Genomic DNA, 230,686 nt, shown 5'->3' with positions numbered 1-230,686 from the left:
ACGCTCGACATGAGGGAGATAAGGAGGCTCAGGGGGTGACGCCCGTGAAAGCTGCAAGAATAGCAGTGGTCTCGGCACTGTCTTTCATAACATACATAGTGTTCTCGGGAAGCATACAGCCCTACGACCTGGTGACAGGTGTAGTGGTGGCATTAGTGACCGGGGTACTCTTCGCCAACATAACGGTCTCTGAGCCGTGGAAGGTCCTGAACCCGGCTAGGTGGTTCTGGCTATTGAGGTATGCTGTAAGGTATTTCACCATTGATGAGACGAAGGCTCACATAGATGTAATAAAGAGGATACTGCACCCGAAGACCCCTGTAAACCCGGCGATAGTCAAGGTACCGTATGAGGCTGTATCAGACTACACAGTGGCATCGATAGCTAACTCCATAACTAACACGCCGGGTACAGTCGTGGTTGAAGTCAGGGAGGATGAGAAGGCTTTCTACGTGCACTGGATCGATGCTAAAACCATTGAGCCCGCTGAGGCGAAGAAGGAGATATCCCTTGTGTTCGAGGAGTACTCTCGTAAAATATTCGAGTAAGAGGTGGTAGTCGATGATACATGAGCTTGCCTACAACCTGACCGGTTTAACCATACCCCTGTTAGCACTCATAGTATTCGTGATACCGTTGATCGAGAAGCTCACTGGTAGTAGGAGAGCCACCTACCTGCTGGCTTTAACTGGATCCATGCTGGCCGCATTCTCATCGGTGATAATACTTATAGCTGTCTATTGGGAGGGCGAACCACTCCTCTACCCCTTTGGCGGTTGGCCTCCCCATTACGGTATAGTGTACGAGGTGGACGGGTTAAACGCGTTGATCGGGGCGTACACAGCGTTGACTATGCTGGCTGTTACATTGTACTCTGTATGGTATGGTCGCCACTTGGATGAGCCAGTATGGTATTATGTACTCCTCCTCGGCCTTGAGATAGGAATGCTGGGATGCCTTTACACAGGCGACGCTTTCAACCTCTTCGTCATGCTCGAGGTTCTAAGTATCTCCGCATACGGGTTGGTGTCGTATCACAAGGGGAGGGCGGAGGCCGTTGAAGCAGCGGCCAAGTACGCTCTGATAGGTGCGGTCGCCACGAACATGTACTTCGGCGCCCTTGTAATACTCTACGTGACACATGGCTCACTAAACATGGGGCTGCTTTCAGCTATCTCGCAGTACTACAGGTTTGCAGGAGAGGGTGTGAAATACGCTGGCTTAATAGTGGTGGCGTTCTCGCTATGGGTATTCACATATAAGTCAGCACTATTCCCCAACCACTTCTGGTTGCCCGACGCACACCCAGAGGCCCCAACCCCTGTCTCCGCAGCCCTCTCTGGGATGGTTGTAAACGTAGGGGTTTACGCCGTGATGAGGTTCATGTACACGTTGTTCGGCCCCAGTAGTTACCTAGCCGGCTACAGGGAGGCAGTGTTGGTGGCTTTATTCATCCTGGGCTCCGTTAGCGGGGTAGTAGGAGCATTATTGATGATGAGTCAGAGAGACGTGAAGAGGTTGCTGGCGTACAGCACCATTAGCCATATCGGGATAATATACATAGGTCTCTCAGCCGGCTTCCTCACGGGCACGGGAGAGGCGGTGAAGATAGCTGTGGCTGGTGCAGTTACGCACATAGTCTCTCATGGTTTAGCTAAGTCAATGCTCTTCATGGCGAGCGGAGTCTTCATAGATGCAGCTGGCTCCAGGGACATGGATGAGATGAGAGGAGTGGGGAGGCTGTATCCCCTAGCTAGCTTTGCATGGGTTGCAGGATTCCTAAGTCTCGCGGGTCTGCTACCCTTCCTAGGCTTCTACTCGAAGCTACTCATATACTATGGATACGCGTACTCAGGCTTCATACTTGGAGGCATAATGATAATAGTGATATCAGCTCTCTCCCTGCCAGGCTACTTCAAGGCTATTTACTCAGTGGTCTTCAGTGTTGGAAGAGAACATAGGAGGGTGAATGCGAGAAGCGTTGAATGGATGCTATTCACCATAGCCATGGTGCTTCTCGTTCTTGGAGCATTATTCCCGTTGATCGAGGGGGTCTTCATGAACGCCTCGGCATCCATTACCACCGTGGACGGCGTTAACAGGTACTACTTGGTTGTTTCACGGGAGATAGCAAGGATCCTCGGGGGTGGATATCCATGATGGTGGATGCAGTAGTGGATCCAACTCTCGCTGCCTCCATGGTTCTAGCTGGTGCTGGACTCTCATTGCTCGCGTCGGCAGCACTATACTACCTGTTGAAGTCGAAGTCCATCAGGGTGACTGGGCCATATCTCTCAGGCGAGGGTGAGGATGTGGTGGGCGAGATATCGCCTGGGGTGGGCAGCCTCTACTATGGGTTCATGAGGAGGTTTGCGAGAAGCCTCTACAGGTTGCTGACCGAGAGGATTCACACAGGCAGTCTTCACGGGTGGTTCATGTTTATTTCATCGTGGCTAGGCTTCCTCGTGTTGCTCACGATACTTGTCCTAGTGTTGATGCTCATGGGGTGGTAGCATGGATACATACATGTTCCTCATATTCGTGTTCTCCGTGCTCGTGTTTCCCGGGCTACTCTTCACAGTGATTCTTTCACTGTTCACACAGTACCTGGTTAGAAAGATAAGTGCCAGGTTCCAGAGGAGGATGGGGCCGAGTTATGTGGGTCCCTATGGAGTGCTGCAACCGTTCATGGATTTCTGGAAGCTTCTAAGGGTTAAGGAGCTGGTTAAATCCAAGTATAGTATGCAGAGGGTTGCAGAGATATCGCTTCTAATAGGCATAGCATGCATCACGGGTGCGATTATACTGTTGCCAATAGGCTTGTTCAATGTTCGGAGCCCACTGGACTATCTCGTCTTCTTCTACATGGCCAGCGTAATGCCGGTGCTAGCACTTGTCCTGGCATCGCTCTCCACACCCGGCCCGTATACTAGTCTAGGTGTGTCAAGGTTGCTCAGCATCCTAACTATTAGTGAACCAGTGTACTTCACGGGACTATTTGTTCCCTGCTTCATTGCAACAGCGGGCTCCCCGATGCTCCTATCCATAGGTAGTGCCTCAACCAGGGTCATGGAGCTCTGGAGCCACCCGGTGACAGCCGTGATACTGCTGCTTTCACTGCTAGCACTCATCGTAGCGCTTCAGTCTAAGGCCATGTATCCACCCTTCAATATCCCTGAGGCCGAGCAGGAACTGATAGCTGGCTTTGAGACCGAGTTCTCTGGACCCTTGCTTGCACTTGTATCATTGCTACACGATATGGATCTAACGGTGTCTCTTCTAGCCGTCGTGTATATAGTCCTTGGGGGGCCAGCCCCATTCCCTCATTTCTCCCTGGGCGGTGTGGTAATGGTTGCATTCAAGTACGTGGCCCTGCTAATTGTCTCCGTGGCGATCAAGAACATCTTTGGCAGGTATCGGCTGGAGCAGGCATTAATCCAGCTGCTGAAGTATGGTGCAGCACCAGCTCTAGCAGCAACACTACTGGCAATGGCGTGGCTACTGCTTCCCCCTGCATAATCCAAGCACCCTGGGAATGCCCCTGGTTCTTACCTCAAAGGATTATTCCTCAACATCCATTCGTTTCTACATTTGAAAGCCTCATTCTCGGGACGGAGAGGAGGTCGGATTCGTCACGCTATTTCATAGGTGTTTGCGACAGTCGGGGGATTCCTGCATACATATCCAGGGCTGAAAGTGCTGATGAATCGTTGGTGTAGCCTTGAAGACTAGGCCTTCGGCGGTATGCTTCAAGCACTGCGTGGGGGAGATTATACAGGTATATATTGGGTTCACTTGTTTAGCCTGGTTGGGTTTCCGCCTTGGATAGGTTTGTTTGTATTTTGGACAAGTAATGGAACTATCGGTTAGAAACCAATGGTTAATACTTTCTAAGGGTTCTTCATACGGTGATATATGGAGTTTATGATAGTAGTATGGATAGTATCACATGATGTAGGGATAGGCATCCCTAATAGCGTTGGCTCAGCGGAACGTATGGTCTGATAAATATGTTTCCCACAATTCCATGGAAAGCTTTTAAAAGCCACAGGATGAATTCAACGATATCTCTATGGGTGGGAGAATGAGCGACGTATTAGGATACCTGGGCATGGTGTTCGTGTTCGCATCATTCATAATGCGTAACTGGCTCTGGCTCCATGTATTCAATGGAATTGGAACAGCACTTTTATTGATCTACGCATTACTATCGGGGAACATAGTTTTCGCCGTAGTGGAAGGCGGCGTCTTAGCCTTACTCCTGTATAAAGTGTACCAGGATCTAAGCCACCCAGGTGAGAGGGCCCTTAGGAGCGAACCCGGGTAGCAATACATGGTTTTCCAAGACTAGGGGGCTGTAATGCAATGAGGCTTGTGGTGGACTAATACTATTACCTACGAAGTACTGGAGTGAGGCGGTGGAGATGAATGCTGTTAACCATGAATCCGTGAACCGTGTTCTTCAAGATGGGGAGGTCACTTTTTCCAGTGTCCTCAGGTATATGTAGGTAGCCATGAGGACTGTGCCAACTATGAATGTTACGAGGGATAGTATTGAAAGCGCCATGAAGGGTTTCACCGCTCTGAGGCCTGTGAGCGTTATAGATGTAAGTGTCGTATTCTCCATGGACATTATGCTGTAGAAGGGATGGTTCAGCGTGAGATTCACGGCTTCGCCCGGCTTAACTGTCACCGAGTACTCGACGATCCTGTCGAATACCATGAGCGTGGATGAATGGTTATCCATGTTCCTCAGTGAGAGGGTTAGATTCACCAGATCCTCGGCTCCAGTAACCCCTAGGATCGATGTAAGCTCAACTGGTTCAGCAGGCACATCGAAGACGCGTTCAGCCGAGTACTCGATGTAGTGTGTTGTCATTGACACTAGGGAAAGCGGGATTGATGCCACCAGTGTGGCTAGTCCAAGAATCATCAATAGCCTTGGCGACAACTAGTCGACCCCTCTCCAGCCCACTTACTTATAGCGGGCTAAGATTTATATACCTACCAGGGTAATCCTTAATATATCGTGTGGGTGAGGGTATTGAATAGGTATATCCCCTTACTGGTATTAACCATAGTATTAGTCTCACTACTAGTTGTACCGATCCAGACAACAGTGGCACAAACCACCCAGCCTGGGCCAGCGGTCGACAAGATAACAGTTGTCAGGAAAACCATAGAGGAGGTTCCAGACGCGTTAACCAGTGGTGCCATAGACGCATACATGTTCAGCTTGAAGCCTGCTCAGGCAGCACAGTTGCAGGGTAAGCAGGGCATAACCCTGTACTCGGCGCCGGCCGGCCTGATAGAGCTAACCCTTAACCCTGCCCCAGTATATGTAGCTGTACTCAACGGCTCTGTCTCAATAACTGAGGCAGCATCCAAGCTCGGAGTCCCCGCTGTAGCCATAACCAACATATACACTACTTCGGAGGGGAAGACGGTAGTAGAGCTTGGAGCCTACCCAGGTAAAGGAGTAAACCCGTTAGCATTCAGGGAGATAAGGTTCGCCTTGAACTACCTAATAGACAGAGTGGCTGCCGCTAGCACGATAATGAGGGGCTTCGCTGTCCCAATGTACACATTCCTAAGCCAGTATGACCCTGACTACGCTGTGATAGCAGACATCATTGCGAAGTACGAGTTTACATACAACCCTGGATACGTTGACCAAGTGATCACCGATGTGTTATCCAAGGTGGGGGCAGTAAAGATCGGTGGTAAATGGACTTACGAGGGTCAGCCCATAACGCTGAAGTTCATAATAAGGCAGGAAGATGAGAGAAGAGACATAGGCTATATGTTCTCATCGGAGCTCAAGAAGCTTGGCTTCGAGGTCAATGAGATGGAGATGACGTTCTCTCAGGCCATAAACATAATATACGGCACAGATCCAGCTGCCTTCGAGTGGCATATCTACACTGCGGGATGGGGTAAGGGCGGTATCGACCGTTACGACTCAGGCACGATCGCACAGTTCTGTGCCCCATGGTACGGGTACATGCCTGGTTGGGGTGAACCCACCTGGTGGAACTACAAGAACGACATGATCGACACCTTAACACAGAAGATCTACCAGGGCAACTACGCAAGCAAGGCTGAGAGGGATGAGCTATACAGGAGGGCGACTGAGCTCTGTATAAAGGACGCTGTCAGAATATGGGTTGTCACAAGGCTGGACACATGGCCCGTTAGAAGCGAGGTGAAAGGCGTCACACTAGACCTCGGTGCTGGTTTGAGAGGCATATGGAACCTGCGTGAAATGTATGTGGAAGGCCGCAACGAGTTGAAGCTCGCCCACCTCTGGGTGTGGACGTCCTCGAGTGCATGGAACACTTGGGGAGGCTTCAGCGATGTATATAGCGTTGACTTCCAGAGGGCCACTTATGATCCATCAATGTGGAACCATCCATTCAACGGTGAACCAATGGCTTTCAGAGCACCCTACGTGGTGGTTACAGCGGGTCCCACTGGGAAGCTCAATGTCTCATCTAGTGCGGTAATATGGGATGTCAGCAAGAAGCAGTGGGTACCTGTACCGAACGGTACCCAGGCTACAAGCAAGGTTGTCTTCGACTTCAGCAAGATTGTAGGTGCGAAGTTCCATAACGGCATAACTATAACATGGGCTGATGTCGTCGGCTACCTGGCTTACCTATTTGACCTGATATACGACCCCAACTACAGTAGCCTAGAGCCAAGACTCTCGTCCTCAAGCAAGCCCTGGGCTGACACGGTGAAAGGCTTCGAGTTCGACTTCAACAACAAGAAGGTCACAGTGTACATCGACTACTGGCACTTCGACGAGAACTACATAGCATCCTGGGCGTCATTCAGCCCCGTCAACCCGATTGAGATACATGCAGCGACATTTGAGCTGGCTCTCGACAGGAGGAGTGAAACCAAGTATGTGCTCTACCAGAAGAAGGGCTATGAATGGTTCAGCCTCGTATGGCCAAGCCATGTTGCAAAGGTCAAGGAGACCCTGCAGTCATACAAGAACAACAATAACGTCCTCTCCAAGGTCAACAAGTACGCCATGGGCCTATTGAAGATGGATGAGTGGAATGCCAGGATCGATGCTGACATCAACTGGATCAACACGTATAACCTTGCATGGATAAGCTATGGTCCATTCATGCTGACGAAGCTCGACACCCAGAACCAGGTGTTGGAGCTGAAGGCCTTCAGGGATCCAACATATCCATTCAAGAAGGGTGACTGGTACTTCGGGCAGCCGGTTGCAACATCAATCCTGTCGGTATCGCTAGAGTCTCCAATAGCGAATAAGATACTGCCTGGACAGCCAGCCAATATCACGGTTAAGCTATCCGGTATCCCACCGTTCTCATTGAAGTACATGGTGAAGGATCCACGGGGCATAATAATAGCTACAGGAACCGGCGAGAAGGTAAGTGAGGACACATTCAAGGTAGTGTTAACTCCAGAGTTCACTAAGGGCCTAGCATACGGGAGCAAGTACACTATAGTACTCATAGGGTTATCTGAGGAGGTGGCTATACCCGGCATCTCCAAGCAGATAGTTGACACAGCATCGCTCGCCGAGGCTCTCTCAATCCAGAATGTGAGCGATGTACTGGCAAACGTGAGGTCATCCGCCATAGCCCAGATAAACACCATTGTGTCGGAGCTGAAGGAGCAGAAGGCAGTAGACCTCGACACCCTGAGAGACCAGCTTGCCTCAGCGTTGTCTGGAGTAGCCGGTGTACTCGTTGACCAGTACGTCTCATTGATAGGCACAGCCATGGACAACATGAACAGGCTCTCGCAGACAACCGCGTCCACGATAAACTCTCAGGTTTCAAGCCAGATACAGCAGATCAGAACCGATATGGCTGCACTGAGTGAAAAAGTCGACGCTACACAGAACACCTTGAACTCACTGCAGACCTACATATTTGCGAACATAGCGCTGACAATAATCGCTATAATACTCTCAATAGTTGCATTACTCAGGAAGCCTAAGGCTTAGACAACCATCCACGAGACACGACTTTTTTTAAACCCCCTTATACCTGACCCAACCCGTCCTAGCGGGCACCCCCGTGCATGAAAACACGGGGAGACCTAGGATATACCTGCACATCCCTGGAGGACTCTATCCTTTCGAGAGCCCTCATTGAATCAATACCTTGTATGCTTTGCACCCGTCATCTATGGGGCGGTCGTGGTGGTCAAGGGGCTAGCCCTGGAGGCAACGCTCGGGGTTGGGGATACCTCACGGTTCACGGAAACCTCCTTTCCCTTCGTATCGCGTCCCCACAGTATTTAAACCCTTCAACCCCGCCCCGAAAGACAAGGCTTTCAACTGTAGCTGTATATTTATAAGCTTACCCCTTGATTACGAATATCGGCTAGGGTGGTTGAATGCCTGGTGCCGGCTACTACATAGCTAGGCGCGGAGTGATTTTGCTTGTTTCATATGTTGCAATAATAATTATAATAGCAGCGATCCTTGAGCTCTCAGGATACGCGTCCCAGATATACGAGGCCATGGTTAACGAGCTCGTGAGAGCGGATGTAGATGCATTGATGAAGTCTCATCAGGGCCAGGTGGATCCAGCATACCTACAGGAGTATAGGCTCAACAGAACCATAGAGTACAAGAAGCAGTTCGGGCTGATAGATGAAAACGGTAACCCCATACCACCCTATGTAAGGATGTGGCGGCTTGTCTACAACGCGCTGACATTGAACTTTGGCAAAACCAAGGAAGACATGGTTGCCATGGTTGTGCCAACCATGCCGCCTGCGAGCATTACATATATAATAGCAACCGTTCTCCCGAGAACAATAATAGTTGTTACAACAGGCGAGCTCATAGTCATAGCCATAGCTCTTGCACTAGCTCCAAGGATAGCCTACAGGCATGGAACACTAGTTGACAGGCTTGTAGTGGCTTATGCAGCTGTCACCAGTGCAGTGCCCTTATGGTGGCTTGCAATGCTATTCATAAGGGTATTCGGCTACCAGCTTGGATGGTTCCCAACAAGCCTCAGGGGGGTTACAACACCGCTGAACCAGTTCTGGGCTAACCCAGGGCAGAACTTCGTGAGTATACTCTGGTATATCACGCCGCCGCTCGTGGTGTTCACAATAATAGCGCTTGGAGGCTGGTTATACGGTGTAAGGGCAATGGTCCTCAGGATAGTCAGAGAAGACTATGTAATGGTTGCGAAGGCGAAGGGTCTACCGGAAAAGGATATTACTAGGAAGTACATTATGAGGCCTTCCCTTGCACCCATATTGACTAACGTTATACTTGCACTGGCTGGGACGCTGGGCGGTATGATAATCACTGAGTCAGTATTCGACTGGCCTGGTATGGGAACCCTTTACTACGCGGCAATCGTGACAGGTGACACCGAGACGATTGTAGCATTATTCGTGGTGTATGTCGGCGTGTACTTAATAGCTAGGTTCATACTTGAAATACTCTACGTACTAGTAGACCCCCGCGTGAGGGCAAGATAGGGGGTGGGATTAATGGTGGCCATGAGGGAGCTAACATTTAAGGATAAGCTCTTCATCAAGGTAGTTAACCCGTTGAAGAGCACTTTGAAGGAAATATGGGGTATGACGACAGGTAAGGCAGCACTGATACTCCTCTTGTTCTTAGTGGTGGTGTCTGTCTCAGCGGCATTGACGATGCCACCGGGCTTCCTGGAATCGTGGCAGAGCGCAACATACTGGGAGGACAATCCTGTAATTGTTCCACCAGAATGGGTCAAATACTTTGGTGGGAAGATAGCTCCAAGCATAGTCGATGCCAGGACTAAGCCTGATGCAACGCCACAATGGGACCCGGCTAAAGGAACCCTGACACTGACATATAGCTTCGAGTACAGGCTCGACGACCCAATATTCCCGCAGGACTACTACCTAGTGGTGGGCGACGCCAAGGTGTACGGGGGCAGTGCCCCAACAATAGAGATAAGCGTTGAGAGACCGGATGGGATAAAGGTGACCTTGTGGGCTGAGCATCCAAGCGTCAGTGAGAACACTACCTCAATAGTGTACAAGACGGACCCCAATAAGATAACAGGTCAACCAATAAACAGTCTTGTCACAGCCATACTTGAGAAATACAATGTAACCCTGCCACGCGACATCGTTGGTGACAACCCGCTTATAATATCGATATCTAATTCACTATTATTGAACAGAGCAGTAGACAAGATATCGCAGCCCTCACTCGTGTTATCGGTCTTCCAGAGGCCGGTTAACATAGGGAACTGGATAGAGGTGCGGAGAGATGAGCAGAAGCCGAAGCTCGAGGAGATACGTTCCAAGCTGGTGAATATCAGTGCTTATATCACTGAGGATCCAGCGGGTCTGCGAGCCATCATCGGTCAAGCCGAGTCCAATATAACCTATGCGATAAGTAACATCGATAAGATATCCTTCAGCGACTTATACTCCACTCTTGACGCGGTTTCTAAAACTCTTAGCACGGCATACAAGCTATCCATGCTGGAGAACTATCCCTCAGCCGTCTCCACAGGCATACAGGATGCAATGAGCACCGTGAACAAGTACATGGATACACTCAGGGTCACAGCCTCCTTCATCAATGTGAACCCGCAGTACGAGGTGATGACTGGAGTATACAGGTTTGAAGTAAATGTGACATACACAGGTGTGAATACGCCTCCAGCAAACCCTGCATCGCTTGTTGGATATGTCAAGTTCACAGTGAAGGGCACGGCTAAGGGCCTTCTCGGAACAATAAACAACGGGGCTGATCTAGCCATCCTACTCTACTATGGATTCCCGATAGCTTTGCTGATAGGGTTGATCGCGTCGGTATCGTCGACATTCATAGGTGTTATCGCTGGTATAGTGAGCGGCTACTATGGTGGATGGATAGACGAGGTGATACAGAGGGTCATAGACATATTGAACAACATTCCATTCCTCCCATTGATGATCATTGTGGGTACCGCTGCCCAGAAAACGCTTCCACCGGGCTCACAGAAATCCCTCTACATAATACTGTTGTACCTGGCGATACTAATAATCTTCAGTTGGGCGGGCCTTGCCATAGTGGTGCGCTCAATGACCCTCAGCATAAAGGAGGAACCCTACATTGAAGCAGCTAGGGCCATGGGCGCCTCAAACTCGCGAATAATATTCTACCATATCTTCCCACAGGTCATGATGTATGCTGTTGCAACCCTGGTGTACAATGTCCCAAGCGCGATACTAACCGAGGCAGGGTTAAGCGTCCTAGGTCTGAGGCATGGTTGGCCAACATGGGGCGCAGTCCTATCGGAGGCCAGGGCCGCCGGGATAGCTGGCTACGCGGCATGGTGGTGGATTCTACCGCCTGGAATACTGCTATCCATAACATCGTTGACATTCGTTCTACTCGGATTGGCAGTGGAGAAGATAGTTGAGCCACGTCTGAGAACACTGTAACACGCCCTGTGCACATAATCTTTTTCGCGACGGCTAAGACATTCATTCACCATTCTGACCCTCCTCTCCGCCATGGAAGGGTGGAGGTTCCCTGCTTGGGGCGTTCACTGGTCCCCCGCATTTGTTCGGGTTTACATCCGTCATCTATGGGGCGGTCGTGGTGGTCAAGGGGCTAGCCCTGGAGGCAACGCTCGGGGTTGGGGATACCTCACGGTTCACGGAAACCTCCTTTCCCTTCGTATCGCGTCCCCACAGTATTTAAACCCTTCAACCCCGCCCCGAAAGACAAGGCTTTCAACTGTAGACCCGGGTACATGGCGGTTCTTGCCATGTGTCCTACAGGGCGTTAGCACTAATCCCATGATGTCGGCATACTGCGGAGTAATCTAGCCCAGGTTCTCTAGGACGCGTCCTATGAGTAATCCGTCTTGATCGCTTATTATCTCTGCCATAACTCTTTCAGCAGGTTTAATCCTCCTCCCCCTGGGTAGTAGAGTTACAAGGTAGCCTCTCTCATCCCTTAACATGCCGAGATACTCGCCTTTAAACAGCCCCCTGCCCAAAACCTCTGCAACTACTCTTCTACCCTTCTTCACTGGTGGTGTAACTCGCCTTGTGTACTTCATTCCCCACTCATCCATCGTCCAGTGGAGCCTCAGCCCTGTTTGCTCTTCAACTCTACTAATCCACTCCCAGAACTCGCTCCATGAAACCTCCCTGAGACCCTCTGGCTTCCTCCCTCTCTTGTGTCTGATGTATTTCTGAACCGTCACTGGTGGCCACCGTTTTCCAGCCCCTATCCTTATAGCCCATTCAACTATGGTTACAACGTCTTCATCGTTCAGCCCGGGTAGCCATAGGGGTGTGACATGTAAATCTATATCCGTTTCCCTAACAATGTATTCAGCGAGCCTCATTACTCGGCTAACATCATAGTATCTCGTGCCATAGATGTAATAGGCTTTTTCATTGCTGGTCACATCTATGCTTAGATTCACACGGTCGAGGCCGGCATCGTTAAGCCTATCTATGAGGTTGGTGGAGAGGAGTAATCCATGTGTTTCGAGGGCTACGCTGTAAACCCCTGGAATAGACTTCAGCTCCCTGACTAGCTCAACAAGCCACGGGTATGTCAGGACATCGCCCATGGAGTCAAGTAGAACCTCCACTCCCCCGCTCTTCACATTCACCGTTTCTTCAACTCCTTTGACAATGAGGCCGGGCTCCACCAGGTATTCGGCCCACCTGTTAGAGGAGCTTATCCCAGCGTCAACGCTGCAGAAGATGCATCTCTGGGGGCAAAGCGTTGTCGGCCTGGCTTGAACGACATTGGTTCCCCTGTCGATTACGCCGAACGCTATGTATCCGAATGCAGGTAGTTTCTCTGGGACCCTATATATCACCCTTCCATCAGGGTAGCTTCCAATGGGCTCTAGCATTGCAGGCACCTGTGCCAGGGCTCTAAAATATTTAAACCTAATCCATGCATCACTTATCCTAGATTAATGGAGGCGGGTGTTTAATTATTGAGTGAGCCAATATTGGATGTGAGGGATTTAAAGACCTACTTCTACACTGCGAAAGGTGTTGTCAAAGCAGTTGACGGCGTCTCCTTCACCCTCAACAAGGGGGAGAGCCTCGGCATAGCCGGCGAATCTGGATGCGGCAAGAGCACTCTAGCGTATTCTTTAATCCGCTTAGTGCCTCCGCCAGGCAAGATAGCGGGGGGACAGATAATTTTCAAGGGCAAGAATGTCCTGGAGATGAGTGAAGAGGAGTTCAGACGGGAGGTTAGGTGGAAGGGTATCTCCATGGTGTTCCAGGGAGCAATGAATGCGCTTAACCCTGTCTACACGATAGGCGACCAAATAGCGGAGGTTCTAATGCTTCATCAAGGTTACTCAAAGAAGGAGGCGCTTGAAACAGCCGGCAAGATGCTGCAAATGGTCGGCATAGATGTGAGAAGGTTGAAGAGCTACCCGCACGAGCTCAGCGGCGGCATGAAGCAACGTGTCGTCATAGCAATGGCCTTGGCACTGAACCCCCCGGTGGTCATAGCCGATGAGCCGACAACGGCCCTCGACGTAGTGGTTCAGGCCCAGATAATGAACTTGTTGAAGAGGCTTAAGAAGGAGCTCGGCATATCAATAATATTGATCTCACACGACTTAAGCCTCATTGCTGAGATAGCGGATAAGATAGCTATAATGTATGGCGGCGAGATAATAGAGTATGGGCCAAGTGAAGCCGTCTACAATAACCCGATGCACCCCTACACGGTGGGTCTACTCGGCAGCATACCAAGGTTGCATGGTGAGCTAAGGGATCTCACATGGATCCCCGGCTTCCCCCCTGACCTAGCTAACCCGCCACCAGGCTGCAGATTCGCACCTAGATGCCCTAGGGCGTTCAACAAGTGCAATGAGAAACCACCCATGGTTGAGGTTGAGCCAGGTCACTTCGTTAAATGCTGGCTCTATGCTAAGAGGTGATGGATGTGAGTGGTGAAGGAATATACGAACCGAAGATATCTGGTGACACAATACTATTCGCTAAGAACCTGAAGGTATACTTCCCCGTGAGAAGAAGCCTCATAGATGCATTACGTGGAAAACCGCAACTCTACGTGAAGGCTGTTGACGGTGTATCCTTCGACGTGATGAAAGGAGAGGTCTTCGCATTAGCGGGAGAGTCGGGATGCGGTAAGACCACGACGGGTAAAACCATTCTGAGACTGAACAAGCCGACCGAGGGCCAGATAGGGTATTTGCCGTCTAAGGAGGTAGTTGAGGAGCTCGGCGATGTTGAGAGGATCAGTGAGTACGGGCACATAAATGTCACCTCAATAGATGAGCGTCACCTGCGTCCGCTCAGGAAGGACGTCCAGATGATATGGCAGGATCCCTTCGGGAGCCTTAATCCACGTAGAACAATATATGAGATCCTTGAGGAGCCTCTAGCAATACATGGGGTTGGAGTCAGCCGTGAAGACAGATATGACATAGTGGCTAAGGCGCTGGAGTCAGTCAAGCTAACTCCACCCGATGAATACATGGATAGATATCCGCACATGCTGTCTGGCGGTCAGAGGCAACGCGTAGTGATAGCGAGGGCGTTGATCCTCAACCCGAAGTTCGTGGTAGCCGATGAGCCGGTTTCAATGCTAGATGTCTCGATAAGAGCCGAGATACTTCAGTTGATGATGGAGTTGAAGAACAAGCTAGGGTTAACATACCTCTTCATAACACACGACCTAGCCGTAGCCAGGTATATTTCAAACAGGCTTGCAGTAATGTACCTGGGCCAAATAGTTGAGCTCGGTGACGCAAGGAGAGTGATAGAGAACCCTCTGCACCCATACACCAGGGCGCTCGTCGAAGCAATACCGGAGCCTGAACCATCCAGAAGGCTAACCATCAGAGAGGTGCCCATCAAGGGTGAAGTTCCCTCACCCATCAATGTACCATCAGGTTGCAGGTTCCACCCAAGATGCGTAGCACTCGATGAAAAGCCCGAGCTCAAGGAGTACTGCATGAGGAAGGAGCCGCCCATGGTTGAGGTTGAGCCAGGTCACTTCGTTAAATGCTGGCTCTACGCTAAGAGGTAGATTTTTCCCACGCACACGTATTGAATAGTAGCAGGGGATGCCTCGATGAATCCAGAGGAGAAGGTTGGAATAATAGGGTGGGGCTCCTACATACCCAGATGGAGGATGCCTCTAAGCGAGATAGTTCGTGTATGGGGCTTCAACCCGAAGGAGCCTGAAGAGCTGAGTGTCACCGAGAAAAGCGTTGCCGGAGCAGACGAGGATGCCGTGACCATGGGCTGGGAGGCAGCTAGGAATGCTCTGAGACGGGCCGGTATAGACCCGAAGAAGATAGGGGCGGTCTGGTTTGGAACGGAGAGTAAACCATACGCTGTGAAGCCTTCGGCAACAATAATAGCCGAGGCACTTGGGATAACCCCTGACACCATGGCAACAGACCTAGAGTTCGCATGCAGGGCGGCAAGCGAGGCGTTAAGGATAAGTATCGGTGCCATAGCATCCGGCCTTATAAACTATGCACTCATAATAGGGAGCGACACGGCTCAAGCCAATCCAGGCGACGTCTTAGAGTTCACTGCATCCTCAGCTGCAACCGCACTTATCACGGGTCCCAGGGAGGAGGCAGTAGCGTTCTTTGAGGCGAGTGCAACCTTCGTGACTGATACACCTGATTTCTGGCGTAGGGATCACTCACGTTTCCCGCTTCACGGTGAAGCCTTCACAGGGGAGCCAGCCTACTTCAGGCACATAGTGGGAGCTGTAAAAATGCTTCTTGAGAAAACAGGTCTTAAACCCGAGGATTTCAATTACGCCGTGTTCCACCAGCCCAACGGTACATTTCCCCTCAGGGTTGCGAGAATGCTAGGGATACCCAAGGAGAAGGTTCTACCGGGCCTTGTAACACCATACATCGGCAACAGCTATAATTCTTCGGCTCTAATAGGGCTTTCACGCATACTTGATAAGGCGAAGCCCGGTGAAAGAATCTTGCTGGCACCCTTCGGTAGCGGCGCTGGCAGCGACGCCTACAGCATTATTGTAACAGATAGGATTGTCGAGAAGCAGGGGCTCGCACCCACGGTGGACGACTACATCTCTAGGAAAACATTAATTGACTACTCACTCTACGCAAGATACAGGAGGCTCATCCACAGGATAAGGTGATGGAGATGAAGATCGCGATCCCCCCGTCCTGGAGGACAAGGATTGACAGGTACAGGTTGAAGGCCAGTAGATGCAAGGACTGTGGGAGAACCGGGTATCCCGCCTCAAGCATATGCAGGTTCTGCGGCTCCAGGAACATTGAGTACGTGGAGCTGGTGAACGAGAAGGCCAGGCTGCTAACGTGGACCGTAATATATAGTGCGATGGAAGGGTTCGAGGAGAAGAGACCAGTAATAATAGGTGTGCTGGAAACCGTTGAGAGCAAGGCACGTATAACAGCTCCTCTCACAGACGTGCTCCCCGAGGAGCTTAAACCAGGCATAGAGATGGAGCCAGTGTTAAGAAGAATATCGGAGGATAATGAAGCCGGGCTAATACACTACGGTATATCCTACAGGCCGGTGTTAAAGTGAATTGACCCACAATATAGGCTTTTTACTTGAAGAAGTAAGGAGGTCGGGCAACCCGTTTAAACGCCTAGACGAGCTAGAGTATAATGAGAATGTTAAAGCACTTATCAGACGTCTCTACATACAGGAGAAGACAGGTCTCAGCTTGTCCGCCATAGGCTCGACGATACTCGACTTCACTGAAGGAGACCACTATAGAGGTTACAATGTGGTTGGAGCCCTACAAGTACCACTAGGAATAGTTGGGGTTATACAGTTGTCGATAAACAACAAGAGTAGGGAGTCATATCTCCTGGCGCCCTTAACCGGGAGGGAATGGTTTAACATGGTTATGGATGCAGCGAGCACTCTGAGTGAATCAGCCATCAGCGTGAGCGTTGACAGAAGAGGCGGACTCTGCAAGGCAACGATACATGCAACATTTAAATCACATGTTGCCTCCAAGCTAACCGGGGGCTTCCACAGCCTCTACAGGAATACATTGTTCCTGGCTTCAAAGACATCTTACATGGTTCTAATCTACTACATGTTGGGCTTGAACCCTGATCTCTCAAGCATACCCTTGGCACCAGTGGAACACAGTGTGAAAGATGCAAGAATAGAGTATGGTTCATTGTTCACAGCGCCACGTCAGCTCTTAGCAAACATAGTCGTCTCGGAGGTTAAAGGGCTTGTAGGAATGGTTGACGACGTATCCGAGTGTGCTATTCCATTGATATACTCGTTTCTCCCCGACCTAGGTAGCCTTCTTAGAGCCGGTGAGCCTTAGGAATACTTCATACTGGCTTTCTGCAACCCTCCGTGACACATTGTCTAAGATTATGAATCCCCATGGTAGTTCATCCCCGAAACCATATCCATTGAACACATGCCCGGCACCCATGTACTCCTCTCCTAGGCTCTTCCTCCAGGCTGCGAGACCGCCTCCACGCATAGCTACCTTGGTGAAGACATCGTCGAGCGCTCTACCCGACAAGGCTATGTACGCTTGTATGAAGCCCCACTCGATGTCGTATGGTCTTGCATCAACAAGCCCCTTCAAACCCCTCTTGTACAAGCCCAGTATCTCCCTGAGCTTCACAGGGTTCTCCATACCTATCCACTGGAACATCGTGTGGGGTTTAGGTATCAAAGGATTCAGGGACACTGAGAAGCCTCTGCCAAGCTTTCTCGCCAAGCTGGCAAGCTGCTTCAGGGCCTCTAGGTTGGCTTTCACGTCATCTACTCCTTCCCCTTTCACACCATATATCATGTAAAGCTTGACATTGAACCCCTCTTCCAGAGCATGCTTCACCGATTCAATCATTTCATCGACAATGTCAACATATTTGAAGAATACTCTTTGAAGCACTGGTGTAAAGGTTTCCGGCGCCAACGTCAACGTCCTTTGACCCACACTCTTGACTAGCTCCAGCACTTCACTGCTTAAAGCTGAGAGCCTTATGGAGGGCAGGGACGCCCTTATGTTCTCGCTGCCAAGGTACTCGAGTAGCTTCAAGTGGGTTGAAGTCACGGGGAATGAGAGGCTGTAGAGAACCACCCGCCTCCCCCATATGCTTGCTGAAACTCCGTCTTCAACAAGCCTCTTGAGTAGCGGCAGGCTACGCTCCCTGTAAGGCTGGAAAACCCTTGATTCAATGCAGAAGCTACACCAGAATCTGCAACCCCTACTAACTTCAAGCTTGAATCCTCCCCCGTAGACTGGTTCAACCTCTGTGTTCTCCACTTGGTTTACAGGGTAAGTGGCGTTGTCAAGGCTTCTGACATACTCCTTCACCACTTTAACACCATCGTTGAACCCCGGTACGTACACATATGGTAGGTCAGCCACCTCTTCTAGGAAACGCTTCTTCTCCATGGTTTCAAGCCATTTGACCAGTATTCCTTCAAGGGTTGCCTCCGCCTCCCCGATAACGAAGACATCTATTATCCCGCTGAAGGGGATAGGGTTCTCCATTACCACTGGTCCCCCAGCGACAATAGGTGTTGCACGCTGTTCCCGTTTAACCGGGATGCCACCGGAATTCAGCAGCCTGATAAGGTTAACTATGTCGGGCTCGTAGTGAAGCGTTGTCACAAGGAGACCGAAGTCCTTCAGAGGGGTATTGGTTTCAAGACTTCTCGGCGGAGGCTCCTCACCTTGTAGCCTTTTATTCGTGAAGCGTTCAGCGTAGACTTCCTCAATACTGTTGGAGATAGTATAGATAATGTCTGGAGCCAGACTTGAAAGCATGACTCTATACGTGCTCGGGTAGATATATGCAACCCTTGCTTTAACCCTCAGCGGATTCTTATATATGGTGTTCAACTCCACCAGGCTATCCCCGTTCCAGTAGTAATAAGCTTTATATACCGTATATATTCATCCATATCTACGGGGGTCAGGGTGATTGATTACTCGAGATTCATCAGCCATGTGGCTAAAAGCATTAAGGCATCCGAGATACGTGAGCTCCTAGCATTGATAAGAGGGAGGAAGGACATAATAAGCTTTGCAGGCGGCATACCCGACCCAGTCCTCTTCCCCCGTAAGGAGCTCGCAAAAATCGCCGGGGTTGTAATAGAGAAGTATGGTGACAATGCATTACAGTATAGTGAAACCAAGGGCATAATAGAGGTTAGGGAGACACTAAGCGATTTCCTAGCTAGGAAGAGAGAGATACATGTTGACGCCGAGGACATAATCGTGACCAGCGGGAGCCAGTCAGGGCTTGACATTGTTTCAAGGACGCTCATAGACCCAGGGGACATAGTGGTGACCGAGAGTCCTTCATACCTCGCGGCGCTTGGAGCCTTCAAGATGAATGGGGCAAGGCTTATCGGGGTCAAAGTAGATGAGCACGGGATGAGAACGGATCTCCTCGAGGACAGGCTCAAGCAGCTAGGCGATGATGTCAGAAGGGTTAAATTCATCTATGTAATACCGGTTGGTCAAAACCCGGCTGGGACAACAATGGATAAGGATAGAAAGAAGCACTTGTTGGAAATAGCGTCACGCTACGATCTCCTCGTGGTAGAGGACGACCCTTACAGCTACATAATATACGAGGAGGGCGCTGAAGTAGCGTCATTGAAGAGCATGGATAAGGAGGGCAGGGTGATCTACATGAGCACCGTTAGCAAGATACTTGCACCAGGCCTGAGGATCGGGTGGATAGCAGCGGAGAAGGAATTGATAAGGAGGTTTGAAATAGTCAAGCAGTACGTGGATTTACATTCACCCACTTTGAACCAGTTCATAGTTGCAGAGGCCATTAAAACGGGAGTGATAGATGATGTCGTATCCAGGGCAGTGCCCTACTACAAGGCTAAGAGGGACACCATGCTTAAAGCCATACAGGAGAACTTCCCGGAATACGTATGGTACACGAAGCCTATAGGCGGACTCTTCGTGTTCGCATACGTACACAAGCCGGGGTTCGATGCTGGAGCCCTCTTGGAGAAGGCTGTGAAGCAGTATAAGGTTGCATATGTCCCTGGCGGGAGCTTCCATCCCGAGGGAGACGGAGTTAACAGTATGAGGATAAACTTCAGCTATCCAAGCCATGAGCAGATAAGAGAGGGTATTGCTAGATTAGGCAGGATGATCCGTGAGGCCTAACCCAGCATCCTAGGCTTGTTTTTCAATGCCTCAATACCAAGATGAATCCAAGCCCCTGAGGCGGTAGCAGTCCCACAGCTTTTTCCACATCATCTATCTCAATCCTCTTCACGAACCCGGAGAGCTCACGTAGTATTCTATCGGTGAGCCTGGGCTCACTATTCCTCACAGAGTCCAAGTACACGATGACGGTTTTTCCCACTCTTGGATTCACAGGTATCCATGTCGAGAGCGAGAAAGGTGAAACGATCACTTTCCTTGGATCGACGTGTTTCAGCAGCTTGTAATGGATGCTGACACCGGGCTCGGTTAGGATCACGCTGTCAACCCTGCTGGGCAAGTTACCCATGTGTCTAGCGATGCTGAGTCCCAGCTGTGCGACTGGACGAGGAGAGCTCTCACAGTACATGACAGGCTCAGTTGAACTCTCCCTCAGGGTTAAAGCTGCTGAAAGGGCGACGAGGTTGCATCCGGCAATCAAGGCTGTCCCCTCGGATTCCAACCCTAGCTCCACGCCGTGGGCTACTAGAGGCTTGAGAGCAATATGCGGGTCGGCCTCCACTAATTCCTCGAGCACGTGTTCGGGTTTCACAGCACTGTAGTTGGCCAGCAGCCCATCGATGTTGTAGGCTAACACACCGTATCGGCTCAACGGTGATACGACAAGGTATTTTCCCACGGTACTCGTATCATTGCTCGTGGTCTCTATTGCCTTGACGACGCCTGAGGAGCCTAGGATTACTCTTCTGGGCGGGATGGCGGCATGGTTTATAATGCTTCTCTCCAGCTGACCCACGTAGACGTAGATGGTCTTCGCAAGTACCTCGCCCTGTTCAACCTTCACAAACGGTAGGTCGGCAACTCTTACACCGCCATCGAAGACTACGCTACGCTGCCTCATCTGATTGAGTCACCTGCAAGCTTTATTATAAGCCCGGGACATATATATGAGAGCTTCGAGCAATGCTTTCCCACAGCTTAAAAGAGCGTGAGCCTCATGTACATGGATGCATCCGAGGCTGGCAGAGAGGTCTCAATGAACTTGCACTGGGTTAGCAAGGAGACTCGTGCGAAACTAATAGAGCTAATGCTCTCGACTAGAAGCATCATAGAGCTTTCAAGGGATCTCGGTATATCGCCAACGGCTATAAGGAAGTATGTTAAGAAGGAGGCCTATCCAAGCGATGAGGTTCTCCAGAGAGCTCTAGAGAAGCTCGCCCCCTACGAGGTTGATGAGGCAATGAGGATGATAATACTAGACCTAGTAGAGTCTCTTAGAGCGCTCTACGGTTCCCTGGATGAGAAACATAGGGAATTCTTAAGGGAGACCCTTAGAAGCATTATTTCGCAAGGATGATCGGGTTGTGTAGGAAGCCTTTTCTTGCAAGCGGTAAGATCATTGAAAACTATTCCCTGCTAGTCAAATACTTTGAGATATGTAGTGCAAGTAGTAATGTATGCATGGATCTCCTTCCCTCAAGCGAGATCTTGGAGACCATTAGCTCATTGGTCAAGAATAGAGGGTACTCTTTCACGGAAATCCTCAACGTCCTTGGCGAGAGGCTCTCGGGCAGGATAATTTGCAATATCGCTGTTGAAGCATACAGGGCGGTACACGGCATCAACGTTGACTGCGAGGAGGCTAAAAACATGCTGCTACAGGAACTAGTGGCCTGGTACCTGGAGATGGCAGAGGCGCTCGGCCTTGTAAGGCTCAAGGAATCCTGGAAGCCGGGGTAGTGTGTTTTGCTATCCGTTGACGACTTGATGATTGTCCTAGACAGGCTGGTGAAGATGCTTAGGCTGTATGCAGGGGAAGCCGGTATCAGGGAGGTAAGGGAAGGTAAAGGAGAATTCCAGGTGTACATTGAGCTAGCCAGTAATCCATCAGGGGTTTCAACTGTAAAGATTTTAATTAAGAAGGATTGTAGTAAGATATGGGTGTACACCGGTAGAGTAAGCCTGGACCTGAAGGTTAAACGGTTTCTGCTCAGGGAGCTAGCATGTTTGAATGGTGGGAGAGGTAGATGAAGCAGCCCCACAAGAAGAGGATACAGGTAGCCGTCTCAATACTGAGTGAGGCAACAAAGAAACTGGATGAACTCGACAGGAGTAAACTAGTGGACTACCTGAGGCGCACATATGAGAAAACTGGATTAAGCCCTATACGTGGTAAGGCATTGCCACCGGATATATATGATAAGGAGCTAACCACACTATACGTGATAGGCAAATATGGGCTCGGCCTTCTCGACGACTATCCTGCGATGTTCTCAAAAATCTTCTACATCGAAGAGAGGCTCGAGGAAGCCCTCAACTTATTGCTGCAGGGCAAGGTTGACGAGGCAAGGGAGAGGATAAAATCCGTGTCTCCATCCGGCGTCATAGATGGCAACATGATCGCTAGATTACTGAGGATACCTTTAACCAAGCTGGTACTTGGCTTTATGAGCGAAGACGACTTCACCAGGATTCTACATGTAGTGTTCAAGGCTTTCCCTGAGGAAGAGAAGACTGTGAGAAGCTATGTCAGATTCTTCATAGGCTTCAAGCTGGCTGAAGCCATATACAGGGGCGAGATACGGTCCCGTGAGTACAAGGAGGCCCTTAAAAGAGCACTTGCAATAAGGGTTGGCTTCCCCAAGACCACTCCGGGCGACGACTATGTGAAGGCAATAGCTGAAGCAGTCTTCAATATACCTGAGGAGGAACTCAGCAAGGTGCTGAGGATTCCAGCGAAGCAGGAGGGCCCCGGAGGGGTAGGAGAACAGGAGCCAGGGGAGGACATAGCCCCTGACTAGTTCCCCTACCCTGGATTCACCAGATACGGTATCATTCTAACCGTTAGCGAACCCGGGTTTACAGACCACGCCCAGCTTCCTGCACTCCTCTCTTATCTTCCTCTCAACACTCCTCCACTCCTCCCGGATCCTCCCAGCGTAAGTGTAAAGAGCGTGGCCCGGTGTCTCCATGAATTTTTTCACGTGTAAGGGATCGTAATATAGTGTTGCATTGAGTCTTCTCGACAGCTCTATAATACCCTCTATGGTTGCTTCATCGCTGTTTAAGCCAGGTATTATTGGCCCGTAGAAAACCCACACCGGTATACCCTCCTCTGAGAGTTTTTCAAGGGCTCTGACGCGTGCGCCAGGAGGTGGTGCACGCGGCTCTATAAACCTAGAGACCTCGCTGTCAAGCGTTGTCACCGTGAAGCCTACGTCGACGAGGCCTCGATACCTGGTCAGGATATCTATATCCCTTAGGATCAATGGGTTCTTGGTCTGAATGCTTGCATGGAAACCATGCTTCAACAGTAACTCTAGTGAGCGACGCGTCAACCTGTAGACTGCTTCAACGGGTTGGTAAGCATCGGTTACTGTGCCAACCCCCACTGTTCCTCTAGGGTGGGTTGAAACCTCTCTTTTGAGGACGTCCACTATGTTTTCCTTCACAAGTACTATGCTCCCCCAGTTCTCGCTTACTTCCCTGTTCCTAGTGTACATCCTTGCATAGCAGTAGATGCATGCATGGGCGCAGCCAGTATACGGGTTCAAAGCGTAGTCTAACCCGGGTAGTCCGCTCCTAGATAAGGCTGTCTCGCATCTCACTCTGATCACTTTAAACGCCCAGTTCAAGCCTGACTACCTCTCATGAAGTCTCTAATGCTTTTCGACCTGGAGATCCGTTTGAGGAGCCTCGAGGAGTCAAACCACTTGCCTGCTCCAAGCCTGGTCACCTTGTCGAGGAGCATGGCGACTTCCCCAAGATTACTCGTCTTCAGGACGGGTCCACGCCTATACATCTCCCTGATGGACTCCCTGACGAACCAGACACCTATCGGCAGGTTGAAGCCTGGATATATCTCTCTGAGTAAAACAGCTGTAGCCTGCCTCCTCACTCTTGAGAGATGCTCTAGTGTTGCAAGCATACTGGCGTAATAGCACCCGCCTATGCTTGGATAGGTTGTCCTACCATGGTAGTCCTCGTAGTCTCCCTCCACGATCACGTTGCTGATCCCAGGATTCCACGTGGATCCAGGCCACCATGCCTCCATCCACTCGAAGCTCCACTTGGCTGGATAGAGTATTGACACGAACAAGTTGTCGTAGTGGCGGAGGACGTATACCTCTATCTCGTTGAGAGACTCATAACTCTTCACATCCTTGAGTAGTTCCCTGGACAATATGCTGTCGACAGCCGTTATACTCCACCTAGTTGGTACCAGCCTCCTCTGCTCCTTTACTCCCAGCGCACCCACGCTAAAGATCTTCTGGATATGCGATACAGGTATACCGGACTCATAGAGGTATACGACTGCCCTGCCGGCTGGTAGATCAGTATCATTAAAGGCTTTCTCAACGGGCCTAGGGATAGAGGGATTCCCGAGGACCTGCATCCTCTCCATGGGGGAACGCGGACCCTGTGGGGGTTCCTCCTCGCTGAAGGATAACATGGGGCGGGGAGGTTTCGAGAGCTCAACCCTTACATCCACCGGCTTGCTGCTGAGGACTACGAGCCTCGTCTCCTCTATTATCCTGTTGAAAGGCCTCCTAACATCGACACTAGTGTATCCTGTGACAAGGCTCCACCTGTAGTCAAGTATCTCCTCTATTCGCCTCCCTATCCATGACTCAGGGTGATCGTATACTAATGTATCACCACTCAGAGGTGGAACTCCGGGTCCAGCCCTCACATATGGGTAGCCATACCTACCGATGAACACGGAGGGAGGCGATGAGCCCTCTATTACACGTGAACCTGAAACCATGCCTAGTTTAAGGGAGGCCATGGCTCTAGCAATGATTGGACAGTATGAAAGCCCGCACAGCCCTCTACCACGGCAGATGGAGCACAGCTTTGGGTCAATACTTCTCATAGCAGTGCTTCGCCTTACCTCTATCAAATTATTGATCCATAGCAACCGCTTAAAACACTTGAATTCTCTTCAACTACACGGTTACCACACCGACTGCCCAGCAGATGAAGGATGTAAACCCGAGGAGATGCGGGGACCAGTGAACCCCCTGAACGGGGAATCATCGCCTTTTAGAGCGGAGGAGGTTGGCTGGGTTCATCACTCGCTACTTAGTGATCGAGGCGGCTTTAACAGGGGTTTCACCGGGCTCTGGCAAGACCTTGTAGGCTAGTAGTGCGGAGAGCCCCCTCATAGTGCCGGAGAGTATTAGCACGGGTGTAATGTTGCCCGTTGAGACAGCTATAATGGATCCAAGTGTTGAGGCTAGTCCCGCCACAGTGTTCGTTGTAAAGCCAAGCATGGAGAGGTAGAGTGGGCGTAGAGTGCTTGGGGAGAGGTAGATGTTATAGATGTTGGATGATATATCTATTGACGCCCATACGAAGCCGCTGTAGGCCTCGACACCTATTATTTCAAACGGCATCGCTATGTACGAGTATGCCACTGGTATAAGTGAGGAGGACGCGATTCCAGCGATCATGGCTCTCCTAACACCCCTCCTCCTCATCAGTGTACTCCACATTCTTGTGCCGAAAATCTTCGAGGACAAGCCCGCGAAATTCTTCAGTACAACGAAGAGTTCGTTTCCTCCAGTCGTATTCATCACTATGTAGTCCCAGAACGGTGCTGGAATATTCACTGCGAAATTGAAGAATGTGATTAGGAATAGGTAGCCTCTAAGTCCTTGGTCATGGATTATGTTTTTCAATGCTTTATCGATTTCACTCATGCCTGAGGGCGAAGTAGTGTTTATCGATTGCAGGCTTCTCCCAGGGTCCGGTATGAAGTATAGTAGTATGGAGGAGGCTATCGCCACTACTAGTGCAATAAGGTAAGCCGTGGTGTACTTTAACGCAATCTCAATGGGTAGAGCGAACAATACAATGCTTAATCCATGAGCCACCAATATAGAGGAGTATGCCAGCTGATTAGCCCTTGAGAACACTGTCGTGGATTCCTTGAAGGGCACCAGGTCACCTAGCACATCCATGGCTGCCACACCCGCTACTCCACCAGCGAACTGGGCTATGAAGCTCAGCACTGCTACATATGGTAGCACATATTCACGTGGCATAAACAATGCGAGGATAACTAGTGCCCATCCAACCCTGTTCACTATACCCATGTAAAGCCAGATCTTCTTCCTTAAGTGTCTATGTTCCTCTACAAGCCATGCAGCTGGTAACTGGCTTGAGGCGTATGCGAGGAGTCTTGCAATGGTGAGCACGCCCAGCTCATGTATCCCATAGGAGTACATCTTTATCAGCAGAGCGTATACTAAACCCATCGAAATGTTCACTGTGAAGTTATAGGTTGCAGACTCTGCAAACCATATCTTAACACTCCTCGTAAACCTGTCGCCGGAAACCATGATAGCATTCACCACCGGCCTCTGGATTTCAATCGGATTTAGTTTTACTTATAAATCCTCGGCCATGTATATATAGATGCCTTTAAATATGTTTCCTCGCCTAGATCTATATTTAGGTCTATATATGGAGAGATTGTTCGGTTCACCCATGCAGGCTGGTGTCACAGCGCCATCGTCTACCTGTGGCTTAAAGGATGTGTAGATGAGAGGAGAATAGAGGGTTAAAAACAGGTTTTCAATGCTTCCCGAAAACTAAATGTCGAGTTCCTCCAGTAATTGCTTCCTATTCACTACTTCCCTTTTCTTCTTGAATAGCCTTGTGCTGAAGTATCTGGCAGCGTAGTCTGGGAGTATGGTTACAACCTTGTCGCCGCTCTCTAATTTACGGGTTCTGGCAAGCTTTATCGCGGCTACTACGTTTGCCCCGCTACTTATACCGACTGGGAGCCCTTCTAGTCTCGCAATTTTCCTAGCCATCTGTATTGCTTCCTCACTGCTCACGGTTACGAAGTCGTCTAGGAGGTGCTTGTTTCTAGCAATTATGTCGGGTATGAAGCCGTCCCCCACTCCCTCGATCTCATGCCTACCCCATGGTCCTGGTTTCCCGGTCTTGAACCATTCGGCTGCGACAGGGCACTCAGCCGGCTCAGCACCGGCTACTATAACATCCTTGCACTCCTCCTTTAGCCTCCTAGCTATACCTATCAGGGTGCCGCCTGTTCCAACCTCTGCTACGAACGCCTTAGGACATCCGACCTGCTCTATTATCTCTCTACCGGTTGTCTCATAGTGTGCCTGTATATTGGCTTCGTCACCCCACTGGTCGAAGAGGTAGTATTTATCAGGGTTCTCGGCGACAAGTCTCCTAGCTGTTTCAAGAGCTGTACCGGCGTCGGCTTCACCGCCCGGTGTGAAGTAGAACTCTGCACCAAAGAGCCTCATCAGCATGAAGCGCTCAGCACTCATCTCTTCAGGTATCACTATCAACACCTTGAAGCCTAGGACGCTTGCAAGCGCTGAGAACGCTATCCCCGTGTTCCCGGTCGTCGGCACCACTATGGTCATGCCCGGCTTCAACTCGCCTTTCTCAACGGCTCTCTTTATCATGTAGAGGGCCATTCTGTCCTTCACGCTTCCCGTTGGATTAGTGAACTCCATCTTACCCCATATCTCGGCCGTGAATCCTTCAGGTAGTATTCTTGACAGTCTCACTATCGGGGTGCCGCCAATACATTCTGTTACATCTCTACATACCTTCAAGGCTCTCACACCTCAATCTTCTTCTAAGTGGGAGCCAATATTTAAATTGGTATCAATCAGTAGAACTCGTAAATATTTATTACCCACGGGTGTGCTTTACTAAATGGTGAACAAGGGGGGTGTTGCGGTATCTTCGACGTCTACCGCCCCAGAGACATCCATGACGCACTACAGTTCCTCGACAAGTATTCGCCGGAGGCAAAGCCGCTTGCTGGAGGCACAGAACTACTAGTATTGATAAGGGATAGAAGGATACCGGTGCCACGGTTCCTGGTAGACCTCTCCCCGTTGAAAAAGGATCTCTCCTATGTGAAGATCGAGAACGGAGTAGTGAGGATCGGAGCCTTGACAACACTGTGGGAGATAAGCCGGAGCACGCTCCACCGAGACATCAGGTACGCTGGCTTCACCGATGTCTTCAAGAAGTTCGGTACAATGGCGATAAGGTTTAATGCAACCATAGGCGGTAACATAGCCTCGGCAACGCAATACAGCGACTACATAACACTACTACTGGTCTACGATGCAAGACTAAGGCTTGAAAGCGCCAGCGGTGTAAGGGAGGTAAGCCTCGAGGAGTTCCTGGTCGATAAGAGGACTACAATTATCAAACCCAATGAGCTCATTACCGAGATATCCTTCAGGGAGCCCCCTAGTGGCACGAGCAGTGCCTTCATAAAGTTCGACAGGAGGGAGTTGATAATAGCTGGCATCGTCACGGGAGCATTCTACCTCACCAAGGAGGGAGAACGCGTGAAAGACGTGAGAATAGCGTTCGACATGGTGAAGGAGCGCAGGATACCTGGCAGAGCGAGGATGACGGAGGAGTGTGTAATCGGTAAAACATTGAGTGAGAGCGTTCTCAGGGAAGCCGAGTCATGCCTAGAGAGAGAAATGAAGAGGATCAGTGACTGGTGGACAAGCGATGAGTATAGGCTCGACATGTCGAAAACCTCCCTTAGGAGGGGCCTCCTCCTGGCGGAGAAACGTATCTCGAGTGGGGTGATATAGGTTGACGAGAACCGTTAAGGTGAAGCTCGAGGTAAACGGTGTTGAACACATCTTAGAGGTGCCGCCACATGAGAGACTCATAGACACACTGAGGTACAGGCTTGGACTAACCAGCGTCAAGGAAGGATGTGGAAGAGGAGAATGCGGTACATGTATAGTGTTGGTGAACGGCTTGCCGAGGCATTCATGCCTAACATTGACGTCGACGCTGGACGGAGCCAAGGTAACAACCCTTGAGGGCTTAGCGCCTGAAGGGAAACTACACGCCATCCAGGTGGCATTCATTGAGACCAGGGGCGTGCAATGCGGGTTCTGTACACCGGGCTTCATGATGATGACCAAGGCGTTACTGGATCATAATCCCAACCCAAGCTTCGAAGAGGTGAAAGAGTGGTTGAGCAGCACTCTCTGCAGATGTGGAAGCTACCACTACTACTTTGCTGCCGCAAAGCTTGCCGCGAAGTACATTAGTGAAGGGAAAGTCTACTTCGATGAGAAGCAGGTGAGGGAGAAGTATCATATGAAGGTGGTGTCCTAGGGGTGGGAGTATGAGTAAGCCTGAGTATGTTGAGATAGTTGAAAAAGTATTCAATGAAACCAAGGAGAAGCCGACGAAGGAGTTCAAGTATGTTGGCAAGCATGTAGTGAGATGGGACGCCATAAGTAAGTTAACGGGTAAGCCGATATACACAGCCGACTTCATAAGGCTCCTCAAGAACCCTGTATTCGTGTACAGCGTGAGGTCAAGGTACGCCCATGCATGGATCAAGAGCATCGATGTCTCGGAGGCAGCTAGATACCCAGGCGTTGTAAGGGTGATTACATCTAGGGACATACCCGGTATAAATGACGTCGGCTACGTACTACCCGACCAACCTCTTATAGCAGATAGGAAAGTAAGGTACATAGGTGATACAGTTGCACTAGTAGTGGCTGAAAGCCTTGAAAACGCCAGGGACGCTGGGGAAAGAGTGCACGTTGACTACGAGCCACTAGAAGTATTCATAGACCCATTGAAGATAGTTGAATGGAACGGGCTGAGGGAGAAGCCACATACCCTGATACATGATGAACGCGGAAGCGACATCTTATCGAGATACAAGATCAGGGTTGGAAACATTGATGAAGCATTCAGAAATGCCAGTGTAATAGTGGAGAACGAATACAGAACTCCTATGCAGGAGCACGCATACCTAGAGCCCGAGGCAGCCATCGCCATACCTGAGCCGGATGGAGGAGTCACAATATATGCTAAGACACAGTGTCCCTTCGACACAAGACGGGCTGTCTCCAACGTCCTGGGACTCCCATTCAACATGGTGAGAGTCATAGCCCCGGCACTCGGAGGAGGCTTCGGCGGTGCAGAGGATGTTGGAAACGAGATCGCCGCTAAGGCGGCGCTGGCAGCCATGTATACCAAGAGACCGGCGGTAGTGTTGCATACAAGGGAGGAGTCAATAATAGGTCACACGAAGAGGCATCCCATGATAGCCAGGTATAGGCACGCAGCCAAGAGAGACGGGACATTACTAGGTGTTGAAGCAGAGATAGTGCTTGACACCGGTGCGTACGCCAGCCTGGGGCCCTTCGTGGGATGGAGGGCTATAGTCCACAGCACAGGCCCCTACAAGGTGTATAATGCGAAAGTCGACCTAGCGGTCGTCTACACTAACAGGGTACCGGCTGGAGCGTTCAGGGGCTTCGGAAACCCGCAGGTCACCTTCGCTGTAGAGAGGCAGATGGACATACTGGCAGAGGAGCTTGGAATAGACCCAGTGGAGATAAGGCTCAGGAACGCCCTGAGACCCGGGGATAGAACAGTCCATGGGCAACTATTGGATCACGGCGTTGGACTGGTTGAGGCAATAGAGAGGGCCGTGGAGCTGAGCAAGTGGCACGAGAAGAGGAAGCTGTACTCGCAGATAAGTGGCAGCATGAGGCGTGGAATAGGTATAGCGGTATTCTACCACGGTAACAGTATTGGAGCGGAGGGAGCGGACTACTCATCGGCAACGATCATAATCCAGAGGGATGGAAGTATATTGTTCAGGACAGGGCTGACAGACATGGGGCAGGGATCCATCCAGGGATTAGTGAACATAGCTGCCGAGATACTGGGTGTGCCGCCAAACTACTTCAAGGTGGAGCTCCCCGATACAGCGTCCACACCTGACTCGGGTCCCACGGTTGCATCGAGAAGCACTGCCATGGGTGGAAACGCAACACTAGTCGCAGCCTACAAGCTGAGGAGAAGGCTCAACGAGCTTGCATCTTCAATGCTTGGATGCAAGAGCCCCGAGGATGTTGTAATAGATGCTCCGAAAGTATATTGTAGAGACGACCCAGGTCACCATATAACCTGGAAGGAGCTTGTTGAGCAGGCATTCTGGAAGGGTGTTCCACTACAGGAGTTCGGCTACTATAGGGCGCCTCCAGCCGAGTGGCATGAGGAAACCGGTACAGGACAACCATACTTCACCTACACCTATGGAGCCATAGTGAGCGACGTTGAAGTTGACATGGAGACAGGTGTCGTCAGAGTCAAGGAAGCAGTAACAGTCTACGATATTGGAAGAGTAATCAATAGAACTGGCGCGGAACACCACGGCGTGGGAGGATACCTGCAGGGAATGGGTTATGCATTAATGGAGGACACATATCACAGTCCCGATGGGCATGTCTATAACACTAATCTATCAACATACCACATACCTACCGGCATGGATATTCCCGAAAGGATAATTGTAGACTTCGTTGAAGCAGGCTACATTAGGGCACCATTCGGTGCAAAGGGACTTGGAGAACCATCGATCGTGGGTATAGCTCCAAGCATAGCCAATGCAGTTGCGCACGCGTTGAGAAGCAAGGAGGCAGCCAGGGAAGTTGCCAGGATACCGTTGACGCCTGACTACGTATACGGCATTATAAAGAGACATGGATTATTGAGGTAGCCCAGTATTTTATGGAAGAGTTGACACGAATATTTTTCTTCTATCTCTCCTCCTTTAAATCCATGATGATTGAGGAGTCTACAGAGTAGGCTTTAAAACTCCGTGATCAGGAACCAGGTATAAGCCACCACGTCTCTCCTCAATCCTACCCTCGATCACAATGTAATTGCCTAGGGCGAGCTCGGAGTAGACTTCCCTCATGGATTCAAGAACAACCTCTTCACCTCCCTCAAGCACGGCTATATACCTCGAGGGTATCAAACGGCTTGAAACTTGTTCAATGACACGTAGCCTTCCAGTATACTTGCTCACCCGGTGAACGGGGTCAATGCATCCCTGTACTCCCTTAGTGTATACAACTGGCCTGAGATTTACATGGTATCCCATTACATCCAAGTGGAGTACAGTGTCCCTCTTGAACCATAGGTAGTCTGCCAGGCTCATCCTGCCACTATGCTTCTCAAGATACTCCCTTACAAGCACCCATTCATTAACACGCTTAAACACGCCTCTTCCCACCAGGTTCTCTAGGTCGTGAACCAAGTCCTCTCCTGCACCATACACTACAACGTCAACATCACCGTGCTCAGCGAGCACTCTGGAGGAGCCGGAGACGTAGATGTCTCCCTCATCCAAACCCAGCACGTCACGGAGAAGCACCGGGATTAGCTGGACGCGGAGGCTCGTCCTCTGCTGGAAACACGTGCTTCCCGATAGGGGTATGACCGGCACCTTCGATTTAATACACTCCCAATAAACGGTGTTGAGCCCGCTTCCCTGGAGCCATCCCTGTATTTTTTCAGCCGTGTAGAGGCTGTACCTCGGGTAAGCTATCAGCATATCCTCGGGGTGCTGAAACCCCTTCACAATGTATACTTTACCCATGTACTCCCATAACTCGCCTTCAAGCATTCTCAAGGTTATAATGCACCGTTTCAGTGCCAATCAGCTATGTGTGCGTGGTCGCTGAGTATTATGGCACACCCCTTATATATCTTCACGAGGGCTTCCCGTGTGAGTATCTCGTCTGGATCACCATACCTATACTCTCCATACCCGAGTAACAGTATCTTGCTTGTGTAGGGTAGGAGAAGCATGGGGTCGTGGCTCGATACAAGTAGGAGTTTCTCCCTTGAGAGCTCACCTATTATGTCAGCCAGAATGCCTCTTCCTTCAGGATCTATGTTGGAGAGGGGTTCATCCATCAGGAGTATCTCCGCATCCACTGAGAGAGCCCTGGCGATTAAAGCCCTCTGGAGTTGCCCCCCGCTCAGCTCACTAACCCTTCTCTGCCAAACCTCCCTAGGTAGCCTCACGGTTTCCAGGGCCGAGGATACTTTGCTCCTCACATAGTCTAGGGATCCACGGGCCCCGCCTCTCCTACTATATGTCTTAGCATACATTTCAACGAACTCCCAGAGGGATAAAGGGGCATCTCGAGGCATATAGAATCTCTGCGGCACATAGGACACCATCTCCCCCAGTTTCCCAGGGTCGCCATTCACCTCGACACCGTTCACTCTAACGACTCCTCTAACAGGCCGTATCACACCTAGAATCGTGAGGAAAAGCGTTGTCTTACCTGCACCATTCGGCCCTATCACCTGTACTAGTCCAGGCCCCTTAATAATGGAGTTTACATCTCTCAATACCACTGTACCACCGCGTCCAACGGTTACATTCACTAGTTCTATCAGCATGGCTGCACCCTTGTGCACAAAGCATTTATAAGGTCCCTAATAAATTTGTGCACAAGGGTGACATAGATGATTGCACGCTCACTCCCTCATGTCACCATAGTTCTGCTGGTATTGATTAGCATACTGCCTGCGCAGACCGCTGTTGCAGAAGGCGGGATACGCGTCATCACAGTGTTTCCAAGCATGGTTAACGATGTGAAGTCCCTTCTATGCGATAACGATAGTGTCGACTATTTAGTTCCCCCTGGCGTCGACCCCCATGAATACCAGTTGTCGACCAGTGATTACGATAAATTAAGGAAGGCCACATTGATAGTTTCAACCGGCCATACCGGCGTGGAGATGCAGATAAGTGAGCTCGTAATGCAGGGCGGGTTGAACGCCACCCTGATCAATATATTGGAGATCCCCGGGCTCCGGATAGCCATCAACCCGTCTACGGGGCAGGAAAACCTGCACATGCCGATATATGACCCCTTGAACTATCTTCTATTCGTTGAAAACCTTACGTCTACATTAGTGGCTCTAAACCCCTCTAAGGCAGACTGCTATAGGGCGAAGGCCATGGATGTGATAGCTTCTCTCGCACGCTTGATTTCGAAAAGCCATGGGAGATACATGGGGGTGCCCACGGTGGTAGACACACCGGTGTTACAGTACGCCGTCGAGTGGATGGGATTCAAAGTGGTGAAGTCGCTTATACCTGAACACGATGTCCAGCCTAGCCCCCTGGATCTGAGTACAGTAGAGGGATTGCTGAGGAATGGAACCATACCAATCGTATTCTACACGTCGCCTCCTGTTTCAAGCGAGAGCAATACCCTGGTAGAATTGTCGAGACGATACGGGGTGGTAGCAGTCGGGATCCCGTCACCCATGGCTGAAGGCTCCATACCTGGGAAACTAGGATACGTGGTTTCAGTGCTTGGCAATGTAAGCATCAATAATGCAGGGGTTACCGGGGCATCCCCGGCTCAAAGCGGGCTTTCAGAGTACCTCATGATAGTAGTCTACATTATTGTAGGCTTCATAGCCGGTCTAATTGCATCAAGGTGGCTGCTTAAATGAGTGGCGGAAGAGTTGTATTGCTGGCACTTGTTTCACTGTTTTTCTCCCTGTTGCTTGCAGAGGCTTCCCGAACAGTAGGGGTTGAGAAAACACTGGTATACTGGCTCACCGGGCTGGCGTTAAGCTCCGTTGGACTACTAACATATTACAGGGGGCTAGAATTCCTTGTAGCCGGCTCCACCCATGGCAGCTTCCTGGCCGTTACATTGGGTTACCTGCTGGCATCACTATTCAACACGAGTATCTATTACTCAGCTATACCCATAGGACTGGCACTGGTCTACATAGCAGGCTACTTCATCTACAGGGGACTGGACCCCAACAAAGTATCCTCCTTCATGGTCTCGTTTACTTCATCAGCAGGCGTTATTGCAGCATACTATGTGTTAACAGCTTTCCCAGCACGCTACAGCTTGTCAAGCATAATGCTCGGGGACCCTGTTCTCATGACTGTGAACGACATGATTGCGGCATCGACAATATCATTCATCGTCTTAGCCCTAGTACTTCTAATCTACGAGGAAACAGTCTTCATAAGCATCGACCCTGTGTCAGCCAAGATCGCCGGGTTAAGGGTCTGGCTTTACGACTTTGCATCGTTCACAGCGATAGGTCTCGCAACAATAGGGTTGCTAAGGGTCAGCGGATACATAATGGAGCACGTCATGATCCTCCTGCCGCCTCTAATAGGGGCAAGAATCTCCGGCAACAGCAGAGAGCACTTGTTTTCAACGCTACTAGTATCAACAGCATCCTCCGCACTGGGATACCTCGTGGCAATAGAACAAGGGTTGAGTCCCGTCGGCGCAAGCGGCTTAATCCTTGTACTCCTCTTCCTTTACACAGTGTTCATTAGGAGGCAGGGTCGCCATGAGTAGGCATGTAAAGAGGAGATTCGGTATAAGTATACCGTCAAACATAGCTGAGAGACTCGATAACCTCGCAGAGCTGTTGCACTGCGATAGATCCACCATAGTCTCCAATGCGTTGAACGAGTACATACATGAAAACCTCCACGGGGAAAAAGAGCATGAATGTAGAGGTGTGATAGTGGCCTACACGAGTGCTTCCCCGCCGCCAAACCTCTTCTCCAAGTATACTGATGTGGTTTCAGCCTATAGTTTATACAAGGTGCGCGACGGCTTCATCATGGTCCTCGTGGTCGAGGGATCCTCGAGACTGATAAACGAGTTGAGGACACGTATCTCGTCACACGCCTCCGTCCAGAGATACATGCCACTCGACACATCATACAGCCAGGGTGAAGGGTAGGATACATGGATGCCGCCAACCGCTTCAAGCCTGTTGAAGGATACTGGTTCACATATTTCACGGTGGAAGAATTAAGGAGGCAACAGGGCTGCGTCGACATTACACTTGACATAGGCTTGTCGAGGACAAGGGTCTGCGTGGAGAACAACAGGATCACTATAGGAGAGCTGGAAGCCAGTATAGGAGACCTCGAGCCAAGCGAGCCGGATAGAATAGTGCTTCTCGAGAAGTCCGGGAGGATATACGAGGTTCTACTGCATTCCGAGAAAGGCTTCTACAAGTTGAAGGCAACCGGGGAGAACACGGCTCCCACGCTTGAAATAAACGGAATCCACATGCATAGAATACAGGGAACCGATCCGTGGCACGATGCATTAGTTAAGGTTCGCGCTGCTAAAGTGAGGAGAGGTATGAGCGTCCTAGACACATGCATGGGCTTAGGCTACACGGCCATAGCCTCCCTGGAGAAAGATGCCGGCTTCGTGCATACTTTTGAAGTAGATGAGAATGTGGTGTGGATAGCTGAGAGGAACCCGTGGAGCAGGAGTCTAAGTAGCGGGAGAATCAGGATTGAGATAAGGGATGTCGTGGAAGGCGTTTCAACGCTTCCCTCAGAGTCCTTTGGGAGGATAATACATGATCCTCCCAGGTTCACTAGAAGTACCGGTGAACTTTACAGCCTTGACTTTTACATTGAGCTCTACAGGGTTCTACAACCCGGTGGAGTGCTCTTCCATTACACGGGTGAGCCAAGGCGCCATGGAGCACCGGATATACTTAAGGGGATAAGGAACAGGCTGTCTAGAGCTGGCTTCGAAAACATCTTCTACGACCCGGATGCACAGGGATTCGTCTGCGTGAAGAAGCAGTAAAGCCTTCGCAGCCTACTCAACAAGCTTCTCTAATGGCTTGGGAACCCCCGGGTTTAATCCCCCAAACCTCTTCTTCACTAGTTCAATGAGCCAGGGGGATAAACTGTACACACCATTCCTATAGTAGAGAACCCCTTTTCTAACGAGCTCCATGAGTACCCGCATCACCTCCCTCTCTATGAAAACACTCTCATTCTCTTGGACTAGATCCTTCTCTCCTTCTCTAACTCTCCTTCTCACCTCTTCACGTAGATCCATTACAGCTACTATCTCACCCACACTTATATGCTTCAGAAAGTAGCTCACCACTAGCCTGCTAAGCTTGTCAAGCCTCATTAACTCCTCTACTCTCCCGGGTGCATCCGCCAAGCAATTCACCATGTGCTAGTAGTACCATGTATCATAGTAATGATGCTCGGGAACCATAAAGCTACTGTTCCTTCTGGCCTTGCAGAAACCCTTGAACAGGCACTTGTCGCACCTGGGTTCTCCTTCTCTTAGGCATGTATTCCTGCCCATGAGCCAGAAGTAATCGTCAACCACGCCTGGATCCAGACCAGCCTTATCTGCGACAGCCTCGTATCCTCTCCTAACGATCAATCTAAGCAGGGTATCCTCGCTGCGTGTTACCTCTACATGTCCCCTTATTTTAGCCCACAGGCTCCCTGACACCATTACTATTCCCAGCCTGTACGCTATCCTGGAGAGGTGGTTGTCCACAGGGATCCCCAGCTTCTCGCGGAGAGTTATAACACCCCTCCTAGAGAGGAACTTTGCCAGGAGAAGAGGCTTCTTCTCAACCGGGTCTTCGAAGGCTCTGAAGACCCTTAGTAGGTCGATGAGCCCTGGATCCCCTAGTGAGCCATAGAGTCTTCCACCGGAAGCCTCGATAATATCCTTGACATTGCCGTTGAATAACCTGGTGATTTTTAACCCCATGTCCCTCAGGAGGAGGGTTCTCACCTCGATGTCCGGTGGCTTAGCGTTGCCAACGCTAAGCCATGCCTCAACCTCATCTACTCTTATACTGGCCAGGTGCTCTGGGTTGAAGAACCCTGGATCCTCCATGTATTTTCTCATTCCAAGCCTATATAGTAATTCTGCGCCACGGTAAACGCCGTCCTCCAGCTCGGCCTCATAGGGCTTGCCAGGCCTACTCAACCTGTGATCCATGGCTACCATTACAATAAAGTATCTTGCGACGCTCTCTACATCCTCGCTGCATGAGGGGTAGAACCTTGTATCGCAGAGGTCGATAGTGCTAATCCTCTCCGGATTGTTTCTCAGCGTTCTCGCAACCCTCTCCACTATGCCTTCATCCAGACCGATGACCTCCACTGGGATCAGCCCCCTGGGTTCTAATCCGCCTCCACCCTGCATCTAGATACTCCGTGTTGAATACTTAACCCTATAGTTGACCAGCCTCCTGTCCTATGAGGACTATGCTTGCTTCCCCTTTAACTGTCGGAGCAGGCTATATGTGCCCGGGTTCTTCTAGGTCAGATTCATAGAGCCTAAGCCTGGGGCTGACCCGGTTTAACCTTTATTCACGGCCTTCATCAATTAATTATCCAGCATGGTGTACAGGTAAATGCGAAGCATGCCTGAGGACGGTGGGGGCATTCATGGGGAGAAAGTGCTAGTCGGAGTGGTACGGGAGCAGGTGGTACATGCTGAGAACATTTTGGTGAGCGGTTGGTTCTCGGTGAGGCTTGCTACCGGGGAGAATCTCTTGCTACATGGTAGGGGAAAAGTGTGGTTGCTTGCAGGGGACACATGCGTGGTCGCAAGTAGTGGGGGTCCCATAGTGATTAACAACATGTACTGTGGAACAGCAATCCTAATTGGTGGCAGGCACCCGGTAATAGTTGGCTACCTTAAAGCTCGGAAGGCCTACACCCGTAGAGTCATGGTGAACGAGCTCAGAACCCATGAATGGGTTTCCTCAGCCATGAGCGGTGTCAGGAAGGTGAGTGCATCCCACATATTGTTCATGGATCCGCATTCTTACATGGTTGAAGTGGAGTATTTGGGCTCTGTAACATATGGTTATTGACATGGGAGGCCTTATACCGTGAAAACTATTCTTCTACACAGGATGAGGCCTTCAGCCTGGCCTCCACTATCTTCTCCCTTAACAACACTAGATTACTGTATAACTGATACACTGTTCCAGGGGTTACCTGGCTCCCTGGCTCTAGGGCGTAGACTGTTTTCTCTAGTTTATCGATGAGGTCTATCGCTTCCTCAAGTAGCCCGAGGAGGCTGTCATGTTGCATTCTTCAACCCATCCTCATATGATTTCCTGAGGAGCCTTTTATTGATCTCTGCCACTGCTCCCCTGAAGGCTCTGCCAATAGCCCACTCTACATCCTCTAGACTTATGTATTTAGAGAGTTCTTTATCTACGGCTAGCGTGAACCCTAGTAGTGCGACATTCGATGAGATCGGTGACCCGGTTACTTCCATGCTTGCCTTGTTAGCATCATACACGTAGTGCCTTAAGCCTTTCCCAGATATAGCGGTAAGTATGGCCTCCCGTGACGGGTACTTTGAGAGTGGTGGAGGCCACAGGAAGTCGTTGATCACTAGTGTGGTATCATTGTTGGCGTACACTAGGCTTCTCACGCTCTCAAGCATCTCCATCGCTATAATACTGTGAGCCCCGGCCACAGGTATTATGGGGCTTTCGCCCTCACCTATCCTTACATGCACCACTACGCTTCCCCCTCTCTGGCTCATTCCATGTACCTCTGCGACACTTACATCAACGCCTCTATGCATGCACCCGAGGCCGATGAGCCTTCCCAGCGTTATTATACCTTGGCCGCCAACACCAATTAACACTAGGTTGAAACGGGTCTTCATAGGTGTCACCACAGCTTCTCCCATTCGGTGCTCGGCTGGTTCTTCACCGATATGGCTTTGAATGGACATATTGATGCACAGAGACCGCACCCGGCGCACAGCTCTTCCAGTATGACAGGCTTCCTGGATCCAGTGGGTATAACTATGGCTGGGCATGCCGTCAGGTTGATGCACGCATTGCACCCTGTACACTTGTCCTCAATAACCGTGTACACGGGGAGCACGACTCTTCTCCTCCTGGCATCCCGCAGTACTTCCAGGGCGCACCTCATCCTGGAGACTATAGCTATCCTCTCACCCTTCAAGTAGTCCTTTAACGCCTGGGTAAGAAGGTCTATCGACTCCTTGACTCTCAACGGATTGATAACCACGGTCTTGAAGCCTGCTTCCCTCAGTATATCCTCTGGGAGAATTCTCCTGGTCTCTAGACCCATTGCAGTTACACCAGTGCCGGGGTGTGGTTGATGACCCGTCATCGCTGTTGTCGAGTTATCGAGCACTAGCGGGATAACCCTTGAGTTATTGTAAACTATGTTTATCGCCGGGGGGATGCCTGCGTGGAAGAATGTGGAATCACCTATCACGGCTATCACGGTTTGACGCAACACTTTTCCAAATCCATGAGCGATGCCCAGGCTGCCGCCCATCTCGAAGCATGTCATCTGGGTTTCGAAGGGCTTCTGATACCCCAGCGTGTAGCATCCGATGTCGCCTGTGAACACGGCATCTCTCACACCAGCCTTGTTGAGGGCTACTTTAACAATGTAATAGGTGCTTCTATGCGGGCAACCTGCGCAGAGAACAGGGGGTCGTGGAGGTATAGGGGGGTTAAGCGAGACTTCCCCTACTCCCCGCCATGGGGTCGCAGTATCCTTCCCAAGGAACTTTGCTATGGGTGTGAGAACCCTGTCCACTGAGAGCTCACCGTTCCCTGGCACAAGGTTCCTGCCGTGGACCCTTACATCTAGGCCTTCATCAGCCACAATGTTCTTCACCTGCATTTCCACTACGGGGTCTAGTTCCTCGACGACGAGTGCTTCCTCAGCGTCTTTCAGCACGCTTGAGATCGGCTTGGGTGGCAGTGGAACCGGGAGCGATACTTTGACAAGTGTCACATTGTTCAACGAGTCGAGAAGCCTGAGTGCTTCCTCTGCATGCGTATAGCTTATGCCGCTTGCAACGACAACACGCTTCATGCCCGGGTTAATTACACGTATGAACGGCTCCCTCCCCTCGTTATTCATCACGGCTTCCCAGATCCCTACCACACGTGTCTTCAGCTTCCTCGCATTGGCTGGAACAAGCACCCATCTATCTAGATCCTTGTCGAATACTCCTGTACACTTCTTTTCCCGCAGTATGTCTCCGTTTAATTCCACTGGCTGCCTCGTGTGGCTGACTCTTGTAGTGGTTCTAAGGATAACCGGGTGCTCGTACCTCGTGCTTAGCTCGAACGCCTCTTTGGTTAGATAGTAAGCGTCCCTTGCACTACTGGGTTCGACCACCGGTATGTGTGCAAGCATCCCGTACCACCTGTTGTCCTGCTCATTCTGGCTACTGTGTGCACCTGGATCGTCGGCTGAGACCACTACGAAGCCGGCTTTCACCCCAGAGTAAGCACTGCTCATCAATATGTCTGAGGCGACGTTTACGCCGACATGTTTCATCGCGGTAAGGCTTCTCACACCGGTTATCGCGGCTCCATATGCTGTTTCAAAGGCTACCTTCTCATTAATACTCCACTCGACATATATCCCGCACTCGCCTGCAACCTCACTCAGGGCCTCAATTATCTCTGTTGAAGGAGTACCAGGGTACGCGGTGGCGACGCATATCCCTGCCTCCAGGGAGGCTCTTGCTATAGCCTCGTTCCCCATGAGCAGTACCTTCTCGCCTCTTCCAGCGAGCAGAGGGTTCATGACCTTACACCGTTCTCTATGTATGGTATGTATGGATATATATACTATGAACTATCCCGTGACGCCTGATGCACCATGTCGACACGCATGGGTACCATAGGTTTCTGTATGGGTGTTCCCTGAGCCCTAGCTCCCTTGAAGCCTGTCTTAGTGGGATTGAATACTGAAAAAAGTTTATATATTGCTATCCCACATAGAATTAAAATGGTGAAGAGTATGGTTCGGAAGAGTAAAGTAGTGTATGAGGATACCGATATATTGATCGAGATAGCTCCAAGGGACTTCGAACTCCCCGACGCCGTGTACGATGCAATACGGAACAAGGGTAGGCCAGTGTTCTTCCAGGAACTGGTGAGGGAGTTCAGCGGGATAGCCGGCGAGGACAGGGTTCGGAGAGCAGTGAATCACCTACTAGCGTTGAAGAAGATAATAGAGTTCCCTGATGGAAGCCTTGGAACACCTGACATGAAGTGGGAGCCAACGGGCGTGAAGCGTAGACGCCGCAAGAGGACGCCGAGGTTAATGGATATCGATGTGAAGGAGGCCCTTTACAGGCCTGCAGCCTAAGATTAAACCGCAATACTATTTTTTCCTCGGGGCCCTATTCCTCTCTCTCCACGGGTTACTCCGGTAGTTGACGCATTTATCCATGGATGAAACAATTATTCCGTATCGGGAGTTAAGCTCACATATGAAGTCGTCTGGAACCAGTGCAAGCGAGCCCCTAGCGGTTCTAACAACGTAGGCCTTCTTCAACACCGGGTTTGCCTCAGCCTCCTCTACAATGAAGTCGAGAAATATTGGTAGCCGGGTCGTGTTGATGAAGCCTCGTTGACGTTTAAGCCCGTATTCATCTGTGAATACTTCCCCAATTCTCCTGCCATCGTTGCACACCCCCTGCTGATCGCACTCAACGATTCTCACATGGCTGGATGCAGCTATGGCCTCTATTGTGCTCATGATCTTCCCGTTCACATTATCCTGTACAGGTGTTTCAACAGTTTCCCTGTTCACTGCATCCCTACTGCTCTTCTGAGCAGCCCTCGTCTTCCTTAAGATAATCTCTTTGATTTCATCGATACCGGTTTCCTGGCGCTCTTGCTGCCCGCTCTCCTTGGGCTGGGGTTGAGGTTCCCTTGGCTCCTCGCTTGCCCTGCTCTTCGGTGCCATGAACTCGGTGAGCTTCCTGGAGCGGGTTTTCCTCTGGTTGGTAGACAAGGTTAAACCTTCCCCTGAACCAACTATCCTGGCTTCCACTATTTAAACAGGGATGGCGTGACCCTATCACTGCCTCCAGATTGCTGGCTGCGTCGAGTAAGCCGTGAAATATTTAAAAACCACGCTTGCTTATGGTTATTGAATAGGCGTGGGCCCGTAGCTCAGCCTGGTGGAGCGGCGGGCTCTTAACCCGTAGGTCCCGGGTTCAAATCCCGGCGGGCCCGCTTCACTATTCCTTAATCCCCAGGGATGCTTTGAAGAGGTATCACGGGTCATGGTGCTGAGGCCGCTGGTGAAGGGGGTTGATACAGGCTTATATGTTGTTGCTGGAACCCCCTTCCTCTACATTCCACAGCACAAGATGCTTGTAATGGCGGATCTACACTTGGGATTCGAGGAAGCTGCTTCAAGGGGCCTGACCTATAGTCTTAGAGGAAGCAGCAGCTACGCCGGCGTATTCCTGCCGAGGATCCAGTTGAGGCGAGCCATAGAGTACCTTGTCAAAGCCAGTAGCGTGCTCGACATAGATAGGGTTGTAGTAAACGGTGACCTGAAGCACGCGTTTGACAGGCTGCTCAGGCAGGAGAGGGACGAAGTAGTGGAATTCGTCACCTGGCTCAGGGAGAAAGGTATTCGTGAGGTCGAGGTGGTAAGGGGCAATCATGACAACTACCTGAAACCGGTTTTGAGAAGGCTGAACGTTGAACTCGTGAACTCGATTGAAGTCACCGCTGACTCCCGAAGGATACTGATAGTTCACGGGCATGAAGACGTGGATGTAGCCGGCAGGGACATCGTGGTTATAGGTCATGAACACCCAAGTCTTAAATGCCTCGGCTCTTACAGGTTCCCCGTGTTTATGAAGATACCCTTAGAGACAGGGGGGCTCTTAGTCGTCATGCCTGCGACAGGCCCGTATCATCCAGGCATAAATGTCTCCTTGAACAGGGATGACTATCTTTCACCGATAGTGAGGAAGCACACTCTGCTCGAGAAAACAGGGTTGATTACATGGGTGAACCTGGGATCCGTGGATCAAGCTACCTCGCGACTCATGGACTCCACATCGGCCACAGAGCTCCTGGATATAGACAGGTACGTTGAAGATAATGTAGAGGTAGCCGTGGTGGAGTTCAGGGATATTGAAACCGCTCACATACTATGCTCCTTCGAGTAGGATTAATCAGTCAATCGACCCATCATCACGTCATCAGGCTATGTCGGCATCATCACCACGGATACCAATGGACAACCAATGTTAAATAGCTTCATGCTGCCTACCAGATGAATCATCCATGAAGGCTTAATCCGCCAACCTCCTCATCCTGAAGGGTGAGGGTTTCCTTTTGGGGTTCACTGGTTCCCCGCATCTCCCCGGGTTTACCGTGAAAGAAAGCCTCGCCTTTCAGGGCGGGGAGGAGGACAGTACTTAACACCCGCACTACATTTAAACTCCTCATCACCCGCCTTGAAAGACGAGGCTTCCAGTTGTAATCTGCGAAAGCATTAATACCGACTCCAAGCCTGTCTCGGATATGATGGGTGACCCTGATGCCCTGGCGCACCGTGGTGATCCCTGTACTCGTGCTCGTCACACTGTTCCTTTGTACACCCATGGCAGTAGGGGAGTCCAGGCTGCTTGGCTACAGTTACGTGAAGTCCATCGATGTCTATGCACCAGCCGTGTCTGGTAGTGGTCAGGGCGTGTTATCCAAGACGACTCTGATAGTGGCGTATCCCGGTAACGGCCGGGTGTTCTTCTCAGCTCTACCCTACACCGAGCTCGATACCCAGGGAGCAGCTAGAATAGCAGCCTATGTTGCATCACTTATCGCCGGGGTTCCATTCGACGAGTTTGATTACTATGTTGTTACAGAGTCAAGTACGCCGATAATAGGGGGCCCTAGTTCCGGAGGGCTCATGACCATAGGGTTTCTCTCATTGTTGACTAATAGGTCTCTTCAACCATGGGTAACCATGACTGGAATGATAAACCCAGACGGCACGATAGGACCCGTGGGCGGGTTGAAGGAGAAGCTTGATGCAGCGGCTTCCAACGGCTTTAAGATGTTTCTCATACCTTTCGGTCAGCGCCAATACCAGTACCCTGTTATCCAGGAGACGCGTCTCCCATGGGGTGTTGTGAGAAGAGTGGTTTACAAGAGCATAGATCTCGTTGAATACGGTAGGAGCATTAATGTATCCGTCATAGAGGTAAAGTCGGTCTTCGATGCTTTCACATATTTCACCGGGGTCAACATCTCGGGATCCACATATGCTCAACTCCAATACAATGTGCCTAGTGGAGTCGTTGACAGCCTTCTGGGCGAGCTGACTACATTGATAAGCGACGCGTTTTCTAAGGCTGAAGACGTTAGAAACCCCTTCTACAAGGGCTCCTTGCTCACAGCACTCAGCAGCTTGAACACGACTCTCTCAACCCTCTACTCTGCCAAGGATACGCGTCCAGCCTACGTCTTCATGAAGGGACTCGACCTCTACAGTGGTGCCATGTATTATGGACTCCTAGCCGACGTACTCTCCAACAAGCTCAGTGTTGACATGGTTGTGAACACAGTTAATTTAACGCTTCTCAGGGTTGGCGAGGAGTTTGGCAAAGTAGGAGTGTTCAGGGGATTGGATTCAGTGCTCTGGCTCTCCCTAGCTAGGGCCATATACTACAGAGCCGGCTACTACTATGCTAATGCGCTTTCATCTAGCTCAGACTCTGAGAAACTAATGTACCTGGCTCACACTCTCTCCTATGCGAGGCAGGCTGAGGCATTCCTTAACATGTCTTCAATCAGCGTCAATGAATCGGCAACGCTGACTCGGGTTTCAATGAATACTAGAAGCCTCTATGCGCTTTCATCCACCGTATACTCGTATGTGAGTGCACTCATTAACGAGGTAGGCGGAAACACGCAGGCTTTAAACGATGCCTCCGACTACTATACCCTCCTAAATTCCCAGGTTGCAAGCGACAACCTTACCATGCTAGGGTTCACCGTGTACTCTATTGGGGAGTCACTCTACGCCCTCCACCAGGCATTCGAGCAAAACAGCCTGGAGTCCGTGGCAAGTGTTCAGTCAAGCATATCGGTAAATCTCTGCCATGGTGTCGACAGGTACTCAACGATAGGATTCTTCAGAGAGTATGGCTTAGAGGCCATGGGCATCGGCGACTACTCTTCAGCCGTGGAGGCATTCTCAATGGGAATCTCAATGTGCATGGTGGTAAGGCTCGCGCTTTCAGCCGGTAACATTAGTGTGCTCACTACACCTCCCCAGGAGGTAAGCGTCTCAACGCCCTCCATGGAGTGGGGTGGTGGAAGCACTAATAACACCAGTGGATCCAGCGGGTCGGCGAATACAATGCTCGTGAAATACCTGGCTATAGTTGGAGCCATGCTTGCTATCGTTTCAATAGTGCTGGCTCTAAGGATACTCAGGACTCCCGGTCCTCGTGGAGACGCAGCTGGTGGACTGTTTTTGGATAAAGGTTTTAAACCGGTTTAGCTGCTGGAAACACCGGGGTTTCTCCTGCTTCGATAACGGTGGGTTGCTATCAGGGACGGGGGAGCGTGTTGGCCTCTCGTAAAGTATGCCTAGTGGTGCCTGTCGATGTAGCCCCGGTGAACCACCGGGCCACGTGAAGTGGCTGAGGGGAGTCCACGCCCGGAACTAGGATTATGGGCATGGGCAACCACGCTTATAAGCATCATTACGTAATGAGTCATCTGTGAGGGTGGTTAAGGTGCTGTGGCTCTATGATCCATTCACAATGATCGCGCTCATGTTAGCATACGCCGTCGGCTTCGTGGTAATGATGAGTATGGCAGCCCTGATAGCCCCCAGGGTGGCTAGGGGCTTCTCCAATAGGTTCGCGCTTAAATCCTCGATGATAATAGTGGGACTCCTCGCTGCTGCCTCAAGTATCGCTGGAATATGCCTCGTTGCATACTTGTTAACCAGCTACTTTGGTGCAGCACTCACACTGGACTTCGTGGCTGCGATAGCGGTCTTCGTGCTCTTAGCCAACTTGTTCACGTATCTGATCTCGCCTTTCATGATAAACCTCTTCTATGGTGCTAAACACAGTGAGGACCTCCAGAGAATCGTGAATGAGGTTGCTGCAAAACTCGGTGTGAACAGGCCTCCTAAGGCAATGCTGGTTAACTCGCCGCCGAATGCTTTCGCGTATGGTAACATCTTATCCGGAAGGTACATCGCAGTATCGAGGGAGCTCGCGGGGATGCTCAGCGAGGAGGAGTTGAAGGCTGTGATCGGACATGAGCTAGGACATCACATCCATAGGGACAACACGATAATGCTATTCATGGGGATCCTGCCGAGCATCATATATTACCTAGGTGTCTTCCTGATAAGAGCTGGACTAGTGTCCTCAAGCGTTTCAAGGCTCACATCACGTAGGAGGGATAATGCTTCAGGAGGCTTCATACTGGTTATTGCGGGCATAGCAGCTGTCGCGCTAAGCTTCATTGTCCAAGTACTGGTGTTAGCCTTCAGCAGGCTCAGAGAATACTATGCCGATACAAGCGGTGCCCGCGCCTCGTCACCGCTAAACATGCAGCGTGCACTAGCCAAGCTACACTTATACTATGAGGGGAGCAGCTATGCCAGGGAAGCAGTGTCAGCCAGTAAACTGAAAACCCTCTTCATATATGCGTTCACAGAGACCGTTGCAAGCCCCTTCTACCACTACAAGACGCCTCCAAGGATCGCATGGGAGAGGGTAGACATAGATGAGGTGATAGAGGAGCTTAAGCGGAGGGAGGTGAACAGCGTGCAGGAATTCTTCTCAACGCATCCACCAACACCTAAGAGGCTCCGCTTCCTCGACACATTGACCATGGATGCCACTGCTCCCAGATAGCTCTTATCCACTAGTCTTATGAGCACGCCATCCAATGCCTCATACTTGAAAACCGCACGCCCTAGAACAGTGGGAAGCCAGCTTTTTTAGACAACTAGAATCCCTTCATTCAATGCTTGAAACACATGTGCTGCATGGTGATGGATACTTCTCTACATCGCTGGGCTCATCAGCCACCTGCGACCCTAGAGCAGTTGCTCGTGAACCCTAGGCCGGGTGAAAGCCCCGCGTACAATAAACACGATGAATATCCGGGTCTGACCTCCTCCCCGCCCTAAAGGGGCGAGGGTTCCCCTTAGGGCGGGTCACGGGTTCCCCGCATCTGTTCGGGTTTACATCTGTCATCTGCGGGGCAGTCGGGGCAGTCGGAGATCCCCCATCTGGGCTAGGGGTCGTGGTGCCTCCACGGGCTCGGGGCTAACCCTGAAGACAGCGCACAGGGTTAGGAAACCCTCACCGCCCATAGAGGAAACCCCCACCTCTATTACAACGGCTACAACACATTTAAACTCAGCATCCCCGCCCTGAAAGGCGAGGCTTTCTTTCATGGTAAACGGAGTCAAGATGGCTGGCTTCTCCTGGAACCTTAATTAGGGGTCCCAGGGATAGTGGTCTCTTGGAACATGGTTTCGGTGTTTCATCGAATAATCTTAGACCACGGGGGGTAAGGGTTGGATTCACTGGTCTTAATGGTAGTCTCAATGGCCTTAATGGACTCGGTGGATCCATGCTTCTTCATATTATACGCCGGCATCCTTGCATCGTACTCCATGGGGGGCTTAAGGAAAATTACTGAAGTAGCATTGGTCTTCATATCATCGGTTTTCACTGGGTACTGGGTTTTCGGCTTCCTCCTTAGAGGGGTGTTGAGGACCCTCCCGTTTACCCCCGTCCACTTATCCATCATAATGCTGATCTACGGGGTCTTAATGGTAGCTTATGGACTGGTCAGTTTAAGAAGGCGGAGCGATGGGTCAGGCACGGTTTGCAGGGATGACATGGTTGAGTGCGGCTTGACGAACAGGCTGGGTCTAAGGAGGCTTGCTGAAGCTGGAGGAGCAGTATATGTGGCTGTAACAGGGTTCATAGCATCTTTTACCCTACTGCCCTGTAGTGCTGGAATGTACATAGTGTACAATGTTTTAATGAGTGGAGCCCCCTTATGGCTGTGGATTCCCTACACATTGCTCTATGTGGCACTATTTGTTTCGCCACTAGTGCTTCTAACGCTGGTATTCGTAGGCATGGCTAGAACACGGATCATTGAGAGGCTTGCAAGGCATCAGGGGATTATAAGAGTTCTCGGGGGCCTCACGGCTATACTTGTAGCTACATACATCTACTACCAATATCACTGAAACCTCCAGGGTTTTTCATAGAGGCCCTGTCTTCAGGCTTATAAAATCTTTCCGCCATATAGTAGCAGAGCTATCGAGACTATGGAGCCTGTGCGAGACGCATTGGATGCGGGGTCTGAACATGCCTCGGAGCAAGGGGAGGAATAGTGGGCGTGGGTCGTTGATACTGCTAGTACCTATAGTGGCATTCATCATCATAATAGCAGTAATGTTGTTGATGTGGCATCAGCCAACCGGTAGTGGCGGCACGCCTTTCTATTTGAGCACTGAGCGTGTGGCTGGAGTTAGCTTCACCGGGGACGAATGGAGAAGTATTTACAGCGAGATATCGTTGAAAACACCCCTCAACGATTCGATCAGAATCATATTCTTCGGTTCAACTACATGCCCCCACTGCCACAGGCAGTCGGAGTTTTTTAATGCAACAATGCCCGGTAAGGTATTGTACCTTTGGGTGGATGTAGATCAAGATGCAGGCTCCGTCTTCAGTAAGGTGGTTAATCTCGAAGTATCGAAGGGGATACCCTTCAACTATGCTGGCGGCGTACCCCATATGCTTGTCCTTGGCTCAGGGGGAGAGCTGAAGGCTATAGTGGTAGGGGAAGCCCTGGATCAAGGCTTCTGGAGCATGCTCCTATCTGGTTGACTCATGTAATATAGTGGCTTCGAATCCTGGATTCTTCAACACTCTTCACTATTTCGCCGAGTAGTGTTTCGAGGTTTATCTTTCCAGGTATTCCAGCTATCCTCCTGTGGCCTCCTCCGCCGTACTTTAACGCCAACTTTGATACATCAATGTACTCGCTGCGCAGGCTTAATCCTCTTGGATACCTGACGATGTAGACATGGGAGAAAATACCGTTTTTCTCGGCTACATGTATCAATTCCCCTGGGTGAACCCTGGGGTCAACATCCTGGAAAACCAGTATCTTTACTCCTCTTCTCTCAACGAGTTCGGCTCTAGCAATGGCTTCACGGATCAGGTTTTCATATACATTCTTGACTTCAAGCCTGTAGAGCTCAAGCAACCACTGGGGGGCCACGTCTCCCTTCATCAACGACTCTAATGCCCTGTACCGTATATCCCACTTATAGAAGCGTAGGACACGCCTGTATACAGTTGTGAGCTCATACCTTCCTTGGAACCAGTCATCGTCGAATGCGAGGTCGATTAGCATATTAGTGTACCTGTCTCTGACTACGCCAAGATAGTTTGCCACTAGGTCTGCTGCCACTGTGGACGGGTCATTCATGTAGGAGACAATGTCTCTAAACTTCGAGAATGCCTCCTCTACTTCAACAGGCCAAAGATGGTGATCCAGCCATCTAACCAGGCAGCCTCTGGCATGCATAGCCTTAAACAATTCCTCATAGTTCCTCAGCTCACCGGGCTGAGGATTGAGGTCGGCCACCCATATCTCGTCGTATCCTTCCTCGTAAACGTTTTTCAAATACTTGAATGTAGATGTAACGGATGAAAGCACCTGCTTACCTGGGTTGATATACCGTGAGATCAGCACATTAGAGGCTAAACCATCGAGATCCCAGTGTGTGACAACAGCCCTCTTCTTTGGCAAATACCTCACCCATCCGGATACATTAAAAACACGCTGGCCACAAGTGGATCATGGATTCCACGGTATTTAAATCATGTGTTGAAACCTTATAGTTTGCTTCCCAGGGTTAAACAGGGTTAGCCGGTATCAGTGGGTAGGCTTTAACCTCCTTCACAATGCTTGAGAGAACATACGACTCGGCCTCAACGGCTACTGAAACCGGTATTAAGCCGGAGTCCCTTACCACTATCTCAAGTGGTATGTTCACAGTTGTCCTACCGGGGATCCCTACTTCCTTCTCACTACTGCACCCGTTGCTGGGGCATGAAGCCTTGATTCTTACTTTTACAGGAGTGTCTAGCCCGTTAACTATGTCGACCACTATGGTTGTAGTGACTCCTGAGATAACGCGCTCAGGGATCTTGACGTCCTTTACCCTGATTTCTCGGAGTCTTTCATCAATACACCTCAGGGACTCATTCAACCATACATCTATTATCTTCGGTGACCAGAATTCAGCCCACCAGTAATCGCTGTCGAGTGCGTGCCACAGTGCCCATCTGGCTTTCTCACTGTAGGGGTCTCTTCCCCCCACCATGTACTCGTAGGTTTTAATCCTCCTGTATGTGTCAACGGCTTTAAGCCAATATTCTTCATGCCCCTCTTTCTCCCCCCTCCACTTTTTAAACGTGCAGAGCCATGTATTAGTGGGTATCTTGGTCAGGATACGTGTAGCTGGGAGTTCGCTGTACACTTCTCTCAGACTCATCAACCTAAGGAAGCCGGCGTCGCTGAGGGACTCGAGGAATAATAGTAGTTTATCCAGGTAGAAGGCTGTAAGCGGTGGATTACCCGAGAAGACCATCCAGTTTTCTCCATCGAGGGCAAGCGTGAGTATTCTTCCAGATGACTCCAAGATCCTCTTGGCTATGGTTAGGCTCATCTCGTAGGCGTTTCTCAACGCGTGTACCTCGCTGGTGAAGTTGTTTTTAAAGCTTAATACATCGCTCAACTCGTGGTTTCTGAAGTATACGACTATGTGTTTCCCGCTCTCCTTGTTTAAGGCGATGTATGGTTCATAGCTGCTTGTTTTCTCTCCCTCAGCTCCCTCGAAGTGGCATTTGTCATCGAGCACCGTGTACTCTATCCCGTTATCATAGTATATGTCTATAAGCTTCATGGAGAAAGCCATCTCAGGGGTCCATGCCCCAAGTGGTGTGACGCCGAGAACCTCTTTTGTAATGGATATACCGTATCTCACTTCGTCGCGGATCACGTCTTCCATCCCTAGTACATCTATGAGGAAGCCACCTATGGTGTGGGCGTAGATGCTTGTCAATACATCTATCTGGCCTCGTTCATAAGCCCTTACATACTTTGCAACCGTGTCCTCTATGATCCTTGCTCTCTCATCGCCGGGGGTCAACTGTTCACCAGTCTTGAATACTACTCCCTGCTTTACCGCTGTATGCCATTGCTTGATCAGGCTTGGGCTTAGATTATATGTCGCATGGTAATCACGGTGTTTTTCAAGCATTGCAGCATGGTAACTGTAGGGTGCATTACCATAGGGCCTAAGTGAGTTTCCGTATACATAGATGAATGCCCACGGGCCATGTATTGAGCCATCTGGCAGGTAATTGGGTGCTTGGTGATGATGCCACACTAGTGCAAGCCCCCTTGGCCTGCGTTGTCCGCGTGCATGAACTATGAAGGATACTTCATCGAGCAAGACGTCCCCTGTCTTTACACGGACACTGTAGAACCCGGGTTTTCCAGGGGCCTCGTAGGGTATGACACCAACTATAGGAGTTTCCCCTATGGTTAAGTCGCCTTCATATATGGTTTTCTCGTCATCGAAGACCGAGACATGTATGACCTTGCCCTTCTCGCCTGAGGCAAGTAGATGTATCTTCGCCTCCTCTCCAGGCATGAGGACAGGTTTGTTGAAGATAGCGTAAAGCTCCATGTTCTGGTATCTCTTTGAAGGCACAAGGGACATTCTAAGTCGCCTCAGCCACCCGGGTTCTCATCCCGCGATCCACGCGGCTTGAGGAGAGCATTGTATATCCCGAGCAGGCGGGCAGCTGAATTGCTCCAGGTGAAGCTACTAGAGTACTCAACACACCTCCTTCTCAGCCTAGCAGAGGATTCGTCCTCGTTCTCAACTATATCAAGCATTAACGTTAATGCTTCAATCATCCCCTCCCTGTCGAGAGGGGTGAAGAGCATGCCTGTCCCGTTTAATCCATACCTTCTCACGTCGAGGATTAGATCCCTGAACCCACCTGTGTTCGATGCAACCACAGGGGTCCCGGAGGCCATAGCCTCTAGCACCACTAGTCCAAACGGCTCGTACCTGCTTGGGGCGAGGAACACGGATGCTGAGTAGTATAGTGTCAAGTAGTGCTCGTAGTCAACGTACCCTGGTAAAACCCTTAGGTTGTCTGGGAAAAGGGCAACGTATTCTATGATCTCTCTTAGGAGCTCCTCGGTGCCGCTCACCGGGATTACTGCAAGCACGACTCTGGCACGCGGTATCTCTGAGACAAGCTTATCCATGGATTTGAGCAGTATGTCTATGCCTTTCTGCTTGGTGGATCTACCGGTCAGCAATATCAGTGGTCCATCCTGCTTGAACGGCTCGTTGACTGATACATCATACTTCTCCAGGAACCCCCTGATAACGTCATTCATATGGGGATCGGGGTTTTCAACCTCTATGAGTCTCCATGTGTCCCTAAGCAGTTTCCCCCTGACTAGTTTTCGGGTTCCATGGGAGAACAGGTCTCTCCCTCCAGCTATTTTAGAGACAACCTTTACCACGTCGTCCCACGTCCACGTGGTGGCATTGAAAACGTAGTCTACTTTAGTAGCGTTGTCGAGCCCCACTATTCTTACAACGTCACGGGTGTATCCCTTGCTCACAGTTAAAACCTTATCGCTAGTAAGTGCGGCTAAGCGCTCGACCCAGCCACCGGAGCGCTCATAGTACTCCTTCAATGGTTTAACGCCTAGTCCTCCACGTAAATAATCGTCTCCGCTTACACCAATACCTTTTGCGAGGGCCTCGAGATCTATGAGTGTACGCGAGAGCAGGTGTATCTGGTAGACTATGCCAACAGGTATTCCCATCCGAGTGGACTCGGCGTTCACTGCGAGGAGGGCTGGATAACTATGCCAGTCATGGCCGTGGACTATATCGGGTGTCTCTCCCCTCCCGGCGACGTGGTTGAAGTACTCCCTGACAATCCTTGCGAAGACGAGGCTTTTGAACAGTAGATTCCTGGAGTATACAATGGGTTCCTCGAGTACTCCGCCTGAGACTATGTAGTGTTTCACGGGTGCATTGTACTCCCATATAGAGTATTCTGAACCATTGATCCAGGTTTTGAAGACCTCCTTACCGGTAGTGTTCTCCTTCTTGAATCCATGGCTCGGTGTATATATCTCCACGTCCTCGCCCATAGACTTCATTGCCTCGGCGAGTCTCGGAGGCACCTCCGCTAAACCGCCGACCTTCCTGGTGTATATGGATTCAAATGTAAGCATCCAGGTTTTCAAGCCGCTACACCATTAGGCTTTAAGCATCCATGACACAGATGCCTCGTATTCCTCGCCTGGCTTCAATACTAGTTGCCTTGTGAACATTACGCCGAGTCCCTGTGGCATTTCCTTGAAGCCTTTTTCGGTTCTCGAGAGTGAGGCGAGTTGCGCGATCCACGCTTCATGGGGTTTGCTGGCCTCGAGCACTATGCTGGGGTAGCCAGCTGAGCCCACAGTGATCCTCTCAGTGTGGAAGACGCCTGATTCCGATACATCCCTGCTAACACCTTCTACAACATAGTAGGGTTTTTCATCGTTTTCCCTGTCTATTTTCCACGCTACATGGTACTCTATGCCCAGTCTTGTTGAGAACGTCTTGTCACCCATGTTCCTGATCCTATAAGTTACGGCATGCCCTTTATCGGTTAGATTTATCTTTTTCTCAACCATTACTGTTACCGGTGTGCTACCATACTGATAGAACCCGCCCAGAGCCCTCAGAGTGATCTCGTTGCCTTCTCCCACGGCTACATGGTGTTTCTTTAAAGCTAGATCACTCATGTCCTTGAAAGGCGTATTGTTGATCCAGTCGTAGAGACCGGTGTCATCGCTCCACAAGTGGATTCTCCAACTAACCCTCCTATACCAATCAGGGTGGAAGCCTGGTTTATTAATGTAGGGCTCGCCATACCTGCTCATGGTGTCCTGGAGATTGTGCTCGAGGCCCCTGGACTTGACGTCGTATTCGAAGAGTGTTCCCCCGTCATCAGGCTTCACGTAAAGGTTCTGGCTAGGTGTCTCTACAAGTACCTCGGGTTCGCCATCGTAGTCGAAGTCCACCATGCCCACCCTTACACCAGTGTCCCTGAAATACCCGGTCTCCCTCTCCGCCCATGCCTCAGTCCTGATTAGTTCCTCGTATATGGCCTGCCTCAAGTGTGCTAGATATATGCCTCCGAATAATCCATGCCAGTATGCGTCATTACATTGCGATAGAAGATACCCGGTCCTAACCTCCTCGGGCACACTGTCCAGGGAGCCGAGTTTTCTTCTCACCCACAGCATCTTCTTATGCATATTATTACTCTCCCTGTACTTTACGAGGAAGTTCCTAAAGAAGCCGCGGCTCCACTCAAGCATTTTATCGTAGCTTCCTGTGTCGAAGTAGAGTAATCCTCTAACCCCGTGCTCCATCAGGTACTCGCTTGGATGCGTCATTGAAACCCTATCCCTGCTCCTCCTCATTAACTCTAGGAATGAATACAGCCAGCTCCTGCTTCGCTCTGGATCCATCCATTCACCGAACTTCTCGGCGTCACTGCCCCATAGCACTAGCCTTGCTTGATCGCCTTCCCTCCCCTTGCTTACAAGATACTCTAGTACTCTTTCAGGTGGCTCCCATGGTAGTATATACCTTATTCCAGCGTCAATGAAGAATACTCTCACTAGTTGCCCGCTGTCCTCGGTGTTCCATGCATAGTAAGCGAGGTCCTGCGGGTGCCCGGTCTTGGTTAGTGTTGAGTCATCTATGAAGACGTATTCTACACCCAGCTTCCCCAGCACCTCTGGTAAGCCAGGTTCCCATACTCTTTCAGGTAGCCAGAGCCCCTTTGGCTTGAAGCCTGAGAGTCTTTCGAAGAGTGCTATGTATTCGCGTATCTGTGCCTCCCTATCCTCCCTGGGTATTATGGGTAGTATGGCTTCTCCGAGGCTTCCAGCCATGAATTCGAGTACGCCGAGGTCGCCTAGCTTGAATAATTCCTCAAGCCACTCCGGGTGATTCTTAGCTAGGTATAATAGTAGGGGTCCGCTCACATGCACGGTGAACTTTAAGTCAGCGAATGATTTGAACACGTCTAAGAGGAGTCTATAGCTGTTTACGAATATTTTCTCGTTGACGCCTTTCAGCTGACCGAGGGGTTGATGGAAGTGGAGTGCGAATATAAAGTTAACCCTGGGCACTTCAACCACCTACTCGACGAGCCCTTTAAGCACCCTCCTGAGGGCGGCGACTACTTCGCTATAAGCCATGGGCGTCTTCCTCAGCTCATCGATCTCGCGGGCAACGTCCTCGAGCCCCAGTACTCCTCGCAACCATGCGCTTATATCGCCCCTGTTCAAATGGTAGAGAAGGGACTCCGGGGGTGCTTTCTCCAATAGCTCTGTGAACTCGACTAGTGAGTGAGCACTTAAGCCCGTGTACTCACCGTTCGGCATCGTGAACCGGAATGCCTTTGCCTCGGGTAGAATCAGCTTTCTCAGGGTGCTTCTTCTATCTGCTTCAACCTCGCGTCTAACCATTTCGGCTACTGCGCCAAGAGCCTCCATGAATAATCCATGCGCTATGCTAGCGTTTTTATAGGGGGAGAAATACGAGTGAACCTCTCCTATGGAACCGAACTTCGTTGCCATATAGTACAGGTGGTCGCTTATGGTGAGAAGCTTCCATAGTCTAGTTAGCCAGGGCTTATCAACAGCCTTTATAAACGGCCTGATGGATGCGAGAGCATTGAAGGCTTCGCGCTGCATCTCGTTGCCCAACCATGCACTCAAGTCTCTCTCATCGGCCCAGCTTATAGGGGACCATGAAGGTACATCCAGCACATCTCTAACAGGGTGTCTCTCCACTACCTCGCTCGGCGTTGAGAAGTTGAGGTGGCCGTACTTCAAGACCTCGCCCGGCATCCACTTAAGGAACTCGTGTATACCTGACTCAGGCCAGTGGTGTTCGCCGAATGTCTCGTAGTCCACGGCGATAAATATCAGGTCTCCGGGGGTTGAGGCAATCCATGATGCATACTTGTCTGCTGTCAACGGGTATTGATCCCATGTCTTATCACTGAACCTGAAGCCTATGTCATCGCTTAACCTGTAGTTCCTCGTTAAGACCCGTATATCACATCCATAAGCCTTGTAAACATAGTTAGGGCTCCTCCAGCCAAGCACTCTTTCAACGCCCTCTGTCAACACAACCCTGTAGCCCATTGAGTCAAAGAAGCAGGCGACATCGTTACTATACGTGAACTCCGTGTTCTCGATCGAGGTGGGCCTATAACCTATGAGTTCTTCAACGAGCTTCCTGTGTTCAACCACCTGTTCACGTAGCTCGTCGAACCCGAAGTACGGTAGGAACGCAGCCATGCTATGATAATACGTTTGCTCCACGAATTCGATCATTCCAGTGCCCGCCAGCTCTCTGAAGAGATCGACGACCTCGGGTTTCCAGCGTTGCGCCTGCTCCAGGAACACGCCGCTCACACTGAAACTAGCCTTGAATCCCCTGGAACCCCCGGCATACCGTTTCACATTCTCAAGTATTATACGGGTGGCAGGAATGTAGCATCTCTCCGACGCTCTCTCGACAACCAGCCGGTTCAACTCGTTGTCAAACAACGCCTCCTCCACGTCCCCTGGCTCAACTCTACCGGCTAAGGCCTTTTCCAGTAGCCTGTAGTGAATATCTCTCCTCAGCCTGTAGGGCTGGTGCACCTCAAACATTAAAACTACATCGGTCAAAGGGCTCCACCACCCCTGTAGACACGGTAGGCCTCGAAGAGGCCTGCTATAGGTATTGAGACCCAGCTAGGCCTATAAAGAGACTCATAATACGTCTCATAGATAGCTCTCTCAACTATCCATGGGTAAAGAAGTCTTCGGAAACCAGTTAGAAGGGTATTCCTCTCCACCCCAAGTAGACGGGGATCCACATCCATTAGATAGGAGTAAACCATTGCTTTAACATGGGTAAGCCTCCAGGCAGCGGAGGGATCGTTGCTGATCATAACCTTGGACACCTCGCCTTGAGACCTCCCCGCACGGCTCATTATTGCTGCATGGGAGAGATAGTGGAAGCTCCTTATCATAGAGGCCAGGTCCCTTATAGGCGGCTCCTTCCAGAGCCTTTCATCAATGCTTCTCCCGGGTTCTCCCTCGAAGTCCGTTATTATGAAGTCCTCTGCCGGGCTCTCCACATATATCATTTGCGCCAGGTGGAGATCTTGATGGGTTCTAGCCTTCATTAGTCCCACATACTCATCCAGCATGCTGGCTGCGTCTTCAACTATCCCCCGTGTCTTCTCAAGCATGTCTCGCCAATACGCTGCCTCATTGCCCACGTTATCCCTCTCGCTGCTTACCAGCTCGTCAAGCCTCTTGAGGCTCGAAGAGTACATTCTCTCAAGCCGGGCTCTCCATTTCTCCACGTCGCCATCCGATATGGGTTCCGCTCCGAAGAAGTCTCCTCTCTCACTGTTGAGAGCCCTGTGTAGGCCTGAAATAATGATGCCGAGTTTCGATGCTAATCCGATCCTTAAACAGCTACCCTCCCCGCTAAGGCTCTTTAAGAGGGACTTGTAGAAGGGGTAGCCGCCGTCGCCAACTCCCCTGACGAACCTGGAGACCACGCCTGTAACGGTGTCCCTGTACCTTATGAATGCCAGGATCTCGGGTATATGCCTATATTTCTCCTCGGCTAGTCTTCGCAACATTAAGGCCTCCATGTTCACCATGGGTATCAACCTATAGCTCTTCAAGACCAGGCGGCTCCCGCTCTTCGTCTCGTAGAGTGCGACAGTGTTAGTCGACTCCAATGTAAGCGGCTCAGCGTGGAGTACCTCGGTCAACTCACTGGTTTCCTGCAGGTACTCTACAGTGATTCCCTCGATCTTACTCAGTGATTCAATGTACTTTGGGAGGTACTCGGCTTCAACATAGCATTCGTTGCCGATGCAGAAGCCCCTTGTCTTAAGGTTTGCCGGTACCTCCGTTACCCTGGCTAATGGGAGGTGGAATACCAGGTTGTTCGACCTGAAAAGCAGTATGGTTATTTCCCCGTCTCCACTATGCCCCAGAAGCTCTAGGCTTCTCTTAGTGCCTTTCCACGGCCACCATCTGGCCTGTGGCAGGTAGTTTTCCTCGAGATACCCTATTATTCTTTCCATTTCCACGCACGCTTTACGCTTGGTCCCCTAGGGCTTTAAGTATTGTCTCGAGGTAGTTTTTCAAATCATCCAGGTTCTTGATGGCGCCGGTTTCGAGGAGGTATGCCAGGTATTCATCACCGAGGGAGTCCTTTACCCATGTTGCCAGGTATTTCCTCATGTGTTCCTCGAGAACCGATTTATCGGCAAGCCCCGCATCGATTATCGCTAGGAGTTGCTTATAGTTCCTGAAGCTTAAAGGTATCTGTGCACCGCTCGATGGATCGGTTACAATGTAGGGTGGGGCTTCACGCCTCGCCCTGAGTGCTTGGAGAGACTTCTTTAGTTTTAAACCTGCCGCTGTAAGCGCGTAGAGCTCGCCCCGTTGCTCCACAAGCCCTTTTTCCTCGAGCTCTCTGAGATACCTCTTGACGGTGCGTGTAGATAAACCGGTCTCGGAGGAGAGTTTATCAATTGCCACCCCGTTTTCGTCCATGAGGCTGAGTAGCTTTAGGCTTGTAGTCATATATTTCGCCTGGAAGTAATTATTTTGACCGACATATATAAACTTGTATCAATCCCGTGCTAGTAGTAGCTTTTCCTTATCTATGAACCGTATTGCAATAATCATTGAAACAAGGGAGACCGCTGGAAGCACTATGAGACTCCTAGCGACGACAGCCAGCTCGCCGTACACGTATCCCTGTATTGCTAGGATGCTATGCGTGTACGGTACGAGCATTAAGGGGTACATGATGCTCGGGGGAAGCTTCGGGAAGTCGATCATCCACCCGATTATGAAGAATACGAGCCCTATGGATGACACTATTCCAGCCACATTGCTAGCGCTCCTTAAGCCGCTGCTCCTCGCTATGAAGGGTGTAGCTATGGAGACTGTTACAAGTATCGTCAGGAACGCTGTCACCACATGTATGCATACGAGTACTGGATCCATTACTACAAGTATACCGCCGCCGAAAGCCATTATGATGAGGGTAACGTAGGCTAGTATCCCACCTAGATCCGCTAGTGATGCAAGCACTCCGAGCATGGATGCCGCTACAAGCTTCGAGAGGAACACCTCTGAGACCGAGGCCGGGCTCGTCAACAACATCTCCATGGTTTTCCTCTCCCTCTCCCCTATCACCCCGTCGATGACGTATGAGGCAGCCGGGGTTACGACGAAGGAGAAGCTGAGTACAAGTAAGCGGGCTACAAGGCTCTTCAAGGCTTCCTCAGCTCCAACCTCTGCACCTGAGGGGGATACAAGCACCACGCTGCCAACCACGATGGGGTTCCTGAGGGCATTCACGTCAACCGGGCCTACGCTGGCTAGTTTTGCAAGCGCTTCCAGTTTCCTTCCAGAGAGCTGTGCGGAATAGTAGTCGATGAACCCCCTCACAGTGCCCTCGGCTTGCTGAGCGGCTTGAACATTCGCCCTCCTGATAATATCTACTGAGGCAACCCTGTCAATGCTCGAGGCGTTCTCGGCGAAGCCCCTCGGTATGACCACGACTAGGTCTATACTCGAGTTAGATAACGCGGTCCATTTATCACCATACATATAGACGTTGAAGCCGGATCTAGATAAGTGCTCCCTTATGCCTGCTGCTAGATCCCTGGAGGAAACAGTTATGTTAAATACTGGAGACACATGGGTTGACGCGTCTTCATCAACTACGGCTATGTTCACTGGTTGCTGCACCATGAGGAACACTGTGAGCAACCCGATCGCGGGCATCGCAATCAATGGTAGAAGAATAGTCGTTATCAATGCTTTCCTATCCCTTGAGATCTCCAATGCCTCCTTCCACAGGAGAACCCTGATCCTACTGGTTCCACGCATCACTCCTCATCCTCGCTGACCAGCATGGTGAAGACCTCCTCCAGGTTTGAAGCATTGAACTCCTCGACAAGCCTCCTGGGCTCGCCCTCAGCCACGATCCTCCCCTTGGATATCAATCCAACTCTATCGCATAGGTACTCTATTTCCAGCATGTTGTGACTGCTAAGGATAACAGTGGAGCCTGTCTCAGCAACATACTGCCTTATCGTCCTCCTCACGCTGACGCTTGCATGTACATCGAGCCCGCTGGTCGGCTCATCGAGTATGGCTAGCATGGGCTTCCTCATTAAAACAGCGCCTAGGAGGAGACGCCGCTTCATCCCGTGGCTGTAGGTTCCAGCCTCATCATGTAATCTGTCTCCTAGCCCCGTTATCCTTGCACCGTACTCAACCATAGACTCAACGTCCCCGCCGTAGAGCCTAGCGTAGAACAACAGGTGTTCCAAGCCGGTTAACCTCTGATACGTGTTGGCCTCCTCGGGCAGGTAGCCTATTAGCCTCCTCGTCTCCTCGAACTCCCTATAAGGGTCGCGGCCGTAGACCTTGACCGTGCCACGGGTTGGCTTAACTATCCCTGCTATGATCCTCAGGAGGGTTGTCTTACCGGCGCCATTGGGCCCTATCAACCCATATATCTCTCCAGGCCTCACAGTGAAGCTCACGCCTCTAACAGCATATGTTTCATCATCATAGACCTTGTGGACGTCGACTACCTCGACAGCACTCATTCAACCACCGTTCGAGTGATAGAAGACGTATTGAAACGTTTTTAAATCCGGGAGAACATTATGTCTCCACGGTGTTTAACGCTTGTTTCCCGGCGACGCGAGGACAGCCATAGAGGACTTCCTTTCAAGATACGGTGAGAAAGCATTAGTCGTTTTAAGGATCGCCTACAATATTGCCAGGGACCCAAACATAGACCACAGGCTCGGCGACTTCAGCTACAAGCACATAGTCTTCAAACTCTACGAGGCCGGGGTAACATACAACCCGGTTAACCTACTGAAGGTCATGGAGAAGAACTACGGGATAATAGAGAAATCCTATACCTCAAAGAACCAGACCTGGTGGAGGTTCAGAGACATAGACTCTGTGAGAGACGCCATAGAGGCCTACACTGGCTCCAGGGGAGAGGAGGATCCAAGGCTTAAACTCCTCGCCATAAAGTACAGGAGCATGGAGCCGTTGAAGATGCTCAACACCTTGCACAAGCTGGCAGTTAAGGATAAGCTCAGCGAGGTTGACAAGGAGGTTTTCCGCGGGCTCGTCTTCAATGAGCTCGAGAAGGTGACAAGCATACTCCAGGAGATGATGCGGTACGAGGAGGCTTTTTCAAACGAGATCAGGGTTCTCAACGAGATACTGGGGCTTGCAGAGGCGGTTGCCAGAAAACTAGAAAAAAGCCGCCAGGGATCTACCAGTAGCTTGAGGTCTCTCCAGGCTGAAGGGGTCCCGTGGGGCAATGATAATTCATGACGCCATATGTGAGAAAATACTGGTTTCGCTTAGAGGCGTGCTTGCACATAGGCTGAGCAGGCAGGGGCTCAGCCAGCACAGGATCTCCTCCCTGCTACATGTATCACAGCCCATGGTAAACAAGCTGTTGAAGAAACCTATGGAGGAGTATCTACGCCAGCTCCATGAGGTAGGCCTTGAGAGAGAGGTGGTTGAGTACTATGTGGAGATACTGTGTAGCCTCGCATTCAGGGCTCCGCGTGACAGGTTTGAGCTAGCCAGCTACCAAGTGGTTAACACCCTGGCGCTTAAAGCGGTTTGCTCGAAGTATAAGGAGATATTTACATCGTGCTCAGAGGGGCTGCCAGTAGACCCCGATGTAGAGTACTATAGGGTTGCGTTGCTCAGGATCACGTCCATAGAAGGGCTCCACAGGGTTATACCTGAGGTGGGCTCAAACCTAGTCTACGCACCTAGGCCGCCTGCATCAGTGTACGAGATAATAGGGTTAACTGGGAGGATAACCCGTACCCTTAACGGTGTAGCTGTCACAGGGGAGCCCATGTATGGTGGGAGCAGGCATTTGTCAAGGCTCCTCCTCACGGTGTCAACTCTTAACCCGGCTAAAAGAGTCGGGTTCAACACGAGATACGAGGAGGTCTATGTCGAGGCGCTCAGGGATCTGGGTCTCAAGCTCGCCGTGAGCGGTCCTCACGAGGATGTAGAGGGCTTCTGGAAGAGAGTGGAGATGGCTGCGAGGGAGAAGCCGGATGCCATAGCTGATCTCGGAGGTAAGGGTCTTGAGCCAGTGGTTTATATTTTCACCACAGACTTCAACGAGCTTGAGAGAATACTCGTGAGCCTGGTGAAGAGGAATCCATGACTAGCGATGTATGCATTATTGGCGGCGGAGCCGTTGGGGCAACAATAGCGTACTTCCTCTACAGAGCCGGGTTCTCAGGGATACCGGTGTACTACGGCCGTGAAGAAACCGTTAAAACAGTGCTACAGCAGGGCGGGATAAGAGTCCACGATAGGGTTGAAGGCGTTGACATCCTAGTGCCAGTGGTGCCGAGGCACTATGAGAGCCCTGTCGACGAGTGTAGGTTCGTCTTCAACAGTGTGAAGGCGTATAGTGTACCAGCCACAATGGTGCTTGCAGAGGAGATCCTGGCAAGCGATGGAGTGCTCTTAATGCTACAGAATGGTTTCGGCAGCCTGGAGCTCGCTGAGGAGAAATTCGGCTCTAAGGCTGCAGGCGGGGTTGTTTACTTCGGTGCTGAAAGGGTTTCACCGGCTCACATAGTGTATCACGGTGGACGCACAATCATAGCCGGCAGCAGGCTTGGCTTACGTCTCGAATTAATGGAGTTGAGCAGAATGTTCAGGCTTGGTGGTTTCGAGTTCAGGGTTGTATCCAACATAGATTACTACAGGTGGTTGAAGCTGGCTTTAAACGCCGTGGTCAACCCGTTGACGGCTATAGCGAGATCCAGGAACAGGGTTGTTTTAACCGGGCCCGGGCTGGAGCTCGCGAAGCTTATACTCTCAGAGTTCACGGAGGTGGCGCGTCGACATGGATACCTCTTTGAGCCTAGAAGACTACTAGACTATATTGTTAGCAATGTGAGGAGTACAGCTGACAATCATTCAAGCATGGCTCAGGATGTAGCAGCAGGTAGTCCTACCGAGGTGGACTACATCAATGGCTTCATAGCTAGGGAGCTCGGGAGGGAACCCTCGGTGAACGGGCTTATCACGCTCATGATACACCTTATAGAGGAGGGTGGCCGCAGGGACTCTGCAACGTAGGCGACATAAAAAATATCAGTCCCGCTAATAGTAGGCAAGCTATGTGGAGGCGGTGGTTTTGAGTACGAGGATAACGGTCAGAGACATAGTTAAGATGAAGGGTAGGGAGAAGATAGCGATGGTGACAGCCTACGATTATGCAATGGCTAAGCTAGTGGACCAGGCTGGTGTTGACGTAATCCTCGTCGGTGACAGCGTTGGAATGGTTGTCCACGGCTTCGACACAACGATACCTGTCTCAATGGATATGATGCTGATACATGTGGCCAGCGTTAGTAGGGCTAGGCCCCGTGCACTCGTCGTCGCCGATATGCCGTTCCTCAGCTATGAGACAAGCGTGGAGGAAGCGGTGAGGAATGCCGGGCTACTGATGAAGGCCGGGGCAGACGCGGTGAAGCTTGAGGGGGGAGGAGAAATGAGTGATGTAGTAAGGGCTCTTGTGAGAGCCGGCATCCCGGTGATGGGTCACATAGGGTTAACGCCTCAGAGGTCATTCCTCATAGGCGGCTACAGGAGGCGCGGGTTAAGCGAGAAGGAGCGGGATAGGATACTGGAGGATGCAAGGGAACTCGAGAGAGCCGGCGTCTTCTCCATTGTGATAGAGTATACTGCGGCCGATGTAGCCGGCGAGGTCACAAGGGAGTTGAATGTACCCACCATATGTATTGGTAGCGGGCCGTTCTGCGATGGGCAAGTGCTCGTCCTACACGACCTGCTCGGGTTAACGGAGCATCCTCCCCCATTCGCTAAAGCCTACGCTGACCTGAGGAGCATGATAATAAAGGCTGTCGGCGAATACGCGAAGGAGGTCAAGGCCGGGGTTTTCCCAGAGGAGAAACACTACTTCTACTCTAAGAAGACTTGAAAACGGCTTTGATAAATACCTCTAGGACGCCTACTCTCTCCGCCTTAATGAGACCCTGAGTCCGAGCACCACTATGTCACGGTTGAACACTACTATGGCGATCAACATTACTGCAAGGGTTGCCAGCACCGCTATGGAGACTGAGAGAGCTGCGTAAACATACTGGCCTGAGAGAGACGCGTTGATAACCACGAACGCTATTGGCACGATGCTTAATCCAGATAGCACGGCTGTTATGGTGTTGAGGGGCATGCCGAGGTACATTACGGCGAACCCGACTCCCATGAACAACAGTATTATAGGGGTTGAGAGGACGCCGGCCATTCTCTCATCGCTGACCACTGCTCCAACCAGCACGCCCATGGCGCCCGAGTATATGAGGCCCAGCACCATTGAGAATATTATCAGTGCTATAACGAAGGGGCCTGCCACGCTCATGGTTGATTGAATGAGCTGCGACGACTCATTACCGACCATGCCGCTGGGCACCACTGAAGCCAGCATAAGGAGCATTGCAACCATGTATGCGGTTCCCATGATCATTGATGCAACGACCGCTCCAATTATCTTGGCTACTACAACGCTTCTACGTGGGATCGGTTGAGCCAGCAGCATCTCGAATGCTTTCTCAACCTTCTCTATGGCTGTTGCCTGTGCAGCGTAGGCGGCGTTTATACCGACCACGAGGCCTATGAGCGTGGGTATCATGGAGAGTACTCCGACCACGGCGTTGAACTCGGCTACTGTCATTGTTCTCCCATATATTCTCACATAGTTGTCAACGACCACCTGCTTGCCTGGTTCAACTGAAACATTATAGAGCTGGCTGATCGCGACGGGCAGGAGGTTTGAAAGCGTTGAGGCTATTGAGGACACAACGGAGAGCCTGGCTTGGCTTATGATGGGTGAAAGGCTTTCTATTTTAACGCCTCCCTTAAGCATCAGGCTCCTCCCAGGTGTAGTGGCGTTTACAGTGAACCCTCTTGGTATGAGTATTGCAACACCAGCTTTCTCAACGGCTTCGTCAAGGCTACTGTAGAATCCCAGTGAGCCATTAGTGTAGTGGTTTAAAACGGCGATCAACTGGTTTACGAGTGGTGTATCTTCCTCTTTGACCACGCCTATGGATATTGAGGAGGCCTCCCGTACAGCTGACTCAACACTCGTCCTCATGATGCCTCCAAGCGATGCATAGAACACTACGAGTATGATTATCGACATTATGAACGCTGGGTTCTTCAGGAAGCTCTTGACCTCCCTTACGACGAGGGGTTTAAGTGTCACCGGGTTACACCTCGGCCACGGTTTTAAGCTTCATGAATACATCCTCTAAGTCTCTTCCAGCCACCTGCCTCTTCAACTCATCGACGGGGCCCTCGGCGATCAACCTCCCCTTATACAGCATGCCGACGCGGTCGCAGAGCCTCTCGACCTCCAGCATGTTATGGCTGCTGAGAAGCACGGTTAAGCCTAGCTCCCTGTTGTACTTCTTAACCAGATCCCTTACATATATGCTTCTCTCGACATCCAGGCCCGTGGTGGGCTCGTCAAGGATCATCAGTTTTGGCTTGGAGGCTAATACAACGCTTAAGGCCAGTATCCTCTTCATGCCCTTACTGTAGGTTCTAACAGGTTTCCTGAGGCTGTTGCCGAGGTCCGCTATTCCAACAGCCTCTTCAACAGTCTCCTCGAGTGCCTTCCCCTTGAACCTTAGTGAAAGCATGAATCTAATGAAGTCTAAGCCTGTTAAATCCCTGTACGCACCTGCCTCCTCGGGGAGGTAGTTGATAAGCTGCCTCGCCTTCAACGGCTCCTTCACAGCGTTAACCCCGTACACCAGTACTTCACCGGAGGATGGTTTTATGAGTGTTGCAACTATCCGGAGAGTCGTTGTCTTACCGCTGCCATTAGGGCCTATTAACCCGTATATCTCACCGCTCCGCACATTGAAGCTTAGATCCCTTACGCCGATGCTTCCCCGCCCATACAGCTTAGTGAGGTTCCGTACTTGGAGAGCATATGTCTCCATGGTAGAGTTCCCCGTGTTTACACCGGTCATTTTATATTCGCGTCACTATATTTATATGGGAACCAGAGGTGTTGCCGATTGAGGCATAGGCTGCTCTACCTAGTGCTGGACGGTATGGGTGATAGACTGAGCGACCCGGTGACAACCCTGGAGCTCAGTGTGAAACCCGGTTTAGACTGGGTTGCAAGGAACAGTAAATGCGGGTTAATGTATACTGTGGGTAAGGGGATAGCCCCTGAGAGCGATGAAGCAGTGATCTCGATCCTAGGGTACGATCCCCACGAGGTTTACACCGGGAGGGGGCCTCTCGAAGCGTTGGGTGCCGGGCTTGAGATAAGGGAGGGCTACGAGGTGGCTTTCAGAGCCAACTTCGCCACCATAGACCCATCTACACGTGTAATAATCGATAGAAGGGTGGGTAGGAGCCTCTCGACAGCGGAGGCTAAGGAGCTGGCTAAAGCAGTTGATGGATTGGAGCTAGGGATCCACGAGGGATACGCCAAGGTGGTTGCGACGATAGGGCATCGCGCAGTGGTGGTGATCGGCAGTAGAAGGCATAGGCTTTCACCAATGGTGGACAATAATGATCCAGCCTATAAGAGACATGGCATGGTCAGCGTGGCAGTGCCATCTCCATCTAGAAAAGTACCGAAGATAATGCCACTGGACGATACGGCTGAGGCGAAGGTAGCGGCCGAGATAGCGAACGAGTTCTTCGAGAGATCCCTTGAAATACTTTCAAAGCACCCTGTGAACGCGGAGAGAGCTAGAAAAGGCCTGCTCCCTGCAAACGCCATACTCATGAGGGATGCCGGTGGCTCACTACCCAGGGCGGTGAAGCTACCCGAGAAATACGGGTGCAGGTTTGCAGTGCTCGCCGAGATGCCTGTTGAAGTAGGCATAGGTAGAGCATTCGGTGCAGAAACAATAATAATGGAGCCGCCTACAGGGAACCCGGCCAGGGACTATGAGGCCAGGTTGGAGACGGCGCTCAAGGCACTCGGGGACAACCACATAGTCTACGTCCACTTGAAGGGCCCGGATGAGCCCGGCCACGACGGCGACGTGGAGTCCAAGAAGAAGAGGATCGAAGAGATAGACAGGTACTTTGTGCAACCATTAATAGATGAGGTAAGGGACAAGTATGCTTTAATAGTTACAGCCGACCACGCAACCCCTCCGAGCGTGAAGGCGCATACAGACGACCCGGTACCCGTGGCGTTCTACATGCCTGGCATAGAGCCGGATGGAGTCAGCAGGTTCACCGAGAGAGACTGTGGGAAAGGCAGCCTCGGGCTCATCGAGCACGGATGGCTCCTCCTACCAGGGTTGATCGAAAGATATCTCTCCAAGTAGAAACAGCTCCAAAGGGTGGTTTTTTGAGGGTCAAGGTGCCTCTCCACGTCTCCGGGCTATGGATACCCTTCAAGTCGGAAAACCCCCTTGAGACAGGTAGCTATGGGGCTGGGTTGAACCTCGACCTATACATGGAGGCTGAGGCTACTGCAGGGGACTGCGGTATTAGGGTAAACAACGAGACTGTTCTAAGGGATCAATCCCTCGAGATATGCAGCGGGGGCCCAGGGGTAAGTGTAGGCGCGTATTCACCTGTATCACTGGGAAGCGGCTTCGGCTTGTCGGCCGGCCTCCTGATAGCGCACGCTCTTGCAGCATACCGTGCCAAGGGGCTTCCATCACTTAGAGCGTTTCAAGTAGCGCATGTCCTCGAGGTGAAATACTCAACGGGGCTTGGCGACGTCCTCTCCGAGTACACTGGGGGTTTCGCCATACGCTTAAAGCCTGGTGCTCCAGGTGTTGGAGTGGCTCACCGAGTAATGCTCCCCGAGAATCCTGTGCTAGTGGTGGGGGAGCTACCCTACAGGGAGCCCACACATATGATGCTATCTAGAATAAGCAGTAGCCTATACAGTGAGGCATTCTCCTACTATAGGAGAATCGTTGAAACCGAGGATCTACACGAGTTCTTCACGTATTCCCAGGCATTCACTAGGAGGATATTTGACTACTCCACGGTCGACAAGGTTCTGCAAGGCGTGAAGGGTGTGGTATCGTTCTACCTTAAGAAAGCGGCTCTCGTGATATGGGTTGAGGATGAGTACGCATTAGAGGTATCTGAGTTATTAGGCAGCAAGGGGGTAAAGGTGTTCACGACAAGGGTTTCAAGCAGAGGTGTCACAGTTGAATATTCCACCAAATCACCCGCGAAGAGAGAGCCTGCTAATCAGGGAGAGACTGGTTGAAGGCTTTAAGAAAGGCGTCGTGGCCCCAGAAGGGTTGATAGCGCATGGACGGGGAGAGTGTTTTGACTACCTCCTCGGTGAGAGAACGCATGATTTCGCCTTGAAGGCGGCTAGGGTTGCAGTAGCACACATGCTGCTGGCCAAGCACCCGGTGATCTCGGTTAACGGTAATACGGCTGCCCTTGTCCCACGGGAGATCGTTGAACTCGCTGAGACCGTGGGGGCGAAGATAGAGGTCAACCTGTTCTACAGAACCAGGGAGAGAGAGGAAGCCGTGGCCAGGCAGCTATTAGAGCACGGTGCAGTAGAGGTGCTCGGGGTCGGAGAAGACGCATCCGCCACGATACCGGAGCTATTCAGTGAGAGGAGGCGTGTGAGCCCCCGAGGAATACTTATAGCGGACGTGGTCCTGGTCCCCCTGGAGGATGGTGACAGGACGGAGGCTTTAAGGAGGATGGGTAAGACGGTTATAGCGGTAGATTTAAACCCGTTATCGAGGACTGCACGTGCAGCATCAGTCACCATAGTGGACAACATAGTGAGAGCAATACCCCTGATGATCAAGGAGGCTAAGCAACTTAAATCCATGGAGAAGGCGAGGCTTGAGGAGATGATTAGGAGCTACGATAACAACGCTGTGCTCCAGGAGGCCCTCAGGGCGATCCTTGAAAGACTAAGAGAGCTGTCGTCTTCTCAACTCCTCATTAACCCGTAGGCTGCCTCAATCCCGTTGGTCGACCAGCGCATGGGAAGCACAATCAATATATTTCCCCTCCATCATCAGCCACTGTAGGGAGATACTTGAGGAGATATATCTCCGTAGATGAGGTCTGCGTTGAGCTACTCGGGGACGGCGTCACGGAGATCGCAGAGTCGTTTACATCATCGTTTTCACGACGATACCTCCCAGATCCCAGGCTTGCCGACTACTGTAGCACTGTAGATATCGAGGTATCCTGGATACGGGGCACGGGCTTCAGGGTGCTTGCCACAGGATACTATGATGTGCTTCCAGATAAATACGTGGTGGAGGGAGCCCCGGTTGAACCATACGTCAATGAAGCCCCCGTGTTCTTCCTGATACAGGCACTTGCCAGGAGGTTGGCTCTACGCGACCGCTTCATATTAACGGACTCGGTGAGCATACATATTCCTCGAACAGGTAGGGCTGTACTGCTACTGGGCTATCCCCATACCGGTAAAAGCACTATTTCCAGCATAGCGTACTCAAAGGGGTTCACGGTGCTGTCCACGGAGAACACCGTGGTTGAGGCCTCGGGCAGCGGGCTCCGGGTAAGGGCTGGTTCATCGATACTTGTATTCGACCCCAGGGTCAAGGAGCTGTATGGGGTCAACGTTTCCCCGCACTATACAACGAGACACGGCTACGGGGTCCTCGACATCGGCGACGAGAAGCGGGCCAGCCTCCTCAGGGATGGTGTGGAGGCCTCCTCGATATACATCTTGCATACAAGCTTCTCGAGTAGCGGGGTATCCGTTGAGCAGGTTAAGGGGCGCAAGATAGGTAAGTTGCTATGGTACTTCGCCGTCAGTGTGTTGAAAGGACTGGACTTCTATGAGCCGGTGCCGCTCAACATGCCTCTTGAAAGCCTGGAGAACCGTTTACTCGGCTTCCTCAGCACTATCAGGGAGAAATATGAGGGCAGGGTCTTCGAGGTCTTCGGCTCCCCCCTAGAGGTTTTCACAGAGATAGCTAGGCGTGAAGGCGGCTCGCTATGAAGTCCCCTATCACCCTGGCGACCTCGGCCTTGAGCTTGTACCCCTTATCCAGTACCTTTCCCTCGGAGACCATTACTACGTCAAGCATATCCTTTCCGAAGCCCGCGTTGCTTGATGAGACATTGTTGCCTACGACTAAGTCGGCACCGTAGTCAGCTGCCTTGTGGAGGGCTCGCTCAACCAGTTCTTCACCGCCGCATGTCTCGGCAGCGAACGCTACGAGCACCCTGGGTCTCTTAACAATGGCTCTTATAGTCTTGGGAGTAGGCTCCAGCCTCAGCTCGAGGACGGGTTTCTCCCGTGTAGAGATCTTTGTTTGCATTGTGGTCGCGGGCTTATAGTCTGCTGGTGCTGCAGCGAAGACGGCTGCATCATAGTTCACTATGCTCGTCAGCTCCCTGATCTTGTCAGCCATCTCACTGGCTGATTCAACCCCGAAGGCTCTGACGGTGTAAGGCGGCTTAACGGCCATGGGACCGTGCACCAGGTCAACGGATGCTCCTCTGCAGGCTAGCTCCCTAGCTACTAGAACCCCCATTAAGCCACTACTAGGATTAGTTATTACTCTGACCGGGTCTATGTGCTCCCGTGTAGGGCCTGCTGTCACGAGAACCCTGCGCCCCCTTAGATCAAGCCCTCTGTTGACTACGGCATCAATGCAGTGTGAAAGGTCATCTAGCGGGGGATACTTTGCCTTATCCTCCTCCACCATGGGTGGCACTATGATGGCACCGTATTCTTCAAGGATCCCTGTGATCCTCTTATACTGGGGGGAATTCATTAAGCGGAGGTTCATAGCTGGCACCAGCATCACTTTCTTCCCAGACCCCATCATTGTAACTGCTGTAAGCGTCAGCAACTCGTCTAAGACCCCGCCCGCGATCTTAGCCATGGTGTTGAGTGTAGCCGGGGCTATGATCATCGCGTCCCCCCAGCGTGCTAGATCTATGTGCTCCGTCTCACCGCTCATCTCGTGGAATGGCTTACTGCCTGTCGCCCAGTGGACTAGGTCTGGGCCTATTAACGTCAGGGATCTCTTGGTCAGCACTACCCTCACGCTTCCCCCCATGCGTATGAGCCTCCTCGCTAGATCTATGGACTTATATATGGAGGAGCTCGCGGTTAAACCGAGGACAAGGTTTCTTCCCTGGAGGGGTTGGTGGAGATACCTGGTTATTTCCTCAGTCATTAGTGAACCCCATTAAGGCTTTATACCTTTAACTCCACTTATAATGTTGCATACTGGAACACGGCTTTCGAGGGCATGCCTATGGATGCGTCACCGGGGAGACCCCATGTCGACGCGTTGTTTAACACGGCCTTGGAGAGGTTGCGCAACGAGGCCCCTGGATACAGTATCAGGAATGCTACCAGTAGCGACATCGACAGAGTCATAGAGATAAACATGGTTGCGTTACCAGAACACTATCCCAGAGGCTTCTTCGAGGAGCTGTACGAGGACTACGGTAAAGCCTTCTACGTGGCTGAAGCACCGTCAGGCGAGGTAGTCGGCTACATTATGACGCGTGTCGAGTGGAAACCAGGGTTTTTCCACAGGTTCCTCGCGAGAAGCGGTCACGTGGTTAGCATAGCGGTTTTAAGTGAGCATAGAGGGAAGAGCCTCGGGTATGCCTTAATGGCCCATGCAATGAGATCCATGTACTACGAGTACAAGTGTAATGAGACATACCTGGAGGTAAGGGTATCCAACACCCCGGCGATCTCCCTCTACGAGAAGCTCGGATACAGTAAAGTGAAGGTTGAAAAGGGATACTACCTTGACGGTGAGGACGCATACGTAATGGCCAGAGAGCTTCCATAGGTGGCTCGGCAAGTATTTATCCCCTGTCCACATATATCCGTGGAGATGATGGTGACTGGGATGGAATACAGGAGTATAGCTGATGTAATGAACAAGGATATGATAGGGGCACACGTATGCATAAGGGGCTGGATATACAGGAGGAGTGTCGTAGGTGGTAAAGCCTTCATCAGGGTCAGGGATTCCTCAGGCGTAATACAGGTCGTTGTAGACTCGGGTAGACTTGGCGAGGAGCTCGTCAACGAATTGAAGAACATAGGTCTAGAAGCCAGTGTCATGGCATGTGGCACGGTAAGGGAGGAGCCCCGTGCCCCAGGGGGATACGAGCTGGAGGCAGAGTCATTCAAGATAACCGGGTACAGCAGAGACTTTCCGATAAAAGGTGGTGAAGGCCTAGAATACCTGCTCGACAACCGTCACTTATGGATCAGGAGTCCCCGCTTCGCTAAAATCCTTAAGGTCAAGCACACCGTTCTAGAAGCCGGCAGGGAGTATTTCACATCTAACGGATGGTGGGAGGTGAACCCCCCGATACTCACCGCCTCAGCCTGTGAAGGAGGAGCAACACTCTTCCCCGTTGATTACTTTGGGCAGAAAGCATATCTCAGTCAGAGTGCGCAATTATACCTAGAGGCCTTGATCTACGTCCTAGAGAAGGTTTGGAGCCTTACACCAAGCTTCAGAGCTGAGAGATCGAGGACGAGGCGTCACCTCGCCGAGTACTGGCACCTGGAGCCTGAGGCAGCATGGTACACCATGGAGGACATGATGAGGGTTGCAGAGGAGCTCGTATCCCATATAGTTAGAAGGGTTCTAGAGGAGAGGAGGGGTGATCTCATAGATCTCGGGAGGAACATAGAGAGGCTTAAACCAGCTGCAGAACCCCCGTATCCACGGATAAGGTATGATGAAGCAGTGGAGATCCTGCAGAAGAAGGGCGTTAACATCAAGTGGGGGGATGACCTTGGAGCCGATGAGGAAAGGATTCTAACCATGGAGTTCGAGAAACCCTTCTTCGTCACACACTTCCCGAGGCAGATAAAGAGCTTCTACATGAAGGTCGACCCATCAAACCCAAACGTAGTGTTAGGCTTCGACCTCCTTGCACCAGAAGGCTATGGTGAGATAATCGGCGGCGGGGAACGCGAGGACAACTATGATGTACTCTACCAGAAGATCGTGGAGCAGGGCTTGAACCCGGATGACTACAAGTGGTACCTGGATCTAAGGAGGTACGGTAGCGTCCCCCATAGCGGCTTCGGGCTCGGCGTTGAGAGAGCTACCATGTGGATCGCTGGGTTAGACCATATAAGGGACACGCTTCCCTTCCCAAGGTTCAGGGGGAGGATCTATCCATAGGGCTCCGAGCACCAGGATTGGCGACACTATACTGGAGAGGTTGCGGAAGACACATAGACTCGAGCAAGGAGACTTCGCAGTATCCGAGAAACACATAGAGACAACCTCATTATTCGAGGTGCTCGTAGCAGTAGTGCTAAGCCAGAACACTAGTGATAGAAACGCCGTCAAGGCCATAGCGAGGCTAAGGGAGATCGGGCAGGGGAGGATCACCCCGCAGGTAATCCTCTCAATGGAGCAACACATGCTGGAAGGCATCTTGAGGCCTGCAGGCATGTACAGGAACAGGGCTAGGGTTTTGAGGAAGCTGGCTGAACTATTCCAAGAGCCGGGTTTCACCGAGAGGCTTACCGCTGAGGTGACTCGTGCAGGCGACGTGAATGAAGCACGGAGACGACTCATGGAGTTACCGGGGGTAGGTGAAAAAACCGCCGACGTAGTGCTCTTAAGGTACTTCGGTATACCGGTGTTTCCAGTCGACACCCATATATCAAGGATAACTAGGCGCATGGGGTTTACTGAGACGGGCCGGTACAGCGATGTCTCATCGTTCTGGATGGAGAACACGAGTCCATGGAACTACCTGGAGCTACATCTATACCTGATAACACATGGTAGAAGGATTTGCAAGGCACGGAAACCGCTTTGCGACGAATGCGTCCTCAGGGATCTATGTAAACACTACCAGCAGGGTAGGCTATCACTATACTAGATGGCTGGTGAAAACATTTTATAGGCCTTTGTATTGCCTGTTTCCCTGGGTTGATGATTATGGGTTTGGGGAGGTGGTGCCCCGGCTGTGAGGGGTGATGGGAGCAGTGCACCAAGCCCCTTGGGGCCTCGGAAGCCTCGCGGAGGGCCCCGTGCCGTTGGGCTCCATGCCCTGTGAACCCGCACCGGAGGCGGCTTGGCTACCCATGAAGGCGTGGATGGGGAGAAAAACCCTAGATATAAACGATATAAAGAGATGAGGATGAATATTCAGGGGCAAACGGTACATGGCTAGAGGTAGCCTAATAAAGGAGCTGGCCAGGGAGATCCTCGGCGAGGAGAAGGCTGGAAAAGTATGGAAGAGAGTCGAGTTCATCGGGGATCTAGCCCTGATAAGGGTTCCACTCGGCATGGAGCCCTGGGAGTTGAAACCATTAGCTGAAGAGCTCCTTAAGCGCTTCAACTTTGTTAAAAGCGTGTGGGCAGCGATCCCAGGTGTTGAGGGACCCTACAGGTTAAGAAGCCATGTACTGCTCGCCGGGGAGGAGAGGAGTGAGACCATATATAGGGAGCATGGATGCGTCTTCAAGGTGGATATAAACAAAGTATACATATCGCCCAGCCTAAACTACGAGCACCTTAGGATCGCACGCTTAACGAGACCCGGCGAAACAGTGTTAAACATGTTTGCAGGAGCCGGGTTGTTCAGCATAATAATAGCTAGGCATGCAGCCCCTAGGAAAGTATACAGCATAGACATCAACCCGTACGCCTACCAATACATGGTTGAAAACATAAGGCTGAACCACGTGGAGGATATTGTTGAACCAATCCTAGGGGACGCAGGAGAAGTTGTAGACTCAAGGCTCTCCAACTCAAGCGACAGAGTTCTCATGCCATACCCCGAGCTAGCCCTCGACTACCTTGACAAGGCGTTAAAGGCGCTGAGGGGTGGAAGGGGCTGGATACATGTATACCTCCACGTGAAGACGCTCAAAGGAGAGCACTACCTGGTTAAAGCTGAAGAAGCATTAAGGAAGAGGCTTGAATCACTAGGCCTAGGAAGCTACGAGATAGCCGGGAAGAGGAAGATAAGGAACGTTGGCCCCCGCATGCACCAGGTTGTGCTAGACGTTAAAATCCCCTGAAGACTGTTCACTAGGTAAAGGTTTTAAGCTAGTTTAGCCACTGGAAGCACTGGAGGCGTGGCGGTGAATGGGGGCTCTACTGGATGCGTGTTCCCCCGCCTCGATGACAGCGGAGCAGCCACCAGAGGCGGGAGAATATACCTGGTTCCCCGTAAGGCGGGCCCAGTGGTGCCCGCTGATGCAGCCCCCGGTGAAATACTGAGAATAGATGAGGTATCGGAGGGGAAGCCCGTGCCCAGAATAACTATACGAGCTATCACATGGCTTAAGAAGGTGTAATGCTTGAAGGCACCTCATACAGCAACCCTTATCATGGTCATGCTTTCACTGCTCTCAAACCTCTACGCAACACCCACGGTGGCCGTGCCGGAGACCTGTGAAACCCTCTACTTTATTAACGCGATTAAAGTATACAACTCAACAATCAACGAGACACTTATGCTTGAAACCCCGCAGAACATAACGCTTGTCGAAGGCTTCTATCAGAATTCATCAGCGATCTACGTGTACAACCTGGAGTTTAATGAGACCGCGGGCTACTTCACTTTTAAAGTGGCGATGAATCAAAGTTTCTTCGGATTCTTCGTATCCGAGGTCACCGTATGCCACCCGGAGGGCTCGGCACTCCTAGACTACTATTCGAAAGCCCTAGGGGACCCCTCGTATACCCCGGTTCCAAATAGTACCATGCCGCATGAGCTCGTTGAGAAATACGTGAGGAAGCCGTATGCCAAGGTAACCAATGTAGTAGTACCAGCCTTCGAGGAATGGTTTAATGAAACACACGGGGTTCCAGCTTCCTCTGCCAGCGTGTTCGGCCTGGCTGTGAACGCGGCCTTCTTCACGTACAGATACTACTTCACGTATAATGCGTCAGATCTCCCCAGGACGATCGACGAAGTAGTGGACTCCAGGCAGGGCGACTGCGATGACATGTCGCGTGTACTAGTGGAACTGTTAAGCTACTACGGCATACCCGCAGTAATAGCCTCAGGCTACGTGTACATACGTGACATAGGTGTTAACGGGGTACTCTCCACCAAGATAGGTAATGTGACATACGTCTTCAAGCATAATGGCCCCCATGCATTCGTCCTCGCATACATACCTGGGCTAGGGTGGATTTCACTGGACTTTCTAGCAGGTAGCCTACTCGACTATTCATTCGTCTTCGAGGGCTATACGCGTGAAACATACGTGAATGAAACAGAGGTCGGAGAAGTGGTGGATCTCCACAGGGAGATCACGGCTGTCCAGGTATTCTCAATCATGGAGAGAAACGAGTATCTCTCAATGTTCAGTGGCCCCGACTTCACGTTACCCGCAAGGATGGAGGCGTTCATTGAGAGCCTGGCCGGCGGCCCCGGGGGGAAGCCAACGTCACCGACCACCACGCCCACCACTACCACGATGACCACGCCTTACACGACTACTGGCATCCAGTCGCAGCCTGCACAAACCACTAGTGGTGCCGCCACTAGTGGAGGGATGCATGTGGATGGCCGACTACCCGTGATACTAGTGGTGCTCGCGGTGGCAGTGTTTACTCTACTTGTAGCTATCTGGTTAAGCCGTCGCCGCCTCACTTCTTCCGTTTCTTCTCCTCCTTAGCTTCCACCTCATATGCTCTGACTCCAACGCCCAGCAGCTTCTTCATAACGTCCTCTAGGAACCGTATATGGGAGCCCTTCTGCCCCACGAAGGCCCCGTAGCCTTCACTAGTCACCTTGACAGCGAGGTTGGGGCCTGCGAAGTCTGCATCCACTATATGCTTGTGTATCCAGCTCACTGGATGTATGGCTCTGATCAACGGCTTGAAGTCTAGGGATAACTCAACTGCCCTGAGCCTGTATCCAGTGTCCTTCTCGATCCCGGTTATTCTTTCGCCGCCTTTACCGACAAGTCTCCCAATGTATCCCTCCTTAACTATTATCACGGCGTCCGGTGATCCTTCCCCGGTGATTCCATGGTGCTTCTTCAACTCCACGAACTCTACCACGGTGACTATGTCGGCGTCCGGTGCCCGTACCCTCGCTGCGTCGATTACCTGTTTCTCAGCCTCGTTGAGTACTCTGGCCCTCATCCTGGATTCAAGTAGGAGTTTTATCCCTCTCCGGGCCCCGGGTCTCACTATGTCTTTGAGCCCTAGGTCTATGACCTTGGCGGAGTCCTCTCCGAGGAGGATCTCCCTTAGCATGCTTGCGGAATCCCTGCTTCCCACAGTCCTCTGGAAGACTGGGTCGCCTGCTATGATGAGCCTGCTGTTCCTCCCTATCCTCATAACTATCTCAATAGCGCTCTCCACCGGTATGCTCTGGGCGTCGTCGAGGAATATGATGGAGTCGTCGAATGTTCTTCCGCGCAGGTAGTGTGAGTCAGCTATAACTATCAAGCCCTTCTCCATTAACTCCCTTATAAGGCTCCACTCAACGACCCCGGATGTTATATCCTGTATGTAGGAGGACGCTAACTGGTAGTAGGAGTCACCGAGGTCTGCTGCCGTGAGCTCCTTGCCTGACACAACATCTATGAGGGGGCGTGAGATTATGAAGCGCTTATACCTGTTGTTGAGCACGGAGTCCACGCCGTACAGTATGCTTATAAGGCTTTTCCCCGAGCCCGTTGGACCAAACAAGCCTATGATCTCGTATCGCTTATCGCTCAGAGCGTTCACAATCTCCTCTTGACCAGGGGTTTGAGGGCTTATCTTGCCGAACACATTGGTCGCCATGCTCTCACCCCGGTGCTGATAACGTTTACAAGCCTCATAAACTCCAGGGATCTGCCTAGTCCCTAAATCATGTCTAATAATGCTTTTAACTTATCCCTGAGGCCATCTATCCCGGCTGGCTGGAAGTTCCCTATATGGGTGGAAACGCTTCGAAGCATATCTTTCAAGGCCTCCCTGGGTAACCCGCTTCCCTCCACGGCTTCAGCCCATACATTTGGATTCAAATGGTCGAGCCACGAGAAGAGAAGTGATGCACCATAAGCAGAGTAGGGGTAGAGCCCCATTGCCAGCAGCTTCACTATCAGGTGTTCGAGTACCGGTATGTTGAACTCGTAGGGGGCGTCCAGGTATTTCACCGGGGAGCCAAGTATCTGGTTGTCCAAGCTAGTCTTAGCTGTCTCCGCTACGAGCAGGGGCCTCGTCCTCGTTGATACGGCAACTAATCCCTTCTCACTGAGCCGTTCACCCGCCTTTAAGTAGTCTTCATGGATGCCGAAGGACTCAAGCAGGGTTCCAAGGGCTTCATCAGCACAGTGCTCTGGCAGGAGGACCCGTACCTCGGCGATCGGAATCACCAGGCCATAGAGGTTGACTGCTAAATCATTTAGAAAAACAATAGTGCAACCGCGGGATTCAAGCATCCTGGATGCTGTGGTCGCATTGCTGAACACTGATGCAGGTATGTAGGGTTCCACTAGTTAGCCTACCTCTATGGGTGCAGTGAGGTATGTTATCCTCCCGGAGCCTATGTGGAACTCCATTTTAAGAGGCATCTTGCTCGAGAACCCTAAGGTGACCATGTCCGACATCTCTGCAACGCCGAGTACGGTTGCAAGCTTTACTACGTCGTACGTCGACTTAGATGGCTCCCTTACCTCGAGTGATATTAAAGCAGGGGAGCCCTGTGTGAACCTGACTTCGGCTCTGGAGGAGCCGACGGCCCTGAAGACTAATGTATCGCTTGAGGCATCCACCTCGATCACGCTGCCAACGCTTTCCACGTCTTCAATGGCTTTTTTCACACCTGAGGATGTTAACTGGGCTGTTACCTTGAAATCTAGGTTGAATTCAGGTATCTCGGGTACGGCTACATCTATGTTCCTGAACCTGTACCTTCTCTTAGTCACGGTTCCCACGGTGAAGCCCACGTACTCACCGCTGGTTTCAATGGTGAGGTTTTCTCCCTTCCTAAGGTGTTTTAACACCTTCTTAATGTTGCTTGTGGATATTCCAACGACTTCCTCGTTCTCTACCGTGTACTCTAGGAACATGTCGCTTGGAAGAACAATCTCTATGTACGATGACTGGTCGATGTCAAGCGCCTTGATGGATATTCCTTCACGGGTTATATTCAAAGCGACTTCATCAGCTAGTTTCCCAACGGCTCCTATTATCTCCTTGAAGATCTTTGCCTCAGGTAAAACAATCCTAGCCATACTGCTTCAACCCGGGTTGATTATAATATGGTATCCGAGTATTAAATCGCTTTCCTCTACGACCCTGGGCATCTAGGAGGGTTTAACTGGTTTCACACCGAATACGTCTATGATGTACCTTATGTTGCCTAGGAATTCATTGAACTCTCTCACACTGATGAACACCACGTTTCCATATGCTCTGAAAGACGGTTGCCTCAGGGTCAGGATTACTGGGACAGCTTCCTTCAAGTGTTTGAAGACAAGGTATTTCTCCTTGAGGTAGTCGTAGTGTGATAGAGCCTTCTCCAAGCGTTCAACATGCCTGGTTCCAGCTTCAATAAGCTTCCCCCTAGTGTTATGCGACCAGTGTTTACAGTCCACCGCTATGCCGAGCCCGCTTGCCGTGTCAACGCCTACTACATCTATCTCCAGCCTAACCGGTGTTGTGAGAGTTATGTTGGACTCCACGAGGTAACCGTGCTCGCTCATCACGTAGGAGGCGAGTTGCTCGAAGTCCCTCCAGTCAACAGCCCTGCTAATCCTCTCTATGCTGACGCCTTGTTCCAGGAGCCTTAATGCTAGCTCCAATGGTTTCACAGCTGCCACGGTTCTCCCATTTAACGCTATGATATCCCTGTTCCTCTCCAGGATTCCTAGGAGGTTCTCCTCGGGGACCCTGTACAGGGCTTCCAGCTCATCCAGCAGTATTCTCCTGGATCCAAGTATCCTCAGCAGGATCTCTTTTTCCAGGCTTGACACCACTTGGATCGCCGTTTCAAAATCTACGGTAGACCGGTTTTAATATTGATGAGAAGAGGTAGGCCCAGGGCCCTGGGACTGCGAGGAGGTTGGAAGGCTATAACTATAATAGTGCACCACTATCTCTATTTAACCCCGTGGCTGAGGGTGGCTGCATTGGAGCAATCATTCAGCCTGGATGAGATGAGGAATAGCGTTTTAAAGGAGGAAGTGAAAGACGTGAGGATCGCAGCCGACATGTCTATCTGCGACCTAGTCGAGCAGCTTGGAAACGCCCACGGCTTCATGGCTGGACACGTGTACAGGGCGAGCCAGATACTTTACGAGATGATAGCGGACTCCGACGCTACAAGACTCCTTGCTTTCACAGGCAACATTGTTTCCACAGGTATCCGCGGACTCCTCGCGGAGATGATAAGGGAGGGATTCTTCCACGGCGTCATAACTACTTGCGGGGCGGTTGACCACGACATAGCAAGGGGAACTGGACACGCATACTACAAGGGTGACTGGCTCTACGATGACACAATGTTGAGGGCGCTCGAGATACATAGGCTTGGAAACATTTTAATCCCACTTGAAAACTACGGGCTGGCTGTTGAGAAGTTTACACGGCCCCTCCTCGAGGACCTGGCCAAGGTGAAGAAGAAGTGGAGTGTGAGCGAGCTCCTCTACGAGGCGGGTAAAAGGATAAGGGATGAGAACAGCATACTGCGTGCAGCCTACGAGAAAAACATACCTGTCTTCGTGCCAGGGGTGTTCGACGGCAGCTTCGGCTCACAGATAGTCTTCAACCAGGTTTCAACGGGGATAGAGGTCGACATCATCAGTGATGAAAAAAAGATAATAGACATGGTGTTCGCGGCGAAGAAGCTTGGTGCATTAATCATTGGTGGAGGAATAAGCAAACACCATACGATATGGTGGGCCCAGCTGAGGGATGGATTAGACTACGCCGTATATGTTACAACAGCCGTGGAGTACGATGGCAGCCTCAGCGGTGCGCAGCCAAGGGAGGCTATCAGCTGGGGAAAGCTGAAGCCGTCGGGAAGGCATGTAGTCGTGTATGCTGATGCAACTATAGCACTCCCCCTGATAGTTGGAGGCATGCTTTGCCGGGCGAGGAAAGGGGGCTAAGTATTGAGCTGGATTAGGCTCCACATAGGGTTGGATGATGTAGATTCACCTCTAGGTGGCTGTACAACACACTTAGCGGTTAGAATAGCATACAAGCTATCCCAGAGAAGCGATGTAGAGTTCACCGACTACCCCAACCTTATCAGGCTAAACCCGGCTGTCCCATGGAAGACCAGGGGAAACGGTGCGGTAGCATTGAGGATACTGCTCCGAGGCGAGGCGGCTTTAGATGACGTGGTTGGACTTGTTGAATCAGAGGTTGAGGAGTATATAGCTGAATACGCTAACCCAAAGCATCAGCCGTCAATAGTCTTTCTAGAGGGCGATGTCCCGGAATACCTTGGTGCATACGGTGGGAAAGCACTCTACGACTTCATCCCGCTCGACTACGCGTTGAGAATCGTTGGCAAACTAGGGGGAGCGGTTAAGGTATATGCTCCAAGAGGGAAGAGGGGTGTAATAGGCTCCCTGGCAGCCATAGGGAACCAGATGCTCAGCGGAGACTACACCTACGAGCTAATAGCCTACAGGACCCGGGAGTACATTGGTAAGCCCAGGATGGTCGACGAGGATAGCATAGTGGAGATGGATGAAGCAACCAGGGGTAGGACGATCCTCAACTATGACTATGAATCCGGGAGACCCCTCGTAATCCCCAGGGGTCCCGACCCAGTTCTATATGGTGTTAGAGGGGAGACACCGCTGGATGTCATTGAGGCATCGAAATTAATCAGGGTGTTGGAGCCCATAGAGTACATGGCTGTCTTCCGTACAAATCAGCACACCGACAGCCATCTCAAACCAGTTGGCTCCATATGCGATGTACACCCATACATGTGTGTAAGGCTGACTGGAGTAGTGGCCTCGAAGCCGAGGAGGATTCAGGGAGGCCACTTGGTCTTCAAATTATGCGATGACTGCTGCATAGATGTAGCTGTCTACGAGCCTACGAAGCACTTCAGGGACGTGGTCGGGGAACTGGAGCCAGGAGACAGGGTCGAGGCGATGGGATGCGTGAGACCGGGAAGCAGGACCCATGGTGCAACATTGAACCTTGAGAAGATATGTGTGAAGGAGCTCTCCAAGAAGACCATTACACGTAACCCTCTATGCCCTGTATGCGGTAGGAGGATGGAGAGTGCGGGAAGGGGCAAGGGGTTCAAGTGCAGGCACTGCGGCTTCAGGACAACTGAACTGGGCAAGGAGACTATTGAGGTTCCCAGGCGGCTGGGTAAGGAGTGTTATCAGCCGCCATTCCATGTATTCAAGCATGTTATGCGCCCCCTTGACAGGATGCCCCGTGGAAAGGTTTTCACTCCTAGTGAACTCATACAGCCTTTCGTATGGAAGCCCTGATGGATTCGTTCACGGCGACATGGTTTTTATCCTCATATAGGCATATACGTATGGTTGATACTCGTATAGAGGCGGTGGACATGAGCGTATCAAGGCGAGTATCATCTCTCCCAGTTAACCCTCAAAGAGTGCTCATCGCGAAGGCGGAGGAGCTTTCGAGGCGAGGCGTCAAGGTGTACAACTATACAGCAGGTCAACCAGGGTTACCGCCGGATACGGAGGCACTTAACTACTTCATCGAGATGCTTAGAAGAGACCCGTTCAAGCACTTCAGGTACGTCTCCACGCAGGGTCTCCCAGAGTTGAGGACGGCGATCTCCGAGGATCTGAGGAAGTACGGCGGGGTAGATGTGGAGCCTTCAAACATCCTTGTTACAACCGGCGGTGCCGATGGGCTCGTCTTATCGATATACACCCTGCTTGACGAGGGCGACACCCTGCTGCTCCTAGACCCCTCGTACAGCGTGTACTGGGATCTAGCAAGGCTAGCCGGCTTAAGGGTTGAGACATGTAGACAGCTATATGAAAACGGCTTCAACCCGGATCCTGAATGCATAAAGGATAAGCTGGGCTCCAGCGCCAAAGCTATACTGTTAGCGAGCCCTGATAACCCTACGAGCAGGGTGATCAATAGCGAGGTAGCTAAGACAATCGTGGATGTTGCTTATGAAAGGAAGGCATGGATAATCTATGACGTGGCTTACAAGCACTTAGTGTACGAAGGGGAACATGTGTGGTTCGAGAAGCTTGCCCCCTCAATGGACCGGCTCGTGGTAGTGGGCTCCTTCAGCAAGGACATAGCCATCCCTGGAGGCAGGCTAGGCTACGTCTACGGACCCAGCAATGCGATTGCTGAGATGACGAAGCTCAAGGGAGTGCTCGGCATAGTGGCACCTGTACCAATGCAGTGGATGGCCTACTACTATCTCTCCGGCGGCTTCAAGGAGAAGTATCTGCGTGAAGTGATACCGGTGTACAGGAGGAGGCGTGACGCAGCATATGAGGCTTTAAAGAAGAATCTGCCGAGGGCAAGGGTGCTTAAACCGGCTGCAAGCATGTACCTGTTCCCCGACATGGCCCACTATATCAGGGAGAAAGGGCTTGACGACGTCGGCTTCACAATGAAGCTGATCGAGGAGAAGGGTGTTGCAATGCTGCCCGGCTCCATATTCGGTGAATCCGGGAGTAACCACCTCAGGATAACCTTCGTCACGATGGATGAGAAGAACCTTGTGGAAGGCATAGAACTCCTCGCGGAATTCGTCGGTGAGAAGTAGCCTTATCAACATCTCAAGCAAGTTTCCACCATTGTTTTTCACAACAGGCTACTGGTGTCGCCCTCGGTTGCAACGCTTATAACATTGTTGTATCATTCACTATCAGTAACCGGGAAAGCTCTTCAAACCCGTGTGTTTCAACAGGGGGTACTGTATGGTTGAGATAGTTGATACAACTCTAAGGGACGCGCACCAGTCCCTGCTTGCAACCCGTTTAAAGACGGAGGACATGATCCCGCTGCTCGACAAGATAGACAGGACTGGCTTCTACAGCATAGAGATGTGGGGAGGGGCAACATTCGACGTGATGATCAGGTATCTGAATGAGGATCCATGGGAGAGGCTCAGGATTATACGTGAAAGAGTGAAGAGAGTCAAGCTGCAGATGCTTCTACGCGGCCAGAACCTCGTTGGGTACAGGCATTACCCTGACGATGTAGTCGAAAAATTCGTCGAGCTGTCGTATAGGAACGGCATAGATATCTTCAGGGTTTTCGACGCGTTGAACGATGTCAGGAACATGAAGACCTCGATAAGGAAGGCTAAGGAGCTCGGTGCCATAGTGCAGGGCACAATAACCTACACCATAAGCCCCGTTCACACAGTGGAGCATTACCTGAAGATAGCAGAGGAATTGATCTCGCTCGGCGTGGATCACATAGCTATAAAGGATATGTCCGGGATACTCGACCCTTACACAGCGTACTCGCTTGTCAAGGCCATAAAGGAGAACTTCAAGATACCTGTGGACGTACACTCACACTACACTGGAGGACTAGCTGTTGCAACATATGTTAAAGCAGTTGAAGCAGGAGCAGACTTCATAGACACCTCGATAAGCCCCCTCGCCTTTGGAACAGGGCAACCGGGCATACAAACAGTATACTATGCCCTACACCCTGACGCAAGGCCCCGCATCGATCTCTCCGTGGTTAAGGAGATCAGCATATACCTTGAGAAACTAGTCTTCGGCAAGTACAAGGACTTATTAAACATGAAGGTGTTCATACCGGACCCCAATGTCCTAGAGCACCAGGTTCCCGGCGGTATGATAACGAACTTCATAATGCAGCTCAAGCAACTAGGTGCAGAGGACAAGTTAGGCGAGGTGCTTGAAGAGGTCAGACGCGTGAGAGAAGACCTCGGCTGGCCACCCCTTGTCACACCTTCATCCCAGATAGTTGGGGCTCAAGCCGTCCTAAACGTGATCAACGGCCGCTACAAGGTTGTAACGAAGGAGGTAAGGGACTATGTGAAGGGACTGTACGGTAGGCCGCCTGCACCATTAAAGGAGGAAGTCGTCAAACTCATCCTGGGTAGCGAGAAGCCTATAGATGTGCGTCCAGCAGACTTGTTGAAGCCCATGTATGAGGAGTGCGTGAAAACGGTTAAGGAGAAAGGATATTACACGAAGGAGGAAGACGTGTTGACATACTGCCTATTCCCCGATGTGGCAACAGAATTCTTCGAGAAGAATAGGAGGCAGGCTTCAACCGCTAAAACCGGTGGCCGCGACCTATGGGACGAGATACTTGGCTATTAGCGTGGTGAAGAATGAACCTTAAATACATCCTTAACCTCAGGCACATACCTAGAACCGGCTGGGTTCTGAGGGGTGTTCCTCCAGCTGTAGCTGAAAGCGTAGCCGACCACATATTCCTCACGACGCTTATAGCGATGGATATAGCTGAGAGGCTTGGATCCATGGGTGTGAGGATCGATAAGGCACGTGTCCTCGCTATGAGCATAATACACGATATCCCTGAAGCGGTGACCGGCGACGTGGTTAGACAGGTTAAGCACGGTGTGGAAGAATATTTCTCCATGGTGGAGTCCAAAGCCATCGAGGAGCTGGGGCTTCAAGGATACAGTGAGCTCTACGATGAGCTCTCTAAGGCTGGAAGCCTCGAAGCACTGGTTGTTAAGGCTGCTGATGATATTGCAACGATCCTAGAGGGTTCGAGGCTGGTTGACACAGGGTATCGCCAGGTTGAGGAGATAGTTGTCAATGTACGGGACCACCTATACAGGTTGATCAATGAAAAAGCCAATGGAGATTTGAAAGGGATCCTTCACCAAGTGGTTTCAGAGTACATGGGGTCTACTTGATGCTATTCTTCAACGCGTCTATGCCGTAGCCTACATGGGCTACGAGCTCTATGTACCCCAGCATTTCTCTAGCCGTGGTAGCCGAGAACTCAACCCTGTACGCATCCACCCTCTTGAACACTGGGAGGGCCTCAAGGATGTCGGCTATAAGGGAGTCCCTTAGATTCAACTCAACCCTATAGGGCTTCTCCCACTTCAAGGGCTGCATCTCACCCTTCTTCAACTTCTTCACGGCCTTTGCGACGCCCTCCCTAAGTGCCTCGGTTACCTTGTCTATGCCGGGGTAGATAGCACTATACCTCGATAAACCCTTCTTCAATGGAACGAACACTGTCCAGGGGCTATGCTTCTCCACCTCGCCACCTAGATGCTCGTCTCCGGCAAGCAGTATCACGGGGACGTCTTGCTCCCCTGCGTAGAGGCTGTTAATTATGAACTCGCTGGCCTTCTCACCGTTGACTTTTATCTCTGCGAAGGTTCTCCCGCTCATCGTGTGATCAAGTATCCCATGTATTGTTCCAGCCGCTGAATGGTAGCCTATGAACAATGCGGCATCGAAGCTGGAGTCCAGGAGTGTCACCATGCTGAAGGGGCGTGGGTAACCCTGTATCAGCTCAGCCCTACTGTCAAGCTCAAGGTAGTCTATGTTAGTCATTAATCCATGGCTGTCCGCGACATATATTGTTTCAAAACCGTGGTTAGAGAGCTCATCCACCACGGTGTTTAGGAGCTTCGTTAAGACGCGTACAGGCCTGTTGAACTGCGTGTTCCCCGGGTTGAGCATTGTGAGGGATGAGACCCCTGGCAGCCCTTCGAGATCCACGGATATATATGCTTTCATTACTTCGACACCTTAACCCTAGATACGGGGTGGAGCCGTAATTAACCTTGTCCACCATGCAGCTCCTCGATGCTTTTAACGTTGTGCAACAAATACTAGGTATGTGGCTCACCAGGGTGTCGACATGGATTCATCAAGCAGCGTGGAGCACGCTAAGCTTAATGCATGTAGGGAGGCATGTAGAATCCTTCGCGAAACATATAGGGATGCATCAGTGATCGGGGTTGGAACAGGCTCCACAATCAAGCTCCTCATCGATCACTGCAGGGATTTCTTCACGGGCAAGAGGCTTGTTCCATCATCGGCAGACACGATGCTTCACCTTGCCTCAATAGGTTACACAGTGCTCCTCGACCCAGCCGGCGTGGACGAGGTAGATGTCTACATTGATGGGGCTGATGAGGTTTCCAGTAAACTAGACATGGTTAAGGGAAGAGGCGGGGCTTTCGCGAGGGAGAAAACACTCGCCCTACGCAGTAGGGAAAGGATTTACGTGGTCGACTACACGAAGTACACCGGGGTAGACTACCTGTACGCCAAGCCTATACCGGTGGAAGTGCTCCCGGTATCCCTTCGCTACGTGGTGAGAAAGCTGGGGGAGCTGGGCTACGGGGAACCCGTGTTGCGTGTAGGGTCGGGGAAGGATGGACCGGTGGTATCGGACAACGGCAACTATATAGTTGACTACAAGCTGTCTAAGCCGGTGAGGGACCCTCTCGCACTCCACAACGCGTTAAAGCTACTGCACGGCGTCATTGAAACAGGGGTCTTTCCCTCAGAGCTCGTCGACATGGTTATAGTGGGGGAGCCCTCCGGAGTCAAGGTTCTTAAAAAGAAGGCTCAGTGATGCTGAAGCGGTGGGAGATTGAAGAAGACCACCCATGTTTTGCTGGCAGCAGCGCTGGGCTCCTACATCGGCTCGGACATAGCTTCATCCCTCACAGCCCTCACTGTGGCCGGGCTTGCCTCACTGATCCCGGATATAGATGTCCACTTTAAACACCGTAGAACGCTTCACAACATATTTGCTTTATCACTATGCATCCTTGGCGCCGCCTTCTTGCTGAGATATTTGAAGGTGTATAACACGCTAATACTCGAGGCTATCGCAGTAGGGTGGCTCTCCCATATCCTTGCAGACATGTTGAATATACAGGGAGTTCGCCTCCTACACCCATTCTCCGATGCATCGTTCTCACTGAAAATAGCTAGAAGCAATAATCCAGTGTTAAACATCACCCTATCACTGCTCTCCATAACGCTGATAACCCTTAGACTGAAGGAGTTACTACACATAGCATGATATGACTAGACCACCGAGAGCTAGGCCAACGGGGTTAGAGATTTATGCCGGCGTTGGAATGGCTGCAACGGTGATCGCCCTAGTGGCGTGCTCCCTTGTCTCAAGGAAGAGAAAGTAAGCCCGGCTTGCCCCGGTCACTCCACCCGTCTCTCCCGGCTCTCGATCCGGGCTTCATATAGGCTGGGAGACACCAGTCGATCGCTTTTAGAGCTTCGCAAGGCATTCGGACAAAATGAAAAAGTTGTGTACGGACAGCAAAGGAGAAAAGCACCCTCATTCCGGGGATCCGTAAGCCAGTGGAAGTGATGACAGGCAGAAGGGCTTGCCCAGGTGGGATGCCCTCCCGTGCCTCTGGACTGGGAATCGGGGTTAGCGTTCAAGCTCCTCGGAGCCTCCGCGACGCGGAGCCCGAACCCTTTTTAAGGGCCGGGGTTGCTGAGAGGCATGGAGATCGTTACCCGTATTTTACGCTTCCTGAAGAGGACTACTGCCACCATGGCGACAGCCACAATGACCACTGCAACCAGTAGCAGGGACTGAGACAATGTATTCTGAGACAATGTGTCTGTGGGGAAGGGCTTGAGGAACCCCATACTCGAGTCCACAACAGAAGCACTGACCTCAACAACCCCAGCGGGGCCGTTCTGCTTAACCTCCCACGACTTGAGCACTCCGTTAACGTAGCAGACCCTACCTACCCCGTAAAGGTTTATCTCACCAGTGTAGGAGGGGTCAACGAAGAAAAGGAATGGGCCACTTGACTCGGGCCGGCTCCACGTGACGTTTATACTCATAGAGAACTCGTAACCTTGTCCCCACGGGCAGATAGTGTGATCCCCCTCTGTCTTCTCCACTTTCACCGAGTAGTTCACATACGGGTAGTTAGCCTCATCCACTCTGACGTATATTGTTGCAGTGCACTCGCCACCGTACCTCTTAAACATGTAGCTGTAGCGTATCCAGTCCCCCGCCTTATACGGCAATTGCTGGGCCCCAGCTAGAGGAATGGCTACCGCGATCAGCAGGAGGACTGTCAGCAGACGCAGACTCATATACTTTACCTACGTTTTTATCGCCACCCATATTTTTAAACATTACGGCTCCCATTAGCAGAGGCATGAGGAGGACGCGGCCGAAGCCCGCAGCCCCTACTACTCATCACCGGGCTAGTCGTAATAGTCGCGGACAAGAGTATAATCATACCCCTCCGCCTCGGGGCTCGTTGAAAACTCTGTCTGCTTTCAATACAGCTGGTAGTAGCTGTTCACGGCAGGTTGCCGAGGCACGAGGGCGTCAAGGTTGTGCGTGACAGGGTTTCCGGGGTCTACCTAGCAGAGCTATGCAGCGACGCCTAAGGCAACGGCTAAATTTGAGCAACCCTTCGGGCTAGCGACTTTTTCGAACCACGACGACGAGCACAGGAAAAAATATTTTTTGCTGATGTGCTTGCCTCAGGCAAAGATCCTACCGAGGTGTAAGTGGCGGAGCTAGGGGCCTGTTGAGAGCTTTTTCAATTTTATCGGTCACAATGAACGCCAGTACACTGACTGCCGAACCTAAGACTACGTCTCCAATGTACGGCTGACCCATCAGTCGCCATGCCACGCCGGCAACACTCCCAGCAATTATGGCAACTATGCCGGCATTCCTCGAGACTTTTTCCCGGAAAATTCCGAACAGGAACGGGGCGAACGGGCCAGCTGCACGGAGCATGAAGGCGAAGGTGTTTACAGTTATGATGTCCAAGCGCAGTAGCGCGATCAATATTGAGATACCGCCTATTACGGCTATCCCTGCCCTCGTAATTAGAATTATTTCTCTATCGCTTGCCTTAGGTCTGATGAACTTTTGGTAGATATCTTTTGAAAAGATCGAGGAGGCACAGAGCATATCGGAGTCCGCACTTGACATGGTAGCCCCCAAAATAGCCGACAGCCCTAAGCCGGCTATCCAGGGTGGGGCGAGTCTCAGCATCGCTGTTGCATACGCATCGCTAGCTTTGATATTAGGGAACGCGGCTAGGGCGGCTAGTCCAATGAGAGCAGGGATGAAGGCAAACATCCCTTGAAACACGGCCGAGAGCAAGGAGCCCCGGAAGGCCGTTTTTTCGTCTTTTGCTCCGAACGCTCGTGTTATCATTTCTGACCCCATGATAAAGGTCACAATGTACATTATCAACAGGCTCACTATGGTTCCTCCTCCGGCTTTGAAGAGGTCGAAGTGCCCTGGCGGGAGTTTGGATACCATTGTCTCAAACCCTCCTACATTGCTGATGACAAATGGTAGGGCCGCAAGCATGCCAAAGAATATGATCGCCCACTGGAAAAGGTCGGTGAACGCGTCTGCCCACAGGCCGCCCATTATAGTGTACACGGTTGATATGCCGCCGGCGATGACGACGCCGACCTCGTAGGGCAGACCAGTCAGGGCAGCAATTATGGTTCCAGATGCCAAGACCTGCATGGCTGAGAGGCAGACCAGTGACACGATCTGAAGAATTGAAGTCAAGAGGTAGCTCGGTGTGCCATATCTCCTTCCAATAACCTCTGGAAGGGTCCAGACTAAAGATCGTCGTAACCTAGCCAGGACTAGTGCAAGTGGGATCATGGCTATGGCAGCGGTGAGGATGTACCAGCCCGCAGACAAGCCCCAATCGCCGTATGCTTTCGCCGCGACGCCCACGGTGCTGCCCCCACCGATGTTGTTCGCGGAGAGAGAGGCCGCAACCAGGATAACGCCGAGGTTCCTGCCCGCGAGAATCAAGTCCTCGCTCGTTCTTATTAGGCGTTTGCTCGTATATATGCCTACGAGTAGCATTCCCACTAAATATGCTATGACTATGGATAAGGGCACTATGTATACCAAGTCCCCTCACCTAACAAATTATTGGATACAATAGCTAAAAATGTTTTCTTCGAGCACTTTTGGGCTTGCAGCGATAGAGCACGCTGTACGAGACGAGCATGGTGGGCTTTGTCGCATTGGAGCTCTGCTCTCTGTCCACCTACGAGAGCAGTACTTGCTTTCTCCAGGCACTCGCTTTTTTAATTCGCCTGGGATCCAGAGTCGATAGCACTGCATGAAGCACACTGAGAATTCGGCGGAGGGTATTTAACCTATCAGCTCCACAGTTACTCGAGAGCACTCAGTCAAGCCGCAACCAAAGTCGAGGAGACGCTACTGAGCTTAAGGGTGCGTTGTCAGCTGAGGGTTGGGGGAACGCTCGATAGCCATCGTCTGCAGGCCCTCGGCGGAAGGCCCGAATTGAGAGTCAGGAGTTAAGCGGTATGTATGTGATCATTGGTGGATGGACAACAGAAGGGCAGGCTCAAGGAGTTCCTCGTCGAGTTCCGCTGGAAGCAGCCGCTGGGCACCAAGAGAGTTTACCTCGTGGCAACTTCAACCCGGCATTCAACTCACTCGCCACCCTGAACGCAATGTGGATCGAGGCCAGCGTTAATGTCCCGGTAGTATGGAGTGAGGAAGCCGGCCACAGTCATCTAGCTCCCCTTCGTGCTCCTAGCCCGGCTACTCTGGGGAGAGGGTTCAGGTTGCTTGGGGTCAGCCCCAGGCCAGTGACCGGGACGCTCAAGTACAATAGAGGACCGATTGTCGCACTCTGTTACAGGATTGTCCACGGCGGTATGAGGCTATGTAACTGCACCCGGGTGGGGGCAAGGGTCAAGGAAGCCTCGAGGGTCACGGGCCTTTACTTAGCCTTAAAAACGGGGCTTTTCAGCCTTGGTGAATGTTCAAGGCTTTTTGCGTGCAGCCAGGATCGCGATGTATCCTAGGGCTACCGATACTGCTATTGTTGTCGCGAGCCCCAGCGTTATGTATGTGTATGCCTGGGTGTAGAGGGCCTTGGCTTTTTCCAGCTCTGCGTTAACCTGCGTTATCCTTGAGTTTAGCAACGTGTTTTCCGAGCTACACGTGGCTAGCTTGCCCGTCAACTCGTTGATCGTCTGGTTCATTGAGGTCACAGTGTTGTTTAACTCGTTTACCTTGACGTTTAAGTCGCCGATCTCGAGTTTCCTCTGCTGCAGCAGGTTTAAGAGGTTGCTGTAGCCTAGGGGTGTGAGGGAGCTTCCGGCGAGGATGAATGCCACAAGCTGACTGCTTGTGAGGGATATATTCGCTTGCTGGACACTACCCTTAGCTATGGCGAGGTAGCCGGGTCTCCCGGCTTCACCGGTGTCGAAGACCACTATTGCTGCATCCCTATACGTGGTGATGAGTGAGGCTGCCACGAGCTTGAAACCATTGTACACGGCGTCAACCATGTCGGGCGATGTCACGCCACCGGTGAGGTTTTTCAGTAAGACTAGGTGGGGCATGTAGACTAGCGTCACCGATACATTTACATTGCCCGCGGCCAACCTGGTTACATCGCCAAGCGTTAACACTGATTGCTGCAGCCACCATGCTGCGGCATCGCTGGGAAGCCTGGTGAAGAGATCCCTGTCTATTATACTCCACGGGGTAGTATGCGAGATTATCCCGCTCACACCGCTCCCTGCACCGATGTCCATCCTCACACTACCAGGGAAGAACAGGGTTATGTTCTCGGGGTCAGCCCTTATAACGTAGAAGGTGATAGTGTAGTTTCCAGCTGAGAGGAATCTTGTCTCATTGAGCAGTACAAAGATCCTTGGCGGGGCTAGCTCCCTGCTCTGCGTCGTGTTAAGCGTCCACGTATAGCCCTGCTTAACGACCTCTATGCTGAGCACGCTTCCCGAGAGGTTTAAGCGGACATCCGAGTCTATTTCATCCCAGTGGAAACTGTTGTTAGCCTTAACCGATATTATCCTCGGCGGAATGTAGTTCCCGGATAGATTGTAAAGAGGATTGTAGGCATAGGGGTGGATTGATGGATCCACAAGAGGGTTGCCTACGAGGGCAGTGTTATTCCAGAGAATGAGCACTGTGGATTGATTCACTCCCCCGTACTGGGGGATGGTGGATGAGCCGGCTGGCCTCGCTCCCGTTGTCATCCAGTATAAATAGTAAAGCGGGCTGCCTCCTTGCTCAGGTTCCACGCTGTAGAAGCTTATAGGCGTTGAATTACCGTATATCTCCCTGAGTACGCCGGCTACTCTCTGCCCATCTGAACCGGGGAAATAGATGTATATGAGTCTACCCGGAGCCTCCTGCGCGGATACATGGATCAGGCCTGGGGAACTGAGCACAACCAGTAGTAGCAGGATCAAGGGTGGCAGGGCCCGCACATCATCCACCTTCATGCATCATGATTCAAGATTGTATAGGGGGGATGGATTATAAATGTTCCAGGTGCATCGAGATGCGGGTACTCATCACTGGGATGCTACCGCACGACTCAGGTAAGACGACGGTGGCATTAGGCCTTGCAAGGGAGCTAGGGAGGAGGTTCAAGACCTACTACTTTAAGCCTGTTGCAGGACACAGCGGATGGTACCAGCCGGAAACACTTGGATTCTCCATGGAGACAGGGATCCTTGTAGGGCACGACGCCTATGTTGTTGCAAGGGAGCTTGGATTACTTGGCGAACTCCGCTTAGTCAACCCGGTGGACATACTCACCATGCCGCCGGATCCATTGAGACACGGGGGCTCAGCCAGATTCTACCTGAGTGTTCTCAGCGATGTCGTCTCGCAGGCTGTGCTTGTAAGGGTAAGCCGGGTTACTGGGAGGGTCGACGAGTACCTGGTTGTAAGGGAGAACATTGCTAGGCTTAACAGCGTTACAGCTAGTGTTGTCGAAGCATTGATCAAAAGGTTCGGTGAAGCGGGAAACACTGTTTTCAGGGATGCCACTAGGAGCGAGATAGCAGGCCTCCTGGATAGCGAGGATCTCTACAGGGAGGTGGATGCTGTCTACGGGTTGCTCAACGACTACGATATAGTGTTGACTGAAAGCTATAACAACTCCTCAGCCCCCACAGCAGCCTCCCTGGATGCGGATGTGGTTCTCGTGGCGGCGCCATCGAAGCTACTCATATATGATGGACGACGCTATAAGCGAGCCGTTGAGGCACTTAGCATCGGGAGACGGCCTTGGACAGTGGAGACGCCGAGCGTGCTCGAGGTGCTTGGTAAACCGTTTCACTCGATGGACATACCCTACACCGGTGGCGAAGGCTTCAATGAGTTTATAAGTAGATTGAGTGAATTCATTATCCACAATAAGTAGCCTGGTTCAATGAATATGGGTGTCCGGAAATGTCTAGCCTGATGCGTCACGGGTTTGCCGCCAGGTCAACTGGCTCAGAGCTATTCTTTGAGACGGCTTCAACACTGAGGAAGGCTGCATCCAGCGGGGATGCGAAGGCCTTTGCAAAGATGTTTGTAGAACTCTATGAGAAGCTGATGGCTGAGAGGCCGAGCTCCATGGCTTCACTGAATGCTCTAAGACGGATCGGCACATACTTCCTTGAAAACGGTTTGAAGGGTATTGAGGAATACATAGATGCCCTTGCCTCAGAGTACGATGAGAGCGTTACACGTGCAGCCGAGATGGCGGCTAAGCGCGTTGTAGACGGCGATGCATTGATGACGAACAGTAACAGTCTGACTCTCCGAAGACTCTTCAAGACGCTGGTTGACAGTGGGGTGAAGGTGAAAGTATACGTCGCGGAGTCCAGGCCGGGCCTGGAGGGATTGGCGATGGCAGAGTACCTTGAGAAGCTTGGCGTCGAGGTATACCTCATAGTTGACTCAGCGGCCCGCTTCTTCATGAAAAACATAGACAAGGTTGTCCTTGGGGCTGAGGCTGTTGCAGCTAATGGGGCAGTCGTCGGCAAAGCTGGCTCAAGCATCATAGCATTAGATGCACACGAGGCAAGGGTAAGGGTCTTCGTGGTAGCACCAACAATGAAGTTCAGCATCGAGACGATCTACGGCGAGCTACTCAAGCTCCCGGAGGGAGACTGGAGGCTCCTGATGGATGAGGATACCCGGAGAACACTACCCGAGAATTACATGGCGACGGCACCGCTCTACGATGTAACACCCCCCGAGTACATTGACGTAATCGCAACTGAGCGAGGGCTCTTCGCGCCTCAAGCCATACCCATAGTTCTCCGCGAGATCCACGGCTCCTTCCCGCCACTCGTCAAACCCCTTGAAGCCATCGTAGCCGAGGTGAAGAGGTGGTTGCAGTGAGTGAGGCAGGGATTCCGCCCCGGGTACTGGAGATAGCTGAAGGCATAAGGAGCATGAAGATTAGGGGCGCCGGCAAGATAGGAAGGGCGGCTGCGGAGGCCTTGAAGATAGCAGCGGAAGAGTATGCGGGTCCCAGGGATCTCCAGGTATTCAAGAAGTATATTGGTAGGGTTGCAGACATACTTATATCGACGAGGCCAACCGCTGTCAGCCTCCCCAACGCAGTGATGTTTGTTGTTTCAGCATTGAAGAATGCCCAGGATTACGAGAGTGCACGCAGCTCCATAATAGGTTCAGCCAATAGGTTCATCGAGGAGAGTCTCAGCGCTGTGAAGAAGATAAGCGAGATGGCTGCCAGAAGGATAAAGGAGAACTCGATAGTGCTGACTCACTGCCACAGTAGTGTGGCTGTGAGCACTATAACGGAGGCCTACAGGCAGGGAAGAGTGGTCAAGGTATACAGCACGGAGACCCGCCCATTCTACCAGGGGAGGATAACGGCCACTCAACTGATCAACAATGGTGTGCCAGTGGTTCAGATACCTGATAGTGCTGTAAGATATGTCATGGGTGAGGTAGACTACGTTGTAATAGGCGCCGACACCGTTGCCAGCAACGGTGCCGTAGTGAACAAGATCGGTACAAGCCAGGTGGCGCTTGCAGCAAAGGAGGCTAGGGTACGCGTCTACGTGGTTGCCGAGTCATATAAGTTCTCACCTGTCACACTGGTGGGCGAGCTGGTCCCCATAGAGTTCAGGGATCCAACAGAGGTTGTCCCCGAAGACTGGTTGAAGCAGCATCCAGGCGTCAAAGTGTTGAATCCCTCCTTCGATGTTACTCCACCAGAGTACATAGACGCCATAGTGACAGAGATAGGTGTCATCCCGCCGCAGGCAGCAATACTAGTCTTGATGGAGAGGCTTGGATGGGCCTTGGAAAAGATTAAACAGGGTGTGTCGACATTTACTAGCATAAGGTTTGAAGACCTCTTGGAGTAGATATGTATGCTCGACGCATCCAGGATGCGGCAGGAAATCATACGGTTGATAGATGAATCACGTGAGCAGGCGTACAAGATAGCCTTCTACTCTGACCCCACGGTCGCCAGCATAATGGAGAAGCTGATCGCTGAATGGGAGCGCAACCAGCAGAAGGGGATACCCCTCGACTACGCGAGTGAAGAGGAGCTTAAGGCAATGTATACGATAGCCGTGAAAATATCTGAGACCCCGCCACACGTGCTCATGGCTAGATACCTCAGGGGCTTAATGTCGACGGGGAGGAAAGAGGGGTGAAGAGCTTTGAGCGAGGACTTGAAGAAGAAGGTTATCGAGGCATTGGAGACAGTGACAGACCCGGAGATAGGGATCGACGTGTACAACCTCGGGTTAATCTACGATATAAGGGTGGTCGATGAAAAGACAGTGAAGATAGCTATGTCCTTGACGACAATGTTTTGCCCGCTCGCCGCCACCCTGCCGTTGATGATAATCGACGTATTGAAAGAGAAACTAGGCGTAGACGCCGACGTAGACATAGTCTATGACCCCCCGTGGACCCCCCTCAGGATGACGGAGAAGGGGAGGCAGATGTTCAAGGAACGCTTCGGCTACGACATAGTCGAGGAGTACGCTAAGAGCACGCAGGAAGCCAGGGAGTGACAGTGGCCTGCAGCCTAAGATACACTTTTTAATTCAAGTCTCACTCTGTGAAATAGTGTTGGAGACAGTGGTGGAGCAACGTGTCTTGGAGTATTCTAACACTGCTCCGGGAGAACCCGGAGCAGTTAAAGGAACATGTGAAAAAGAGATTCATGGATCCAAGCCTGGTGGATGAGGCGTATAGGCTAGACCTCGAGTGGCGCAAGATGCTGTCACAAGTGCAAGAGCTCAGGCACAGGCATAATGTTATAAGCAGGGATATATCCAGGTTACCTGAGCCGGAGAGAAGCCTCAGGATAAATGAGGCGAAGGAACTCCTATCCCAGTTAGAGGAGCTTGAGAAGAAGCTCAGAGAGCTCGAGGAACTCAGGGATGAAGCCCTGCTAAAACTGCCTAACACGGTTCACGAGAGCGTACCTATAGGTCCTGACGACACTTATAATGTACCCATAAGGTTCTGGGGCACTCCAAAGGTGTGGACCGGGCACCTCGAGCAGTTCAAGCAGCAGACAGAGAGGTATGGGTTCAAGGTGGACTACAAGCTGATAGAATGGAGGCCTGTTGGACATGCTGATATGCTCGAGAATGTTCTAAGGCTTGGCGACACCGTTAAAGCCGGGGAGGTGGCTGGAAGCAGGTTCTACTACCTCTTCGATGACATAGTGTTCCTCGACATGGCTCTACTAATGTACGCCATAGACAGCTTGACTAGTAAAGGATACAGGCTGGTTCTACCACCTTACATGCTGCGTCACAAGGTGATGTCGGGCGTGATAGACCTTGCAACATTCAAGGATGCCATTTACAAGATAGAGGGCGAAGACCTCTATCTCATAGCTACAGCGGAGCACTCGCTGGCAGCTCTCCACGCCTTCGAGGAGATACCCGAGGAAGAGTTACCGCTTAAATATGTAGGTGTCTCACCGTGTTTCAGGAAAGAAGCCGGCGCAGGCAACAGGGATCTCAAGGGGATCTTCAGAGTCCACCAGTTCCATAAGGTTGAGCAATACGTTTACGCTAAGCCGGAGGAGAGCTGGAGCCTGATGGAGGAGCTCATTGGGAACGCTGAGGAGCTCTTCAGGGGACTCGAGTTACCCTACAGGATTGTGAACATAGCGAGCGGTGACCTCGGAGCACCGGCCGCTAAGAAGTACGACCTGGAGACATGGATGCCGGCTCAAGGACTCTTCAGGGAGATGGTGAGTTGCAGCAATACCACGGATTGGCAATCCTTCAGGTTGAAGACGAGGCTCATACGTAGAAGAGGAATGATCAAAGAGTATGTTCACACGCTCAACAGTACGGCGATCGCCAGCACTAGGGCTATAACATCGATACTGGAGAATCATCAGAATGAAGATGGCACCGTGACTATTCCGAAGGCTCTGAGGAAATACCTCGAGGTATTCTCTAAGGCGCCCCGGGACTACATCCACCCCGTGAAGAAGGAAACCGAGTAAACCGGTATCGTCTCACCGGGAGCTGTTTTTATAAGTAAAACATAGCCACTACACCGAGTATTCCACCGCCCCCTCCTTTAAAAGGCAATAATCCTCGATGAGGCATACAGGGATGCTGAATGAGCGAATCCGAGGACACTACTAAAGTGATTGTGGAAGTACGCCTCGACTTCAGCGAGGAAAGCGATGAGGCGTTGAGACGGCTCTTCCAGGTCGCCGAGGAGCTCCTCGATAGGAAGGGGATTTGGGTTGAGATAATCCCAGAGCACGTTTGGTTCAATGATCCTCTTGAAGCCGAATCAATGGATCTACCGCAAATATATGTAAATGGCAAGCTAAGGTTCATCGGGAGGGTTCCGTCAATCAGTGAGCTCAAGTCTGCCATAATGGAGAGAGTTGGCATGCCCCCGGTTAAAAACGAGGAGACCAATGTATCGGCGACCAGGCTCTATGACGGTGGTATGAGCGACGCTGTCCTCGCATTTTAAGTTGTTTGCCTCGTGTTTCCCCGGTGCAGCAGGCTCTCCTTCGTTGAAACATATAAAAGGGGGTTAAGCCAAAGAAATAATTGCAGAGCCGCCCACCACCGGGGGAGTAAGACAAGTATACGATATTACGCCGATGTTTTTAAGCAATACATGGTTTACAGCGCGTCAAGTAACACGAGGATCGGAGCAAGTTTAGCATACAGTGCAGACCCTTTGGATGAAGCACTGTGGTTCAGCGATTGTTTAGAGGGTGGTGGGCGGCGATGAGGCATTCCTTTCAATAAGCCACTTGGTTGTCTCGTCATGCGCCTTCTCAACAGCCTTCGTGAAGTCTTCATGACTCAACATGTTCACCAGTAGTGTACCTAGGAAGTAGTCGCCTGCTCCAGTCTTATCGCTTACGAGGGGTGAGTCATCAATATTGATTGATTCAAGGCTACCGTGATCTACGACATGGATTGGCTTCAACCTACCTGTCACAACTACCCTGGTTCCACGTACTATGTTTAAGAGTTTCTCAAGGGCTCTTAATTCATCCCATACACATGTAGCGGCCTTCAACTCGTCTACATCCATGTGTACTACATCGAAGTATCTCAGCAGGTGAAGGGCTCTCGTCGAACACGAGTAGACAACTCTCCCGTTATCTAAGCTCCTCACAAACCCCTGCATGTCACCAGCCAGCAGTTGCGACCTTACCTTTATCATTGCTAGATTAGCCTCAGTGACCTCGTGGAAAACGGGATTCACGATGGATATGCATAATCCCTCATGGATGTTCCACGGGTATAATGGAGGTGCACGCTCCTCGAGGTAGAGCGTTCTTGACGAACCCCTGTAGACGAGCTTGAAGATCGTTGCCGTGGATGAGTATTGGAGCTTGTTGACAGCCTTGTAGACCGGGTGGTTATGTATCTTCGGCGAGTACACGGCGTACACGTTTAAACGGTATCTTCCCTCACGCTGAAAAGGGAGTGAGGAGTAGTAGACGCCGCCTCCATAACCAATCTTCCTTGAGCCGTCCTCGAGGACAATGTAGTCTAGGGTTGGATTACCGTAGATGCAGACATCCTCCATTAGCTACTCCTCTTCTTCCCTAGCCTTACTGGCTATTTTCTCTATCCTCCTATGCCATCCTCTTAAATGATATGTTTTCAAGTGGGAAATGAGGTCGTCCACAGTGAAGAAGAATGAGTTCTCATACTGGTAGGAGGGGGGTTGACTCCCCCCGAGGCACTTGGATACAGCATGTATGCATATGGGGCACGCGATGAGCCCGGTCACCCTGTCTCTGCAAGTGGTAAAGACCATTCCCGCAACACTCACCTTGAATGGCTCCCATTTAGGTTCCCACGTATACGCCATGATGGATCACTTCAGCCGGTTGATCCCTCTTCACCGCTCAGCACTAGCGGGCTTGGCGCCCTTCATCACCCCTCCTAACCCACCTAGCGTGATCCCTGATCAGGTTAAATAATAGTTGTGCCCTACTAAGTTTCCCCTCGACAACATACCTTGGCAACCCGTAGTGGTTGACGAGGAACCTTACTGAAGCCCTCCTCAGGAACTCCAGTTCCCTGGCGACACTCTCCTCGTGCCTAAGGCTCATTGCCCGCACCGTTTAAACGTACCTTGGCTGGATGACACTGTTAGAGTAGTTCTCGAGTGTGAAGCTGTTGGAGTCCAGCCTGACCACGCTGTAGCCTTTCACCGCCTTCAGGAACTCGTCGATAGGCTTAAGCGGGAGGGTCACGCCTGTGATCCAGTAGTGTATTGGCAGTACATTGAGGGGCTTTACCTCTTCAATTATGCTCCACGCTTCTCCAGGCTCAATAGTGAAGGTCCCGCCAACGGGTGTGATCAATAGGTCTACTCCTTTAAGTGCTGAGAGAACGCTGGCGTCAGGTATATCGCCGAGATCCCCGAGGTGTGCTATCCGCTTCCCATCTACCTCCACAATGTACACGGTGTTCTCGCCGCGTCTCTTCCCCTTATACTTGTCGTGGAAAGTGCGGAAGCCACGTATTCTTACATCATCGACCACTGCCTCCCCTCTGAACGACTTAAGCACCCTGGTCTTCCCACTCTTAGAAACCACGTCTACGGCGTTGTGGTCGAAGTGGTCGTGTGTGACCAGGACGAGATCGGCTTTCACTTCAGGCCTCTTAATCCCTATACTATACCCGTCATGGGGATCTATGGTGATGGTGTAGCCGTTGTCCCTTAGAATGGAGACGCAGGCGTGTCCATGCCACGATACCCTTACCATGTCTTCCACCAAGTATGCATATTTACCTTGCCATGTTTTTATCCCTGACTAGGGCGTGGCCTCGATGACGGGTTTACTCGCAGTGCTACTGATAGTGTTGCCGCAAGCATGGTTCTACGCTACATACACGGTACTAGTATTGAAGGCTACTGGTTGCAGGATGCAGACCCACCTCTCCGGCAGAGCCCGTGGCGTATCCTTTATCATCCCGGTTAGGCGGGAGCCCATTGAGTACCTTGAGAGGGCTGTGAACTACATCCATGGATTAGGCGTTGAAGACTACGAGATAATAGTTGTCTCCGATGACGATGAGGATGTTGGAGAAGTGTTGTTCGAGAGGCTTGTTGAGTGGAGGAGGAAGGGGGTGAACGTGTGGCTCGTGCGGAGAAGTATCCCCGAAGGATATCGTACAGGCGCTGTAAACACGGGGCTCTGGCTCTCCAGGGGTGACTATGTGTACGTAGTTGACGTTGACGCAATGCTTGATAAATGTCTCCTGGAGAAGGCTATAGGCGTTCTCGAGGCGAATGGGAATGTAGCAGCCGTGGTCGGTAGATGGGAGCCGTTGAACCTCGACACCAGGCTAAGCGAGGCCCTCGGATACTCCATGAAGTTCATAATTGACGCCATATACCGTGGTAGAAGCTGCATGGGGTTAAGCGTGTTCCCTCTTGGCACGGGAACCTTGTTCAGAGCCCGGGTTCTCAAAGGGATCCTGAAAGGATGGGATCAAGAGAGGATACAGGACGACATGGAGATAGGGGCCAGGATGATGTATCACGGCCTCGGGGTAAAGTACATAGATGAGTGCGCTGTCTACGTGGAGAACCCGTCAACCTATAGGGCGCTACGTATCCAGCAGTCTAGATGGGCATACGGTGCCACAGATGTGCTTGTCACAAGGCTCAGCCACATACTGCGCTCCAAGCAGGGCTTCCTGGGTAAGATGGAGGCATTGGCATTTCTCTCCCAGTACATAGTGCCTTCACTAGTGTTCCTCGGGAGTCTAGTTCTAGCGGTTCAAGTGGTGGTGAGACCCGTGGACGTGCTGTGGGAGTATGCATACCTCCTATTACTACTACTGGCTTCGCAAGCCATCTTTGGAAGACACTACTACAGGAAGCTAAAGGAGTACTCGGGCTCCGGCTTAAAGGCGCTTATCAACATGGGGAGGAGTGCAGCAGTTACCACAGCCCTCTCACCCTATTACTTCTCCTCAGTTGTAAAAGCCCTTGTAAGAGTGAGGATGCAGTATGCAAGGACACCTAAGGGGATTCATCAATCAGCGTCCGGGAGACTCCGAGCACCATGGGAGCTAGTCTTCGCCGCTTTCTTCACGGCAACCGGGCTACTCGGCCTGACCCGTGGAGCAGTGGTGACAGGGCTCTGGCTGCTATCCAACGCTCTCGCATACAGCTACGTGATTTACAGGTGGCCCAGGGACGTCTTCTTCAAGTAGGGGCAGGCGGTATGTGATTAAATCGGTTTAAGTACATCAGTGTCTCAGTGGGTGGGGGCAACGCCTATAGTTACAGCGCTAGAGGACTTCACGGATGAAGAGGTTCTAGGAGGTCTCAGACCATACGTGAGGGAATGGTTCGTAAAGAAGTACGGAGGGCTAACACCAGTCCAGAGAAGGACAATACCTCTTGTCAAGCAGGGTTGCAACGTGCTTGTCTCAAGCCCAACGGGAACCGGGAAGACCCTGGCAGTCTTCCTGGGGATAATAGACGACATTTATAGACAATACGAGGAAACAGGGAGGATGCCGGACGGCGTCTACGTGGTTTATGTAAGCCCCCTCAGGGCGCTCAACAACGATATGAGGAAGAACCTCCTGGAGCCGGTTGAAGGCATAGTTGAAGAAGCGAGGAGCATGGGGCTGGAGCTTCCAAGGATAAAGGTAGCTGTAAGAACCAGTGACAGCACTCCGAGCGAGAAGCAGCGTATGAACAGGGATCCCCCGCACATCCTTATAACGACGCCGGAGAGCCTGGCTATAGCTTTGAATGCTCCGAGGTTCAGGGAGAGGTTGGCTAATGCCAGGATACTCATTGTCGACGAGGTTCACGAGCTTGCATCAAGCAAGAGGGGAAGCCACTTGGCCGTGAGCGTTGAGAGGCTTGAACACCTCGCTGGGAGACGGTTGCAGAGAATCGGGTTAAGCGCTACTATAGCGCCATTAGAGGATGTAGCCCTCTTCCTGGTAGGCTACAATGACGATGGCTCGCCCAGGGATTGTAAAATAGTTGACGCTAGGTTCGATAAGAAAATGGATATAAGGGTTGTCTCCCCGGTTAAAGACCTCATATATTCATCTGCCGAGGAGATCAATGAAGCAATATACGATGAGCTTAGAAGGATAATCAAGAGGCATCGTACAACACTCATATTCACGAACACCAGGAGTTCCACCGAGAGAGTAGTCTTCAAGCTCAGGAAGATCTTCGAGAAGGAGGGCGTGATCGACATAGATGACATAGAGGCGCATCACAGTAGCCTGAGTAGGGATGTAAGGATAGAAATAGAGAACAAGTTGAAGAACGGCGAGCTGAGAGCCATAGTTAGCTCTACATCGCTTGAGCTTGGAATAGACATAGGGTACATAGATGTAGTTGTATTGCTGAGCTCCCCTAAGAGTGTTACAAGGCTTCTCCAGAGAGTAGGGAGGGCTGGACACCATATCAGGGAGACAAGCAAGGGGAGAGTCATAGTGGTCGACCGCGATGACCTCCTCGAGTGCACAGTGCTCGCCAAGCTCGCCCTCCAGAGGAAGATCGATAGGATAAGGATACCGCGTAACCCTCTCGATGTTCTCGCACAGCATATCGTGGGGCTTGCACTGGAGAAGAAGTGGAGGATAGAGGACGCCTATAGGTTGGTTAGGAGGACATATACTTTCCATGAGTTAAGCTACAGCGACTTCCTCTCAGTGCTCAGATACCTAGCTGGGCAGCTAGGCGACTTCTACGAGTATCAGAAAGTGTACTCTAAGATATGGCTTGACGAGAATGAGGGAGTATTCGGGAGGAAGAAGACGACTAGGATGATATACTATCAGAACATAGGCGTGATACCAGACGAGAGCAAGGCACACGTCTTCACGGTTGACAACCGTTACGTCGGAGATCTCGAAGAAGCCTTCGTCGAGTACCTTGCACCAGGCGATCTCTTCGTGTTAGGAGGCAGGGTTTACGAGTACCTGCAAAGCAAGGGCTTCAAGGTGATAGTGAGGCAGGCGGATGGACAGAGGCCAACGGTCCCCTCATGGTTCAGTGAAATGCTTCCGCTAGCATACGATTCAGCGAGGGAGGTTGGGCGTTTCAGGAGGCTCATATCCGAGATGCTTGATGAGAAGGGGAGGGAGCGCACAGTGGAGTACCTTGTTAAAGAATACAGGTTGCAGAGGCATGCGGCTGAAACAATATGCGACTACATCATGGAGCAGAAGCTCTATGCAAAGGGCCTCGTGCCATCAGACGAGCTGATACTAATAGAAATATATGATGAGCCGACTAGGAGGAACATAATAGTTCACTCGATCTTCGGCCGTAAAGCCAACGATGCGTTAGCAAGGCTTTACGCCTACATAGTGGGGCAGAGACTCGGAGTAAACGTTAAGCTAACCGTGACGGACAACGGGTTTATGCTCACGGTGCCCGGCCATCCCCGTGGGGAGTGGCTTGAATGGTTTAGAACCATACCGGTGGAGAAGGCATGGGAGATACTTGAGAAAGTAGTGAGGAGGACTGATCTACTTAAGAGGAGATTCAGGCACACGGCTGTCAGAAGCTTCATGTTGCTAAGGAGGTATAGGGATACTGAGAAAAGCATCAACAAGCTCCAGGTCAACGCTGAAGAGTTATTGAAGGCTGTTGAGGAAATACCTGGGTTCCCAGTTCTAAAGGAGACCTATAGGGAGATACTAATGGACTACATGCACATAGATGAGGCGGTGGAAGTACTCGAAAAGGTGAGGAGCGGCGAGATAAAGGTGGCTTTAATGGGTCCCGTTGATGTACCGAGCCCATTTGCACACAGCATAGTCGTACATGGCTATAGCGATGTAGTCTTGATGGAGGACATGAGGAAGCTACTTGCAAGACTGCATGAACTCGTCAAACAGAGGCTCGGTGAGGGAAGCCAGCTCTCTGAGCAAGCATAGTTGCCTGCCCACTGGATGCTTGTTTCACCTGACCTCCTCCCCGCCCTGGAAGGGTGAGGGTTTCCCTGTTAAGTTGCGATGTATCATTAAAGCCTATGGTTACAGCTGAAAGCTCTGTCTCTTAAGGCGGGGTTGAAGGGTTTAGGTGTGGCGTGAGGGGCTCCTAACCCCTGAGTGTTGCATTCAGGGTTAGCCCTGAGCCCACGGGGCATCCCCGCCCCGTAGATGACGGGTGTAAACCCGGGGAGATGCAGGGGAATCAGTGAACCCCTAAACGGGGAAACCTTTTTAGGGCTGGGAGTGAGGTCAGAGTATCGCATGGTGTCTCTATGAGAATAGCTGTACTTGGTTCTGGTAGGATTGGCACCGCTGTTGTAAAGTCGCTTATATCTTGTGGTTATAGTGATATTGTAGCTACTGGTAGGAGAGATGAGACTTTAAGTAACGCTAAGTCTCTGGGTGCACATGTAACTAGAGACAATGATCTAGCCGTTAAATCTAGCGATGTCATCTTCGTAACTGTTAAACCATACCACTTCCCAGCACTAGCTAAGCAGGTCAATAGAAGTAGCTGGGTTGGTAAAATAATCGTATCCTTTATGGCCGGTGTAAGGATCAATACTATTAAGCTAATTGTAGGCAATAGCCATGTATACAGGGCCATGCCGAATATGAATGCTCTTGTAGGCTTGTCATCTACAGCTGTAGCGGTTGACCAAGAGTATGATAGTAAAGGGCTAGTTGAAAAGCTATTGAAGTGTATGGGTAGGGTTTACTGGGTTCCCGAAGAATTATTAGATGCTTGGACAGCTCTAGCTGGCAGTGGACCCGCTTTTATTGCTGAAATAGTTGACGCGTTAGTAATGAGTGGTGTTCTAGTAGGCTTGCCAAGAGACCTAGCTTGTGATGCTGTATTAGATGTATTAGAAGGCACTGCGAGATTCCTTAGGAATAACGATATCCACCCAGCTATATTGAGAGATGAGGTCACTACACCTGCAGGCACGACCATAAGGGGTTTGATCACCATGGAGTCTGAAGGCGTTAAAGCAGCATTAATGAAAACTATTGAAGCATCATACAAGAGGTCTATGGAGATCGGTAGGGAAATAGATGATAATGTTAGAAGAGAGCTGGGTTTATAGGATTACAACCGAGAGCATCGCCTTTCAGGGCGGGAGGATGTCAGCTTGAAGCAATGCCTTTCTGACCTCCTCTCCGCCCTAAAAGGGGGTTTCCCTTAGGGCGGTTCACGGGTTCCCCGCATTTGTTCGGGTTTACATCTGTCATCTGCGGGGCAGTCGGGGTGGTCAGAGATCCCCCATCTGGTTATCTCTGCTCGGGAACAACCCCTCGTTCACGAAGGGTTGCAGCCCCCTCACCGCTAAATACCTCTCCTCATCACCATTACCCATATATAAAAACAAGCCTATAAACCTTCATCCCCGCCTTGAAAGACGAGGCTTTCGGTTGTAAGGCGTAAGCGGTTCTTCAAACCGCTATTAAACCTGGAAGGGCTTCAACTTATATTCATGGTGGATCCTTTCCTGATATAGGGGTTTGAGATGAGCCTAGAGATCAGAGGTCTCTCTGTTACTGTAGGGGATAGGTTGGTGCTCAGGGATGTATCCCTTACTGTTCAACATGGGGAGTTGCACGTAGTAATGGGTCCCAATGGCAGCGGTAAATCAACGCTCCTAGCATCAATAATGGGCTTACCATACTTGAAGGTGGTTTCCGGGAAAATATACTTTGGAGGACGCGACATCACTGATTTACCCCCCTATGAGAGGGCGAGGCTTGGGATAGCCCTGGCCCATCAGAATCCTCCAGAGGTGAAGGGCGTTAAGCTGAGGGATGTAGCTAGATTCATGTTGGAGAAGTATAGGTGCGAGGACTCAGCTATGTTTTCGAAACTCCTCAGGGTAGATCCCTTACTCGAGAGGGATCTCTTCCTCGGGTTCAGTGGTGGCGAGAAGAAGAGGGCTGAACTCTTCCTTTCACTCTTGCAGTCGCCGAAGCTAGCCATGCTTGATGAACCAGATAGCGGTGTCGACATCGAGAGCGCTGACAGCATAGCGCACGTGATAGACCTGTTGACGCGTAAGGGTAGCTCAGTGATACTGGTGACACATACGGGTCTAATAACGAATAAATTGAGCAGGATAGACCGGGTCCACATCCTGATGGAGGGGAGGATTGTTCACAGCGGCTCCCCTGACGAGGTGCTTCCAGTGGTATTCAAGCTGGGCTACAGGAGGGGAGTAGAGGCTCTTAGGGGTGGTGGGATTGGGTGAGCGTAACACTAGTAGAGTGAGGGAGGCATTGCTTAAGCCCGCCCCGTTCGGACCCGATGTAGATTTAGATGCTTATACAGCTGAACCGGTCAGCGTGGGTGAGGTTAGCGGCGAAAGCGGGATTCCGGCTGAGGCCAGGGGTGCCGGCGAGAGATTCGGCATGAATGTTGAGGCAGCTTCATATATTCAGCTCGATGAGACAGCCCTCTACAGGTTAATGGAGAGGGTGCTGGGTAAGTACGGTGTTAAGATAATGCCTACAAGGCTCGCATTGGAGAAGACTGACGTTGGGAGGAGCCTTGCATGGAGGCTTGTGGATCCAGCTACCGATAAGTACACGGCATCCACGTATCTTCGAGGCGGCGAGCTCGGATACTTCATCTATGTACCGAGGGGCGTCAGGGTTCCGGTTCCAATATATACCTGCCTCGCTATAACAGGTGACCGCAGGATACAGTATGCGCATAACATAGTGTTCGTTGATGAGGGTGCCGAGGCACACGTGGTGACTGGTTGCGCGGTGCCCCACGGCGTCAGGGAAGGAGTGCACATAGGTGTCTCAGAGTTCTATGTGTCACGGAATGCAAGGCTAACCTTCACAATGATGCATGCATGGGCGGATGGAATGCACGTGAGGCCTAGGACAGCTGTGAGGGTTGAGGAAGGGGCTGAATACGTTAGCTACTACATAATCTACAGCCCTGTCGCAAGCCTGCAAACATATCCGAGAACAGAGCTCTCAGCAGGTGGAAAAGCCTACCTAGCATCAATAGTGGCTGGTAGCGGGCGAGGCATATATGATCAGGGGTCAGCAGCCGTGCTAGCCGGTAAAGGTAGTTCAGCGGAGGTGGTGTCCCGTGTAGTGGCAAGCGACCATGCTGAAGTCTACGCTAGGAGCAGTATCGACGCGTATGATGCAGAGACACGCGGCCACATAGAGTGCCTTGGACTATTGTTATCGGGGAAAGCCATGGTGTCATCAATACCGGTTATCACATCGAGGAAACCGGGTGCCCTCCTAAGCCATGAAGCAGCCATAGGCATGATAGCTGAGAAAGAGATACAGTACCTTATGAGCAAAGGGTTCACAGAGGACGAGGCGAAATCGGTGCTTGTAAGGGGCTTCATGAGCATCGAGGTGCCCGGCATACCGCTTGCCGTGAAAAGAGAGGTGGAGAAACTACTCGACAGGATAACCAGGAACGCCGTGGGCTGACACCAGGGTTGACCTCCCCCGTCCTAAGGGTGGAGGCTTTCAACGGTAACCGAATGCTACCACCATGTATCCTTCAACCCGAGCAAGTATGCCAAGCTGTTCGTGGCCACATGCAGTATGAGTATTAGGAGGAGTGTTAACGCAACGAAATCCATGCGGCCTACTACATCTTCAACACGTAGTGCGATGTAGAGGATTGTTGTCGCCAACGCGAAGTTCAATTGATCCACTATAGGCAAGGGTTTTCCAGGCGCTATGCCCAGCCTGCGCTTTATAAACGCCCCAGCTAGGTCTCCGAGCATGCTGGAGACCCCTGCTGCAAGAGAGAGCACTTGTATCCAGGGGTCCCTGAGGACGACTCCGATGGCTGAGCCGGTTATGAACGCGTTCACAACCCCTATTGTAAACCCTTCCCATGTCTTATGGTTGCCGAAAACCGGCCTCCCATCGATGAAGAGGCGCCCCCTATCTATAGCTATCCTCCCCTTGACCAATACAGGGGATGCATTGGCAACCATAGCGGGGAGATAATACTTGATCAACCAGACAACGTACGAGGCTACATCCATTCAATCCCACTCTCCGTTATCCTGAATGGGAAGACTCTTCCTTCATCTGCCTCAGGGGGCTTAACTATTCTCGCGTATCTCCCATCCCCTCCTATCGAGAGGCTTACCACGACATCGAAGTAGTAATCGAGCACCGGCTCCCCCACAGGCTTATCTTCTCCTTCACCAGCCCTCACCTGTGCAGACGCGAAGAGCTTCCCCGAGTTGTTCTCCACGGTTTTTCTCAGTGATGCAACTATATAGGCAAGCCTGGATAAAGAGTTCTCGCCCAAGGGCTCTAGCCTGAAGAGAGAGTTCAAGCTATCTATAAAGACTGCTTCGAATCCATGCAGATATATAAATGTTGCAAGGTCGACGAGCCTTCCGAAGTCATATATCTCCGTGAAGAGTACTCCACGATACCTCTCCGGGTCCCGGGCAACCCTCTCATAGTGGAGGGTCTCCTCGGTTGACACGTACAGGCATACCCGGTTTCTACAGTAGTTGCCTGCTATGGTCATCAGCATAGTTGTCTTCCCTGATCCCGCTACACCGTAAAATAGCGTGGTGCTGCTGGACTCTATTAGCGAGTCTATTGTTTGATGCCCTGTGTAGAGCCCTATAAAAATCACCCGTGAGATATATCCATGGTGATGTGATTATTACACGGTGATTTAAGGGCTTGCAGAAGCGCCCCCTGGTGATAGCCGTCTACGAGCCGAGATGGTTCCTCAAAGTGCTCGCTGTCCTCAGGGAGAGGAATGTATCGTTCAGCCACTATTACTCTAGGGATGAGGTGCCTTATGGAAGCGTGTTCTACACAGACTACACCGTGTTCTTGGAAGAGGTCTCAGATAGGAGGGATGTGGTTGTCTTCTACGATCCATCCCGTGACTGCAGAGTCCTCGAGAAAGCCATCCTGGCCACCCGCCTTAAAACAGGTTACAGGGAGCTGGTGCTCGGCGTCGACCCAGGGAGGCGCTTAGGCTACATTGTGATAGGTGACGGTGAATACGTGGAGCACGGCACGGGGGACTATATAGATGTAGTCAACATGGCTAACTATCTTAGGGAGTGTATGCCGGCAGACAGGGTAATTGTGAGAGTTGGATCCAGGCACAGGGGGGTGGAGCTGGCCTCGATGCTTAGAAGAGACACAGGGTTAAGGGTTGAGATCGTGGATGAGGATGCAACTACTCCTGGTTCAGTGAGCATTGATGAAGCAAGGGTCCTGGGGGAAAGGCTCAGAAGGGTGAAGCCGTTCAGGGAGAAGGATGTGTATGCAGCCTTCAAGATCGCCATGATGAAGGGAGTTGAGGTGGAGTAGCTTGCCTCGTTTAAGCCTTGTAAGAGGCGAGGCCGTCAGGGTTTTCGGGCCGATGTCTATTACAATCGTGAAGGGTTCCATCGCGATCCTAGGGAAGACTGTTAGGGGTGGTGAGAATATTATTGTGCACAGGTTCAGGAACTATGTTATCGAGGCCCTCGAGGACACGGAGCTCGACGTTACCATGACGAGTGATTCCACTATACAGCCCGTTGATGAACATGATCCATACAGGAAGAGAGCGAGCACGGCACTTGAAATAGTTTCAAAAGGCCACAGGAGAGTAGTGGTCATAGGGGGCGTGGACTCCGGTAAAACCTCGTTTACAACACTGCTCTCAAACACAGCCATCTCGGCAGGCTTAAAGCCCTGCGTGATAGACGGAGACGTGGGGCAAGCCGACATAGGCCCACCGGGCTTCATATCACTGGGGATCCCGGATAGGCAGGTTCTATGGAACACCGAGATACCCGTTTACATGATGAGATTCATAGGCGACATCCGTCCCCAGGGCTACACGCATGTGATCCCTAGGGAGCTCCGCTGGTTGGCCGAGAAGTCTGAGTCCCTTGGATGCAGTATCATAGTGATCGATACAGATGGATGGATCAGGGATCCTGGCGCAGTATACTATAAGCAACGCTTGATCGAGATCGTTGAGCCGGATGCAGTGGTAATACTCGGAGACGATTTAAGCCGGTACTTCAAGAGGTTTGAGAAGATAGGCGTGAAAGTATACGAACTACCCGAGCCAACTGTTAGGAGAACACGTAGCAGGGAGGAGAGGAGATTACTCCGTAGCATGAGGTACAGGGATTTCCTCGTAGATGCCCCACTGCGGAGGGTGAACATGGATACAGTGCTCGTGGATGGTCATCCCCTGTTCCACGGCGTGCAAGTAGAGTCCTCAATGCTGGATGGGCTGGTAGAGGGCAGGGTGATATATGCCTCCCAGCTCGTGAACGAGCTACACGTCTACGGCACTGTTAAAGCCTTCAACAGTGAGGAGATCAATAGGAGACTCGGCGTCGTCAAGGTGAAGACGTATCCGCCCGGCTTCGAGAAAGGTGTTTACTGCGGGGTCGGCTCACATAGAGGAGGCGACTACCCTTGCATAGTGGAAAAATTCGACTTCGAAGGAAGGGAGATCCTTGTGAGAACAAGGTTCCAGGACAGGATAGACGTATTAAAGCTCTCTCAGATCAGGATAGGAGAGGACTACACTGAGGAGTTCATCGAGGTGTGACGGCATGGATTTAGAGCTCCTGGAGAAGCTGGCGAAGACCATGGGTAAGGAGATACTTGACGCCGGCGTCATCGACTCAAGCTATGAGATCACGAGGATTGCGTGGAGCAACAGGGATAGGGTAGTAGTATTCAAGGTCAGGGGGAGAGAGTGGATTACCGGGTACACTAACCTAGTCACCAGGAGGAGGGATGTTTACAGGCTTTTCAATGCTGGAAGCGATGAGGAGCTCTACAAGTTGATGGAGAACGCTTTAAACAATCCTGCGGGCCTCGTGAGGGATGAATTCCACAAGTATTTTAGAAGGATTGAGGGACTCCTCGACGTACTTCCATTCATCAAGTACTACAGGGAGGATGGGGGATACTACTTAACGAGCTCGGTTATCATAGCGTGTACAGAGGAGTACTGTAACAGCAGTTTCCATAGAGTAATGTATCACGCCAACGACAAGGCCACTCTTAGAATAGTGCCGAGACACCTACACTACATAGTCAGCAGGAACCGTGAGAGAGGCCGTGACACCCCTGTCGCACTTGTACTGGGGCTCAACCCCTTCCAGGAATTAGCGGCCGCAATGAATCCTCCCCTAGGGGTCTTTGAAGTAGGCGTGGGAGCGGCTCTCGGCGGCGGGAACATGGTTGCGGAGACACCGTTGTACAGGATACCGGTTCCCGTAGACTCCAGCGTGGTCGTAGAAGGCGTGATAACTGGTGAAAGAGATAGGGAGGGGCCGTTCACCGATATACTGATGCTGGTGGACCCTGAGAGAAAAGAACCTGTTTTCAAACCCCTCGCAGTCTATGTGGCAAGGAATGGAAACCCGGTTTTCCACGCCATAGTCCCTGGTTCCTGGGAGCATCAATTCCTAATGGGGTTCCCCAGGGAGCCCGTGATATATAGTCATGTCAAGAGGATTGCACCGGGCCTGAAAGCCGTGAGGCTGACGGAGGGTGGCTCAGGCTGGCTTCACGTTGTCGTATCGCTTAAACAGATGTCGCCCGGTGACGCGAGGCTGGCGGGGTTAGCAGTGATCTCGGCGCATCCAAGCGTGAAGCACGTTATAGTTGTCGATGACGACATAGACGTGGATGATCCATTAATGGTTGAATGGGCTATTGCAACCCGTATGAGGGGCTCCGAGGATCTGATAGTGCTCAGGGACGTTAAGGGCAGCACGCTGGATCCGAGGAGTATGGAGGGGCTCGGCGACAAGGTTGTCTTTATAGCTGTTAAGCCGTTTGACGGGGCTTGGGATAAGTATAGGAGGGTTGAGATACCCTAATGTACCTTACGAAGGAACAGGAGGCAATGCTGAGGGGGGAATACGGTTGGAGCACTGCTAAAGCAATGGAGATAATAGTGAGAGTCGGGGAATCAATGGGAGCTGACAGGCTTGTAGAGATAGTTCACGCACATGTCTCAGGGGTTTCATTCTCCAATATTGGTGTTTATGGTTCAAGGTTCATAAGGGACTTCTACGAGAAGGGTGGGAGGGCCAGGGTGTATACCACGGTGAACCCGGGATGCGTTGACTACGGTGGGCTTCAATCCATCATAGATAACAGTCTCTTAGAGCAGCAGAGCATAATAGATGACGCACTCGTGAGGATGGGTTTCAAACCGGTCTTCACATGCATACCATACTGGTATAGGCCTCCTGCGCCCGGGGAGCATCTTGCATGGGGTGAGAGCAGTGCGGTAATATTCGCCAACACTTTCTACGGCGGCTTCACTAACAGGGAGGGAGGTCCCATAGCCCTGGCAGCCGCTATAACAGGCTACACGTATCATGCCGGGCTTCATGTTCTCGGTAACCGTCGCGCCAGGGTTGCGGTGACGCTTGCACCAGACGCCTACGCATATCCGGCTGGAACCCTGGGATTATGGATAGGTGAAAACCTGAGGGAGACACCGTTCATCCCTTCAGCAGCCCGCCTGGGCATGGGCGAGCTCAAGGTACTGTTAGCATCAATGGCTGCATCCGGCTCTCATGCAATGGCAGTTATACCCGGGTTGACTCCTAGGGGCACATATATCGAGGAATTAGAGGAGAGGGTTACTGTTGAAGGCAGGGATCTCGAGAGGTATGTTGGCGAAGAACCACCCCCCGGTGGCAGGGTGCTCGGCTACATGGGTTGCCCTCATCTAAGCCTTGGTGAACTCGTCGAAACAGCTAGACTCTTAAAGAGACACCGGTATCCACGGAGGGGCAGGCTCCTCCTAACAATCCCAGCAGAGTACGTGTCCAGGTACAGCTGGCTCATAAACGAGTTGAAGGCCAGGGGTGTCGACATCGCAGCAGGCACGTGCCCGGTGGTGTCTAGGCTGCGTGAGAGATATGATGTGGTTATCACCAATAGTGGGAAGGCAGCATTCTACCTCAGGAAAATCCACGGGCTCAGGGTCAGGGTGGCAGGGGTAAGGGAGGTGGTGGAGTCTGTCTACGGGTAGCTGGCGGGTCAGAGCTGTTGTTGACGGTGAATGCGAGGGCGAGGTAGTCGTCGTGGATCAATACCTGAGCTTCCTAGGCGAGGTGGACCCAGTCCGTGGTGTCGTGAAGACGGAGAGTGGCGAGGTAAGTATCCGGGGCCGGGTGCTTGTATTCAAGGGGGGAAGGGGGAGCACTGTGGGATCCTACGTGATCTACGCTATGAGGCAGCAGGGTAGTTCTCCCTTATGCATGGTGGTTAAGGAGGCTGAGCCAATACTGATCGCTGGATGCGTGATAGCCGAGATACCTCTGCTAGTAGTAGAAGACTACGAGGGCTTCAGGGACGCTTTAAAAACCAAGAGGCGTGTTAGATACATGCGCGGCTCCGGTGTGATCTATGCATGGTAAAGGTTACTTCATAGTGCTCGAAGGACTTGACGGTGCTGGGAAGACAACGGTGGCGCATAGGCTGGTCGAGGAGCTGGAGTCAAGGGGTTTTCCAGCCATCTACACATATGAGCCAACGGACTCGGAGATCGTTAAAGCCGTTAAATCCATCTACAGTGACTTACGGGATGCATACATCGATGCCTTAGCGTTCGCCCTTGACAGACTCATACATGTGAAGAGCTTGGTGAAGCCCTTCATAGAGAAAGGCGTAACAGTAGTCTCGGACAGATACTTCTACAGTAGCGTGGCCTACCAGTCGGCTAGTGGTGCACCATTCGACTGGATCCTCGAGGTAAACAAGTATGCGTTAAAGCCTGATGTAGCCATATACCTTGACGTAGACCCTGAGGAAGGCTTATCCAGGAAGACGACGAGTACATCAAGGTTCCCTGAGTACGAGAAAAAAGAGTTCCTCCACAGGGTAAGGGAAGCCTACGTGAGGATGGTGGAGATAGGGCTCCTCACACGTGTTGATGCGTCGAGGCCACTGGGGGAGGTGTACGCCGAGGTATGGAGCATAGTGCAGGGAGTCATAGGTAGGGGGCATGCCCCCCGGGGCTAGCCCTGAGGCCTCCCCTTCGTCATGGATTTCAACCTTTCAACTCTTTCAAGTACCTCGAGCCACCTTATGATCTCTGATGCATCAGCATCAGGCTCGCCTACGAGTGAATCTATGACCCTGATGGCTGTTGACTCAACCTTGTCCAGCAAGAGGGCTAGCGTCGTCTTGGAGTAAACTTCCCTAACCTCCTCCTCAGTCCTGACGACATGAACCTTTCCATGCACTGGGCAAACTATCTCTCCGCTTCTAAGCTTGAAGAGGGGGAGGTTGCATCCCTCCACAGGGCATGTCTCAGGCAGCATTGTTGCACCTGACTTCAGTAGTTCAGCCATGACCTTTATTGGATCTCGCTCCGACATACATCCCACCTACTCGTAAACTAGTTTAATGGTTTTTAACTAGTGGTAGTGTATTGTTATAGAGAGTATTAATACTGCTCCGGGGTGACCGGCTTGAGCAAGGTGCCAGATAACGAGGTCAAGATGAGGAACGCCATATACTTGTTGATGAGCATAGTTAACGACACAGCTGTCCCCAGGAACATCAGGAGGGCTGCAACCGAGGCCTTAAACCATCTCCGTGATGAAAGATACACGCCCGGTGTCAGGGCCGCTAACGCCGTAGGGGTTCTAGACCAGGTGAGCCAGGACCCCAATATGCCTTTAAGTGCTAGAACGAAGATATGGCAGGTAATAGCCATACTGGAAACGATCCACGATTAGCCCGTGGATAGGGATCTAGGCTTGGTCAATGTAAGGGTTAGAGGCATATATGCCACAGCTCTGACAAGGCTACTCGTAGAGAAGGGTTACGCAATAGTGCAACCCAGCGAGAAGATAGCTGTAAGGTTCGGTTTAACAGTCAACAACTCACCGAGCGATGTAACCATTAAGGACAGTGATGACGGAGATGGAGTCATATTGATTGGTTCACCAGCGGAAACCAGGGAGGTGTTCGAGCAGCTGACCTCGACGATACCGTTCACATTTAAAACTCTCTCCAAGGTGGAGCTTTACTCAGTATACCTGGTTAGGATTGAGAAGGCGGAGAACGGAGTGTGCACGGCTGATGCAGGGGAGTTCAAGGTAGAAGTGTCCCCCTGCAAGGAGACACCTGGGGATAAAGCGGTAGTAGGCGTGAGGAAGGCGCCCTTGTACCCCGGGGAGCGCGTTATTGCATCGAAAGGCTTCAGGCTCCTCGGGAAACTAGTAGCATTACTCCACGGGGAGCCAAGGGTCACGTTCTCAGAGCATATCAGGGATCCAGAGTTGAAAGCCAGGCTCACCACGCTAGCAGCCTCGAGGCTCATGGGGACAGGCCTAGGAATACACTTCAGGAGTAGTGCCAGGTTCGCTGGGTCAGGTGAATTGCTGAATGAGATAGACACGTTGCTCGGGGAATACCGTAGGCTGATGGCCAGGGTCAAGGAGGCGGAGCCACCGGTTAAACTTTACAGCGGAGAGCTATTGGGCTTAATAAGGTTCACAAGTCTCTCAAAGGCATTCCTGGATGATGTAAGGGATGCTGTAACACCCACTATAAGTGGGCATCATTCTCTTCGCTCAATGGGGCTAGGGGATCTCGTCGAGGCATTGGAGTTCAGCGTCATGCATGGATGTGGCAGGGATGCAGCGTCAAAGGGTGTCCACGAGTTTCTGCTTGCAAAGATCTCAGAGGAGAGGTCTATCAGGATAAAACATGTAAAGCCAACCGGCGAAGTATTGGAGCTCGTGCCTGGAAGAGTGGAGAAGGTTCTAAGGGGCCCGGATTCCACGCGCATCATCATCAAGCGCCTGATAACGGGGAGCGGCATCTACGATGGCTTAAACGTGGAGAGGAAGCCGGGCGACGTGGACTACATGGTTATCATGCTTGGAAGACCCTACATAGTGCACAACTACTACAGGGGGAACACGTGGCTAGGCTCATACATCAATGTAAACACACCCCCCGAGGTCTCAGCGGACACGGTGAAGTATCACGATCTCCTAGTAGACGTATCAGTAACACCTGATGGAAGGATCAACGTGCTCGACAGGGAGGAGTTGGATAAGGCTTTCCAGCAGGGATTAATAGATAGCAGGCTCTACCAATATGCTTTAAAAGCGGTTGAGGAGGCTGTAGGCAACCCTGCACCCTACCTTTATAACCCGTCGCATGTAATCCAGTAATCTATAGGTGCGGGGGTGCCCGAGCTTGGTCAAAGGGGTCGGGCTCAGGACCCGATGGCGTAGGCCTGCGTGGGTTCAAATCCCACCCCCCGCACCTGTAACTTGAAGCATGATCATCCACGAGGAGATACCAGCCTGATCCAACCTCCTCCCCGCCTTAAAAGGCGAGGCTTTCAGCTGTAAAGCGATGAAATCACTATGGACAATGCAACCAGTAGTGCTCCAGCGAGTTCACTCCTCCGGATTCTGCTGCCGGTGGTAGTCGAGGAGATCAGTTGGCTCAACACTGGGACTGCTGCTGTGGCTATTGTCGCCTGTGAGACATCAATGTATTTAAGGGATTCAAGGTAAGCTGTCCCCCCTACGAGGTAGCCTGTTAAACCGCTTAGCATGGTGTACCTGAGCTTTCTGGGTGCATGTGTGAAGAGCTCTCTTGCCCCGTGCCTTCTAGTGGAATACACTGTAAGAATGAGGCCGGGTATAATGAACCTGGCAGAGGTTAAAGCCAGCACATTGAGGCCTCGCCCCTTCACATATATCCATGAGATCAGGCTCCAGGCAGCCCACGATATATTGGTCAGGGCTGCCGCGAGCAACCCAGTGGTGTTAAACACTATGAACGTCAACTGTTCGCGCACCGCTATATACATGCCGACAATAGCTATCAGGGATGCAGCAACAGCGACATACACGCTACCGCCTGGTGCTACGAGTTGTTTAAGTAGCTGTGTTGTCGCAACGTACGAGTAGCATAGTACAACGGCGAGGCCGGGCCCCAACCTCCTTATCGTGAGAATATACAGGGAGTCCCCTACAAGTATGCCGATCAAGCCAAGGAGGGCCCCGGCTGTGAGGTAGTCAACGGGATTCTCAAGTATGATTTCAGCCGTGAACGGGAGCATCACGACACCCGCGAGAAGAGCTCTTAAACCATTGGCTGTGAAGCTATTGTAGCGGGCTTTGTCCATTGAGATAAGGCTCGGCGTCAGAGACCACATCAATACGCTTAAGCCCAGGTAAAGCAACCCTGTAGCCATGTCTCCAAGAGGCATGCCTTGCCACCGCTCGCCTCTGAGCCGGGTTTAATGCTGTTCACCGGGGGTCTAGTGATGCTGGCTCGGGCTTAAAGCCCGTGGCCTGGGCAGGTTTATTAGGTAGCAGTGTTTAATCGTTAATCAGTGGTGGGATAATGGATCCCTTTGGGCTCCTAATACTCCTGATAATAATACTCTTCATAGGTGTACCCCTACTCTCAGCATCAGTTAAAATCGTTAGGGAATACGAGAGGGTGGTTGTCTTCAGGCTCGGCCGGCTGGTGGGCGCCAAGGGTCCCGGCCTAATACTCGTGATACCGTTCTTCGACCAGGTTGCGAAGGTTGACTTAAGGGTGATAACCGTTGACGTCCCGAAGCAGGAGATCATTACGAAAGACAACGTTAGCGTGAAGGTTGACGCGGTAGTATACTACAGGGTGGTGGATCCAGTCCTAGCTATAACCAGGGTTGCAAACTACCATTACTCCGTGAGTCTTCTCGGGCAGACTGTTCTAAGAGATGTACTAGGGCAGTCAGAGCTGGATGAGCTGCTTCAAAAGAGGGATGAGTTAAACAAGAGGATAACAGGCATACTCGATGAGTTAACCATGCCGTGGGGGATAAAAATATCCTCTGTAACCATAAAGTCCGTTGAGCTCCCCGAGGAACTGATGAGGGCCATGGCGAAGCAGGCTGAAGCAGAGAGATGGAGGAGGGCTAGAGTCATAGAAGCTGAGGGTGAGAGACAGGCATCCCAGATACTTGCTGAGGCAGCCAGAATGTATGAGGAGCACCCGGTAGCATTGAGGTTGAGGGAGCTGCAGACCCTGATAGAGATAGCGAGGGAGAAAGCCCTCGTAGTCGTCACAGAGTCTTCCGCATCGTCAACCGGCTCGATGATCGGCGTCTACAAGGCTCTTAAAGAGAGGGAGAAAGGCGAGTAGAAGGGGGCCTGGGGCGGTGGACTTAGCGAGAAGCATTGTTTTTCTCGTCGCCGTGGTGTTGCTTTTCACATCCCTGGCTGTGAATCATGCGGAGAGCCAGGGGCAGGTTAGGGTGGTAGATAGAGTACTAGTAGTCGACATAGCACCCCCCTTCGACACTATAGATAACGGTGTTGCAGAGTGCTTTACAGATGCATTGAGAGAGGCTGAGTCAACTGGCTCCCTACTCATATACCGGGTTAACTCCTACGGAGGCCTCCTGGACGCGGGCTTCACAATAGGGGACGCCGTGCTATACTCGAAGACGCCTACCGTGGCTTACGTTGAAACCAAGGCTCTTAGTGCTGCCACGCTGATAATACTTCCAGCTAACATTGTGGCGTTGCAAAGGTACTCGACAATAGGGGATATGCAGCCAGTCGTGGTTGATCCATTAACCGGTCGAATACAATTCGTCAACGAGTCAAAGGTACTCAACCCTATAATAGAGAAGGCGAGAACCTATGCGGGGAGAGCCGGCAGGAATCAGACATTGATAGAGGAATTCGTAAGGTATGCCCTAACCATAAACTCCACTGTAGCAGTCTCACTCGGCGTAGCCGACTTAGAGGTCGAAGACTTCAACACTCTTCTCTCAGCAATAAATGGAACCCATGTGAGGGTTAACGGCGTAGAGTATGTTTTAAACATAGATAGGGCATCCGTGAGAACCTTCTCCTGTAGCATCAGGTCACGGTTTATATCCGTGCTCTCCAATAGCTATGTTGCAAACATACTTGCAACCATAGGGATGCTTGCAACAATATTTGCCCTCGTTGCAGGAAAGCTATCGGTGCTTCCATTGACCATAGGGCTACTACTACTGGGCCTAGTTGGCACGGGGTTCAGTGCTAACATGATCTCGGCATTCCTAATACTGCTAGGTGCACTACTGCTCTCACTAGAGCTCTTCGTTATACCGGGATTCGGGGTAGTCGGTATAAGCGGGATAGTGTTGCTCGCACTTGGCTTCGCACTACTGCCAGTCTATGTCCCCACAGGTGTCTCGCCCAGCGGTGAATATATTACCGTGTTGAGACTATATGTATTAGCAGTATCAATAGTTCTGGGCGGAGTCTTCGGCGTCGTGATCTACAAGGTGATTAATGTGAAGCGCAGGAAGCCCGTGGAGTTCCTTCCAGTGGGTAAGACGGGCAGGGTGATCGAGGAGGTGAAGCCGGGTCAAATGGGTTTCGTGATTATTGAAGGAGAGTATTGGAGAGCGGTCTCAAGCGAACACTTGCTGCCAGGCGAGGAAGTGGTTGTCGAGGAGATACTGGAAGGCGGTGTCTTAAAGGTCAGGCGGAAAACTAGTTGAGGATGATATATATCTTAGCACTTGGATCAGCTTCTTCAAGTCTGAATGAGACTATGCCCCAGTAGCCCTTCAAGTCAACAGTGCTCCGGCCCTCCCCTAGACTGAGCGATGACTCCTCTATAATGTCTGGAGGGAGACCTGCATCATAATGGTATATTGTAAGCCTGTTCCCCCTCTTGGAGTCTATCACTAAACGCGGCTCCCTGTACCCGGATAGCGGTATTCCACCAAAGTAGTTGCCTTCAACCATCCAGCCATAGACCCTGAAAACCACTGGGGGCGGGGAGGCGCTTAGCAGTGATTCCTCGCTGACGATAGTGATTCCTTTGACCCCGGCGTCGAGTGGTGATGCATCCCTGCCCCCCAGGTTGGGTGTGGTTGAATAACCAACTAGGATTTCGCCTCCTCTCTTAGCCATGCTTGTTACTCTGGCGCCAAGGGCCATTACTATCCTGGCCTGGGGTGGAGTAATGTACACGAGCACTGAAGGACCCACCACGGTGTTGAGATGCTTCGCAAGTACGTTGTCACCCTCCTTATAGCCGTGTAGAAAGCCATGGGTGTACGCGTTGAAGGGTGCCAGGATACCTCCGCCAAGTACCAGTGCATTACTTCTCTGCGGCGCATAGGGGTTCCGGCCGAAGTCGAAGAGCCTCATGAACCTTGGCTCATCGATCCATGGCTCAACAGGGTTTCCCACTAGTACTCCTCCACGGAAGAAGTGCAGGTACCTTGTATACGCGCTGATCCCGTAGCCGCTTCCACGCATCTCAACGCCTCCGCCATCCACGGATATCCTGCTCCATGATTCAACACTGTACTTGACTAGTTGCCCGCTAACCAGGTCAACACATTGGATTCCATCGACTCCTCTAAGCCAGTTTGGCTGCATATCGAAGCACGCGTAGTCCAGGAACAAGGCTCCCTTAAGCCCAGGTGTCTCGCTTACTTTTTCAACCCTGCCTCCCCTGCGTGGCAGTGAATAGATGCCTAGGTTGACGTGGCCGTCAGCCCTACCTATGAGTAGTCTATCATTCACAGGATCGTATGTTATCTGGGAGACTTCGCCAGCCCACTTGTATTCGTCATGTATGCTTTCACTCCACAGGAGCTTCACGGAGTGCTCGGCCACACTGTATACATGTATATGGCTATACTTGTTTCTGAAATCGATCTCCCCTGAACCCCCTGTTTTACCCTTGTATAGGGCTGGGTTATGAACCCATCCCCCGAAGAATATTTCATCGTCAACGACATCTACAGCGTTATAGGTGTCGCCGCCCGAGGCGGGTCCGGGACCCAGGCCCTGGAATCTATATGTTTCAGTGAAGCCGTCGTCATGTATGAAGTGGGCTTCAGCCTCCATTGCAACAGTGTAGTATAAGACGCCTCTATGGTAGGTTAAGCCGAAGATCCCGCCACTACCCCACTCGGGGCCGTATCTAGGAGGGTAAAGGTGCATCAAGGCATCCACCACCAGCTGAACCCTATGTGGAGGGCACTCGTGGATCTCAGTGTAGAGGTCTCAGTGCACCGATTGCTAGTAGACCCCTGTAGCGTTCGCCATTAATGAACCTTGTCTTCACACCCCTCGTTGCAAGCCTCTCATCGAAGTCTCTTGCAGTAAGGGAGTAGGGGTCATAGGTGTCTGAGGCCACGATGAAGTTCACGTTGAGTCCAAAGCTCGGTATCCATATATTGTACTCGGCCGTATACCTGTAAACCCTCCCTATGTTCCCGAGCACATAGTCGTATTCGCTTGTGTAGAAGTAACTGCTCCCAGCCTGGGTGACCATGACCCCGTCCCTCTTTAGAACCCTCTTCACATCCCTGTAGAATTCCTCACTGTACAAGGGCTTGGCGACATCGCCGGCATAAGGGTCTGTGAGATCCATTATTGCGACATCGAAGTAGTCGCTGGGGGCTTCCTTCACATATCTCAACCCATCCATGATGAGGACCCGGGATCTAGGGTCATTGAAGCTTCCTTGGTGCATGTACTCCAAGTATTTCTTCGAGAATTCAACCACGACTGGGTCTATGTCGACCATTACAGCCTCCCGCACGGTTCCATGCTTCAAGACTTCTCTAAGGGTTGCTCCCTCGCCTCCGCCAATGATGAGTACTCTTACGGGGTCGGGGTGCAGTGCCATTGCTGGGTGAACGAGTGATTCATGGTAGAATGCTTCATCAGCCTCCGTGCTTTGTATAAAGTTATCTATCACCAATGCCTTCCCAAACCCCTCGAGCTCCACTAGCATCATCTCCTGGTGGGGAGTTTTCTCAACCGCGTAGACTTTGAGAACCTTGAACTGCAGCTTGAAGGTTTTGCCGGCTGGCTCCAGAAGGTAGAGTCCTTCCCCGTTCATCTACATCTCCTCCTTGAGTGATATGAAGTCCTCGATCACCCTGTCACCTGAACTAGTACCTATCCTTGAGGCGCCGGCAGCTATCATGGCTAATGCGTCAAGGCCTCGCCTTATCCCGCCTGAGGCCTTGACGCTTATCCTGCCTGAGGACGCCTTGTACAGGAGGCTGACATCATGTACTGTGGCAACTGAGCCAAGGAACCCGGTGCATGTCTTAACGTAGTCTGCACCCGACTCTGCAACTAGTTGGGTAGCTGTCTTCTTCTCTTCGTCGCTTAGTAAGCCTGTTTCAATGATGACCTTAACCGCCTTCACGCCTTTGGGCTTAACTGCCTCCACAACGCTCCTTATATCTCTCTTCACGTACTCGTAGTTCCTAGACTTAAACATGTTGATATTCATTACCATGTCGATCTCGCTGACACCGTGCTCGGCTGCATCAATGGCCTCGGCTACCTTGGTTCTCGTTGACGTGTTGCCTAGGGGGAACCCTACTACGACGCCGATTTCCATTGTTCGCCCCGCTAACTCCAGTACTCTGTCGACAAGTGAGAGGGGGATCATCAAGAGTTTAAACCCGTATCTCCTTGTATCCTCTATATACTTATCCAGTAGCTTTACATCTGCATCCGGCTTCAAAAGAGTGTGGTCTATCATAGCGGCTAAGTCTTTCACACTTAGTTTTTCAACTAGCTCACTCATCAATTCCATCACCCGTGCTTTAAGCATGGATGTTAACTGGAGGAGGCGGGGAAAAACGCTTAGTGTTTTTCACTCTTTATTTTCTCAGAGTACTTGCCGGCGTCGAGGAGGCCTTCATACTCCCCTGGGTTCGAGGGCTCTATTACGGCGATCCACCCGGCTCCATAGGGGTCCTTGTTCACGAGCTCAGGGGTAGACAGTAATTCCTCGTTGACTTCAACCACTCTACCGCTCACGGGAGCATAGTAAGCTGATGACGCCTTTATCGAGTCTATTACACCCAGTTCCTCACCCTTCTTCACTTGTCTCCCGACTTCAGGTAGCTCGACTGATACTATGTCCTTGAGCTCCTTCTGCGCGTAGTCCGTGATGCCTATCCTGACCTTGCCTCCTTCGAGGAGAGCCCATTCATCTGTTTCAGTGTACCTCCTATCGGTTTTAACTACGTATTTTTTCCCCTTTACGTCTATCACGATATCGCTCATGAAGTATCCACCTGACATAACCTATGATGTTGAAGCAAGTAAAAATAGCTTAGCTCTCGGCGTGAAGCATTATCTTCAATAGTTTTACCTCGTCCTCCCTTGTCAACTTGAAGCCGTAGTGTATCTCCAGGAACTCCCTCCTGAACTCCATTACTTTCTGACGCACCTCGCTTGGATCTCGTTTGTCTATTACAACCATCTTCATCAGCCTAGCTATTTCCTTCATTTCTCCTTCCTTCATACCCCACCTGGTTAACTCCTGTGTTCCAAGCCTTAGCCCGCTTGGATCCTTCACGTCCTCCGGCCTATCCCATGGCAGCATGTTCTTGTTTACAATGATGTATGCGTCTTCCAGCAGCTTGGCTATCCTTGTCCCCCTACCTAGATTAGCTACGTCGACCACAACCTGGTGGCTCGTCGTATACCCTTTTCTCTCCATGACAACGTTAAAGCCTTCTGCAGCCAGTGCTTCTGCAAGGGCTTTGGCGTTCCTCACGACTTGCCGAGCGTACTCGCTGCCCCATAGCTTCATCTCTATGGCTGTCACAGCCATGGCAGCTAACCTGTGGAGATGGTGGTTGGAGACGAACATTGGGAACACTACTTTACCCATCTCCTTATAGTCCTCCTCGTTTGATGAAGCTATTATCCCGCCCTGTGGGCCCGGGAAGGTTTTATGCGTGGATGAGGTAATCACGTCTGCCCCCAGCTTCAACGGGTTTTCCCATGCTCCCCCGACAACGAGCCCGAGCACGTGGGCGACGTCATGTATCACCTTGGCTCCCACGGCGTGTGCGACATCAGCGATCTCCTTGGTGGGGTGTGGGAACAGGTATAGGGAGCCTCCAAGCGTCACTATCTTCGGCTTAACCTCCTCAATGAGCTTCCTGGCCTTGTCGACATCTATGTTCCATTCTTCTATATCGAAGGGCATCTCAATCTGCTCTATGCCCAGTGCGCCGAGCGTGCCGAACTTCGTGTGGCTTACGTGTGCTCCAGCCTGCACAGGGGCTACAACAGCTTTATCCCCGGGTTTCGTGAAAGTCCTGAAGGCGGTTGCATTAGCTATTGTGCCGCTTATCGGCCTTAGATCCACGTGCTTGGTGCCTAGGAGCTCTCCCATGAGCTCTTGGGTTTTGACCTCTAGTTCGTCTACATATATTAGTCCCTGGTAGAACCTCTTATATGGTTTTCCCTCAGCGTATCTATGCATCATGTCGTTCAAGTACACGAGCATGGCTAGAGGAGACATCACGTTCTCGCTTGCAATCATGTTTATGGTTTGACGCTTACGCCACATGGTGTGGGTTATAGTGAGGTTTAACACCGCGTCTAGGTCTGGATACATCTGTCTAAGGGTCTCTATACCTAGGAACTCGCCGGACTCGTATGCCAATAGACTCACCCAGGCGTTATAAGTGGGTACACGTTATTATAGAATGCTCGATTTAGACTTATAAGTCTTCCCGCCTCCACGCGGCGACCGGATTATTGTAATGTGTATGCCCGGAAAAACTATTTCTTGATAAATGGGAAGTCAACTATTTTAGCTGGATACCTCTTACCCCTTATATCCACCGTCAGCTCCTCACCGAATAAAGCATACCTTGAGTCAACGTAGGCCATTGCGATCCCCCTGTTCAGAACCGGCGAGTATGTTCCACTTGTAACCCATCCAACCCACACGTCCTCACTATACACCCCGGCATCTTGACGGGGGAAGTGTCTCCCGGCCTCCTTGCCGAGCTTCAATCCGACTCTGATCCATCTCACTCCTTCACGTCTACATGCTTTCAACGCTTCCTCCCCTACGAATCCTTTCTTCTCCCATGTGATTGCTCCTAGACCATACCGTAGGCTTAGTGCACATGGGAATCTCGTCGGGTCCTCACCATACTCATGGCCGCCTAGTACGAAGCCCATTTCTATACGAAGAGTATCCCTCGCGATCAACCCAGCCAGCTTGACGCCCTTGGACAGGAATAAATCCACCAGCCGTTTCAGCTCCCCGCTCTCCCCCCAGATCTCGAAGCCGTCCTCCCCGGTCCATCCACTCCTGCTGACGAGGAAGGTTCTAACCCCCTGTATCTCCTCATTCATGCGGAACTCCAGGGTCTTTAAGTCTCCAGCCCACTTGGCGCCAAGGGACTCCATTACTTCCACAGCCCTAGGACCCTGTAGTGCCAGCATGGAGTAGTTGAATGTTAAATCCACTATTTCAACCCTGAACCCCTTCTCGCTCCTCACTTTTTCAAGGTAGCTCAGCATGTGTTCCCTTGTCAACGCGTTTGTGACCAGTAGCCACTCCTCGTCACTGATCTTGTACAGCATTTCGTCATCCTTTACCCTGGCCCACTGGTTCAAGGCAAGTGTGGGGCCGCTCATGGAGTACTCCTTTGTCCTGCTGATATCCTTGGTATACACGTACTGTGCCAGGGGTAGAACGTCAGGCCCCTTTAAGAGAACCCTCCCCATATGGGATACATCGAACAGCCCGACGCTCGTTCTCACGCTAATGTGTTCCTCGATCGCGTTAGTGTAACGATAGGGTACCTCCCATTCTCCGAAGAGGCCAGTTTCAGCACCCTTCTCCACATAGTATTCGAGCAAGGGTATCCTAGGCATATCCCACACCACTACATAGGTCTCTTACTAGTCACATAAGGTATATATCTGTTTAGGATGTAATAATACAGTGGCGTCAAGGTGATCGAAACGAAGAGTCATCCCTGGATACCTAGCTTAACGGAGGAGTCGGTTAAAAAGATGCTTGAAGTAATAGGCGTTGGAAGCGTAAGCGAGCTCTTCAAGGATATTCCTTCAGAAATATTGCTCGGCGAAGACTCCTGGAACAAGCTGGAGATAGGGCTGGGTAGGCCTCTCTCCGAGATAGAGGTAAAGGAGCTGGTGGAAGAGAAGCTGTCCAGGAACAAGGTGTTCAATCCACCGCCCTTCATGGGGGGAGGCGTGTACCCGCACTACGTCCCCCCAGTCGTCAGATACATTATCTCCAGGGGGGAGTTCCTTACAGCATACACACCGTACCAGGCTGAGATCTCGCAGGGCCTGATGCAGGCTCTCTTCGAGTACCAGAGCATGATGGCCGAGTTACTTGAGATGGACATTGTTAATGCCTCAATGTATGACTGGGCTTCCTCCATAGCTGAAGCAGCCCTAATGGCCTTCAGGGTTAGAAAGGGGAGGAGAAAGATCCTCTTGCCGGGAAACATGAATCCACTACATAGGAGGGTCGTTGAAACATATGTCAAACCACAGGGATTAATGATTGAGACTATTCCCTTCGACAGGGAGCTTGGCACAGTGGATGCTGAGGCCGTTAAATCAATGGTGGATGGCGATACGGCCGCTGTATACGTGCAATACCCTAACTTCTTCGGCATAATAGAGGACAATGTTAAAGCCATAGGTGAAATAGCCCATGAGAAGGGAGCGTTATTCATAACAGGGGTGTACCCGGTTGCACTTGGACTGCTTAAACCCCCGGGTGAGCTGGGCGCAGATATAGCGGTTGGGGACGGGCAGTCACTCGGGTTAGGCATGAACTATGGTGGCCCCCACCTGGGTATATTTGCCGTGAGATACGATATGAACCTGGTTAGGCAGATGCCGGGGAGGATAATAGGCTTAACAACAACCATTGATGGAAGTAGCAAGGCATTCGCAATGGTATGGCAGGCTAGGGAGCAGCACATTAGGAGGGAGAAGGCTACCTCAAACATCTGCACGAACGAGGCGTTGATGGCTGTGGCTTCAGCAGTATACATGGCTCTCCTAGGCAAGACTGGTTTGAGGCGGTTGGCTGAGCTAGTATACTATAGGGCGCACTATGCTTCAAGCAGGATGAGCGATATAGGTTTGACACGTGTATTCAAGGGCGAGTTCTTCAACGAGTTCCCAGTATCCTTCAACAACATCGGTGTCAAGTACTCGGCGGTGCATGAGAAGCTACTGGAGCACGGTATACATGGAGGATTATACATTGGAAGCTATTATCCCGAGCTCGGCGAGGTAGCACTCTATGCTTTCACAGAGCTACACTCTGTCAAAGCCATAGATAGGCTCATTGAAACCCTCAAGAAGGCAATAGAGGAGGTGAGAGGGAGATGAAGGGGTTCAGGCAGGCCAGTAACAGGGAGCCATTGATATTCGAGCTGGGCGGTAAAGGCAGAACCGGCATCGCGATCCCGGAGCCCGAGGAGGAGGTCAAGAGACGTGTCGGCAGGGTAGAAATACCCTCTGAAATGAGGAGGGACAGGGAGCCAGGGCTCCCCGAGCTAAGCGAGGTGGAGGTTGTAAGGCACTTCACGAACCTCTCTCAAGCAGCGTTTGGAGTGGACAACGGCCCCGTCCCCCTCGGTTCCTGCACTATGAAGTATAATCCAAGGATAGCATGGGAGATAGCTGGCGATCCCAGAATAACTAATCTACACCCGTTGCAGGATGAAAGAACGGTTCAAGGCCTCCTCGAGATGCTGTTCGAGCTACAGAAGTGGCTCGCCAACATAACCGGGATGGATACATGTATTCTCCACCCGGCGGCAGGAGCCCATGGAGAGCTCGCCGGTGTATTAACCATCAGAAGATATCACGAGGTCAAAGGCCAGATAGATAGGAAAACCGAGATAGTTATACCGGATAGTGCGCATGGAACGAACCCAGCCAGCGCCGCCATGGCTGGCTTCAGAGTCGTCGAAGTACCTTCGGCAGAAGACGGTAACGTGGACATGGAGGCCCTGAAATCCATTGTTGGGGATTCAACCGCAGGGTTAATGATAACGAACCCGAGTACTCTCGGACTCTTCGAAGAACACATAACTGATATAGCAAGATTGCTCCACGAGCATGATGCCCTGCTTTACTACGATGGCGCCAACCTCAATGGGATAATGGGGTATGCAAGGCCTGGAGACATGGGCTTCGATATAGCACATATAAACATACACAAGACGTTCGGGGCTCCACATGGAGGCGGGGGACCGGGCGCCGGGCCAGTGTGTATAAAGGATAGAGTGGTCGACAAGGAGAAGGGTGTGAGGCTATCAGACCTGGCCCCAGGCTACCGGGTGATATACGATGAGGACACCGGGCTCTACAGGGTTAAGGGGCCTGGTGAGCACAGTGCCGGCTTGTTGAAAGCGTTCCTAGGCAACATCACGCCGCTGATATGGGGGTATGTATATATTCTGAGCATGGGTCCCCAGGGATTGAGGAAGGCCACCGAGCACGCCGTGCTGATAACGAACTACTTCATGAAGCTCATGGAGAATGTTAAAGGCTACACTATACCCTACGGTAAAGGACGCTTCAGAAAGCATGAGGTTGTGTTGAGTGCGCAACCAATGGCAGAGGAGATCGGCGTGACAGCGGAAGACGTTGCCAAGGGGCTGCTGGACGCAGGCTTCTACGCGCCCACCATATACTTCCCGCTGATAGTTAAGGAGGCCCTGATGGTGGAGTTCACGGAGTCTGAGACACCTGAGAACGTGGAGAAGTACGTGGAGAGACTCAAGGAGATAAGTAGGATAGCCTACAGCAACCCCAGTGAGCCTAAGACATGGCCAAGGAACACCAGTGTTGGAAGAGTCGACGTGGTTAAAGCTAATCACCCCAAGCATGTTACCCCAACTTGGAGGATCCATGTGAAAAGGCTGAGGGGAGAGATATAGTGAGATATGATGTAGTCGTAGTGGGCTCCGGCACTGGAGGCTACCCTGCCGCAGTATACCTGGCTGGAAAAGGATTGAAAGTAGCGGTCGTAGAGGAGCACTTAATAGGAGGGGAGTGCACTAACTACGGTTGCGTCCCCAGCAAGGCGTTCTATCAGATAGCTGAGGCTATCAGAAGCATTGGGAAGGTAGGGGGCGAAGCATCGGTTAAATGGGGAAGCCTGGTTGACTGGGTTAAAAGCATGGTCAAGGAGAGCCGGGAGGGGATACAAGGATTATTCGAGTCCCACGGAGTCAACGTGTTAAACGGTAAGGCAGTGTTGAAGACGCCGCACGAGATAGTTGTTGAGGAAGGCTCAGGGAAAGCGGTGATTGAGGCCGGCAAAGTGCTCCTAGCCCCTGGCTCCAACCCGTCTACCGTGCCCGGCGTAGTGTTCGATGGAATAGGCGTGTTAAGCAATAGGGAAGCCCTATACATGCAGGAGAAGCCTGAGAGCATGTTGATAATAGGTGGTGGAGTAATAGGTGTTGAGTTGGCGAACGCCTTCTCCTCGCTAGGTATAAGTATAACCCTTGTGGAGCTAATGGATCACATCCTGCCCTCGATGGATAGGGACATAGCACAAGCATTGAAAACTCATCTATCTTCTAGAGGTGTCAAGATACTTGAGAAAACAAGCACTAGATCCATCAGTAGGATTGGAGACAGATATGTTGCCGAGTTATCGAACGGTGAAAGACTCGAGGTCGACAAGGTGCTTGTTGCAACAGGAAGGACTCCGAGAACCAGCGGTATAGGACTAGTGGAGAACGGTGTTCAACTAGACCGGAGAGGCTTCATAAAGATAAACGAGAGGCAGGAGACCACGGTACCAGCGGTGTACGCTGCCGGAGACGCTGTAGGAGGGCCTCTACTAGCTCATAAAGCCATACTTGAAAGCATATCTGCAGCCAAGTGGATGGCCGGCGAGGAGGGCTTCCGCATAGATTACCGGGCTATACCTGTGACAATATTCACAGGTCTCGAAGTAGCATCCATAGGCTACAGCGAGAAGGAACTCACCAGCATAGGTGTGAAATACGTTAAGGTGAGGATCCCTGCATACTACCTCTCAGCCGTGAAGATAAAGGGCGGTAAGCAGTCCTTCATAAAGGTATTACTTGATGAAAGACTGGAGAAAGTGCTTGGAATACATGTAGTAGCCCCAAACGCCTCAGAGGTTATCTCAGCCTATATTCCACTCTACTTAGGGAAGCTGTGCTTCAGGGAAGCCGCGAGAACACCGTATCCGCACCTCACAGTGTCGGAGTCCCTCAGGGATCTAGCTGAGTACATTCTCGGCGAACCTGTACACCTGTTGAGAAAATGAGTAGGCCTCCCCTCTATCCATTTTTCCCTTGCACACCCTCCAGCATCATGGCGTCAATCCTTAATCCGTTATAACTGAGAGCCTCGCCCTTTAGGGCGGGGAGGAGGTCGGATTCCTACTTCTCGACGCCTGTATGATGCCCCACAGGAGTAGGAGCGTGATCACAGCGCCGATAACCATTGATACCAGCAATAATACATCGTGGTGCTCGCCTACACCGAAGCACAGTGGTATGAAGAACACTATGATACACCCCCCAGCCGAGATACTGGCCCCGCTACTGCTCAGCAATGCCTCAAGGACGGCTACGATTCCCCCGGTGATCAAGAGGATTACGCCGATGGCTATCAAGAGTAAGGAGAGCCTCAAGGCCTAAGCACCTCACCCCAGTATTAGAGGTACCAGGAAGAGTGCCAGGGCCACTAGCGATAGAGCTATCGCAAGGATCACGAGGGTTTTCCCAGTTTCCTCATCGCTGCCAACCACTATCGGTATAGGCCCCACCACCACGACAAAACCTCCCCTGAACTCCCTGCCTCCCTCCCGTCTTCCCACAGCCTCCTCTAAAACCAGGAGGATTACGCCGGCTGCGAGGAGAACCAGCCCTGTGAGAAGCATGAGCAGGGCCATCATGCTGGGTCAACCATGTGGAAGGTATTGGTAGCTAACCCTAATAAAGCTCTTTAACCGGCTTCAACCTCGATGCATCAGCCTCCTTCTCAGGGTGAGGCCCTCGTGAAGCATCAGTAATGACGATGAGAGGGATACTGCAATGAGCATCAGCCTCTCACTCGAGTACCCTTGGATATACATGGAGATAGCTCCACCTATGGACATCCCCAGGTAGAGGAGTGAGTAGAGTATCAGCCTCGGGATAACCCTGTATCCCACTCTGATAAACCCTTCTATGTTCAAGGAGCCCTTAGCCACATATCCCTCAAGGTTCTTCACGACATATCCCTTCTCAACCAGCTTCCTAAGGTTATAGTGTACCGTGCTCACAGGCAGGTTTACCTCCCTAGCTATCTCGCGGAGACCCATTGGTCTACGTTTCTCAACTAGGTAGACATAGATCCTCAGCTCGGTCTCGCTTAGGTCACTACTCATTAAAACAGCCTCCCGACCACTATACTCATCTGGAACAGTTAGTCTTAAATCTTGAAGTGTTCAACGGGTTGAACAAGTCGTTCAATGATTTGAGATAAATCGGATGCAGGCGAAATAATTCAGCGGTGAGTGAAATGCATGCCTTAACACGCTCGTTCGCAGCGTTGTCCGTGCTAGCGGTGGTAGCAGGGATACTATTATCGCTGACATTCACAAGTATGCAATGGACCGGCAGGAATACCACCCCGTCCTCAACCAGCGGGATCCCCGTAGAGATAAGTGTCCCGCCTCCTAGCACCGGTCAGAGACACGGCTACACTAGTGTGGCATCAATCCTGGAGTTGTTTGCAAGGAGGCTTGAGGCGCTGAGGGTTTCGCTAAGCATCTCCACAGGTGTGCCGAGAACAATAACCCCGATAATCGTCGGGGGCTTACCCTTACTGGAGAAGTCTCGCTCACAGCCTTCACCACAGTATTACTCGGGGACGAATGTGCAGGTGGAGGGAGTCGACGAAGAAGACGTGGTTAAGAACGATGAAAGATACATATATGTTGCAACCGGTGGAGAAGTAAGGGTGTTCGACACTGTTTCAAAGAAAACAGTCTCCAGGATACTGCTCCCCGAGAACTACCAGGTTCACGGCCTCTACCTTGATAAAGGATACCTAGTCGTGATAGCGGGGAGCCGTGGAGTCCTCCAGAGCATAACCTTACTCTACACTGGTATAGCTTTGCAGCACGGTAGCACACTCGTAGTAGTTTACAATGTGAGCAACCCCTCAACACCTATTGAAGTCGGGAGGGCGGTGATATCCGGTATCTTCACCGGTTCCAGGCTCTCCAGTGGCATACTCTATGTTGTTTCATCGTCGTCAGCGTACATCATCGGTGAGAATGGATCCATAAAACCATTCATCCCAAGTATCAATGGTGAACCTGTTGAAGACATCTTGATACCCGAAGGACTTACGCTGCCATTGTACATGGTCACCGTCTACTCGCTTAACCTCACCTCAATGGACTCATCGAACCTGACGGTGGTCACAGGCAGCGTTGACTGGATATACATGTCGCGTGAACGATTATACATTGCATCAAAATACCCTGTATACATGGTGCTGGACGTGTTCTTCCAGGAGGCATTGGTGAACGCGTCAATAATGTCAGGGGCTTTCCCGGAGGATGTTCTACGTGATGTTTCATCATACGCGAGTAGAGGTGACTACAACTCTGCGTATAGGAGGATAGTGGAGTACCTGAACTCGCGCAGCATGGAGGAAGCCAGCAAGCTGATTGACGAAGTAAACAGGGTTCTCAGCGACCTAATACCCCGCGTCGAGGATTCCACAGTCTTCTACATGGTGGACGTCAATGGGACGAGCCTCGCTTTCAGGGGATCCATCAAGGTCAAAGGGCTGATACTAGACCAGTTCGCAATGGAGGAGATGAATCTAGATGGGAGAAGACTATTTATCACGGCCACCACTCTGACAACAGCTTTCTTCAAGGCTTACTACACCCGCTACCAGCCGCCCATGGTGGTTGGCGATGCATCAAACCTCCAGGTGAATGTCGTCGAGTGCGTTGAATCAAGATGCGTAACAATACCGGTGTTCCTCAATGCTTCAAGGATGATTCAGCAACCCGTTGCATGGGGCCTCTGGTACATGTTAACGGGGTCCGACACCAGCAACCTCGTAGCCGTAGTGGATCTAAGCGTGAATAAAACAGTAGCGGTGCTGAGCGACCTGGCTCCCGGTGAGAGAATATACGCGGCTAGACTAGTCAAGAACATGTTCTACCTGGTGACCTACAGGAGGATTGACCCATTGTATGCAATAGACCTCTCGAACCCTGAGAACCCCAGGGTGCTCGGCTACTTGAAGACCCCGGGTTTCAGCGAGTACCTGCACCCGGTGAGCGGTGACAGGCTTCTCGGGATCGGGCTCGGTGGAAACGGGGGGCTTAAGATAAGCCTGTTCGATGTTTCCAGGCCCGAGGAACCCAGGGAGAGTGCATACATAGAGCTACCTGGATGGAGCCCAGTGTTCTCGGATCACCATGCCTTCACATGGGATCCCCTGAGAGGGAACGCGTATATTCCATACTCATACACTACCAGTGGAGTCCTAGTCGTCAAGGTGGGTGACTCATCGCTACACCTAGTGAAGATACTGCAGCATCCAGGAGCCATCAGAGCCGTCTACATAGGGGGAAGCATATACACTGTCTCATGGAGTTCTATAGCCGAGTGGAGTGCCGATACTATGCAACTCATAGGGGAGTATAAGCTCGGCTGAATTCATGTTACCATGTAGTTTTTAACAACTAAAAACCCTTGTGTACTCTTTAAGCATGCTTCGAGGGATAGGTTTCCTTGACCAGTGTGAGCGTTGCAGCAGAACCAGCGATTGCTACAAGCAGGTTAACGAGTATCGAGGCCAACGGGTTCAGCACCGTGCATATTGTTTGAAGCACGGCTATGCCCATGAAGAGTATTATGTTGAAGAATGCGACAGCCGTGCCAGACACCGCCGGGTCATATGGCTCCTTAGCCATGGTTGCAGCTATCACATGTAGTCCCTGTGAGAGACCTAGGAGACCAAGGGACACCAGTAGCAGCCCTGTACTATCCATGTAGCTTGAGAGGAACATTAGAAGCCATGATGCCACAGCTACGAGAGTAGCGGCCAGGAGGAAGGGCCGCCTCTTTTTCAGCTTATCGCTTAAATACCCTGTTGGGATAGAACTCGCCACGAAGACCATGGCCAGCAGCATCAGGTAGAGACTGACTGCGTCTTTTCCAAGCGAGAACACCCTAGCTAAGTGTATCTGGCCCCACGCTGATTGATAAGCGAGCCCCGTCCCATACGATGCTACAGCAGCTAATCCAACGCCCCATACATGGGGGCTTCCCGCTATATCCTTCAACATTGCAACCTGCCTGAGGAGGGAGCCGTTGCCTCCCCCGTTCCCGTTGTCCGGCGATATCATGTACACTGATGCGGCAAGCATGAATGCTAAGGCGGCTAGCGCCAGGAACGTCATGGATATTCCCGCGGTATTCAACATGAGCCTCAACGGGTAAGTTGCTAGAACAGTGCTCACGCCTCCAGCGAATAACGCGTAGGATGAGAGCCTACCCTGCGAACCCGGGCCGAATCCCAGGGAAGATGACCTCATGTATGAGAGGAACGCTACGGTGGCCGACACACCTATAAGGGTGCGGCCAACTATGAGTGAAACCGGGTTAGGCAAGCTCATCACAAGCGTGGCAACGCCTAGCAGGGTGAGCATGACTCCTCCAACCCGTCTAACCCCGTAGTGGTCTATCAGGGGACCCATGAACACCTGGCTTACAGCGTAGGCGTAGAAGTACGCTGAGGACATTACCGCCAGGAGGAGGTTAGCGTCAACACCATAGTATCTTGCATAGTGATCAACCTCCGGCTTCATGACACCCGTCATCGTTCTATGGAAGTATACAAGTATGTATGCAACCAGTAATACGAGTACGGTAGCTACATACCTCCTAGACCCCTTCATAAGCATCCCCGGGTTGATTAAATATAGTCAGAGTTTTTAACCCGTGTCCCTCCAGCCATCTCCCCGTCCTAAACGGGAAAACCACTTTAGTGCGGGGAGGAAGTAAGATCCGTAATTCAACTGCTTCAGGCAAGGCCTTCAGTTGTAGGCGACTAAAAACCCGTTAAGATGTTCCGGAGCTGTAGAGCCAGCATGCTACATAGTGGTCTTTCTCAACTTCTACAAGGGGCGGACTCTCCCTTCTACAGACGTCCTTGACAAGAAACAAGCCTCGCCCTTTAGGGCGGGGTAAGGCTTAAAGACTCCTGAATACTTCGAAGTGTTATTGAGGAACAGTGGATGAGAGAGTGAGAAGGACTAATGTGGTTAAACTCGTCGTAGATAAAGAGACGCACGAGAAGCTCGTGGGACTCGGTATCGCTACCGCGAAATGCTGGAACGAGGTGAACTGGTTAAGAATGCGGCAGTTTAAGAGGGGGGAGAGGGTCGATTTCACCGGAACGGAGAGGGAGGTGTACCGAAAGTATAGGGACGCGTTGAAGGTTAACGCACAGCAAGTCGCTAGGAAGAACGCCGAGGACTGGAGGAGCTTCTTCTCCTTGATTGGAGAGAAGAAGGAGGGAAAATTGTCGAGGTGGTTTAAACCTAGGCCTCCGGGGTACTGGAAGGATGGGAGCGGAAGATACAAACTAACGGTCATCATTAGAAACGACCGTTACAAGGTGGACGAGGAAAAGAGGACTATCTATTTAAAAGACTTCAACCTCTCTCTGAGGTTTAAGGGAAAACTCAAGTGGCACGGAAAACAGGGCAGACTGGAGATAATATACAACGAAGCTAGAAAAAGCTGGTACGCTCATATCCCCGTGGAAGTTGAAGGTACCACCGAAGCCGGGGGCGACCTTAGAGCTTCCGTGGATCTGGGGATTGTCAACCTAGCCACCGTCTACGTTGAGGACGGTGACTGGTACATTTTCAAGGGCGGTAGCGTTCTTTCGCAGTATGAGTACTACGGCAAGAGGATAAGCAGGGTTCAGAAGATTCTATCTAGGCACGGGCAAAGGAGGGGTAGAAGGCTTGCCTTGCTCTACGACAAGAGGAGGAGGTTTCTGAGGCACGCCTTGAACAGCATGGTTAGGAGGATAATGGAGGAGCTAAAGGGGAGGGAAGTGGGTGAAATCATCGTAGGTTATCCTGAGGGGATTTCTAGGAGTCGAGGCAACAAGCTCACGGTAAACTTCTGGAGCTATGATTACGTTATCAGGCGTTTCGAGGAGATCGGGGAGGAATTGGGAATTAAGGTTGTTAAGGTTAACGAGGCTCACACATCTAAGACTTGCTCCCTATGCGGGGAAGCCCACGATAATGGGCGTGTTAAGCGTGGTTTGTTCAAGTGTCCCCGCATGGGGAGGGTTATAAACGCGGACTTGAATGCCGCAATAAACATCCTACATATCCCCGAGTCCCAAGGAACCGGGAGTAGAGGGCAACTCCCGGAGAGGGATAGGGGTAACGGGCTGAAGACCCAGCCCGTGGTCTACCGCTGGACGAATGGAGCGGGGTGGCTGAAAGCCACCAGCTATGAAGTAGTGAGAATGAAGGCGGTAAACCACAAACCCGTGATCCACCCTAAGGGGACCCTCGCCCCTTTAGGGCGGGGAGGAGGTCAGGGCCATCCTGTTGCTCGTATACTTCACAACGGATATATCATGGGATATGAAGAGATATGTGAGCCCGAATCTCTTCTGGAGATCTCGCAGTAGCTCAAGTACCTGTGCCTGCACGGAAACATCTAGTGCCGAGGTAGGCTCGTTAAGGTTAAAAGCATGCTAACACAATATAGTTTCAATGTCTCTTATCACTCTATGGGTTAGTGGGATCATGTCTTCCATGAAGGGTGTTCTGGTAGCGGTTATCCTGGCATCCCTAGTCGCCTATATGATTGGCTCACTGTACCCGGTTCCAGTGGGGATCCCAGGTATCACCACGGGGTCTCCGGGTGCTGCAGCGTCAACCGTGACGACAACTGTTACGGAGACCATGTGGAAGACCACAACCTACACGAATACCTTGACCAGTATAGCTTTCCAGACGCTTGTCTCAACGACCACTGTGACGACAACCCTCACGGAGTACTCTGTTTCAACGATAATCCTTGCCGAGGGCCCGGGGTTAACCAGAGTAGAGGTTGTGATACCCTCATTTAGGCAGGCTGACAGCGGTGGCGAGCTGATGTTGGCTGGACGCTACCTCGCTTTAAGGTATGCCTCGTGGAGGCCCTTCATAGCGGTATGTGAGGCTAATACAAACACCACCTGTATGTATCTCACGCCCTTCCAGGTGAAGGGGCCAGCTGTCTACGCTAAGCTGCTCTCCTACGACGGGTTCTACTATACTGAGCTCTATGATGTGGCCGAGGTAGTGGCCGGGATATCATCAATGGGGATGGCGAAGCCGATCCTGCTTTTCAAGGCTGCTGATGGATGGAGTTGCAGCCTGACTGCTTCATCGCAGTCAGCGGTGACTATTGCAAACTGCTCACGGGTATCTCTGAACGTGGGGCCTGCTAAAGGTATGAGCATGATCGAGGCAGTGGTAAGGTATGTTAACTCTACATCGATAAGCTATGTTTCAAGTATTCTCTACCAGTCCGGCTCAGAGCCCAGCCTACCTAATGCTACATGGAGGGTTTTACAGTGGCTTGATGAGAACGCGTCTTACGACTATGATAAAGCAGCATCCAACTCAACCTACATCTACGACCCGATAACATTCGCCACGCTGAAAAAAGGGATATGCACGGATTACGCTTTATTCACGGCGACGGCACTAGTGAACATTAGCTGGGACGTCTACATCCTCGTGTTCAACACAACGAACGGTGGGCATGCGGTGGCAGGCGTCGTGGTGAATGGTGGTTTCTTCATACTGGATCAACACTTGCCGCCAGTGGAGGTTGACGACTACTTCAGGGACCTGGAGTCCTTTATAGGTGGATCGTTGAACAGCGACATATTCCTTCACAGAATATGGTTGGAGAACGGTTCTCTCAGGCTCTTAATGACCCGTGTATCCCTGGGCGACTTGGCGAGATTATACCCGGACACTAACCCGGCGGATGGCTTAACACAGGCCTTCGCTTCAGAGCTCGTCAACGTGTTCAAGGCTCTCGGCAGGTATAATCCGGGAGCAGGGTCCCAGGTATGCGTGGACTTCACGTGGCCGGGGTTCAAGTACTATAGTGACGCCCTAGCTAAACAGTATGCTGTTTACGTGGCTGAGAAAGTGCTTCAGCAGGGTGGTAGCATCATTGTATCGAGTGTGGCATTGACAGATCAATACACGGTTCACATATGCTACAGGTAGATGGCCTGCATGACTCCAGGATCTCTCAAAGATTGTATTGCCCCAGCTTCAACAATATCTTCTCAGCGAGCCCGCCGGGCTCCTTTGCGAAAACATATAGCCCGTGGGGCTCGTACTCTATTTCCCTACAGTTGAAGCCGGAGACTTTATCAGCCTTCACAACCTTCCCGTATAAGTATTCCTCAGCTTTCCTCACGCAGATAACGTATTCGGCATCCCTGCCCGACACCAGGAAGAAGACATATGGGCCCTGTTCCTCTGAGACAACCCTGGAAAAATACTTGCTTAACTCCTCGTGAAGCAGCCTCCTCAACCCTTATACCTCGTAGAGGCTGCTTCTCACAGGCTGGGGGATGGCTTCCTCCTCGACCACGACGGCGTGTACCGGTGGAATCCTTGTCTTAGAGCCTGTCACAATGTACCTCGTTGGATTACTCGCATCTACTCCTTCACCCTGCTTCTTTCCAAACCTAACGTTGAGCACGCGTACCTTAACATACCAGCCGTCGCTCCTCTTGACGTAGATGTATTTACCGTGCTTCAAACCCATGGCTGGCACCCGTTACAGTCTACTCCAGCTCCACGTATATATGTATCCTAATATAAAGTTTACAGTGAAGCCTACTAGGACTCCTACAGCTTGGCCAAGCCAGAATGGTGTGCCAAGGTAGATGGGCATCACTGTAGCGAAGAAGACCTGGCTCATCCAGCTTGCAATACTCGCCAAATGGTATTTAATGAGCCTCACCAGCCTCCCCTTGCTTGAAAGCCCTGCATCCTTGAACGTCCACTCCTCGTGAAGCGTGAAGTTCCAGAGGACACTGGCTTCGAAGCCTGCAGTGGACGCTATAGGGTTCGCTATCAGCGGGTTACCCTGCAGCAGCCTGTGTGAGAGCTCGGCTACGGCCAGGTTCACCGCGACCCCTGAGGCGCCGACCGCAATGAATCTCGCAACCCTGTTCACCTCGGATAAGGGGAGTGCGAGGATCCTTGGGAGTCTCTGACTGTACAGCTTCAGCTTTACTCCTCCGTCACGCTCCATGAAGAGGTTCCTGTGGCCCTCGGATTCACATGGAGGGGCATCGTCCTCCCTGCTCGTCGTGAACCCTATGACGGCCTTGCCCATGCAGAAGTAGGCCGGGATCCCGAGTAGCTTGAATGCAATCCTATCGATAACCCCTGTATCCAGCAGTAACACTACGTTGGCTTCACCTGGTTCAAGGGTGTTCGCTAGGTCTTCAAGCCCCTTCAACACATATAGTTTCAAACCATTCTTTTCAAGCACCTTGACGTACACGGGTTTCAATTGCCGCACACCGCTGTATGCAGGGATAAATATCCTGGGACAACTATTTTTAACCTGGTATCTGGCGGCGGTAGCAATGGATGAGTGGGGCAGCCTCGTTAACTCAATACTGAGCTGTAAGAGATGCAGGCTCAGCGAGCACAGGAAGAACCCGGTGCCAGGGGAGGGGGACACGAATAGCAGGGTGATGCTTGTCGGCGAGGCACCTGGTGAAAGGGAGGATGAAACCGGGAGGCCATTCGTCGGTGCGGCAGGCAAGCTCCTCACTGAGCTCATAGAGTCAATAGGGTTTAAGCGTGAGAGCCTCTACATAACCAATGTAGTCAAGTGCAGGCCGCCGAACAATAGGGACCCCGAGGACGATGAGATAAAGGCCTGCCTACCATACCTGTTGAAGCAGATAGAGCTGCTTAAGCCGAGGGTGATAGTGGCGCTCGGGAGGCATGCTGCTAGAACACTCTTCGAGCTAGGGGGCCTTAAATGGGTGAATATGAGCAGTATGCATGGAAAAGCCTTCAACGCGGTCATCAACGGGGTTCACACTGTTATAATACCGACATTCCACCCGGCTGCAGCCCTCTACAATCCTGGTTTAAAGGATGAGCTTAGAAAAGACTTTGAAGGAGTGATAAGGAAGCATATCGAGGAGGCCTTCAAGGCTTCCTCGACCAGTAGGAAGGGTAGGACTATACTTGACTTCCTAGGCGACTCCAGTAGACAGGGCTAGCTACGGGTGCTGGCTCACCAGGTCTACATGCCCCGGTCTTCCTCCTCGAAAACGGGCTTTCAACATGATCAGGGAGCCAGTGGCTACCAGTACCAGTGATGCGTAGGCCACGATGTTCCTAATGCTCATCCATGAATACATATAGGTGTTCTCCCCGCTCCGTTTCAAAGCCTCTGCCAGGAAGAGGTACGTGTAGAGCCTGGAGCACTCCTTGAGAATCAGGCTCGCTGAGTAAGTGTTGTTCCCGGTTGCCATGACACCGGCTTCAACGAGTTCAGCTAGTGCAAGACTGCTTGGAAGCGGTGTCCAACCCTCCCGGCCCGCTTGGCTGAGGGCGGCGAGGAGGCTTGCATACGTATCGAGGAGGGCTGCGTATGCATCGTGATCCACATGGATAGGGAGCACTCGCGGGAGCCCGGTGAGCGAGTAGAACTGTGAGGCGATGTCTTGGAATAGTGAGACATAGTATGCAAGCCTTCCTACACCGTCTTCTACCCATGTGTCACCAGTCAATATTATGCTGGAGTTCGTTAGGTCATCTAGGTAGGCGACGTGTACCTCCAGTGCTTCTTTAAGGCTGTCTATAAGCCCCTCTACACTGCTTAAACCCACGGGTATCCCGCAGGGGTGTCTTGTCGAATTAGTGATCCTTAACCATTCGAGGGCTGTCAGGGATCTAGCATACAAGTAGCTGGCCTCCGGTACTAGGTCCTCTAGGCGTTGAGTGCCTGAGAGCTCCCTCTGGAGGACCTGTATCCCTCGGTCAACTTCAATTATCCTCTCATAAGTTAACACGAGGGAGTCGAGGAGGCATAAGTCCACGCTTCCCTGAGAGGAAATCTCCCTGCTGAGCTCGGCCATGCCACTCCTCACTCTATTGATGGTTTCATTGCTCTCCGCAAGGAGCCTGGAGAGTTCTCCTCGAAGTAGCTGGGGGCTGTACGTGCTCACATAGTGGAGGTATGAGGCTAGGATACTGTGGAGGCTGGCGAACGCCATTGATGCGGCTGCATAGTACAGCCTCGCCGAGTATGCTTCAAGAGACCTCTCATGGTAGAGTCTCGCAGTTACACGGTACTCATCGCTCCAGGAGACCGGTAGCCTCTCATCAAGCGACTCGTAGAGACCGGTGAAGTAGTTGTAGGATTCATTGAAGCCTGCGAGCATGGAGCTGTTTAATGCGTGCATTACGGGAGACCACTCAACCCGGCTAACCAAGTCGACTCCCGTGAACGCGTGGTAGGCGTCGAGAAGCGTGAGCGATGGATAGTAAAGCGGGGAATCAACCGGGGCAACTGATGAGGCTACAACCCTCGTCAAGCCGGCTTCAGCGGCTGCACTCAGCTTTGCTTCAAGCCCGCCTACAGCACCAACCACGCCGCCCGGAGCTATTATACCTGTGGCAGTGTAGGAGGAGTTAACCCGGTCTCCACGTAGCAGTGCCGTAAACACTAGCGTGAACAACAGGGTTGCACTAGGCCCCTCTAGTTTAACCGGGTTCCTCAACGTGATGTACACGTCGATCACGCCTGGATCAACACCGGTTAACACTGAGGCATACCATAGTGCAAGCCTCATCGAGTTAACGGTGTCCCCGGCTACGCTGCCCTCCCCTCTAGTTCTCAAGACCCCGGTGCCCGGGTAGATTATCGTGGCAGCCACATCTATCGTTAACCCCTCCCCCTTCTCGCCTACTGCGAGTAGCTTGAAGCCGGCTTCCCTAACCCAGTGTTCGACACCGACACTTATCAGGGGGCTTCCCAGGGAGATTATCAGGGCGGCAAGTATGAGGAGCACGGCAAGCCTATGGCGGTTTATCAGCGTAACACTGATCAATCATAGCCCTCCGGCTCATAATTGCCGGGTTATCATCACCTGAATAGCGATATGTGTAGCGGGGTTGAAAAACCTGGTGTACTAGGCCCTGCTTAAACCCCGGCTTTCAACACGTGACCCCCACTCACCTTTATAACACAGTATGTGTAAAGTCATTAATTGGACGGTGTAATCCATGAGTAGTAGGCAGGCAGACATGCCTGTGGGGCTCCTCGCCGATGTCTTCGAGCGCATAGAGGCAATAACCTCTAGAACCCAGATGACTGCACTACTAGTCGGCTTATTCAAGCAAACGCCCCCAGAAATCATAGACAGGGTTGTCTACCTGATTCAGGGCAGGCTGTGGCCCGACTGGAAAGGGCTCCCTGAGATAGGTGTCGGCGAGAAGCTGCTCGTGAAAGCCATTGCCCTGGCCACCGGTGTCACAGAGGCCAGTGTAGAAGGGCTTTCAAAGAGCCTCGGCGACCTGGGTAAGGCGGCTGAGCAATTGAAGTCTAAGAGCACTGGTAGATCCCAGGGCGTCACACTGCTGAGCTACACGCAGCAGAGAACCGAGCTAACAGTCAACAGGGTGTATGAGACGCTGGTGAGGGTGGCAATGGCCCAGGGCGAGGGGAGCAAGGATATAAAGATAAGGTTGCTGGCCGGCTTACTCAAGGAGGCCTCGCCCAAGGAAGCCAAGTTCATAGTGAGGTTTGTTGAGGGGCGTCTACGGGTCGGTATAGGTGAGGCAACGATCATGGATGCGCTTGCAACAATCTACGGGGGCGGGGTAGCGGCGAGGCCGTTGATCGAGAGGGCGTATAATCTAAGAGCAGACCTGGGCGAGGTAGCAAAGATACTTGCTTCGAAAGGCCTGGAGGCTGTGAAGGAAGTGAGGCCTGAGGTTGGGACACCGATACGCCCCATGCTAGCTGAGAGACTGAGTGATCCAGGGGAGATCCTTGAGAAGGTTGGAGGAGACGCATTCATCGAGTACAAGTATGATGGTGAGAGAGCCCAGATACATAAGAAGGGCGACAAGGTGTGGATATTTTCAAGAAGGCTTGAAAACATAACTCAGCAATACCCCGATGTAGTCGAGCTCGCCAGAAACCATTTGAAGGCTGACGAAGCAATAGTTGAGGGAGAAATCGTCGCATACGACCCGGAGACAGGTGAGTTGAAGCCCTTCCAGGAGCTCATGCATAGGAAGAGGAAGCATGATATTCACTCAGCGATCAAGGAGTACCCTGTGAAAGTATTTCTCTTCGACCTCCTGTACCTTAATGGACACGACTACACTGTGGAAACCCTCCCGGTCAGGAGAAGCAAGCTCGAGGAGGTAGTGGATAAAGTAGAGGAGTTCACAATAGCCGAGTACATAAGGACCAACAAGGTGGATGAGCTGGAGAAGTTCTTCTTAAAGGCTATAAGCGAGGGAGCCGAGGGAGTCATGGTGAAAGCTCTCCACGGGGACTCAATATACCAGGCTGGCACAAGAGGCTGGCTATGGATCAAGTTTAAACGCGACTACAGGAGTGAAATGGTTGACACAGTGGATCTAGTCGTGGTAGGCGCCTTCCACGGGAAGGGGAGGAGAGGAGGGAAATACGGGGCCCTGCTCATGGCTGCATACAACGATGAGAAAGACGTATTTGAAACAGTGTGTAAAGTCGGGTCAGGCTTCAAGGACGAAGACCTCGACAAGCTCCCCGAGATATTGAAGCCGTATATGAGGGACAGGAGGCATCCACGCGTGGTAGCCAACATGGAGCCCGATGTATGGGTTGAGCCTGCATTGGTCGCGGAGATAATAGGTGCCGAGCTAACGCTTTCACCAGTGCACACATGTGCCTACGGCAAGGTGAAGAGCGATGCAGGCATATCGATAAGGTTCCCCAGGTTCATACGGTGGAGACCCGATAAGAGTCCCGAGGATGCTACGACGAGCAACGAGCTAGTGGAGATGTATCAGCAGCAATTGAAGAAGATAACGGGTGAAACCAAGCCAAGCGAGGAAGCCTAAGCCGCCCTAACCAAGTAACCAGGTAGCGTCACACCGGTGCCCCTGGATGGTCTCCATAGTTGTGTTTACTGGTCCAGCAGGCTCAGGGAAGACCAGCCTTGTTAAAGCGTATAGTGAATGGGTTAGGAGGAGTCTCCTGCTTAGGACAGCTATAGTGAACCTTGATCCAGGCGTGGAGGAGCCCGGCTACAAGCCCACCCTGGACATAAGGTGGTTCTTCACGCTCAGGGATGTCATGTCGAAGTATGGTCTCGGACCAAACGGGGCTTTCATAAAGTCATCCGAGCTGATACTGGACTATCTAGGGGACATATTGGCGAGGCCGCCTTTCTCAAACATGCATCAATGGGATCTAGTACTCATCGATACACCGGGCCAGATGGAGGCCTTCATATTTAGGCCTGCCAGTAATATTCTACTTAAAAAGATAGCTGGGTTAGGCAACACTGTGCTAGCCTACCTTATAGACGCTTCCTCAATAGGCTCGGTGACGGATGCTGTGTCGCTTTGGTTCATCTATGTACTACTCCAGGTTAAAACAGGATTGATCACCGTGCCCGTTATAAGTAAGTCTGATGCAGCGGGGAGACGTGACATAGTGAGAGCGCTGGTGGAGAAACCCATGGATCTACCCGGGTTAATAAGTGATGAATCCGGGTTCGCATTAGAAATAATGCCCGACCTCCTTAACATAGCCTCGAAGACCAAGGGGCCTTTCAGGGCCGTTGAGGTTTCGGCGACACGTGGAGAGGGCCTCGACTCCCTCCACATGCTTCTCCACGAGGCTTTCTGTGCATGCGGGGATCTAACCTGAGAACAATTATTAACCACTCAACAGGATAGCTTAACTCGCCATGAGCACGCTAGGGAATCCGAAATGCATTGGCTTCAGACACCTGTTGAAATGGGTGTTTTAACAGCGTTGCTTACAACACTCTACGGCTTAATCCTGCTGTTCGCTGGTAGGTTTATCATGAAGGTCGTGGTCTCGCTGGGCGTGGGCTTCCTCGCCGGGTACCTCGCGTATCTAACCGGGCTACGCCTCGGCTTCGGGGTCCTCGGCTCCCTAGTAGTGTTTCTCCTGGTTTTCCCTTTAGCATCCCTAGCGGGCTGGTACGTGTTCAAGCTGGCTTTATCGCTTGTTGCATCGACACCTATATGGCTGGTTTCCTTGAAATTACTGGGGTTCTCCCGCTCTGAGCTCCCGGCGATACTCCTACTGGTACTCCTCGTAGTGGTTTTCTATATGGTGTCTGAGACACTGGTGACGATTGTAGCAGTCATTGGGGGACTGGTAATGATATACACTGGTGTTTCATCCCTTGTAAACCCCGCGGTAGCCCTCATAGTAGTCCTTCTAGCTATGGTTCTCCGCGCATACCTTTATACAGTTTCAAAGTGGTGAAAATGAGGCTATACCGGCCTAACACCGCTATAGGCAGGTACTACTCGGTGCTGTTCTCGCTCCCCCACTGGGAGATCCTGGCAGTTGTTTTCATAGTGATCGCTGCCGCAGCCCTTATCTCGCTCGGCGTCAACGCGTTGCCATTCCTGTTGAACTCCCTTATAGTGATAGTGGTGTTAGAGGCCTACAGGGTGCTCTACCCCTACACGGTCTTCCACAAGTTGAAGAGGATAATGGGGTTGTCGCTGACAACCCTTATATATGCATTAATATACAACCTTGTTCTCAGGGACTGGGTTCTCGCTGTTGCAGCATCCTCTACAATAGTCATTGCAGTGCTCCAGGGGCTAGATGGCACCAAGTGGTGGAGGTATATTGTAGCAACACTCCCGGCAGGTGCATCCATAGCGATCTCTCTATGGCTTACAGCCCCGGTGACACTACGAGGGGAGCTTTCAAGAGCAATCATACTGCTACTGCTCTTCTCCCTGGCAGACTTCATAATCTATCTCGCCATGGGGAGACACCGGATTAACGGCTACAGGGCACCGGATCTAGGCACGCTCTTCCTTCAAAACTGGCTTGAGAGGAGGAAGAACATAGAGGAGGTGTTCGACAAGCTCTCCACGCATGAAAACGTCCATCCACGCATAGTATTCCTAGGCGACCTCGCAGTAGTATACACGGATCTACACTACGGGCCCTTCTCGAATACAGGTAGCAGTGAGCTACCCGGGGAACTCAGCTCGCTCCTATCTAAACTGGGCTACACGGCTGTCACGCTTCACGGCTTCGGTTCACACGACAGGAACCTGGCTTCATCAAGGTACCTGGGTGAATACTTGAAGAAGATTTACACGACAGTAATGGATGCTGAAAGAGAGGAATTAAGGTATCATGGGGCTCTAAGGCTTCGCGGTGACGACGGCTGGGAAACCCTGACCCTGGTCTTCGACAGGCTATCCATAGTATTTGTTTCGAGGCCGGGTAAAGGAATAGACGACATACCCTACAACCTGCACTTACACTATAATGTTGTGGCCAGGAAGAAAGGGCTCGGCGACGTGGTATTCATAGATTCGCATAACTGGGAGAAGCAGGAGGAGTTTCATATAGATGCCCTCGCCGAGCTGATAGAGGAAACCGTGAATAAAGCACTGGAATTGAAGAAGAGCCGTCCCTCCGTGGAGGTGCTTTCAAGGTACAAGTGCATTAAGACGAATGCCCCTGGATTAATCAACGGCGACTCCTGCATTATAGAGGTGACCGGTGAGGGAAGGGAGAGGGTTATCCTCCTGTATCTCAGAGGCAATAACATGGAGCCCGGTCTCAGGGATAGACTCGTGGAGGCCCTTAGGGGTATCACTGGAGCCGACCATGTAGAGGTGTTTACAAACGACGAGCACAGTGAGACAGGGATCAGGTCATCGCTGGCCTACGTGCCCGTCCACGAGTCCCCGGAGCTTGTCAGGGATATCCTAGAGGCAACTAGGGGGTTGATGACGGAGCCCTATGAGCGTGGAGCACAGTATTCGTCATCGAGGTTCGATATAAAGGTAATGGGTTACACGGCAAGCTTGCTTGAGAAACTATTGAAGGACACGTATCTAGAGGCAACGGTGCTCCTCGTCTCGTACGCGTTTATTCTTCCATTACTGCTCGGGCTGCCAAGGTTGGTTCATTAATGGTTCACCACGTGATCTTCAATAGTTTATAAAGCCCCTCCCATATAGAAATATTTAAAAACCCGGCGGTGGAGAGCGTGAGCGGGGAACCCCCTTTTAAAACAAGCTACCGTGTCGAGAACATTGTTGCCACCGTGATCCTTGAACACGACCTTGATTTAGAGCTCATTGAGACCAGGATCCCGAGCATCACGTATAAGCCGGATCAGTTCCCCGGCTTGATATTCAGGCTGGATAAACCCAGGGCCACAGCCCTGGTCTTCAAGTCGGGTAAGATGGTTGTAACGGGTACTAAGAGCACGCAGCAACTTGTAGAGGCGGTTAAGAAGATAATAAAGGTTTTCATGAAGAGCGGGGTAGATGTACGGGGCAGGCCCCGTGTACAGATACAGAACATTGTCGCTGGAGGAGACATACACGCCTATGTAAACCTCGAGAAGGCAGCATACCACTTAGAGGACAGTATGTATGAGCCCGAGCAGTTCCCTGGTTTGATACATAGGATGAGGGATCCCAGGGTCGTGCTATTAATATTCAGCAGCGGTAAAATGGTGATCACAGGGGCTAAAGAGGAGAGCGAGGTGGAGCGTGCGGTAGTCAACATAGCGAGGCAACTATATGAAGCCAAGTGCCTGGTAGGGCCTAGGCCGGAGGAGTAGTGGCTCAGCTGAAAGCCTCCGCTTTTTAAGAGTGGCGAGGACTTATTAAGCTGTTTCCCCTACTATACCCTGGAGCAGGCAGTGATGAGGCGGGCAGCCACTTAGACCATTACCATTGGGATGAAGACCCGTATGCTCAATCTGAGTCCACTACTACTGCTCCAACCCGCTCATCTACAATAGCCTTAACACCGTATACGCGGTATATGAGCTCACTGGTTAACACGTGTCCCGGCGGGCCAACCCGTTCAATTCTCCCCTTGTTCATGAGGATCAATGTATCCGGGTACCTGTAGGCATGGTTTAAGTCATGTAGTGTTGCAACCACCGTTACACCATTCCTCGTCAGGTTCCTCAGCAGCTTCATCACCATTAACTGGTGGTAGGGATCCAGGTTGGATGTTGGTTCATCCAGCAGCATTATCCTCGGCTCTGCTGCAAGGGCTCTGGCTATTAAGGCCCTCTGCAGCTCGCCCCCGCTCAGCTCGGTGAGGAGACTTGAGGATTTCTCTTCGAGGCCAACTGCTTTAATCGCTCTTGCAACTGCTTCATGATCCCTGCTACTCAACCCTTTCAGCGAAGCATACGGCCTCCTACCTGTTGAGACGAAATCGTAGAGCGTGAGCGGTGTTATGGAGTCTAATCTCTGCGGGACATACCCGTAGATACTTGCAAGTCTTCGCCTATCGTACTCCCCGATGGCTTTTCCATCAATATACACGACACCGCTACGGGGCTTAAGTATACCTAGCATTACTCTCAGCAGCGTTGTCTTCCCACTTCCATTGGGACCCACTATGCCCGTGAATGATGATGGCTTGATCTCAACGGAGACCCCGTTTAAAACCCTGGTGCTCCTATAGTGGAAGACCACGTCTTCAACTCTTAGGTAGACCACCACGGCCACCCAGCATCAATAGTAGCAGGAGAGGTGAGCCAATGAGGGATGTCACGACTCCAACAGGTATGACCACAGGTTTTAAAATGCTTCTACCGATGATGTCGGCTGAAACCATGATTATCGAGCCCATTAAGAGTACTGCCGGTATGCATCTACGCGTCGACCAGCCTACGAGGATCCTGGATGCGTAGAGCGCTATGAGGCCGGCGAACCCTATTATGCCTGTGAACGAGACTGTCACACCTACGGCTAGTGAAACGAGAAGTATTGACAATAACCTGGTTAAAGCAGGGTTCACACCGCTTGAAGATGCTAGTTCATCGCTGAAGCCAAGGAGGTCTAGGCTCATTGATTCCCACCACGCGTAGACCAGGAGTAAGAGTAGTGAGGAAGCTATTAACGCTATCTCGCACCACGTGGTTCTAGAGAGATCCCCCACACTCCAGAAGAGAAGCGTTGAGACGGAGATCTCGTTGAAGAACAGGTATTGCATCAGGTAGAGGATCGACTGTGTTAGGAAGGAGAGTATTATGGACGCTAAGATCAGCGAGTAGACCGTTAGCCCTGCTATTGAGGAGAGAGTGATCACGAGTACTCCGTGTCCGAATGTTGCGAGGAAGGCTGCCGCTGAAACCGTGAAAGGGTTACCAATGTAGACGCCTGGAGTACTGCTCTTCAGTATGGAGCCGGCTTGCAGAAGCATTATGGCTACTCCGGCACCTAGGCTTGCTGCGTGTTGCAGTCCTAGAGTGAAGGGTGATGCAAGCGGGTTCCTGAACACTGATTGAAGTACTAGTGTTGAAAGGGATAGCACGGATCCCGCTAGGATAGCTGTTAAAATCCTCCGCACCCTTGCATCGATAACCACTAAGGCGATCCTATCATCGAGGCTACCTCCAATGTAGCCTAGAAGATCTCGTAGCCCTACAGGGTAGGCTCCCATAGAGATATCTAGGAGAACGGCGATCAGCAGTGAAACCGTTAGAGCCATGTATATGAGTAGGCTTCTCATCACTGCTACACCGTTACTTGCACTGGAATATTGATGAAAGATTAATGTAACCCGGGTATTTCTGCAGGAAGACGCTGTATACTTGCTTACCGAGGAACACGCTGTATATCTCGTCGGCCTTGGAAGCTGGGTCCACATCAGTGAATCTCTCCGGGAACAACACCTTGCCAATGTAATAGGAGTTGGCTAGTGCTGTAGCTATGTTCGAGTGATAATAGTTGAATGGTAGAAGCCCGTAAACTCGTCCACCAGTGAAAGCCCGGAGGGCACAGTATTTCCCAGGATCCTTGCTGAAGTCCTGTACCACGATGTTCAAGTTTCCTTCATCCACGAAGACCACGTCGGGCTGTGCCATCAGGATTGAGTCGAAGTCGACGTTGAGGAAGCCCCTTGTTGTAGCCATGGTGTCAGCGATGCTAGCCATGCCCAGCCAGCTCAGCGGTGGATAAGGCACCTGGGTGCCGGTGAAAGGTTGTCCACCACGATATGAGACGGCTCCCACATACACCCTGATACTAGTCGTGTTCAAGCCCGTGGTACGCGACCTGAGGTCTTTCAGCAGGCTCTCAGTGTAGTTCACTAGGGCTTCAGCCCTGTCGCTCCTCCCGAGCACCTCTCCAAGGAGCCTTAACGCCCTGTAGAACATACTTAGGTTGGTTGATGTAACCGGGCTGTAGTCGACTACTATGACGGCTGCACCAGTAGCCCTCGATAATTCATCTGGATCCTTGAGCGTAGTGTAATAGGCACTCATAACTATCAGGTCGGGCCTGACGCTTGCTATGGCCTCCGGGTCAGGCGGGTTCCCGGGGCCTCCTTTCCCTATCACTGGGAGCGCCTTGAGTACGTCGCCGTACGCCATGGCATAGTCTCTCCCCACAGGGCTCCACGTCTTCTCAACCTCCTCAACACCCACGAGCAGCTCCGTGGCGTTTAGGTAGACTATCAGTCTCAATGCACCTGGCCCGATGGCCACAATCCTTTTCACGGGTGTTTTAACCTCCACTGTTCTATTCGCGAAGTCCAGTACTTTCACCGTGGTGCCTGGCTCAGCGACCCCGGTTGTCGTGGTAGGTGTAGTTGACTGGATGCTTCCACCGGTCGTAAGGACGTAGTAGAGTACTCCGCCAGCTATCAACGCCGTGATTGCTACTGTTAAGGCTAATGCAGCCCTCTCGTTCTTCACGTGTTCTCACCTCTTAACAGGGTATTTAATCGACCTCACTATTCCTCTGCCCACCACTGCGTCCACGCTGAGTTCTGCACAGGGCTTACAGAGGAAGTGGCCGTTGACCTCTACCGCTCTAGGCGCCATGACCAGCTCACCACACCTGCTGCACCTGGTGCTAGGGTAAACGGGTGCTGGCTCTATTGCCTCAACCTCAACGTATTCCACCGTGAACTCTTCCTCGGGGAGATTCCTTACGCTTAACCCCACCTCCTCCCACCGCCTCCTCAACTCCTCCACCTCCTCGGGTGTACCCTTCCTCTCCCTGACAACCTTGTTGAATAACTCGCTTGCTTCTCTTGGAATGTATTTACGGGAGAATCTCTCGTGATCCACGTATATCCTGACTCCCTTCCACAGTCCTCTCTTAACAAGGGTTAACGCGTTCTTACCGGTGTCGACATATATCAAGCTGTTGTTGCCCAGGGTGCAGCCCGTGGCTACCTGGACCCCGTCTACCAGGCAGTTATTGGCCTCGACTATGGCCAGTATTTCCTCGTGGAGGCTCTCCCTGAAGCCAGCTCTTCTCACACCCAGCTTCTCGAGCGCTATCTCGGACATTCTTAACCCTAGGACTAGGAAGGGACATACATGGCCGTGGAACCATTTAGCCCTTTCTATTAGTTCCATTTCAACCATGTTGGTGCACCATTCTCCTGTAGTGAGTGCACATTAATAAGCGTTAGTTAGCAACCTGCGTTCTGCACGAGGCCTAGGTGAGGCATGTAGACTTATAGGTGTGAGCTCCCATACCTTCACATGCCGCCTACTGCTGGAGTGAATGCACATGGACTCTACGAGCAGAGGCATGGGCAGGGAGAAAGCAGGGTACCTGGAGGGCTGGGTATCCGTCGCCGTGAATCTAATCTTGTTCACGGTAAAGATGTATGCTGGCCTGGTTTCAAGCTCCATAGCCGTGGTTGCAGACGCGTTTCACACTCTCTCAGACTGCATTACCTCGCTAGCCCTCATACTGGGTTACAAGATAGCCTTTAAGCCGCCTGACGAGGAACACCCCTTCGGGCATCAGAGGTTCGAGGCAGCGACTTCCATAGTGATAGGTACACTGCTCGGCGTAGTTGGATTCGAATTCATTAATAGAAGCGTGGACAAGCTCCTTGCCAGGGAAGCACTAGTGTTTTCATGGATAGCAGTAGTGGTGCTCACGGTGTCAGCAGTGGTTAAGGAGGCGCTGGCAAGGTGGGCTCTTAGACTCGCGGAAAGCGTTGGCGGCGCCGAAAGCATAAGGGCTGATGCATGGCACCACCGTAGCGATGCTGTCGCAACACTACTGGTTGTAATAGGGTTGATGATCGGTGAGTCAGTGTGGTGGGTCGACGGCTTACTTGGCTTACTTGTCTCCGGGCTAATAATCTACGTTGCATACGATATAATCAAGAGGGCTTCGCAGGATATACTGGGTAGGGCACCGAGTTCAACCGAAGTATCAGTGCTCAGAGAAATAGCCTCAGGGGTCTCCGGTGACATAAGGGATCTACACCACGTCCACATACATGAATACGGTGATCACATAGAGGTAACGCTTCACATAAGGCTGCCCCCAGGCATGAAGCTTAGCGATGCACATGAGGTGGCCAGCCGCCTAGAGGACGCCATACGGAGAACGCTTGGATGGGAGGCCACGATACACGTGGAGCCCTACAGGGATCAAGTACACTAGCATCCAGCCTTAAAAGACAGGGCTCCCCCCCCCCAGTGGAATCCATAGTGCAGCGGGCCCGGGGTGCACGAGGAACCGGTGCCCCGTAGCCTGCCTCATGCCTTGAGAAACCTCTAGGTTCGTTGCGAATCTGGAGGGCTCGGAGGAGAGCGACTCATCACCTCTTCGGCCGTTCGACGGCTCTTCATCGCCGTTTATATCTAGGCGGCTTAAACCGTTTAATCCTTTCACGCTACTCCAAGCCTTCTCCTCTACGCGTTAAGCCCTATGCCTGCGGAGCAATACTAGTGTCGCAAGGAGCAGCGGCACGGCTACTACGATAATCAGCACTCTGGTGTCCTGCTCCAGTCGGCCTGGAATAGCGGTGGTTTCCGTGTACATGGTGCCGGGGAAGCTGGTCACAGCTGTCGATGTAGTAGTGGTCTCGGACACAGTGTTCCTGACAAGTATCAGGGCTGTCAAAGGCGGCACTGTAACCGTATTGTGCTCGACGGAGACCTCGCTCCAGTTATTGCTAGCATATATCAGGGTCCAGTTGCCCGGGGGCAGCTCGTATGATTGCGGTGTGGATGCATCATTATTGGCGATGACGAGTACTTCATCCATATACCCCCTAGTATAGGCAAGCAAGCCGCCTGATCCACCCAGCACATGTATTATACTGGTTGACAATGCTGGAATAGTGTTCTTGAGTTCTCCCAGCCTCTTATAGTGCTCGTAGACCTCTACATTTAACCTATCCCATTGAATAGGGTATCTCTGCTCATCATGGTTTCCCTGTCTACCAGTGATCCCTCTTTCATCGCCCTGGAACACTACTGGCATACCGGGCTGAGTATACTGTAGCGTTGAAAGCAGTTTTAAGCGGGCTATGGACTCATTGCTCGGGGTGCTGTTCAATCCTCCCCCGCCGAGATCCGTGAGAACCCTGGAGGTGTCATGGGATCCAATAATGTTGAAACCCATTCCAGCCACGTTCACACCTATACCGGCATAGTATTCAGCAAGCTTCATTGAGGCGGTGTAACCGTTCAGGGCTCCACGTGCATAGCTGAGGAGTATGTTCCTGCCTAAATAGTAGTTCATAAGGGAGTCGAATGCATTGCCCCTTAGCCATTCGGGACGGTAATCCCATATCTCTCCAACAATGTATGCGTCGGGATACCTCGACTTGACTGCTTCACGTAGCTCCCTGAAGAAGCTCTCCGAGTCGATGACGTCTAGCGGAGTATCAATCCTCAACCCATCGAAGCCGATGCTTAACCAGTATAGGGCTACATTGATCAGGTACTGTCTAACCTCAGTGTTCAGAACATTCAGCTGCGGGAGGCTCCCTATCCCCCACCAGCACTTATACGCGGTGGGGTCCCCGAGCTTGAACCTCCACTTATACACTATGAACCAGCTCCAGTACGTGCTGTTCCTTCCGTTCCTGTAAACGTCTTGGAAAGCCCAGAATCCAAGCCCCACGTGGTCTGGGACGAAGTCGAATATCACTTTAATGCCCCGTTTATGCGCCTCGTTGATGAGGGTTTTAAGGTCTTCCAGGGTCCCGAACTTCGGGTCCACAGTATAGTAGTCGTAAGTGTCGTAGCCGTGTACGCTGCCGGAGAGGAATATAGGGTTCAGATATATTAGCCCAACACCGAGCTCCTTGAGGTAGTCGAGCTTCTCTGTGACCCCCTTCAGGTCGCCGCCGAAATACTGGTGGCAGCAATGTAGCGATGTTACAGGGCCATCCCACCTAGTGAATACGGGTACGCCCCTTGAAACCTCGTTTATCCATAGCTCATCCGTTAGGTTGGCCTTTAAATCGTTGCTTGGATCACCATTGTAGAATCTATCGGGGAATATCTGGTAGCCAACCCGGCTCTTAACCCACTCCACCTGCCTGAAAACTATTGACCCATTGAAGTTGAATAGCCTGCTCGCCGTCGCATTATACACGTACACCACAGTGTTGTTCCGCAGGGTGAGCTTGAAATAGTAGTTTAAACCCCTGGATGCCTCACCAATGGGTATTGTGGCATAGTATACTCTCCACGTGTTCGTCGCCAACTGGGGTTTCAACTGGTACTCTCCTTTATCAGCTACCAGCGTCCCAGAGGCAACATCCAGGCTGCTGGCCACCCTTATCCTCGGGATCAAATAGCCGTCGGCTGCTGAAAGGTATGCTGGATCCAGGGGGTTGTGTACCACGGTGACCTGGTCATCGGCGACATATATCTCCATGATGCTCGCACCAGCGATAGGTAGGGGCGTCAACTGGAGTAATACGAGTATTAGAGTAGCGTATACAGCAACCGGCCTCCAGCCCACTGGTTAAGCACCTCCACACCCTCGCCCTATGTATGCAAGCTTTATTAAACACCCGGCTAATTATCAACCAGGAGTTTCGCGAGGGCGTGCTAATGGTTGTCGTGCCATGGGAGCGTTCAAGGGGTATGGGCTCTTCTAAGGCGACAACGCTAATAGTGGCGGCGAACATCGTCGTATACCTTTACACAAGTTATCGAAACATGTTCCTTGAGTCTACGAATGAAAGCATCTACGCCCTAGGCTTCATACCCGCATTACTCTTCACCGACCCCTTGCAGGGTGTTGTAAGAATATTCACAGCAATGTTCACGCATGCAGACTTCTTCCACATATTCTTCAACATGTACTTCCTATGGCTCTTCGGTAGAAGAATCGAGAGCGTCATCGGCTCCCGGAGATACCTACTCCTCTACTTTGCCTCAGGGCTTGCAGCAGTGTTATTCCATGTAGCCATAATCCCGGTCGGCGGATACGACTCGCTAGTAGTACCGGCGGTTGGGGCGTCGGGTGCTATAAGCGGGGTGCTGGGAGCCTACCTGCTGCTCTTCCCCTATGCAAGGCTCATGTGGTGCATGTTCTTCCTGTTCCTGCCATACTGCTTCCCGGTTTCAACAGCTGTCTTCCTCATAATATGGTTCGCTGAGCAAGTACTCTACGGCTACATGAGGCTCGGCGGTGTAGCATACTTCGCACATGTAGGTGGCTTCGTAGCAGGCCTCGCCTTGACATATGTGCTTACAAGGGGCCTCGTCGAGCACTACAGGTTGAACTATACATACGATTACATTGCGAGATGGCTACAGGAAATAGGCATAGTTGTCAGGAAGCCCCGTGGACTAGGAGGAGTCGCCAAGGCGGTTCTCACAGTCCTCCTCGTGCTCGTTGCAGCCGGCTTCGCCTACAGCGTCTACTATACTGTAGCATCTCCCCCATCCACATACCTCCTCTCGGTCACTGCAAACAATGCCAGCGACACAGTGTCACTCGTGGTCTACCGTGGCAGCGTGGAGGTCTCATTTAGTAGCATGGATTATGTGAGAATACTGTTGAACAGGATTCAAACCTTCCTCTACAACCCTTCGGCCGCTGGAGAATCCGTGGAGTACACGCACCCTATATTTGTGTACGTAGAGGGGTTACCGGTGCCCGTGAACCCCCAGGTATCCGCCGTATATGATGAAGCAGGCGTGATCAAGCGTGGAAGCGGCGTCATAGAGACACGGATTGTTATCGCCAACATTTATGGAGGAGCTAGGATAGGTGGAAGCATAAAGATAGCGTTTGAGCTTTCAACCACGAGGATAGATACGGCACCCGTGTTGAGCATCGCGGGAGTAATGGCGCTCAGCATCACAGCATACTCCCTGCTCTCCCTTAGGAGGGCTGATGAGATAGCGGTGGTCGGCGAGGAATACGTTGAGACCTCATTCCTCTAGGTTTTCAAGGGCTCACCATACTTGTTGAGGAACACTATTTCCTCCAAGGGTTTCCTCGGCCTTGGAGCAGGGGATTCACCAGGGTATCCGACGGCAAGCATGGAAACAGGCGTCACATTAGCGGGTAATCCCAGTATCTCCCTCAACTCCCCTATGTTCCTGAGGGTTTGAATCCACACGGTGCCCAGGCCGAGGGCGTGGGCGGCAAGCATGAAGTATATTGTTGCATTAGCACAGTCAAGGAGGTAGGAGGTAGGCGACTCCTCACTCACACATGCCACTATAACAGCTAGAGGTGCGTTCAACAAGGGCCTGGCATACGCATGGATCTCTCCAAGCCTCCGCCGAATAGCCGGGTCCTCCACTATTATGAACCTCCATGGCTGACTATTCTTCGCGCTTGGAGCATATCTTGCAGCGTCAATAGCTTTCAGGACGAGCTCCAGTGGAACAGGCGTCGGCTTAAACCTCCTTATACTACGCCTGGATTTAAGCAGCTCCAGTATGGTGTCGCTCAATCATGCCACCCATGCTGATTTAACATTGCTCCATGTATTTTAATCCATAGGGTTACAACTGAAAGCCCCGTCTTTTAAGGCGGGGATGAAGGGTTTAAATACTGTGTGGATGCTGGGATGAAGGCAGGGTTTCCTCCGTGGCCTGTGAGGGATTCCTAACCCTGACTGCCCCATAGATGACAGGTGTAAACCCGGGGAGATGCAGGGGAACCAGTGAACCCCCTAAACGGGAAAAACCCTTTTAGGGCGGGGAGGAGGTCAGTGAACGGTTCAACAACCCTATTAAATACTCCGCTGGAATACGGGGATTCACGGTGTCAGCTGTGAGCGCGTGGAGGAGAGAGCTCGAGGAATCCCGGAGACTAGTATATGTTTCAGGCTTCACAGCGCTGGCAGTAGTGCTCAGGTTCTTTGAAATCCCCTTCCCCCTAGCCTCCTTCCTCAAATACGACTTCTCCGGTGTCCCCCTCGCCGTGTTGGGATTGATGTCTCTTAAATGGGCTTTCACAGCTCTTCCCGTGTACTATATGGCTTCGGTGATCGCTGGAGCAGACCCAGTGGGCATGGTGATGAAGACTCTTGCAGAGTTATCGACTTTCACGCCTCTCGCCTTATCGTATAGGGCGCTGGCCGGGAGGCTTCAACACGAGAGATTATACATTGCGGTAGGCCTGCTGGCATCAGTCTCCAGGATTATTGTGATGACCCTTGCAAATCTAGCTGTGACACCGATCTGGCTAATGATGGCTTACCCCAGTGTCTTCAACTCGTATCGGGCTGCATATGAATACACCCTGGGATATATCCCGGTGATAGCATTGTTTAACGCTACAATGTCGCTGATAGTGGTTGCTGCAACAATACCTGTGTACAGGGTTCTAGAGAGGATTGGTGTGCTCGATGAACACTGATGACTGCATGGTGCTACTTAGGGATCTATGGTTCAGGTACCGGGGAGGGAGCTGGATTCTAAGAGGCGTGAACCTCTGTGTTCGTCGAGGCGAAAGCATACTGGTTGTAGGGGGGACGGGTTCGGGTAAAACCACGCTGGCAAGGGTGCTCAACGGGGTGGCTAAATGGGTATACGGGGGTGAATTCAAAGGGTATGCAGTGGTAGACGGCTTAAGGGTGGATGAGACTGAGCCATGGTTGCTTGCAAAGAGGATACATGTAGTTGGGCAGAACCCCTACATGTACTTCATAGATCCTCTTGTAAGGCAGGACCTGGAGGCCTACGCGTACAGCCTCTACGGGTCCCGTGAACTAGCGTGCAGGGCTGTGCGTAAGGCAGTGGAATCCATGAATATATCCGGGTTGCTTGACAAGTATTTCTTCGAGCTTTCAGGCGGGCAGGCACGCAGGGCACTGGTCGCGAAATCCATGATAGCCGGCCCCGAGGTGATAGTGTTCGATGAGCCATTAATGTGGCTGGACGACAACGGGGTCAACGAGTTCTTAAAGCTCGTTGAATCACTTAGATTCATGGGTAAGACGCTTATATTCATGGAGCACAGGTTCATTCAACTCCTAACCATAGTGGACAGGGTGCTCATCCTGAGAAACGGTGTACTAGTCGATGAGACTATGGAGGCCCACATGCTCAAGCACAGGGCTAAAAGCAGCCTAAGCAGGACAGTAAACATAGATGGTGCCCACACCGTGGAGAGGAGCGATCCAGTGGTATTGAAGGCTGAAGACATCTGGTTCAACACCAACGGAGTCGAACTCTTGAAAGGCGTACACCTCGTGGCACGGGAGGGCGACTATACGTACATATACGGGGGAAACGGCTCCGGTAAGACAACACTGCTCAGGATACTGGCAGGATACTTGAAGCCTGTGAAAGGAAAAGTGTGGAGGAGGGGTGCAGCCATATATGTTCCACAGAACATTCACTTGTTCTACACTGAGGAATCCGTAGCCAGGGAAATCGAGAACATGTGTAAAGCAGTCGGTGACAGAGCCGCCTGCCTCGAGAAAGGCAAAAGAGTTCTCGAGGAGCTGGGTATAGATCCCTTATTGCCGCCGTTCAACCTGTCCCACGGGCAAATGGTAAAGCTGGCTGTTAGTCTAGCAGGGCTCCGCGACGATGTAGACTTAGTGCTACTGGATGAACCATTCTCAGGGCTAACCTATACGGACAGGGTTGAGCTGGCTGAGAGCCTTGCAAGGCTGGGTAAGACTATCCTGATAGCGGTGAGCAGTAGAGATATGCTGGGGTATCCCGCAGGATCCAGGACGTACAGGCTTGAAAACGGGGTTCTACAGGAGTATAACCAGGGTGCATCGCCTGCAACGATGTATGCTGATATAGCTGGTAAACTACTGGGTGGAAGAGAGTGATCAGGGATCTAGCATATATGTTCCTCCAGTCAAGGAGGGATCCAGGGTTCAGCACACTGGGCAAGGTTACATATTCTGTAGGCCTAATACTACTGCTGGTTGCCTCGAGAACCATTGGGAACCAGCTACTCTACTACATCTACCCTGCGATAGTGCTCCTAGTAGAGTTACTCTTTCTCTCAAGGCTCAGGGGTCACAGGGTTGTTTTAAACGGGTTGAAGCTTGTTGCCTTATTCACCGTTATAAGTGTGGCCCTCACCATGTTCTTCCCGCTACCCGGAGGAGCCCGTCTGCAGCCTGGAGAAGCCGTTGCAGGGGCTGTCAGGGTAGTTGCGTTCTTCCTCGCCTTCACCCAGCTCTTCCAGTTGATCACCGTGGAGGAGTGGAGGGGTATCCTAGCCCGCATAGGCCTCCGTGATCAAGCCATGGCATTCACACTAGCCCTCTCACAGCTCCCCTTAACCATCCTCTATTTCAGTGAGGCTCTTACAACTGTGAGCCTAAAGCACAGGGGGGTTAGTAAAGGGTCTATTCTAACACCCCTCATATATCACGCGGCTTTGTCGACTAGAAGTAGGCTGGAGGCCCTGCTCCAGTACCCTGTTAAGCCTGTGCATGCTGAGCTTACAGTGGTGAGGCCGAGGGACGCACACCTCTACTTGGTGCTGGCTACGCTGGCCTCCCTCCTAATGCTTGACGCTGTATTCTAATAGTGCTCCATCTACCGTTTATCTCTAGACGCCCATTCCCATCTCTTCATTTCCGCCCGTATCCAGGGGCTTCCGCCTCGCCCAGGGATCACGGGTTATCACCCTGGCTGCCATGAATGGTAGTCGAGCCCAACATCGCAGGATCCCGATCAGGAGGCAAGTATTCTCTTCCCTCGCATCATGGAGTGAACCATCGGTCTTAAACGTAAAATTTAGAAGGGCTTTCAGCGGAGCTGTCTTCCCTGCATGGAATCAGAGGCTTCTAGTTGTAAAACACTCATCAGGGCACCGTGAACTCCCTGAAGAAATCCCTTCCCTGGCTTGTCCTCAGGGTTATCTTCAGGTAGACGCCATGCGTGATCGTCACACTGCATTCCTTCAGATCATTCGTGTTGAAGGATAGCTCCACGGATTCACCTGGTTCAAGGGGTATTGGCTCACCTGGGACCACATGTGTCTCTGTTGAATTGCCACGGGTCACATTAACGGTTACGCTGCACACTCTATCATTGAGGAGTATGTATTCGATGGAGGCTGTCTGACTCCCCTTGTTACCCACCATTAGCCATATACGCCAACCGTTGCTTGTCGGATCGATGCTGTGCGCTATGACGACTATGTCTATGCCTGTGTTCAGGAATGGATTGCCCTGGATCCAGAAGGCAAAGGCTATGCTGATGAAAACCGCTAACGTGACTATCACTACTAAGCCGATGACCTCTCCATCACTCTTCAAAACATGGCACCTTGTATAAGTATTACGCTTGGCTTGGAATATAAAGAATCAGCCTCTAGTCCACAAAGGGATCCGGGCACTATGCCTGGCTGTCGATTAACCTTCCTACTTCGTCAGCGAACTCCGTTGGATACGCTATGACTAATTTGTCGCCGGGCCTTAGAGCAGGGTTCTTCGCCAACGGGTAGGCTATCCATGTATCCCCTATTTTAACAGCGAGAACCATGCCACCGTACTTTCTCAGCCACGCCACTACTTTATCCATGCTGACCTCTCTCTTCAAGGTCACTGTCTTTATTCTCTCCCCCACGGTTTCAAAGACCTTGCTGAATACATCCCTGTAGTGTTCGGGGAGCTCTTCTAATAGGCTGGGAATATGGCTTATAGTGTTCGAGGCATCCGCTATATCCTCGAGCTCCTTAAGCAGTATTGAAAGCCCTATGAAGGTGTCGGGGTCTATCTTACCGCTGACCTCCTTGAGCTTGTTCAACGTGTCTAGCTGCCTCCAGTCAATGTAGACCTCTAGATCCTCCACCTCCTCTATGACGCCTGGATCGGCTTCCAGCAGGGTGTAGTGTGCTAGGTCTATCATCAGCCTCGTGTAATCCTTCAACTCGATGACTCTTTTCAAGACTTGATCCAGCTCGTCTCCTGTAAGCTTCTCCTGGAGGGGAACCCCGTGGTCGTTGAGCAGCCTTAACACGTTCTCCCTGTAACCCCTCACATATATCGTTGACCTAGCCGGTATAATAGTGTCGGGCCCAGGTGCCAGCATCCATTTACCTGCATGTATGCTGAGCACTATGTCTACAGGGTAAGCGTCGGTGAGGTCGAGTACCTTTACAGGCTTCTCTACGACCAGCTTGGCAACGATCTCGCCATCCATTAACGGCGCTATCTCCTCGTAGGATACGCCGGGCGTGTAGCCTATTAGAAGCGTGTAGACTATGTCTTTAACGCTGTCCACTATTGTGTCCACGGCGGATCCATAGTAGAATGCTAGTAGACTAGCCTCGGCTCCCTCCCTTGTCCTCCCATAGGCTAGGCTCGTGTGCATTATGAACTGGGCTAGGTTTTCATCAATAATCTTGTTTATATCGAGGACCCGTTCAGCTGCCTCAGAGTCCTTTGAGAAATAAGCGTAGAAGGCTAGGTCCAACCCTATGTCGCTGAGGCTCCAAATGGTCTTCAATACGTTGCTGACGGATATCGGCTTATACTTTACCTTCGTGAATTTACTGTGAAGCCTTCTATGTTGCTCAGGTGAGAGATTCTTTGACACCACCCAACTCCTCGATGCTAGATATATATACCGTGACCCCTCTTAAAAGCATCAGCAAGAGTGCTCAAGGTGTACGGGGATTGCAACGCTCAGGGAGTTAGCCGAGTCGATGGTGCCGCTACTAGTGCTTGCGGTCGGCGAAGTCGTAGCAGGGTTAACGCTACGCTTCAACATAGACTTGTTGACCGCTTACCCAGTGCTAATGATAGTTATACCAGGGTTAATGGATCTACGTGGAGACGTTTACGGGGCCATAGGCTACAGGCTTACAACCGCCCTCCACCTCGGCGAGGTTGAGCCGCGTTTCTTCACCAGGTTCAACCTGTTCAACACGCTTACAGGCTACGTGGTTTCACTCATAGTCTCACTCGAGCTCAGCATCCTAGGAGCGGTTCTCTCATACGTCTTCAACATGGCTATGATGGATCCGGTCTCCCTCCTCTTCGCTGTGACAGCGTCAACAATCATAGTGTTCGCAATACTTAACCCCGTGGTTACTGCCTCCACGATTACGCTATTCAAGAAAGGCGTGGACCCATCCGGGTTCGTCGCGGTGGTCGTCACAGGGGTGGGAGACGCGCTAACCCCTTTCACACTCCTCTCAGTCTCCCTAATGCTCGGTTCCCTACCACAGCTGGTTAAAGCGGTTTTCGTGGTAGCCGTAGTAGCCTCGATTGGAGTGGCCTACACATACCTGGTTAGAGTACGCCAGGAGAGACCGGTTATGGAGAACACGGCATCATCCATTATAGCTGCCTCCGGTAGCAGCCTAGGCGGCTTCATAGCTGCATCAAGCCTGGGAACCCTGGCTAAGGCACCCGAGGTACTCGGTGTTCTTCCAGCATTCAACGCCCTAATAGGTGCGTCGATGGGGCACATCGGGAACATTATGAACATAGAGCTTCATATAAGGGGTCGCCTGTCCCACCGTGAATATAGGCGAAGAATCCTGGTGGAGGCTGCTGCAACATTTACCTCGGTGCTTGCAGCCTATGTAGTCGTATTGGCCTCAGGGAGTGGGTCAACATGGGCATCCTCCCTAATGGTGGTTTCCTTATCATTCATCATAGTCTACTTCCTCTCAGCCTTCACGACAATGTACCTCACCCTTGAGTCGTTCAAGCATGGATGGGATCCAGACAACATAGTGTTCCCGTTGATGACCACCTTCGCAGACTTCAACGGTTACCTCGTGGTATCATTGATACTTGGATTCATCCTAGGCCACTAGAGTGTTGGAAGCAGCTAAGCATAAGGCTGGTGCCAGCTCTGCGGGGCTTCTTCAACGCACTTCTCCGCTAGAAGCCCTTCGAGTAGTTCAACATACTTTAACCCGTGGTCCGGGAATACAACTATCACGTCTCCGCTCAGCGACCCGTTTTCAACGAGCTTCATCAACGCGTATGCCACGGCACCAGAGCTGAAGCCCGGCATTATCCCATCTCCCCTGGCTACATGCAATACGCCTTTCAACGCCTCCTCTAATGTGACATCTACGACTTCGTCTGCTTCAACACTATGCAACCATTTAACACCCGTCTCAATCCTTCTGAGACCCGGTATGCTTGAGCCCTGAGCTGGTTGAACACCTATGGTCTTCACACGTCCATACCTGTGTTTAAAGTAGAATGAGAGAGCTGAGAAATGCCCGCTTGTCCCGAGCCCAGCTACCACGGCGCTCGGCCTGACCCCCATGCTCATTAACTGGTAGTCGGCTTCCTTAGCGGTGTACCTGAGGTGTACGAGGAAATTATAGTCGTTCTCAAACTGGTTCAATACGATGGCGCCGTCCCTGGAGGCCTCTATGAGGACCTTGTTAAGCATCCCTATCGTTATAGGGGTTGACTCCCTTCTCGCCTCTGCACCCATGGCTTGGAACACGTAGTCGACGCACCTCTGAGCCGTTGAAGGCAGGTAGACCCTTACCTTGACCCCGTGGTAGTTCCCCAGCCCCACGAGGGCCATGCCAGTGTTCGTTGATGAAGCTTCATACAGCTTCCGTGGATTACCCTCCTCCTCGAGCAACCTGTGAAGCATGTACCAGGCAACCCTGTCCTTAATGCTCAGGCTGAAAGGATGATACCACTCCAGCTTAGCCCACACCCTGACGTCTCCCCTGCTCAAGGACTTCAGCTTTACCAGTGGCGTCGGGAGATCCCGTGAAACTAAATCCACTACGGAGTCGTAGACCCTTGCCCCGCCTCCACGTACTTCATGGAATGGATCCAGAAGGTCGAGTGGGACTTCTCCCCCTGCCTCGCCCGCGTCATCGACTACCGGGATATACCTGACACCGAACTCGCGTAGCGCCGTGTAGACGCCTAAATCCTCATCTACTACTACGCCGCCCGGCGCCCGGATAACCGGGGTCTTCCACTCCGAGATAATCTTCCCTAGCAGGCTGAGATACTCTTCGAGCCTTATCTTGCGTGCTCTAAGCATACCTGGCTCCACTAGCCTCAAGTTTCATCACCCTTGGCCAGCCCGTTATAACATAGTTATAGGTTTTTAAAGCTTACCACCCCGACTGCCCCGCAGATGACGGATGTAAACCCGGGGAGATGCAGGGGAACCAGTGAACCCCCTAAACGGGGAACCCTCACCCCTTTAGGGCGGGGGAGGAGGTCAGCATGACAAGGACGGGCACCAGCGATCCCGGCTCATCCTCAGTGCTCCTTGCCGAGTACCTCTCTTGCAGCCTTCCTCACTGCATCCCTTGAGGACAGCTTCGGCCTCCAGCCAAGGGACTCCAGCCTCTTGGTGTCTAGCAACATTAGCTTAACGTCTCCAGGCCACCCTCTTCCATCAGGAGTAGTCCTCTTGAAGACGTATTCCACACTCTTCAACCCCATTTCATCCACGACTATGTCGGCTATCTCGGTTACAGTGACCCAGTCCCTGTTACCGATATTATATACCTCGGCGCCTCTAGCGGCTCCCAGCCTGCTTGCAACCAGGTGCATGGTTGCTTCAACAGCGTCACTGACATGGAGGTAGCTCTTCCTCTGGGTTCCATCGCCAAGTATCTCTAGCCTTGAAGGATCCGCTCTGAGCTTATTTATGAAGTCGACTATTACGCCATGGTTGCTTCTAGCACCTATAATGTTAGCGTAGCGGAGTATAAGGGCTTTAAACCCGTAGAGCTCACAGTAGGCCTGGATGAGTGCTTCAGAGGCTAGTTTCGAGGCGCCGTAAACGGAGATAGGCTTCAATGGATGATCCTCGGGTGTCGGTATGACAGAGGGCTCCCCGTACACGGTTGAACTGCTGGCGAAGACAATCCCTTTAACATCACTGACCCTCATGGCTTCGAGAACGTTGAAAGTCGCCACCACATTGTTGTCGAAGTGAATCCTTGGCTCCACGGTGGAAACCCTTACCTCCGGGTTTGCAGCGTAGTGAAACACGATGTCGACATCCCTGAAAGCCTTCACCCATTCACCTTCCCTGACTAGGTCGGCCTCCACTAGTCTGGCTACACCCTTCTCCAAGTGCCCCTTAATGTTCACTAGTGAACCCGATGACAAGTTGTCTATGATGATTACTTCTTCAGCCCTAAGCCTTTCAACAAGGTAGTCTACCAAGTGGCTGCCGATGAAGCCAGCTCCCCCTGTCACGATGAACCTGCTCATCTCCTCGACACCACCTACATTGGAGTAGTAGCTGGTTCACTAGTTTAAAACCGTTGCCTAGTTACCACTAGTCCTGCACAGGTTTCCATGCCTACAGGGAAATATTTTTATAATGGGCTACGTGTTAATCCATGCGAAGACTAGGCGAGCCAGATGCCCACGGTGAAAATAAACTTCTACGGTGTCGAACTGGAGCTGGGCGACAGGTTAACGGAGGTATCCTCACGAATACCTCTGGGAAGGATGCTGCAGGTACTCGAGGTAACCCTGCTGGCGGAGCTCCATGGAAAGTACTTCACCGGGGAACAGTACAGTGAGGCATTGAGAGATCACTTGGAGGCATTACTAAAGCGAGGGGAATGCACATACATCCATGTTAAATACCGTGACGCAGAGCTCCACATGCTACTACTGGGTAGGCTCATCGTCAACAGTGATATAGAGCCACAGCTATTGGGATTGGAAGTGGTTCCCAGGCTCCTTGAGGAAACCCCTGAGGAGGTATTAGTGTACGCTGTACATGTGCCCGTCTTAAAGCTCGATGTAGACGGGTTGATCGAGGGAGAACTAGGATTGTTGATGAAGAGCCTTGTGGACGCTTTGAATACTGCGGTGGTCTCTATAGTTCGCGGGGAGCTAGACGAGCTCTCAAAGCAGGTTGGCGAGATCGACAGGGCAGTAGCAGGGGTCAAGAGGCTGGCTAAGTCGAAGAGTACGGATGAAAAACTACGTAGACTAGGCTCCGAGTTCCTCGGCGACCTGGAGAGGCTTGTGGGGTTACACAGGGCTGGCGACTACATTGGTTTCCTCGGCAGCGCCATACTAGTGGCACAGGCCGTAGCGTACTCGTGTAGCAGGCTGAGAAGCAGTGTCTTAAACCATGCAGCAGTGTAGCAGGCTGAGGGATGAGTCTTGGAGATAGTGTTGAAGCCTATAGGATATGTTAGAACCAGTCTCAGGGATGAGGAAATCCGCAGCGTCTTCGATAGGAGTAGCGTACGCGGCTACATAGAGGTGTTACCCGAGTATTCACAGGGCCTCAGGGGGCTTGAAGGCTTCTCACATGTGATCATCATAGCATACCTGCACAAGGTGCCGTATGAAGCTAGAAGCACCCTTCTCGTAAAGCCGCGGAGACTCGTGACGCTGGGCTTGAAGCCTGAGGAGTTGCCGGAGGTAGGCGTGTTCGCCACGGATAGCCCGCATAGACCGAACCCTATAGCTTTAACCATAGTGGAGCTTGAGAAAATAGAGGAGGACAGGCTCTACGTCAGAGGCCTCGACCTCTACGATGGCACACCTGTACTCGATATAAAGCCATATGACAAGGGGAGGTCCATAGTGGGCTTCAGGATACCTGAATGGCTTAGAAGGCTTGAGGAAAAAGTGAGGGAAAAGACCGGTCTAGACATAACGCCTTAGCAGGGTTGGAGGCTTACTCTATTATCCTCAGAAGCGTGAGAAGTACATCCATTATGTCCCTCACGCTGACCATGCCGATTGGCCTGTTATCCTTATCCACCACGGGTAGGTGTCTAACGTTAAACTCCCTCATCTTCTCCAGTGCATCAGTTATGGATGCATCAGGGCTTATCGTCAACGGGTTCTCCTTCATGAACCTCCCCACAGGGATCCCCTGGCCTATCCTGCCGAGGGCTACTGCGGCGACCACGTCCTTCGCTGTGACTATGCCGGTTAGTACGCCATCGTTGTTCACGACTATAACGCTGGACGTGTTGTTTTCGAACATTAGTTTAGCAGCCTTCTCAACGGGCTCAGTCTCCTTTATCGTTATAGGGGGAGTCGACATTATGTCGCTTATCCTTAAGGGTAGGCTCCTCTTTCTTCTGAAAAGTGACATATCGGGCTACCTCTCCGCACGCCATGTGTTGGAGGCTATGTTTCTGTGATCTGCTTTAGAAACTTATAAATTAGGCGTGTTTGAAAACAAGAGGTGTCACAGGGTTCCCTGCTTCTCTGAGGCGAACTCCTTGGCGATGATGTAGGCCTTTGAAGCATACATGAGTGCAGGGCCCCCACCCATGCAGACAGCCACTTTTATAACGTCCAGGATCTCGTTGAGCGATGCACCAGCCTTCAACGCTGCATCAGTATGCCAGATAATGCATGGCTCACATCTCACGGCTATGGCTATCCCCAGCGATATGAGCTCCTTGGTCTTCGCGTCTAGCACGGCTGGTGACTCAGCCTCTTGAATATATTTCACGAAGCCCTGGAGCTCAGGTGCCTTGGATACTAGTTCCATAAGTGTAGAGGAGAGTTTTTCAAGCTCACCCCTATAGGTCATGCAGGCCACCAGCACCTTGTCATGGGACTCCGAGTTATTAAGCCTTAAGGCCCCGCAGAGCCTAGTACATGCCTATGGAGGGCGCACCCCGCCTCCTAATGTTTCTCAATGCAAGAGTATTGGAGGCAACAGCTGCTGCGAGATATAGTGAGGCGTAGAGTGATCCATAGAGCAACACGTCCCCTGTGTGAAGCACCATGGGGGCCCCGAGCAAGGAGTACCTGAGTAGTTCAGCCGGGTAGGAGTAAGGCGTCATCAATGCCAGCGTCTGCACCTGTGGAGGCATCGAGGCTAGGGGAGTCATGCCACCGCTCGCAATCGGGATGAGCCAGGATATTAACTCCGTCACAATACTACTTGTACCAGAGGCTAGAACCGATGCACCTATTATCAAGCTGTGAGCCACGAGCACCACCAGTAGCATGATTAGTGATGCAACCAGTAGCACGGGGTCTGCTATGTTGAAGCCCGGCTGCGCGTAAAGCACTGTGAGCAACAAGTATATTTCACCCACCTCTATCATCAGCCACATCAAGCTAACCGGGAGCAAACCCATGAAGTATACGTATATACTCCTACCGGCTACAAGAGCGTGTTCAAGCACGCCGCTCCTAAGCATCCACCTCAAATGCCCGCTCCAATCCCATGTAGCAGTCATGTACGATGAGAACACAGTCATCGCGACCAGCGCGTAGCCGGCTACAAGTGAACGGGGCATGCTGCTCGGCGAGAACAATACAACCGGCCCTATGAAGAGGAAGCCCCACAGTGTGAACCCCAGCAGGCTGATCCAGAACCCGTGTTCCCTCACCATTTCAGCCTTGAAGTAGGCTGAGAGAGTATGGTATGCTGTCTCCATCACTCGGTTCTCACCCCGGTTAAGCGGAGCCTCCCCTCCCATGCAACAAGACCCTTAATCCCCACCGGTAGGTAGACGATGGAGAGAGCCACTGTGAGACCGATGAGCAGCCAGGAGTATGTGTCTAGTTGGAGAGTTGCAAGGAATCTCTGAGCAGCCTCCACCGAGTTGCTTGGCGGGAGCAGATAGGTGACTAAGCGACCTATCCAGGGCATCATTTGCCTTGGATAATACACGCCGATGAGTATCATTAGGAGGGGCCTCACTATGTTTAACACCCGCCAGTTCTCCCCCGTCGACCTGTATAGTAGTCCCATTACCAGCATCGACACCGGTATGAATGAAAGGGAGGCTAGCACTCCAATTAAGACAACTATTAACCCAGCTAGGATCCCTCCAAGCCCTTCGAGAACCGTGAACACGGGCATAACGCTTGTCGCACCAAGCAGCACCACGAGCGTTAAACGTGGCAAGGGTATAGCAATGTACCTGTACGCCCTGCTAACCGGTGAGAGAAGCACGTATGGAAGCGTACCCATCCAGTGATCGAAATCAGGGCGCCACATGAGATCATCGCTGACAGCCATAACGCTGAGCATGATGTAGCTCCCGGAGACATAGAATAAAACCGGGTCTACCCCGGTTTTCTCAGTGAAAGCGTTAAGTCCTCCAACACCATAACCCACTATAAGTATGAAGGCTGAGAGCATGTAGGGGTATGCTAAAAAGGACACTAATGCACTCTTCCTCCTGAGGACATCGCCGTAGACGAAGACGTACTCGGCTTTAACCACCTCCAACAAGCCCCTCAAGGCTCAGCCCTCCCCGTAAAATACATGAAGACATCCTCCAGGGTAGGCTCCTCAATCCTGAGGCTACTCACCCCGATACCTCTCCTGACCAGCTCTCTCAGCAACATGGTTGCATCGTCTTCAGGTGAGCTGGTCAGTAGCTTCAGGGTTAAACCATCGTCTTCGCTACTCTCGGCTACAGCATCCATGAAGCCGAGTTCCCTGAGTACAGCTGAGACCAGTGAGGGATCGCCTCTCACCTTCACGATAATAGTCCTCTTCCCCCCTATCTTATCCTTAAGCTCCCCCGGGGTCCCCTCGGCAATTATCCTGCCCTTATCTATGAGGAGTATCCTATCGCACACGATCTCGGCTTCAAACATGTTGTGAGTGGTATACAGTATTGTCTTACCATTCCTGGCCATTTCCCTAACAAGGCCCCTTATCTTTCTTGCTGAAGGAGGATCAAGGCCCAACGTGGGCTCGTCGAGAATCAACACTGGTGGGTCCCTTAGTAGGGCTCTCGCTAACCCGAGTCTAGCCTTCATCCCCAGGCTGTACTCCTCGAATAGCCTGTCCGATGCACCGAGCTTCTCCAACTCAAGTAGCCTAAGTAATTCATCGACACGGGCATCGGCCTCGGAGCCGTGTAACCCGTATAGTGCGGCAAAATACCTGAGGTTCTCCCTCCCGGTTAGCTTAGCGTAAAACCCTTTCTCAACACTGAACAACACGCCTATACTCCGTCTCACATCGTCTACGTTCTTCACGACATGGTACCCGTTGATCCATGCGTCCCCGCTATCCGGTATGAGTAGTGTGGCAAGGATCTTCACGGTGGTCGTCTTCCCGGCTCCATTGGGACCCAGGAGGCCTACCACTTCTCCTCGTGCAATCTTGAAGCTAACTCCTTTAAGTGCTTCAATGACTTGCACTGTGGATTTGAGGAGTCCTCTCCTCTCCCTGGTCTTATAGGTTTTCCTCAAATCCTCTGCGATAACCGTGTAGTTCCCCAACCCTTATGCCACCGCTTCATCAATACATTGATGCACCTTCAACTTTTTAGCGTTTAGGATTTAACCGCTTCGTTAAATGTCTCAGCATTAGCGTTGAAGCATGGTGGTAATGGTGGACAGGGTGCTACTGGTGTTTTACGCTGCATCACTGATGCTGGGGATCGTTGGCGGCGCATACTATGTGGTTTCAAGGAACGCCGTCTACATAGAGGTGGGACCCGACTACGCGTTCATGAGCCTCCTCGTAGCATCGGAGACCCTGCCCGGCTTCTTCTCCGTTGTAGGAGGCGTGCTTGGCGATATGCTTGGCAGGAGGAGAATGATAGTGCTCGGCGCGTTGTCATCCATACCGTTCATCATTGCCGGCATGGGCGGGGTTAGATCGCTTCCCTACCTTATCCTTATGTACGGCGTGTTGACAAGCATGGCATCGCCTAACGTGTACGGGGGGCTGCTGCACTACACGGGTTCATCGGGCTCCTCATACTCTTTGATTGCCGTGGCGGGCTCCATAGGGTGGGCTATAGGCGGAGTAATAGGGGGATACATGGCTGAAAGCCTCTCGTTTACAGCATGTATGACTGTGCTTGCAGCCATGGTATCAGCGAGCTATCTGGCTGTCTACGCAGCCTACCCGGGGAAGGTGACTTATCCTGGTGCAAGCCTCATGGAGGTTGTGGATGGTGCGGGAAGGGTTTGGCCTCTTTTCCTTGCCTCAGTGCTGTCGTTTACGGGTGTCAGGTTCTTCTTCAGCAACTATGTTCTAGCCTTGAGATCCATGCTCACCGATCCCGTAGTATATGGTCTAGTCGTGAACACTATACCTGCAATCACTGGTGCCGCCATATGGCCCATTATAGGCAGGGTCTCCGATAATAGGAACCCAGTGCTCCTCGCGATGATCGCTGTCGCCGAGTACGCGGTTCTCATAGCCGTCTTCCTAAACCTAGGGGACCCGGTGGTGGTCAGCGTGCTGTGGGCTATCCCAATATATCCATTGCTTGAGCAGGGATTAGTGATATCCATATCCAGGAAGCTACCGGGGAGACTTCAGTCGCTTGCCTCAGGCGTCTTCACAACGAGTCTCAGTGTGGCCGGGTTCGCAATACTGCTACTCGGCAGGGTGCTCGCAGACATTAATGCTATAGGCTGGTACTCGATCTCCATCCTCGCAGCCAGCCTGTCGCTGATGCTTGCTGGGCGGCTGATGGGCAGGCTCTAATTCTTCATCTTAAGGTATGCTTCAACAGCTGCATTTATTAATGGATGCATCACCGGTGAGTACGTTAGCAACGGGTGTGAGCCATGCTGCAACCCTATTATCAAGTCCTCAACCCTAAGGGAGCCCTGTATGGCTAGCGCTATAGAGTTAACGATCTCAGCAACCTCATTACAGCGCCCAGCCGCCTGACCCCCTATCAGCCTCCCATCCTCGAGGAAGAGGAGTTTAACCTGGATCTCGCAGCCACCGGGTAGCCATGCTGGATGCCTGTTGACGGCTCTCGCCTTACCCACTATGTATGAAATACCCTCATTCAAGGCATGGGACTCTATGTAGCCTGCCGCACCCATGACCACGCCGCCCACCCTCGTAACGGTGACAGGTATCCTCCCCATCCTCCCGGCACTCAGTGTCACACCCTTGATCGCCGATATGGCTCTACGTGCCTCCTCGCATGCCAGGGTAGCCAGCTTTATATCCCTTTGATCGCTGGTGAGGAAGTCGCGTTTCTCAACACAGTCTCCTGCAGCATATATGTAGGGCTTGCTCGTCCTCATGTAGTCGTTGACGACTATGCCGCGCCCCCGGATTTCAAGGCCAGCTCTGGACGCGAGCTCAGTGTTCGGGACCCATGTGGGGACGATGACGACTACATCGGCCTTAACGACTTCCCCGTTGTCTAATTCCACTTCTTCGACTCTCCCATGGCCGTGTATGCGTTTAACCCTTGTATTGGAATATATGGTGACTCCCTTAGCCTCAAGCTCCCTTTCAGCTAGCTCCGCAAACTCCTCGTCGAAGTACCTTGAGAGAATATACTTCCTCCTTGACACTATGGTTACATACCTCTTAACATGATCCGTTAACCCTGGGATGCCGCTCAGGGCGTCAGCCAGCTCAGCTGTTGTGAGACCGCTGCCCACGAGGACGACCCTGACCCCGTCACGGTTAACTGCTTCCCTAAGCTCTGCTACCTCCCTATACTCCTTGCCGAGGACGTAGACTCCTTTGAGGTCTACTCCTTCAGCCATGTAGGCCTCCGGCCTTGAGCCCGTGGCTATCACTAGGTTGTCGAAGCGTATCTCTTCCCCGCCACGTGTTCTCGCAACCCTTTCCTCCGTGTCTATGTCTACGACCTCGTCAACAAGTATCTCGACACCTAGACTGGAGGCATAGCTGTATGGCATCAGGTAGTCGTCGAGAGGTCTGTTGCCGGCTATAGCGTAGGGTAGTGCGCATACTATGGGTGATTTATCGGTTTTCGTAACCATCAACACCTTTGAGTCGCGGTAAAGGATCTTAGCGGTGATAGCGGCGGTGAAGCCGGCGGCACCGCCCCCGATTACCAATATATCGTATCGTCTAACCATGTTAGGTGCACCATATGACCCTATATCGGTAGCAACTATTTATATTAGTAAATACTCTACAGTCGCCTCACACCCTGCTCCAAGCCCGCCTACTACTCCTCTAGGAGCTCCCTGAGGTTTTCAGGTATAGAGGCCTCCTTAACGGGTTCATCCTCATAGAGCTTATCGCGTAGGGCTTCAAGTTGTTCAACAGGCTTACCCATGTATTCGGCCGCGGTTTTCATTGAAGCCCCCTTAACTGAGGCGTGGTCTACTGCCTCAGCCATCCGGCTTCCGTACTTGAGGTCCCTGAGGAGATGGTGGTCGACTATTATCTCTTTCACGCCGGCGTCAATGATCCTCTTTAAGTTGGCGATGCTTGCCTGAAGGCTTTTCATCGAGTACCTGTAGCCAAGCATATAGGTTAGTGGGCCGTCCGCCACGAGAATCCTAGGCTTTTCTTCGAGTATGAAGCCGACGTGTTCGTCGAGGCAGGGTCCTTCGACATCGCTCGTGTAGAGGAAGGATTCCCTCCCGCGCTTCACGCTTACTTCGACAACGTATCCAAGCTTATTGCTTGGACCATGGGGAACCGCACTACTCATCCGTATAACGGTGTCGCCGAACCTGGCTTCGCTTCCTTCTGCTACATGTATCTCCCGTGCAACGGGCTCGATGAGCTTGATGAACCTCGCTGCCCTGGCTCTCTGACTAGCATTGATGTTGTTCTGGGGATCCTTGATGTAGACTACTTTGTCACGGTATATCTCGATTGGAATGAGGAAGCCTGGATCGTGGTGGTCGTAGTGGTAGTGTGTGATGATTATTACATCCGCCCTGTACGCTTTACCCTCTATCTCCTTCCCGGCTTGAATCAACCTGTCTATCTCCCTTGGATGAGGCGGCAGCCCGTAGCGTTTAGGTGCTAGTGAGACAGCTGGGTCTATATGTATCTTAACGTCCTTGGTTGACACGAATGTCGACATGGATCTAACTCCCATGCTGTCGAACGCGAGGAGCTCGATGCGCACGCGGCTTCACTCCCCAATGATCATGATATCATGAAACCCGAGTAAATAAGCGTTAGCCCTCGGTCAGCTTTCTGAGAATGGATAGCGATGTAGATAGGAGGGTTAACCCGATCAAGAGCGAGAGCAGTGAGGGTAGAGCCCTATCTATGTAGAGTAGCCAGACTGATACCACCAGGAAGAAGATGGATGCCGCCAGCAGACCTATGAAAGCCGCCTTCACGAGACTACCCGTCATCCCTTTCCACCGTCATCGCCGAGCCTGCAGCAATTATAGCTGTATCTAAGCTGTAGCTAAATAATTGTTAATGCGAGAGAGTATGCGAGCGATGCAACCAGTAGCAGCCTGCTGTGGAATGGCTGCCTCCTATAGTACACTGCTAACCCTAGGAGGGCCAGGTAGACTATGATGTATGCATGTATCTCCATGTAGAGTTGGATTGCTAGGAGGAGTGAGGAGGCGAGCGAGATCCTCCATAAGTTGTCCTCAATGCTTCCAGCGTCATGCTCCAGTAGCCTACCCATCCATGCCACAGGGGGTTCAGTCATGTAGAGGCTTATTGACGCGGTGAAGAACGTGGTTAGGAAGATCACGCTTGAAACCCATGGATCTAGTCCCGGCAGGGTGTTTGAGCCCAGTAGTAGCACTACTGCTGAACCATAGAGGAGGAAGAATAAGGGGAGAGATGAAAACTCCAGGAGTAGTCTAGCAGCATGGAAGCCGGGGGATCTGGTCCTGTAGATGTAGTTAATGCTCCTGGCCACGACTAGTAGTAGTGGTGCAATCGTTATCGAGGGATCCGGCTGTGTAATCGATGAGAGGAGCGGTATAGCCAAGGCTATCAGCGGCGTGAGATCCAAGCCTAGCAGGATGTCCACAGCTAGAAGCACAGGGTACACTATTAGAATGATGAGCATCCACGTCACTCATGCACCACCCTTAAATCCTCCTCAGCCACCATAAGGATCACCCCGGCTTCATCCATGAGTCTGACGGCCAGCTCCCCTATATCATCCATGGTTAGCCCAGCCGCCTCGTATTCGAATCTAGGGGCTACTACAAGGGTTCTCCCCGGGGAGATAGCTGCCAGCTCCCCAAGGGATTCAACGCCCTCATTCAGAATCGACAACGGGTTCGCGACAACTAGGACAGCATCATACCTTCTGCCCTCCCCATATGCGGCTAGAACCTGTCTAACAGTGGATAATGGGATCTCGCAGCCCTCACCCGCCTTCAAGGTACTCAGTAAAGCGTGGAGGGATGCATCAGCGTCTCCGCCGGCGTTCAAGTATACCTTGGGCGATTGCTCAGTACACACGGCTAGATCCACGGTGACACCTAGGCCTGAAAGCTCCTTGAGCAGGGATCTAGCCAGCCTCAGCTGTATGTGGGCAAGCGTGTTGACCCCGGTGCCTATTCCCCAGAGCTCTTTTCTCACATCGATCACGAGGAGCACAACGGGCTTCACCTCACCGTAATCCTCCCTCACAAGCAACCTACCTGTTTTAGCGTAATGCTTCCACAGGATCCTCCTGGTGTCATCGCCTGGCGTATACTCCCTTATATCGGCTAAGTCGTATTCACCGCTAAGGGCAAGCCCTCTTGCATGGATCCCGGTGATCCTCTCAATGCTCCTAAAGGTTTCACTAATCCTGGTGTACAATGGTTGGGCAGTTATGGATAGCCTTGCCTCGACTAATAGATCCTCGTAGAAGAAAGCCAATGGGTCTGTGAACACTAACCGGATCCTTGAGAAATCTATCCTGCCGGGTGCAAGGATCTTGGCGCCATAGCTCACCTTGGTCCTGGAGTATGCTGGAATAAATACTGTGAACACTGGTTTCCCCTTCACACTGGTGTAGACGGGTTTCTCATCGATCACCAGGAGCCTTGGAATACTCTTACCACTACTGTTCTCTATCTCTATCTCCAAGTCAACCTCTTCGAGTTCCATAACGCTTCTACTCGATGCCCCCCTTGAGACACGTATCCTACTGATCCTTGCGGATGCATCTTTGAATAAGCGGTACTCGTTGAGGAGTACGAGCATGAGGAATAGGGAAAGCATGTAGAGTAACGGGTTCGCCGAGGCAATAGAGTAAAGTGTTGAAAGGGCTACTGCTGCAGTATACGCCACCCCGGCACCCGTGATCTTCAAGGAGGTTCCACCTTATCCAGCACCTCATCGATTATGGACTCCGGGGTTAGCTTTGACAACCTGGCCTCGCTTCTAAGGATCACTCTATGGGAGAGAGCGGCGTGTGCAACCTGCTTCACGTCGTCCGGGGTCACATAGCTCCTCCCATGTATCAGTGCAAGGCTCCTGGAGAGGAGTAGGAGTGCTATCGCACCCCTGGGCGACGCGCCAAGCTTAACCATCGGGTGCCTCCTCGTGGCCTCCACTATTCCCGCGATGTATTTAAGCACGTTTTCATCCACATATATTTTCTTGGATAAACCTGTTAACTCGATCACCGTGTTCCTGTCGAGCACTGGTTTAAGGTCGTCGAGAACACTTATATCGTCATACTTCTTCAACATCTCAACAGTCTCCTCTATTGATGGATACCCTATGACGATGCGTGCCAGGAACCTGTCGACCTGTGCCTCAGGCAATGGGAACGTTCCCTCCGTCTCCACCGGGTTCATGGTTGCTATAACGAGGAATGGCTCCGGCAACCTATAGGTGACGCCCTCAACTGTAACCTGCCTCTCCTGCATGGCCTCCAGGAGGGCTGCCTGTGTTTTAGGTGGTGCCCTGTTAACCTCGTCGAACAAGAGGATGTTGGTGAAGACGGGTCCCTTTCTAAACATGAAGCCTCCTGTGGCCGGATCATATATGTTAACCCCTAGTATGTCTGAGGGAAGGAGATCCGGGGTGGCTTGAATCCTCTTGAAGTCTAATCCCAGGGTGACTGCCAGCGTTTTAGCCAGCAGTGTCTTAGCTGTTCCAGGTACGCCCTCGAGGAGCACATGTCCCTGGGAGAAGAGGGTTGCAAGTATTAGCTGGATCTCTCTGCTTTTACCGATGATCTTTCTCTGTATGTTGCTGACGCAGCTATCCATTAGAAGCTTGTATCGTTCCACCTCGCTTCTTCCCAGTTCCCCGCGGCCCATATCGTGCAGTCCTCCATGCATTGGTCGAATATGTTGTTGATGACTAATATTTCCTGCCACGGATAACCGGGGATCCGAACTCGAGGAGTATGATGGCGAGGGTTACTGCAATGACTATGATTATAAGGGTAGTCCTTTGCACGGGGTTACTCCAATACATGGATTGAGTAAGGCTTGTGGCCAGCGTGGTGAAGCCTTTGATGTAATTGATCACGGACTGCGTTGAAGAATACGAGTAGAGTCTGTTTCCCTCGTAGAAGACAAGGTTTCTCCCAGCTGTCACGGCGTCAAGGAAGAACTTGTTACCGTATGTAGGGCTCTTCGATAAAACCTCGTTGATGACTAGGCTGGAGTCGCCTATAACTACTATTTCTCCACCCCCGATCCTACGGCTTAAACCCGTTACAACGCCTCCGACCCGGCAGAGGACCTCGTGCCTACTGGTAGAATACACTTCGGCATACACATTGAACACCACCCTTATGCTCGCGTTGCCAACATTGCAGACCCCGACTGCCACCTCCTGGATGACCCGTCCACTTCCAGCATGTATCTCGAAGCCCTCTAGCAGCATCTGGGAATTCGGGGATTCATCCATGACTACGAGTAGCCCGCCCTCCTCCACCCAGTGAGCGAGGGTAGGAGACCACTCGAGAGAGGTGTCGGGTCCCACGACTAATAGGGCATGGTTCCTCGGCGTGTACTTTTCGACCTCGCTAAAGGAGTATATGGCGTTTACCCTTCTCTCAAGTGACTCCATGCCGGTGAAAATCGTGAGGCCGCCCGGCATATTGTTGTAGATTGAGGGTGGGTCGCCTACGAGTCCCCGGCTCATCTGCGTGTTAGAGTACCCGATCATCAGTAGCGATAGCACTAGGACTCCGAGCCAGTAAGCCTTGGACATGTCATCCAGCCTCCTCGGTGAGCCTCGCTGCATCCAGGGCGTCCTCTCTATCCATGGCGCCGTAGACCACGTCCTCGTAGACTTCTGCAAACCTCTTAAGGATTCCCGACATCCTTAGGCGTGCCAGCTCCCTTGGTGTGCATGTAGTGCACCCATACTTTTCCCTGAGCCTCTTCAGGATTCTCCAAAGTATCTCTTTAACCCCGGTGTAATGGTACGCTAATCGTAGATCCTGCCTCTGGGCATATGAGACTCTGAACATGGTTGAACCCTGCGGGATCCGCGTCGGTGAAAGCGTGAATACAAGTAGCACTACTAGGATTACTGAGGCCGCGACAAGCAGCGGTATAACTATGCTGGGCTGTAGGAGGCTGTGGGATGCTGCCCATGAACCAGCTACTGGCGTATATGTGAGGCTTTCATTGGCTCCATGCTGGGGGCTTTCACCAGGCGGGCCAATCGGCTCCGGTAAAGGTATGTATCTCAGTACACCCAGGCTTCCCCACCGTTTCCACTAGATTTATTATGTCTGCTCAAGCGACATAATATATCTTGCACACAGCATGATGGTGACCCTATGTGAGAACCATAGCGGTCGCTGCCTACAGCGGCCAGCCGGATCCCCGGCAGACCGATAGTGCAAGAATGTTCATCGAGGAGATCTGCAGGTGTAGCAACGGGGATTTAGCCGTAGCTGTAGGAGGCTACTGGGGCTTGATGAGGATTATCGTCGACGCAGCGCTCACATGTGGTTTAAAGGTGCTGATATACCCGTATGCTGAGATGGAGGGACTCCACTACCCTGAGAAGGCAGTGGTAGTCAAGACAGGGCTAACTCCAGAGGCACGCAGCATACCATTGGTTAGGAGCAGTGATGCACTAGTGGCTCTTGGAGGAGGCGTCGGCACGATGATCGAGGTTATGCTTGCATATAGCATGGGTAAACCAGTATACCTGCTGAGAAACGGGTTCCCCTCGGATAGGCTTGAGGTGCTTGCACCCTACATCGATGAAAGAAAGCTGGCGGAGCTAAAGATATACGGTGACCCCGTGGCCCTTGCAAGGGATGTATGCAGGCTTCTCCACACCTCTGAGTTCAAGGACGCAGTGGTTATCCATGGATAGGCTTTTATTGCTTAACCCCTATAGTTTCAAAGGGATTCAACCAGCTGTCAAGGTGTGGATGGATTGGTTTTCCAGAACCAGGTTGTAAAAGAGATCCTTGAAAAGTACAGGGTTATATGGGCTATAGGCCACGCTGGCTCCCTGATGAGCTGGGATAGTGAAACATATATGCCTGAGGAAGGCTACAGGGATAGAGCCGTGGCTAGAGCCGAGTTAGAGGTTCTCTCGCAGCAACTAACGCTGAGACCAGAGTTCATCGGACTCGTTGAGAAGGCTGAGAAGGAGGAGGGTTTAAACGACTATGAGAGAGGAGTTGTGAGAGTCCTTAAGAGGTCGATAAGAATAGCTCGTTCACTCCCTCCGTGGCTGGTTGCCGAGATGGCTAAGACAACGCAGGAAGCCATGGTGGCCTGGAGGGAGGCTAAAGCCAGGAACGACTTCGAGAAGTTTAAACCCTACCTGGAGAAAATATTTGATCTAAGCAGGAAGACAGCCGACTTCCTAGGGTGGAGGGAGCACCCTTACGACGCCCTGCTGGACCTCTACGAGGAGGGGTTGACCACAAGGGATGTTGACGCAATCCTTACAAGGCTGAGAAGCGACTTGAAGACACTCATAGAGAAAGTGGCCTCCGAGTCCAGGTTCCCGAGGAGCCACCCCCTTGAATCAGTGAAATATGATCAGGGGAGGATGGAGATCGTCAACAAGAAGATACTGGAGATGCTGGGATACCCTCTCGGCAAGAGGGCTAGGCTGGATGTCTCAGCACACCCGTTCACAATAGATATGGGTATACACGACGTGAGGATAACTACGAGGTATGAGGGAGTGGATTTCAAGAGAACAATGTACAGTGTCCTACATGAGTATGGCCACGCATTATACCAGTTACAAATAGATCCAGCACTAGCCTACACACCTATAGGCACAGGCGTAAGCCTCGGCATACATGAGAGTCAGAGCAGGTTCTGGGAGAACATTATTGGCAGGAGCAGGGAGTTCACCGAGGTAGTATACCCGTTGCTGAAAGAACACCTCGACTTCATACAGGGCTACACGGTTGAAGACCTATACCTATACTTCAACACGGTACGCCCCAGCCTCATAAGGGTCGATGCAGATGAAGTAACATACAACATGCACATAGTGCTCAGGGCGCAGTTAGAGAAGCTGGTGATCGGGGGCGAGGTCAAGGTCTCAGAGCTACCGGAGCTCTGGAGTCAGATGATGGATGAGTTGCTGGGAGTTAAACCGAAGACCTACAGCGAGGGAATACTACAGGATATACACTGGAGCATGGGGAGCATAGGGTACTTCCCAACCTACACGTTGGGCAACCTCGTGGCTGCACAGATAAGACACGTGATCTCGGGAAGCATGGATCTAAGGGAGGCTATATCTAGCAAGAGGTTCAACGACATTCAGGAATGGCTGCGTGAAAGGATACACAGGTGGGGTGCGACATACCCCCCGAAGGAGCTGCTTAGAAGGATGATCGGTGAAGAGTACAATCCCGAATACTTCATAAAGTACATAAGGGAGAAATACCTCGGCATGTAACCAGTTTTTCCCGCATCTGGAGTCCACAATCATGGGTGGTAGTCGTGTACACTGACCTCAAGGCTAGAATAGTTGAGGTCGCGAGGTATCTTGAGGAACACGGGTTAAACCACGGTAGATCGGGGAATATAAGCCTTAGGATACCGGGCGTGAACCACGTGCTCATAACCCCTAGTGGGCTGGTTAAGTCCCGTCTGAGTAGCGAGGACATAGTAGTGGTCGATGTAAACGGCTCCATAGTTGAGGGGCATAGGAAGCCATCATCGGAGGTAAACCTTCACCTAGCAATATATAGGGCTAGGGGAGACGTCAACGCTGTGATACATGCACACACAGTATACGCTACAGCACTCGCCGTAGCGAGAAGACCTCTCCCCCCTGTAATCGAAGAGGCAATACTGGTGATCGGGGGCGAGGTCAAGGTAGCAGAGTTCGCGCCCTACGGCACTCTTCAGCTAGCTGAGAACGTCGTCAAGGCCCTGGAGGGACGTAAGGCAGCCCTCTTAGCGAACCATGGTGTTGTAGCCGTTGGTGAAAGCCTCGAGGAGGCCCTGGAGGTGCTTGTCTCACTCGAAAGGCTTTCACAGGTATACCTGCTCTCAGAGATACTCACCGGGGGGAAAACCCCTCTACTGCCTCCTGAAGCCGTCTCCAGGCTCTTGGGGAAGTAGTCATGTGTATCCTTAGCTTAACTAGCCTGCGAGAAGCAGGAAGGGCGTGTAGACAAGTATGTTCACAGCTGTGATTACAGCGCCTGTCCTCAGGAACTCTATGAAGGATATGGTTTTACCATACCTGCTTTCAAGAACCTCAAGGATTATTATGTTGGATGCTGCACCGAGAAGCGTGAGGTTACCGGCTATCGTACTACCCATGGCTAGTGTGAGCCATGGAGATGCCTCTACACCTGTATACCCCATGGACTTCATGTAGTTTATGAATAGCTTGACGAATGGGACATTGCTGAGCAGCTGGCTGAGAAGCAGTGATACCGTGATCAGCTCAATGTATTCTAAGACACGGCTGCCCGGTACCCTCGGCATGAAGAGCGAAAGCCATGATTGAATCACCCCGCTTCTCCAGATGCCATCCATCGTGATGAACATCGTTATGAAGAAGACTATGGTGCCCCAGTCCACCCTGCTAAGGGTCTTCCTCGGGTTGGATGAGAGTATGTATGCAAGCGACGCTGTAACGAAGGGTATGAAGCCCCTGTGCTCTACGAGTCTAATCCCCATTAGCTCCAGTACATCGTTAGCTACGAGCAGTATAACGGTGACTGTGAAGAAGAACCCAGCTATAAGGGCGTCTCGACGGTTCCTCAGATGCTCCTCGGGTACAGCTATGAAGCCCCTGAGCCCCCTGTTCCCCACGCCGTACATCTTCATAACTATCAGTGGGGTTAACACGAGGTTTACGAGCGTTGGGATCGAGAGGATGGTTACGAACCTTATGAAGGGGGCTGTTAAACCGGACTCTATCGCTATGAGGAGGTTCTGCGGGTTCCCCATGGGCGTCATGGTGGAGCCTATTGTAACAGAGAATGCCAGCACCAGGAATAATGGCAGGGGATCGGTGCCCGTTATCTTCGCCATACTGTACACTACGGGGGGTCCCATTAAAGCTACAGTATCGTTCACAGCGAATGCGGAGAGTAATCCCAGTACCAGTGAGGTTGCTATGAAGACCTCGCGTGTATCCCTCGCCTTGGATACTAGTTTAACGGCTATGAGGCTCAGCAACCCGCTCTCGTCAGCTAAGCCAACTAGGCTGAACATTCCTATGAGGAAGAGTATGACGTCTAGGTCTATTGAATACCCCATCTCGTTGAATGGTTCCAGCCCCGTTATAACTGTGAGGGTTGATGCCGCAGCCATTATCGCCCATACAGGTATACTCGGCTTCCTCGATCTTACTATGAGTCCTCCAATGATCCATGCCAGTATCAGCAGGGCTATTAGCTGGCCGGTGGTCAACATGCCTCACCAGCTTCATGTGGTTAGACGGGTGGCGTCTTATTAATGCTATAGTCTCTCGACACGTGTGTCAACTACGCTGTTTGAGAGGCTGACTAAGGCATAGTATCCCCGCATGAAGGGACCGGGGTGGATCACGGTTGTTTTCCCGGCTCTAACCCATCCCGAGTGCTCGTGCACGTGTCCCGTCACCCATAGAAGTGGTTGCACACTATACAGGAATTCCCTGAATGCCTCCGACCCGATGTTGACGCCGTTGACTTCATCGAAAAAGCCCTTTATTGGTTGATGAGTCACCATCACCAGCCTCCCTGGATCATGGGCCTTGGCGTTCTCGAGGAGGCGTTTAAAGTCGTTTTCACCGTACTCGATCCACGTGTTGAACGGTGAGATCCCGCCGCCTCCCACACCGTAGAACACGTAGTCTCCGTGCACAACGTGCCTGCCATGTATGTTAACTATGTCGCCAGCGGACTCTGCATCCGTGGTCAGCCTGGGGTCGTCGCAGTTGCCCGGCACGTAGAAGACCGGTGTACCGATGGATTCCCTTATCTCCCTCAGTATTTTGACGGCGGCTTCAACGGGCTTAAAGTATGTGATGTCGCCGGCGAGGAGCACGAGGTCTACTCCTCCAAGCTCTCTGACCCTGCGTGCAAGCCTCGGGAGGCTCCTCGTCCTCTCGTGGATATCGGAGAGCACGAGCACCCTGATCAAGCAGCCTACACCATTTAAACGTCTCAGAGGATATTGATTCGCGTATGGGTTTATCAATGGTTTCAGGGTGCAAGCATGGCGAAATGCAGTGTATGCGGGAGGCCAGCAGTATACGTGAACCCGGTTAACGGGAAGGCTTACTGTAGGGTTCATTTCATAGAGTACTTCGAGAAGAAGGTGAAGAAGACTATCAGGAAGTACGAGATGCTCGGGGAAAGAGAACACATAATAGTAGCGGTGAGCGGTGGGAAGGATTCAATGGCACTCCTCCATTTCCTTAGAAAGCTGTCGAGGAAAATCCCCGGCTGGCGCATAACAGCCGTACTCGTTGATGAAGGGATAAGCGGGTACAGGGAGAAAACCATTAGGAACCTTGCCAAGTACGCTGAGGAGAACGGCGTCGAATACCGTGTAGCAAGCTTCAAGGAATACATTGGTGCAACACTCGATGAGATAGTGGAGAAAGGTAGGTCGAGGGGGCTACCATACCTTCCATGCAGTTACTGCGGGGTCTTCAGAAGATACGTGCTCAACAAGGCTGCCAGGGAGCTCGGGGGCACTGTTATCGCGACAGCACATAACATGGATGACGTGGTGCAGACATTCATAATGAACCTGGCGTCGAACAGTGTTGACAAGATATATAGGCTTACACCTGTCACGGGTAATGGGGAAGGCGGGTTCATCAGGAGGGTTAAACCATTCTACATGGTTCTAGAGAAAGAGTCAGCCCTCTATGCGTTGCTGAACAACCTGGTTGAACCAGAATACGTTCAGTGCCCTTACGCCCACTACAATATAAGATTCACCATTAGGAGGATGATAAATGAGCTCGAAGACAAGTATCCAGGAGTTAAATACGGCTTAGTGAACAGCCTCCTATCGCTTACAAGGGATCGGCAGCCAAGCAGCACCAGGGGGTACATCTGCGAGATATGTGGAGAACCTTCTTCCCACCGTGTATGTAGGGCATGCCTCTACAGGTTTGAAACGGGCTTGATGAGCGATGTGGAGGCTGCCAGGGTCATCAAGCTACTTGGAGAGGACCCCGAGCTCAGGAGGCTAGTGCACCTTGGAGAAAAGCCATCCGGGTAGAGGTTCGCCGGCTACTCGTATCTCAACGCGACGGCTGGCGGTATCTTCATTGCACGGTAGGCGGGGAACACTGATCCAAGGATACCTGTGAGTATGGTCAGCGACACGGTCTCGGCCAGTAGCTCCAGGGTGATCTTCGGTGAAGCCTGAATGCTTAATGTAAAGGCTCCGCCGCTCGATATTGTTAACCCCCTTGAAGACAGTACATGTGCCCCGATGGCCCCGGTTGAGAGGCCGATAACGCATCCGATGAGGCTCATTAGCACGCCCTCCATTATTATGAGTACGAGTACCTCTCTATCCTTGAATCCAAGTGCCTTCATTACGCCTATCTCCCTTGTTCTCTCCACGACACTTGTTATCATGGTTGAAGCCGTGCCGGCCACGGCTACAGCGAAAGCTGATAATGTTGCCGCAAAAGTTATGAAGTTCACAGCGGAGACTATGCTGGAGGCTATCCTTGCAATAGCAAGGAAGGAGATAACGTCGACTTTCCCCCCGTACATCTCCTTTATCTTCTCTGATACGGCGTCAACTCTATCAGGGGACTCGGCGAGCAGCAGGATCCCGCTCCAGTCTTTCACGCCGAGCATCTTGCTAACGGTCTCCATGGACACGAAGATGGTTTGATCAGGGTTTAGGAAGGCTGCCCCGCCATACTTGCTCAGGATGCCTGAGACTGCTACACTCAGCCTCTTCACCTGTATCTTCCCGCCTGGCTGAACCTGGTACACTGTGATCGCGACTACATCCCCTAGATCGTATTCTCGCTCACCATTGTCGTTGAACGCTATCCTGTACCCTACCAGTGCCTTACCGATATCGCTTCGTGACGGCGGGTTCCCCTCCATTACGGTGAGGCTTGTCAGAGCCTTCAGTATGAACTCCGCGTCAACACCGTAGATGAACACGGTTTTCCTCTCTCCCCCGACATATATTTCACCCTGGGTGGAGTAGAATGGTGAGGCGTCGACCACGCCTTCAATGCTTCTGAGCGTGTCGAGGTCTTCCTGGGTTAGCTTGTAATCCCTGGACGGTGTAACCACTATGAGGTTCTGTCCTAGGCCCATTATGCTGTTAACTATGAAGTCACCGTAACCAGATGTAACGCTCCCTATGGTGATCAGGGCCATTGGCCCTATGGCTATGCCTATGATTGTTAGAATAGCTCTCAGCTTCTTCTCGGAGAGGGTTTTAACGCTGAGCCTGAGTATGTCGCTGGCGAGCATTTCAACCAGCCACTGCTCTATGTCTACTAACATACTTGTGAAGCATGTAGAATACGGCTGCCAGGAATACTACAACAGCCACCACTATGACTATATAGTATTCACTGAGGCCGCCGGCCTGCGGCTGTGTCACGGTTACCGTCTGCTCAATGTACTGGACTGGTATAGTGTAGCTTAAAGTGTAGAGCGTGTTGTACTCATCCCTGAACTCCAATACCACGGTGCAGTTCTCAAGGTATCTAGCGGGGTAAAGGTCTATTCTGAAGGGTGTTTGAGATGACGGGTCTACGTCCCCTATGAACGAGTACCCGCTGGATCCACCGTAGTAAGCCTTCACAAGCAGGCTTCTAGCCTGTGCAAGGCCCTTGTTGAGTACTATGCCGTTGATGCTCAGCCTCCCCCCTACATACTTGGCTGTGGTGTCAGGCGTTAACTCTAGGCTTATGAACGGCTTTACAATGGCTGAGAGGGTTGTGTTAAGCGATCTAGTGTAGCCGTATGCATCACGGTAGAACAGTGAAACCGTGAAGACGGCTGAGGAAGGGGAGGCGGAGACGCCCCCACCTATGCTCAGGGAGACCGGGTTGTAGACAACCTCATACCTCAGCCTTGCAGCAGAGTTGCCTGGCAGGCTCTCAATGTATTTCACGGCTCCCTGGGGTATCACGTTATTGGAGGCCGGTATCAGGGCCACATACACATTGTATACTGATGCATTGTACTCGTTGACTACTTCAACCTCCAACATGCTTGAGCCGTTCGTGAAGTAAATGAGGGGTGACACCGGGCGCACGGTGAGCAGCGGTGGCTGGTAGTCTAGTTGCAGCTGTAGGGTCGAGTTAACGCTGTAGACGTATCCCCAGTGATCCGTGAATGATAGAGTGAAGGGTACACTGTATACGCCGGCTGAGGCGTTCAACACATGGAGTCTAACGATGAAGACCATTAGATCACCCCTCTGCGCCCCCGTGGATCGCTGGCCCTGTGCAACCTGGAGAAGGGTTGACACATCTATCCCTTGAATAGGTAGGGAGAGCTGCTGGCTCGGTATAGTGGCAGTTGGGGTTGCAACAGCTATTCCAGTATTGCTTGATGCATCCAGGAAGCCGGGCGGCAGGTAGAGTGTGAGAACGGGGTTTGAAAGCGATGGGAATCCATTGTTCCTCACAACCACCATGTAGCTTAACCCTCTTCCCTCCTCCATGGGTGCGCTCCCAACCCATCCAGTCTTCACTACTTCCACAGTGTTGCCGGGTTCGCTGACCACGAAGGCCACTGGCTCCCTGAAGCTCCTCCTATATCCTCCCCCAGCGTATTGAACATAGTAGTCTACGTATAGGTACCCTGTGTAGGAGCCGGGGACCCCGCATAGTGCATCAACCACGTAGCTCACAGTAGTGGTCTGCAGACTGTTCAAGGGGCCTGAAACATACACTGTTCTACTGGAGCCCTCGTGAAGCACTATGCATGAGGGCGTTTCAACTGAGACCCACATGGAGTACACGGGGTATGGCTCCAAGTTGGCCAGGGTCACCGTGTATACTGCTCCCTTCTCCCCAGGGTAAACCGGGTTGCCCGCACTCCACCCTGAGGATGCCACTGTGACTCCCCCGCCGGCTCCATAGCTTGGGAGGATGAGTGTAAAGCTCATGGATTCATTTAGCTGTAGCCTGGTGTTGAACGCGTTGACTATGAACCGTGCAGTAACATTGAATGTTTTCAAGCCGGGTTGAGCCCTGGAGAGGTTTAAGTAGAATACAGCCGTGCATGTGGCACCCGGTGCGAGTGCAGCCGTGCATGTAGCGTTACCTGTGAGCGGTATGAGATCACCTGGGGCATTAAGCTCCAGGATCACATTGGACGCCTGGTAAACCCCCGTATTGGCTACTTCCACTGTTAGCCCGGCTCTCGGGTTACCGGGGTATACATATATCGGTGTCCCCTCACCCCAGTAGTAATTGACCAGCACCAGCCTAGGCTTCCACTCCTCTACGCTCCCCGTGCTCGATACTCTTAGAGCTATGGTGAACGAGAGTTCAATGTACCTGACTGAGCCGTCACTATTGGAGAGGAAACCCTTCAGTGTCATAGTGGCTGCATAGACTCCGGGGGCAGCGTCAGGGGCTACATCTATATTGTTGAACACTACCTCCGTCAGAGAGTATTGGTTTACAACTATGTTTCTCGAGAAGACCTCTCGAGGCCTGAAGACAGCTGGCAGCTCGAGGACTGCGTCAGCATCCCTTATGGTGAAGCCCTCACTATTCAACAGTGTCACAGTGAGGCCTAGACCCGTGGAGCCCGGATACGCCTCTATGCTTGTCCATGATACATTGCTCACCGCTATCCTCGCCCTGGATAGATCCTGCAGCGGTATGGCCAGTCTCGCTACATATGTAGCCGGGTACCATGACTGATCCCTGTTCACCATGCACGCTATCTCGACGCGTGCCTCAACAGTGTCAGCATTGCTAGCTATGTTTAAACCGGTGACCCGGAGCTCTACGACATCCATATATGAAACAGTGCCTTCAACCCCCTGTACAATAGTACTGGTTCCATTCCCCGCTGCAGCGTTCACCAGCTCTGTTCTCAAGTAGAGTATTCTCACAGCACCGGGCTCAAGTGATTGAAGCATGAGCCTGATGCCAGTGTTGTTTAAGCCAGGCAACGGGTATTGGGCTGTAAGCGAGTAGTCAAGGACTCTTAAATCCACTTGTGGCGGTGCGTCAACCCCGATCTGGAACGATAGCTCGGCGCTCTCCCTATATGTTACTCCATCACTTGTTGAGAGCCCTGCTGAAACCTTCAGTACAGCGGTGTAAACCCCTGGCGGGGTATACGGTTTAATCTGTATGTTGCTGAACACTATTGAGGCTGTATCACCGTAGTCAATGTTCCCCGTGTAGGAGGAGTTGACTTCCCGCGGCGTGAAGTAGTCCCCGGGGAGCTCTAATGTTAGATCCATGGATGTCACTGATGAATTCCCCTTGTTCACCAGCTTCACGTAGAGGCTCACAGGGTTCGAGCCAGCGTAGCCGTAGGGCGTGAAATACGCTTCCTCCACTTCGATTGCCAGCGGTGGATAGGGTGAAACATTAACCCAGACCTGTGTAACATAGTATTCCACTACTCCTCCAACATAATACGAGACGTTCAGGGTGAACGGGTATCCTCCAGGGTTAACGTTGCTTGCCACATCCACTGTGAAAGAGTAGCGGGCTATGTCGCCAGGGGAGATCACATGGATGTATGTGCCGTTAGGGTACATTGCACTACTGCACCCTGATCCCCTTGCCGTGAAGCCGTCGGGCAGCACTAGGCAGGCGTAGGGGGATGTCGCACTGGTTGAACCCATGTATCTGAGGTCAACGGTTAGCTGTGTTGCCTGGCTGCCAGGGTAGATGTCTCCCCCGCTCCTGGATCTATAGGAGTATCCTTCAAGGTTCCAATCACCTGTCTGGGGATTGACAGGGGTGAGCTGTATGAGGGAGCCCGCTATTAGCACTAGTAGTAGTATGCGGGTTGCAAGGATCGGTGTTTTCAAAGCAACCACCTCTACTGGTAACTCACATTGTTCTTAAAATACATTTCTCAGGGTTCGGGTCCTCGACGGATTTAATGACTCCATCCCTCAGTAACAGTATCTTCCTGGTGCAGTTAGCTATCTCGGGGTCGTGTGTAACTATTATGGTTGTCAACCCTGCATTGTTCAACTTTATGAAGGTCTCCATCACTAGTTTAGCGGATGCCCTGTCAAGGTTCCCCGTCGGCTCATCAGCTAGAATGATCTCGGGTTCACCCACTATAGCCCTTGCTATGGCCACCCTCTGCTGCTGGCCACCGCTCAACTGGTTGGGTCGTTTAGGCAGCCATGACTCGTCGCCGCCAGCCATCCTGAGTGCTTCCACTACTCTTCTAACCCGGATAGCCCTTGGTATCCCTCTTGGTATGAGGGGTAGCTCTATGTTCTCTAGGACTGTTAACCTGTTCACCAGGTTGAACTGCTGGAAGACGAAGCCTATCTTCCTGTTCCTTACATCGGCTACCTCATTGCTGCTTAACGCTGTTACATCCCTTCCCTCGATAAATATCTTGCCTGAAGTGGGCTTGTCGAGCAGTCCAAGCATGTTGAGGAGGGTGGATTTCCCGGAGCCACTTGGACCCATTATGGCTACGAGGTCCCCCCTGTTAACGGTGAGTGTGACGCCCCTCAACGCCTTTGTCTCAACGTCTCCAACCCTGTAGATCTTCCAGATGTTTTCAAGCCTTATTACCTCGCTCACGCTTACTGCGCCTCCATATGCACTGCATCGAGGTAATATTTAAAAAGATATATCAGTTTAAATATCTTTCCAGGCGAGGCGACTCCATTGCGCAGGATAAGGCATAAGGGGAAATACATAGAGCTACTGATACTTGACATGGCGCGTGAAAACGGTTTCCACGGATACTACTTGTTGAAGAAGATACGTGAGGAAACCGGACTACCCGTGAACCCCGGGTTGATCTACCCGTTGCTGAGAGGGATGGTTAGGAAAGGACTGTTGAAGGCCGAGGAGAGCTTTGAGAAGGGGAGACGCAGGGTTCTCTTCAGGATAACTGAGGAGGGGAGGAGATACCTGGATGAAAACAAGCAGGATTTAGAGGAGGCCAGGAGGTATCTTGAGAGGCTGCGGTTAGCCAGGGAAACCGGGTTGATTAGACTGTTGGCCACTCTGGGGAACCTGTTTGAGAGGTTGGATAGACTCACATCGAGCCAGCTTGACACTGTTAAGAAGCTAGTGGAAGACCTCGAGCAGAGGCTTAGAGGCATAGGTGGTGTCTCTTAAAATACTTGCTTAACCCTAGCAGCTGCATTCTCCACGGTGGTGATGCAGGCGTCATGGGGCCGGCTTCCCTGGGGACTTGTTTCCATGACTGATTGAAAAATTCCAGCTTCCTTTCCTAGTTTTCAATGAGAATGTTTAAATAAGGAATGTATTAAATATTGAGCACGGTGCATGGTGATGGAGAAGCGCAGGTATAGGGCATTGTTCATTGATGCTTCAAGCAGAAGGCACTGGGTTGAGGAGTATGATTTAAGCGAGATCTACTCGCCTATCTCACTAGGACTGAAGCTCCACATGGAGATATACAAGTCGTGGAGTAAACCAGTTTACCACCCTGACAACGTGCTCGTACTAGGGGCAGGGTTGTTCGCAGGGTCGAAGATGTATGGTACCCATAGGTTCATCGCAGTGTTCAGGAGCCCGCTTACCAGGGGGCTCCACGTCTCCGAGATGGGTGGGGCTGCATTCCAGTTCAGGGTCAACGCTGACGCGCTAGTCGTCTTAGGCAGGTCTGAGGTGCCGTTAATAGTTAAAGTATATGATAAAGGCGACGGAGAACCCGTTGTAGAGTTCCACGAGATACCGGATGACACACTGGAGGGAGTATGGAGGGGCTACAAGGGGTACAGGGGCATCTACGCGTTACAGCAGTATCTAAGCGATAGCTTCACAGGGTTCTACGAGGAGTTCAACGGGAGATCCATACTTGTTGGGCCGGCCTCCAAGTACACGAATATAGGTGCACTGGCATCTATAACCCTGAGTAAGGGGAGGATGGATCTCGGGAGCGAGGACTTCGCGGCTAGGGCTGGCGGTGGCAGCGTACTCTACAGGGCGCACGGTGTTGCAGCCATAATATATGGAGGCAGATACGATAGGAGCGTTAAAGTACCCGTGGAGCTCAACGATGTAAGGGAGCTCGACAAGCTATTCATGGAGATAACGAGGCAACCCTACACTCAATCAGTGATCAATGCAGGCGTGAAGTACAGGTATGACCCGAAGCTGAACACCGGTGGAACACTCGGCGGCAACTACCCACACCTAAAGGTTACGACGCCGGTCTTCAACTGGAACATGATCTACCTGCCTAAAGCCGTTAGGGAGAGACTCCACGAGCTGATAATGAAGCACATTTGGGAGCCCTTCAACAAGGAGGCCATTGAGTCGAGGAGCTGGAAGACATGCGGGGAGCCATGTCCCCTTGCATGCAAGAAGGTGAGGCTGGGCAAGTATAAGAGCGACTACGAGCCCTACAACGGCCTAGGCCCCTTCATAGGCGTCATGGATATACATGACGCTGAGAAAGTAGTCGAGCTCGCCGACGCCTACGGCTTCGACGCCATAGAGCTGGGGCAGATAGTGGGCTTCATATTCGAGGCCCTCTACAAGGGATTGTTGAAGCCGGAGGAGGTTGGACTACCGGGTAAACCCTTCTTCGACCCAGCAGCCTACACCATGGAACACTCCCGGGTGAACGCTGAGCTAGCTACTAGAATAGTTGAACAGCTCGCCTTCGGCACGAACCCGGTGCTCCGCTTAATAGGTGAGAAAGGGCTGAGGGCGGCCGCCAAGGTTCTCGACATATTATACCGGGAGAGAGTCGTCGAGAAGAAGACATGGTTCAGCGATATACCGGTCTACGCTGCCTTCGGTGAGGAAGGCCATATAACACCCAACTTCTACTGGACGCCAGGGCTAATAGCCCCCCTGGCTGTCCTAGGGAAATACTGGACTGTCTACAGCGGCGTCTTCATGGAGCCAGAGGACTTTGCCTCCAAGTCTGTTGAGAGGGCTATATATGAGGCACTGATATCCGACGCCGGGCTCTGCAGGTTCCACAGAGGCTGGGCTGAGAAAGCAGTACCAATACTCCTCGAGAAATTCTACGGTGTCGAGAAACCCCTTGAGAAGACACGTGAACTCTACAAGAGGATAGCAGAGTATCAGAAGCTCGCGGGTGCACTCCCAGTGTTCTGGGAGTCGGGTAAGACAGTAGACTTCATGGCTCTGGCAGCCGAGGAGTACGGTAGCCCTGAATGGGTTGCCAAGTTCAAGGCAGATAAGAAGGCGGCGGCAAGGGAGTGGTGGGAGCGCTTCTATAGGAGGGTTGAGGAGCTAGTAGGGCTTGGAGCCCGCTGAGATGGATCAGAGATACCCATTCACATATTACAACTGAAAGCTCTGTCTCTTAAGGCGGGGTTGAAGGGTTTAGGTGTGGCGTGAGGGGCTCCTAACTCCTGAGTGTTGTCTTCAGGGTTAGCCCTGAGCCCGCGGAGGCATCCCCGCCCCGTAGATGACGTGTGTAAACCCGGGGGATGCAGGGGAACCAGTGAACCCTCTGAACAGGGAAACCTTCTTAGGGCGGGGAGGAGGTCAGCGCTACTGGAGCACCCTGTATTGGTCTTTTAGGCTGGAAGCACTACTCTTCGGGATGGAGAGAGTTCAGTTATATTAACTATGCATCATAATCGATCCCATGCAAGGGGTTAGGTGATGACGGGGCTCCAGGAGTGTATTACACGGGGATTACTGAAAGCCCTGAGGGATGTGACAGGTATTGATGAATCACTCATCGAGGGATACATCAGGGATGGCAAGATAAGGGTTGCACCGACACCTGATCCGAGGATGGGTGACTACGGTGTCGCACTCCACGCGGTTTTAAAGAACTATCCCCGGGAGAAATGGGGGGAGATCGGGGAGTCTATTGCCGGGAAGCTGGTTGAGTATTCCGCGGCAGAGTGCAGGGTTAAGAGGGCTCTATTCATCAACGGCTATGTGAATGTCGAAGTCGACTACTCCTCGATCTTCAAGTCCTTCATGGAGTCGCTTCTAACCGGTAAGCTACTGGAGGATTTGAGAAGTATCGGGACTGGTAGAAGCGTTGTCGTAGAGCACACAAGTGCTAACCCTGTGCACCCTCTTCACATAGGTAGCGGTAGGAACAGCGTGATCGGCGACACGTATTCAAGGCTACTCAAATACCTCGGCTTCAACGTGTCAAGACTATTCTATGTTAACGACCTGGGACGCCAGGTCGCAGTGCTAGCATACGGTGTCAGGAAGCTTAGGTCACAGGGGGTGACGCCGAGGCCAGGGATGAAGATTGACCACTGGTACGGCGTCGTCTACGCTCTCACAAACATATTGATCGAGGAGGATAAGCTCGCCCATGAATTAGACGGTCTCTCCAGGGAGCTGGCGAGACTAGTAGAGGAGCTGGAGGAGGCTTCCAGGAGGCTGATAATGGATAAGGGTGTGACTGGGCTCGAGAGATTCCACTCGAGGATCGCGTCTATACGGGGCATGCTGAGCCTTAAACATGACACGGTGAAACTGCTGAGAGAGCTCTACAAGGAGATAAAGGGGTTGGAGACAGCTGGAGGAGACGCGGCAGCCTACCTTAGTGAATACCGTGGGAGACTCCGCGAGCTCGCCTCGAAGTATAGGGAGCTCTACAAGGAGTACACCGGGTATGTGAAAGCAAAGAGTGCTCTCTGCAGGGAGTACTGGGAGGTGTGCAGAGGGCTGGCCAGCGGGTTCAACGGGTATGAGGCAGCTGAAGATGAGATAGCCGACATCATGAGGAGGGCTGAGGGAGGCGACCCGGAGACCAGGCGCCTGCTCAGGGAGGTGTCGGGGGAGGTGTTAAAGGGCTTTCTCGAAACCCTCAGCAAGATCAACGTGTCATTCGACGGATTCGACTATGAGTCAAGTGATGAAGTGCTAGAGCTCTCGAGGAAGGTGGTTGACAGAGTCATCGAGTCAGGGTATGCTAGAGTGGTTGATGGAGCGGTTGAAGTAGACCTCAATAAAGCCGGCGAGGACCACGAGTATGTTAAGAACCTCTTCCACCCGGATCAACCGGGTAGGTTCATAATCAGGAGGAGTGATGGGACCACACTATACGTGACGAGGGACATAGCCTACACGTTGATGAAGTTTACAAGGCACAGGGCTGAAAAAGTATACAATGTGATAGCGGTGGAGCAGTCGAGGGCGCAGAAGCAGCTGAAGGCGGTTCTATACCTGCTAGGCTACAGGAGGGAAGCAGACAACCTAGTCCACTTCTCATATGAAATGGTGCATTTGAAAGGCATGAGAATGAGCGGTAGGCGCGGCATCTACTACACTGTCGACGAGCTGTTAATGGACATGGAGAACTCTATAATCGGGAAGCATCTTGAGGAAACCGGGGGCTTTAAGCGTGAGGCCACGGGGGATTACATGGAGTTAAGGAGTGTAGCCGGGATCCTCGCGGTCAACAATACGAGGGCCCTCCTCCTATCGGTTGAACCCGGCAAGGTTCTCTCATTCGACCCTGGGAGGATAGGGGTGTTCGAGCACGGGATCACGGTTACATACGGGTTGGTTAGGGCGCAGAGCATACTGAGGAGGCTCTGGGGGGTAGAGCCCCTTGATGACGCTAGCATTGTGAAGACCAGGGGTCTCGACACATTGTCATCGCTCAAGCAAGAGGAGCTGGGCTTCAACGTTGAAGAGAAGCAGTTGCTGGAGGCCCTAGTGGGCTACCCAATGGTTTTAAGAGAGGCCTACGAGTACATGAGGCCGGATAGACTACTAGAGTACGCCTCAGGGCTTTCCCTCGCGTTCAACAGGATGTATGAGAAGCACCGGGTCATCAATGAACCGGATCCAGTGAGGAAGAATATTAGGGTACTGTTAACCATAGCAGTGCTACTGGTGCTATCGGATCTAGCCGACATAATGGGGTTCCATAAGCCTAGGAGGCTGTAGGTCGACGCAGAGATGCCTATGCTCACCAAGCACATCTTCCTGCTTCCAGTGGTATGGGTGGCAATAAGCTCGGCAAGCATACTGGTACGCTTATCTGGTGTACCCGGCGAGGTATGCGCGTTCTGGAGGATGTTTTTCTCATCTCTCCTACTCCTACCCCTATGGCTACACAGGGGGAAGGGATTTAAATGGTACCATGTAGCCTCCGGCTTAGCCCTCGCCTTGCACTTCATCCTATGGATGAAGAGCCTCTTCATGGTCTCCGTTTACACTAGTACACTGCTCGTCGTGCTCTACCCGCTTTACTCACTCATCATAGATGTATTAATCCACGGGTACAGGCCCTCCATGCCCCAGGTCCTCGGGTTCACTGCCGCAGTTGCATCGCTCACAGTATACACAGGCGTGAACAACCTGGTGTATCAGCCTGGTGCGATTCTCTCACTCATGGCCGGATTACTCGTGGCCCTTTACTTCGAGATAGGGAGGTATGCGCGTGGAGCAGTGGGTGAGTCGCTTTCCGGCTACGTGTTCCCAACATATGCTTCAGCAGCCTTCTTCACACTAATGTATAATATGGTTTCCGGTGTAAGCATTTTCCCAGTTAACCCTTTATCATACCTCTACTTCGCTTTAATGGCCCTTATACCCATGATGCTCGGACACACATTGATGAATTACTTGTTGAAGCACTACCCAGCATACCTAGTAACCTCGATATCCCTTGGAGAACCATTTGGGGCTGGATTACTCGCATACTTCATACTCGGGGAGGGGATGGCTTTGCCCAGCATCCTCACCGGTGTTGCCACGGTGCTCTCCATTGTAGCAGTAATATACGGGTACGGGAATAGTGTCCCAGATTAGCTGGTGGTGTGCTTGACCAGTAGAAGGCTCTCCACGCTCATAAGCGTTGATGATGCGGTTGCACTGCTGGCAGACGTCTTCAAGAGGACGATGGAACTGGAGGTTGTCGAGGAAAGAGTTCTCAACGCGTTGGGCAGGATAGCGGCGAGTGATGTCACTGCTGGTGTTGATGTCCCGCCATTCAATAGAAGTGCTGTAGACGGCTACGCAGTCTACGCGGGCGACGTCGTCAACGCCTCAATATACAGTCCCGTCGAGCTCGCGTTGAAAGGCGTGGTTTCACCAAGCGATAAGCCGCCTAGCGAATGCCTTGAGCGGGGTGAGGCCGTGAGGGTTCACACAGGCTCCCCTATCCCGTGCGGAGCAGATGCCGTCGTCATGGATGAAGACGTTGAAGCCAGTGGTAGCAGGGTTACGGTTTTCAAGCCGGTGTCACCCGGCCAGAACGTGTCCAGGAGGGGCGAGGACTTTTCAAGCGGGGAGGTGATCGTAGCCAAGGGGACCCTGCTGGGACCCCTGCATGTAGCAGCCCTATCCAGCATAGGTGTCGACAAAGTATGGGTCTACAGGAGGATCAAGGTGGGTGTTTTAACGACGGGGAGCGAGGTGTGTGAGCCCGGTGTCGACTCAGAGTGCCCCACCATTGTATACAACTCTTCGGCGAGACTCATCGCAGCCCTCCTCCGGAGCACAGGGTTCATTGATGTAAGATACTATGGTGTGTTCCCAGATGACCCAGCCGTAATAGGGGATGCTGTGGTTGAAGCGGTTTCCGAGAACGATCTCGTGGTCACAACTGGTGGAACAGGCGTCAGCGAGGGCGACGTATTGATAGATGCCTTGGCAGGCGTAGGTAGAACTGTCTTTCGCGGTGTCAGGATGAGGCCGGGGAGGCCAACCACTCTCACATTGGTTGAAGGCAAGCCGGTGCTCAACCTCTCCGGGTACCCTGTCGCGGCATGGACCGGGTATGAGGCAATACTGATGCCTGCTTTCAAAAAATGGCTTGGGCTAGGCAACCTCGAGAGGCCCGTGGTATATGCAAGGCTTGCCCGTAGAACACCTAACACTGTTGGCTACAGGAGCTATATAAGGGTATCGCTGAGAGACGCCGGCGACATGCTTGTCGCAGAACCCTACATGCTGAGGGGGAGCGGCGTGTTGTCAAGCCTCCTCAAAAGCCAAGGCTACATAGTGATACCGGAGAACGTTGAAGGCTTCGAGAAGGGGGACCTGGTGAGGGTCCACCTCTTCTAATCCTTTAACACTGGAGCACCGGCTTGATGAGAGTACCCATAGACCCTGCAGCAGTCGTAGACTTTTTCACAGAGTGCTTCAACATCTCTGATGGTTGAGGGAGGTTTCTCTAGGAGGGGTATGCATGCGTGTGGAAACGGTATCTCACAGTAATCCCTAAGGGCCTCTAAGTACTCTGCTTGACGCACCATGCCGTTAACCACCTTATTCATGACGAGCAGCCTTGGTCTCGCATCGAGGGATTCTGCGAGAGCCCTGGTGATCTCCTTCATCTCGTAGAGGGGAAGCGGCTCCGGGTTTGCGACTATTATGAAGCTCGTCCTCTCCGGGTTCTTCAGGTTAGTGTAGAGGCCTGAATACATGTTCCTGAGCTCTATGAGCCTATTCAACACGGGGTCGCTTACCTCTTGCCTAATCCCCCTGACTCTTCCAATGGTGTATTTCAATGATAGGATCCTTGAACGCACATCTATCAGGCCGTCGAGCCATGAGGTGTAGAGCTCGGGAAGCATGAGAACGCGTATGGCTAGCCCCGTAGGAGGCATGTCTACAACGAGATAATCGTAATCGGTGAGCCCGTAGAGCCTGGAGAGCTCGCGGATTATTGCATCCTCCTCAAGTCCCGGAGTGTATCTCGCGGCCTTCAACACGCTCTCAGCGTTCAGAACCTTCAGTGATGGGGCCAGGCTCTCCAGGTTCCCTCTTAACTCCTTCAATAGCTTCCCAGTGGCCTGCTCGAGGTCGAATTGATATGCGTGGAAAGGGTTCCTCGAATGTATTCTCCCCGCCTCCGGTAGCTCAAGATATTTCAATAGGTGTTTAGCTGGGTCGAAGCTGGCTAGCAGGGTTCTCCCAATCCTCGAGAGCTCCAGGGCCAGTGCTATCGCAGTGGTTGTCTTCCCGACCCCTCCTTTCCCCAGCGCTATGAAGGTATGTGGCTTCCCCAGGATCCCCAGGTACTCTGTGAACACTACCATTCACCCCCCATGGCTGAGAAGAGGTCGCCTATGACATCGTTGCCCCTATACGCCCTATCCTCGAAGAATGCTATTTCATCACGGAGCAATGGGAGGATGTCAACCGCTATCGCAGGGGGCACCGGGATCAATCCTGCTAGGGAGCCCATCACCATGATAAGGAACACCGACTCCAGCTCAGCGTACTCGAGCTCCAGCGATCCCACAGCGTTCTCGATCATTGAAGCCTTAACTCCAAGTATGAACTGCTTTAACCCCTCTAGGAGCCTACTAAGTGGCCTGAGTATAGTGTTCACCCCCTATGAGGGAAGGGGAAAAAGCATTGGGCTTAAGTCTTCTTCATTAATCCACGTATGAAGAATACCATCAATAATATGTCTAATGCCAGGGATATCGCGACTATTCCTCCCAGTGCCGTAACATATAGTGGTGGCAGCGAGGGGACGACATAGTATAGCCAGAGAGCTAGCGCTAGGGTGACGGTGAGCCAGAGGAAGCCTGCTGGTATCAGTATCAGCCATGCTATTCCTCCACGCACCTTCTGCTCGTGCCAGGCCCAGAGTGCGACGGAGAGCAATGCTATTGCCGCTAGAAGCTGGTTTGTGCCAGCGAACGCTGGCCATACAACCTGGTATGCATATATGTATTTACCGGGGTTCAAGGGATCCGATATTTGTGGGATAGCCAGCATGTAGCCGGCCAGTACCGGTATAAGCGAGGCGAGCCATCTGTTGGTTAACACCTTGTGGAGTGATGGACTCTTCGGTTTAACCCAATCGAAGAACTCGACCCATGCGAATCTAGCCAGCCTATTAGCTGTGTCAAGAGTTGTGACCACGAATGCTGTGAGTGCCGTGGCCGCGAAGACCTTGAAAACCTTGTAGACGCTTGCAAAGTCTGCTCCAAGCTTGCTCCACGCCAGGGCCTGGGTGAGACCATAGGCTGTCACGAACCTGGGCTGTGCACCTAGTTTAAGGAGCGTGGGTGTACTAGTGGTGTTTATGCCGAGCTTCAACAGGGTGTCAGCTGGTATCCCAGCGGTCTGCTGGAATGCGGTGAGATCGAAGACTATTGCGGCAGGTAGGAGTACGGCGAGCGATGAGACAGCGCCCTCTGTAAGCATACCTCCATACCCTACAAGGAGCGCGTCCAGCTCGTTTGCAAGCTGCTTCGAGGATGTGCCGGAGGCTACAACCGAGTGGAAGCCTGAGAGAGCGCCGCACGCTATCGTGAGCGGCACGAACGGCCAGAACCAGGCGAAATTAGACTTCGCGGCATCTCCAATAGCGCCGACGACGCTGCCTGGAGCCGCCCAGTTTATGTAGAGGAACTTGGTGTTTAAGGGGGTTCCGGCAACCATCAACCCTCCTAGTACAGCTGTCCCCACGAATGCCCACAGCATGTAGGCGTTCAAGTAATCCCTTGGCTGCAGGAGGTACCATACTGGTAGTGCAGCGGCTAGGAAGGAGTATATGGTTAGCACTGCAACCCAACTACCGTAGTCTGCTATCAGCGGGTGGTTCAGCGAGTAAATGAATCCTATTAACTCGAGGATCAAGGCCACTGCCGTAGCCTTCCATACGCTTAGCCCGAACCTGTATACTAATATGCCGAAGAACAGTGCGAGAGGCATGAAGATCCACGTCATCGTGGAGGCCTCAGGCGTACCTATGTAGGTGTTGGATGCCACGCTGAGGAAGGCGGCGAGCACTAGGATTAACGCGAACCACACATATGCTAGGAATATGTACTTAGCCTTCCTACCCATGGTCTTCTCGCTTATGGACATCACGGATAAGCCTCCATGCCTCACGCTCGCCATTAACGAGAGGTAGTCGTGTACAGCCCCTATGAATATGTTGCCGAACAACACCCATACTAATGGAAGGCCCCATCCCCATGCTAGTGCTGTGGCAGGACCTATTATCGGGCCTGCGCCTGCGATGGATGCGAAGTGATGGCCGAACAACACCCATTTATTGGCGGGTGCATAGTCTACTCCATCGAACTTTTCGACGGCAGGGGTTAGGCGTCTTCCATCGGCACGGACAACCCTGGCCTCCAACACTTTCTTACCGTAAAGATAGTATGAGACCCCGTATACGGCTACAACTATGAGTATTACCTCTAACGCGATGACATCCATCAGGCGCCACCCCTCCCAGCTTTCTCAAGAGCCGACTTCTCTATTTTCGCCTCAACAAACCTCCTTAACGCTGACGGTACCTCGCCGAACCACAGCCATGGACCAAGCAGGAGAGGGTATAAGGAGTTTATGAATATTGCTGAATTCACCCCATCTATTTTCCCATACATTGCTCCTGCTGCAAGTCCCCAGAAGAACATTATCACTCCAATAATGGTTATTACTGCACCTAGTGCTTCAGACGACCTCATAATACTCAACCCTGCTCAAAGTATCAAGGCGCTAGTTTATAAGTTTTTATGAATGCTTGATACATGTGGGTACAGGTAGATACTATTGTTACACTTATGGAGCCCAAGGCGTACCTAGTGTCATAGCCGGGATCACGTTCCCATAACTGTGGAGCCGGTTTAGATCTAAGGTTATTTAGCCCCGGGACGCATTGTTCACGATGGTGGTTGCATGGAGTTCGCTGATGTGCTTGCATTGCTCGCTTTATCCATTCTAGCGGCAGCCATGGTTGTGTGGTACTACTACTGGAGGAGAAGAATGCTGTGGTTGATGCGTGAGATAGTCGCCGCCCTGGAGGAGGGGTTTAAGCCTGTTGACAAGAACTACGTGATACTCGGGTATCTCGTGGGGTTTAAAGCCGAGTACAAGCTGGACTCCAGTGGTGGGAGAAGGGCTTACTCAATGCTGTTGATGATGCCGAGGCACAGCCTACTCTACTACCCGGTGGCCAGGTTTCTCACGGCCAGAATAGATAGGCTTGACATACTGGTCAAGGATGCCAGGGTTAAGCCTAGGAGGTGCCACCTAGTGTTAGAGGGGTGGCTTAAGCTATTGAAGCGGGATCACATCAGTGTTGAAGGATTACGGAACACGGTTGTGGAGTATCAGGGGAGGAGCTACCACGTGTACTATGAACGTGAAGAAGACAGGGATATACTCGTCAATACACTGATGAATAGCGGGGGGAAATACATCAGGATATCATGTATTCCCGAGGAGAACGCTGTACTAGCCACGATGAGGGCTGAGCCAGATGCAGCCGTGGAGGCTGCCAGGGATTTACCCCGGATCCTGAGGCTTCTCGGCGGCAGGCTTCAGGAGCATGCTTAACGTGTGAGTGCAGCGGTCCTCCTGTATAGCTTCACGAGGAGTGAGAGCAGTGGGCCTATAACAGGGGTTCTCCTGGATAGCGTGTCGAGCAGGCTTAGCTCTGCCTCATCTATCGCCTTGAGGAGCCCGGCGGCAGCGGTGAACAGTACTGTATATATTACGAAGCCCACTACTGCCTGTGCTAGATACATGGGTATGCGGAGGGTTGCAAGCCTTGCCAGCTGTGAGAGAGTTAGGGATAACACTAGTATCACGGCGGCCCCGCTTTTATTGAGTCTCACACGGTACCTTGAGTACCCATAGTATGCTAGCACAGTTGAGGAGATCAAGGGGTAGAGCCCCTGCGCTATCGCTACTCCCTTTAAACCCATCACGGTGGATAGCGGCAGGGAGGTTGCGAGCCCGGTCGCCATTAAGAGGAGCCCGTATACTGCGAGAGGCTTCCTGTCGTTGAGAACCCAGTAGAGGCTCCCATACACCGCCTGCAGGGGCCATGCGAGCAGGCTTATAGACATATAGCTGAAGAACAAGGGTGCTAGAGCATAGCTCCTGCCGTACACCGAGTAGATTATTGCGTCGGCGAATGAGACGAGGTACATGGCGACAGGTATCGTGAGAGCTGTAAGCACATTGATCATCAGGGTGCTTGCTTCACCAGCCTGGTTATCGTTGAGCTTCTTCGCTAGGAGAGGCGTTAATGGAACAGTAAGGGAGCCCAGTATTGATGCAACTGCACCAAGGAACGCGTTCGCGGCATTGTAGTTCCCCACCATGAAGTCACCCTGCTCCCCCATGCTGCTCGTCGAATACGCCACTAGGAAGCCCACTATCCTTCCAACCACTGCGCCGGCGAGCCCGATCATATATATTGATAGGGCAAGCGACAGGAATCCCTTTAAGTCGAAGCCCCCTTTGCATGGTTCAAAACCCCTTAGCTCCCTGAGCGAGACAGCTAGGCCTGTCACAGCCATCACGACATATGTTGCTACATGCGCCGCTATAACTCCGTGAACCGATGAGCCAAGCATGAGTGCAAGGGAGACCAGGATTAGTCTCAGAGCCGGTGCAAGCAGCTGAAGGATGCTTCTCAAGGCGGCTTTCTCGACGCCAGCGTAGTATGTGAGCACAGCACCATAGATGGTTGTTGCAAGCGGGTATGGTGCAGTTGCCAGGATGAGCTCGCCTAAACCCTCCCTCTGCGCTAACCATGCCCCGAGCTCTTCCGGGAGCAACACTATTGCGACGAGTAGCATGGCGTTGACAAGTGACAGTATGAGGAGTGAAACCCTGTAGGACTCTGCGACACCGCATTCATCCCCCTTAGCCTTCGCGACGGAAATATATCTAAGCATCGATGATGTAACACCCGGGTCGGAGAAAATGGACAGTATTGTTGAAGGGAGGAGTGCAAGCGTGTAGACCCCGTAGTTTGAGGGACCCAGACTCCTCGAGACGATCATCATGGTTGCAACCTGGAGGATTATCTGGGTGATCGTTGACGCACCATATAAGACCGCCTGCGTCGCTGTGCCAGCGAACTCGCTGTCCCCGCTGCTCAAGAAGGTCACCTTGACCTGGAATCAACTAAATACCCCTTGCCAGGGATAAAAACAATGTGGTTGAAGCGGTGGTTGAATGACTACTCTAGGTGAACTAGGCGAGGACGCAGTAGTGGATCTCATAGCCGGTAGATTGATCTCTCCCCCCTCCCTCGGAGAGAACTTGGGCCATCCTGACGACGCCAGAGATATGCTGCCAAGGGGCCCCAGGATCATATATTCAATGGACGCGTACAGGGTGCGTTCACTCATGTTGCCCTGGAGGACATGGCGGGACATTGGATGGATGGCGTTGACAGGGGCGGTGAGCGATATTGTCTCCAAGGGCGGGTTACCCAGTGTTGCAATGGTGGGGCTCGGGCTAAGCCGTGATGCAAGCATCGAGGAGGTCGAGGAGCTTGCCACAGGGCTCAGGGAGGCAGGGGAACACTACGGGGTGAGGATCACTGGAGGCGACACCAATGAGGGCGGTGATCCCTGGATAGCTGTCTCAGTGATAGGGTTCACGACATGCAAGCGCCCCCCAAGCAGGCGTGGTGCAAAGCCGGGTGACACAGTAGTGGTCACAGGACTCTACGGTGGAATGGGGTTCGTTGCACTGCACGGCGTAGAGAAGGCCGGTGAATTGGAGTGGGTTGTGAAGGCTTCCAGGAGAACCAGTGTAAGAGTGGAGGTTGCCCACGTTATAATGTCCACATACAGGTTCATACATGCATCGATGGATGTAAGCGATGGGCTAGGGTACACGCTCCAGCATATCTCAGCGCTCAGCGGGCACGGCATAGCCCTCAAGAAGCCCCCGTTACACCCGCCCGAGCTCGACGAGTACTGTAGGGGTGAAACAAGCTGCATATGGAGGCATGTGCTCGCTGGAGGCGAAGAGTACGGCGTGGTACTGGTGGTGGATGGAGGAGGCCTCAGCACCGTCGTCAAGGAGCTCGAGTACTATGGGGTTCCCTACACTGTGGTAGGAGAGGTTGTTGAGTCGCCGCCAGGAATATATATAGATGGTGTTAAGGCATCGCCACCCAGGTGGGATCAGTTCAAAGGGTGGTGAGCACGTTTTTCAAATGGGTGATCCCAGGTAAGCTGGCCCAGTCCCCTATGCCCAGGCTGAGCGATATCCAGGGGTTGGCCAGGCTCTTCACCGGTGTAGTGGTTCTCCCAGAGGCACGTGAGATGCATCCATACTACCTGGAGACCCTGGAGAACCACGGGATCGAAGCACTTCACATACCGACCCCAGACCTCCACCCGGTTGAACTACTGGATCTCCTTAGAGCCAGCTTCTTCATAGAGCGCCATGTGGGTGAAGGCGGGGCAGTCCTAGTGCACTGCGTAGGCGGGCTCGGGAGAAGCGGTGTCGTCACAGCCGCATACCTTGTTTTCAAGGGCCTCTCCTACTATGAAGCTGTAGCCAGGGTCAGGAGCGCTGTGCCCGGATCCATTGAGAACCCCTGGCAGGCCAGGATGGTTAGGACATACGAGGTTCTCCTCAAGGTTCTAAGGGATACGGGTCTACTGGCTGAGGTGGCCGAGGGAGTCGGCAGGGTTGCAGCCAGGGTGGCTAGGCATGCGTCTAAGGTGCTCCAGCTACACATAGAGCTACACGACCCGTTACACGTCGACGACCCATATATGAAGCAAGGGGTGAAGCGTGCCGTGGAAGGGTACTTTTCAAAGGGCGATGGGGTGCGTGTGGAGGGACCCGGAGATGAACTATGCCTCCCCGAGGCACTGGACCACGACTACAGCGGTAGGGTTGTAACACTACAGGTGGATCAAGTCGATAAACCCCTTGTAACCCTGCTCTGCAGAGACAACTGTAGCCAGATCGCTGATAGGGCGGCTGGGTGCAGGGATTACGTGTCGCGGCTACTCGGCGGAGACCCTGTTTTCCAGTGGGGTTATTACCTGGACTACGTGTGAAGCCCTTCTTTTTAAGGCAGCGTGCTTGATTCTATGGTTGCTGGGCGGTGGTTTCACATGGATCTACCGGTAGCAGCCTTCAACATAGGGCTGATATCCGTTATGGATCTACTGGTGAACTTGGTGGCGGTGAAATACTTCGGGTTCAACGCGGTTGAGCTCGGCATTCTCAACGCTGCTTGGACACTGGTCTTCATACCTGTTGTGAGGGTTGCAGACAAGCTATCTGATGCTGGGAGGGTTGGCTTACTCTGGCGTCTCGGCTCCTTCTCAATGATTCTTCTACAGGCCTTAATGTGTCTCTCTATGTGGTTTGATGAAAAACCCTTGATATACGTAGCCTACATGGTTCACGCAGTGCTACTGGCCTCGACGAGGCTCGCGGTGAACACCTATATCTTTGAAACCAGGAGTAGTGGTGAATGGAACAATACAGCGGTCACAGTATCCAGGCTCAGACTACTCTTCGAATCAGCGATCCTAGCGTTGCTCGCATACATAGGTTTCTCCAGCGTGCTATCCCACTACATTTACATTGCAGCCTTATTCACGCTGGCACACTTACTCGGCATCCTCGTGATCCACGAGCCGGCCTTGAAGATCGAGAGAATCCTGTATAGATTGGAGTCAACGCTCAGCAGGGCCTTCATCCCTGTCAAGGGCCTCTTAACCCTCTCATACCTAGAGATCGGTGGGTCAACACCCTTACCTACAAGAATATATGCTGCAGCAGCGGCTTCAACCGGGGTGGTTGTCACAGCACTAATAGGCTTCAGGCTGGGAAACGAGTACCTGTGGACACCGCTACCCTACTATTTAACGTACACACTTGGCATGGGGGTCAGCAGCGTACTACTGGTCTACGGGATAGGTAGGGCTGTAGCGTTCGCACTCTACTCGATGATTAAATCGGACGCCGTCTTCAGCAGGGGCTTCTTTGCACTCAGCATGATGGTTAGGCTCACAGCGCTCCTCGCATTGATCAATGTCAGGGAGACAGCGTTAATAGGGCTCCTCCTCGGGGCAATATATCTAGCTAACGACATAATAGATTCAAACCTATTCCTGATCTTCGCTAAGAGTCGCAGCGGGTATGGAGTAGGGTTGTACAGCCTCATAGGTGAAGCAGTGAGCCTAGTTGGCTCAGCCACTTCGGGCTACGTGTTCACCTCTCTCGGGCCGTTGCTAACTATAGCTGTGACAGGGCTGCTATCGGTCCTCGTGATCCCGGCGGTTCTCAAGCATGGAGGCGGGTAGCTTAGGAGCAATGTGTTTAATGAAGCAGTATCGACAAAAATCAGCTAGGTGTGTTACTGTGCCCGCTTCCTTAGAACTATCTTCTGCCCTATGATCATCGAGCTGGGGACGAGTACTTCGACGCCGTCCTTCCTCTCCACGATCGTGAACATCGTTGATATATCCTTGACGACGACCTCGCTTTCACCAGCGACATCAACTATATCGCCTATCTTGAAGGGCCTGACAAGCAGTATGAACATTCCTGCAACAGCCTGCCCAAGAACCTGTTGCGTGGCGAAGCCTATCACTAGTCCTATGAAGCCTCCCAGGGCTACTCCCGCTGCTCCACCCGCCACTCCTCCAGCTATGCCTGCTAACAGTCCGCCGAGGCCCAGTATCTTAATCATGCTTCTCACAGCTGCAGCTGTTGACGCACCGTACTTCGGCCTCAGCATCACGTAGAATAACTGTGCCACGGAGCTGACGATCATCCAGCCCAATACCAGTAAGACTATTATGTAGACATATGTGGCGTAGTCTTTCAACACGAGCAAACCCTCGAGCCTGGTTGCCTTAACCAGCATGTCGACGCCTTGTGTGAAGAACCACTGGAGTACACCCATGACTACTGCTACTACCACAGCGTACACTATTATCCTTGCAAATGCTTCACTCACAGAATCTGCTTCATGCTTACTCATGCTACCACCCAGATCATGATCTAACTCCAGGCGGCCTTGCATTTAAATCTTCTCAATTACGACTGGAAGCCCTATCCTCCAGGGCGGGGAAGAGGTCGGATATGTTGGAAGGATGAAAGTATTCATGCAGTATGGGAGCCGGTCGGAGCCCGCTTTAAACTATTCATTCATCGAGATACCTCTCCATATCCCGGGTTCCTCGTCATCCCGCTATGGATACATGGTTTATCGCATACCATCTACCCGTATTTCACCCATACCTTACCTCTCTTATATCTCTTTTCAACCCGTATTCAGAGGCCTCTCAACGAGTTTGATTACCACCGGTGCTTTAAGGGTGGAGAAACGCTTTCAGTTACGGTTTGCTAGACGGGACACATAACCCGGCAACTTTCTCAGCGTTGCATATAGCTCGCTGAGGAGTACTCTGACCCCTTGGCGGAATCCCTTCTCCCTGAATACGTTGCTCATGTTGATCCAATCTATTGAGCCAGCTATGTACATTGCTAGGAGCGTGATGGCTATGTAGGCTGCTACCGTGACCCATGAAGGTATGCCGGGGTGTTCTTCGAAAAGGAATGAAAACGCTCTCCCGTAGACGGCTGCCATCGAGGTTACCACGAGCTTTCCGGCTGTCAGGGCTGTGAAGAAGAGCAGTATATTGTACCTGGCGTAGCCTACCGGTATGTAGACCACGTCGTCAGGTATTGGTAGTGCTGCAGCCATGAAGACCATGATGAATGTCGCAGTACTGTGCCTGCTGGTCAAGTAGGCTATGTTCTGCTTGAACCTGGATTCACGGCCGAAAGTGCTTAAACCCCTCCCGAGCATGTATACGAGGAGCTTCCCTATGCTGGCTCCCAGCGCTGATGAAGCCACGGCAAGCATAAGGCTCCAGGGATCTCTGATGCGTGCAAAGAAGGGTGCCAGCCAGAACAGGTAGGGTATAGTGGAATACGGTATCGCGTTGGAGACTAGTGAAACTATGAAGAACCCTATGTACTCCCCGGCTTTGAGTGCCGCGTTAATCAACGGTATAACCTCCTCTCCGCCCTAAAGGGGTAAACGACTTGGCTTCTCCTACCCATGTATTCCTCCACCAGTATAAATACGTCCTCACATATATGCTGTTGCATGGGAAGTGGTGGGTCACGCTTGAAGGACGACATAGGTGACTTGATAAGTAAGTGGCTGATGGATGAATCATTCATCTTGAGGAGGTTTGAAGCCCCGCCGGAGGCACGTGTTAAATGGGGAGTCAACGTGTCCACACCTGGTACGCCTGGCGTTAACTTCACCGTGGTGAACCCTCTTGACAAGCCGGATAGATACATACTTGCACTCGCAATCCTCATATCGCCGGAGCACGCGAGGGAGCTCGATAAGCTTAAGCCTGCGGAGAGGCTGAGGGTTATGCATAGTATTCTCTCAAAGGCTCTAACGGTCTGTGCAGACTGCAAGATAATGGTTCAGCCCAATATACTTAGCCCTCAGGCAATAGCGGTGAACATGGAGCTCTTCGAGGAGGAGATACATCGCTACGGTAAGCCCTTCTTCCTTAGACTCGTATGGAGGCTTCTCAACACGTATCTAGCCATAGTTTCAGGCTTCAATGAATGGATGCCTATCCCTCCACCCGGCACCGATAAGTCGGCGGCGCAAGCATTTATATAGCTGGGTATCGATAACTATTATTCGGTGGTAACCTGTGAGGAGACTCCTCCCCTTAGCAGTCATATCGCTACTCTTATTGACCCCGGTGCTCGCATCAGCCGGGGACACCGGTGTAAATGCAACTCAAATAGATTTCCTCGGTAAGGTGTTGAGCAATCCGAGGACATACATCGTGGTCATAGTACAGTTCCTGTTGGGGCTTGCCCTCGGCTACTTCTCGCTGAAGGCATTGAAGTACATAGTAGCATTGATACTCGTAGTGGTTTTAGGCATGGTTCTATCGGTGTGGAGCATTGGAGGAGACATATATGATTTACTAGCCAACATATATGGCTCCTCCTCGCAGCTCATACACGTAGTTGAATCCCTTGCATCAACACTCGGGCTCCTAGCCCTAGGCCCAACAACAGTAGGCTTCATAATTGGAGCAATCCTGGCGTGGATTAAGAGCTAGCATGCATGGAACCCGGGGATCGCTCCTATCTAGGCATCCCGCAGTATCAAGCACGGCTTACTCAGCCTGCCTAGGGTTGCAGGCATATTTTTAAGTTGAACCATCCATAAATATGGATCGTTCGGAACAAACAGAACAATCAGGTGGCTACAGTGAACGGCCTGCTCACGTTGCTCAGCCTCATAGGGTTGAAGCCGAATATGGCCAGGATTATTGCTATCCTACTGCTCAGCAATAAGGCCCTAAGCCTGAGCGAGGTCTGCAATGCTACAGGCTACGCGAAGAGCAGGGTTTCAGAGATAATGAGGATTCTAGAGGCTAAGGGCCTCGTAGAGGTCAGCATCGTTAAGAAGAAAGCCTACTACAAGGTTAGAGTGGAGGCCCTGAGGAAGCATATAGAGGAGCACTTGGAGAGGCTTGCGAGGAGCCTTGAGGAAGCCCACAGGGAGAGCGGGGTACGGGACTTCATGGAGATCGCTGAAGCCGTTAGAAGACTCCAGGTTAAAAGGTGAGCCATGATGCTCTGGGACTGCGAGGGCTCACTAGTGGTGTTCCTAGACTCACCTGAAACAGGCATCGATGAGGCTAGGAGCAGGGTTCTAAGGCACCTTGCTGAGAAGGGTGGTAGAAGGATAATAATTGTAACCCATAGGGAGGCAGATGTAAACATGCTTGAAGCACTGAGAGACCTCGTTCTAAGCAACCATGTCTATTCAATCGCCATATACGAGGCTGAATCCAGGAGGGAGGCCATTGGGATGTTGAACGGGTTGCCGTGTAGTAGTAGAGTGGTTGCGATCGCACCGCGTAGCAGGGCCAGTGAACTGTCGAAAATACTCAACAATGGTGTAGCACTAGAGGTGGTGTAGCACGGGCTACGAGATAGTTATTACGAGCGATAGAACAATGATGAGTAATCACCACGGCAAGGAGTTCCTCGGGTTCGTTACAACCGGCCCACCAATAGGCATGCCGGAGTCCCTTTGGATGAGGCTGGCGGCGCCGAGGATAAGGGTTGACGAGGAGGGGAAGCCGAGGGAGGCCCCCTACGGGATGAGGAAGATCGAGGCCGTGCTAAGGGATGCAGGCTTCAATGCCGCCATAATAGACCCTGATCACCTGTGGAAGCATGTTGACTCAATGAAGGTTCTAATGCTCAGCCACCACGACTACTTTGCCTACGGGCCACCTAGCAGCGAGTGGTGGAGCTTAACTGGGCTGGAACCCGTTAACAGGAGGAGCTTCATAAGGCTCATGGAGAGCCCGGCCGTGAGGAGGGCTAAGGAGAAGGGCGTTAAGATAATAGCTGGTGGCCCAGCTGCCTGGCAATGGCTCTACGAGCTGGAGCTAATGGAGAAATGGGGTGTCGACACGGTTGTCGACGGTGAGGGCGAGAAGATAGTTGTCGAGCTTGTTGAGAAAGCATTAAGAAACGAGAAGCTGCCGCGCTACGTGTATGTCGGCGTAGGCGATGTACCCGGCGTCGATGAGATCCCGGTTATAAAGGGGGCAAGTGTCAACGGGCTTGTAGAGGTGATGAGGGGGTGTCCCAGGGGCTGCAAGTTCTGCAGTGTCACCTTGAGGCCGCTGAGATTCATACCGCTTGAGAAGATACTTGCAGAGGTGGACGTGAACATTAGGGCTGGCTTGAAAGGCATAATACTGCACAGTGAGGATGTACTACTCTACCATGCCGACGGAGTGAAGCCTAGGGCAGACCCCGTGGTGAAACTACATGTCGAGGTTCTTAAAAGGATCGGGGAGAGAAGGAGTCTTGCATGGTCCCATGCCAGCCTTGCAGCAGTGAAATATGCTGAGGAAAACTATAGGCTTATCTCAAGGCTCATGAACGAACTCGTCTTGAATGAGCACCGTAAGTTCCTCGGCGTGGAGGTAGGCATAGAGACGGGTAGCGTGAGGCTTGCACGCGAGATCATGAGGGCTAAGGCAAGCCCTTACCCCGTGGAGGAGTGGCCTAACATCGTTGAGGACGCATTCAGGATCATGCATGAGAACAAGGTGATCCCGGCTGCAACAGTGATCCTCGGGTTCCCTGGTGAGACGCCCGACGACGTTGTTGAAACCATAGAGTTAATTGAGAGGCTTAAGCCGTACAGGAGCATCATAGTTCCAATGTTCTTCGTGCCGATGGGTGCACTGAAACGCGACAAGTGGTTCCTGCGGGAGCACCTGAAGCGTGAGCACATTGATGCACTGCTCGCCATGTATAATCATACAATCTACTGGGCTGAGGAGATACTGCGCGGCTTCTACCTGAAGGAGCCCTACTACATGCCGGTCAGGCTCATGCTCAGATACTTCATTAGATACGTGAAGAAGCAGGTCGACAAGTATGTTGGGAGACTTGAGGAAATAATTAAAAGCTGAGACGATCCTTATTCATCTCTCAAAGAATACGTGTACATATGATGGCGGTAGAAATGAACGTGTTTTACGTAACCACGCCAATATACTACCCGAACGCACCACCGCATATAGGGCACGCATACACCTCCGTGTTCGCTGATGTACTGGCAAGGTTCAACAGGTTGATCGGTAACAACGTGTTCTTCCTCACTGGTAACGATGAACACGGCTTAAAGATCCAGAGGGTTGCGGAGAAGGCGGGCAAGCACCCCAAGGAGTTCGTCGATGAAATGGCCAGCGTCTACAGGGAGTACTGGAGGACCCTTGGGATATCCTACGATCACTTCATAAGGACAACGGATCCATACCATGAGAAAGCAGTGAAGGAGGCCTTCAGCTACATACATGGAAAGGGGCTTATATACAAGGCGAAGTACAGTGGAATGTACTGTGTGGACTGTGAAAAATACTACTCGCCAGGCGAGTACATCGAGGTAGATGGGAAGCCCCATTGTCCAATCCACAATAAGCCCCTTGAATACCTCGAGGAGGAGACATACTACTTCAAGCTCTCAGAATTCAAGGACTACCTCCTAGACATACTTGAGAACAAGGATGTAGTATACCCGCAGCAGTATGCAAGGGAGGTGGCGTCAAAGATAAGGAACGAGGGGTTGCGGGATGTGTCGGTTGCCAGACCCGTTGAAAGAGTTGGATGGGGTATACCGGTTCCCTTCGACGACAAGTATGTTATATACGTGTGGTTCGACGCGTTGATGAATTATCTCAGCGGGGTCGGCTACCCGGATGACAAGGAGAGGCTCCAGCTCTACTGGAGTAACGCACACCATGTCATCGGGAAGGACATCCTCTGGTTCCATACAGCCGTATGGTTTTCAATACTGAAGGCGCTTGACCTGCCTCCGCCTAGAAGAGTCATAGTTCACTCCTACCTGATAAACAGGGGGTTGAAGATAGGGAAGAGCGCCGGCAACGTGATCTCCATAGAGGAACTCGTCTCAAGATACAATGGCAGTGATGGAGTCAGATACCTCCTTGCAAGAATATTTAACACTGATAAGGATAGCGAGGTCTCCTTCGAGTTACTTGACAGCATATATAACAGTGAGCTCGCGGACACCTACGGAAACCTGGCGAGAAGAGTCGGCACCCTCTCAATGAAGAAGATGAATGGTAAGGTGTATAGGAGGAGCGTTGACAAGGCTGTAGCAGACCTTGTGGCGACGCATGTGGGGGCGTACATTGACTCCATGAAGAACTACGAGGTGTCAAAGGCGCTGGAGCACGCCATGGAGATCGCGAGGTACGCGAACCAATATGTCAACGAGTCGAAGCCCTGGGAGAAGCCTAATCCGAGCAAGGAGCTCTACACGTTGCTAGAGTTGATCCGGGCGGCCACGATCCTACTGCATCCAGTTATACCCAGCGCCTCATTGAAGCTGGCGTCCTCCTTTGGGTTCGAAATAGAAAACCCGCTTAACATAAGGCTTGAAGGCGTGGAAAGATACACGGTGGTGGAGGCACCGATACTCTTCAGGAAGGTGCAGGTGGAGCGGCAGGGAGTCGGGGTTGGGACAACCTAGATACATAGCCGTGGATATAGGGGCGTCGAAGACTAGGATAGCTTTATGCGACGGGAGCAGGATACTTGACAAGGTGGTTTTTTCCACGCCGAGAACCGGTGACAGCAGGACTATAGCCGAGGCAATAGTCTCCAAGACCATTGAGAAATGGAGGGAGGAATTAGGGAGCATAGAGGCCGTGGGGGTTGCCTCGATAGGTCCTCTCGACCTGGAGAGGGGTAGAGTTGTCAAAACCCCGAACCTCCCCTTCGAGGAAATAGAGCTCCTGGAGCCGTTGAGCAGGATGCTCGGTGTAAAAGTATATGTTGTCAACGACGCTGTGGCCGGTGCATGGGGGGAGAAGCATTTTGGCGCTGGGAGACACGTTAGAAACCTGCTATATGTAACACTAAGCACGGGCGTCGGCGGAGGAGTAGTAGTCGACAACCACTTGCTCCTAGGAAAGCAAGGCAATGCACATGAAATAGGGCACATAGTTGTAGACTACGACTCAGACCTCAGGTGTGGGTGCGGCGGCTACGGTCACTGGGAGGCCTACGCTGGGGGAGGCAACTTGCCTAGGGTGGCACTCTGGCTCCTCGAGAAGAACCCAGGTCTCTACAGGGGAAGCGTGCTTGCTGAAAGGCTTAGGAGCGGGATCCAGGTGACCAGCGTAGACGTGTTTTCACTCTATAGGGCCGGTGATCCCCTCGCAGCAGATGTTGTAGGGCACTATATAAGGGCCACGGCAGCGGGACTGGCATCGGCCATAAACGTGTATGACCCAGAGCTCGTAATCATAGGCGGCGGCGTCTTCCTGAACAATGCTGACATCCTGCTGAAGCCTGTGAAGAGGAGAGTGCTCAAGGAGATTGTAACCAGGCCACCTATCATACAGCCAACAAGCCTAGGGGATGATGTCGGCCTCTACGGGGCTCTCGCAATCGCGGTGGAACCACCCCCTGAGCTACTGGAAGCGCAGGGCAGGAGCTTTCATCAGGGTTAGCTAAGGAGGATCCTAGAGGTAGCCAACCCTGAAATAGTGGGGGCCTATAGGGATAAACGGCTGTTGCACAGTTAGATAGTCTTGATCGTTGAAGCCTCAAGGTATGCAGCCAGTAGGAGTAAGAGTATTCCCGCCGACACCACTGCAAGGTACCTCCTTGCTTCATGGATCCTGGTCACCGAGGACGCTAACACGGCGTATGCAAGCATCTCCACGATAGCGTATGGATAGGTGAGCACTGATATGATTCTCAAAGCCTCTTCCAGCGGCAACCCGTAGACAACAACCCCTATCACTAATCCAGCGTTACAGACGCCTGAAGACAGGATCACGGATCCAAAGGGCACTATGGATGCTGCTGAGACAGCCAGGTTATTCAAGAATATCGTCATGGTTAGCATTGGTAACTCCATGGAGGCTAAGGTTTCTCCTATATTCCTAGCCTGAGCGCCGAGCAGCTCAGCGTACACAGGGTATCCTGCCACGCCTGCCACCAGCCCGGTGGCGATTAACGCGTAGACTAATGCAATGTTCACTGCGAGCACTAGTGGATACCTGCGGGCCTCCAATGCCTTATTCAATGCGAACCAAGCTAGTCCAAGAGATATATTGGAGGCGAAGCTATATGGGACACCCATGTACGAGGATAACCAGAGTAAGCCAACCGTTATAAGCATTGCTCCAACCACGCGGGACACAGACTCATCGCTTCCCAAGCCCGGTGGAGTAGATGGGACGGGTGGATTAGGGTGACTGCCATGTATCGTTGACACATGCCTATTGTAGTCTTTCACCACCCTGTACGCCATGTAAGAGGTGTAGAGGCCCAGCGATGCAACCACCAGTGCGAGATCGAGGACGACTTCAACCACAGTATACCTCTTGCTTCGTGAACCACCTAGAAGGACGCTCTCTTCTTCAACCACATGGTTCCTCAAGGCCTTCTCCACGAAGACTAAGAGCACGGGGTATGCACCTGTGAAGAACGCTACTAGGGCCCCTGTTACAGGGGATGGAAGCATTGAGGATGTCACAGCGTTACGCGTGTAAAGCAATGCGCCCCTGAGGTCTCTTCCACGAGTAAAGTAGTATGTTGCCACACTGCTCTCGTAGAGGTGCTTCTTAACTATTCGGAGAAGGCGATACGTTGACACGGTGGACGAGATCAGGTAGGCTAGGAGGAAAATGGTGAAAGAAGAGTAGACACCGCTGGCATCGAGTACTTTAAGCACCATGTTGACATTGTAGAGAAGCACGAGGACTGCTGCAACCGTGAAGAAGCCTGGTAAGACGTGAAGAACGTAGCCCTCCCTCTCGAAAACCAGTGAGGAGACAAACTGAGAGAGCTCGTCATGCCCACCCGTAGCATCCTGCGTCGGCTGGCCGCTCATACAGCTCCCCTATACATGTGATGAGTGCACACGAACACCACTATGAGTGAAGGGGCTTTAATAGCCCATGACAGCATGTTCTATTCGCCCCAAGCTATCGGTAACCCTCGTGGTGGGAGGAGAGTGTTGCCGCATGGTTTTAAGCCGGTCACCAAATAGTGAGGAGCCGGTGGGAGCCATGGTTAAAGCCCTTGTACTCCACGGGGGAGCAGGTAGTTGGAGAGATGAATCGGTTAGGGGAAGAGCTGAGGAGGCTGTAGGAGAGTGCACTAGGCTTGCATGGAGACTCCTAGATGAGTCGAATAACGCGTTGAAAGCCGTTGTCGAAGCTGTGAGATGCATGGAGGACTCAGGTGTCTTGAATGCAGGCTATGGTTCAACACTCAACCTGCTGGGTGAGAGGAGCCTTGACGCCGGATTAATGACTTCGACAGGGCTCATGGGAGCTGTCGCAGCAGTGAAGGCTACGCGTAACCCGATCCTTCTGGCCAAGATCGTGGCTGAGGAAACCCCTCATATACTGCTAGCAGGCGAGGACGCTGACAGGCTAGCCCTACTCAAGGGTCTTCCGCCTCTCCCACCCCCGCCTCAGCACGTTGTTGACAGGTATATCCAGGCTGTGAGGAGGCTCCTCGGCGGTGAGCTGAAGCAGGAGTACTATAAGAAGATATATGAGTTCGCATCCCTGCATAGTAGCGTGTACTATCAGATGTTAAAGGAGCTAGTCAGCGTCTTCGACACTGTTGGCGCTGTAGCCGTCGACGATAAAGGGGTTCTCGCAGCCGCCACGAGCACGGGGGGTGTTACATTAAAGCTCCCTGGGAGAGTCGGCGACACCCCTGTACCGGGTGCAGGCTTCTACGCGTCCACTAATACAGCGTGCAGTGCCACGGGTATCGGTGAATACATTATTAGAACCATGCCGTGTCTGAGGCTCGATATAGAGGTATCCAATGGTGTGGGCCTGCGTGAAGCCCTAGGGAAGGTTATGAGCCACGTCAACGCCTCAGTAGGGCTCGACGCACTCGGCTTCATAGGTGTCGACAGGGAGGGTAACATCTTCTACGCTTACAACACGGAGGGCATGCTGGTAGGCTACACTAGGGATGGCAGGGATGTATACGTGGCTTCACAGCACCCTGAAAAGATGAGGGTACTATGAGGTGCGTGCGGACAATAGTGGTCGATGTAGACGGCACGCTGATACCCAGCTTAGTGGACTTCGAGGGCCTCAGGGAAAGAATTAGAAGGGAGCTTGGAGTGAGCCACGAGCTAAAGCCGCTTGGGCTCTCCCTGTCACGGCTGCCCTTGAGTGATGAGGAGAAGCAGAAGGCGTGGAGGATAGTGGAGGAAGAAGAGTTGAGAACGATCGCATTACTGGATCCCGAGGCTTTACGTGGAAACATTGAGGGATTACGGAGGCTGGCCGCCGAGGGCTTCAGGATAGTTATAGCCACGCATAGAAGCATGGAGACGTTGAAACCCGTTATCGAGAAGCTCGGCTTAGCCGGGTATATCACTGAGGCTGTTACACGGGATTACTCTATCGACAGGGTTGAGCAGTTAAGGTATCTCAAGGCGAGGTATGGTGACATAGTTTTCATTGGCGACACAGTCTACGATGAAGATGCATCGGCAAGGGCTGGAGTAGAATTCCACAGGGTGGCCTCGCACAGCGACCTGGCCAACGTGCTGAAGCTGTTGGAGGACAGGTGCAGGGAGGCCCTATAGGACAGGGTTTGGTTCCTCGGTAAAGTAGTCTTCGCCTCCTGCAAGCACCCTTTGTATTGCAGCGTAGAGGGAGTCGAATCCCTCGCCAAGGGTGTTTGAAACAGGAACTATGTCGAATACTAGTAGCTTCTCGAGGATGGATGAGATCTCTTCTTCATCCCATACGAGGCTGGCCTGCTTCTCGCTAGCTATCTCCACGCTAAGCGTGTCTGGGTCATCTAGGAGCCCCGTCAACTTCCCCATAGCCTCCTCGCTGAGGAGGTCCACCTTGGTGAGCACGTTGACCTGGGGGTAGCCTAGCCTGGCATGCGTTGACGCAGCTAGGAGTAGTGCTGAAAAGATGTTGGAGCTCCTGGAGGCGTAGGTGGAGTCTATGAGGTATAATGCCACGGCTTTCGCATCGCCCACTATGGATTTAAGCACTATTGAACCAGTGTCCCTGAACGCGAAGAGCTCCATTTGCCCCGGTGTATCAATCAGGATGTAGTTGGCCTTCATGCTCCACACTAGATCCTGGATCTCCTGTATGTTGGCCAGCAGCATGTCTATGGAGGCTATTAACGCTCCATTGGGTCCCAGGCCCCTTCTCCTCATGACATCCCTCGCATCCACGTAGTCTCGGACATCGATGTCTGGGTCATATGGTAGTTCTTCAACAGCCGGGTCAAGGTTCACTATCGCTGCGTCAAGCTGGTGTGAGACAAGGTATGTGTGCAGCATGCTGGTTAGAGAGGTTTTACCGCTTCCAGCTGTTCCGAGAACTATTATGAAGTAGGGCATGGGGCTCACCAATACATGAATAAACCACGGGATCTATGAGGTCTCCCGGCGAAATTCAATCTATACCCGCATACAGGGCATTTAAATCCCTCCCTGAGCCTCCAGTCAACTATGTAGAAGCCTCTTCTCTCAACCACTAGGCTACCGCATTTGGGACAGTAAGTGTTCTCAAGTGGATGCCCCCATACATTCCCAATGTACACGTGCTTCAACCCGGCTCTCCTAGCTGCCTCAGCATGCTTCTCAAGGGTTTCAACAGGTGTAGCCGGGACATCTAGCATCAGGTAGTCTGGATGGAACCTCAGCAGGTGGAAGGGTGTCTCATCCCCTAGGTTTGAGGCAATCCACTCAGCCAGCTTCACAGTGTCCTCAATCCTGTCGCCTACTCTCGGCACGATGAGGTTTGTTACCTCTATCCACCATCCCTGCTTCTTCATCTCGATGAGGCTCTCATATATTGGGGAGGGGTCGGGTACCCCCATGTATCTCCTGTAGAAGTCTTTGTTCCCCGATGCCTTAAAGTCCACGGTTGCGGCATCAATTAGCCCGCCGAGCTTCCCAATTGCCTCCGGCGTCATATACCCGTTTGTAACCATCGTGTTGTACAAGCCCTTCTCCTTGGCTAGCTTGGCTACATCATACATGAACTCGTAGAATACCGTGGGCTCGTTATACGTGTAGCTTATCCCCTGGCATCCACTGCCTACTGCTTCCTCGACTACCTCCCATGGCTCATAGGGCTTGCCAAACATGCCGTTCCTCCTCGACTGGCTGAGCACCCAGTTCTGACAGAACCTGCAGTAGAAGTTGCATCCAGCTGTCGAGATGGAGAACGCGCAGGAGCCCGGGTTGAAATGCATCAAGGGCTTCTTCTCTATTGGATCCGGGTTTGCAGCCGTCAGCAACCCGTAGACAAGCGTGTAGAGCTTGCCCTCGTGGTTGTATCTAACGCCGCATGCACCATAAGCCCCCGGCACTATGATGCATCTCCTGTGGCAGAGATTACACCTCACCCTTCCATCTCCAAGGGGCTCCCAGAAATCAGCTTCCCTGACCCCTGGCATGTCTATTGAGAACTTCACGTTCCCCAACCCTGCTTAAATAAATTAGTTTAACCCTCCTATTAATAACGCATGGGTGGCGTGCTTGGTCAAGGCTATAGTAGCCGGGAACTATGGTGAAGGCTACAGGTTAGCCGGGGAGATAGGTGCGGAGACCCTGGGGGTTGTTGAAAAAGTCTTCCCCGACGGGGAGCAGTATGTGAGGATTAGTGAGCCGGAGAAAGCCAAGGGCTCCAAGGTTGTAGTCGTCTCGACAATGTACCCTATGCAGGATCAAGCGTTCATCAAGCTGCTCATGCTGGGCGATGCGCTTGCCAGGAGCCAGGCTGCCATGTACCTCGCCGTCATCCCGTACCTAGCGTATTCGAGGCAGGACAAGGTATTCATGCCCGGGGAGCCGGTCTCAGCCCTCATAGTTGTAAACACGCTTAAGGCAGCTGGCTTCAGGAAGCTGGTAGTAGTCGACTTCCACAGTAGTAGCTTGTTAAGCCAGCTCAACGACTACATAGTCAACGTAATGGTGTCAGACCTCCTGGTTAAGACCTTGATGAGTGATGCTGAGAGACCCGTTATCCTGGCACCGGACAAGGGTGCGCTTGAGAGGGCGAGGTTCGCAGCCAACAGTATTGGGGTGGACTACGACTACCTGGTTAAATCCAGGGATAGGGTGACAGGGGAAGTCAGCTACACGCCCAGGGAGCTTAGGGTGGCTGGCAGAGATGTAATAATAGTGGATGACATAGTGAGCACCGGGGGAACGATAGCCGAGGCCTCCAGGATGCTGATGAAGCAGGGTGCGAGAAGAATACATGTAGCGACCTCCCATGGGCTGCTCGTAGGGAACGCGTTGACCAGGATGCTTGACGCAGGGGTCAGGAGGATAGCCCTGGCAAACACGCTTGGGGTAAGGGTGGATCACCCGCTGGTGGAGTACGTTGACGTAGTGCCCCGGCTTGCAACGGTGGTTAAGGAGATCCTTGGCAGCGAACCCTAGAGGCGTGGCATAAACCCATGGAGTCCTCCACAAGCTACTTCCTGCTTAGAGGAGACGGCGAGTCGCTTGCAAGAGGCGAGCTCAAAGCACTACTGGAGACATACATGTGTAGGGGTGTTGACATTAAATGCTACACGATGCTATGCGTGGTTCGGCACTCGTGTAGCGGCATAGAGGAGAAGGTAACGTGGAGAGCCGGCTTCATTAAGGAGGCAGGGCTACTCCTCGGTGTGGACAACCCCTATAATCCATCTGCCTCAATAGATCCAGGCCTAGTGGAGGGCGAGGAGATACATCCATCAATACTCAAGAAGGGCGTCAGCGAGGGCGTGGCTGGAAGATACGTGTCCTATTTTGCAAGCCTACATGGTTTGAAGGCGTCGAGCACTGGGAGAGGGCGTCTCCGCTTGATCTTCACTGACGGCCTGGTCTTCATAGGGCTTAAGGGATATGAGCAGGACTCCAAGGCTATGCTGCTCAGGGGAGGGAGCCACAGGCCCTTCAAGAGGAGTATAGCATTAACCCCTGATGTATCAAGGTTGCTGATAAACCTTGCCCGGGTCAGGGAGGGTGGTATACTGCTAGACCCCTTTGCTGGCACAGGCACCATACTGATGGAGGCGTGGTCGATGAATATCAGGGCAGTGGGGATCGAGGTAGATTGGAGGCTGGCTCACGGAATGGAAGAGAACCTTAGGTTCTACAGGGCTAACGCCATACCGGTTCTAGGCGACTCCACGTTCATCAATGTAGTCAACGTTGACGCGATAGCCACCGACCCACCCTATGGGAGAGGTGCGAGCACTCATGGACAGAGCCAGCTAGCCCTCTATGATGCATTCTTAGGGAAGGCATGGGATGTGCTTAGGAGCGGCAGCTACATGAGCTTCATGACGCCGGCGTGGCTCGAGGACGCTGTGAGCAGGCTGCTTTGCAGGCATGGATTCACGGATATAGCCCGCTACTACCAGTATGTTCACGGCGGGCTAACCAGGGCTATATACGTGGTGAGAAAGGATGAATGCTAGAGTATTCTTCCTAGGCACTGGCGCAGCGGTACCGGTTACACGTGGATTACCCTGCATAGCGGTTAAAGCCGACTCCAACATATATTTATTCGATGTTGGCGAGGGATGCCAGTCCAAGATGCTTAAAGCCGGGTTAAGCCCGCTCAAGGTTAAAGCCGTATTCGTAACCCATCCCCATGGAGACCACTACTTGGGGTTACCGGGGGTAATCCAGACAATGGGTTTAACCGGGAGGAAGGAGCCGCTTAAACTACTGCTCCCCCGTGAACTAGACGAGTACTTTAGGCTCATACTGGAGAGGAAGCTGCTTAAACCCGGGTTCCCGGTGGAGTTCACGGTGTTGGCGAATGGCGAGGTCTACAGGGATGAAAAGATCTCTGTGAGAGCATACCCGGTGAACCATGGCGTGGAGGCCTACGGCTTCCATGTAGCCGTCGCGGGGAAAACCCTCTGCTACACTGGTGACACTATGCCGTGTAGTAGCGTGGTTGAGAACTGCCGGGGCGTCGATGTATTGATACATGAATCAACCTTCACCAGCGACATGGGTCCCGAGGCCCATGAGGAGTATCATTCAACAACAAGGGATGCTGCCTCAGCTGCCCTGGAGGCAGGTGCTGCTTCACTCGTCTTAACCCATATAAGTGCCAGATATAGTGATGAGGATGTATTGAGGGATGGATTAAGGTTCTTCTATAACACGGTGGTTGCCCGCGACATGATGATCCTCTACCTCTAACTGGAGCCCGTTAAATACCTTGATGCCTCATCGAGCTCGGCTTCATCTCCTTCCACAGTGATCCTTATGGCGCCGAGAGGCGACTCCTTCTCACTGTCAACGAGGGATAGCTTACCAACATATGCCGCCTGCTTATGTAGCAGTATGGTTATCGCCCTGTTCTCGCGATGCCTGTGGATATAGCTTCTGAGAGCCGGCTCCACCTGCTGAACCCTGGCCAGCTCCCTAAGCGGTTTCAGCGACTCTATCGTAAGCGAGACACCTCTGGCCAGCCTGTAGCCGCCTCCCTGATCACTGATGACCACGTCGCCTGCGAACACGTTTCCTACGGCTTTCTTAACCTTCTCAGAGTCCTCGGTGGGCCTCACTTCTGCTTCAACCACGACTCTGACCACTCCTCCCCACCAGGTTCACCAATATTTTAAACGCTTCTTCCTCAGCCTCCCTGGTGCTCGACTCGTTTACAATCATGTAGTCCGCTAAGGCTATTACGCTGCCCAGGCCGAAGCCCAGCTCTGTCATGTCCCGTTTAAGGAACTCCTCGTAGGATGATGGATCCCCGGGTCTCTTCCTTTCAAGAAGCCTCCTGAACCTTGTCCTAGGCGAGGCGTGGACGGCTACTATGACTACGTCTCCATGCTTCTTGAACTCCTCGACCTCTATGAGGCTCCTCACACCATCCACGACGACAACGCTGTTTTCCCTCCCTATTTTCTCAATGGTTCTAACCGCCACGATGTTTTCACCGTGCTTCCTCCTCAGCTCGCTGGATGTGGAGACCATTAGCTCAGGGGTTACAACACCGTATCTTCTCGCAACCTCCTCCCTGATCACGTCTCCCATTGTGTAAACCGGTAGACCCAGCTTCCTCGCCGCCTCAACCACTATACTCTTCCCGGAGCCTGGCATTCCTGCAACAAGTATGAAGAGCATGACTCAGCCTCCATGCCCCGGGGTGTGGTTAATATACTTGGAAACATTTTAATGTTTCAAGGTTGGCTAAAGAGGTGCGGGCCTTGAGCAGTGAGCTGGTGAGGAGCTTCATAGCCATCGAGGTTAAGAACAGGGATGTGTTGAGGAGGTTGATAGAGGCCAGGGACAGGGTCGCCGGGGTAGGCGTCGACTTGAAGCCCGTGGAGGATGAGAACATCCACTTAACGCTCAGGTTCATTGGTGAAGTACCAAGGAGCACTGTGGAGGAGGTCTGCGGGATAGTCACCGGCATCTCCTTTAAGCCCTTCGAGATGCATGTAAAGGGGATAGGGGGTTTTCCAAGTCTTGAGCGGCCGAGAGTTATATGGGCGGGGATTGAGGAAGGCGCTGGAGAACTCCTCGAACTATACAGGGTTGTCGAGGCTGGCCTAAGGAGGCTTGGGGTGAAGCCTGAGAGAGAAGAGTTCACTCCACATATAACGCTTGCGAGAGTCAAGGGCTACAGGGGCCTCGAGAAGCTTGTAAAGGTGCTCCTGGAGATGAGGGACATGGATTTCGGTTACACCCCTGTTGACGAGGTAATCGTTAAGAAGAGCGTTCTAACACCTCGGGGTCCCATATACAGTAACATATGTGTGAAGAAGCTGGTGCAGCAATGACAGTGAAGTGGGATGGGCATGGAGAGCGTTGAGGACGCAGTGCTGAAACTGATCAAGCCGAGCAAGGAGGAGTACCTCCACGTCCTCGGGGTCTACGAGACCATAGCGGGGACGCTTAAAAAGGTTCTCAGCGAGCACGGCGTTGAAGCCGAGGTGACGCTACAGGGGAGCATAGCACACGACACATGGCTCTCAGGAGACAGGGATATGGATATCTTCGTCCTCTACCCGGAGTCCTGGAGCATTGAGGAGTTGAAGACCAAGGGGTTTAAGCTCATAGTTGAGGCAGCCGGGAGGCTTGGAGGCTACGAGCTCAGGTATGCGGAGCACCCGTATGTAAGAGTCAGGGTGAGTGATGTAGAGGCGGACATAGTGCCAGCCTTCAACATATCTGACCCTGCAAGAGTGAGGACAGCTGTGGACAGGACACCGTTTCACACGAGGTTTGTCAGGGAGAAGCTAACCCCCGAGATGAGGGATCAGGCAAGGCTTTTGAAGAAGTTCATGAAGGGGATAAACGTGTATGGTGCAGAGGTGAAGACCAAGGGGTTCAGCGGCTACGCTGTTGAACTACTCATAGCCAAGTATGGTTCGCTGAGAAGGGTTCTAGAGGAGGCCTCCCAGTGGAACCCCCCTGTCTACATAGATACGTTGGGCGTCGACAAGGGGTTCTGGAAGGAGTTTAGAAGGAAGTACCCTGACTCAGTGGTATACATGCCGGACCCCGTGGACCCCATGAGGAATGTCACAGCCAATGTATCCCTTAAGAGTCTCTCAACACTCACATTGGCCTCGAGATGCTACATGGCTAATCCATCCCCCGTATTCTACGGTCTAGGCTCTAGGCAACCCCAGCCCGAGGAGCTGGCAGGGAGGCTCGCCGGGAGATGCATAGTTCTAGTTGAATACGTTCTCAACGAGAAGCTGCCTCCCGACGTCGTGTGGGGTGAGTTAAACAGGGTTAGGGATGCACTGGTTAAGCTCCTCCACAACATGGGCTTCCATGTTATTGATTCATCCCCCTGGAGCGACGAGGACAAGTATTCCGCAATACTGGTCGAACTCGAGGCATGTAATCTACCAGTCTACAGGCACTATACTGGTCCAGCCACCAGGTTCGGTGAGAGAGCCCTGAGCTTCATATCGAAGCACCTGGCTAGCGGCGTCGGCCTATGGATTGATGAGAGAGGCTTGTTGAACGCTCTGGCTCCAAGGAAATACACTGATGTGACGCAGCTACTGGTTGAAAGGGCTTGGGAGTACAGTGTTGCACCCCACTTCAAGGGGAGGAGACCTTCCATAAGGATCCTTGATTCAGACACTGTTAGAGAGCTGGCTGGTAAAGGGGCGTTGACATGGGTCTCGGAATTCGTATTGAAGACGCCTTCATGGATGGAGAAGTGCATTTCCTAGCTAGGGGTTTAAACGACCCCTATACGCGTAGAATACTCTGCTTCCCAAGTGATTGTGAAGGGAGTCTCCTAGCTGAAAGAGTCGACAGGCTGATGAGAGACGGCTTCATATACCTGCTTGAAACAGGCTCGGTGATACACGGGGTCAGAGTACTCGGCAAAGGGTATTCCTCAATAGTTGTCGCAGCATACCACAGGAGGCATGGGTTAGGTGTGTTGAAGCTTAGGAGGCTGGATAGTAGGAGGGATGATTTATCCAGGGAAGCTGAGTCAATGATGAAGGCGGGTGGGTCAGGGGTTGTACCAGAGCTCTACACGTATAGTAGGGACTACATATTCAGGGAGCTCATTGATCCACTGAGATGCAGACCTGTGGAAGACGTGCTTGCAGAGCTCAGCGAGGCAGGGAGGATTAAGGAGTTGAAGAAGCTGCTCCGCATGGTTTTCACCGCCTTGTGGAGGCTTGACTCCACGCGGGTTGACCACGGGGAGCTCAACCGTCCAGGCGACCACGTCTTCATCTGCAGGGACAGCGTGAAGATCATAGACTGGGAGAGTGCGAGAGTATCGGAGAAACCGGGGAACCTTTCATCTTTCGCGTCCTTCATACTCTACAGGTTTAAGCATAGTGGGAGAATCCTCCAGGAGCTCGGCGTGGACAGGGGGAGAGCTAGGGTTGAGCTCAAGAGGTACAAGGAGAACTACAGCGAGGACTCCTTACACAGGTTCCTTGAAGCCATGGGCTTAAACACCGGGTAGAAAGAACCAGAGGTAGGGTTCAAGGCCTGGTTGCAGCCGGCTCGCTGGGCACCGTCCTCGGCACAGTATACCTCAGGGTTACTGCCGGCCTTATCTCAATCCTGCTCCGTATCTCACCTGGCCCCGGTATATCCAGGAGCGACTTGCAACGGGGGCACACGCCGCCGCTGAGCCTGTAGACTTCCTCCGGTGTCGGCACCCCCCAGTAGTCCTGTCCAACCCTGTTGAACTCGAAGAGTACGAATCCGCATCTCTTACACCGGTATCTAATAGGCACCGGTATCACCTTAGTATGTATTCTCGTAATACCATGGGATAAGAGTGGGGTCGCGTAATACCTTTAAACAATTGTTATAACTTTATCGGAGTATAATATTGATAGCTATTACAATAATATTTAATCAAACATTTAATGTATTACGGGGCACAAGGTTTAAATACCCTTAGACAGCACTGAAAGTGCGCATACCGCTATTCATGGAAACGGTATTGTTTATAAGGCATCCGCACCTTATGGATACGGTTGAAGGGGCCGTCGTCTAGCCTGGCTAGGATGCCGGCCTGGGGGGAGTACCCCCGTGGCCCAGGACTCCCGGAGCGCCGGTGGTCCCGGGTTCAAATCCCGGCGGCCCCACTCGTTGAAAATCACTTCTGGGTGATCATGGACTTCACTTTCTCAATGAATTTCTCCCTGTTAACAATGAATCTTTCATGCGTTCCCTCGCCTAGGAGCATATTGTTCCAGTAGGCCTTCACCTCGAAGAGGAGGCGTCTTCCATCCACGCTTATCAGTTTAGCGGAGACCCTTACCCTGGCTCCACGTGGAGCGGGATTCAAGTGCTTGATGTTGACCATTGTCCCCACGGTTGTATAGCCCTCGGGGAGCCGTGGCTCCACGCATCTCAGCGCTGTTCTCTCCATGAAGGCTATCATGCTGGGTGTTGAAAGCACTTGGACCTCGCCGCTGCCTACATGGCTGGCTATATGGTGTTCTTCAACCAGGTATTCCTCCTCGCAGTAGAGGCCTGGCTCAATACTTGTAGACACGGCTATCACCGCGTCTAAAACAAGGCGTCCACGGGATATAAAACCTGATCTCCTCTCAGCTCTAAAGGAGTTTTTCCTTTAGGGGCTCTATGATTCCCTGCATCTCCCCGGGTTTACACCCGTCATCTATGGGGCAGTCGGAGTGGTCATGGATTCTTTATCCCTGCGAGGGGTGGGGCTAGTCCTGAAGGCAACACTCAGGGCTGGGAATCCCTCGCAGGCCACGGAGACACTCCCGCCTTAAAAGACGGGGCTTTCAGCTGTAAGTGTCCTGAGGCATGTTTAAAACCTCCTCTCACACTACTACTCTACAAGAGGTTTCAGAGGGTGACTGATGTGAGCGGGGAGCGTGTTTACGTTGTTAAAGTAGGGGAGAAGGAGATACCTATTGATGAGAAGACCCTGAGCATTCTACATGAATACGTGAAGACCCCGATGGGCCTGGAGGAGTTGGCGGAGAAGCTGGGTCTAGAGGGCTGGGAGGAGGCGTATGAGTTCATAAAGTCTGTGCCGGCATGGATACTGTGGACTCCTCCATCCCTGTGGACGCATAGAAGGAAGTGGATTGAGTCGAAGAATCAGGCTGGATGATTCAGGCAACTAGGCTTTAGCTATGTAGCCCACTTTCGGCTCGTAGATTTCACCCGACCTCAACATGTCTTTTATCTCCTCCTGGACGAATTCTCTTTCAAACCCTTTCTCCCTAGCCCTCTTAATGACCTCGCTGACGCTTATCTCGCTGACTTCTTCCAGGATGCTGAAGAGGAATTCTCTGAACTTCCTCTTCTTCTCCCTCCTGGATGCTGACACACCTGACTCGATGACATCTATGTCTATCATGCCGCTCTCAACATCTATACCTATCTTGGTCAGCATGACGAGCATCAGCCTTATTGCTTCCTCAGCGTCCTCTAGTGTCGCCTTGCTCTTCAGGGAGAGGCGTGCATGGGCCTCTGTAAGCCTCACGAGTGCCTCAAGCTGCCTCGGTGTTATGGCTATTGCGACTGGGCGTGTTGGGTCACTGGGTATAGAGGACTTCCTCATGCTTACATAGAACTCCTCTATTAGCTTGGCTGCCTCCGGGGTCAGCTGTGGATGCACGTATCTTCTCGCGTAGCTTATATACTTCTTGAGGAGCTGGAGGTCTATCAGCGGACGCGTCTTCTCGACATCACTGTGCACGCCGAGAACGTAGCGTGCAAGCTTCCGATCCTGCTCGGGGTTCGGTAGATCCTTTATTGTGAATATGAGGTCGAACCTTGAGAGTATTGTCGGAGGGAGATCAATGTTCTTGCTTATCGGCTTGGTTGGATCGTATCTTCCATCCTTAGGGTTCCCCGCGGCGAGGACTGATGCTCTTGCATTGAGCCTCGCAACTATCCCGGCTTTAGCTATGCTGACAGTCTGTTGCTCTAGCGCCTCGTGTATAGCGCTCCTGTCCTCATCCCTCATCTTATCTATCTCGTCTATGCAGGCGACGCCTCCGTCAGCTATCACGAGGGCCCCTGCCTCCAGGTAATACTCACCGGTGGCCTTATCCCTCAGTACCGTTGCCGTTAAGCCTGCAGCAGTAGACCCCTTCCCACTCGTGTAGAGGCCTCTCGGCGCTAGCCTCGATGTGAACTGGAGTAGCTGCGACTTAGCT

General features: G+C 51.9%; 228 protein-coding genes and 3 tRNA genes (2 of these 231 only partly in view). 130 read left to right on the top strand and 101 right to left on the bottom strand.

Annotated elements, in window-relative coordinates:
• From DESMU_RS04100 to DESMU_RS04075, 6 genes are all read left to right on the top strand, one after another.
• Window positions 1-39, top strand: partial view of a Na+/H+ antiporter subunit C gene (locus DESMU_RS04100; RefSeq protein WP_013562336.1) — the end only. It extends 366 nt beyond the left edge of the window; 39 of the gene's 405 nt are visible here — the last part of the coding sequence; its start codon lies off the left edge, out of view; its stop codon occupies window positions 37-39.
• A gap of 5 nt (window positions 40-44) precedes the next feature.
• Window positions 45-548, top strand: a complete 504-nt coding sequence (locus DESMU_RS04095) for a Na+/H+ antiporter subunit E (RefSeq protein ID WP_013562335.1) — start codon at window positions 45-47, stop codon at window positions 546-548.
• A gap of 13 nt (window positions 549-561) precedes the next feature.
• Window positions 562-2,160, top strand: a complete 1,599-nt coding sequence (locus DESMU_RS04090) for a proton-conducting transporter transmembrane domain-containing protein (protein ID WP_013562334.1) — start codon at window positions 562-564, stop codon at window positions 2,158-2,160.
• The gene (locus DESMU_RS04085) at window positions 2,157-2,513 is read left to right on the top strand and encodes a hypothetical protein (RefSeq protein ID WP_013562333.1); all 357 of its coding nucleotides are present in this window, start codon (window positions 2,157-2,159) and stop codon (window positions 2,511-2,513) included. The genes DESMU_RS04090 and DESMU_RS04085 overlap by 4 nt, the downstream gene beginning before the upstream one ends.
• Window position 2,514: 1 nt before the next feature.
• Entirely contained in the window at window positions 2,515-3,519 is a 1,005-nt protein-coding gene (locus tag DESMU_RS04080) for a complex I subunit 1 family protein (protein WP_013562332.1), read from the top strand.
• Window positions 3,520-4,072: 553 nt separating this feature from the next.
• Window positions 4,073-4,327, top strand: coding sequence for a hypothetical protein (locus DESMU_RS04075; RefSeq protein ID WP_245526392.1), 255 nt, complete (start codon window positions 4,073-4,075; stop codon window positions 4,325-4,327).
• A 135-nt stretch (window positions 4,328-4,462) separates the two neighbouring features.
• Here the strand turns inward: DESMU_RS04075 and DESMU_RS04070 are convergent, their stop codons facing one another.
• On the bottom strand, window positions 4,463-4,951 hold the full coding sequence (locus DESMU_RS04070) for a hypothetical protein (RefSeq protein WP_013562330.1): 489 nt from the start codon (window positions 4,949-4,951) through the stop codon (window positions 4,463-4,465).
• Window positions 4,952-5,044: 93 nt separating this feature from the next.
• Here DESMU_RS04070 and DESMU_RS04065 point away from each other — a divergent pair, with 93 nt between their 5' ends.
• The 3 genes from DESMU_RS04065 to DESMU_RS04055 all read left to right on the top strand — a co-directional run bounded on the left by DESMU_RS04065 (window position 5,045) and on the right by DESMU_RS04055 (window position 11,445).
• A complete protein-coding gene (locus DESMU_RS04065; RefSeq protein ID WP_013562329.1) occupies window positions 5,045-7,996 on the top strand; it encodes an ABC transporter substrate-binding protein in 2,952 nt (983 codons plus the stop codon).
• 395 nt (window positions 7,997-8,391) lie between these two features.
• The gene (locus DESMU_RS04060; protein WP_013562328.1) at window positions 8,392-9,498 is read left to right on the top strand and encodes an ABC transporter permease; all 1,107 of its coding nucleotides are present in this window, start codon (window positions 8,392-8,394) and stop codon (window positions 9,496-9,498) included.
• 12 nt (window positions 9,499-9,510) lie between these two features.
• Complete coding sequence (locus tag DESMU_RS04055) at window positions 9,511-11,445, top strand: ABC transporter permease (RefSeq protein ID WP_013562327.1); 1,935 nt, start codon at window positions 9,511-9,513, stop codon at window positions 11,443-11,445.
• 386 nt (window positions 11,446-11,831) lie between these two features.
• On the opposite strand, the gene DESMU_RS04050 is transcribed toward DESMU_RS04055, so the two are convergent.
• A complete protein-coding gene (locus DESMU_RS04050; protein ID WP_013562326.1) occupies window positions 11,832-12,884 on the bottom strand; it encodes a radical SAM protein in 1,053 nt (350 codons plus the stop codon).
• A gap of 87 nt (window positions 12,885-12,971) precedes the next feature.
• On the opposite strand from DESMU_RS04050, the gene DESMU_RS04045 reads away from it, so the two are divergent.
• From DESMU_RS04045 to DESMU_RS04025, 5 genes are read left to right on the top strand one after another with little or no spacing between them, the layout of a single operon-like run.
• Window positions 12,972-13,937 (top strand): ABC transporter ATP-binding protein, encoded by a 966-nt coding sequence (locus DESMU_RS04045; protein ID WP_013562325.1) that lies wholly within the window; start codon window positions 12,972-12,974, stop codon window positions 13,935-13,937.
• Entirely contained in the window at window positions 13,937-15,052 is a 1,116-nt protein-coding gene (locus DESMU_RS04040; protein WP_048813445.1) for an ABC transporter ATP-binding protein, read from the top strand. The genes DESMU_RS04045 and DESMU_RS04040 overlap by 1 nt, the downstream gene beginning before the upstream one ends.
• Before the next feature lie 45 nt (window positions 15,053-15,097).
• On the top strand, window positions 15,098-16,156 hold the full coding sequence (locus DESMU_RS04035; RefSeq protein WP_013562323.1) for a hydroxymethylglutaryl-CoA synthase: 1,059 nt from the start codon (window positions 15,098-15,100) through the stop codon (window positions 16,154-16,156).
• A 5-nt stretch (window positions 16,157-16,161) separates the two neighbouring features.
• Window positions 16,162-16,569, top strand: a complete 408-nt coding sequence (locus DESMU_RS04030; RefSeq protein WP_013562322.1) for a Zn-ribbon domain-containing OB-fold protein — start codon at window positions 16,162-16,164, stop codon at window positions 16,567-16,569.
• A gap of 1 nt (window position 16,570) precedes the next feature.
• Window positions 16,571-17,335 carry a 3-hydroxy-3-methylglutaryl-CoA reductase gene (locus tag DESMU_RS04025; protein ID WP_013562321.1) on the top strand — a complete coding sequence of 255 codons (765 nt, stop codon included), beginning with the start codon at window positions 16,571-16,573 and terminating at the stop codon, window positions 17,333-17,335.
• On the opposite strand, the gene DESMU_RS04020 is transcribed toward DESMU_RS04025, so the two are convergent.
• Window positions 17,303-18,880, bottom strand: a complete 1,578-nt coding sequence (locus DESMU_RS04020; RefSeq protein WP_048813444.1) for a radical SAM protein — start codon at window positions 18,878-18,880, stop codon at window positions 17,303-17,305. The two genes, DESMU_RS04025 and DESMU_RS04020, sit on opposite strands and share 33 nt — an antisense overlap.
• Before the next feature lie 72 nt (window positions 18,881-18,952).
• Between DESMU_RS04020 and DESMU_RS04015 the strand changes: the two genes are divergently transcribed.
• Complete coding sequence (locus tag DESMU_RS04015; protein WP_013562319.1) at window positions 18,953-20,167, top strand: aminotransferase-like domain-containing protein; 1,215 nt, start codon at window positions 18,953-18,955, stop codon at window positions 20,165-20,167.
• Window positions 20,168-20,189: 22 nt separating this feature from the next.
• Here the strand turns inward: DESMU_RS04015 and DESMU_RS04010 are convergent, their stop codons facing one another.
• Window positions 20,190-21,068, bottom strand: a complete 879-nt coding sequence (locus tag DESMU_RS04010; protein WP_013562318.1) for a hypothetical protein — start codon at window positions 21,066-21,068, stop codon at window positions 20,190-20,192.
• 96 nt (window positions 21,069-21,164) lie between these two features.
• On the opposite strand from DESMU_RS04010, the gene DESMU_RS04005 reads away from it, so the two are divergent.
• Genes DESMU_RS04005 through DESMU_RS03990 form a run of 4 tightly spaced genes read left to right on the top strand, consistent with a single transcriptional unit; the run spans window position 21,165 to window position 22,968 of the window.
• The gene (locus DESMU_RS04005) at window positions 21,165-21,524 is read left to right on the top strand and encodes a helix-turn-helix domain-containing protein (RefSeq protein ID WP_013562317.1); all 360 of its coding nucleotides are present in this window, start codon (window positions 21,165-21,167) and stop codon (window positions 21,522-21,524) included.
• On the top strand, window positions 21,521-21,907 hold the full coding sequence (locus tag DESMU_RS04000) for a hypothetical protein (RefSeq protein ID WP_013562316.1): 387 nt from the start codon (window positions 21,521-21,523) through the stop codon (window positions 21,905-21,907). Before DESMU_RS04005 ends, DESMU_RS04000 begins: the two co-directional genes overlap by 4 nt.
• Before the next feature lie 6 nt (window positions 21,908-21,913).
• Window positions 21,914-22,198, top strand: coding sequence for a hypothetical protein (locus tag DESMU_RS03995; protein WP_013562315.1), 285 nt, complete (start codon window positions 21,914-21,916; stop codon window positions 22,196-22,198).
• Complete coding sequence (locus tag DESMU_RS03990) at window positions 22,195-22,968, top strand: DUF2192 domain-containing protein (RefSeq protein WP_013562314.1); 774 nt, start codon at window positions 22,195-22,197, stop codon at window positions 22,966-22,968. Before DESMU_RS03995 ends, DESMU_RS03990 begins: the two co-directional genes overlap by 4 nt.
• A gap of 36 nt (window positions 22,969-23,004) precedes the next feature.
• Here DESMU_RS03990 and DESMU_RS03985 read toward each other — a convergent pair whose 3' ends face one another.
• The 4 genes from DESMU_RS03985 to DESMU_RS03970 form a co-directional block, all read right to left on the bottom strand.
• A complete protein-coding gene (locus DESMU_RS03985) occupies window positions 23,005-23,802 on the bottom strand; it encodes an SPL family radical SAM protein (protein WP_013562313.1) in 798 nt (265 codons plus the stop codon).
• Window positions 23,799-25,043 carry an Nre family DNA repair protein gene (locus tag DESMU_RS03980; RefSeq protein WP_048813443.1) on the bottom strand — a complete coding sequence of 415 codons (1,245 nt, stop codon included), beginning with the start codon at window positions 25,041-25,043 and terminating at the stop codon, window positions 23,799-23,801. The genes DESMU_RS03985 and DESMU_RS03980 overlap by 4 nt, the downstream gene beginning before the upstream one ends.
• 205 nt (window positions 25,044-25,248) lie before the next feature.
• Window positions 25,249-26,514, bottom strand: a complete 1,266-nt coding sequence (locus DESMU_RS03975; RefSeq protein ID WP_013562311.1) for an MFS transporter — start codon at window positions 26,512-26,514, stop codon at window positions 25,249-25,251.
• A 252-nt stretch (window positions 26,515-26,766) separates the two neighbouring features.
• Window positions 26,767-27,774 (bottom strand): PLP-dependent cysteine synthase family protein, encoded by a 1,008-nt coding sequence (locus tag DESMU_RS03970; protein ID WP_013562310.1) that lies wholly within the window; start codon window positions 27,772-27,774, stop codon window positions 26,767-26,769.
• A gap of 129 nt (window positions 27,775-27,903) precedes the next feature.
• Here DESMU_RS03970 and DESMU_RS03965 point away from each other — a divergent pair, with 129 nt between their 5' ends.
• Genes DESMU_RS03965 through DESMU_RS03955 form a run of 3 tightly spaced genes read left to right on the top strand, consistent with a single transcriptional unit; the run spans window position 27,904 to window position 31,736 of the window.
• Window positions 27,904-28,785 carry an FAD binding domain-containing protein gene (locus tag DESMU_RS03965; protein ID WP_083799344.1) on the top strand — a complete coding sequence of 294 codons (882 nt, stop codon included), beginning with the start codon at window positions 27,904-27,906 and terminating at the stop codon, window positions 28,783-28,785.
• A 1-nt stretch (window position 28,786) separates the two neighbouring features.
• The gene (locus DESMU_RS03960; RefSeq protein ID WP_013562308.1) at window positions 28,787-29,323 is read left to right on the top strand and encodes a (2Fe-2S)-binding protein; all 537 of its coding nucleotides are present in this window, start codon (window positions 28,787-28,789) and stop codon (window positions 29,321-29,323) included.
• 10 nt (window positions 29,324-29,333) lie between these two features.
• The gene (locus DESMU_RS03955) at window positions 29,334-31,736 is read left to right on the top strand and encodes a xanthine dehydrogenase family protein molybdopterin-binding subunit (RefSeq protein WP_013562307.1); all 2,403 of its coding nucleotides are present in this window, start codon (window positions 29,334-29,336) and stop codon (window positions 31,734-31,736) included.
• A gap of 78 nt (window positions 31,737-31,814) precedes the next feature.
• On the opposite strand, the gene DESMU_RS03950 is transcribed toward DESMU_RS03955, so the two are convergent.
• Both DESMU_RS03950 and DESMU_RS03945 read right to left on the bottom strand, forming a co-directional pair.
• Window positions 31,815-32,648 carry a hypothetical protein gene (locus DESMU_RS03950; RefSeq protein WP_148222861.1) on the bottom strand — a complete coding sequence of 278 codons (834 nt, stop codon included), beginning with the start codon at window positions 32,646-32,648 and terminating at the stop codon, window positions 31,815-31,817.
• Between the two features lie 23 nt (window positions 32,649-32,671).
• Window positions 32,672-33,436 carry a metal ABC transporter ATP-binding protein gene (locus DESMU_RS03945; RefSeq protein WP_013562305.1) on the bottom strand — a complete coding sequence of 255 codons (765 nt, stop codon included), beginning with the start codon at window positions 33,434-33,436 and terminating at the stop codon, window positions 32,672-32,674.
• A gap of 66 nt (window positions 33,437-33,502) precedes the next feature.
• On the opposite strand from DESMU_RS03945, the gene DESMU_RS03940 reads away from it, so the two are divergent.
• Genes DESMU_RS03940 through DESMU_RS03925 form a run of 4 tightly spaced genes read left to right on the top strand, consistent with a single transcriptional unit; the run spans window position 33,503 to window position 36,648 of the window.
• Window positions 33,503-34,504 (top strand): metal ABC transporter substrate-binding protein, encoded by a 1,002-nt coding sequence (locus DESMU_RS03940; RefSeq protein WP_013562304.1) that lies wholly within the window; start codon window positions 33,503-33,505, stop codon window positions 34,502-34,504.
• A complete protein-coding gene (locus DESMU_RS03935) occupies window positions 34,501-35,382 on the top strand; it encodes a metal ABC transporter permease (protein ID WP_013562303.1) in 882 nt (293 codons plus the stop codon). Before DESMU_RS03940 ends, DESMU_RS03935 begins: the two co-directional genes overlap by 4 nt.
• Window positions 35,375-35,776 carry a CopG family ribbon-helix-helix protein gene (locus tag DESMU_RS03930; RefSeq protein ID WP_013562302.1) on the top strand — a complete coding sequence of 134 codons (402 nt, stop codon included), beginning with the start codon at window positions 35,375-35,377 and terminating at the stop codon, window positions 35,774-35,776. The genes DESMU_RS03935 and DESMU_RS03930 overlap by 8 nt, the downstream gene beginning before the upstream one ends.
• A gap of 5 nt (window positions 35,777-35,781) precedes the next feature.
• The gene (locus tag DESMU_RS03925) at window positions 35,782-36,648 is read left to right on the top strand and encodes a class I SAM-dependent methyltransferase (protein ID WP_013562301.1); all 867 of its coding nucleotides are present in this window, start codon (window positions 35,782-35,784) and stop codon (window positions 36,646-36,648) included.
• Window positions 36,649-36,660: 12 nt separating this feature from the next.
• Here DESMU_RS03925 and DESMU_RS03920 read toward each other — a convergent pair whose 3' ends face one another.
• A complete protein-coding gene (locus DESMU_RS03920) occupies window positions 36,661-37,026 on the bottom strand; it encodes a PolB1-binding protein PBP2 family protein (protein ID WP_425358436.1) in 366 nt (121 codons plus the stop codon).
• A gap of 6 nt (window positions 37,027-37,032) precedes the next feature.
• Window positions 37,033-38,028 carry an iron-sulfur cluster loop gene (locus DESMU_RS03915; RefSeq protein ID WP_245526390.1) on the bottom strand — a complete coding sequence of 332 codons (996 nt, stop codon included), beginning with the start codon at window positions 38,026-38,028 and terminating at the stop codon, window positions 37,033-37,035.
• Between the two features lie 220 nt (window positions 38,029-38,248).
• On the opposite strand from DESMU_RS03915, the gene DESMU_RS03910 reads away from it, so the two are divergent.
• Window positions 38,249-38,704, top strand: coding sequence for a hypothetical protein (locus DESMU_RS03910; protein WP_245526389.1), 456 nt, complete (start codon window positions 38,249-38,251; stop codon window positions 38,702-38,704).
• Window positions 38,705-38,729: 25 nt separating this feature from the next.
• On the opposite strand, the gene DESMU_RS03905 is transcribed toward DESMU_RS03910, so the two are convergent.
• The 3 genes from DESMU_RS03905 to iorA are packed head-to-tail and all read right to left on the bottom strand — an operon-like array spanning window position 38,730 to window position 41,435.
• Window positions 38,730-38,927 carry a hypothetical protein gene (locus DESMU_RS03905; protein WP_013562297.1) on the bottom strand — a complete coding sequence of 66 codons (198 nt, stop codon included), beginning with the start codon at window positions 38,925-38,927 and terminating at the stop codon, window positions 38,730-38,732.
• Window positions 38,917-39,516, bottom strand: coding sequence for an indolepyruvate oxidoreductase subunit beta (locus DESMU_RS03900; protein WP_013562296.1), 600 nt, complete (start codon window positions 39,514-39,516; stop codon window positions 38,917-38,919). Before DESMU_RS03900 ends, DESMU_RS03905 begins: the two co-directional genes overlap by 11 nt.
• A gap of 5 nt (window positions 39,517-39,521) precedes the next feature.
• Window positions 39,522-41,435, bottom strand: a complete 1,914-nt coding sequence (iorA, locus tag DESMU_RS03895; protein WP_013562295.1) for an indolepyruvate ferredoxin oxidoreductase subunit alpha — start codon at window positions 41,433-41,435, stop codon at window positions 39,522-39,524.
• A 207-nt stretch (window positions 41,436-41,642) separates the two neighbouring features.
• Here iorA and DESMU_RS03890 point away from each other — a divergent pair, with 207 nt between their 5' ends.
• Complete coding sequence (locus DESMU_RS03890) at window positions 41,643-42,002, top strand: hypothetical protein (protein ID WP_013562294.1); 360 nt, start codon at window positions 41,643-41,645, stop codon at window positions 42,000-42,002.
• 15 nt (window positions 42,003-42,017) lie between these two features.
• Here DESMU_RS03890 and DESMU_RS03885 read toward each other — a convergent pair whose 3' ends face one another.
• On the bottom strand, window positions 42,018-42,653 hold the full coding sequence (locus DESMU_RS03885; RefSeq protein ID WP_013562293.1) for a hypothetical protein: 636 nt from the start codon (window positions 42,651-42,653) through the stop codon (window positions 42,018-42,020).
• Between the two features lie 150 nt (window positions 42,654-42,803).
• Here DESMU_RS03885 and DESMU_RS03880 point away from each other — a divergent pair.
• The 6 genes from DESMU_RS03880 (at window position 42,804) to DESMU_RS03845 (ending at window position 49,554) form a co-directional block, all read left to right on the top strand.
• Window positions 42,804-42,877: transfer RNA gene (locus DESMU_RS03880), tRNA-Lys, on the top strand.
• A gap of 50 nt (window positions 42,878-42,927) precedes the next feature.
• A complete protein-coding gene (locus DESMU_RS03875; RefSeq protein WP_013562292.1) occupies window positions 42,928-43,830 on the top strand; it encodes a metallophosphoesterase in 903 nt (300 codons plus the stop codon).
• A 374-nt stretch (window positions 43,831-44,204) separates the two neighbouring features.
• Window positions 44,205-46,172, top strand: a complete 1,968-nt coding sequence (locus DESMU_RS03865; protein WP_013562291.1) for a S16 family serine protease — start codon at window positions 44,205-44,207, stop codon at window positions 46,170-46,172.
• Window positions 46,173-46,437: 265 nt separating this feature from the next.
• Entirely contained in the window at window positions 46,438-47,550 is a 1,113-nt protein-coding gene (locus tag DESMU_RS03860) for a zinc metalloprotease HtpX (protein ID WP_048078616.1), read from the top strand.
• A 671-nt stretch (window positions 47,551-48,221) separates the two neighbouring features.
• The gene (locus DESMU_RS03850) at window positions 48,222-48,908 is read left to right on the top strand and encodes an electron transporter (protein ID WP_013562289.1); all 687 of its coding nucleotides are present in this window, start codon (window positions 48,222-48,224) and stop codon (window positions 48,906-48,908) included.
• A 121-nt stretch (window positions 48,909-49,029) separates the two neighbouring features.
• Window positions 49,030-49,554, top strand: coding sequence for a thioredoxin family protein (locus tag DESMU_RS03845; RefSeq protein ID WP_083799343.1), 525 nt, complete (start codon window positions 49,030-49,032; stop codon window positions 49,552-49,554).
• Between the two features lies 1 nt (window position 49,555).
• On the opposite strand, the gene DESMU_RS03840 is transcribed toward DESMU_RS03845, so the two are convergent.
• The 9 genes from DESMU_RS03840 to DESMU_RS03800 form a co-directional block, all read right to left on the bottom strand.
• A complete protein-coding gene (locus DESMU_RS03840; protein WP_425358424.1) occupies window positions 49,556-50,494 on the bottom strand; it encodes a DHH family phosphoesterase in 939 nt (312 codons plus the stop codon).
• A 97-nt stretch (window positions 50,495-50,591) separates the two neighbouring features.
• Window positions 50,592-52,466: a glycoside hydrolase family 57 protein gene (locus DESMU_RS03835; RefSeq protein WP_013562286.1), complete on the bottom strand. Its 1,875-nt coding sequence runs from the start codon at window positions 52,464-52,466 to the stop codon at window positions 50,592-50,594.
• 11 nt (window positions 52,467-52,477) lie between these two features.
• On the bottom strand, window positions 52,478-54,028 hold the full coding sequence (locus DESMU_RS03830; RefSeq protein WP_013562285.1) for a glycosyltransferase: 1,551 nt from the start codon (window positions 54,026-54,028) through the stop codon (window positions 52,478-52,480).
• 12 nt (window positions 54,029-54,040) lie between these two features.
• Window positions 54,041-55,972, bottom strand: a complete 1,932-nt coding sequence (locus DESMU_RS03825) for an alpha-amylase/4-alpha-glucanotransferase domain-containing protein (protein WP_013562284.1) — start codon at window positions 55,970-55,972, stop codon at window positions 54,041-54,043.
• Window positions 55,973-55,981: 9 nt separating this feature from the next.
• Complete coding sequence (locus DESMU_RS03820; RefSeq protein ID WP_013562283.1) at window positions 55,982-57,526, bottom strand: glycoside hydrolase family 57 protein; 1,545 nt, start codon at window positions 57,524-57,526, stop codon at window positions 55,982-55,984.
• On the bottom strand, window positions 57,523-58,950 hold the full coding sequence (locus DESMU_RS03815; protein ID WP_013562282.1) for an alpha-amylase: 1,428 nt from the start codon (window positions 58,948-58,950) through the stop codon (window positions 57,523-57,525). The genes DESMU_RS03820 and DESMU_RS03815 overlap by 4 nt, the downstream gene beginning before the upstream one ends.
• Window positions 58,951-58,963: 13 nt before the next feature.
• Entirely contained in the window at window positions 58,964-59,455 is a 492-nt protein-coding gene (locus DESMU_RS03810; protein ID WP_013562281.1) for a winged helix-turn-helix domain-containing protein, read from the bottom strand.
• A gap of 48 nt (window positions 59,456-59,503) precedes the next feature.
• Entirely contained in the window at window positions 59,504-60,775 is a 1,272-nt protein-coding gene (locus DESMU_RS03805; protein ID WP_013562280.1) for an ABC transporter permease, read from the bottom strand.
• Entirely contained in the window at window positions 60,775-61,503 is a 729-nt protein-coding gene (locus DESMU_RS03800; RefSeq protein ID WP_013562279.1) for an ABC transporter ATP-binding protein, read from the bottom strand. The genes DESMU_RS03805 and DESMU_RS03800 overlap by 1 nt, the downstream gene beginning before the upstream one ends.
• Before the next feature lie 82 nt (window positions 61,504-61,585).
• On the opposite strand from DESMU_RS03800, the gene DESMU_RS03795 reads away from it, so the two are divergent.
• The 4 genes from DESMU_RS03795 to panB are packed head-to-tail and all read left to right on the top strand — an operon-like array spanning window position 61,586 to window position 64,910.
• The gene (locus DESMU_RS03795) at window positions 61,586-62,254 is read left to right on the top strand and encodes a hypothetical protein (RefSeq protein ID WP_013562278.1); all 669 of its coding nucleotides are present in this window, start codon (window positions 61,586-61,588) and stop codon (window positions 62,252-62,254) included.
• Window positions 62,241-63,116, top strand: a complete 876-nt coding sequence (locus tag DESMU_RS03790) for a thiamine-phosphate synthase family protein (RefSeq protein ID WP_013562277.1) — start codon at window positions 62,241-62,243, stop codon at window positions 63,114-63,116. The genes DESMU_RS03795 and DESMU_RS03790 overlap by 14 nt, the downstream gene beginning before the upstream one ends.
• Window positions 63,113-64,045 (top strand): ketopantoate reductase family protein, encoded by a 933-nt coding sequence (locus DESMU_RS03785; protein ID WP_013562276.1) that lies wholly within the window; start codon window positions 63,113-63,115, stop codon window positions 64,043-64,045. Before DESMU_RS03790 ends, DESMU_RS03785 begins: the two co-directional genes overlap by 4 nt.
• Before the next feature lie 58 nt (window positions 64,046-64,103).
• Window positions 64,104-64,910, top strand: a complete 807-nt coding sequence (gene panB / locus DESMU_RS03780) for a 3-methyl-2-oxobutanoate hydroxymethyltransferase (RefSeq protein ID WP_013562275.1) — start codon at window positions 64,104-64,106, stop codon at window positions 64,908-64,910.
• 30 nt (window positions 64,911-64,940) lie between these two features.
• On the opposite strand, the gene DESMU_RS03775 is transcribed toward panB, so the two are convergent.
• Complete coding sequence (locus tag DESMU_RS03775) at window positions 64,941-66,194, bottom strand: ABC transporter permease (RefSeq protein WP_013562274.1); 1,254 nt, start codon at window positions 66,192-66,194, stop codon at window positions 64,941-64,943.
• Window positions 66,195-66,198: 4 nt separating this feature from the next.
• Window positions 66,199-66,939: an ABC transporter ATP-binding protein gene (locus DESMU_RS03770; RefSeq protein WP_048078604.1), complete on the bottom strand. Its 741-nt coding sequence runs from the start codon at window positions 66,937-66,939 to the stop codon at window positions 66,199-66,201.
• A 78-nt stretch (window positions 66,940-67,017) separates the two neighbouring features.
• Here DESMU_RS03770 and apgM point away from each other — a divergent pair, with 78 nt between their 5' ends.
• The 4 genes from apgM to DESMU_RS03750 all read left to right on the top strand — a co-directional run bounded on the left by apgM (window position 67,018) and on the right by DESMU_RS03750 (window position 70,940).
• A complete protein-coding gene (gene apgM, locus DESMU_RS03765) occupies window positions 67,018-68,295 on the top strand; it encodes a 2,3-bisphosphoglycerate-independent phosphoglycerate mutase (RefSeq protein ID WP_013562272.1) in 1,278 nt (425 codons plus the stop codon).
• A gap of 23 nt (window positions 68,296-68,318) precedes the next feature.
• Window positions 68,319-69,200: a pantoate kinase gene (locus DESMU_RS03760; RefSeq protein WP_013562271.1), complete on the top strand. Its 882-nt coding sequence runs from the start codon at window positions 68,319-68,321 to the stop codon at window positions 69,198-69,200.
• The gene (locus DESMU_RS03755; protein ID WP_013562270.1) at window positions 69,139-69,915 is read left to right on the top strand and encodes a 4-phosphopantoate--beta-alanine ligase; all 777 of its coding nucleotides are present in this window, start codon (window positions 69,139-69,141) and stop codon (window positions 69,913-69,915) included. Before DESMU_RS03760 ends, DESMU_RS03755 begins: the two co-directional genes overlap by 62 nt.
• A gap of 86 nt (window positions 69,916-70,001) precedes the next feature.
• Complete coding sequence (locus tag DESMU_RS03750) at window positions 70,002-70,940, top strand: hypothetical protein (RefSeq protein ID WP_013562269.1); 939 nt, start codon at window positions 70,002-70,004, stop codon at window positions 70,938-70,940.
• Here the strand turns inward: DESMU_RS03750 and coaBC are convergent.
• The gene (gene coaBC / locus DESMU_RS03745; protein WP_013562268.1) at window positions 70,915-72,129 is read right to left on the bottom strand and encodes a bifunctional phosphopantothenoylcysteine decarboxylase/phosphopantothenate--cysteine ligase CoaBC; all 1,215 of its coding nucleotides are present in this window, start codon (window positions 72,127-72,129) and stop codon (window positions 70,915-70,917) included. The two genes, DESMU_RS03750 and coaBC, sit on opposite strands and share 26 nt — an antisense overlap.
• Before the next feature lie 132 nt (window positions 72,130-72,261).
• Between coaBC and rimI the strand changes: the two genes are divergently transcribed.
• The 6 genes from rimI to DESMU_RS03715 all read left to right on the top strand — a co-directional run bounded on the left by rimI (window position 72,262) and on the right by DESMU_RS03715 (window position 77,591).
• Window positions 72,262-72,762, top strand: coding sequence for a ribosomal protein S18-alanine N-acetyltransferase (gene rimI / locus DESMU_RS03740; protein ID WP_245526386.1), 501 nt, complete (start codon window positions 72,262-72,264; stop codon window positions 72,760-72,762).
• A gap of 60 nt (window positions 72,763-72,822) precedes the next feature.
• Entirely contained in the window at window positions 72,823-74,121 is a 1,299-nt protein-coding gene (gene asnS, locus DESMU_RS03735) for an asparagine--tRNA ligase (RefSeq protein WP_013562266.1), read from the top strand.
• A 40-nt stretch (window positions 74,122-74,161) separates the two neighbouring features.
• On the top strand, window positions 74,162-74,833 hold the full coding sequence (locus DESMU_RS03730) for an endonuclease III domain-containing protein (RefSeq protein WP_013562265.1): 672 nt from the start codon (window positions 74,162-74,164) through the stop codon (window positions 74,831-74,833).
• A 286-nt stretch (window positions 74,834-75,119) separates the two neighbouring features.
• Window positions 75,120-75,980, top strand: coding sequence for a class I SAM-dependent methyltransferase (locus DESMU_RS03725; protein WP_013562264.1), 861 nt, complete (start codon window positions 75,120-75,122; stop codon window positions 75,978-75,980).
• Window positions 75,981-76,037: 57 nt separating this feature from the next.
• Window positions 76,038-76,259 (top strand): hypothetical protein, encoded by a 222-nt coding sequence (locus tag DESMU_RS07175; RefSeq protein ID WP_013562263.1) that lies wholly within the window; start codon window positions 76,038-76,040, stop codon window positions 76,257-76,259.
• A gap of 3 nt (window positions 76,260-76,262) precedes the next feature.
• Complete coding sequence (locus DESMU_RS03715) at window positions 76,263-77,591, top strand: transglutaminase-like domain-containing protein (RefSeq protein ID WP_013562262.1); 1,329 nt, start codon at window positions 76,263-76,265, stop codon at window positions 77,589-77,591.
• On the opposite strand, the gene DESMU_RS03710 is transcribed toward DESMU_RS03715, so the two are convergent.
• From DESMU_RS03710 to DESMU_RS03695, 4 genes are all read right to left on the bottom strand, one after another.
• Window positions 77,563-78,711: a PhoH family protein gene (locus DESMU_RS03710; protein WP_013562261.1), complete on the bottom strand. Its 1,149-nt coding sequence runs from the start codon at window positions 78,709-78,711 to the stop codon at window positions 77,563-77,565. The genes DESMU_RS03715 and DESMU_RS03710 overlap by 29 nt on opposite strands.
• Window positions 78,712-78,773: 62 nt before the next feature.
• The gene (locus DESMU_RS03705) at window positions 78,774-79,406 is read right to left on the bottom strand and encodes a hypothetical protein (protein WP_013562260.1); all 633 of its coding nucleotides are present in this window, start codon (window positions 79,404-79,406) and stop codon (window positions 78,774-78,776) included.
• 3 nt (window positions 79,407-79,409) lie between these two features.
• Complete coding sequence (locus DESMU_RS03700; protein WP_013562259.1) at window positions 79,410-80,147, bottom strand: DNA polymerase sliding clamp; 738 nt, start codon at window positions 80,145-80,147, stop codon at window positions 79,410-79,412.
• A 72-nt stretch (window positions 80,148-80,219) separates the two neighbouring features.
• Entirely contained in the window at window positions 80,220-80,891 is a 672-nt protein-coding gene (locus tag DESMU_RS03695; RefSeq protein WP_013562258.1) for a restriction endonuclease, read from the bottom strand.
• 180 nt (window positions 80,892-81,071) lie between these two features.
• Between DESMU_RS03695 and DESMU_RS03690 the strand changes: the two genes are divergently transcribed.
• From DESMU_RS03690 to DESMU_RS03670, 5 genes are all read left to right on the top strand, one after another.
• Window positions 81,072-82,025: a deoxyhypusine synthase gene (locus tag DESMU_RS03690; RefSeq protein WP_420834710.1), complete on the top strand. Its 954-nt coding sequence runs from the start codon at window positions 81,072-81,074 to the stop codon at window positions 82,023-82,025.
• Between the two features lie 3 nt (window positions 82,026-82,028).
• Window positions 82,029-83,381 (top strand): tRNA(Ile)(2)-agmatinylcytidine synthase, encoded by a 1,353-nt coding sequence (locus tag DESMU_RS03685; RefSeq protein WP_013562256.1) that lies wholly within the window; start codon window positions 82,029-82,031, stop codon window positions 83,379-83,381.
• 80 nt (window positions 83,382-83,461) lie between these two features.
• Window positions 83,462-84,658 carry a pyridoxal phosphate-dependent aminotransferase gene (locus DESMU_RS03680; RefSeq protein ID WP_048078620.1) on the top strand — a complete coding sequence of 399 codons (1,197 nt, stop codon included), beginning with the start codon at window positions 83,462-83,464 and terminating at the stop codon, window positions 84,656-84,658.
• A gap of 154 nt (window positions 84,659-84,812) precedes the next feature.
• Window positions 84,813-86,201 (top strand): pyruvate carboxylase subunit B, encoded by a 1,389-nt coding sequence (locus DESMU_RS03675; protein ID WP_013562254.1) that lies wholly within the window; start codon window positions 84,813-84,815, stop codon window positions 86,199-86,201.
• Window positions 86,202-86,212: 11 nt separating this feature from the next.
• On the top strand, window positions 86,213-86,767 hold the full coding sequence (locus DESMU_RS03670; protein ID WP_013562253.1) for an HD domain-containing protein: 555 nt from the start codon (window positions 86,213-86,215) through the stop codon (window positions 86,765-86,767).
• Here DESMU_RS03670 and DESMU_RS03665 read toward each other — a convergent pair.
• Window positions 86,760-87,608: a M55 family metallopeptidase gene (locus DESMU_RS03665; protein ID WP_013562252.1), complete on the bottom strand. Its 849-nt coding sequence runs from the start codon at window positions 87,606-87,608 to the stop codon at window positions 86,760-86,762. The genes DESMU_RS03670 and DESMU_RS03665 overlap by 8 nt on opposite strands.
• 103 nt (window positions 87,609-87,711) lie before the next feature.
• Here DESMU_RS03665 and rpiA point away from each other — a divergent pair, with 103 nt between their 5' ends.
• Both rpiA and DESMU_RS03655 read left to right on the top strand, forming a co-directional pair.
• Window positions 87,712-88,455: a ribose 5-phosphate isomerase A gene (rpiA, locus tag DESMU_RS03660; RefSeq protein WP_245526384.1), complete on the top strand. Its 744-nt coding sequence runs from the start codon at window positions 87,712-87,714 to the stop codon at window positions 88,453-88,455.
• Between the two features lie 18 nt (window positions 88,456-88,473).
• Window positions 88,474-88,911, top strand: coding sequence for a metal-dependent hydrolase (locus tag DESMU_RS03655; protein ID WP_013562250.1), 438 nt, complete (start codon window positions 88,474-88,476; stop codon window positions 88,909-88,911).
• A 419-nt stretch (window positions 88,912-89,330) separates the two neighbouring features.
• On the opposite strand, the gene DESMU_RS03650 is transcribed toward DESMU_RS03655, so the two are convergent.
• The 3 genes from DESMU_RS03650 to DESMU_RS03640 all read right to left on the bottom strand — a co-directional run bounded on the left by DESMU_RS03650 (window position 89,331) and on the right by DESMU_RS03640 (window position 94,154).
• The gene (locus tag DESMU_RS03650; RefSeq protein WP_013562249.1) at window positions 89,331-89,963 is read right to left on the bottom strand and encodes a hypothetical protein; all 633 of its coding nucleotides are present in this window, start codon (window positions 89,961-89,963) and stop codon (window positions 89,331-89,333) included.
• 412 nt (window positions 89,964-90,375) lie between these two features.
• Entirely contained in the window at window positions 90,376-91,776 is a 1,401-nt protein-coding gene (locus DESMU_RS03645; RefSeq protein WP_013562248.1) for a sodium:solute symporter family protein, read from the bottom strand.
• 887 nt (window positions 91,777-92,663) lie between these two features.
• Window positions 92,664-94,154: a hypothetical protein gene (locus DESMU_RS03640; RefSeq protein ID WP_048078607.1), complete on the bottom strand. Its 1,491-nt coding sequence runs from the start codon at window positions 94,152-94,154 to the stop codon at window positions 92,664-92,666.
• Window positions 94,155-94,213: 59 nt separating this feature from the next.
• On the opposite strand from DESMU_RS03640, the gene DESMU_RS03635 reads away from it, so the two are divergent.
• From DESMU_RS03635 to DESMU_RS03605, 7 genes are all read left to right on the top strand, one after another.
• Window positions 94,214-95,083 carry an ATPase gene (locus DESMU_RS03635; RefSeq protein ID WP_013562245.1) on the top strand — a complete coding sequence of 290 codons (870 nt, stop codon included), beginning with the start codon at window positions 94,214-94,216 and terminating at the stop codon, window positions 95,081-95,083.
• Window positions 95,084-95,112: 29 nt separating this feature from the next.
• On the top strand, window positions 95,113-96,054 hold the full coding sequence (locus DESMU_RS03630) for an eIF2B alpha/beta/delta subunit family protein (protein WP_013562244.1): 942 nt from the start codon (window positions 95,113-95,115) through the stop codon (window positions 96,052-96,054).
• Window positions 96,051-97,052, top strand: coding sequence for a ribose 1,5-bisphosphate isomerase (locus DESMU_RS03625; protein WP_013562243.1), 1,002 nt, complete (start codon window positions 96,051-96,053; stop codon window positions 97,050-97,052). The genes DESMU_RS03630 and DESMU_RS03625 overlap by 4 nt, the downstream gene beginning before the upstream one ends.
• Before the next feature lie 6 nt (window positions 97,053-97,058).
• Window positions 97,059-97,349, top strand: a complete 291-nt coding sequence (locus DESMU_RS03620; protein ID WP_013562242.1) for a hypothetical protein — start codon at window positions 97,059-97,061, stop codon at window positions 97,347-97,349.
• A 6-nt stretch (window positions 97,350-97,355) separates the two neighbouring features.
• The gene (locus DESMU_RS03615; RefSeq protein ID WP_013562241.1) at window positions 97,356-97,715 is read left to right on the top strand and encodes a metal-sulfur cluster assembly factor; all 360 of its coding nucleotides are present in this window, start codon (window positions 97,356-97,358) and stop codon (window positions 97,713-97,715) included.
• Window positions 97,716-97,795: 80 nt separating this feature from the next.
• Window positions 97,796-99,175: a serine--tRNA ligase gene (gene serS / locus DESMU_RS03610; protein ID WP_013562240.1), complete on the top strand. Its 1,380-nt coding sequence runs from the start codon at window positions 97,796-97,798 to the stop codon at window positions 99,173-99,175.
• A gap of 119 nt (window positions 99,176-99,294) precedes the next feature.
• A complete protein-coding gene (locus DESMU_RS03605; protein WP_013562239.1) occupies window positions 99,295-99,663 on the top strand; it encodes a thioredoxin family protein in 369 nt (122 codons plus the stop codon).
• Window positions 99,664-99,906: 243 nt separating this feature from the next.
• On the opposite strand, the gene DESMU_RS03600 is transcribed toward DESMU_RS03605, so the two are convergent.
• Genes DESMU_RS03600 through DESMU_RS03585 form a run of 4 tightly spaced genes read right to left on the bottom strand, consistent with a single transcriptional unit; the run spans window position 99,907 to window position 101,932 of the window.
• On the bottom strand, window positions 99,907-100,740 hold the full coding sequence (locus DESMU_RS03600; RefSeq protein ID WP_013562238.1) for a carbohydrate kinase family protein: 834 nt from the start codon (window positions 100,738-100,740) through the stop codon (window positions 99,907-99,909).
• A gap of 3 nt (window positions 100,741-100,743) precedes the next feature.
• The gene (locus tag DESMU_RS03595) at window positions 100,744-101,028 is read right to left on the bottom strand and encodes a hypothetical protein (RefSeq protein WP_013562237.1); all 285 of its coding nucleotides are present in this window, start codon (window positions 101,026-101,028) and stop codon (window positions 100,744-100,746) included.
• A 43-nt stretch (window positions 101,029-101,071) separates the two neighbouring features.
• Window positions 101,072-101,272 carry a hypothetical protein gene (locus DESMU_RS03590; protein WP_013562236.1) on the bottom strand — a complete coding sequence of 67 codons (201 nt, stop codon included), beginning with the start codon at window positions 101,270-101,272 and terminating at the stop codon, window positions 101,072-101,074.
• Between the two features lie 12 nt (window positions 101,273-101,284).
• The gene (locus DESMU_RS03585) at window positions 101,285-101,932 is read right to left on the bottom strand and encodes an MBL fold metallo-hydrolase (RefSeq protein ID WP_013562235.1); all 648 of its coding nucleotides are present in this window, start codon (window positions 101,930-101,932) and stop codon (window positions 101,285-101,287) included.
• Window positions 101,933-101,996: 64 nt separating this feature from the next.
• Between DESMU_RS03585 and DESMU_RS03580 the strand changes: the two genes are divergently transcribed.
• The 5 genes from DESMU_RS03580 to DESMU_RS03560 all read left to right on the top strand — a co-directional run bounded on the left by DESMU_RS03580 (window position 101,997) and on the right by DESMU_RS03560 (window position 109,610).
• Window positions 101,997-103,391: a glycosyltransferase family 2 protein gene (locus DESMU_RS03580; protein WP_013562234.1), complete on the top strand. Its 1,395-nt coding sequence runs from the start codon at window positions 101,997-101,999 to the stop codon at window positions 103,389-103,391.
• Window positions 103,392-103,442: 51 nt separating this feature from the next.
• Complete coding sequence (locus DESMU_RS03575; RefSeq protein ID WP_013562233.1) at window positions 103,443-106,097, top strand: ATP-dependent helicase; 2,655 nt, start codon at window positions 103,443-103,445, stop codon at window positions 106,095-106,097.
• Between the two features lie 329 nt (window positions 106,098-106,426).
• Window positions 106,427-107,242 carry a pyrroline-5-carboxylate reductase gene (proC, locus tag DESMU_RS03570; protein WP_013562232.1) on the top strand — a complete coding sequence of 272 codons (816 nt, stop codon included), beginning with the start codon at window positions 106,427-106,429 and terminating at the stop codon, window positions 107,240-107,242.
• 420 nt (window positions 107,243-107,662) lie between these two features.
• On the top strand, window positions 107,663-108,394 hold the full coding sequence (locus DESMU_RS03565) for an ABC transporter ATP-binding protein (RefSeq protein ID WP_013562230.1): 732 nt from the start codon (window positions 107,663-107,665) through the stop codon (window positions 108,392-108,394).
• Complete coding sequence (locus tag DESMU_RS03560; protein ID WP_013562229.1) at window positions 108,387-109,610, top strand: SufB/SufD family protein; 1,224 nt, start codon at window positions 108,387-108,389, stop codon at window positions 109,608-109,610. Before DESMU_RS03565 ends, DESMU_RS03560 begins: the two co-directional genes overlap by 8 nt.
• A gap of 56 nt (window positions 109,611-109,666) precedes the next feature.
• On the opposite strand, the gene DESMU_RS03555 is transcribed toward DESMU_RS03560, so the two are convergent.
• Window positions 109,667-110,179 carry a CDP-2,3-bis-(O-geranylgeranyl)-sn-glycerol synthase gene (locus DESMU_RS03555; protein WP_013562228.1) on the bottom strand — a complete coding sequence of 171 codons (513 nt, stop codon included), beginning with the start codon at window positions 110,177-110,179 and terminating at the stop codon, window positions 109,667-109,669.
• Window positions 110,170-110,790: an ATPase AAA gene (locus DESMU_RS03550; protein ID WP_013562227.1), complete on the bottom strand. Its 621-nt coding sequence runs from the start codon at window positions 110,788-110,790 to the stop codon at window positions 110,170-110,172. The genes DESMU_RS03555 and DESMU_RS03550 overlap by 10 nt, the downstream gene beginning before the upstream one ends.
• A 50-nt stretch (window positions 110,791-110,840) precedes the next feature.
• Between DESMU_RS03550 and DESMU_RS03545 the strand changes: the two genes are divergently transcribed.
• Genes DESMU_RS03545 through tmk form a run of 6 tightly spaced genes read left to right on the top strand, consistent with a single transcriptional unit; the run spans window position 110,841 to window position 116,177 of the window.
• On the top strand, window positions 110,841-111,485 hold the full coding sequence (locus DESMU_RS03545) for a hypothetical protein (RefSeq protein ID WP_013562226.1): 645 nt from the start codon (window positions 110,841-110,843) through the stop codon (window positions 111,483-111,485).
• A gap of 1 nt (window position 111,486) precedes the next feature.
• Entirely contained in the window at window positions 111,487-112,731 is a 1,245-nt protein-coding gene (locus tag DESMU_RS03540; RefSeq protein WP_013562225.1) for a Clp1/GlmU family protein, read from the top strand.
• 4 nt (window positions 112,732-112,735) lie between these two features.
• Complete coding sequence (locus DESMU_RS03535; protein ID WP_013562224.1) at window positions 112,736-114,016, top strand: UbiD family decarboxylase domain-containing protein; 1,281 nt, start codon at window positions 112,736-112,738, stop codon at window positions 114,014-114,016.
• The gene (locus DESMU_RS03530) at window positions 114,016-115,185 is read left to right on the top strand and encodes an aconitase X catalytic domain-containing protein (protein WP_013562223.1); all 1,170 of its coding nucleotides are present in this window, start codon (window positions 114,016-114,018) and stop codon (window positions 115,183-115,185) included. The genes DESMU_RS03535 and DESMU_RS03530 overlap by 1 nt, the downstream gene beginning before the upstream one ends.
• A 52-nt stretch (window positions 115,186-115,237) precedes the next feature.
• Window positions 115,238-115,573: an aconitase X swivel domain-containing protein gene (locus DESMU_RS03525; protein WP_013562222.1), complete on the top strand. Its 336-nt coding sequence runs from the start codon at window positions 115,238-115,240 to the stop codon at window positions 115,571-115,573.
• On the top strand, window positions 115,563-116,177 hold the full coding sequence (gene tmk, locus DESMU_RS03520) for a dTMP kinase (RefSeq protein WP_013562221.1): 615 nt from the start codon (window positions 115,563-115,565) through the stop codon (window positions 116,175-116,177). The genes DESMU_RS03525 and tmk overlap by 11 nt, the downstream gene beginning before the upstream one ends.
• On the opposite strand, the gene DESMU_RS03515 is transcribed toward tmk, so the two are convergent.
• A complete protein-coding gene (locus tag DESMU_RS03515; protein WP_013562220.1) occupies window positions 116,174-116,536 on the bottom strand; it encodes an Sjogren's syndrome/scleroderma autoantigen 1 family protein in 363 nt (120 codons plus the stop codon). The genes tmk and DESMU_RS03515 overlap by 4 nt on opposite strands.
• Window positions 116,537-116,629: 93 nt before the next feature.
• Here DESMU_RS03515 and DESMU_RS03510 point away from each other — a divergent pair, with 93 nt between their 5' ends.
• The 3 genes from DESMU_RS03510 (at window position 116,630) to DESMU_RS03500 (ending at window position 118,442) form a co-directional block, all read left to right on the top strand.
• Window positions 116,630-116,899: a stationary phase-response protein gene (locus tag DESMU_RS03510; protein ID WP_013562219.1), complete on the top strand. Its 270-nt coding sequence runs from the start codon at window positions 116,630-116,632 to the stop codon at window positions 116,897-116,899.
• Window positions 116,900-116,902: 3 nt separating this feature from the next.
• The gene (locus DESMU_RS03505) at window positions 116,903-118,348 is read left to right on the top strand and encodes a DUF402 domain-containing protein (protein WP_245526383.1); all 1,446 of its coding nucleotides are present in this window, start codon (window positions 116,903-116,905) and stop codon (window positions 118,346-118,348) included.
• 9 nt (window positions 118,349-118,357) lie between these two features.
• Window positions 118,358-118,442 (top strand) — tRNA-Leu (locus tag DESMU_RS03500).
• Between the two features lie 79 nt (window positions 118,443-118,521).
• On the opposite strand, the gene DESMU_RS03495 is transcribed toward DESMU_RS03500, so the two are convergent.
• On the bottom strand, window positions 118,522-119,400 hold the full coding sequence (locus DESMU_RS03495) for a DMT family transporter (protein WP_013562217.1): 879 nt from the start codon (window positions 119,398-119,400) through the stop codon (window positions 118,522-118,524).
• A gap of 137 nt (window positions 119,401-119,537) precedes the next feature.
• Here DESMU_RS03495 and DESMU_RS03490 point away from each other — a divergent pair, with 137 nt between their 5' ends.
• Window positions 119,538-120,326, top strand: a complete 789-nt coding sequence (locus DESMU_RS03490; protein WP_013562216.1) for a slipin family protein — start codon at window positions 119,538-119,540, stop codon at window positions 120,324-120,326.
• A gap of 16 nt (window positions 120,327-120,342) precedes the next feature.
• Window positions 120,343-121,683 (top strand): NfeD family protein, encoded by a 1,341-nt coding sequence (locus DESMU_RS03485; protein ID WP_013562215.1) that lies wholly within the window; start codon window positions 120,343-120,345, stop codon window positions 121,681-121,683.
• Here the strand turns inward: DESMU_RS03485 and DESMU_RS03480 are convergent.
• The 6 genes from DESMU_RS03480 to gcvT form a co-directional block, all read right to left on the bottom strand.
• Window positions 121,676-123,145 (bottom strand): DUF2139 domain-containing protein, encoded by a 1,470-nt coding sequence (locus DESMU_RS03480; RefSeq protein WP_013562214.1) that lies wholly within the window; start codon window positions 123,143-123,145, stop codon window positions 121,676-121,678. The genes DESMU_RS03485 and DESMU_RS03480 overlap by 8 nt on opposite strands.
• A gap of 49 nt (window positions 123,146-123,194) precedes the next feature.
• On the bottom strand, window positions 123,195-124,052 hold the full coding sequence (locus DESMU_RS03475; protein WP_013562213.1) for a spermine/spermidine synthase domain-containing protein: 858 nt from the start codon (window positions 124,050-124,052) through the stop codon (window positions 123,195-123,197).
• Window positions 124,053-124,754, bottom strand: coding sequence for a deoxyribose-phosphate aldolase (gene deoC / locus DESMU_RS03470; protein WP_013562212.1), 702 nt, complete (start codon window positions 124,752-124,754; stop codon window positions 124,053-124,055).
• Between the two features lie 59 nt (window positions 124,755-124,813).
• Window positions 124,814-125,239 (bottom strand): glycine cleavage system protein GcvH, encoded by a 426-nt coding sequence (gene gcvH, locus DESMU_RS03465; protein WP_013562211.1) that lies wholly within the window; start codon window positions 125,237-125,239, stop codon window positions 124,814-124,816.
• Between the two features lie 49 nt (window positions 125,240-125,288).
• Window positions 125,289-126,635, bottom strand: a complete 1,347-nt coding sequence (glyA, locus tag DESMU_RS03460) for a serine hydroxymethyltransferase (RefSeq protein WP_013562210.1) — start codon at window positions 126,633-126,635, stop codon at window positions 125,289-125,291.
• A 119-nt stretch (window positions 126,636-126,754) separates the two neighbouring features.
• The gene (gene gcvT, locus DESMU_RS03455; RefSeq protein ID WP_013562209.1) at window positions 126,755-127,864 is read right to left on the bottom strand and encodes a glycine cleavage system aminomethyltransferase GcvT; all 1,110 of its coding nucleotides are present in this window, start codon (window positions 127,862-127,864) and stop codon (window positions 126,755-126,757) included.
• 81 nt (window positions 127,865-127,945) lie between these two features.
• On the opposite strand from gcvT, the gene gcvPA reads away from it, so the two are divergent.
• The 3 genes from gcvPA to lpdA are packed head-to-tail and all read left to right on the top strand — an operon-like array spanning window position 127,946 to window position 132,296.
• Entirely contained in the window at window positions 127,946-129,367 is a 1,422-nt protein-coding gene (gene gcvPA, locus DESMU_RS03450) for an aminomethyl-transferring glycine dehydrogenase subunit GcvPA (protein ID WP_013562208.1), read from the top strand.
• Complete coding sequence (gcvPB, locus tag DESMU_RS03445; protein ID WP_013562207.1) at window positions 129,364-130,926, top strand: aminomethyl-transferring glycine dehydrogenase subunit GcvPB; 1,563 nt, start codon at window positions 129,364-129,366, stop codon at window positions 130,924-130,926. The genes gcvPA and gcvPB overlap by 4 nt, the downstream gene beginning before the upstream one ends.
• Window positions 130,887-132,296, top strand: a complete 1,410-nt coding sequence (gene lpdA / locus DESMU_RS03440; protein ID WP_013562206.1) for a dihydrolipoyl dehydrogenase — start codon at window positions 130,887-130,889, stop codon at window positions 132,294-132,296. The genes gcvPB and lpdA overlap by 40 nt, the downstream gene beginning before the upstream one ends.
• 90 nt (window positions 132,297-132,386) lie before the next feature.
• Here the strand turns inward: lpdA and DESMU_RS03435 are convergent, their stop codons facing one another.
• Genes DESMU_RS03435 through DESMU_RS03425 form a run of 3 tightly spaced genes read right to left on the bottom strand, consistent with a single transcriptional unit; the run spans window position 132,387 to window position 133,403 of the window.
• Window positions 132,387-132,665 carry a hypothetical protein gene (locus tag DESMU_RS03435; RefSeq protein ID WP_013562205.1) on the bottom strand — a complete coding sequence of 93 codons (279 nt, stop codon included), beginning with the start codon at window positions 132,663-132,665 and terminating at the stop codon, window positions 132,387-132,389.
• Window positions 132,666-132,677: 12 nt separating this feature from the next.
• The gene (locus DESMU_RS03430; protein WP_013562204.1) at window positions 132,678-132,929 is read right to left on the bottom strand and encodes a TIGR00304 family membrane protein; all 252 of its coding nucleotides are present in this window, start codon (window positions 132,927-132,929) and stop codon (window positions 132,678-132,680) included.
• 60 nt (window positions 132,930-132,989) lie between these two features.
• Window positions 132,990-133,403, bottom strand: a complete 414-nt coding sequence (locus DESMU_RS03425) for a helix-turn-helix domain-containing protein (RefSeq protein ID WP_013562203.1) — start codon at window positions 133,401-133,403, stop codon at window positions 132,990-132,992.
• Window positions 133,404-133,537: 134 nt separating this feature from the next.
• On the opposite strand from DESMU_RS03425, the gene DESMU_RS03420 reads away from it, so the two are divergent.
• Window positions 133,538-135,703 carry a beta-propeller domain-containing protein gene (locus tag DESMU_RS03420; protein ID WP_013562202.1) on the top strand — a complete coding sequence of 722 codons (2,166 nt, stop codon included), beginning with the start codon at window positions 133,538-133,540 and terminating at the stop codon, window positions 135,701-135,703.
• A gap of 49 nt (window positions 135,704-135,752) precedes the next feature.
• On the opposite strand, the gene DESMU_RS03415 is transcribed toward DESMU_RS03420, so the two are convergent.
• A complete protein-coding gene (locus DESMU_RS03415) occupies window positions 135,753-136,955 on the bottom strand; it encodes an MFS transporter (protein WP_013562201.1) in 1,203 nt (400 codons plus the stop codon).
• A gap of 341 nt (window positions 136,956-137,296) precedes the next feature.
• Here DESMU_RS03415 and DESMU_RS03410 point away from each other — a divergent pair, with 341 nt between their 5' ends.
• Both DESMU_RS03410 and DESMU_RS03405 read left to right on the top strand, forming a co-directional pair.
• A complete protein-coding gene (locus tag DESMU_RS03410; RefSeq protein WP_013562200.1) occupies window positions 137,297-138,712 on the top strand; it encodes an RNA-guided endonuclease InsQ/TnpB family protein in 1,416 nt (471 codons plus the stop codon).
• A gap of 118 nt (window positions 138,713-138,830) precedes the next feature.
• Complete coding sequence (locus DESMU_RS03405; RefSeq protein ID WP_013562199.1) at window positions 138,831-140,315, top strand: transglutaminase-like domain-containing protein; 1,485 nt, start codon at window positions 138,831-138,833, stop codon at window positions 140,313-140,315.
• 25 nt (window positions 140,316-140,340) lie between these two features.
• Here the strand turns inward: DESMU_RS03405 and DESMU_RS03400 are convergent, their stop codons facing one another.
• From DESMU_RS03400 to DESMU_RS03390, 3 genes are read right to left on the bottom strand one after another with little or no spacing between them, the layout of a single operon-like run.
• Window positions 140,341-140,628, bottom strand: a complete 288-nt coding sequence (locus DESMU_RS03400; protein WP_013562198.1) for a hypothetical protein — start codon at window positions 140,626-140,628, stop codon at window positions 140,341-140,343.
• A 3-nt stretch (window positions 140,629-140,631) separates the two neighbouring features.
• On the bottom strand, window positions 140,632-140,865 hold the full coding sequence (locus DESMU_RS03395) for a DUF5622 domain-containing protein (RefSeq protein WP_013562197.1): 234 nt from the start codon (window positions 140,863-140,865) through the stop codon (window positions 140,632-140,634).
• A 12-nt stretch (window positions 140,866-140,877) separates the two neighbouring features.
• Window positions 140,878-141,612, bottom strand: coding sequence for a GtrA family protein (locus DESMU_RS03390; protein ID WP_148222858.1), 735 nt, complete (start codon window positions 141,610-141,612; stop codon window positions 140,878-140,880).
• A gap of 85 nt (window positions 141,613-141,697) precedes the next feature.
• On the opposite strand from DESMU_RS03390, the gene udg reads away from it, so the two are divergent.
• On the top strand, window positions 141,698-142,348 hold the full coding sequence (udg, locus tag DESMU_RS03385) for a type-4 uracil-DNA glycosylase (protein ID WP_013562195.1): 651 nt from the start codon (window positions 141,698-141,700) through the stop codon (window positions 142,346-142,348).
• Here udg and DESMU_RS03380 read toward each other — a convergent pair whose 3' ends face one another.
• Window positions 142,349-144,184 (bottom strand): S16 family serine protease, encoded by a 1,836-nt coding sequence (locus DESMU_RS03380; protein WP_013562194.1) that lies wholly within the window; start codon window positions 144,182-144,184, stop codon window positions 142,349-142,351.
• A gap of 175 nt (window positions 144,185-144,359) precedes the next feature.
• Between DESMU_RS03380 and DESMU_RS03375 the strand changes: the two genes are divergently transcribed.
• The 5 genes from DESMU_RS03375 to DESMU_RS03355 all read left to right on the top strand — a co-directional run bounded on the left by DESMU_RS03375 (window position 144,360) and on the right by DESMU_RS03355 (window position 149,941).
• Window positions 144,360-146,192, top strand: coding sequence for an ATP-dependent DNA ligase (locus DESMU_RS03375; RefSeq protein ID WP_013562193.1), 1,833 nt, complete (start codon window positions 144,360-144,362; stop codon window positions 146,190-146,192).
• Between the two features lie 46 nt (window positions 146,193-146,238).
• Window positions 146,239-147,006, top strand: a complete 768-nt coding sequence (locus DESMU_RS03370; protein ID WP_013562192.1) for an ATP/GTP-binding protein — start codon at window positions 146,239-146,241, stop codon at window positions 147,004-147,006.
• Between the two features lie 63 nt (window positions 147,007-147,069).
• Window positions 147,070-147,597: a hypothetical protein gene (locus DESMU_RS03365; RefSeq protein ID WP_013562191.1), complete on the top strand. Its 528-nt coding sequence runs from the start codon at window positions 147,070-147,072 to the stop codon at window positions 147,595-147,597.
• A 2-nt stretch (window positions 147,598-147,599) separates the two neighbouring features.
• Window positions 147,600-149,282, top strand: coding sequence for a DUF2070 family protein (locus tag DESMU_RS03360; RefSeq protein ID WP_013562190.1), 1,683 nt, complete (start codon window positions 147,600-147,602; stop codon window positions 149,280-149,282).
• Between the two features lie 77 nt (window positions 149,283-149,359).
• Entirely contained in the window at window positions 149,360-149,941 is a 582-nt protein-coding gene (locus DESMU_RS03355) for a TATA-box-binding protein (RefSeq protein ID WP_013562189.1), read from the top strand.
• A gap of 136 nt (window positions 149,942-150,077) precedes the next feature.
• On the opposite strand, the gene DESMU_RS03350 is transcribed toward DESMU_RS03355, so the two are convergent.
• Genes DESMU_RS03350 through DESMU_RS03335 form a run of 4 tightly spaced genes read right to left on the bottom strand, consistent with a single transcriptional unit; the run spans window position 150,078 to window position 153,721 of the window.
• Window positions 150,078-150,839 carry an ABC transporter ATP-binding protein gene (locus DESMU_RS03350; protein ID WP_013562188.1) on the bottom strand — a complete coding sequence of 254 codons (762 nt, stop codon included), beginning with the start codon at window positions 150,837-150,839 and terminating at the stop codon, window positions 150,078-150,080.
• Complete coding sequence (locus DESMU_RS03345; RefSeq protein WP_013562187.1) at window positions 150,820-151,854, bottom strand: FecCD family ABC transporter permease; 1,035 nt, start codon at window positions 151,852-151,854, stop codon at window positions 150,820-150,822. Before DESMU_RS03345 ends, DESMU_RS03350 begins: the two co-directional genes overlap by 20 nt.
• A gap of 13 nt (window positions 151,855-151,867) precedes the next feature.
• Window positions 151,868-153,040: an ABC transporter substrate-binding protein gene (locus DESMU_RS03340; RefSeq protein ID WP_013562186.1), complete on the bottom strand. Its 1,173-nt coding sequence runs from the start codon at window positions 153,038-153,040 to the stop codon at window positions 151,868-151,870.
• Between the two features lie 6 nt (window positions 153,041-153,046).
• Window positions 153,047-153,721 (bottom strand): FmdE family protein, encoded by a 675-nt coding sequence (locus DESMU_RS03335; protein ID WP_013562185.1) that lies wholly within the window; start codon window positions 153,719-153,721, stop codon window positions 153,047-153,049.
• A gap of 148 nt (window positions 153,722-153,869) precedes the next feature.
• Here DESMU_RS03335 and DESMU_RS03330 point away from each other — a divergent pair, with 148 nt between their 5' ends.
• Window positions 153,870-154,763, top strand: a complete 894-nt coding sequence (locus tag DESMU_RS03330; protein ID WP_013562184.1) for a cation diffusion facilitator family transporter — start codon at window positions 153,870-153,872, stop codon at window positions 154,761-154,763.
• Between the two features lie 258 nt (window positions 154,764-155,021).
• Here the strand turns inward: DESMU_RS03330 and DESMU_RS03325 are convergent, their stop codons facing one another.
• Entirely contained in the window at window positions 155,022-157,082 is a 2,061-nt protein-coding gene (locus DESMU_RS03325; RefSeq protein WP_013562183.1) for an alpha-amylase family glycosyl hydrolase, read from the bottom strand.
• Window positions 157,083-157,174: 92 nt separating this feature from the next.
• On the opposite strand from DESMU_RS03325, the gene DESMU_RS03320 reads away from it, so the two are divergent.
• Window positions 157,175-158,518 (top strand): rhomboid family intramembrane serine protease, encoded by a 1,344-nt coding sequence (locus DESMU_RS03320; protein ID WP_013562182.1) that lies wholly within the window; start codon window positions 157,175-157,177, stop codon window positions 158,516-158,518.
• Here DESMU_RS03320 and DESMU_RS03315 read toward each other — a convergent pair.
• Window positions 158,515-159,036, bottom strand: a complete 522-nt coding sequence (locus tag DESMU_RS03315) for a nitroreductase family protein (RefSeq protein WP_013562181.1) — start codon at window positions 159,034-159,036, stop codon at window positions 158,515-158,517. The genes DESMU_RS03320 and DESMU_RS03315 overlap by 4 nt on opposite strands.
• Window positions 159,037-159,359: 323 nt before the next feature.
• Between DESMU_RS03315 and DESMU_RS03310 the strand changes: the two genes are divergently transcribed.
• The 3 genes from DESMU_RS03310 to DESMU_RS03295 are packed head-to-tail and all read left to right on the top strand — an operon-like array spanning window position 159,360 to window position 162,089.
• Window positions 159,360-159,947 (top strand): ECF transporter S component, encoded by a 588-nt coding sequence (locus DESMU_RS03310; RefSeq protein ID WP_013562180.1) that lies wholly within the window; start codon window positions 159,360-159,362, stop codon window positions 159,945-159,947.
• Window positions 159,937-161,379, top strand: coding sequence for an ATP-binding cassette domain-containing protein (locus DESMU_RS07035; protein ID WP_013562179.1), 1,443 nt, complete (start codon window positions 159,937-159,939; stop codon window positions 161,377-161,379). Before DESMU_RS03310 ends, DESMU_RS07035 begins: the two co-directional genes overlap by 11 nt.
• Complete coding sequence (locus DESMU_RS03295) at window positions 161,376-162,089, top strand: hypothetical protein (protein WP_013562178.1); 714 nt, start codon at window positions 161,376-161,378, stop codon at window positions 162,087-162,089. The genes DESMU_RS07035 and DESMU_RS03295 overlap by 4 nt, the downstream gene beginning before the upstream one ends.
• Window positions 162,090-162,369: 280 nt before the next feature.
• Here DESMU_RS03295 and DESMU_RS03290 read toward each other — a convergent pair whose 3' ends face one another.
• Window positions 162,370-162,825, bottom strand: a complete 456-nt coding sequence (locus tag DESMU_RS03290; RefSeq protein WP_013562177.1) for a hypothetical protein — start codon at window positions 162,823-162,825, stop codon at window positions 162,370-162,372.
• Between the two features lie 79 nt (window positions 162,826-162,904).
• Window positions 162,905-164,107, bottom strand: a complete 1,203-nt coding sequence (locus DESMU_RS03285; protein ID WP_245526494.1) for a potassium channel family protein — start codon at window positions 164,105-164,107, stop codon at window positions 162,905-162,907.
• 124 nt (window positions 164,108-164,231) lie between these two features.
• Here DESMU_RS03285 and DESMU_RS03280 point away from each other — a divergent pair, with 124 nt between their 5' ends.
• A complete protein-coding gene (locus DESMU_RS03280) occupies window positions 164,232-165,338 on the top strand; it encodes an SLC41A family transporter (protein WP_245526493.1) in 1,107 nt (368 codons plus the stop codon).
• 14 nt (window positions 165,339-165,352) lie between these two features.
• Here DESMU_RS03280 and DESMU_RS03275 read toward each other — a convergent pair whose 3' ends face one another.
• Both DESMU_RS03275 and DESMU_RS03270 read right to left on the bottom strand, forming a co-directional pair.
• Window positions 165,353-166,561 (bottom strand): pyridoxal-phosphate dependent enzyme, encoded by a 1,209-nt coding sequence (locus DESMU_RS03275; RefSeq protein WP_245526514.1) that lies wholly within the window; start codon window positions 166,559-166,561, stop codon window positions 165,353-165,355.
• A gap of 212 nt (window positions 166,562-166,773) precedes the next feature.
• On the bottom strand, window positions 166,774-167,739 hold the full coding sequence (locus DESMU_RS03270; protein ID WP_013562173.1) for an NAD-dependent epimerase/dehydratase family protein: 966 nt from the start codon (window positions 167,737-167,739) through the stop codon (window positions 166,774-166,776).
• 153 nt (window positions 167,740-167,892) lie between these two features.
• Between DESMU_RS03270 and DESMU_RS03265 the strand changes: the two genes are divergently transcribed.
• Both DESMU_RS03265 and tsaA read left to right on the top strand, forming a co-directional pair.
• Window positions 167,893-168,633 carry a hypothetical protein gene (locus DESMU_RS03265; protein WP_013562172.1) on the top strand — a complete coding sequence of 247 codons (741 nt, stop codon included), beginning with the start codon at window positions 167,893-167,895 and terminating at the stop codon, window positions 168,631-168,633.
• An 18-nt stretch (window positions 168,634-168,651) separates the two neighbouring features.
• Window positions 168,652-169,161, top strand: coding sequence for a tRNA (N6-threonylcarbamoyladenosine(37)-N6)-methyltransferase TrmO (tsaA, locus tag DESMU_RS03260; RefSeq protein ID WP_013562171.1), 510 nt, complete (start codon window positions 168,652-168,654; stop codon window positions 169,159-169,161).
• Window positions 169,162-169,174: 13 nt separating this feature from the next.
• Here the strand turns inward: tsaA and DESMU_RS03255 are convergent, their stop codons facing one another.
• The 5 genes from DESMU_RS03255 to DESMU_RS03235 form a co-directional block, all read right to left on the bottom strand.
• On the bottom strand, window positions 169,175-169,600 hold the full coding sequence (locus DESMU_RS03255; RefSeq protein WP_013562170.1) for a CBS domain-containing protein: 426 nt from the start codon (window positions 169,598-169,600) through the stop codon (window positions 169,175-169,177).
• A 96-nt stretch (window positions 169,601-169,696) separates the two neighbouring features.
• The gene (locus DESMU_RS03250; protein ID WP_013562169.1) at window positions 169,697-170,047 is read right to left on the bottom strand and encodes a carboxymuconolactone decarboxylase family protein; all 351 of its coding nucleotides are present in this window, start codon (window positions 170,045-170,047) and stop codon (window positions 169,697-169,699) included.
• Window positions 170,048-170,108: 61 nt separating this feature from the next.
• Window positions 170,109-170,906 carry a YhgE/Pip domain-containing protein gene (locus DESMU_RS03245; RefSeq protein WP_048078541.1) on the bottom strand — a complete coding sequence of 266 codons (798 nt, stop codon included), beginning with the start codon at window positions 170,904-170,906 and terminating at the stop codon, window positions 170,109-170,111.
• Window positions 170,906-171,718 (bottom strand): ABC transporter permease, encoded by an 813-nt coding sequence (locus DESMU_RS03240; RefSeq protein ID WP_013562167.1) that lies wholly within the window; start codon window positions 171,716-171,718, stop codon window positions 170,906-170,908. The genes DESMU_RS03245 and DESMU_RS03240 overlap by 1 nt, the downstream gene beginning before the upstream one ends.
• On the bottom strand, window positions 171,715-172,713 hold the full coding sequence (locus DESMU_RS03235; RefSeq protein ID WP_013562166.1) for an ABC transporter ATP-binding protein: 999 nt from the start codon (window positions 172,711-172,713) through the stop codon (window positions 171,715-171,717). The genes DESMU_RS03240 and DESMU_RS03235 overlap by 4 nt, the downstream gene beginning before the upstream one ends.
• Window positions 172,714-172,813: 100 nt before the next feature.
• Here DESMU_RS03235 and DESMU_RS03230 point away from each other — a divergent pair, with 100 nt between their 5' ends.
• Complete coding sequence (locus tag DESMU_RS03230) at window positions 172,814-173,935, top strand: MFS transporter (protein WP_148222803.1); 1,122 nt, start codon at window positions 172,814-172,816, stop codon at window positions 173,933-173,935.
• Here DESMU_RS03230 and DESMU_RS03225 read toward each other — a convergent pair.
• The 8 genes from DESMU_RS03225 to DESMU_RS07240 all read right to left on the bottom strand — a co-directional run bounded on the left by DESMU_RS03225 (window position 173,932) and on the right by DESMU_RS07240 (window position 180,647).
• Entirely contained in the window at window positions 173,932-175,305 is a 1,374-nt protein-coding gene (locus DESMU_RS03225) for an NAD(P)/FAD-dependent oxidoreductase (protein ID WP_013562164.1), read from the bottom strand. The genes DESMU_RS03230 and DESMU_RS03225 overlap by 4 nt on opposite strands.
• A 92-nt stretch (window positions 175,306-175,397) precedes the next feature.
• Window positions 175,398-176,315, bottom strand: a complete 918-nt coding sequence (locus DESMU_RS03220; RefSeq protein WP_013562163.1) for a hypothetical protein — start codon at window positions 176,313-176,315, stop codon at window positions 175,398-175,400.
• Between the two features lie 52 nt (window positions 176,316-176,367).
• Entirely contained in the window at window positions 176,368-176,550 is a 183-nt protein-coding gene (locus DESMU_RS03215) for a hypothetical protein (RefSeq protein WP_013562162.1), read from the bottom strand.
• A gap of 56 nt (window positions 176,551-176,606) precedes the next feature.
• Window positions 176,607-177,230: a hypothetical protein gene (locus tag DESMU_RS03210; protein ID WP_420834707.1), complete on the bottom strand. Its 624-nt coding sequence runs from the start codon at window positions 177,228-177,230 to the stop codon at window positions 176,607-176,609.
• 5 nt (window positions 177,231-177,235) lie between these two features.
• Window positions 177,236-178,471 (bottom strand): DUF58 domain-containing protein, encoded by a 1,236-nt coding sequence (locus tag DESMU_RS03205; RefSeq protein ID WP_013562160.1) that lies wholly within the window; start codon window positions 178,469-178,471, stop codon window positions 177,236-177,238.
• Window positions 178,468-179,451, bottom strand: a complete 984-nt coding sequence (locus DESMU_RS03200) for an AAA family ATPase (protein ID WP_245526492.1) — start codon at window positions 179,449-179,451, stop codon at window positions 178,468-178,470. Before DESMU_RS03200 ends, DESMU_RS03205 begins: the two co-directional genes overlap by 4 nt.
• 22 nt (window positions 179,452-179,473) lie before the next feature.
• Window positions 179,474-180,334: a DUF4350 domain-containing protein gene (locus tag DESMU_RS03195; RefSeq protein ID WP_148222802.1), complete on the bottom strand. Its 861-nt coding sequence runs from the start codon at window positions 180,332-180,334 to the stop codon at window positions 179,474-179,476.
• Window position 180,335: 1 nt separating this feature from the next.
• The gene (locus DESMU_RS07240) at window positions 180,336-180,647 is read right to left on the bottom strand and encodes a hypothetical protein (protein ID WP_245526491.1); all 312 of its coding nucleotides are present in this window, start codon (window positions 180,645-180,647) and stop codon (window positions 180,336-180,338) included.
• Between DESMU_RS07240 and DESMU_RS07235 the strand changes: the two genes are divergently transcribed.
• The 4 genes from DESMU_RS07235 to DESMU_RS03175 all read left to right on the top strand — a co-directional run bounded on the left by DESMU_RS07235 (window position 180,631) and on the right by DESMU_RS03175 (window position 183,690).
• Window positions 180,631-180,852, top strand: coding sequence for a hypothetical protein (locus DESMU_RS07235; RefSeq protein WP_245526490.1), 222 nt, complete (start codon window positions 180,631-180,633; stop codon window positions 180,850-180,852). The genes DESMU_RS07240 and DESMU_RS07235 overlap by 17 nt on opposite strands.
• A 61-nt stretch (window positions 180,853-180,913) precedes the next feature.
• Entirely contained in the window at window positions 180,914-181,459 is a 546-nt protein-coding gene (locus DESMU_RS03185) for an SLOG cluster 4 domain-containing protein (RefSeq protein ID WP_013562156.1), read from the top strand.
• Window positions 181,460-181,522: 63 nt separating this feature from the next.
• On the top strand, window positions 181,523-183,019 hold the full coding sequence (locus tag DESMU_RS03180; protein WP_013562155.1) for a carboxypeptidase M32: 1,497 nt from the start codon (window positions 181,523-181,525) through the stop codon (window positions 183,017-183,019).
• Window positions 183,020-183,063: 44 nt separating this feature from the next.
• Window positions 183,064-183,690 (top strand): class II aldolase/adducin family protein, encoded by a 627-nt coding sequence (locus tag DESMU_RS03175; RefSeq protein WP_013562154.1) that lies wholly within the window; start codon window positions 183,064-183,066, stop codon window positions 183,688-183,690.
• Between the two features lie 21 nt (window positions 183,691-183,711).
• Here DESMU_RS03175 and DESMU_RS03170 read toward each other — a convergent pair whose 3' ends face one another.
• Window positions 183,712-184,998 carry an ArsB/NhaD family transporter gene (locus DESMU_RS03170; RefSeq protein ID WP_048078513.1) on the bottom strand — a complete coding sequence of 429 codons (1,287 nt, stop codon included), beginning with the start codon at window positions 184,996-184,998 and terminating at the stop codon, window positions 183,712-183,714.
• 45 nt (window positions 184,999-185,043) lie between these two features.
• On the bottom strand, window positions 185,044-185,700 hold the full coding sequence (locus tag DESMU_RS03165; RefSeq protein ID WP_245526513.1) for a metallophosphoesterase: 657 nt from the start codon (window positions 185,698-185,700) through the stop codon (window positions 185,044-185,046).
• An 84-nt stretch (window positions 185,701-185,784) separates the two neighbouring features.
• Between DESMU_RS03165 and DESMU_RS03160 the strand changes: the two genes are divergently transcribed.
• Window positions 185,785-186,804, top strand: coding sequence for a TIGR00269 family protein (locus DESMU_RS03160; protein ID WP_013562151.1), 1,020 nt, complete (start codon window positions 185,785-185,787; stop codon window positions 186,802-186,804).
• Window positions 186,805-186,815: 11 nt separating this feature from the next.
• On the opposite strand, the gene DESMU_RS03155 is transcribed toward DESMU_RS03160, so the two are convergent.
• From DESMU_RS03155 to DESMU_RS03145, 3 genes are read right to left on the bottom strand one after another with little or no spacing between them, the layout of a single operon-like run.
• Window positions 186,816-188,033 carry an ABC transporter permease gene (locus DESMU_RS03155; protein WP_013562150.1) on the bottom strand — a complete coding sequence of 406 codons (1,218 nt, stop codon included), beginning with the start codon at window positions 188,031-188,033 and terminating at the stop codon, window positions 186,816-186,818.
• Window position 188,034: 1 nt separating this feature from the next.
• A complete protein-coding gene (locus DESMU_RS03150) occupies window positions 188,035-191,589 on the bottom strand; it encodes a COG1361 family protein (protein WP_425358434.1) in 3,555 nt (1,184 codons plus the stop codon).
• A gap of 13 nt (window positions 191,590-191,602) precedes the next feature.
• Window positions 191,603-192,319, bottom strand: coding sequence for an ABC transporter ATP-binding protein (locus DESMU_RS03145; RefSeq protein WP_013562148.1), 717 nt, complete (start codon window positions 192,317-192,319; stop codon window positions 191,603-191,605).
• A gap of 87 nt (window positions 192,320-192,406) precedes the next feature.
• On the opposite strand from DESMU_RS03145, the gene DESMU_RS03140 reads away from it, so the two are divergent.
• From DESMU_RS03140 to DESMU_RS03120, 5 genes are all read left to right on the top strand, one after another.
• Entirely contained in the window at window positions 192,407-192,865 is a 459-nt protein-coding gene (locus tag DESMU_RS03140) for a PadR family transcriptional regulator (protein WP_013562147.1), read from the top strand.
• A gap of 177 nt (window positions 192,866-193,042) precedes the next feature.
• Window positions 193,043-195,007, top strand: a complete 1,965-nt coding sequence (locus DESMU_RS03135; protein WP_013562146.1) for an aldehyde ferredoxin oxidoreductase N-terminal domain-containing protein — start codon at window positions 193,043-193,045, stop codon at window positions 195,005-195,007.
• A gap of 354 nt (window positions 195,008-195,361) precedes the next feature.
• On the top strand, window positions 195,362-197,626 hold the full coding sequence (gene argS / locus DESMU_RS03130) for an arginine--tRNA ligase domain-containing protein (RefSeq protein ID WP_013562145.1): 2,265 nt from the start codon (window positions 195,362-195,364) through the stop codon (window positions 197,624-197,626).
• A 12-nt stretch (window positions 197,627-197,638) separates the two neighbouring features.
• On the top strand, window positions 197,639-198,493 hold the full coding sequence (locus DESMU_RS03125; RefSeq protein WP_013562144.1) for a DMT family transporter: 855 nt from the start codon (window positions 197,639-197,641) through the stop codon (window positions 198,491-198,493).
• A gap of 12 nt (window positions 198,494-198,505) precedes the next feature.
• The gene (locus tag DESMU_RS03120) at window positions 198,506-199,750 is read left to right on the top strand and encodes a molybdopterin molybdotransferase MoeA (RefSeq protein ID WP_013562143.1); all 1,245 of its coding nucleotides are present in this window, start codon (window positions 198,506-198,508) and stop codon (window positions 199,748-199,750) included.
• Here the strand turns inward: DESMU_RS03120 and DESMU_RS03115 are convergent.
• Genes DESMU_RS03115 through DESMU_RS03100 form a run of 4 tightly spaced genes read right to left on the bottom strand, consistent with a single transcriptional unit; the run spans window position 199,747 to window position 203,124 of the window.
• On the bottom strand, window positions 199,747-200,727 hold the full coding sequence (locus DESMU_RS03115; RefSeq protein ID WP_245526487.1) for an ArsA family ATPase: 981 nt from the start codon (window positions 200,725-200,727) through the stop codon (window positions 199,747-199,749). The two genes, DESMU_RS03120 and DESMU_RS03115, sit on opposite strands and share 4 nt — an antisense overlap.
• A complete protein-coding gene (locus DESMU_RS03110) occupies window positions 200,721-201,023 on the bottom strand; it encodes a DUF7990 family protein (protein WP_013562141.1) in 303 nt (100 codons plus the stop codon). The genes DESMU_RS03115 and DESMU_RS03110 overlap by 7 nt, the downstream gene beginning before the upstream one ends.
• Before the next feature lie 32 nt (window positions 201,024-201,055).
• The gene (locus DESMU_RS03105) at window positions 201,056-202,873 is read right to left on the bottom strand and encodes a carbon starvation CstA family protein (protein WP_013562140.1); all 1,818 of its coding nucleotides are present in this window, start codon (window positions 202,871-202,873) and stop codon (window positions 201,056-201,058) included.
• Window positions 202,873-203,124 (bottom strand): hypothetical protein, encoded by a 252-nt coding sequence (locus DESMU_RS03100; RefSeq protein WP_013562139.1) that lies wholly within the window; start codon window positions 203,122-203,124, stop codon window positions 202,873-202,875. The genes DESMU_RS03105 and DESMU_RS03100 overlap by 1 nt, the downstream gene beginning before the upstream one ends.
• A 211-nt stretch (window positions 203,125-203,335) precedes the next feature.
• On the opposite strand from DESMU_RS03100, the gene DESMU_RS03095 reads away from it, so the two are divergent.
• Window positions 203,336-203,995: a hypothetical protein gene (locus DESMU_RS03095; protein WP_013562138.1), complete on the top strand. Its 660-nt coding sequence runs from the start codon at window positions 203,336-203,338 to the stop codon at window positions 203,993-203,995.
• Here the strand turns inward: DESMU_RS03095 and DESMU_RS03090 are convergent.
• Window positions 203,992-205,563, bottom strand: a complete 1,572-nt coding sequence (locus DESMU_RS03090) for a lipopolysaccharide biosynthesis protein (protein WP_425358433.1) — start codon at window positions 205,561-205,563, stop codon at window positions 203,992-203,994. The genes DESMU_RS03095 and DESMU_RS03090 overlap by 4 nt on opposite strands.
• A gap of 67 nt (window positions 205,564-205,630) precedes the next feature.
• Here DESMU_RS03090 and DESMU_RS03085 point away from each other — a divergent pair, with 67 nt between their 5' ends.
• Genes DESMU_RS03085 through DESMU_RS03075 form a run of 3 tightly spaced genes read left to right on the top strand, consistent with a single transcriptional unit; the run spans window position 205,631 to window position 208,740 of the window.
• Window positions 205,631-206,611 (top strand): thiamine-phosphate kinase, encoded by a 981-nt coding sequence (locus DESMU_RS03085; RefSeq protein ID WP_013562136.1) that lies wholly within the window; start codon window positions 205,631-205,633, stop codon window positions 206,609-206,611.
• The gene (locus DESMU_RS03080; protein ID WP_013562135.1) at window positions 206,608-207,483 is read left to right on the top strand and encodes a protein-tyrosine phosphatase family protein; all 876 of its coding nucleotides are present in this window, start codon (window positions 206,608-206,610) and stop codon (window positions 207,481-207,483) included. Before DESMU_RS03085 ends, DESMU_RS03080 begins: the two co-directional genes overlap by 4 nt.
• A gap of 57 nt (window positions 207,484-207,540) precedes the next feature.
• Window positions 207,541-208,740, top strand: coding sequence for a hypothetical protein (locus DESMU_RS03075; RefSeq protein ID WP_013562134.1), 1,200 nt, complete (start codon window positions 207,541-207,543; stop codon window positions 208,738-208,740).
• A 53-nt stretch (window positions 208,741-208,793) separates the two neighbouring features.
• Here DESMU_RS03075 and DESMU_RS03070 read toward each other — a convergent pair whose 3' ends face one another.
• Entirely contained in the window at window positions 208,794-209,423 is a 630-nt protein-coding gene (locus tag DESMU_RS03070; protein WP_013562133.1) for a mechanosensitive ion channel domain-containing protein, read from the bottom strand.
• Window positions 209,424-209,774: 351 nt separating this feature from the next.
• Window positions 209,775-210,455: a VTT domain-containing protein gene (locus tag DESMU_RS03065; protein ID WP_013562132.1), complete on the bottom strand. Its 681-nt coding sequence runs from the start codon at window positions 210,453-210,455 to the stop codon at window positions 209,775-209,777.
• Between the two features lie 123 nt (window positions 210,456-210,578).
• Between DESMU_RS03065 and DESMU_RS03060 the strand changes: the two genes are divergently transcribed.
• The 7 genes from DESMU_RS03060 (at window position 210,579) to DESMU_RS03030 (ending at window position 216,507) form a co-directional block, all read left to right on the top strand.
• Entirely contained in the window at window positions 210,579-211,097 is a 519-nt protein-coding gene (locus DESMU_RS03060) for a DUF2299 domain-containing protein (protein ID WP_013562131.1), read from the top strand.
• A gap of 34 nt (window positions 211,098-211,131) precedes the next feature.
• Window positions 211,132-211,551 (top strand): hypothetical protein, encoded by a 420-nt coding sequence (locus DESMU_RS03055; RefSeq protein ID WP_013562130.1) that lies wholly within the window; start codon window positions 211,132-211,134, stop codon window positions 211,549-211,551.
• A 152-nt stretch (window positions 211,552-211,703) separates the two neighbouring features.
• On the top strand, window positions 211,704-212,063 hold the full coding sequence (locus tag DESMU_RS03050; RefSeq protein WP_013562129.1) for a helix-turn-helix domain-containing protein: 360 nt from the start codon (window positions 211,704-211,706) through the stop codon (window positions 212,061-212,063).
• A gap of 6 nt (window positions 212,064-212,069) precedes the next feature.
• Window positions 212,070-212,420: a hypothetical protein gene (locus DESMU_RS03045; protein WP_048078515.1), complete on the top strand. Its 351-nt coding sequence runs from the start codon at window positions 212,070-212,072 to the stop codon at window positions 212,418-212,420.
• A 37-nt stretch (window positions 212,421-212,457) separates the two neighbouring features.
• A complete protein-coding gene (locus DESMU_RS03040; RefSeq protein ID WP_013562128.1) occupies window positions 212,458-213,939 on the top strand; it encodes a B12-binding domain-containing radical SAM protein in 1,482 nt (493 codons plus the stop codon).
• A 53-nt stretch (window positions 213,940-213,992) separates the two neighbouring features.
• Window positions 213,993-215,522 (top strand): methionine--tRNA ligase, encoded by a 1,530-nt coding sequence (gene metG, locus DESMU_RS03035; RefSeq protein WP_048078516.1) that lies wholly within the window; start codon window positions 213,993-213,995, stop codon window positions 215,520-215,522.
• Window positions 215,509-216,507: an ROK family protein gene (locus DESMU_RS03030; RefSeq protein WP_013562126.1), complete on the top strand. Its 999-nt coding sequence runs from the start codon at window positions 215,509-215,511 to the stop codon at window positions 216,505-216,507. The genes metG and DESMU_RS03030 overlap by 14 nt, the downstream gene beginning before the upstream one ends.
• Before the next feature lie 71 nt (window positions 216,508-216,578).
• Here DESMU_RS03030 and DESMU_RS03025 read toward each other — a convergent pair whose 3' ends face one another.
• Window positions 216,579-217,898: a hypothetical protein gene (locus tag DESMU_RS03025; RefSeq protein WP_013562125.1), complete on the bottom strand. Its 1,320-nt coding sequence runs from the start codon at window positions 217,896-217,898 to the stop codon at window positions 216,579-216,581.
• 178 nt (window positions 217,899-218,076) lie between these two features.
• Here DESMU_RS03025 and DESMU_RS03020 point away from each other — a divergent pair, with 178 nt between their 5' ends.
• Both DESMU_RS03020 and DESMU_RS03015 read left to right on the top strand, forming a co-directional pair.
• Window positions 218,077-219,060, top strand: coding sequence for an isoaspartyl peptidase/L-asparaginase (locus tag DESMU_RS03020; protein ID WP_013562124.1), 984 nt, complete (start codon window positions 218,077-218,079; stop codon window positions 219,058-219,060).
• Window positions 219,057-219,629, top strand: a complete 573-nt coding sequence (locus DESMU_RS03015) for an HAD family hydrolase (protein ID WP_013562123.1) — start codon at window positions 219,057-219,059, stop codon at window positions 219,627-219,629. The genes DESMU_RS03020 and DESMU_RS03015 overlap by 4 nt, the downstream gene beginning before the upstream one ends.
• Here the strand turns inward: DESMU_RS03015 and DESMU_RS03010 are convergent.
• Together DESMU_RS03010 and amrS are read right to left on the bottom strand one after the other, a co-directional pair.
• On the bottom strand, window positions 219,624-220,409 hold the full coding sequence (locus DESMU_RS03010; protein ID WP_013562122.1) for an ATP/GTP-binding protein: 786 nt from the start codon (window positions 220,407-220,409) through the stop codon (window positions 219,624-219,626). The two genes, DESMU_RS03015 and DESMU_RS03010, sit on opposite strands and share 6 nt — an antisense overlap.
• Before the next feature lie 5 nt (window positions 220,410-220,414).
• Window positions 220,415-221,491, bottom strand: coding sequence for an AmmeMemoRadiSam system radical SAM enzyme (amrS, locus tag DESMU_RS03005; RefSeq protein WP_013562121.1), 1,077 nt, complete (start codon window positions 221,489-221,491; stop codon window positions 220,415-220,417).
• A 64-nt stretch (window positions 221,492-221,555) separates the two neighbouring features.
• Here amrS and prs point away from each other — a divergent pair, with 64 nt between their 5' ends.
• The 3 genes from prs to DESMU_RS02990 are packed head-to-tail and all read left to right on the top strand — an operon-like array spanning window position 221,556 to window position 224,231.
• On the top strand, window positions 221,556-222,464 hold the full coding sequence (gene prs, locus DESMU_RS03000; RefSeq protein WP_013562120.1) for a ribose-phosphate diphosphokinase: 909 nt from the start codon (window positions 221,556-221,558) through the stop codon (window positions 222,462-222,464).
• Window positions 222,465-222,481: 17 nt separating this feature from the next.
• On the top strand, window positions 222,482-223,492 hold the full coding sequence (locus DESMU_RS02995; protein ID WP_013562119.1) for a TRM11 family SAM-dependent methyltransferase: 1,011 nt from the start codon (window positions 222,482-222,484) through the stop codon (window positions 223,490-223,492).
• A complete protein-coding gene (locus DESMU_RS02990) occupies window positions 223,482-224,231 on the top strand; it encodes a ribonuclease Z (RefSeq protein ID WP_013562118.1) in 750 nt (249 codons plus the stop codon). The genes DESMU_RS02995 and DESMU_RS02990 overlap by 11 nt, the downstream gene beginning before the upstream one ends.
• On the opposite strand, the gene DESMU_RS02985 is transcribed toward DESMU_RS02990, so the two are convergent.
• Both DESMU_RS02985 and DESMU_RS02980 read right to left on the bottom strand, forming a co-directional pair.
• Window positions 224,228-224,626 carry an RNA-binding domain-containing protein gene (locus DESMU_RS02985; RefSeq protein ID WP_013562117.1) on the bottom strand — a complete coding sequence of 133 codons (399 nt, stop codon included), beginning with the start codon at window positions 224,624-224,626 and terminating at the stop codon, window positions 224,228-224,230. The two genes, DESMU_RS02990 and DESMU_RS02985, sit on opposite strands and share 4 nt — an antisense overlap.
• Entirely contained in the window at window positions 224,607-225,164 is a 558-nt protein-coding gene (locus DESMU_RS02980) for an AAA family ATPase (protein ID WP_013562116.1), read from the bottom strand. Before DESMU_RS02980 ends, DESMU_RS02985 begins: the two co-directional genes overlap by 20 nt.
• Before the next feature lie 74 nt (window positions 225,165-225,238).
• Between DESMU_RS02980 and thpR the strand changes: the two genes are divergently transcribed.
• From thpR to DESMU_RS02965, 3 genes are read left to right on the top strand one after another with little or no spacing between them, the layout of a single operon-like run.
• Window positions 225,239-225,823, top strand: coding sequence for an RNA 2',3'-cyclic phosphodiesterase (gene thpR / locus DESMU_RS02975; protein ID WP_245526484.1), 585 nt, complete (start codon window positions 225,239-225,241; stop codon window positions 225,821-225,823).
• 18 nt (window positions 225,824-225,841) lie between these two features.
• Window positions 225,842-227,236 carry a CCA tRNA nucleotidyltransferase gene (gene cca, locus DESMU_RS02970; RefSeq protein ID WP_013562114.1) on the top strand — a complete coding sequence of 465 codons (1,395 nt, stop codon included), beginning with the start codon at window positions 225,842-225,844 and terminating at the stop codon, window positions 227,234-227,236.
• The gene (locus DESMU_RS02965) at window positions 227,179-227,994 is read left to right on the top strand and encodes a serine/threonine protein kinase (RefSeq protein ID WP_013562113.1); all 816 of its coding nucleotides are present in this window, start codon (window positions 227,179-227,181) and stop codon (window positions 227,992-227,994) included. The genes cca and DESMU_RS02965 overlap by 58 nt, the downstream gene beginning before the upstream one ends.
• 19 nt (window positions 227,995-228,013) lie before the next feature.
• Here DESMU_RS02965 and DESMU_RS02960 read toward each other — a convergent pair whose 3' ends face one another.
• A complete protein-coding gene (locus DESMU_RS02960; RefSeq protein ID WP_013562112.1) occupies window positions 228,014-228,271 on the bottom strand; it encodes a hypothetical protein in 258 nt (85 codons plus the stop codon).
• Window positions 228,272-228,522: 251 nt separating this feature from the next.
• On the opposite strand from DESMU_RS02960, the gene DESMU_RS02955 reads away from it, so the two are divergent.
• Window positions 228,523-228,628 (top strand) — tRNA-Pro (locus DESMU_RS02955).
• 11 nt (window positions 228,629-228,639) lie between these two features.
• Here DESMU_RS02955 and DESMU_RS02950 read toward each other — a convergent pair.
• Window positions 228,640-229,041, bottom strand: a complete 402-nt coding sequence (locus DESMU_RS02950; RefSeq protein WP_013562111.1) for a thioesterase family protein — start codon at window positions 229,039-229,041, stop codon at window positions 228,640-228,642.
• A gap of 336 nt (window positions 229,042-229,377) precedes the next feature.
• Here DESMU_RS02950 and DESMU_RS02945 point away from each other — a divergent pair, with 336 nt between their 5' ends.
• On the top strand, window positions 229,378-229,632 hold the full coding sequence (locus tag DESMU_RS02945; protein ID WP_013562110.1) for a hypothetical protein: 255 nt from the start codon (window positions 229,378-229,380) through the stop codon (window positions 229,630-229,632).
• A gap of 9 nt (window positions 229,633-229,641) precedes the next feature.
• On the opposite strand, the gene mcm is transcribed toward DESMU_RS02945, so the two are convergent.
• A protein-coding gene (gene mcm / locus DESMU_RS02940) for a minichromosome maintenance protein MCM (protein ID WP_013562109.1) crosses the window boundary here: on the bottom strand, window positions 229,642-230,686 show its 3' end. Its footprint extends 1,058 nt past the window's final position; only the last 1,045 of its 2,103 coding nucleotides appear in the window; its start codon lies off the right edge, out of view; the stop codon is at window positions 229,642-229,644.

It is taken from the genome of Desulfurococcus mucosus DSM 2162 (genome assembly GCF_000186365.1).
GTDB classification, from domain to species: Archaea; Thermoproteota; Thermoprotei_A; order Sulfolobales; family Desulfurococcaceae; genus Desulfurococcus; species Desulfurococcus mucosus.
This window is presented reverse-complemented; position numbering and strand designations above follow the sequence as displayed.

Excerpts from the sequence above, each read along its gene's own strand:
- DESMU_RS04090 (WP_013562334.1), top strand. The coding sequence starts at position 562 with ATGATACATGAGCTTGCCTACAACCTGACCGGTTTAACCATACCCCTG.
- DESMU_RS04085 (WP_013562333.1), top strand. The coding sequence starts at position 2,157 with ATGATGGTGGATGCAGTAGTGGATCCAACTCTCGCTGCCTCCATGGTT.
- DESMU_RS04080 (WP_013562332.1), top strand. The coding sequence starts at position 2,515 with ATGGATACATACATGTTCCTCATATTCGTGTTCTCCGTGCTCGTGTTT.
- DESMU_RS04075 (WP_245526392.1), top strand. The coding sequence starts at position 4,073 with ATGGGTGGGAGAATGAGCGACGTATTAGGATACCTGGGCATGGTGTTC.
- DESMU_RS04060 (WP_013562328.1), top strand. The coding sequence starts at position 8,392 with ATGCCTGGTGCCGGCTACTACATAGCTAGGCGCGGAGTGATTTTGCTT.
- DESMU_RS04055 (WP_013562327.1), top strand. The coding sequence starts at position 9,511 with ATGGTGGCCATGAGGGAGCTAACATTTAAGGATAAGCTCTTCATCAAG.
- DESMU_RS04050 (WP_013562326.1), bottom strand. The coding sequence starts at position 12,884 with ATGCTAGAGCCCATTGGAAGCTACCCTGATGGAAGGGTGATATATAGG.
- DESMU_RS04040 (WP_048813445.1), top strand. The coding sequence starts at position 13,937 with ATGGATGTGAGTGGTGAAGGAATATACGAACCGAAGATATCTGGTGAC.
- DESMU_RS04035 (WP_013562323.1), top strand. The coding sequence starts at position 15,098 with ATGAATCCAGAGGAGAAGGTTGGAATAATAGGGTGGGGCTCCTACATA.
- DESMU_RS04030 (WP_013562322.1), top strand. The coding sequence starts at position 16,162 with ATGAAGATCGCGATCCCCCCGTCCTGGAGGACAAGGATTGACAGGTAC.
- DESMU_RS04010 (WP_013562318.1), bottom strand. The coding sequence starts at position 21,068 with ATGAGGCAGCGTAGCGTAGTCTTCGATGGCGGTGTAAGAGTTGCCGAC.
- DESMU_RS04005 (WP_013562317.1), top strand. The coding sequence starts at position 21,165 with ATGTACATGGATGCATCCGAGGCTGGCAGAGAGGTCTCAATGAACTTG.
- DESMU_RS04000 (WP_013562316.1), top strand. The coding sequence starts at position 21,521 with ATGATCGGGTTGTGTAGGAAGCCTTTTCTTGCAAGCGGTAAGATCATT.
- DESMU_RS03990 (WP_013562314.1), top strand. The coding sequence starts at position 22,195 with ATGAAGCAGCCCCACAAGAAGAGGATACAGGTAGCCGTCTCAATACTG.
- DESMU_RS03980 (WP_048813443.1), bottom strand. The coding sequence starts at position 25,043 with ATGAGAAGTATTGACCCAAAGCTGTGCTCCATCTGCCGTGGTAGAGGG.
- DESMU_RS03975 (WP_013562311.1), bottom strand. The coding sequence starts at position 26,514 with ATGGTTTCCGGCGACAGGTTTACGAGGAGTGTTAAGATATGGTTTGCA.
- DESMU_RS03955 (WP_013562307.1), top strand. The coding sequence starts at position 29,334 with ATGAGTAAGCCTGAGTATGTTGAGATAGTTGAAAAAGTATTCAATGAA.
- DESMU_RS03950 (WP_148222861.1), bottom strand. The coding sequence starts at position 32,648 with ATGCTTGAAGGCGAGTTATGGGAGTACATGGGTAAAGTATACATTGTG.
- DESMU_RS03945 (WP_013562305.1), bottom strand. The coding sequence starts at position 33,436 with ATGCTGATAGAACTAGTGAATGTAACCGTTGGACGCGGTGGTACAGTG.
- DESMU_RS03940 (WP_013562304.1), top strand. The coding sequence starts at position 33,503 with ATGATTGCACGCTCACTCCCTCATGTCACCATAGTTCTGCTGGTATTG.
- DESMU_RS03935 (WP_013562303.1), top strand. The coding sequence starts at position 34,501 with ATGAGTGGCGGAAGAGTTGTATTGCTGGCACTTGTTTCACTGTTTTTC.
- DESMU_RS03930 (WP_013562302.1), top strand. The coding sequence starts at position 35,375 with ATGAGTAGGCATGTAAAGAGGAGATTCGGTATAAGTATACCGTCAAAC.
- DESMU_RS03925 (WP_013562301.1), top strand. The coding sequence starts at position 35,782 with ATGGATGCCGCCAACCGCTTCAAGCCTGTTGAAGGATACTGGTTCACA.
- DESMU_RS03915 (WP_245526390.1), bottom strand. The coding sequence starts at position 38,028 with ATGCAGGGTGGAGGCGGATTAGAACCCAGGGGGCTGATCCCAGTGGAG.
- DESMU_RS03910 (WP_245526389.1), top strand. The coding sequence starts at position 38,249 with ATGCCTGAGGACGGTGGGGGCATTCATGGGGAGAAAGTGCTAGTCGGA.
- DESMU_RS03905 (WP_013562297.1), bottom strand. The coding sequence starts at position 38,927 with ATGCAACATGACAGCCTCCTCGGGCTACTTGAGGAAGCGATAGACCTC.
- DESMU_RS03900 (WP_013562296.1), bottom strand. The coding sequence starts at position 39,516 with ATGAAGACCCGTTTCAACCTAGTGTTAATTGGTGTTGGCGGCCAAGGT.
- iorA (WP_013562295.1), bottom strand. The coding sequence starts at position 41,435 with ATGAACCCTCTGCTCGCTGGAAGAGGCGAGAAGGTACTGCTCATGGGG.
- DESMU_RS03875 (WP_013562292.1), top strand. The coding sequence starts at position 42,928 with ATGGTGCTGAGGCCGCTGGTGAAGGGGGTTGATACAGGCTTATATGTT.
- DESMU_RS03865 (WP_013562291.1), top strand. The coding sequence starts at position 44,205 with ATGCCCTGGCGCACCGTGGTGATCCCTGTACTCGTGCTCGTCACACTG.
- DESMU_RS03860 (WP_048078616.1), top strand. The coding sequence starts at position 46,438 with ATGATCGCGCTCATGTTAGCATACGCCGTCGGCTTCGTGGTAATGATG.
- DESMU_RS03845 (WP_083799343.1), top strand. The coding sequence starts at position 49,030 with ATGCCTCGGAGCAAGGGGAGGAATAGTGGGCGTGGGTCGTTGATACTG.
- DESMU_RS03835 (WP_013562286.1), bottom strand. The coding sequence starts at position 52,466 with ATGTCCCTTGTGCCTTCAAAGAGATACCAGAACATGGAGCTTTACGCT.
- DESMU_RS03815 (WP_013562282.1), bottom strand. The coding sequence starts at position 58,950 with ATGGAAAGAATAATAGGGTATCTCGAGGAAAACTACCTGCCACAGGCC.
- DESMU_RS03810 (WP_013562281.1), bottom strand. The coding sequence starts at position 59,455 with ATGACTACAAGCCTAAAGCTACTCAGCCTCATGGACGAAAACGGGGTG.
- DESMU_RS03805 (WP_013562280.1), bottom strand. The coding sequence starts at position 60,775 with ATGCGTGGAACCAGTAGGATCAGGGTTCTCCTGTGGAAGGAGGCATTG.
- DESMU_RS03800 (WP_013562279.1), bottom strand. The coding sequence starts at position 61,503 with ATGAGTGCTGTCGAGGTAGTCGACGTCCACAAGGTCTATGATGATGAA.
- DESMU_RS03790 (WP_013562277.1), top strand. The coding sequence starts at position 62,241 with ATGATAATTCATGACGCCATATGTGAGAAAATACTGGTTTCGCTTAGA.
- DESMU_RS03785 (WP_013562276.1), top strand. The coding sequence starts at position 63,113 with ATGACTAGCGATGTATGCATTATTGGCGGCGGAGCCGTTGGGGCAACA.
- DESMU_RS03770 (WP_048078604.1), bottom strand. The coding sequence starts at position 66,939 with ATGGAGACATATGCTCTCCAAGTACGGAACCTCACTAAGCTGTATGGG.
- coaBC (WP_013562268.1), bottom strand. The coding sequence starts at position 72,129 with ATGACTGAGGAAATAACCAGGTATCTCCACCAACCCCTCCAGGGAAGA.
- asnS (WP_013562266.1), top strand. The coding sequence starts at position 72,823 with ATGGAATACAGGAGTATAGCTGATGTAATGAACAAGGATATGATAGGG.
- DESMU_RS03725 (WP_013562264.1), top strand. The coding sequence starts at position 75,120 with ATGGCTAGAGGTAGCCTAATAAAGGAGCTGGCCAGGGAGATCCTCGGC.
- DESMU_RS03710 (WP_013562261.1), bottom strand. The coding sequence starts at position 78,711 with ATGGCGACCAATGTGTTCGGCAAGATAAGCCCTCAAACCCCTGGTCAA.
- DESMU_RS03700 (WP_013562259.1), bottom strand. The coding sequence starts at position 80,147 with ATGGCTAGGATTGTTTTACCTGAGGCAAAGATCTTCAAGGAGATAATA.
- DESMU_RS03690 (WP_420834710.1), top strand. The coding sequence starts at position 81,072 with ATGAGGAATAGCGTTTTAAAGGAGGAAGTGAAAGACGTGAGGATCGCA.
- DESMU_RS03680 (WP_048078620.1), top strand. The coding sequence starts at position 83,462 with ATGAGCGTATCAAGGCGAGTATCATCTCTCCCAGTTAACCCTCAAAGA.
- DESMU_RS03675 (WP_013562254.1), top strand. The coding sequence starts at position 84,813 with ATGGTTGAGATAGTTGATACAACTCTAAGGGACGCGCACCAGTCCCTG.
- DESMU_RS03670 (WP_013562253.1), top strand. The coding sequence starts at position 86,213 with ATGAACCTTAAATACATCCTTAACCTCAGGCACATACCTAGAACCGGC.
- DESMU_RS03665 (WP_013562252.1), bottom strand. The coding sequence starts at position 87,608 with ATGAAAGCATATATATCCGTGGATCTCGAAGGGCTGCCAGGGGTCTCA.
- DESMU_RS03650 (WP_013562249.1), bottom strand. The coding sequence starts at position 89,963 with ATGAGTCTGCGTCTGCTGACAGTCCTCCTGCTGATCGCGGTAGCCATT.
- DESMU_RS03640 (WP_048078607.1), bottom strand. The coding sequence starts at position 94,154 with ATGAAGGTGGATGATGTGCGGGCCCTGCCACCCTTGATCCTGCTACTA.
- DESMU_RS03635 (WP_013562245.1), top strand. The coding sequence starts at position 94,214 with ATGCGGGTACTCATCACTGGGATGCTACCGCACGACTCAGGTAAGACG.
- DESMU_RS03630 (WP_013562244.1), top strand. The coding sequence starts at position 95,113 with ATGTCTAGCCTGATGCGTCACGGGTTTGCCGCCAGGTCAACTGGCTCA.
- DESMU_RS03620 (WP_013562242.1), top strand. The coding sequence starts at position 97,059 with ATGCTCGACGCATCCAGGATGCGGCAGGAAATCATACGGTTGATAGAT.
- DESMU_RS03605 (WP_013562239.1), top strand. The coding sequence starts at position 99,295 with ATGAGCGAATCCGAGGACACTACTAAAGTGATTGTGGAAGTACGCCTC.
- DESMU_RS03600 (WP_013562238.1), bottom strand. The coding sequence starts at position 100,740 with ATGGAGGATGTCTGCATCTACGGTAATCCAACCCTAGACTACATTGTC.
- DESMU_RS03595 (WP_013562237.1), bottom strand. The coding sequence starts at position 101,028 with ATGGCGTATACGTGGGAACCTAAATGGGAGCCATTCAAGGTGAGTGTT.
- DESMU_RS03590 (WP_013562236.1), bottom strand. The coding sequence starts at position 101,272 with ATGAGCCTTAGGCACGAGGAGAGTGTCGCCAGGGAACTGGAGTTCCTG.
- DESMU_RS03585 (WP_013562235.1), bottom strand. The coding sequence starts at position 101,932 with ATGGTAAGGGTATCGTGGCATGGACACGCCTGCGTCTCCATTCTAAGG.
- DESMU_RS03580 (WP_013562234.1), top strand. The coding sequence starts at position 101,997 with ATGACGGGTTTACTCGCAGTGCTACTGATAGTGTTGCCGCAAGCATGG.
- proC (WP_013562232.1), top strand. The coding sequence starts at position 106,427 with ATGAGAATAGCTGTACTTGGTTCTGGTAGGATTGGCACCGCTGTTGTA.
- DESMU_RS03565 (WP_013562230.1), top strand. The coding sequence starts at position 107,663 with ATGAGCCTAGAGATCAGAGGTCTCTCTGTTACTGTAGGGGATAGGTTG.
- DESMU_RS03555 (WP_013562228.1), bottom strand. The coding sequence starts at position 110,179 with ATGGATGTAGCCTCGTACGTTGTCTGGTTGATCAAGTATTATCTCCCC.
- DESMU_RS03535 (WP_013562224.1), top strand. The coding sequence starts at position 112,736 with ATGGATTTAGAGCTCCTGGAGAAGCTGGCGAAGACCATGGGTAAGGAG.
- DESMU_RS03530 (WP_013562223.1), top strand. The coding sequence starts at position 114,016 with ATGTACCTTACGAAGGAACAGGAGGCAATGCTGAGGGGGGAATACGGT.
- tmk (WP_013562221.1), top strand. The coding sequence starts at position 115,563 with ATGCATGGTAAAGGTTACTTCATAGTGCTCGAAGGACTTGACGGTGCT.
- DESMU_RS03515 (WP_013562220.1), bottom strand. The coding sequence starts at position 116,536 with ATGTCGGAGCGAGATCCAATAAAGGTCATGGCTGAACTACTGAAGTCA.
- DESMU_RS03495 (WP_013562217.1), bottom strand. The coding sequence starts at position 119,400 with ATGCCTCTTGGAGACATGGCTACAGGGTTGCTTTACCTGGGCTTAAGC.
- DESMU_RS03490 (WP_013562216.1), top strand. The coding sequence starts at position 119,538 with ATGGATCCCTTTGGGCTCCTAATACTCCTGATAATAATACTCTTCATA.
- DESMU_RS03480 (WP_013562214.1), bottom strand. The coding sequence starts at position 123,145 with ATGCACCTTTACCCTCCTAGATACGGCCCCGAGTGGGGTAGTGGCGGG.
- DESMU_RS03475 (WP_013562213.1), bottom strand. The coding sequence starts at position 124,052 with ATGAACGGGGAAGGACTCTACCTTCTGGAGCCAGCCGGCAAAACCTTC.
- deoC (WP_013562212.1), bottom strand. The coding sequence starts at position 124,754 with ATGAGTGAGCTAGTTGAAAAACTAAGTGTGAAAGACTTAGCCGCTATG.
- gcvH (WP_013562211.1), bottom strand. The coding sequence starts at position 125,239 with ATGAGCGATATCGTGATAGACGTAAAGGGGAAAAAATACGTAGTTAAA.
- gcvT (WP_013562209.1), bottom strand. The coding sequence starts at position 127,864 with ATGCCTAGGATACCCTTGCTCGAATACTATGTGGAGAAGGGTGCTGAA.
- gcvPB (WP_013562207.1), top strand. The coding sequence starts at position 129,364 with ATGAAGGGGTTCAGGCAGGCCAGTAACAGGGAGCCATTGATATTCGAG.
- DESMU_RS03430 (WP_013562204.1), bottom strand. The coding sequence starts at position 132,929 with ATGATGGCCCTGCTCATGCTTCTCACAGGGCTGGTTCTCCTCGCAGCC.
- DESMU_RS03425 (WP_013562203.1), bottom strand. The coding sequence starts at position 133,403 with ATGAGTAGTGACCTAAGCGAGACCGAGCTGAGGATCTATGTCTACCTA.
- DESMU_RS03420 (WP_013562202.1), top strand. The coding sequence starts at position 133,538 with ATGCATGCCTTAACACGCTCGTTCGCAGCGTTGTCCGTGCTAGCGGTG.
- DESMU_RS03415 (WP_013562201.1), bottom strand. The coding sequence starts at position 136,955 with ATGCTTATGAAGGGGTCTAGGAGGTATGTAGCTACCGTACTCGTATTA.
- DESMU_RS03405 (WP_013562199.1), top strand. The coding sequence starts at position 138,831 with ATGTCTTCCATGAAGGGTGTTCTGGTAGCGGTTATCCTGGCATCCCTA.
- DESMU_RS03395 (WP_013562197.1), bottom strand. The coding sequence starts at position 140,865 with ATGGGTTTGAAGCACGGTAAATACATCTACGTCAAGAGGAGCGACGGC.
- udg (WP_013562195.1), top strand. The coding sequence starts at position 141,698 with ATGGATGAGTGGGGCAGCCTCGTTAACTCAATACTGAGCTGTAAGAGA.
- DESMU_RS03375 (WP_013562193.1), top strand. The coding sequence starts at position 144,360 with ATGAGTAGTAGGCAGGCAGACATGCCTGTGGGGCTCCTCGCCGATGTC.
- DESMU_RS03370 (WP_013562192.1), top strand. The coding sequence starts at position 146,239 with ATGGTCTCCATAGTTGTGTTTACTGGTCCAGCAGGCTCAGGGAAGACC.
- DESMU_RS03365 (WP_013562191.1), top strand. The coding sequence starts at position 147,070 with ATGCATTGGCTTCAGACACCTGTTGAAATGGGTGTTTTAACAGCGTTG.
- DESMU_RS03360 (WP_013562190.1), top strand. The coding sequence starts at position 147,600 with ATGAGGCTATACCGGCCTAACACCGCTATAGGCAGGTACTACTCGGTG.
- DESMU_RS03345 (WP_013562187.1), bottom strand. The coding sequence starts at position 151,854 with ATGAGAAGCCTACTCATATACATGGCTCTAACGGTTTCACTGCTGATC.
- DESMU_RS03335 (WP_013562185.1), bottom strand. The coding sequence starts at position 153,721 with ATGGTTGAAATGGAACTAATAGAAAGGGCTAAATGGTTCCACGGCCAT.
- DESMU_RS03330 (WP_013562184.1), top strand. The coding sequence starts at position 153,870 with ATGGACTCTACGAGCAGAGGCATGGGCAGGGAGAAAGCAGGGTACCTG.
- DESMU_RS03320 (WP_013562182.1), top strand. The coding sequence starts at position 157,175 with ATGGTTGTCGTGCCATGGGAGCGTTCAAGGGGTATGGGCTCTTCTAAG.
- DESMU_RS07035 (WP_013562179.1), top strand. The coding sequence starts at position 159,937 with ATGAACACTGATGACTGCATGGTGCTACTTAGGGATCTATGGTTCAGG.
- DESMU_RS03270 (WP_013562173.1), bottom strand. The coding sequence starts at position 167,739 with ATGAGCAGGTTCATCGTGACAGGGGGAGCTGGCTTCATCGGCAGCCAC.
- DESMU_RS03265 (WP_013562172.1), top strand. The coding sequence starts at position 167,893 with ATGCCCACGGTGAAAATAAACTTCTACGGTGTCGAACTGGAGCTGGGC.
- DESMU_RS03255 (WP_013562170.1), bottom strand. The coding sequence starts at position 169,600 with ATGTCACTTTTCAGAAGAAAGAGGAGCCTACCCTTAAGGATAAGCGAC.
- DESMU_RS03250 (WP_013562169.1), bottom strand. The coding sequence starts at position 170,047 with ATGACCTATAGGGGTGAGCTTGAAAAACTCTCCTCTACACTTATGGAA.
- DESMU_RS03245 (WP_048078541.1), bottom strand. The coding sequence starts at position 170,906 with ATGGAGACAGCATACCATACTCTCTCAGCCTACTTCAAGGCTGAAATG.
- DESMU_RS03230 (WP_148222803.1), top strand. The coding sequence starts at position 172,814 with ATGGTGGTAATGGTGGACAGGGTGCTACTGGTGTTTTACGCTGCATCA.
- DESMU_RS03225 (WP_013562164.1), bottom strand. The coding sequence starts at position 175,305 with ATGGTTAGACGATACGATATATTGGTAATCGGGGGCGGTGCCGCCGGC.
- DESMU_RS03215 (WP_013562162.1), bottom strand. The coding sequence starts at position 176,550 with ATGACGGGTAGTCTCGTGAAGGCGGCTTTCATAGGTCTGCTGGCGGCA.
- DESMU_RS03210 (WP_420834707.1), bottom strand. The coding sequence starts at position 177,230 with ATGCTCATCATTCTAATAGTGTACCCTGTGCTTCTAGCTGTGGACATC.
- DESMU_RS03200 (WP_245526492.1), bottom strand. The coding sequence starts at position 179,451 with ATGCATGGAGGACTGCACGATATGGGCCGCGGGGAACTGGGAAGAAGC.
- DESMU_RS03195 (WP_148222802.1), bottom strand. The coding sequence starts at position 180,334 with ATGTCCAAGGCTTACTGGCTCGGAGTCCTAGTGCTATCGCTACTGATG.
- DESMU_RS03170 (WP_048078513.1), bottom strand. The coding sequence starts at position 184,998 with ATGTTGACCACCGGCCAGCTAATAGCCCTGCTGATACTGGCATGGATC.
- DESMU_RS03160 (WP_013562151.1), top strand. The coding sequence starts at position 185,785 with ATGGCGAAATGCAGTGTATGCGGGAGGCCAGCAGTATACGTGAACCCG.
- DESMU_RS03155 (WP_013562150.1), bottom strand. The coding sequence starts at position 188,033 with ATGCTCGCCAGCGACATACTCAGGCTCAGCGTTAAAACCCTCTCCGAG.
- DESMU_RS03135 (WP_013562146.1), top strand. The coding sequence starts at position 193,043 with ATGGAGAAGCGCAGGTATAGGGCATTGTTCATTGATGCTTCAAGCAGA.
- argS (WP_013562145.1), top strand. The coding sequence starts at position 195,362 with ATGACGGGGCTCCAGGAGTGTATTACACGGGGATTACTGAAAGCCCTG.
- DESMU_RS03125 (WP_013562144.1), top strand. The coding sequence starts at position 197,639 with ATGCCTATGCTCACCAAGCACATCTTCCTGCTTCCAGTGGTATGGGTG.
- DESMU_RS03115 (WP_245526487.1), bottom strand. The coding sequence starts at position 200,727 with ATGGTAGTGTTCACAGAGTACCTGGGGATCCTGGGGAAGCCACATACC.
- DESMU_RS03105 (WP_013562140.1), bottom strand. The coding sequence starts at position 202,873 with ATGGATGTCATCGCGTTAGAGGTAATACTCATAGTTGTAGCCGTATAC.
- DESMU_RS03100 (WP_013562139.1), bottom strand. The coding sequence starts at position 203,124 with ATGAGGTCGTCTGAAGCACTAGGTGCAGTAATAACCATTATTGGAGTG.
- DESMU_RS03095 (WP_013562138.1), top strand. The coding sequence starts at position 203,336 with ATGGAGTTCGCTGATGTGCTTGCATTGCTCGCTTTATCCATTCTAGCG.
- DESMU_RS03085 (WP_013562136.1), top strand. The coding sequence starts at position 205,631 with ATGACTACTCTAGGTGAACTAGGCGAGGACGCAGTAGTGGATCTCATA.
- DESMU_RS03075 (WP_013562134.1), top strand. The coding sequence starts at position 207,541 with ATGGATCTACCGGTAGCAGCCTTCAACATAGGGCTGATATCCGTTATG.
- DESMU_RS03070 (WP_013562133.1), bottom strand. The coding sequence starts at position 209,423 with ATGAGTAAGCATGAAGCAGATTCTGTGAGTGAAGCATTTGCAAGGATA.
- DESMU_RS03045 (WP_048078515.1), top strand. The coding sequence starts at position 212,070 with ATGCTCTGGGACTGCGAGGGCTCACTAGTGGTGTTCCTAGACTCACCT.
- DESMU_RS03040 (WP_013562128.1), top strand. The coding sequence starts at position 212,458 with ATGATGAGTAATCACCACGGCAAGGAGTTCCTCGGGTTCGTTACAACC.
- metG (WP_048078516.1), top strand. The coding sequence starts at position 213,993 with ATGAACGTGTTTTACGTAACCACGCCAATATACTACCCGAACGCACCA.
- DESMU_RS03025 (WP_013562125.1), bottom strand. The coding sequence starts at position 217,898 with ATGAGCGGCCAGCCGACGCAGGATGCTACGGGTGGGCATGACGAGCTC.
- DESMU_RS03020 (WP_013562124.1), top strand. The coding sequence starts at position 218,077 with ATGGTTAAAGCCCTTGTACTCCACGGGGGAGCAGGTAGTTGGAGAGAT.
- DESMU_RS03015 (WP_013562123.1), top strand. The coding sequence starts at position 219,057 with ATGAGGTGCGTGCGGACAATAGTGGTCGATGTAGACGGCACGCTGATA.
- DESMU_RS03010 (WP_013562122.1), bottom strand. The coding sequence starts at position 220,409 with ATGCCCTACTTCATAATAGTTCTCGGAACAGCTGGAAGCGGTAAAACC.
- DESMU_RS02995 (WP_013562119.1), top strand. The coding sequence starts at position 222,482 with ATGGAGTCCTCCACAAGCTACTTCCTGCTTAGAGGAGACGGCGAGTCG.
- DESMU_RS02990 (WP_013562118.1), top strand. The coding sequence starts at position 223,482 with ATGAATGCTAGAGTATTCTTCCTAGGCACTGGCGCAGCGGTACCGGTT.
- DESMU_RS02980 (WP_013562116.1), bottom strand. The coding sequence starts at position 225,164 with ATGCTCTTCATACTTGTTGCAGGAATGCCAGGCTCCGGGAAGAGTATA.
- cca (WP_013562114.1), top strand. The coding sequence starts at position 225,842 with ATGGAGAGCGTTGAGGACGCAGTGCTGAAACTGATCAAGCCGAGCAAG.
- DESMU_RS02965 (WP_013562113.1), top strand. The coding sequence starts at position 227,179 with ATGGGTCTCGGAATTCGTATTGAAGACGCCTTCATGGATGGAGAAGTG.